Genomic DNA, 220,929 nt, shown 5'->3' on the forward strand with positions numbered 1-220,929 from the left:
TGATCGCGCCGGTCGGTGTACCCGGTAGCGCCCATGCCGAAGGCGTGGACCTGTCGCGGGCGAGTTGTGCCGATTTCACCGCCATGAGCGAGAACGACCAGACGCAGCTCTCGCTCTGGCTGGCCGGCTATTATGCCGGAGGCGCCATGCGGCCGCTGCTCGACCTGGAGAAGATCACTGCGGCGCCGGCAGGCCTCGCCGCGCTGTGCGCGAAGTCTCCGCAGCTTCCTCTCGTCGGCGCCGAGACCCGGGCCGTCTTCATGCCGGCTCCCGCCCCCTGAACCCCATGCGGCTGCCCATTTCCGCCGGACCGATGCTGGCGCTCACCTGCGTGCTCCATGTCACCGCCGCGGCGGCGCAGGAGGGCCAGATGATGCGGGCCCCGTTGCCGCCGCATCGACCCTTCGATCTCGACCTGCCCAGCAGCCTGACCTTTGCGCCGATCGTGACACCGGCGCCGGTGCAGCCCTCCGAGGCCCCTCGCCCCGACGCGAACTCGCCGATGACGGCCGAGCCCGACGAAGATCAGGGCCCGGAATGGCCGCAACTGACGCCGGGCCAGAAGGCCGGTGCCGAACCGGAGTTCGATCCGAACGAGAAGCCGGACCAGCCGGGCATCTCGACCGATCCGGGCACGTCGATCGCCTGCTTGCCGCAGCGGCTGAAACTCATCCTCACAAAGATTTCCGACAAGTACGGCGCGGTGAAGGTGACATCGACCTGGCGGCCACCCTGGCGGGCGCGGCGCGGCTCCTATCACAAGCGCTGCGAGGCGATGGATTTCCGGGTTCCAGGAATAAGGCCGCGGAGCGTTCTGGAATGGGTCCGCACCCTGCCCGATGTCGGCGGGCACAAGGTCTACTGGAACGGCATCCTGCATATCGACACCGGGCCGCGCCGGCCTTGGTGAGTTAGTGACGCCGTAGGCGCAGGCTTCAGCCCTTTCTCCCGCCCCCCCGAAGTCGAGCGTCAAAGCACGGATCGGTACCTCTGCCGTCGCGATCGTCCCATGCGATTCCGAGCCCTGCGCATCAGATTGCATTTTGAGTTCATATTATGCATATGATCGGCCATGAACACATGGGCACGAACTTTTCGGGAGGCAGGGCGCTCGGTCGCAGAGCCCTACGTCGTCGCCGATCTGACGACCCAGCTCGGCGACGACCTCCCGAGACTTCCGCATGTGCTGCGCATCATCGCCGAGAACGTGCTGCGCGAACCCAAGGGGCTCGAGGAGCGCGATCAAGCTCTGTCGGACCTTCGGGCCTGGCTCACGCATGGGACGTCCGAGGCGGAGATCGCCTTCCAGCCCGGCCGCGTCCTGATGCACGACACGACCTGCACGCCGGCGCTCGTCGACGTCGCGGCGATGCGCGACGCCATCGCCGCGACGGGAGGAGACCCAGGGCAGCTCAGCCCGGTGCTACCGGTGGACGTCTCGGTCGATCACTCGCTGGGTGTGGACCTCTCGGCCTCGCCAGATGCCATGCGGGTCAATCTGGAGCGCGAGTACCGCCGCAACGGCGAGCGCTATCGCTTCCTGAAATGGGCGACGCAGGCGCTCGACGGCGTTCGCGTCCATCCGCCCGGCACGGGCATCATGCACACGATCAACCTGGAGCAGCTCGCCACCGTCGTCACGACGCGCAGGATCGACGGCCAGCTCTGGGCGATGCCGGATACGCTGATCGGCACCGACAGCCACACGCCCATGATCAATGGGATCGGCGTCCTGGGCTGGGGGGTCGGCGGACTCGAGGCCGAGAGCGTGATGTTCGGCATGCCGGTGATGATGCGGATTCCCGACGTCATCGGCGTGCGCCTGACCAACCGGCTGCGCGAAGGCGTCAGCGCGACCGACCTCGCGCTGACGGTGACGCAACGCCTCCGGGCCCGCGGCGTCACGGGCGCCTTCGTCGAGTTCTTCGGTCCGGGCGTGTCCAGCCTGTCGGGCGGCGAGCGGGCCGTGGTCGCCAACATGACACCGGAGTTCGGCGCCTCGACCGGCTATTTCCCGATCGACGCGGCAACGCTCGACTATCTCGCGCAGACCGGTCGGACGCAGGACCAGATCGCTCTGGTCGAAGCCTATGCCAGGCGGCAACAGCTCTGGTTCGATCCGCAGGCGCAGCCTCGCTACACCGATATCGTCGACATCGACCTCGCCACGATCGCCATCAGCCTCGCCGGCCCGCGCCGCCCACAGGATCTGCTCGCACCTGAAGCCGTGGCGCGCGCCCTGGCAGCAATGGCGCAGCCCAAGGCCCCGGCCGGCGCGTTACCGCGCCTTCCCGTCGCCATCGCGGCGATCACGAGTTGCACCAACACCACCGACCCAAGGCTCCTCGTGGCGGCCGGGCTGGTCGCGCGTAAAGCCCGCCGGCTCGGCCTCAAGCCTCCGGCCTGGGTGAAGACCTCGCTGGCTCCGGGCTCGCCTGCAGCGGAACGCTATCTCAGGCGAGCCGGTTTGCTCGAGGATCTGGAAGCGCTCGGCTTCGGCATCGTCGGCTATGGCTGCACGACCTGCATCGGCAATTCCGGGCCGCTGCTGGCGGTGATGGACGCGGCGATCCAGGCCGACGAGGTGCTGCCGGTCGCCATCCTGTCGGGCAACCGCAACTTTCCCGGCCGCGTTCACGGCCAGATCGAGGCCGGTTTCCTGGCATCCCCCGCACTGGTCGTCGCCTATGCGCTCGCCGGCGATGCGGATCGCGACATCCTGAAGGCCCCGCTCGGCACGGCTGCCGACGGCAAAGCGATCACGTTGGCCGAGCTCTGGCCGACGGGCTCCGAAATCGATGCGGCGCTGACGCTCGCCCTCGAGCCCGCGGATTTCAGCCGCGCCTTCGCCGAGGCGACGACGAGCCGGCACTGGGCGGAACTCGAGGCGCCCGCTACGACGCTCTTTCCATGGGACCCCGCCTCGACCGCGCTGCGGCCACCGCCCTTCGCCCAGTCGATCCAACCCAGCCGCCTCGGCCATTACCGCGCGCATCCGCTGCTGGTGCTCGGCGACGACATCACCACGGATCATATCTCGCCGGCCGGACAGACACCCGTCGCGAGCGAGGCTGGACGGTGGCTGATCGAACGCGGCGAGGATCCCAAGGACCTGAACGTCTACGCCTCCCGCCGCGGCAATTGGGAGGTGATGCTGCGCGGCCTGTTCACGAACCGCACGGTGGCCAATCGCCTCGCCGCCGATGTACCCGCCGGTTCGACGGTTCACGCGCCGACAGGGCAGATCCAATCACTGTGGCGCGTCGCGGAGCGCTACCGTGCAGCCGGCGATGCGATGGTCGTCGTCGCCGGGGAGCGCTACGGCACGGGTTCGTCGCGAGACTGGGCCGCCAAGGGATTGGGGCTCCTCGGGGTCAGTGCCGTCATCGCCCAGAGCTTCGAGCGCATCCATCGCTCCAACCTGATCGGCATGGGGATTCTGCCGCTGCTGCTGCCGCCCGGGACCGGGCCGGCCGCGCTGACGCTCGCCTCGGGGGACGCCGTCGAGATCGATGCGCCACCCGATGCGATCGCCCCGCGCCGCCCCGTCAGCGCTCGCATCCGTCGGGCCAATGGTTCGGTCGAGCCCCTGCAACTGAGGGCTGCCGTCGAGACTGCGCTGGAATGCGAGACGCTCCGCGCAGGCGGCATCATTTCGGTGATCCTCGGACGCCTGCAAGGCGCTTCCGTCCCGTCTTTCACCGCAAGCGGTGAAACCCCACCCGCAAGCCTGCGGGAAGCCTGAACAGCGCAAAAGCGCGATCACCTGTCATCCTTGGGAGGATCCTCATGAAGACCCGCAGAGTATTCCTGGCCGCTGGCATCGCCACCCTCTCACTCACATCAGGCTTCGCGTCGGCTCAGGCGCCGATCCAGGAGCTGAAGATCATGGCGCCCGCAGGTCCCGGCGGCGGCTGGGATGGCGCGGCCCGCTCGATCCAGCAGGTGCTGACCGAGACGAAGGCGGTTCGCAGCGTCCAGGTCAACAACGTCACGGGTGCCGGCGGCACGATCGGCCTGGCGCAGTTCATCAACAATGCCAAGGGTGATCCGAGCCAGCTGATGGTCAACGGCATCACCATGGTCGGTGCCATCCTGACCAACAAGTCGCCGGTCAGCCTCGACCAGGTGACGCCGCTGGCCCGCCTCACCGGCGATCCGCTCGTCATCGTGGTGCCCGCGACGTCGCCGATCACGACGGTGAAGGATTTCCTGGCGGCGATCAAAACGGACGTCGCGCGCGTGACCTGGGCCGGCGGTTCGGCCGGCGGTGCCGACCACATCCTGGCCGCGCTGGTAACGAAGGCCGCGGGCGCCGATGCCGGCAAGGTGAATTATGTCGCCTTCTCCGGTGGCGGCGAGGCGCTGGCCGCCATGCTGGGCGGGCGCGTCACCGCGGGCGTTTCCGGCTATGGCGAGCTTGAAGGCCAGATCAAGGCCGGCAAGCTTCGCGCGCTCGCGATCTCGTCCGGCAAGCGTCTCGATGGCGTCGACGTCCCGACGCTCAAGGAACTCGGCTACGATGTCGAGGTCGTCAACTGGCGCGCCGTCATGGCCCCTCCCGGCATCACCGCCGACCACAAGGCGCAACTGACCAAGCTCTTCGACGGCCTGGTCGCCAGCGGCGAGTGGAAGGCCCTGCTCAAGGCACGCGGCTGGGACGACTACTACCTCGCCGGCGAACCCTTCGCGGCCTTCCTGAAGGAGGAGCAGGTTCGGGTCGGGGATATCCTCAGGACGATCGGACTCGTCAAATAGCCGGCTTGCCCCGCGGGCGCACGCCCCATAGAGCACATCTCGTGGGCGGAAGCGCCGGCGAGGCTCGGGTGATGGCAGGCAGCGGAAGACGAGACCTCGCGACGCCGCTCGCTTCCCGCATTCTCGAAGAGATCCGGGACGGCGGCCTGCCGGCCGGTACGCATCTGCGAACGCAGGACATCGCGACGCGCCTCGGCGTGTCGCGTTTCCCCGTCGGCCAGGCTCTCCAGCTTCTCGCGGACAAGGGCGTGCTGCGCCACGAGCGCAACCGCGGCTATTTCGTCGAGCAGGCGGTTCCGCCTTCGAGCGAGGCGCTCGGCCTGTCGGAGCCCGACGGCGTCACCCAGGCCTATTTCCGCATCGCCGACGACCATCTGCGCGGCCGCCTGCCGGCACAGGTGAGCGAAGCCGATCTCAGGCAGAGCTACGAGCTGACGCGCGCCGAACTCAACGCGGTGCTGACCCGGATCAGCCAGGAGGGTTGGGCCGAGCGGCGCGCCGGCTATGGCTGGAGCTTCGCGCCGGTGCTGAACACGCCGGAAAGCCTGGAGCAAACCTACCGCCTGCGCCTCGCGCTCGAGCCTGCCGCCTTGCTCGAGCCGGGATATCACCTTGCACCGGAAGCGATCGCCGCGTGTCGCGCCGCCGAGGAGCGCCTGCTTGCAGGCGCCATCGAAACCGACAGTGCCGATACCCTCCACGATCGCGGCGTGCGTTTCCACGAGACGATCGTCGCGGGGTCCGGCAATCCGTTCTTTCTCGACACGATCCGCCGGATCAATCGGATCAGGCGACTCTTGTCCTACCGGTCGATGCTGGACCGCACGCGCTACCGCCAGCAATGCGAGGAGCATCTCGCGATCCTCGACAGCCTGGCCGGCGGAAGACAGTCCGAAGCTGCGGAACGTCTGCGCCTCCACCTGTCGCACACCATCGACAACCTGAGCGGCATCCGCGGCCTGCTGAGCCGCTGATCGCGACCAGGCCGCCGATGCGGGTTCGCTACGCGCCGATGCGGGGCCTATCCCTCCGGAGGTTACGGGCCTTGCCCTGAGGCTTATCCGCGGTCCTGCACCTTCCGTGTAAAGTTGCAGGATGACAGGCATGGCGTCGCGGCGATCATCCGCCGCGACGCCATTTGATCCTAAGGGAAAACCCCTTCCGCTGCGTGATGGCTATGATACCGTGCCTTTCCATTCGGGCATTCCCAGGCACGGTACGGGCACGGACATGAATGCATATCCGGATTTGCGCGAAAGCGCGCGACCTACCCGAAAGCCGGTGCGCGTCCTGATCGCCGACGACCACGATATCGTCCGGCGCGGCGTGCGCTCGATCATCGAAAGCCGCCCGGGCTGGGAGGTCGTCGCCGAGGCCCAGGATGGCAGGGAAGCGCTCGATCTGGCGCTCGAAACGAAGCCGGACATCGCCATTGTCGACTATTCCATCCCGGCGATGAACGGCGCGCAGCTCACGCGCCAGATCTGCTCGGAATCCCCCGAAACCCAGGTTCTGATCTTCTCGACGCATGACGGCGACGTCCTGATCAGGGAGGTTCTCACCGCTGGCGCCCGCGGCTTCCTGGTGAAATCGGACGCGGATCGTACCATTCTGGCCGCGCTCGATGCTCTCGCACGCCGTCAGCCTTATTTCACCGCACATATCAGCGAGACCTTGCTCAAGCACTATCTGTCACAGCCGGGCGGCGGCGAAACGGGCACGTTGACGCCGCGCGAACGTGAGGTCGTCCAGCTCATCGCCGAAGGCAATTCCAGCAAGGAAGCGAGCCGGATTCTCAACATCAGCCTGAAGACCGTGGAGACCCATCGCTCCGCTGTCATGCACAAGCTGCATCTGAGCACGACGGCGGCCCTCGTGCGCTATGCGGTAAGGAACAGGATCGTCGAGCCCTGACCGTCGGCCGGGGCGACGACAAACCCGCTCGGCTCGGGGTTTGCCCCGATACATCTTCGCCCTCACCTTCCCGACAATGACCATCCGGCGTGGGTGGATCGGAAGGCGGAACGATATGAGCGGCTTGGACATCTTCGCCTGGATCGTGCTGATCGTCCTCGCCGCGAGCACGGTCTTCGTCATCGTCTTCATGGCGATGCTGCCCGGAATGGTTGCAAGGAGGCGCAACCACCCATGGGTCGAGGCTGTCACGGTCGGTGGTTGGGTGACGCTGTTTCTGGGATTCCTGCTCTGGCCCCTGGTTTTGATCTGGGCCTTTGTCGACGTCCCGCAGAACCCCGCCCGCAGACCCGGTGAGGCCGGAGGCGCGCGATGATCGTCGTCCTGCTCAATGTCTACCTGGCGCTCCTGTTCATCCTGGTGAAGCTGAGGATCGTCCCCTTCAACCTGTTCTGGAAGGTCTCGCCGGTCCTCGTCCTCCTGCTGCTGCTGATCGGCCTGTTCATCCCGATGAACTGGGGCGCTCCGCAGGGCGATGCCCTCGTCATCCGAAACTCGGTCGCGATCGTCCCGGATGTCGCCGGGGAGGTCATCGAGGTTCCCGTTCAGGCAAACCAGCCACTGAAGGCCGGCGACATTCTGTTCCGGATCGACCCGACGCCATTCCAGTCTCAGGCGGACGCGATCCGGGCGCAGCTCGCGTTCCAGGAGACGCGGCTCGCCGAGATGACGCAATTGCAGCGCCAGGGCACCGGCCGCGCCTTCGATGTCGAAGAGCGGCAGGCTTCCGTCGATCAGCTCCGCGCCCAACTCGTCGGGGCGGAATGGAACCTCGAGAAGACGACGGTGCGCGCACCCGCGGCCGGCTTTGTCACCAATCTCGCCTTGCGGAAGGGTGCCCGCGTCGCGAGCCTGCCGCTGTCACCCGTGATGTCCTTCGTCGACACCGCAGAGACGATCATCGGCGTCGAGATCAACCAGATCGACGCGCGCTATATCGCGGCAGGCCAGACGGTCGAACTGACCTTCAAATTTGCGCCCGGCCAGATCTTCTCCGGCAGGGTGGAAAGCGTGTTGCAGGCAATCGCAACCGGGCAGGTCCAGGTCTCGGGCGCGGCCACCATGCCGAGGGAGATTCAGGCGGCGCCCTTCGCGGTTCGCGTCAAGCTCGACGACCAGGCCTTCGCGGCCTCACTGCCCGCAGGCGCAGCAGGCGAGGCGGCGATCTTCACCGATCGGGTCAAGGCGGCCCACCTCATCCGGAAGGTGCTGCTGCGGCAGATCGCGATTCTTAACTACGTCAATCCGTTCTAGGCCGGGGGTCAGGGTTTTCCCCGATGGAGAAGGGATCGAGCGATGCCTAAGATCGCCCCATGAGTTTGGATCATGCCCTCGCCGACCCGGATGCCCCCCACCGGCAACCTACCCCGCCTCAGGATGGCATGGCGTGGATTCCCGGTGGGACATTCCGTATGGGCTCGGATGCGCATTACCCGGAGGAGGCGCCCGTCCATCGCGTTGCCGTCGACGGCTTCTGGATCCAGACGACGCCGGTGACGAACCGGCAGTTCCGCGCCTTCGTCGAAGCGACGGGCCACCGCACCTTCGCCGAGATCCCGCCCGATCCGAAGGACTATCCGGGCGCCCTGCCGCATATGCTGAAGGCCGGATCGCTCGTTTTCCACTCGCCGGGCCGTCCCGTCGACCTGCGCAACTGGGGCGAGTGGTGGAACTTCGAGTTCGGCGCGAATTGGCGCCGCCCGAACGGACGCAACTCGACCAATCGCGGCCTCGACGACCACCCGGTCGTCCATGTGGCCTACCGTGACGCCCTCGCCTACGCGCAGTGGATTGGCGCCGATCTGCCGACCGAAGCCGAGTGGGAGTATGCGGCGCGCGGCGGCCTCGATGGAGCCGAATACGCCTGGGAGGGCAGCGAACTGGCCCCCGGCGGCAACCAGATGGCCAACACCTGGCAGGGGCAGTTCCCGAACGAGAACCTGAAGCTCGACGGCTATGAGCGGACCTCGCCCGTCGGCTCCTTCCCGCCGAACGGCTATGGGCTCCACGACATGATCGGCAATGTCTGGGAGTGGACGAACGACTATTTCTCCGCCCGCCACGAGCCCGATGCGGCCAAGGCCTGCTGCATTCCGAAGAACCCACGCGGCGGCCGCGAGGAAGACAGCCTCGACCCCCGCCAGCCGCAGATCCGGATCCCACGGCGCGTCATCAAGGGCGGCTCGTTTCTGTGCGCGCCGAATTATTGCCGACGCTACCGCCCGGCGGCGCGCCATGCCGAGCCGATCGACACGTCGACCTGCCATCTCGGTTTCCGCTGCGTGGTGAGGCCAGGCGCAGCCCCGCCGGGGTGAAATGACCGAACCCGTGCCCGACCCAGGTGAAACAGTAGCGGAGGAAAAGACAGCCATGTCCGAACTGCCAGATCCCGTTTCCAGGCCCGCGGCACCATCTGCAACAGCGACGCTGAGACGACGCCTGCTCCTCGCCTGCGCGACGATCGTCGCGACCGTGACGCTCGGCTCGGCATCCCTTGTTGTGCCTGCGATGGCGCAGCCGGCGCCTGCTCCGACCCAGGCGCCCGCGCAGGCCCAGGCCCGTCCGAACATCCTCGTTATCTTCGGTGACGACGTCGGGCAGTCGAACATCAGCGCCTATTCGCACGGGCTCGTTGGCTACCGGACGCCGAACATCGACCGGATCGCCAAGGAAGGTACGATGTTCACGGACTATTACGCCGAGAACTCGTGCACCGCCGGCCGCTCCACCTTCATCACCGGCCAGGTCTGCTTGCGCACCGGCCTGTGCAAGGTCGGCATCCCCGGCGCGACGGTCGGCCTGCAGGACCGCGACGTCACCATCGCCGCGGCCTTGAAGCCACTCGGCTATGCGACCGGCCAGTTCGGCAAGAACCATCTCGGCGACCGGGACGAGTACCTGCCGACGCGGCACGGCTTCGACGAGTTCTTCGGCAATCTCTACCATCTCAATGCCGAGGAGGAGCCGGAACGCCCCTATTACCCGAAGAACGATACCGCCTTCGTCAAAGCCAATTCGCCTCGCGGCGTGCTGAAGACATCAGCCGACGGGAAGATCGAAGACACCGGCCCGCTCACCGCCAAGCGGATGGAGACGATCGACGACGAGACCACCGCGGCCGCGATCGACTTCATGCAGCGGCAGGTGCGGGCGCAGAAGCCGTTCTTCACCTGGATGAACACGACGCGCATGCACGTCTACACCCATGTGCGCGAGTCAATGAAGGGCCGCAGCGGCATGCCCGGCAACGAATATGCCGACGGCATGCTCGAGCATGACGAGGATGTCGGCAAGCTCCTGAAGGCGATCGACGATCTCGGCGTCGCCAACAACACCATCGTGATCTACACGACCGACAATGGCCCGAACCAATGGTCATGGCCGGACGCGGCCACGACGCAGTTCCGCTCCGAGAAGGACACCAACTGGGAGGGCGCCTTCCGCGTGCCGGCGATGATCCGCTGGCCGGGCCGGATCAAGGCGGGCGAAGTCTCGAACGAGATGATGTCCGGTCTCGACTGGTTCCCGACGCTGGTCGCGGCGGCCGGCGATGCGGAGGTCAAGGACAAGCTGCTCAAAGGAACCAACCTGGCCGGAAAGCAGGCCAAGGTTCATCTCGATGGCTACAACCAGCTGCCTTACCTGACAGGCCAGCAGCCGAAATCCGCGAGGAACGAGTTCTTCTACTTCAATGACGACGGCGAGCTCGTCTCCTATCGCTACAACGATTGGAAGATCGTGTTCTGCGAGCAGCGCGCGCCGGGCGGCTTCGTCGTCTGGGCCAATCCCTTCACCTGCCTGCGCGCACCGAAGGTCTTCAACCTGCGCATGGACCCGATGGAGCGGGCCGATGTCGTCTCTGACCAATATTACGACTGGCTGGCGAAGAACGCCTACCTGATCCAGTACGGTGTCTACAAGGTTGCCCCCTTCCTCCAGACCTTCAAGGACTTCCCGCCGAGCCAGCGCCCGGCGAGCTTCAGCGTCGACCAGATGGTCGAGGCCCTGATGAAGAACCTGGATCAGGCCGCAAGCCGGGCATCCAAATAGCGAGCAGCAACCGGGGCGCGCCGGTGAAGTGCGCCCCGGCCGTCGATCAACGCTCAAGCGAGACGGAACTGGCCATCATGCGCAAACTCGTCGCGATCTCGGCAAAGGTAACCTTGCTTGTATGCGGCCTCGTTCTGAGTGCAGCCGCCTTCGCCCAAACCGATCCCCTGCCCTCCTGGAACGACGGCAAGGCGAAGCAGTCTATCCTCGACTTCGTCGCCAAGGTGACGCGGGAGGGCGGGGCCGATTACGTCAAGCCGGCCGAGCGGATCGCAACCTTCGACAATGACGGCACGCTCTGGGCGGAGCAGCCCGCCTATTTTCAGGTGCTGTTCGCCTTCGACGAGGTCAAGCGCCTCGTTGCCGCACAGCCTGAACTGAAGGCCAAGCAACCATTCAAAGCCGTCCTCGCCGGCGATCTCAAGGCATTGATGGCCGATGGCCACAAGGGACTCTTGCAGGTCATGGCCAAGACCCATTCCGGCATGACGACCGAGGCCTTCGCGGCGTCCGTCGCGAACTGGCTGGCCTCGGCGCGTCACCCCACGACGAAGCGCCGGTACGACGAGATGGTCTACCAGCCTCAACTCGAACTGCTGGCCTATCTGCGCGCCAACGGCTTCAAGACGTTCATCGTCTCGGGCGGTGGCGTCGAGTTCATGCGCGTCTTCGCCGATAAGACCTATGGCATCCCGCCCGAGCAGGTGGTGGGCTCGTCAGGCGTGGTCAAATACCGCGCCGGCGCCGACGGCAAGTTCGATCTGTTCAAGGAAGCCAAGATCGAATTCATCGACGATGGCGCAGGCAAGCCCGTCGGCATCAATCGCTTCATCGGCCGCCGCCCGATCCTCGCCTTCGGCAACTCGGACGGCGACCTGCAGATGCTGCAATACACCACCGCCGGCGCCGGCCCACGGCTGGCGCTGATCGTCCATCACACCGACGGCGAGCGCGAATGGGCCTATGACCGCAAATCGGCCATCGGCAAGCTGGATAAGGCGCTAGACGAAGGCAAGGCCAAGGGTTGGACCATTGTCGACATGAAGGCGGACTGGAAGACCGTGTTTCCGCCGGCGCTATGACGCGGCCGGTCCGGACAACGCAAGGGTTCCGGAGCCAGCGAAGGATGCGCATTCAAGGAGGATCGGCACCATGACGCAAAGCCAATGGTACACATCGCCTTGTCAAAGGCTAGCAATCAAGCATAATCCCAGCAACACGGTTTAATTTGAGAATTATTCCAGTCATTCTCCTGTTATTTTGACAACTAAAAGCGAAATCTTCCTCCAAACAAGACAACCAAAGAGACGCGCAGCACGATCTTACGCCCGGAAATCATGGAGACCGCCATGTCACGCAGCGAAGACAAGACCGGCAAGCCCTCATCGACGAACGACAATCCCAACCTTGACCGCCGCAGGATCCTGCTCTCGGGAACTGCACTCATGGCGGCAGCCGCCACAGTCGGCACCGAAGCGACGGCACAGCAAGCCACCCCGCCGCGCGCTGCGGCGCCCGCCGGGCGCGCTCCCAACATCCTGGTGATCTGGGGCGACGACATCGGCACCTGGAATATCAGCCACAATAATCGCGGCATGATGGGCTACCACACGCCCAACATCGACCGCATCGCCAAGGAGGGCGTTTCCTTCACCGACTATTACGGCCAGCAGAGCTGCACCGCCGGGCGCGCCGCCTTCATCGGCGGCAACGTGCCGGTGCGCACAGGCATGACCAAGGTTGGCCTGCCGGGCGCCAAGGAAGGCTGGCAGAAGACCGATGTCACCATGGCGACCGTGCTGAAATCGCAGGGCTATGCCACCGGCCAGTTCGGCAAGAACCACCAGGGCGACCGCGACGAGCACCTGCCGACGCAGCACGGCTTCGACGAGTTCCTCGGCAACCTCTACCACCTCAATGCGGAGGAAGAGCCTGAGAACATCGATTATCCCAAGAACCCCGAATTCCGGAAGAAGTTCGGCCCGCGCGGCGTGATCAAGGCGTCCGCTGACGGCAAGATCGAGGATACCGGGCCGCTGACCAAGAAGCGGATGGAGACGATCGACGAAGAGACCAACACCGCCGCGATCGACTTCATCGACCGGCAGGTCAAGGCCAACAAGCCGTTCTTCTGCTGGTGGAACGCAACCCGGATGCACTTCCGCACCCATGTGAAGGAAGCCAATCGCGGCAAGTCCGGGCAGGACGAGTACAGCGACGGCATGGTCGAGCACGACGGCATGGTCGGTCTGCTCCTGAAGAAGCTCGACGATCTCGGCATCGCCGACAACACCATCGTCTTCTACTCGACCGACAACGGTCCCCACTACAACACCTGGCCCGATGCAGGGACCACCCCCTTCCGCAGCGAGAAGAACTCGAACTGGGAAGGTGCCTATCGCGTGCCGGCCTTCATTCGCTGGCCGGGCAAGTTCCCCGCCGGCACCACGCTGAACGGCATCGTGGCGCATGAGGACTGGCTCCCGACCTTTGCCGCCGCTGCGGGCGCGGCCGACATCAAGGAGCAACTGCTCAAGGGCGTGACGCTGAACGGCCGCCCCTACAAGAACTACATAGATGGTTATAACCAACTAGACTATCTAACTGGAAAGACAAAGGAATCCCCGCGTAAGGAATTCTGGTACGTCAACGACGACGGGCAGGTCGTGGCAGCACGCTACGAGGACTGGAAGGTCGTCTTCCTCGAGAACCGAGGCCAGGCCTTCGGCGTCTGGCGCGAGCCCTTCACCGAATTGCGTGTCCCCCTGCTCTTCCACATGCGCCGCGACCCCTTCGAGAAGGCACAGCACAACGCCAACGTCTACAATGACTGGTTCCTCGACCGCGTCTTCGTCATCGTCCCGATTCAGGGGCTGGCGGCGCAATTCCTCCAGTCGATGAAGGATTATCCGCCGAGCCAGACGCCGGGGTCCTTCAACCTGACCAAGATCGAGGCCCAGCTCAGGAACGTGTCGAGTCAGTGACCGCCGCGGGTGCGTCCCCGGTCGGGTACGCACCCCACCCCCGGTCTCCAGTTGGTGAAAGGATGCCGACGCACAAGGCAGCCCAATTCCTCGCAAGGTGTCAAAGGGCGGCTTACCTCGCGGCGCCCCGAGCCAATGCCGGTGCCATCGCCGGGCCGCCCTCCATACCGAGCCGATCGCCGCATCGACCAGCCTTGCCGGCTTTCGCTGCGGCGTCAGACCGATCGCGTGATTGCCTTTCGTAAGCCTGTTGGAGAACGCACGATGAAGACGGACTTGGATCGAAAAGCAGAAGCGACGTCCGCCCAAGACGGCGCCAGCCTGGACCGCCGGAGGCTCTTGCTCTCAGGGACAGCCCTGATGACCGCGACGGCCGCCGCGCTCGGAACCGACGCCACGGCTCAAGTCGCGCAAGCCCAACAGCAGCCGGCCGCCGCAGCGGGGCGCAAGCCGAACATCCTCGTCATCTTCGGCGATGACATCGGCATTCCCCAGATCAGCGCCTACACGATGGGCATGATGGGCTATCGCACGCCCAATATCGACCGCATCGCCAGCGAAGGCGCCATCTTCACCGATGCCTATGGGCAGCAGAGCTGCACCGCCGGCCGCGCCTCCTTCATCCTCGGGCAGGAGCCGTTCCGCACCGGGCTTCTGACGATCGGCATGCCCGGCGACCCGCACGGTATCCAGGACTGGATGCCGACCATCGCCGATGCCCTGAAGAGCGCCGGCTACGCCACCGGCCAGTTCGGCAAGAACCATCTCGGCGACCGCGACGAGCACCTGCCGACGCGTCATGGCTTCGACGAGTTCTTCGGCAATCTCTACCACCTGAATGCAGAGGAGGAGCCGGAGGGCTATTTCTATCCGAAGGATCCCAACTTCAAGCGCCAGTTCGGGCCTCGCGGCGTCCTGAAGACCTCAGCCGATGGCAAGATCGAGGATACCGGCCCGCTCAACACCAAGCGCATGCCGACGATCGACGAGGAGTTCCTGGCCGGAGCCAAGGACTTCATCGACCGGCAGGCCAAGGCGCAGAAGCCGTTCTTCTGCTGGTTCAATTCGACGCGCATGCACGTCTTCACCCATCTCAAGCCGGAATCGCTGGGCAAGACCGGGATGGGCATCCATGCCGACGGAATGGTCGAGCATGACGGTCATGTCGGGCAGCTGCTGAAGCAGCTCGACGATCTCGGCATCACCGACAATACCATCGTGCTCTACACCACCGACAACGGCGCCGAGCTCGCACTCTGGCCCGACGGCGCGATGACGATGTTCCGGGGCGAGAAGGGCACGACCTGGGAAGGCGGTATGCGCATTCCGATGATGGTACGCTGGCCGGGCGTGGTGAAGCCCGGGACCCAGGTCAACGACATGATCACGCTGATGGATTGGTTCCCCACCCTCTGCGCCGCCGCCGGTTTGGGCGACGTCAAGGAGAAGATGAAGACCGGCTTCCAGAGCGGGAGCAAGACCTTCAAGGTCCATCTCGACGGCTACAACTTCCTGCCGTTCCTGAAGGGCGACGAGAAGAAGGGGCCGCGCGACGCGATGTTCTATTTCGACCAGGGCGGCAACCTCAATGCCGTCCGCTGGAACGACTGGAAGGTCAGCTTCGCCGTGGCCAGTGAGGGGAACATCGCGACTGCCACGCGCGAGGTGCCATCCTGGGCGAACATCACCAATCTGCGCATGGACCCCTATGAGCGCGGCACCAAGGAAGGCGGCGAGTCGATGAAGTTCTTCGCCCAGCAGATGTGGCTGCTGGTGCCCATCCAGGGGAAGGTGAAAGAGTTCTTCTCCGACTTCGCCGAGTATCCTTACCAAGCCGGCAGCTCGTTAAACGCGTCGGGCATCAATTACGGCCTGCTGCAGCAGCAAGCCGCCTTGAAGCGGCTCGGAGACCTCGAAAGACTCCGGCCACGCTAAATCTGGATCTGGCGCGGCGGCCACGTGCCGCCGCGCCGTCGTTTTCTTGCTGCCCGATCGAACGACTTCGAATCCGCATGCTGCAGCCGGCCGACTTATCCGGAAGCGACATCCTTCCGCAGCCGGCCCTGCAATAGGCGCCGCGACGACTTGCCGATCCCTTCGTCCGGGATTCGGCGCCAGCCAATTGGGAAACGATGATGGCCGGAGCCTCGACCTCGCCTCGTGACACCATTCTCGAGCTTCAGAGCCGTATCAACCAGGACATCATCGGGCAGGAGCGCGTCGTCGAGCGGCTCGTCATCGCGCTGCTCGCAAATGGCAACGTGCTGCTCGAAGGCCTGCCCGGCCTCGCCAAGACACGGGCGATCAAGAGCCTGTCGAAGAACCTCGAATCCGATTTCAGCCGCATCCAGTTCACGCCGGACCTTCTGCCCTCGGACGTGACCGGCGGCGAGATTCTGCGCGGCGACGGCAAGTTCGAGTTCCGCAAGGGGCCGGTCTTCGGCAATCTCGTCCTCGCCGACGAGATCAACCGCGCGCCGGCCAAGGTCCAGTCCTCGCTGCTCGAGGCGATGGAAGAACGGCATGTCACCGTTGCCGGCACGCGCTACGACCTGCCCGAGCTGTTCATGGTACTCGCAACCCAGAACCCGATCGAGCAGGAGGGGACCTATCCCCTCCCGGAAGCGCAGATGGATCGGTTCCTGATGCATGTCCGGATCGACTACCCGTCCGACGCCGACGAGGTGAAGGTGATGCGGCTGGTGCGCGCCGAGAACGCCAAGGCCCCGGGCGACAGCGCGCAGCCCGCATCCAAGCTTCCGCAGAAGGTCATTCTCGAAGCCCGTTCCGAGATCGACCGGGTCACGACCAAGGACGCGGTCGAGGCCTATATGGTCGGCCTCATCGCCGCGACGCGCCGGCCGGGCGAGTTCGGCGACAAGCTCGGGAGCTGGATCGCCGTCGGCGCGAGCCCGCGCGGTTCGCTCGCGCTCGACCGCTGCTCGCGCGCCTATGCCTGGCTCAAGGGCCGCGATTACGTCACGCCTGAGGACGTCCAGGCGATCGCGCATGACTGCCTGCGCCATCGCGTATCGCTCAGCTACGAGGCCGGAGCCGATGGGATGACGGCAGATGGCGTCCTCGACGAGATCATCAAGCAGGTTGCGGTCGCAGCCTGAAGCGAGGTCTGCACATGGGCCTGATGCGTGAACGAGCCAGGACTGGCGCGGCAGCGCCGGCGAAGGGAGCGCGGGCATTCGTCACGCTCGACGACCTGCTGCGGCTGAAGCATCGCGCCAAGGGGTTCAGCTTCCTGCCCCGGCAGCCGGTCCACAGCCTGCTGGCCGGGCGCCATGCTTCGCGCCTGCGTGGACGCGGCCTCAATTTCGAGGAGCTGCGGCACTATTTCGAGGGCGACGACACCCGCTCGATCGACTGGCTGGCGACCGCCCGCCTCGGCTCCCCCCATGTCCGCGTCTATTCGGAAGAGCGCGACAGGCCGGTCCTGCTGATCGTCGACCAGCGCAGCACGATGTTCTTCGGCAGCCGCCGCGCGATGAAATCGGTCGTGGCCGCGGATGCCGCTGCGGTCGCGGCCTGGCGGGTGACCTCGCTTGGCGACCGCGTCGGGGCGATCGTCTTCGGCGACGATGACATCGTCGAAATCAGGCCGCAGGGGCGTGACCTCGGCGTCGTCCGCGTCCTGTCGGAGGTCGTTCGCCAAAATCATGCGCTGGCGAGCGGGACCTCCGGGGAGGCTGCACCGCAAAAGCTCAACGAGGCCCTGCGCCGGGCCGCGCGCATGGCCACGCATGACTGGCTCGTCTGCCTGATTTCGGACGCTGCCGGCGAGGATGACGAAACCGCCCGGCTGGTGACGCAGCTTTGCGCGCACAACGACGTCCTGGCGATCTATGTCCACGACCCGCTGGAACGCGCCCTTCCCGATATCGGGCCAGCCGTCTTCAGCGCAGCGGCCGGCGACGTTGAGGTCGATACCTCGTCGCCGCGCCTGCGAAGCGGATTTTCGGACGACCATGCCGAATGGCGGGCGCGGCTGGCGAGCCTGTCCCGCCGCCGGGCGATTCCCGTGCTGCCGATCTCCACCGACAGGGACGCCGCCGAGCAGTTTCGAGAACTGATCGGGCGAAGCGGTGACCGCCGCGTCGCGGCCGCCCAGGGCAGGAGCGGCTGATGAACGGCGATCCAGGAAGCCTCGCCAACCTGCGCGATCTGGCGCTGCCGCCAGAGATTGCGTTCTGGCCCCCCGCCCCCGGAATCTGGATCCTCGGCGTAGCCTGCACGGCCCTGCTAGCGATTGCGCTCTGGCATGCGATCCAGCGCTATCGAGCGGCTGCCCATCGCCGAGCCGCGATCGCCGAGCTGACTGTGCTCGGCGCCGAAGTCGAGCGCAGCGAAGCCGACATCGTCGGCCGCGTCGCGTCCATCCTCAAGCGCGTCGCCATGGTGGACTATGGCCGCGGACGAGTGGCGTCGCTCAGCGGCGAGGCCTGGGCGGACTTCGTTGCCAGCAAGGCCAAGGCCAGTTTCGATGCCCGACCGATCCGAAGCGCGCTCCTGGAGGTCTATGCCGCCGGGCCAGCCCGTGAACCTTCCGAGCAGCGCGCGCTCATCGCCCAGGCCAGCATCTGGATTCGCGACGGCCGCAAGCCTCTCGGCCAGGAGGCCTGACCGTGCTGACCTTCGCCTATCCCTGGCTCGCCCTTCTCGCCCCGCTCCCCCTCGCGGTCTGGTGGCTCCTGCCCGCCCATGCCAGCACCCGGACCGGGCTGCGGGTTCCCTTCATCGAGCGCCTCGTCAGGTCGAGCGGTCAGCAGCCGCATCACGGCGGCGTCGTGGCGCCGCGTCAGGTCCTTCCGCTGATCGTCCTTATCCTCTGCTGGCTCCTGGCTCTCGCAGCGCTGGCGCGGCCGCAATGGATCGAACCGCCGATTCACCGGGACCAACCGACCCGCGACCTCCTGCTGCTGGTCGATCTCTCAGGCTCGATGGACACCAAGGATTTCGTCGATGCTTCGGGCAAGACGGTCGACCGGCTGACGGCCGTAAAGCAGGTCCTCGACGATTTCCTGTCGCGTCGCAAGGGCGATCGAGTCGGCGTCGTGGTGTTCGGCGACGCTCCCTTCGCGCTCGTCCCCTTCACCACCGATCTCGATCTCAGCCGTGCCCTGTTGCGCGATACCGTTGTCGGAATGGCCGGGCCGCGGACCGCCTTCGGCGACGCGATCGGCCTCGGCATCGGGTTGTTCGACAAGAGCACAGTCAAGGCCAAGACCATCATTGCGCTGACCGACGGCAACGACACCGCGAGCAAGGTGCCCCCTGCCGAAGCCGCCGGAGTGGCGAAGGACCGGGGCATCGTCATTCACACCGTCGCGGTCGGCGATCCGACTGCCGCTGGCGAAGACAAGCTTGACGAAGCCGCACTCAAGCAGGTCGCAAGCACCACGGGGGGCGGCTTCTTCCGGGCGCTCGATCGCGACCAACTCGCCGGCATCTACCAGCGCCTGGACGAGATCGAGACCCGCCGGATCGACACGGTGAGCTTCCGCCCGAAGCGGGATGTCTACTGGATCCCGCTGGCCGCCGCCCTCGTGCTGTCGTTGCTGACGCAGGCTCTGCGCCTGCTGTGGCGTCGCCGCGCTCCCACGCCGTCGCAAGCGGATCCGGCGCTGGCCGCAGGGAGGGCAGCATGATCGAGGCACTCTCTGCCTTTCACTTCGAACGCCCGCTCTGGCTCCTCGCCCTCGTCCCGGCCATCGTCCTGTTCTGGCTGGAACGCCGGGCCGCCGATGTGGTCGGCCGCTGGCGCCGGGTCATCGACGCGGAACTGCTCGAGCATCTCCTGGTCTACAGCGGCAAGCGCTCCCGTCTGACACCGGACCTCCTGCTTCTGGCGGCCTGGACGCTCGCCGCCGTCGCCGTCGCCGGCCCGGCCTGGCAGCGCGAGCCGTCGCCCTTCGCAGACGCCAAGCCGCCCGTCGTGGTCATCCTCAAGGTCACGCCTTCCATGACGAGCGCGGACCTCGCACCGACGCGGCTCGACCGGGCTCGGCAGAAGCTCTCTGATCTGCTGGCCCTGCGCGAGGGTGCCGCGACCGGACTCGTCGCCTATTCCGGCTCGTCCCACCTCGTGCTGCCCCCTACCCCGGATCCCCAGGTCGTGGTCGATCTCGCGAAGGCGCTGGAACCCGGCATCATGCCCAAGGAGGGCGACGATCTCGCCAGCGCCGTCATCATGGGGCGACGCGTGCTGTCGGGCGGCGGGCATGGCGGCTCGATTCTGGTGATGGCGGACACGGTTTCCGCAGAGCAGCTCTCACGGCTCGGCACGGCGGGGGTCGGCGAGAGCACGATCCTGGCGATGGTCCCGCCCAATCTCGACGCGACCGCCCTCGACGAAGCCGCGCGTGCGCTGGGGGCGACCGTGATCGCGACAACGCCGGATCAGGCCGACGTCGCCGCCGTCGCCCGGCGCCTCGACAATGTCGGCCGAATCTCCGGGATTGCGGGTGAAGGCCAGCATTGGAAGGAGGCAGGGTACTGGCTCACCCCTCTCTTCGCCCTCCTCGCCCTGCTCTGGTTCCGCCGCGGCTGGGTGCTGACATGACGCACCGAAACACACAGCGATGGCGGCCTTTCGGCATCGTCGCCCTGGTCACCCTCGGCGCTCTCGCGGTCGCAGCCCAACGTGACGGCTGGCGCAACCTGTTCCTGACGCCGGACCAGCGCGGCCGCCTCCTGCTGCATCGGGATCAACCGGGCGCTGCGGCGGAGGCCTTCCGCGATCCGCTCTGGCGCGGCATCGCGCTGTTCCGGGCCGGCGACTTCAAGGCCGCAGCACCGGACTTCGCCGCCCTCGACACCGCCGAGAGCGCCTACGACCAGGGCAACGCCCTCGTCATGCTTGGCGAATACGAGGACGCGGTGAAGCGCTATGACCGCGCGCTTGCGCTGCGCCCGGGCTGGCCGGACGCGACCACCAATCGCGAGATCGCCCGCATCCGCGGCGAGCGCAAGAAGCTGGAAGGTGGCGTCACCGGCGACACCGAATCCAAGCCGGATGCGATCGTCTACGACAAGACCAAGAAGGGTGGCGAGGATACGACGGTCCAGGAGCCGGGCAAGGCAATGTCCGACGACGCGGTTCGCGCGCTCTGGCTCAAGCGCGTCCAGACCCGACCGGCCGACTTCCTGCGCGTCAAGTTCTCCTACCAGCTCCAGTCTGCAGCAGAGCGGGGCAACCCATGATGCGGTTCGTCCTGGTCTTGCTCTGCTGCTGGCTCTGGGCTCCGGCACTCGCGCAAGCACCGGCCACCGCCGCTTTGGTGCAGACCTCGATCGCTCCGTCGGAAGGCATCGTGATCGGTCAACCGGTCCTGCTGCACGTCAAGGTCCTGTTTCCCGGGGAGATGCCGCATCCGCCGATGGTCAAGGTCGCCGCCCCTCCAGGGGCGCAGCTCATGCGCTTCGAGCAGCAGGCCGTCACCACCCGTGAAACCGTCGACGGTCAGGACTATGTCGGCCAGATCTTCGAGTTCGTGGTGTTTCCGAGACGTGGCGGCGATGTCGCCCTTCCCGCCGCCGATGTGACGTTGCTCGACCGCGCGGGCAACCCGATCGGCACCGCCGCTGGGCAGGCGCTCAACTTCGCCGTCACGATACCTGCGGGTATCGATCCGTCCGGTCCGGTCCTAGCGGCTCCGCATGTCCAAGCCAGCGAAAGCTGGTCGCCGGACCCGTCATCGGCGTTCAAGGCCGGCGACGCAATCACCCGCACCATCCGCCGCAAGGCCACCGACGTTCCGGCGCTCGGCATGGCCGAGTTTCGATTCGCCGCTCCGGCAGGCGTGCGGGTCTATGCCGATCCGCCGGTCGTCGACGACCGGGTCGAGCGTGGCTCCGTCGAAGGCGTTCGCACCGACAAGGTCACCTATGTCTTCGAAAGGCCGGGAACATACGCCCTGCCGCCGCTGTCCCAACCCTGGTGGGACACGGATGACCGACGGGCTCGCTCAGAGACCCTCGACGGTATCACTGTCACCGTCATGGCAGCTGCGGCCCCCACGCCGCAGGGTTGGCGCGGCATGCTTCTGGCGTGGCGCCGAGCGATCGCCGCCGGCTTGATCGGGCTGGCCCTCCTCCCGATCATCCTGTGGGCGGGACCGAGGCTGACGGCTAACTGGCAGCATCGCCGCGAGCGCCACCTGAAATCCGAGGCCTACGCTCGAAAGCTCCTGCGCACCGCCGCCGGCACAGGCGACGCGGCGGCGACTTATCACGCCCTGCAGGCCTGGCTGCTCCGCCTGCCCAAGGAGGAACGGGCGGCACTGCGAAGCCGCGGCCGCAGCGATGCGCTTCTCGATCAACTCGAGCGCCACCTGTTCGGCACCGGCGGGAGTTGGTCGCGCAGCGACGGCGCGGAGCTGGCCGGACTGCTGGGCGATCGCGACGATGCCCGTCATCAAAAGCGGGGCGCGCTCCCCTCGACTCTCCCGCCGCTCAATCCGGCAAGTCCAAGCCCAAGCGCGTCCACCTGAACAGGCCACATGTTCCGCGTGAGATCACGCAGGCCTTCATTGGCGCTCCAGGATGCGAACCATCACGTCATAGCCTCGTCGGCGCGCCAGCTCGATCGGCGTCGCTCCGTTCCGGTCGCCGAGGTCGCGGCGCGCACCGGCTGCGACGAGGTGGCTCACGGTGCGCTGATGACGTTCGCCGCCATCACCGAGGATGATTGCCTCGATCAAGGCGGTCCAGGCGAGGTTGTTGACGTGGTCGAGTGGGGCGCCGGCGTCGATCAGGACCTTGACGACCTCGTCATGGCCGAGATGGGCGGCGGCGATCAGGGCGGTCCCGTCATAGGGGCTGGTGATCGCCTTCGGATCGCCGCCGATCGCCAGTGCGACGCGCATCGTCTCGACGTCGTCGGCCACCGCGGCGATCGTGATCGCGTCATAGCGCTGGGCATCCAGCACGCGCGAATTCGCCCCCAGCCTGGCCAGCGTCCGCATCACCTCGCGTTGACCGGCATGGGCCGCAATGTGCAGCGCGGTGCGGCCGTTGCCGTCGCGCGCGTCGATCGCGGCGCCTGCCGCCACGAGTCTCTCGATGGTCGCGACGTCGCCGGTCCAGGCGGCGGCCTGAAGCCCACCATAGCCTGCAATCTCCGCCGCCGAGGGCGGAACCTGCGCTCCCACCGGCGCTACGGCTTGCGCCACTCCCAGGACCATGGCGAGGAAGCCAGCGAAAGCGCGCCTCATCTGCTTGTCTCCTGCGGCCCATTCGGACGCGTCGGGTGGCTCTCCGGCCTTGCTCGGGCTCACTGGAGAACCTCGGCTCCGTTCTTATCCGGGAAGCGCCCTGCCCGCGAGCTTCAGGTGGCCCGACTGGCTCAATGCAGCTCGTCATTGGGCCGCGTCGGCCTGTTGCCGATCGTCGGCGAGCCCATCGCAGTGAGCGAATGCCCCGAAGTTGTGGTGAAGGACCGAGGGCCGCGGCGTCGGCAAAGCATTGGCCGGCGGCAGAACCGAACCGACCGCCGCCCCGATCCGGGGCGCCCGATAAGATACTGAATTTGTGGGGATAAATGGCGCGGGCGACGGGGCTCGAACCCGCGACCTCCGGCGTGACAGGCCGGCGAAAGATGAGGCAGGCGCTGAATCTTTCGGAAATTCGTTCTCCAGATGTCCCTCCGGATTTCCGATTATTCCGAACTGCCCCCTCCTCTCCCGGCATGGGGGCTGAGATGGGGGAGAGCAAGCGGAACCCGTATTTCATCACCGGCCCGGCGCTGATCTCGTTCTCCGGTGGCCGGACGAGCGCCTTCATGCTCTGGAACATCCTCCAGGCACATGGCGGCAAGCTGCCCAATGACCTGGTCGTCGCCTTCGCCAACACCGGCAAGGAGCGCGAGGAGACGCTGCGCTTCGTCCATGAATGCGGCACGCGCTGGAGCGTGCGCATCCATTGGCTCGAATTTGTCAGCCGAGGCGAATGGCGGGAGGTCGGCTTCAACAGCGCCAGCCGGCAGGGAGAGCCATTCAGTGCCCTCATTGCCGGCAAGGGCTACCTTCCGAACGCCGTCACGCGGTTCTGCACCTCCGAACTGAAGGTGCGCGTGATGAAGGGGTTCGCTCTCTCGCTCGGCTGGCAGAATTGGTCGAACGTGATTGGCCTCCGGTACGACGAGGGCATGCGGGTTCTGCGCCAACTTGCGGCGAACGAGGCGAAGAAGGAGCGCTGGACGACGGCTATGCCAATGTCGAAGGCTCGGCACACGAAGGCCGATGTCTTGGCGTTCTGGCTAGGCGAGAACACCGACCCGACTTGCCTTGTTCGCCCTCTGCCGCAGGGGTTCGACCTCGGCCTGCGCGATTACGAGGGCAACTGCGACCTCTGCATGCTGAAATCGCGTGGCGCGCTTAAGCGTCTCATGCTTGACAACCCCGGCATGTCCGATTGGTGGCAGCAGCGCGAGGCTTCAATCACGATGGCCAGTGCGAAGGCAACAGTCGCGGGCCGGCGCTTCGTCACCGAATACAGCTACGCCGATCTGGAGGCAGAGGTCGCGACGCAGCCCTTCTTGCCCGGCCTACTGGACGACGAGGAATACGACGCCGAGTGCGGTCTTACCTGCGCGGGAGAAGCCGCGTGATGATCCACTACCATGGTGCACCGATCACGCCGATGAGCGCGCTCTACCAGTTGGCCGGGCGCCACTTCTGCATCATCCTTCGCGAGCATATCAAGGTCGACGCAACCGGGTTGGCTCCAGTAGTCGCCAGCGCTTTCGTGACCGGCTTCGACGAGGCTGCCGGGGCCATCTCTGCCCTGCTCACGCCCGCTGCTGAGCCGTTGGCGTGGCGGTGTTGATCGAATGATCGGGCTGTCTGGTCATACGCTGAGAGTAGGCCGCCAAGCGGCGTCGGCGCTGAGATCGTGCGCGCACTCTACGAAGCCGCCCCACCCGTGCCGGCACCGGAAGCGGGGCGACGCAATCAGGTGCTGTAGACGACAGCGCCGCCCCCCCCTTCCCATTGGTCAACTTCTATGCACCATATGTTGTGGCCGCTCCGAGTGCGCTGCGACAACGAAGAGGCACGCGTCGCTATCGGTCGAGAAATATACACTGCTGGGGAGACGCTTGTTATGACTGGCAGAATCTCTCGACCACTTCTGTTGGTCATAGCTCTCACTTTTGCATCTGGCGCCCCGGCAATATCGCAAGACTTCGATTTCACAACAATCAAGAAAATAACGCCGCAGGCGAGCGACGCCTTAGTGCGGGCTCTCGTCGATAACTTGCACGAAATCAGGACGGCCGAGATCAGCAACAATTTGCGCTTTCGGCATTTCCTCGCACAAATTCTTACCGAAACTGGAGGCCTACGACGGCTTGATGAGAACATGAACTACTCCGCTCAGCGGATCCAGGACGTGTTCAAGGTTGAGGAGCAAATATCGCTATCCATCGCCGGCGATCCAAAGCGCGTGGCGAATTACGTCTATGGCAACAAGCTTGGCAATCGCGGACGCGACACTGACGACGGCTGGAACTTCCGCGGGTCTGGCTACATCCAACTCACGGGACGTTACAATTTTCGGATGCGCGGTCGCGAGATCGATCAGCCGCTCGAAGGCCAGCCAGATCTCGCACGACGACCTAGAGAGGGCTTGCTCGCGGCGCTCGCATACTGGCGGGCCCGAAGCATCAATGCGGCAGCAGACCGGAATGAGATTCAGGCCGTCCGGCGACTGATCAATCCCCCATTGGAAGGCCTCGCTGCCTCGCGAAAGTGGCTGAACAGGATCAATCTCGTCGTAAGCGGCTTCGAGGCTGGCGAGGCCATCGACGCGGACAGCGAGGAGATTTTACGAGACCTGGGCCTTCTCAAGCCAATGGGGGCGGAAAGCGGCCAGGGCGACCCCACGGCGGCGCTACGGGACTATCAACGCAGTCGTGGACTTGCGGAAACCGGGCAAGTCGACATGGAGACGTTCTATAGTCTGACTGATCCCCAAGAATGGCGATCGCGAGCAAGTCCGAGCTCAGGCTTCGAAGACCCGGCTCCCGATCGGCAGCTCGGCATCGTCTTCGACATTGCATCCAAGCAAGCAGCACCACTCTCGCGGCCGGCGGCCGCAGTGAGCCCAGGAGCCGCCTCATCGGGATCGAGCACGGGCCCGTCGCCCAATGCGACGATGACCTCGGAAGCGCTGGCAGCGGCGAATGAGGCCCGCCCACTGTTCCCCGCCTATGAGATGAAGGACTACGCCGGGGCAACGAACAACAATTTCGTACCGTTCTCGGTCATCGAACCGGATACGCGTGAAGTGGTCCCGCTGACGACTGAGTATCCGGCCCGGACGGTCGTGCACATCAGTTTCTTACCTTCGCCTGGGGCTTCACGTTTTGCGTGCACCGGCGCCATGATCAGCAAGAACACCGTGCTAACGGCTGGTCACTGCGTGCATTCGGGCGGAGCGCAGGGAAACTGGCACCAGGATTTCGTTGTAACACCAGGCCGCAACGGCCCGATCGCCCCTTTCGGCGCCTGCAAAGCGACCAAATTGCTTTCCCTCTCGGGGTGGGTTGGCTCTACTAGCGATCAGGAGGCGCGCCTTGTTGATCTAGGCGCCATCAAGCTCGATTGCGACGTCGGAAATCAGGTCGGCTGGCTCTCAATGAGAGGCCTGGTCGACGACTCAAACATGGACACCGTTATTCGCGGCTACCCCTGCGACAAAGCGCCGGTCGGCAAACAATGGATCAGCTCCGGTAGAACATCGCTGATCATCGGCTCCAAACTCTTTTACCAGAACGACACCTACGGTTGCATGAGCGGTGCGCCCATCATCGCATCGTCTGACGGGAAGATCGTCGGAGTTCACACCAACGGTCTGCACGGGACTGAGCCCTGGAGCTCCAACAACGCCGGGACGCGCCTTCTTGTGTCGCCGCTTGCTGATATCCAAGCCTTCTCCGGAGATTAGAATGTCTTTGACCAGAGCAACTGGTGCCGCAATCGCGTTGTCGGTCTTGTGCGCACACTTGGGAGCGCAAGCGCAAGCTCCCAGTTTCGACGATAGGATCGTCTATATTGAATGCGTCTCAACTACCGGAGCGGTCTCGCGAGGGACTGGTGTTATCGTCAGCGAAAAAGGTGACGTACTGACAGCTAAGCACGTGGTGCCCAGTGGATCGAACTGCAAAGGAGGAGTGAATACTGCGGCAAGCACACCCGTCCGGAACCTAATTAGAAGCACTGTCCAAGTACACGTCGACGCAATCATGTTGAGATTCGTAAAAAATACGGACGAGAAGTTCAAGTTTTTTTCTTCGATCAGCCTTGAAGACAAATTGAAAGGGACCCCCATCATTGCAGCGGGTTTCCCTAAGCAAGGTGTCGGCGATATCTTTATAACAGAGGGCATAATTTCTCAGATCAATGTAGACGAGCGCGGGATTTTCGGAACAAGCGCACTTCAAAGCTCTGGTATGAGCGGGGGCCCGGTCGTTCTCAAGGAGAACGGCTCATTGATCGGCATCATTGTCGGGGCCACCTTCGATGCGTCAACCGGGGCGCCGGCCAGTTACGGTGTCTTGGCCATGCAAGAGATCGGGCCGACTCTTGGCATCCGCGTAGATCCCACTGCTCCTCGGCGCGATATTGCTCCCACCGCCGAACAATACGAGCCTCAGCACGAAGGCTTGCTTCGCGGCGCTATCAACGCTTTGGCGGAAGGCGTCTGCTCCGAAACGATGGGCGTTCTGCTTAGAACCCAATGCCAGGCGCAAATGCCTGACTACGGAAATATCATCAAGCAAAGAGGGCCGATATTATCCACTAAATTCGCAGGAATCCAGCCCAGCCCAATGGGTAATTGCGAAGTATACACGGTTACATTCAAAAATGTAAAATCAGTTTGGATGATCAATACTACACCAGATGGGAAGATGTTGGTTTTTTGGGGCGCGAATTAGAAGTGACAGGAGGGGGAATAATGCTCAATACGCTCTGCAGCGCAATGATTTTGATGTTCGCGCTTGCTTTCGCGTCGGATTCGAAAGCCCAGCATATGATTGGCGGAGTACCCGTATCATGCGTCAATTTCCAAGGTTTTCCCGTGATGCTTGTACCCAATGCTCAACTCAATGATATCGGCCGAGCCGTGATGGCCCCCAACGGCCAGCCAGTCATGCTTTTGAACCCCATTGGCATGAATAATCTTCCACCAAGCCTTCAGCTCTTTATCTATGCGCATGAATGCGCACATCACGCACTTGGCCACTTGGCCAATCCATCACTGGCCAGCGAATCTCAGGCGGATTGTTGGGCCATTCAAACTGGACGGAATCAGGGCTGGTTCCCGCCACACGCCTTTCAGGCATTGATCGCATATTTGGGAAACAGCCCGGGATCGCCGTGGGGGCATTTCCCCGGCCCACAGCGCATCCAGAACATCATGATGTGCTATCAGTCCTGACGGCCGCGTGTCGCGAGGCTTCGCCGGTGGGTGAGCGATAGGGCCGCGCTGGATCGCGCAATCGCTCCGGGCTCTTCCGCCAAGGAGAATAGCATGACTCCGGTCGAACGCCGCGCGCTGTTCGCGAGCACGATGAGCTTTGCTCTGATGGGATTGTATTGGTTGATCAATTGAAAGACCGCTACCCTTCGCTCATGGCCCGCTGGTGGCTTCTTGTCCCAGCCATCGTGTTCGCCGCGTTCTGGTGGCTCCAGCAGTTCGACCAGGGCCAGTGGTTCTGGCGGGCTCTCGTCGGCTAGGCCGATCCCTCGGGCCCCAACGCCGCCCGTTGTTTCACCAACTCGTCCAAGGCTGCCTGTTGGTCGCTGAGCAGTGCTGCGATCCGTTCCTCGGAAGCAGCCCCAACGGATCCTGTGGCCCGCTCCATCAGTTCCGAGATGTTGCGCCGGGCGAGCGCAATCCGCTCGTCGAGTTCCTGCAGGGTCGCTTCGCTAGGCATCGGCCTCTCCGTCCTTCTTCACGCCTCGGGCAACGATCTGCAGCGAGCCGTCAGGCAATGGACGCTGAAGCCCCCTCGCCTGCTCCCATGGTGCCGTCATCCAAGCCTCGCACTCCTCTGGAGTCGTCAGGATAACGGGCATCGCCTTTGGGTGAATTGCGCCGACCTCAGCGTTCGGATCCGTTGTCAGGAAGGCATAGAGGTCGATCGTCTCCAGGCCCGTCTTGACCTTGCGCACGCTGGTCCAGTCCTTGGCCCAGATCCCGGCGAAGAATGCCGTCGGGCGATCCTCGCCGAACGCAAACCAGATGTCGCCGCCGGCATCGCGGTTGAACTCGCTGAAGGATGTGAACGGGACCAGACAGCGGCTCTCGACACCGAGCCAGCGCTTCCAATGCGAGCTGGAGGTGTTCCGAACGTTCGTCGTGCCGCTGTCTGGCTCCATCCGGAGCAGCTCGTCGAAATCGACAGGCTTGTTCTTGGCCCTCAACTTGTCAGCCCGCTTGGTCGCGGCGTCGAGCAGCGCTTTCTTGCTGCTGGGCATGCCCCAACGGACCAAGGCGAGTTCAGGGAGGTCGGCGCCAGCCTGGTTGCGGATCACCGGGGCGGCATAGTCCGGGAAGATGCCTGGCTGCGGCACGAGCTGCGCCGCCACGTCGAACTTGGCGAACAGCTTCCGCATCGCCTCGACGTTGCGGGTATGGCTGTAGAGGTTACACATCGGCGTCTCCGACCCGTCGCCGGCGCTCCACGGGCTTCGGCTCGGCCGGGAGCATGTCGCCCTTGCCGCCCTCGATCAAGGTCAGGCCCGTCATGGATGGCGGCAGATCTGGCGGCCCTGGGCGGAAGAGATCCGGGCAATGACCGCCGCACTTCATGCCGTATTTCTGCGGCTTGCGCGCGGGGTTGTGAGGCGACCACCAGCAACCGCCGACAAACATCGAGACGAGACGGCCAAGCGTAGCATTCGGGCCGAAACGGGCTGCGAGGACCGCCAGCCGCACATCGGCGGCCCGCTCGCAGACGGTGCAGCGGAAGCGGATCACGACATAGGGATACTCACGCAGCGACGTCTCCGCGGTCGGCGGAGGGGCGGGATTCGACATGCCTCATGCTCTCGATTATGAGAACACAAAGAGAACAAAGAGCCCTGCCCGTCAACCGCTCGAGGTCGCTTCATGAGCCGGAAACCGGTGCATACCCCGTTCAGATTTGAGGTAGTCGGCCGGTTCGGCGACGAGGCGCCCCGGTTGATTTCCCGCCATCACCGGCGCGGCAACGCCGATCGCCGGCTGCTGCGCCTGCCCCTTCGACCGGGCGAGACGGTCGAGATCTATGAGGATGGCGAATTGGTTCAAACCGTGCGCACCCCGTCCCCTGGCGAACATCCGGAGATCCCGTTTTGAACCGGCACGGACGAAGCTCGCGACGGGCCTACATTGCGGACGGGACAGAGGCCCGACCGGCAACGGTTGGGGGAGAGCGCGCGCTCGGCTATCGCCGCGCCGAGATCTGGTGCAGCAGCTGCAATCACCACGGCGAGGTGAGCACCGACGGTATGCCTTCCGATCTGCCCATTCCCGACATCTGCCTGCGCTATCGCTGCTCGCGCTGCGGCGGGAAACAACTGCTGTCTAGAATGAGCATCGACGAGTTCTACGAGGTCCTTTAGGCGAAGACAGGGATGAGCCACGGCGAAGGCAAGCCGAAGACGTGAGGAACCGATCTGGGCGGGCATCGTTGATCGCCCCGGAGGACCGCCGATGACGATAACGACCGAGACCGAGTACCAGGCCGCGCAGCAGCCCATGGCCGAGCTCGCCGGGTGCCTTGAGGACCCCCCCGAGCAGCATGAACTGATCAAGCTCGAACTAGCCGCGGCGGTCTGGGAATCGAAGCAGCGGGCCGGCTAGTCGGCTTCGGTACCGTTATGCCGGGATCTCCGAAACTGATCGATCAGCCAGGAGTGGGATGGAAAATTGAAATGGGGTGCGCCCGGCATTAAGCCGCAGGCCCTCGAAGGTCACCAGGGCCTCGACTTGGTCACGCTTCAGCAGATGAAGTGAGAGGTCCAACTGGACGGCCTCGCTTCCCACACGGATGGGAGGATCCAGGCGCCGCTCAAAACCCGTCGTGAACGATCTGCAATGGCCTGCGTGGGAAAGATCAGCCCGCAACGCATTGGCGGTCTCGATTTTCACCGCGGTCAGCTCACAATCGCCGCCGAGCAGCGGATGCTTCAACGAGAGTGTGCAGCGCAGGGGCGACGGTCCGTCATCCAATGCTATGCCAGATACCCAGGCGCGGACCGATCGCTCCCGTTGCGCAGTATCGTCGAGGAGCTTCCGATCGACATCGGCGAGCAGCTTCCGACACTGGCTTCTCACCCGGAACGAAATCAGCAACGAGGCGCCGGCAATCAGCAGACCGCCTAGCGCAACCCAGTCTCCCGCCGTCAATGGCCCGACCCTCCGGTGAACACCGATATGGCACGCGTCCTTGGCGTGGTGGCCGGAACGCATTCTTAGGCATCGTCGCGTTACTAGCAGACTGTCATGACCTTCTGCTTACAAGCAAGCCTCGCAAGGGTCAGTAAATGAAGCATATCGATTGAATCGACAGACTTGCCGTGGTCCTTTGACAGGAAAGTGCAACGATCCGCTGATCAGGCGGAACCCAGAGGGAGCTATCGATGGACGATGCTGCGCTTGAAGCCATGACTCGCGGCGTCTTGCTCAAGCTAGCGCGCGCCACCGCTGTCGGAGTGGCGGTATTCGCCCTTCTCCTGATGCAGACGCATCACATCGGAAGCTACTGGAAGATTGCAATCGCGTCGGCGTTCGTCTCGCTCTTCAACGTCGCTTCTGGTGCTGTCGCGGGCATCATGTTGATCCTGGCGCTGCTGATCGTTTTCCCGCCGGATGCCGTCAAGGCGATGGCCGCTCTCTTCCGCTGAACCATCCGCTAATCGGCCTGGCCCTGCCGAAGCGAGACCCGCCACTCACAAAGCGCAATCAGCTCCTCAACGGCGTGAAGGACGAATTGCGCGGGATCAGGAACATCCTCGGCGACGCGGCGGTTGTGAGACTGCGGGCCGAGATCGATCGCTACGCGACACTGGCCAATCACTGAAACAAAATGGCCCTGCTCGCGAGACAGGGCCAAGTTTGGCAACGCAGCCGGTCCGTTTCCGACTGATCCCCAGGAACGAGCTGAATGTCCCGGGGATAATGACCCAACGTCAAATTGCGACAGAAGTTCGGGGGCGAGCTGTAACAACCCTGTGAAACGGAAAAAGCCCGGCCTCGCCGAAGCGAGACCGGGCCTTCCCAGAAGACCTTGCCACGCCGCAGGGGGCGTATGGTCATTGCGGCTTCGACGCAAATCGCGTGCCGTTGTTCCATCTGAACGCAAGACGGTGCTCGCCGCCAATGCGAGACAGGTTGGGCCGCGGGCGTTACGCGTTGAGGTCAGGGGTCGGTATGCTCTGGCATGTCCTTCAACTGATCCTTGGTCCAGGTCGTGACCCCATGCACGTCCCCGTCCTCGTCGCGCATGAAATCCAGCTGGTCGATTGCCAGCGCCACCGGCTTTGCGCCAATGCCGAGAAACCCGCCGACATCGACGATGACCACGCTCGCCGGCCCTGAGCCGTGAGTATGGGAAACCGAGCCGATTTTCTCATCGCCCGGGCCATAGATCGTCGCGCCTTCGAGCACGTCGGGGGTCAGCTCGGTCGCGGAAAGGCGAACGTGAATGGAATGGTCCATGGGTGTCCTCCTCGTTGGATATGAAGGACCAACGAGCGGCGGTATCACGCGTTCCCGGCCTCAAACGAAAAGAGCCGGCCACCCCGAAGGATGACCGGCGCAAATTCAGGGAGGAAACGCCCAAGGAGGCCCACGCCTTACGGAGGCGAGGCGATGGCCGGCGGAAGCCGGCAATTCATGTGCGCGTTGTGCGTCTTCGGCGATCCGCTTCACGCTGCCGAAGCCGTCGCTCGACCTCTTCCTCGATCGCGTCGTCCTGTGCCTGAGACGTCATGAGCTTGAGGAGCCCTTCCGCTGCGATTGCGATGCGTTCATTCGCGGCCGTCGTGCGGGCCTGTTCCGCAGCGAGCTCACGGATTGGCTGCATGTCGGCGATCGACACGCCGGGGATGATCCGATCCCCGTTGGCCGCCGTCGGCGCCTTCCGCTCCGACAGGTACTTCCAGATACCCACGATGGCGATGCCGAGGCCGGCGAGGACGGTCCCGATGATGTTCTCGGTCGAGAGCTTGCTAGGATCCATCCGACACGGCCCTGTCCATGCCCGCGGCGTCCTTGGACGCAGCCACGATGTTCATCGCGTCGAGCACAAGCAGGCCAGGGTACACAGCAAGGCCTGTCGTCGCCGCATCGGAGTTCCAGAGCCCGAAGCTGATCTGGAACCATAGGAAGCACGTCAGGAAGCTCGCCAGCGCCCGGACATGCGGGGACCATCGCCCGTACCAGGTACCGGCAAAGGTGCCGTTGACGATAAGGGCGGCCAGGCGGAACGCGCCCACCGATATGGCGAACCAACCCCAGGAGTTCTCCGGCATGATCGCCGCCATCTGCGACCATGCCCGGTTGCCGGCGAACGTCTGGTCCGGACCGGTCAGGATCCAGCCCCACACGATCAGGATGCCGGCCAGCACCCATTCGGAGCGCCTGGCCGGGAAGTGGTCATGGATGCCGAGATACAGCCTCACCGGGAGGGGATGGTTGCGGTACGGCATCAGGAGACCGTGACGGTTGGGTCTTCGACCTTGGCCGCGATAGCCGGTGTGGTCCGGATCTCGCGCACTTCCGGCAATGCGGCTGCGGCAGCGACGAGACCGGCCTTGCGGCGGATCCAGACGCTGTAGATGGTGGTGATGATCGCCATCACCGCGCCGAGCAGCACCTGCATGCTGCCGTCATCGAGATACCCGCGAGTGACGAGCGCCGCGCCGGCCATCTGCAGGACAGTGCGGACCAAGCTCCAGAATTGCTCGATCGTGAACATCGATCAGGCTCCCTTCCGCGCGGCGTCGATCGAGCCATAGGCCGCGGCGAGGCTGGTGATCGCGCTGGCGACATTCGAGGGCGGCGCGGCGCAGACGGTCGCGACCAGGATCTTCGCCTCCACGGCGGCCTTCTGGATCTTCTCCGGCGCGAGGATGTCGACCGCGATGGCCGCCGTTTGCACATCGGCGCAGTAGGCCGCGAGCTTCTTGCTGATGCGCTCGATCTGGGGATCGATCTTCGTCTCGCCGACGATGGCAGCGGTGCCGGCGGCGATCTGGCCCCAGGCGGCGGGGTTGCTGACCGTCTGGCAGGCGGTCAGGACGCAGGCGAGCGCCAGCGCCGCGATGATGCGGATCATGATGGGTCTCCGAGGTGGTGAGGTGAGCGGCTGCCGGCCGCCGGCGGGGCGACATCCTCCATTTGGGGGATGCGACGATTTCCGAAGCATGCCGATCTCGAGGCGCGGCGCTCGGGAAGAGAAAATGAAAAAGGGCCTATCGACTTCGCATTACCTGCGGCGCGAGCGATTGAAGCGAACCATCGCCGAGCGCAAAGCTGAACGGGAAAAATCCCGATCCCACCTAAGAGTGGTGGAAACGGAGGGTCTCGGATCGAAAGATGTCACCGCAAGCACGAGCGCCGACGACGGTGGGGTCGAAGGCAAGTCGTGAGATGTCCCACTTGCCGCGCTGCTTGATCCCGAGCGTCCCTTGAACCTCCGCATGGGACAGGACGGTTTTCGGCGTTGCGGGGATGCTGTAGCGCCGGCAGAGATCGGCCAGGACCGGCGGCAGCGCTTTCCACTGCGCGGCCGTCATGGGCGCGCTGCCGGCCTGGAACGGGCTCTCAACAGCGCCGGCCATGCAGCACAGCGCAACGCCGATAGACCCGGTGTTGCAGTTCAGGGTGTGGTTCGCGCGCGTTCCGGAAGCACCGACGCCGTTCGCAGCGATCGATGGCGTTCCGCGCACAAGCTTCCCGTCCGCCTCGATCAGTATATGGTAATGGCTGCGGTCGAGACCTGATGCCCGATGGCTGCCGGCGGTCCAGTGAACGATGATGCGTTCGAGGCGGGCCGCCGGCATCCAACCGGCCGGGACGACACCCAACTCCACCTTCTGCTCCGTCTTCTCCGCCACGGCCGCCTGCAGCGCCTTGACCGTCTGCGGGCCCACGATGCCGTCGGCGGCAAGCCCGCGACCGCGCTGGAAGGCCTGCACGGCCGTCTTCGTCTTCGGCCCGGCAACGCCGTCGATCGTCAGCGAATAGCCAAGCGAAAGCAGCGCCGCCTGAACGTCGCGAGTATTCATAATATTGTCTCCGAAGACCGAGTGCCGCGCACACTCCGCCTACCGGAATGCGGACCGCCGATCGCGACGTAGGGTCACTTGCAGACCTAAGGGGTTACAGGCGATAATCGTCAAAGCAAACTGAAGTCATCTGGATCCGGGGGGAGCCGTTTGACGACCGTATCAGCGAAATTCAACCCTGAACTCGAGAGCCTTCGCGGCGCTGCGGCATTCGCCGTTCTCATGACGCACTGCATTGCCGTGTTCAGTATCGACGAGAAGGCCGCATTTTGGTCACTCGCCTGGAGCGATCACACGGCTACGACGCTGGCACTCCATGTAACGTCCGCTGTCTTCAATGCAGGCGGTGCCGTGGTTCTGTTCTTCATCTTGAGCGGCTACGTCCTGACTCTGTCGGTCAATAGGATCAGGAGCCTCAATGTCGCGGCATATGCGACCAAGCGCCTATTTCGTCTTCTGCCGCCGATGTGGCTGTCGATCTTGTTCTTCGCGGGCGTCGTCTCCGAGCCCCCGACCGGCGATGACGGCTATTCGGCGTGGTTCCGCGCGGTCTTTCAGCCGACGACCGGGCTCGACGTCGCCCGGAACTTCGTCATGGTCGCGTTCAAAGCGAACCCAGTCACCTGGACCATGTATGTCGAGGTGCTTGGATCCGCCCTCGTGCTACTGTCGGTGTTAGCCCATGATCGAACCGGCGCATGGGCGGGCTGCGTGCTCCTGGTCGTCTATGGCGCGCTTCTATTCACGCTCTACCCCTCGACGACCTTCAGCTATCTCGCCTGCTTTCAGGCAGGCGCGATGCTGGCACTGAATCCGCTGCCTCGTAGCGGTGCCGTCCCAGCCCTGGCATGCGGCCTGCTGATCATCACGTCCGAGCGGCTGATTCCGATCACCGGCCCAAGCAGCGTCATAGCGAACACTGCCGGCGGCGCCCTGATCATCTATGCGGTGATCAACGGCGCCGCTCGCTCAATGCTCCGGACGAGACCGCTTCGCTTCATTGGCAAGATCTCGTACAGCCTCTACCTCTTCCACCTTCCGGTCATCTATTTAGCGGCGCTCTGGGTCTCCTCTCTCGACCTCGAACAGACCGCATCCTTGCTGCTTGTCCCGGCGCTGGCGATCCCGGTCAGCATCCTTTTGGCGGCAATCGCCTACAAGCTGATCGAGCGGCCGGCCATCAGGGCAGGACGCGCGCTTGCGAGCCGGATGAGCGGGCCGTCAAGATAGTCTATGAAGGGACGTACCAATGTTCATGCTGCGCTGGACGCAGCCGTTGATCAGGACGACCCAGTGATGACCCGACGACCGGCGCCATCGCAGGCGGGCTAGGAGGGCGCAAAGTTCCCAACGTCCAGGCTTGCTTTCAAGTCTAGTTGGCACTGACCGCCTGCATCTTTCGCAATGCCGAAAGGCGCCGCATTCCGCGCAGCATCGGCCTCTCGATTCCGTAGTGAACCACGAAGGCCAGGGCGACGCTCATCGCGACTGAAGCGAGCATCACCGGAACGCTCTTACTCTGGTCGAGCCAGACAACTTGCGAGCCGACCACTCGCATCGTCTCAATGACGATCAGGTGGGTGAGATACAGCGAGTATGAGGCATTGCCGAGCGCCAGCAGGAAGCGGTTTCGGCAGATCAGCCCCGAAGCTTCTACGGCCAGCGCAGCACCCAACACCAACGCCGCGATCGGCATCGTCACGATCAACGGCGGTTGAGACCAGAAGATTGCGACCGCGCCCCAGATTAAGCCGATAAATGCCGCTGCAGCCTTGGTCTGCGATGGGAACTTTGAGCCGATGGAGCGGACGGGCCCCCAAGCGTAGTGAACAGCGATTCCAACGACGAAAAACCACGTTGCGTCGGCAGAATAGAACGAGCACACCGAGCCGCAGCCGCCGATCAGAGCCCAGCCCTTGAACGCGAGAAGCACGACAATCGCGAATAGGGGGGCCCAACGGCGGCTGATTGCCAGCCCGACGCCGAATACCAGATAGAAGAAGATCTCGTAATTGAGGGTCCAGCCGACGCCGAGGACCGGCGGTCTACCTGCAGGCAGAAAGAAGAAGCTCTCGATCAGATGGTGCGCCGCATCTGCCGTGAACCTGGCGTCAGCCTGCGTCGCAAGGAAGCCCTTCAGATGCACCATCCCAGCTTGGGCGAGCGATACCCAGGTCGGGATTGTGTAGAGGATATTGAAGACGCCGAACGAAGCCATCAGGAAGAAGCAGATCGTCACGAGCCAGTAGAGCGGCACGACCCTGATGAAGCGTTTGAGGAGAAAGCCGCTGCTATCTGCTCGCGTGACCTCGGTGATGATGAAGCCACTGATCGCGAAGAAAATCGCGACCCCGTAAAAGTCCGTCGAGATGCCGGAAACGATCTGAAAATGCGTGTGGTAGAAGACCACGCCCAGGGCGCAAAGGCCCCGCAGAAGCTGCAAATTATAGATCATTCCTGCGTTTAAAACCGTCAAGCTGACTGCGCAAGGGCCGCTCAATACGCCGATGCCAGCGATGCAATGAACCTAGAGCGGGCATCAGCCGTAGCTCCTGCACCACCGGTTGCCTGGTGGTAGGCGGCGGCTTCGATGTAATCGCCGGCGGCCAATTTCAGGCGGGTATTAGTCTGCAAAACCGCGCCCGTGCCGGTAGCCGTTTTCGGGATGTCGCTCTCCCCCACAACTGTCGTTCCGTTTTTGACAATTCGCACCGCCGCGAACGCGTCCGCCATAGACGTGAAGAACGTCCAACTGGCCTGCACGTCCCAGAATCCAGCTTCGCCAGCGCCGATCGTCAGACGCTGGTTCGACGTCCAAGTGGAAGAGCCGAGTTGGTTCGTGTTCGTGGTTTGATAGGTCATGGTCGTCTGCGTCGACAGCGCCACAGACAGATTTGATGTTTGCGTTGCCTCGATCAGCGGCACGCGCGGCACGAGCGTCGTTGAAAGTCCGGCCGGCGGAGCGATCGTCGAGATGATCTGCATCTGCGTGCCGTCATAGACCATCTCGTAGAAGAAGCTGGGCTGAAGGTCCCCAGCATTGAGCGCGGCGCCGCCCAGGCGCTTGATGGGCTTTGTCGCCAACCCGTTCGGCGAGAACGTCACCGTTGCGCTGGTATTGGCCGACGCCGCCTTGATCAGGAGCGGCACGTTGATGAGCTCGGCCCAGTCCGTCACGGCCGGATCGAGCGTGATGGTCAGCGCATTCGCCGTGCCGCTCGCAGCGCGGTAGTTTGCGCCCTGGCTGCGTATCGCCTTCGCAAGGCGATCGAGATCGCTGTCGTCTGTGGTCAGGCCATTAGCCTCGATCGCGCGATCAATCTGTCCTGTTGGCCACCACCCCATCCAGTTGAACAGTGAAAGATCTGCGGGGCCGCAGCCGAAGCCATTTGCAAGCTCGTCAGCGTCGGGCGCGCGCTTTGGAGCGCTCGCTCCAAAGGGCAAGTTGATGTTAGCCATGTTCGTCCTCGTTCAGGCGCAGGTGTAGGTGTGGGGATCGGTCGGGCAGAGGAATTCCGCGCCTTCGCAGAATCCGCCCCAGCCCGTGCCGAAGCCGAAGACCGGGCCAGTGCCCAGGTGAGCCAGCGCGCGAATGCCCGGCGCGATCGGAAAGACCCGGAAGGCGACGGGTAGCTGGGTCGTCTCGTCAGCCGTAAGCGCCCTGCCCGGCGCCAGAGTGACGCTGCCTACTGACGCGTCCGCAACCTGCGCCGTGCTGCCCCAGATATGGCGAATGGCGGCCTGCAGCGAGGCGATGTCGTAGAGGCCGAGCATCTGGTAGCGGCGCGCCTTCAGCATGCCGCGATAGACCTCGTCATCGTCAATGCAGAGCGTCGAGGTACCGAGCGGCTCGCACCCCAGCCAGGTCGAGCCCGGCGCGCAGAAGCCGGCGATCGAGAACGGCCCGGCGCCGCAATCGAACCCGAAGACGGCGGGCGCATCGCAGACGCAATGGCAGCGCGGGAGGCCCAGCCACTTGCCGATGATCGTCAGCTGGTCGCCGCGAGCGGTGTCGAGGTCGAAATAGTTCGGGATGGCGCAGGCAGCGCGCGCCCCATACTCCGACTGAGTCAGGTACGCCCGGATCGTGGCGAGGAACTTGGTGGCCTCACGGTATTGCGTGGCGACCTTGTCGATCGCCTCTTCCGTCAGGCTCAGCTCATCGAGGTCAAACCCGCTGGCGGCGAAGCCAGTCGGCGCGAATGCTCCGAAGCAGGCCATCGCATCACACCATGCCGCGCAGCATGAACAGCGTCAGCTGATCGTAGCGGAAGCCGAGACGGTCGCCGGCCGGCTCGTCGATCTCGATTTCGCCGGGCTCCTCGACGATGCGCGGGACCGGGTACAGCATGGGCTCATCACCATCCATGACCGCATCGCCGGCCTCGTCGACGACTGGGATCAGGTCGAAAAGCCTCGCGCCTTCGCGCGTCTTCGTCACCAGGGTCGGGACGCCGTCGATAATTTCAATCTCGCGGTACTCTTCATCCGGACCCTGCGCCTGCTTCCTGACGAGGCCGGGAACCTTGATCTTTCGGGTGATCTCGTCGCGGCAGATGAAGCCGTAACGCCAGGGATCTAGGCCATGGGTCTCCATGATCTCGATGGCGCGCTGCACCGTCAAACCGATGTGCAGGCGGGCGCCGTCCTCGCCCTTCTCCTCGATCGAGGCGAGCCACTGATAGACGCCGATCTCGGCATGGAGGTCGCGAGCGGCGGCGATCTCTTCCTCTGAGAAAGGGCGGAGCGGTGTCTTCTCGCGGGCGTCCGAGGTATTGATCGCCCCGGTGATGAAATAGGCCGTCCCGCCGCGGTTGCCGGGACCTCCGAGGTTTTGGGTGCCGTCAGCGCCGAAGAGCACATGGCCGCCGTACAGGACGATGAGCTTCGTTCCGGCGTCGATGAAGGCTTGCGAGTTCGAGACCCCGAATTGCGCCACCTGGCTTGCGTTCGCTTCGATCTGGAAGCGGCAATCATTGTCACTGCCCAGCGCACGAACGACAAACTCCGCGCCGGGCGAAATGTTGTTGAAGCCGGCATTCCCGTTCGAGGCGATGAACAGCCCAGTTTGGCCGCTGGGCGCGACCTGAACGGTTGTGCCGGTTACGACCGCAGGGCGACCGTCCCCCTGCAGGGTGATCTGCGACGCCTGCCCCCGCAGGAAGCCGTAGCGGGTGGCGCCGTTGAAGAACGACAGGTTGGTGTCGGAGCCATTGATGACGGGGCTGCCCGAGAGGGTCAGAACCCCGGTCGCCTTGTTGAAGGTCGCGACCTTGATCTGGTCGCCGTCCGCCGCGTCGGCGACACCGACATAGAGGGCGAGATTGCCGGCGCCGTCATCGCGGAATGAGGCTGAGAACAGCGTCGCGTCAAGATCGATGCGCGTCGCGAGCCGGGGTGACGCTACCGGAGGCTTCGCGTCGAGCGCAGCCTGAACCGCGTTGACCAACGCGTCCCAGTCCTGCTCCAGAATGATGTTCGGGTCTTTGGGCGAAGCCCTCAGGAGCCGCTTGATGCTGTCAAGCTCATTAGCCATCAGGCCACCACAATGCTGATGCGATCGGCCGAGACAGCCATGATCTGGAAGAAGCTGATCGCGACAGGAACAGCCCCGGGCGATGCCGGCACGATGCTCGCGCGCACGTCGTCGACTTCGATGTTCGGATAGCGGCTCTCGACCGCCTGCCGGATCAGATATTCGGTCACGTCCTGGCCGTTGCGGGGGCGGCTTGCCCCGGTCAGGGCATCGGCCAGCCCGGCGGCGATCGACAGCGCCGACGGCGGCGGGCAGCCGTTACGGTCCGGGCGCGCGATCACGTCGACCTCGATCTCGACCGCGATCTCGACCGGCCGGATGATCTTGATCGACCGGCAGAAGCCTTCGATCGTCGTCTCGACAGTCGTGTTGCCGTGTGTTCCGATACCCGGCACGACATAGGCTCGGATGGTCTGGGCGATCTCGTCGTCGTCTCCGCCAAGGATAGCAACCGCGACGTGCTGGCGCGGGATGCCGTCGGCGTCGGTCGTGTCGGTCTCGTTCACATAGGTCTGGACCCAGGTGACGCCGTTCAGCGCCGAGAGGGCTTGCCCCAGGTCGCTCATGTCGATGCGGGCGCGGCCGGCATTGGTGATGGCCTGCCGGAAGTCGATGTCGCTCTCGCCGAGGCCGCGCGTCAGGAGACGCAGCTTCGCGATCTGGTCGAGCCGAACGCCCTCAGCCTGATCGGGATCGAGGCTCTGGTAGACCGAGAGCGCGATCTCCCACAGCGAGGCGGCGAGATCCGCATGCAGGCCATTGAGCTCGCCGAGCGGCGATGCCGGCGACTGGACGACGCCGGGCCCGAACGTCGCGACGTTGGCGGCTTCAATATCGGCAAGGATCTCCGGCAGCCGCTTCAGTTCGAAGCCGCTCGGGATGACGCCATAGGCCATGGGTGCCTCAGAATTGAATGTCGAGGATGTCGTCGAAGACGGTCGCGACCTGGCAGCGCTCGATCCGCAGGCCGCGCGAGGCCCGGTCGTAGACCGCACTGAACTCGAGGATCTCGGTCACGCCAGGCGTCGCCGCAATCTCCGCCTTGATGATGCTCTCCGCGAGGGGAAGCTCGGAGGGCGGCCGGCCGAGCATGTATTTCGTCCACTCGACGCCGGCATCGGTGTCGAGGAACCACTCGCCTCGCCAGAGCATCAACCGCTGCCGGATGTGCTCCCCGATCGCCTCAGCGTCGTAGACGAGCATCGGCGAGCCAGTCTCGTCGAGACGCAGGTCGTTGTGCGGCTGAATCGACAGCCCGACGAACTCAGCCATGGATTGCGTCCAGCCTGGCGATGATGGCGTCGGCCGCGACCACGAACGGGCTATCCAGCGGCGCGCCGGAGTTCGTGTGATTGCGGAACACCGTCGCCAGGTCGCGGATGATCTGGAACAGGCTGTCGCCGTTCTCACCCTTGAGGTCGATCTTGCCAGCAGCAGAGACCGTCAGCTTGTCCGTGCCATTCGGCCCGCCGACGATGGCCGAGGAGCCCCCTGCCCGCGCCTGCAACCCGCTCTTGCCGTCCTTGGAGCCGAAATGCGCCCCGGCGGCCGGCATGTTCTCCATGACGTTGCTGTCCTCGCCGCCGCCTGGATAGGCGATGGCGTCTGACAGGTCATGCATGCGGCCAGGGGCGCCGTCGGCGTCGCCGCCATCCGTCTGGCTCTTGTCGACACTACGCTGGCGGACATGGAGCGTGACCGGGTCGCCGGCCTTCAGGTCGTAGTGGGCGCCGAAGCCGCCGCCGCCCGGCATCGCGACCTTGATCTCCTGGAGATCGGGCGCCTTGAGCACTTTGTCGCCGAACCGGCGCTCGAGCTTAGGGCGCACCGTCGCGCGCTGGGTTGCCCGGTCGTAGCTGACAATCTCGCCGTCGAGCGTCGTATTGATCTCGCGGCGCTCGGACTCTGTGGCGGCGAACAGCCCTTCAACTGGGCTTCGCCGCGTGGATGTGCCCTGATGGCCGGCCATTACCTTACGACCTTCCCGCCTTCGACGCGGCTGCCCTCGGCCTCGACGTACCAGTCTTGACCCTCGTTCGTGCCGCTGAAGGTGACGTCCGACACGCGGAAGATGCCGCCGCCCTCGTCAGTCTTGCGCTTGTCGCGCCCGCTCTCCTCGTCGAGGAAGTCGGATCGAACATCGATCTGCCGGCCGGGCGCGATGTTTGGATTGAGGAGCGCCTTGATCTTCACGCCCTTGTCGGTGATCTCGGGGATCCCAATCATACCGGTTTCGCTCGACACGATGGTGGTCCCCTGAAGGGTCTGGTCGTTCTTCACCGCCTCGATCTGGCCGTTCTGGATCGACCAGTAGAAGCCATGCTCACGGCCGATCTTGTCCATCTCCGACCATGACCACCCGAAAAGACTGACGGGCCGCTTGTAGGCCGGCAGATCGTCTATTCCCTTCGTCTCACCCTTGGTGGCACCGGGCATCTCGCCCGCAAGGTAGTCGACAATCTGCTTCGGTTTGGTGCCGGCCGGAAACGTCTTGGACACAGCGCCCTTGCTGAAGGCCTCATCGCCGTCGCCGCATTCCATCTCGGATTTGACGTCCGCGGTGTCCTTGGTGTGTGTGACGTCGCGAATGCTTCCTTTGAAGATCGTCGAGAGTGCGCCGCTCTTGTAGCCAACCTTGAGCTCGATTGTGTCGAACTCCTCGCCGAGCTGCTTGCGGTGGCTCTTGGTCAGGTTCCAGACCGCGATCGTCGCGGTGTTCTGCTTCGAGCCGATGCCCTTCGACACGCTGAAGTCGATCTTGAGCTCGCGCACCGTGAGGGTGCCGGCCTTGCCGGATACCGTCACCTCAGCAACCCTGCCCCACTGACGAACACTCACGCTGCAGCCTCGGCGGGGTCGTAGTGGAAGAGCCGAACACGCCCGGAGGGTAGTTCCGTGCGGCCGGGCTGAGCGCCCTCATCGCCCCACGGCGCTGCGATCAGGCTGCCTATGCCGAGCGCGAAGGGCGCAACCAGGTCAACGCCGAGAACGATCTTGCGCCCTGAAAGAACGCGAACTCCATCGACGTCGAGGTTGAATGACCAGCGGTCGTCAAAGGTCGAATAGTTGACGGCGAAGTCGCAGCGCCGACCGGCGAGCGTCGTCGTGAACGCCTGCGAGGGCGCGTCGATGATCGGAAGCTCGCGATAGGGCATGGCTCAGTCGACGGCCTTGGCGTTGTCGAGGATGCTGTTCGTCGTGGCCGGAATGCTCTGGCTGGTTCGCGCCGAAACCTGACCGCGTTGCGTCGTCGTCTGGGCCTTGTCGTCCGCACTCGTCCCGCCGCTCGATTCCGTGCTGACGATCCGGACCTCGCGCAATTCGGCAGTGAACTTGAGAACCCGAGGATGCTCCCTGTCCCGGATGGGATTGAGCTTCTGGATCATCATGTTTTGGCAGACCTTCAGCCCTGTGATCAGGGTGAAGGGCTCGGCCGCCTTCTGGACCGCTAGCAGTTGCTGAAAGGCCGCGACGGCCCGCGGGCCGTCGACGACCGATTCCAAAATGACCTTGTATGGCAGAAGCCAGGCATGGTCGGAGATCTTCGTGCCCTGCTCGACCGGGTGATCGGCGATCTCCATCTCCGACTCGTGCTCTTCGGAGATCACGACGTCGACGAAGACGCCGCCGATCGAGCGGCTGACGAGAATACAGCTCATGGGATTCGACTCTCGCGCGGCAGAATGCCAGCCTCAGCCGGCAACTTGGGAGCGATCATGTTCGAGAATGTCGAGCTTGGAATCCCCTGCCCTGGCTGCGGCCATAAGACCCCAAAGTCGATCGGATTTATTAGGGCGAACTCGGTACTCGTCTGTGCCGGCTGTAATGAGGTGGTCACCGTCAAGGGTGACGAGTTGATCGCCGGTCTCGACAAGGCCGACAGGAGCATCGCCGATCTCAGGAATAAGCTCGGCGGCCGTAAGAGGACGAACAAAATCAAGTTCTGACGCGTCGGGACTTAGTCTCAAGGTGAGGCTCATGGAGCGGTCAGCGCTCCCGTCGAGGTGTTGGCGCCCTTGGTCGAGATCGCGCCGAGCACGGCGTTCTTGACCGCCGAGGCGACGGCATCGAGACCCGAGGCCTGGACGTTGATGCTCGGTGAGATCGTGCGCTGGTCGTTGCCGATGTTCTCGTATTTGCGGTTGTCGGTCTTCTGCTCGGCCTGCTGCTGCATCTTCGCGGCATTGGCCTCGGGCGAGATCTGCTTTTTGATCCGCTCGGAGCGGGCCTTGATGCTGTCCTCGAACCGCTGCTGAGAACGATCCGCGGCAGCCTTCAGGTCATCGTCGGTCGCACGTCCGAGCCCGCTGGCCCGATTGGCCTCCCGCTCCATCTCGGTGCGAGCGTTGCGCTCACCGACCGTCTCCTTGATGATCCCGGTCCGCTTGGCGAACGCGATCACGCTGTCGAGGAAACTGTTTAGCCCGGGCAGAAAGCCGCCTGCGAGGGAAGTGCCGATTTCCTTGAACCGTTCCGACAAGCCTTGCAGTAGGGCATCGAACTTGAGGCCGGCCTCGACGGCCTGATTGGCGACCTCTGCTCGTGCTCCCTCCTCCTTGTTCGACGTCGTCGGGAAGAGGCGCGAAATCTCGCTGGCGAGGGCGTCGAACTGCTTGGCGGTCATCCCATCCAGCAGAACCTTGAGCCGGCCGCTGATCCCCGAATCCTCGGCAAGCTGATCGTTCTTGCGATCCTGTTCGATGGCTTTCTTGCGGAGCGCAGCGGCCTTCTTCGGCGCCTTGCTGCCGAGCGCATCCGCCTGCTTGCGAAGGTTGGCCGCCTGCTCGGTCGCACGCTTGTAGGCCTGGAAGACGTCTAGGGCGATCGCAGCGCTGTCGCGCGACTTGCCCGTCCTGGGATCGACGTTGAAGCTCGGGTCGATGCCGAAGCCCTGGAATTTCTTCTTGGCCTCATCGGCCTCGTCGCCACCCTTGCGGATGGTCTTGGCCACCTCGTCGATCGCGCCAACGACCTTCTTGGCCTCATCCGCGAAGCCGACTCCGAACCCGGCGCCCTTGATGATGTTGCCGACGGTCTCAAGGTTCTGCGCGCTGGTGCCAATCTCGGCGGCCGCGAGGCGGACTTCCCGCCGGGCGAGCGCAGCCTTGACGCCGATTGCGACGAAGCCTGCGGCGACGACCGCAGCCCCTGCCGCCAGCCCGGCGAACACGCCGACGAGCCGGATCGCAATCATCAGGACGGTTCGGAGAGCACTGGCGGCGATAGCGCCCGCTCGACGCAATCCGGCGAGCGCGGTGCTGAGAAGCAGGATTCCACGGCTCGACTTCTTCGACTGGTCCCCGAGCTTGCCGACGCCGACAGCCGCGACCGTGGCGGATGCCCCCGCAGCCTTGAGAGGGTTGGAAGATGCAATGACCGCCTTCTTGGTGGCGTCGAACTGCTTGGCCGCAGCCTTGAGCTTGCCCAGGCCCTCGACCTCAAAGCCGAGCTTGGAGACGAGTTCCTCGATGACGGCCATGGGCGTTCCTACTCAGGGATAAACTCGGCCTCCCTGATGGTGAAGCCGCCGCGATGTTCCTCGCGGAGTGTCACTTTGAAGATCAGCGACCCACGGCACTCTTTCGAGTAGCTGGAATTCGACGCGCGGCTGCAAAACCGTTCGAGCTGGTAGATCGTGCGGGGCGTCATGCCCGCGTCGTCGAGCTTGGCGCCGGATGTCGCGTCCCGAACCAGCCCGCCGCTGTATTGCGCGAAACCGAAGATCATCACGCGGTCGATGCGGACGATGTCGCCGGCCCAGGCCGCGCGATTGCGCTCGAGCTCCGCGAAGGTGACGACTCGAGGCGCCTGTTGGGCCTGAGCCGCGACCGCAAAGACCAAGACCGTTCCAAGAGCCACTGACCGCATTCTCGCCTCCATGTGCGGCGGCAGTTAGCGGCGCCAGAATGCCTCACGCTACGGGATCATCGGCCGGGGCGTCCCAGATCCGCAGTCGCCTTCGCGGCCAGATGGTCCTCGAGGTCGAGCACCTCATGCATGTCGAAGAGATCGTCGAGATTGTAGATCGTGCGGAGGTCGTGACGGGAGGCAAGCGGCGGATCGGAACGCGTCGGCCGCCACAGAAAAAGGTCGGCGGCGACGTTTGGAGCGATGGAGCGAACCTGTGAAGCCGAGAGGCTTACGCCGCCCTGCTGACCTTCTGGAGGACCGAGCCCGCTCCGTCGGCGAAAAAATGGCCGAACTCCGTCTGCAGGGCGAACATCGCGATCGCCAGCAGCTCCTGCAGATCCATGACGCCCGGTACGGCCTCGTCGCCGTCGACATGGCAATGCCGGACCATGTCCATGACCAGCGAGAAGACGGCGTCCGTATCCATGTCCGCAGTAAATGAGGCGATCGCTTGCATCGCCAGCATGTCCCGCCGGGCTTCGTCTTCCGTGGCGATGGCCTCGATCAATCCGGATGCCGGCCCGAGCACCTTCAACACACGCAGGAGCATCTTGAGCCCCTCATCCGCAGGCAGCCGATCGTAGCGCACGGTGCGGCCCTGGATCTTCTTTTCAGCCATGTGGCTTCCTTCGGGTGATGAAACGGATGCGGTCGCTCTCGCGCGCCTGGTCGTATATTTGACGGATGGATGAGGCCGCGGCCTTCATCTGGCCTCGGGCCGCCTTGCCGACGGCATCCTTCAAAGCGCGGCGGGCAGCGAGGCAGCGAGAGCAGGCCATGGGACGGTCTCCGCGATCATCCCGTTGCGTCAGACGCGCCGATCGGGTTCGATACACTGTACCGGGAGGCCTAATTGAAGCTGACGCTTGATCTACCTGATGACCTTGTTGCCAAGCTGGACGAGTGGATCGAGCAGCATGTCGAGTTTCGCCCGACCAGGGAGGAGGCCTTGCAGGCGATCATCCAACAGCGTCTAGCGCCGATGGCTCTGGAGACCGCCAACGGACTATATCAAATGGCACAACATTGGCAGGTCGCTGAGGCCCAGCTACCCGCAGGAACCCGGCCGTGCCTAATCCTGTCCCCGGCGGAAGGAGCGGGCATGATGATGCTCCTCGACGACAAACAAGCGTTGGAGATGGCATCTCAATTGGTTGATGTGGTGAAGGAGCGTGGTCCAGGCTCACAGGAGCTTCCTCATTGAGTGACGAACTGAACGAGAAGATCGACCGCCTCCAGATGGAGGTTTCGCAACTGCGTGAATTCGCTGTGATGCAGCTCGCGGTAATCCAGGTGATGGCCCTGAAGATGGGCATCGCGCCACAGCAGATGGCAGCGCTTAGCCCGATTCCTATCCCCACGCCGTTCGATCTGATGGATAGCCTCAAGCCGAAGGGTTAGGCCGCCGGGTTGTAGCTGATGTCGTTGCTCTGCCAGCAGTTACAAAAGATCTGCCACTCGCGCTCTGTCGCGTTGGCGCCGAACGACTTGCTCGGCTCCTTGGTGATGACGGCCGAGGAGCAACCGCCGCCCTCGCCAGTTCCAGTATCGACCAGGCCGACCGTCAGCAGGCGCTGAGATCCCATCCGCATCGCCTTCACGCGCTGCTCGAGATACTGGTTCATCGCCGAGTTGGCCTGCAGCTTGATCGTCAGCAAGGCCGACTGGTCGGCGCTGATCGAGACCACGGACGCGCCGTCGGCGCCAGTCAGCGGCGTGCCAAGGTCGGTGTTGCGTTCAACGGTGATCGCGTCGTCGCCTTCCCAAAGACCAATGACCTTCCGGCCATCGATCGTCAGGGCGACATTCATGGCGCTGTAGAGGGTCAGCGGAGGGCAGTTCACGGCCATGGGTGGTGCTCCTGGTCAGGTCAGGCCGAGGCCTCAGAACGTGAGGGTGATCGATGCCGAGGCGTAGTGGATCGCGCCGGCGTAGCGGAATGTCACCTTGATGTCGGGTGCGATCCGATTCCGGCGCTGGCTGGCCGGGATGTTCTCGACGCGGTCGACGGCGATCGTGAACTCCGGCACGACCTCAGTATCGTCATCGCCGAACTCGGCCGCGACAATGCCCGCCGCGACCGCCCGGTTCATCACGCCCCGGACCGTGTTGCAGAGGATCGCGACGCCGGGGTTCGTCATCGGCACGCGAGGATTGTTGGCCAGCGTCGAGAGCAGCGCCTCGCGCATCCGGGCAACGATCCAGTCCGAGGCGTGGATCTCGTCGATGAAGGCGCCGGAGCCGACCGATCCCTCGACGACCATCGGCAGGCCGCCGATATCGACATAGGTGTTCGCGCGATGGCCCTGCGCGGCATCGATTCCGAGCCCCGGCACGAAGCCGGTGATCGCCTGGACGACGGCGCTGCCCTTGTTCAGCACGGTGATGCCGGTCAGCTTCTTGAACTTCAGAGTATAGGCGTTGCCGCTGTTGATGTCGCCGCGCTGGGCAGCCACCAGGTTGCCGCGGTCGAGATCGCGGGTTGCGGCATAAGCCAGCATCGCCAGCGCGCCATAGAGCGTCGCGTCCGTGTGGTAGAACACGAACGACCGATCGTAGCCCATGCTCTCGATGTATTCGGCGATCGAGCCGCCATACTGCGGCGAGACGGCAGTGTGAGTGCCGCTCTGCGTCCCGGTCGTGGTGATCGCCGATCCGCCGAGCGTGGCGGAGATCTGGAAGGTGTTCGTCGCCTGGTTCACAACATAATAGTTCGTGCCGGCGGTCAGACCGCTCGGCAACGCACCGGTCGTCGTGAAGCGCACCTGATTGCCGTTCTGCAGCGTATGGCCGGTCCAGGTGACGACGCCGGGGTTGGCGATCGTCATGGTGACGGTCGACGTCTTGTCTGGCTCGGCCGCCGCCGTCTCGGTGCTGGGGTCGTTACTGTCGAGGCCCATCAGAACCGAATGTGTCTCGGCCCAGTCGGCGGCGAGCTGCTGGTTGATCGTGTCGCGGATCTCGCTGGTGAACCCGATCCAGTACCAGTCGGGATCTGCCGAATAGATCGCGTCGAGCTCGGTCGTGATCGGGTTCGCGATGTTGCGGTAACCGATCTTGATCTGCCGAGGCCGCGGGTTCTGTGCGAACATCGCGGACGCCGCCTTGTAGGCCGCATCGCCTGCGTCGAAGTCGACCGCGACCTCCGTCATGTCACTGTACAGCTTCGTGCGGTTGCTGGCGTCGAGAATGCCGGCCACCGCCTCGGTCTGGACGATCAGCGCGACCGAGAAACCGGTCGCGGTGGCGAAGCGGTCCTGACGCGTCAGGGAAACGTCGACGACGCGGCTGTACGGAAGACGGGTCATGCGATGATCCTCAGGGCTTGGCGTAGGTGGAGGAGGTCGTGACGGTCGATCCGCCCGCGCCTTCGGTGATGACCTCGCCCGTCTCGATGACGTCGACGAGCAGTTGGTTCGTGGCGATGGCGCCGATGGTGACGTCGAAGAACGCGCGGCCTTCCGGCGACTGCTGGATCATCTCCGGCGCGCGGGTGGCCTGACCGACCTCGCGGATGACGAACGGGGCCATCCAGACGGCGGCTTCTCCGCTTCGGAGGCCCGCCTGCAACAGGCCGGCATGGTCGACCGGTCGCGGCGAATAGACATGCACGCGGATCAGCAACTCGACGCCGCGGTGTTTGGAGAGGACGACGCGGTCCTCGCCGCCGATGTCCCGATCCTCGTAGCACTCGCCGTCGATCTCGCCGGTGTCGCGATCCGTGACGAACTGGATCATCGCGTACGGCCCCTTGGGCCGCGGCGCGCTCTGATTGTCCCGAACGATCTCGACCAGCTTCTCGCGGGTTGGGTCGATCAGCGAAGCGTTGTCGTCGACCCGCTTAAGGTAGTGCCACAGGCTCCGGTACGCCTCGTCCTCGATCATGTGTGATCAGCCTCGCGATCGCGCGGTAGAAGCCGGCCTCGGCGCGCTGCAGAACGCGGACGACGCGATAGGCCTCGCCCCGGGCGTTGATGACCTCGTCGGAACGCACGCCGTCGTCCTCGTCTGCCGGGTTCAGAGGGGAGCGAGACCAGACCGTCACCAGCCCCTCGATCCGCTCGCCTTCGGGAAGGCTTTGAAGATCCTTGGTCGACGGCGCCTGCATCACGGCGCGGATCGGCGTCTCGATCGCCTCACCCTGGGTCCACTCGCCTTCGACATACGAACCAGCCGGATAGGTCCGGAGCGTGTGCGGAGTGGCGGCCAGATCGACCGCAAGCCCGGCGAGCGCGAACAGGGTCACTTGTCGATCTCCCAGGTCACGCTCTGGCGCATCCTGCCGGTGTCGATCAGCGTCCGGGACGAGCCCTTCTGCCTGATGGTCGAAGGCGCGTTCGGCGGCGGCGTGTTCGCGGCGATCTGATCCTGGATCTTGCCGGCGCCATACGCCCCGAGCTTGGGGAGTTGGGCGGCGATCGGCGTTCCGTTCTCGACCGTGCCCTTGGCGATCTTCCGCAGCGCCGCCCGGATCTCTCGGCGGCTCTTGTACATCGCGATGGTGATGAACGGCCGCGGTGGAATCCCGCGTGAGGTGCCGAGGTGGTTCCAGATAGCTATCGAGACGACATCAGCGTCAGCCTTCCCCTTCGGGAAGCCGACCTTGACCGCTTTCGGGCCTTTGACGCCCTTCTCGATCTTGGCGATGTGGTTGGCGAGGTTGCCGCGGCGACGGAGCGTCACCTTCGTCTTGATCTGGATCATGGATCACACCAGGGCGACGGCGGGCTGGTTCCGCTTCAGCAAGTCGCGGTACCGAAGGCCGTAGGGCGTGCTGGACAGACCGGAGCTCGATGCGCTCCCGCCTGACGAGCCGCTGTTCCCGCCCAGCTTGACCTGCGCGTCGCCGACCTTGGTTTCGGTGACCAGGCCGGCGCCCATGAGACCGCCTGCAGCGCCAGCGCCGAGAGCCTCGAACAACGCGCCGTCTAGCGTCATGAGGTGAGCGGCCATGTAGAGGATGGCCGGCTGATAGTCGGCCTCGATCCAGGACGTACCGACCGAAGCCGATGCCTCCTGGATCGCCGCGGTGATGGTCGGGCCCGCGACGCCCGCGAAGGTCGGGAACTTTGTCCGGAACTGCTCGAGCGTCGGGAGCGTGTAGGGCATCGTCAGGCGTCCTTGGCCTTGGCCTCGCGCTTGACCGAGATCACCTTGCCGTCGGGCCGGGCGACCTTGAAGCCCTGCGCGGCGAGTTCGAGGGCGGTTTCCTCGCTGATCGGAAGCTCCTTGAAGCTCCCGGCGTCGAGCGGCACCTTGCGGATGCCGATCTCAGCGAAGCGGGCCTCTTCCCGCAGGTTCGTGACCGTGTAGAGCGGTGCCCGGGCCATGGCTCAGGCTCCAGCCTGCTCGACGGGCTTGGCGATGAAGACGGCTTTCTCGTCAGCAGAGAGCGCGTTGAAGGCCTCGGCATCGTCCTTCTTCATGCCGTCCGAGACGCGCTCGTCGCCCTTCATGACGTACCAGACGCCGCCGCCGGCATGCTTGGCCTCCAGCGCATCGTCCGGCTCGACCTTCGGCTCGGCCTTCGCCTTACCGCTCATATCGAACCAGCCGGTGGCTTTCGCGATCTTCGCTTCGGCCGCGCTCAACTCGACCTCGACGGACTCGCCCGGCTCGATCAAGACCGTGCCGTCCGTCGCATTCACGCCGCGCGGGCCTTTGGAGATGTTGGTGATCTTCATGATCGATCCTCCTCAGATGCCGTCGAGGTAGCGCACGGCCTTGGGCCGGCGGATGTCGACGCCACCGAGGCGGAAAATGCCCGGCACGTCGAAGCGGATCGGCCCGGTCTGCCAGGCCGGCAGGAAGCGGAACGGCATCGGCATGTGCATCTTCAGCACCTCCGGCGAACGCCGATACGCGACCATGCGCTTGGTCGACGAGGCGCCGGCCGTGTCGAGGTAGCCGAACACGCCGCGGATGGTCAGCGCCTGACCGGTCGTGCGGGTGTAGATGTTGTTGCGCTCGATCCATTCCAGGATCGTGGTCTGGTTAACCGTGTCGATCCGACGGGTCGAGAGGTCGAGCAGCACCGAGTAGGGCAGCAGGATCGTGTCCGCGATCTCTGCGCCCAGCGTGCCGGTGAAGATTCCGGTCAACTGTCCGTTGATGTCGCGAAGGATCTGGTCCGGCGTCTTGCTGACGAAGGTGGTTGCCGAGCCGGAACCGTCCGCCGGCGCCGTGGTTGCGGTCGGGGTCGAGGCGTTGACCAGGCCGGTGAAGCCCTTCGTCGTATCGCCGACGAATGCAACCTGATCGATCTTCTCCTCGGCGACCCGGCGAGCAAGCGTCGCCTTGTCTGCACTGAGGTTCATGCCGAGCAGCTGAGCCGTGCCAAGCTCCTCGAGGTCGTACCCATAGCCGATCGCAGCCATGGAGACGGTCGTCTCGAACTTGTCGCGGGTCAGCGCGACCTTCGGGATGTCCTGGGCCTGGCCGGCGAACCACTGCGCCTGACCGACGCCGTCCATCGAGAAGTAGGTGACGGACTGGATCCACTCCGGCGCCGAGGTGTCGACGGGGATCAGGGCCGGATACTGGATCTCCTGATACCTCATCGCGTACACGGTCGGCTCGATGAGCGTCCCCTGACGGATGAGGAAGGACAGAGCCGCCTGCTGCGCGTCCTGCGTGATGTGAACGTTCATGGTGCCGCTCCTTACGGGGTGTTGAGCCGCAGGGCGGCGAGACCGGCACCGGAGGTGCTGGTATCCCACTGCGCGCCGACGATCTGGGTGTTCGATGACGAGGTCTTCGACAGGACGCCGGTGGCAGGCGTGTAATAGACCGGGTCGCCCACAGCGACGGCCTCGGATGCCTGCACGACGATCACGCCCTTCTTCATCAGGGCGACGGTGTCGTACTGCTCGTACTTGCCCGTGGGGCGGTTGACGTCGAGGACAGCGATGCCGACGAACTTGACCGTCGCTTCGGAGTCAACGACCTGGTTGTCAGCCGTGCCCTGCACGCCGACCTTGCCGAAGCCGATGCCCTCAGCGTCTTCCGCCACGCGGCTGACGACGACGTTCGGCTCCATGTTGAGGACCATGCCCTCGACCCAGCGGGCGTGGGTGGCGGCGTAGGTGGTCTGAATCGCGGGCATCAGGCGGCTCCCTTCGTCGGGGTCTTCCAGGCGTCCTGAAGACCGGTGACCATGGCGGTGTGAGCGTCAGTGACGGATGTCTTGGCGGTCGGCGCCGGGCCGTCCTTGATGACGCCGCGGACCGGGTCGCTCGGCTTCACGTCCTCGGCGAGGATGTCGAAGCGGGCGTCGATATAGGCCGTGGGCTTGTCCTTGACGGCGGCATCGCCGAGCTTGGCCGTGACGACCGCACGCCGGATGTCAGCGTCGGACTTGCCGTCGGTGGCGACCTCGGGAGCGATTGCTTTCGCCTTGGCGACGAGATCGCCGCGGGCCTGCACGCGGGCATCGAGCGCCGCGTCGTCGAGTACCTTCGCCTTGAGGGCGTCGATCTCGGCGTCCTTCTTGGCAAGATCGGCGTCCTTGGTAGCAAGCGCCTTCTCGTGATCCGCGACGAGCGTATCCTTGGCCTTGCCCGCATCGGCGATCCGGCCGAGCAGGGTATTGATGACCGTGGCGCCCTGATCGGTGACCTCGACCGGGATGCCATCGACGGTGACCGTCTTCAGCGACATGGGAGCGTCCTTCTGCTCGGTGGTGATGGCCGCCCAGCTATCGCCGATGCGGCATTCAGGTCCGGCGCGGCCGGCCTTGACGATCGCGACATGGTTGCCGCGAATTCGGATCTGCATTGCGTCGTAGGCTTCGCCCTCGGGCGTCGTGCCAGGCGTCCAATCGAGGTCGCAGCCGTAGCCGTTCGAAAGCTCGCTCTTGCCGGCCTCGATGTCGTCGATGGCGGCTTGGTCCATGACGACCATGGGGATGCGGAGGAACTTGCCGTCCTGCTTCACCTCGTCGCCGGTTTGGCCAACCGAGTAGCGCTTCCAGTTCTTGGCGTTGACTGCTTCGGACGGGTGATCGTTCGTCACCGGCCGGTGGGCGAAGGACGCCATGGCCTCGTCGGCGAAAACCTGTTCCGGAGCGCGATAGACTCGAACCTGCTCCATATCCGGCCGGCCGACCTCGCGCCCCAGGTAGATCTGGATCCCGGTCCGCGCGACGCGGGCATCGGCCACGAGGTAGCCGTCCCCAGTCCGGCGCGTGCCAGACAAGGCGATCTTGTCGGTGAAGAGCATGAAGTCGTGCCCGATTAGGAGAAGTGTCGAACGTCAAATGACATCGCATGCGCGGCTGGCGCGCCTACGATGGGCTTATGGATCAGCTGAATGACGCATTGCTCGCGGAGCTACGCCATCTCTATGGAGAGCTCAGGACGCTCGCATCTGATGGGCTTGCGGCGCTGGGGCCGCCTGGTTCGGGCCCTGACGCCGTCGATTTGCACGCGCTCGCCGCGGCCAACGCTCATTTGCGCATCCTGTCGCTGATGATCCAAGCGGTGCAGGATGCCGAGGCGAACTGACGCTCCTTAGAACTCGATGACCGCGCGCGCCGTGCAGCGGCAGTTGATCGGCTGGCCGGGGTGCCCATCGCTCGGAGGGCTCGCCCATTTGAACGTCTTGCCTTCGCGCGCCCAGTGGGTCGGCCGGGCGTTCGGATATTTGCCCTCGGGATTGCCGCGAACGCGCTCGTCTAGGGACGTCGACCAGACGTATTCCGTGACGCCCATGGCCTGCTGGCGAATCCGGTTCAGGTCGCCGTTGAAGCTGGCGGCCTGATCCCGGGCGATGAGCTTGGCGCGCCGCCGGGCGATGCCGAACTCCTGGGTGATGATCTTCTCGAGCTCGCGGTTGTTCAGACCTCGGGTCAGAGCGTCGAGCAGCTTGTTCGAGAGCCGGCGCGCGACGTCCTGAGAAAGGCCACGGACCAGCGAGACATTGCGGAGGACGGCGGCGTCGATCGTGTCCTCGATCCCCTCGGCACGAAGAACCGCGCCAAGGTCGATACCAATCGCCGACCGGGCGGCCTCGTTCCACTTCCGCCGGTTCCGCGTCTCCTCCGACTCGAACGCGTCGCGCCATTCCGAGCGCAGCCCATCGACGAAGCCATCCGCGAAATCCCGCAGCGCCCGGATGGCGCGCTCGAACCAATTCAGGTCATCGCGCATCAGCTGGTGCTTTGCCGAGACCGCTGCAGGCAGCACATCCTGCGCCACCTGCGCAGCCATCCGCCTCAGCAACTGGTTCGTCGGAGCCAGAATCGCCATCTCGAACGCGACAGTCGCAGAGATCGGCCGTAGCACGACGCGCTTGCGCTTCGTCTTCCGCGCCTCTCGCATCCAGGACTGGACGTTCATTCGTCGGCCGCCCGGTGGCGCTGCTGCTCGTTCAGCCGCGTGGCTTCCGCTTCTGCATCCCTGTCCTCGGGCTCGTCACCGAACTCCTCAAGCGCTTCGTCAAGACCGGGGAACGTCCCATCCTCGACGAACATGTTCTGGACGCTGCGGGCGAAGGCATGATCCGGGATCAGCCCGGTGTCGGCGATCGCCTTGATCGCCGTCGCCTTCTTCTGCGCGACGTCGGCCTTCTCGACTTCGGTCATCTGCCAGAGCGGCGCCCACGCGTAGTGGATGGCTGCCGGCCGACTGCCGAGCGCGGAGCGGATCAGGATCTCGTCGAGGCGGGAGAGCGCCGGCCGGAGCTCGAGGTTCTGCCCGGCGCTGATCCGATCGTAGTAGTTCCGGATATCGCTCTGCCCGGTCGACTGCAGGCCGCCAGGCGTCTGGCCCAGCAACCGCGTCGCCGGGATGTCCGCTGCGCCTGAGGCGATCTGCAGGTAGGTGTTCAGAACCTCTGGCAGCTGGGCGAACGAGATCTGCTTGTGGTCCCACTCTTCCTCGCCGTCGATCATCAGAGTGTTGGTGATCGACTTGCCGGTGTTGGCCAGCGAGTAACGCTGGAGAACCCGGGCAGCGTACTCCTGCGTCGCGAGGTTCTCCATGAACCCCGGCACCTTGATGACGTCGACCTTGGCCTCCTGGAGCATGGCGGCGATGGCCGCGGCCGCGCTCCCGGCCTGCATGACGGCGTCGTAGACCGCCTGCAGCACTGTATCGCCCCAGCCGTCATAAGCCATGACGCGGTCAGGCAGCTCGGCGCCGACAAAGCGCACGACCCGCGAGGGGTGGACGTCGACCATGACGGTCTTGCCGGCCAGCGAATACTTGATCGGCTCCCCGTAGAAGGGCGAGAGCGGATCCTGCTCGAGCTCGCCGGCGATCATCTCGTGGCGGCTGAAGACGTGCAGGTATTTGAGCCCGCCTGCCCTCACGCTGTCCGGCCGGAGCTCGCTCATCGGATCGGCGTCGCCTGTCCCGATGAACAGCACCGCACCGCCATAGAGCCGCGCCAGCTTGCGGGCCCGGGCAACCTTGGCCTGGACGCCAAGCCGCGCCTCCTCGGCCTCGATCTTCTCGATCTGGGGCTTGTCAGCCTGCCAGTCGCGCCATTCGCGCGTCTCGTCGAAAGCCGGGATGTCGACGATCTTCCTCGCGATCCAGTCGCCTCGGTAGGCATTGTCGACCTGGTTCTTGTCGAGCAGCGGCAGCGTGAACATGCCGCCCGTCGATTTGTCCCTGACCGTCCCCAGCCCGGAAATCAGATTCACGAGCGTGTCGGACGTCAGCATGCGGTCAGCTCACATTGGCGAGGGTGAACCTCGATGCGTTGGCGAGCCGGCCGAAAGCACCGGAACTGGCGTCAACCTGGTCCTTGAATGAGCCGCCCGGGAACAGGCAGAGCTCGTCGAGATAGTCGTCATTCCATGTGCCTGACACGATCCAGACGTTGCCGGCCTCGCACTGGGCGGCTAATGGCTCGGCGCGCGTGACCTTGTCGCCGGTCTCCGGCTCCGCGTGGGCGCGGTAGCCGGCGAGCATCGCGATCATGTCCTTGCTCTGGACCTTGCCGGCTTGGCCGGGGTCTTGAGGAATACTGATCTGCACGCTGTGGCCGTCAGTCTCGGCAGTAGCCTTGATAAGCCTGCGGACAGCGGGGCCTTCGTCCTGAATCTTCACCACATGCCCGACGACAAAAGACCCGTCGGGGGCGCGGCCCAGCTTGACGCCCGCCGTGCGTGCGCTGTTCGAGCGAGCAGTCGCCGCCAAATCCCAGTGCCGAACCCATTTCGTACCGGCCGGCGCCACTTGGATCGTCTTGCCCTCGAACCACGCGCGCTTGAACATCCCGCCTTCGCGGGGCGTCGGTCGCTGCTGATACTGGCCGGCATAGGCATATGAGCCCATGTCGCGCTTGAGCGCCTCGACCGCCTTGGGCGGGAAGCGGATCGGATCGAGCAATTCGCCGTCGGCGGTGCGCGGATCCTCGAACCCGATCACCGTGCGGCACTTCCGCTCCGGCTCGAACTCCATCGGCAGGCAGAGATGCACGAACTCCATCCCGAGCTTCAGGATGGTGCCCGAGACGTCCTCGGCGTGCAGGCGCTGCATCACGACGACGATCGCGGATCGCTCCTGATCGTTCAGGCGGTTCATGGCGCCTTCCCGGAATCGCCGGGTCGTCGTCTGTCGCTCCGTGGGGCTCTCGGCCGTCTCGGTCGAGTGCGGGTCGTCGATGATCAGCCTGTCGCCGCGCTGCGAGGTCAGCGAACCGAACGCCACGCCCTCACGGGTGCCTGTCGAGCTGTTCGCGAACGAAGTTTCACCCGTCCTGGTGAGCACGACTTCAGGCCATAGCGCCCGATACCACTCCGACAGGATCAGGTCGCGACACTTGCGGGTGTCGCGCTTGACCGGGACGTCGTTGAACGCCGTCGTCAGATAGCGAAGGCTCTGCTTGCCACAGGGTCCCCATTCCCAGGCCTGCCAAAGCACGCTGCAGATCAGCGACTTCGACGAGCCGGGCGGGACATTGGCCAGCAGCCGTGGCGGCTGCATCGTGCCGAAGGTGATTGCCTCGAGGTGGGCACACAGCGCGTCGAGGTGCCAGTTCCACACCAGCCGGGCGTTCGGCTCGAGCACGTGCCAAGCCTCGCGAACGAAGCCTGCCAGTGTCGAGCACCGCGCTCGGATCGCGTCGGCGTCGCGCGCCAGGCGCTCACGCTCCTTCTGAATCTCCCGGCGCCGGATCTCCGCCCTCACCTCCGCCAGCGTCGGCAACCGTGCCGAGGATAGCGTCGAGCGCAGCGAGCTGTTCATCGGAGAGCCGTGATAGGTCCTGCGTCTTGATCGGGCCGCCGTTCGCGCCGGTCAGTTCGACCTTGCGTGGCTGCATAATGCGGGCTGCCTTGTCGATTGCGTCGATCGCAACCCGCACCCGGGCTGGGTCGATCTGCTCCTCCACCGCGCGCTTGCCTAGCACGAGGATCTGATTGGAAAACGCCTCTGACCTCTCCGCGCGCGCATGCGCGAGACGCTCGCAGAAATCAGGACGCGAACGCTGCCAGCGATAGACGGTGGCATGATCCGGCATGTCGTCGGCCTCGCAGACCGAAGCCACGCTCCCACCTTGGGCGATGCGCCTGCAGAACTCGTCGACCAGGTCGTCTGCATAGTCAGACGGCCGCCCACGCTTCGGCGCTTGTTCGGCGCCCATATTCAGATCTCCACCGATGAAGGGCGATTGGTCAGAGGTTGTCTATGACTGCGCGCTTCATGCGCGCGCGGTGTCGTAGAGCTCTATCCTGAATCGTCGAGGTTCCTGGCGACTGGGTAAGCGGTCGAGGCTCGTGCAACCCGGTCGGGACGGTCGCTGGGCGCCGCCCTCCCTTGCCGTGCTCCCTGAGGCCGCACATGCGCGAGGGGGTTCGCGAGGTGTGCTTCGAAATGCGTCGCCCCGCAAGGGGCAGGTCGTGTCCCTGGTGATGGTGTAGCTGGCAGGTGGTCATCGGCGATTGCCGGTTAGGTTTGGGTTGCGAACGCCAACCCCGAGCCGAGAGATCCCCGATGACCGACGAGATGATGAGCCTGCGCGGGCTGCTGGAGAAGAGCCCCGACACGGATTTTCTGCGTGAGATGATCGGCTTTGCCGCCCAGCGCCTGATGGAGCTGGAGGTCGGCAGCCTGACCGGCGCCGGCTTTGGCGAGAAGAGTCCGGAGCGTCTGGCCCAGCGCAACGGCTATCGCGAGCGCGACTGGGAGACGCGCGCCGGCACGGTCGAGTTGCGCATCCCCAAGCTGCGCAAGGGCTCCTACTTTCCGGGCTTCCTCGAGCCGCGTCGCATGGCGGAGAAGGCGCTGACGGCGGTGATCCAGGAGGCCTACATCCAGGGCATCTCGACCCGCTCGGTCGATGACCTGGTCAAGGCGATGGGGATGAGCGGCATCTCGAAGAGCCAGGTGTCGCGGCTTTGCGAGGAGATCGACGAGCGGGTGCGGGCCTTCCTCGACCGGCCGATCGAGGGCGACTGGCCCTATCTCTGGATCGACGCGACCTATGTGAAGGTGCGCCAGGCCGGCCGGATCGTCTCGGTCGCGGTGATCGTTGCGGTCGGCGTCAACAGCGACGGCCGGCGCGAGGTGTTGGGCATGGATATCGGCCCGTCCGAGGCCGAGACCTTCTGGACCGCGTTCCTGCGCAAGCTGGCGCGGCGCGGCCTGCGCGGCGTCAAGCTCGTCGTCTCCGACAGCCATGAGGGCATCAAGGCCGCCGTCTCGAAGGTCCTCACCGCAACCTGGCAACGCTGCCGGGTTCACTTCATGCGCAATGCGCTCGCCCATGCCGGCCGCAGCGGACGGCGGGTCGTCTCGGCCTTCATCGCCACCGCCTTCGCCCAGAACGATGCGGGCGCTGCCAGCCAACAATGGCGCAAGGTCGCCGACCAGCTCAGGCCGACCGTTCCCAAGCTCGCTGCCCTGATGGACAAAGCCGAGACCGACGTGCTCGCCTACATGACCTTCCCGCCACAGCATCGCGCCAAGCTCCATTCGACGAATCCGCTGGAGCGTCTCAACGGCGAGATCAAGCGCCGGACCGAGGTCGTCGGCATCTTCCCCAACGAGGACGCCATCACCAGGCTGGTCGGCGCCATCCTGCTCGAACAGAATGATGAATGGGCCGTCCAGCGGGCTCGCTACATCACGCTGGAAAGCATCGCCCCGATCAGCGATGATCCGCTCGTCAGCCTGCCCGCAGTGGCCGCCTGACCAGCCCGGCCAAAGCCGGCGCTCGACGGTTCCTACCGTCAGCTACACCACGACCGGGGACACGACCCAAGGGGCATCGTCGCGGGGGCCGGGCGAGGTGGCAACGACCCTATAGGGGTGTTGCCGCACGCGAGAAGAAATTTGGTGGCCGGAGGGTGCTTTCGGCTTGACGGGTTTGGCGTCAGCCGCACGTTTCGCGACGATGTCGAATGGATGCCCGCAAATCGGGGCTCTGACAACCACCCTAAATCGCGCCAAGAAGCGGGGTGGCAACAGGTCTATGGGGTCGTTGCCGCAGAGGCGAATTTTGTCCTGGGCTATCGTCCACAGGGACAGTGCACGGCGTCACAGGGACAAGCGGGGGCGACAATTTCACGGATCTCGTCTATCCCTCTTCTCGATCTGCTCTAGAGCTCCCGCTGGCAGGGTTGAATAGACTTCGTCCACCAGACGCTTCTCAGAGACGGTCTTGTCCACGATCAGGTTGAACAGGCGAAACAAGGTCTCGGCCGTCGCGCGATCGTCACGAAGGTCGAGAGTGCCGGGGTGCACCGCATTGTTTCCGATTACGCGGACAGCATCGAGCGCCTTCTGAAGGTGAGAGCCGATCCCAGCCGCAACTAGTGCCTTGATATCTGAATTGATGTTGTCGCCAGGCTGCCCGAGGTGCTTGCACAGCTTCTGGATGCAGAGCCTCAGGAGAGCCGCCGCCCCCCGAGGCGAAGCGTCCAAGATAGCGGAAGCCTCCTCATAATCAGGCCGAATGGCGTCTGGGGTGTCCGGGTTTGCAGGCGGACCGCCCGCCATGCGCGGAAAAACCAAGCCGTCGTACACCCAGACAGCCATCTCCTTGCAGTTGAAGCAGCGGGACAACCACAGATTTTCTAGCGGCCTACCCCATTGCTCCCTCTCCCCGGAAGGGAAAAATGGACGCCGCTTCAGCGCCTCTTTGACAAGCCTCTTGATTGATGCCCGCTCTTCTTTCTTCTCAACGCTAGACCAATCGTGATCATCTTCATCAGTTATTATTCGAGGAAGAGATTCATTTTGAGAAAGTGCCGAACCATTGAGCTTAAGCCAAGTTTGAGACGTAAAAGCCTGGCAGTGTGGGCAATTAAACGCCGTCTCTCGGATAGACGGTGCGACATACTTCATCTTTCGGCCCCCCAACGGAAACTCGATACTAACGGTGTCACCGACAAGCGCACGACTGCGGCGATTGGCGTGCACAGGATTTCGATTATCAGCCCCATGGCCTACCGACGGAGCCGGACGGCCTGTCCTTCGGGCAGCCGCGCTTGCCTGGGCGCGGCCGGCGTGCATGAGTTTTACCTAGCGATCTGGGGGGCTGCTTGATGACAGGAGCTATAACCAAACTCAGCGGGCCTGCGGTTGTTTTAATATTGGCAGGGTTCGCTATCTCTGCGAGTGCCGCGACAGAAGAACTCCAGCGCAAGGCGATGCCCTCGGAGTTCTGGTCGGGAAAAACCATGACAGTGGAAGCCCGGCGCGAGTTTGCGGTCGGCGTACTCGACTATTGGAAGGCGGTGTCCGAACGAATCCCTCGCCTGTCCCCCAAAGAGCGAGACTGGATCAAAACGGAACTGTCGACGAGCGATACTGCGCGCTTTGTGGCTGCGATGAACCGCAAGGAAGGGGCACTCTACCTTGCCGCTGACGCCGTTGATTTCTGTGTAAAAAGCTATCGCGAAATCATCCCCCTGCTGGGGAAAGATAGCCGTTCCGAAGCTCTCGCTTGGGTAAACTCAATGCGATGCTATGCATCTACTGATGAACTGCGCATCCATTTTTACAAAGCCGGGCTTATCTCAGAGCCACGGGTGGACAAAGAGATAAAAATGCAAATGTTCTCAATTTGGTGGCAGTCGTCTCTTCGGGCGATAGAAGGCTGCCTTAGCGAATAAACTTTTGCACAATTACGCATTTCGTGCGTCGGAACTGCCTTTACCTTACCGCAACTCCCTGCTGACGGAGCTCGGCGGCCACCGCCGCCGCGGCGACCTTCCGCTGCCGATCGAGGCTGGTCCGCGAGAGCACGCGTCCGGGCATAGCCTCGTGCGGCTTCACGACGAGCGGCAAGCAGTCGGCATCGCGGCAGCGGGCGCGTAGCACAGCCAGGGCCTCGGCGGCCGGAACCGTGGCCGCCACCTCCCGCGCTATCTCGCGGCGCCGCTCGTAGGCCGCGAGCACTGCCGGATCGCGCGTGTCCTTCACCTGCCCATCCTCCGGGTCGACGTGCGGCGCCGCGTTGGCGCGGCGGGCCGCCGCCTCCGCCTTCGCCGTCGCCCGCTTCTTCCGATGGTTGAGCATGCCGGCCATGTCGCGGCCCGTCGCCGAGGCATAGGCCCAGAGCATCAGCGCGTCTGACTGCAGCGGCTTGCCGTCGAGATAGGCCATCGGCCAGGCGAGCGCCTCGTTCATGCGCGACAGTTCGTCTGCGGTCGGCCGCGCGGCGCGGGCCTGCTGCTTCTCCTTCTCCGCGAGCGCGCGGGCCTGCGCGTCGACCATGTCGGCGAACTCGTGGACCATGGCGGGCCAGCCGTTGCCATATGCGCCGGGCCCGACACGGACGCCGGATCGGCTCAGCACCTCGAATGCCTCGATGAGGCGAACGCCGACATGCTCGGGCGTCCAGGCCGTGGGGATCTCATTCTCACCCAGGGCGTCGATGCGGGAGCGCAGATCGTTGGCGAGGCCAAGGTATCCGGGGATTGTTGCAGCAGCATCAGTCACAGGGACAATTCTCGCTCACAGGGACAGAATTGGAGATCACAGGGACGAAAGTGCATCGCGACAGGGACAATGCTCACCATTTGAATTCCTCGGTGAACTGCTCCAGAGCTTCGTTCCGCGGCTCGTCGGAGACCTTGGGACGGGGCGGGTCCACACCCATGACGGGCTTGCCGGTGCGCCAGACCCAGTCACCGTCCTTGCCGATGAAGCCGGACAGCGTCAGCTTCTCGACGGCGCGGTCGCGGGCCTTCTTGACCCGCTCTTTCAGCTTCTCGGGGTCCTCGTCCTCGCCGGCGACGATGCGCTCGTACTCGTCGCGCCACTCCGCCAGCGTGACGCAGAGCGTCTTGGCCGGCGCGCGGATCTTGGGTGGCGGCTCCCTGCCCTTCTCGCCGACCGCTGAGACCAGCGCACGGAAGGCGACGGCTATGTTCGGCTTCAGGATGAAGCGGCCATCCTCGGTCTTGGCCGGTCCACCGGCATTGGCGGGCGCCTCGCGTTCCTCCGCCTCCAGGCCGGCCGGGATCGTCGACACGCATGACGAGACGGGGTCGCCATCGGCATCCTGTCCGGTCTTCACCTGGCGGAGGACGAAGCGCCACGACAGGCCCTGCTCGCCCTCGCGCTGCTTGGTGACGGTCGCGGCGCGGATCGGCCGCTTGTCCTGATCCTTGACGCTGTTGTGCGGGCCCCGCGGCGCGTCCTGCCGGGTTCCGGACTCGGTCACCCAATCGATGTCGATCGTCGTCTCGAAATCGCCGGTCAGCGACCCATGCCCACGCGGCCGCCCGCCGGAGGCGGGCTTGTGGTGCACGACGATCACCGCGGTGTTGAGCTCGGTGACGATCCGCATCACGCGCTCTTTCACCCGCGAGACGTCCTTGCCGGCGTTCTCATCGGCCCCGGGCGTGGCCGCGCTCCAGGTGTCGAGCACGACGAGACCGAGGTCCGTTGAGAACGTGCCGGCCCAATGCCGGATCTCCTCGATCAGGTCGGTGATGTCGGTGTCGTTGGCGAAGAGGTCGGCGCGGCGCGTCAGGACGACCATGTCGACGTCGTCGTCCGGCTTCATCTCGTGATGGCTGGCATAAGCCAGCTGCCGGCCCTTGAACCCCTTGCCGCCCTCGAATGCGCAGTACACGACGCCGGCCTTCTTGGTGCGCCGCCCCTGGAAGTCGATTCCGCGCGCGATGTGCATCGCGAGGTTCTGGGTTTCGAAGCTCTTGCCCGTCTGCGGCGCGCCGTAGATCAGCACGGCCTCGCGCGACGGGATGATCCCCTTGATCAGCCACTCGTAATGCTGCCGGGCCGGCGCGAACGTGTCGCTCCAGGAGATTGCGCCGAACTTCGACCGGAATTCCGGAAAGACGAGCGCCAGCGTCTCCGCCTCGAACGTCTCGAAATCCATGATGGGTCGGAGGTCGAGCGCCATCACCAATCGACCTTGATGACGCGAACGCCCGCGCGCTCGGCGATGTCGCACATGTTGCGCGTGCCCTTGGAGCCCGGGAATGCGATGACGGCCGAGGGCACCTCCTCCTCGAGCATCCGGCGGTTGCGAAGCGGGCCTGCCGCCTTCCCTTGTGCCTGCCAATCGGCGGCGTAGATCTGAAACGGGATCTTGCGGCCCTCCGCCCACGCGGCAGCCAAGGCATCGGCGCCAGTGGCGTCGCCGCAAGCCAGATGGGTCAGGCCAAGTCGGACAACTGCTGCATCGAGGATCTGGGTCAGGCGCTCGCGTTCGGCGGCGGCCTGGTTCTCATAGGTGCCCCGGACGTCCTCGCCGACGCCGGCCGGCACCAAGCCATAGGATCGTCCGCCGCAGACGATGATCGTGGTCACGCCGCCCTCTTCTGCTCGAGCAGCACGTCATTCCAATCCGCCCTGGGCGGGGCATAGTCGATCGAGACCATGCGCCCCTGCTCGCGGAAGCGCCGGGCGGCGACCAGCAGGCGGGCACGGGTTGCGATCGCATCGCTGTCGCCATCGCCCAGCAGGATGATCTGCTCCACTTCGGCGGGCAGGATGATTCCGGGCTTGTCGGGATCAGGCACGCAGTTGGGGACGGTGCCGCGGCCGGACGGATGTTTGACTGACGCCGTGCAGCCTCCGGAGAGGTTGCCGAGCGAGACGGCCGATATCACGCCCAGATCATCCGGGCCCCGGCCCTGCTGATACCAGGAGAGGCAGGTTTCGATGCCCTCCCCGATCGCCATGACGCGGCGGACGGGCCCGAGCCGAATGGCGCTGCCCATCACGGTACCGAACGACTTCTTCGCCTTGTTTTGACTGGCATCGCCGGGCGGCTTCAGCTTCGCCGGCTCGTTCGGGTCAAGGTAGGTGCGATGGATGCCAGTGATCTCGCCGGCAGCGTTCCGGATCGCAGCGATCATGCAAGGGAAGACGCCGAGGCCGGTTTCGTCTTCAGCATCCCGGTCTGGATAACCGCGATACTCCAGCCCGGCCGCAAAGCGGAGGTCCGCGACAAGTTCGAGCGGCGGGACGATTCCGCGACGACGCAGGTATTCCATTGCCTGAGTGCCGACGATGGGCATCGAGTCATTGAAGATCCGCGCCGCGCGATCGGCGCTGCGTTCCTGCTTCTGCTGCTCGGCGACCTGGCGCGCTAGCTCCTGATCCTTGCGCTCCTCCATGCGTTCGCGAAGGATCTGCGGATCAATCGGCCGCGACTGGCTTTCGCGCCGAGGAGCCGGGCAGCCGTTGATGATCTCGACAGCTTCGAAGAAGGGCGTATCGGCGCTCGGGTTGGCCGCATGCTCGACCATTTTGATCACGTCGCCGCCAACGGCTCCGCGGCAGTTGAAGACCTGCTCGATCGCGTTGACGGCAAAGCGGTCGGTGCCGTTGCACCGCGGACATGGCCCAACCCACTCGGAGCCGGAGCGCTTTAGCTGGGCACCGATCTGCGTCGCGATCTCGAGGATGTCGGCGGAGCGAGCCTGGTCGATCCAGGCCTCGATATCGGGATCATGGCTCATGCCCGGGTCTCCGAACGTAGCGCGAGCTTGCCGAGGCGGCGCCGAGCATGGTCGACGCCATCATCGGCGACGACGCGGAGCATCCGCTCGATCATGGTGGCCGGACTGACGCCGGCTTCGCGCGCAAGCTGCTGGATCAAGCGCGCCCGGCGGTCGGTGACGTAGAGCCCAAAGTGACGGCTGCCCGAACGAGCGAGCGGAATTTCAAAACGCTGTGCGATCAGGCAGACGCGCTGCCGGCTGATGCCGAGAATCTCGGCAATCTCCCGGCTGGATTTGCCCTCGCGGGCAAGCAGACCGATCTGCGTGGCGCGGGTTCGCGCGCCGACGATCATCTTGTTCATGCCGCCTCCTCCTGCGGGAGCCCGCGGTCGATCTGTTGAAACGTCTGCTTGCCAGCTGTAACGGCGGCGATGATCGCGTTGACCGGTGCCCGACCGGCTGCGGCAGATTTCTCGCCGTCGAGTCGGATCGCGCTCAGCATGTCTGCAGCAGCGGCCAACAGTGCGGCACGGCGCATGTTGTCGAGCTCGATCGCCTGGCCGCGAGTGGCCGCGATCTCCTCGCGCCTGCGGATTGTCACCGCCTCCTGCTCGACCGCATCGATGCAGGCGGCCATGAACTCGCCGCCGCGCAGGGTCTGGACATCGCGGAGTGCGTCGATCATGCGAGCGCCTCCCGTCCCGCCATGGCCGAGTCCATCTGGCTGATGATCTTCTGCTGCTGCATGGGGGTGACCAGCATGGCCGCGCGCGGAGCAACCTGCAGGGCGGCCCAGTACCAAACGGCCGCAGCGTCGGCTTCGTCGCCGTTCTTGGCCGGCCAGCCAAGGAGATCGCAAAGCGCTCGTGCGTGCTTCTTCGGGTTTTGCGGCCTCCCCTTACCAAGGAAGGCCTTTCGAGCTGTCTGGACGTTCGCCGTGCGTGTCGGGATGTGCCGCATACCGCCGACGAACTCGACAACGCCGATCATCTTGGACAGCGTGATCGTGGTCTGCGGATTGGAGGTCATGCGGACCTTGCCGCGTTCCTCGTCGTATTCGCCCACGAAGGCGCCCGGATTGATCCCGGCCTCGAAATAGAGCCAGTCCGGCTTCTCCACCTTGGTCCAGTCGATCAGCCAGTGACCGAGCTTCATCATGGCCGCGGTGTTATCGATGTCGGCGCCCTTGATCGAAAGGAAGCGCGGCGCCTCGCCGACGCGCCCGTAGGCCACGCCGGTGTTCGACTTGCTGATGTCGAGTGCGAGTATCAGGGGCGCGGTCATGCGAGCACCCATCGTGCGGCTGATATGATCCCCGCCCACAGCACAAGCGAGATCGGCGCTCCGTAGAAGAGACCGCGCAGCATCAAGCGGTCTCCTGCAAGCGGATTCGAAATCCGATCTGGGGTACCTCAATCAAATCGACTCCGATGCCCGAGAGCCCGGCCCTGATGCCGGTCAGTCGCGTGCGGAAGGCATCGGCGCCCGGCCAGGGCCCGGCCTTGAGAAGGACATCGAGACCGAACAGCCCATCTGCGTTCATGCGGGCGATGGTTCGCGCGACAGGCGCGGTCGCCTGCCAGTCGCCCTTGGGCCCACGGATGATGTGAGCGTGCGTGTCGATCGCGACGATTCCCATCGCATCGAAAAGGGCGGCCGAAGGCGTGCTTTCCGGTTGCGGTTGTTGCAGCGGCGTCGGCAACGTCGCGTCCGCCGCCGGCAAGGGATCGACGGGCGCTAGCACGCCCTCCCCCTCGCCGGCCGGCGCGACGAATTGACCGGATTGCGTGGGGACATGCCGAACGTCGCCCCCGCCCACGCATGCATCCGGTCCTTGTTCCAGACTTTCACTGGCCGCCGCTTCGCTCTGCGCTGCGGGGAGACTGCCGGGGGCGACGATCTCCGTGTCTTTCGGGTCGAGAAGCGCATAGAGCGCAGGCTCGCGCCCACCTTTGGCGCCACGACGCTGCGGCGCGATGGCTTGCATGCGAACGCGGCGAGTGACGCCGGCTCGCTCCAGGTCGGCGTTAGTGTCTCTGATCTGGGCCTTCGTGCCGGCAACGGTCGGCGAAACACCGGCCCGCGCCATCGCATCCAGTGTCTGCGGGGCGGCCATAACGGACGCCAGCAGATTGGCTCGGCGCTGGGTGGTGTGCACCTCGATGCCATCGATCTCGACGACGGCGCCGGGGCGCGCGGCCGTGTCAGTGAGGCGGCGCGGCGTTCGGGCAGGTGCCGGCCCGCTGCTCAAGAAGGGATCGGGCGCGCTCTGGTCGAGCATGCCAAGGAGGATGTGCACGAGCCGATCCGTTGCGCGCTGCTGGTCCTGAATCGCGCGGAGGAGCTCGTAGGGGCTGGGCTGAATGGTCATCGGGCATCGGCCTCCCGGTCACGGATCAGCTTCTGCCGCGCGTTTTCCTTCTCGATCTGGATGTCGAGGATCGACATGGAGTGGAGCGTTTCGATCGACAGCATCCCCCCGCCCTTCGTCTCATCGATCCGGAGATTGCGCATCACGCGGCGCGCCGCCGTGTGGAGGGTTTCCTCGCTCATGCCGCGCTCCTGAGGTTGCGATCCTTGAATTCCCGCAGGGCCGGAGGGGCGTAGACGATCCGCACGCAGGCAGGGCAATAAGACGTGCCCATCGCGACGGCCGCGCCGCAGACGCGCTTGTCGTGGATCGAGGCGGCGTCCCAGCCTGGCATCGGCATCGCGCACTGGAACCGGCCGCGCTCCATGAAGAGAACGCCGGCATCGGAGTCCGGGCGGGAGGCCGCGACCGTCTCGTCGAACCTGCCAAGCGCCCTGTCTGCGATCCCCTGGAAGACCTCGCGACGCTTCTCCGGATCCTTTGGAAGTCCGCCGGCCGGCATCAATCGCGCTTGCTTCGGCGCCCGCGGGAGGCGCTCTGGCTTGGGTGCCTTGGGTTTCGGGATGCTCGCGGCCTTGCTCTCGCGCTTCGCGACCGGGATCCGCTCCATGCCGAGCCGATGAGCCTTGCCAATCACGGCACTGCGCGAGGGGCAGCCGATCGCGAGAGCCACTTCGGTGAAGGACTTGCCTCCCGCGCGCAGTCGCTTCATCGCGGCGACCGCTTCATCGGTCCATTGGAACTTGGCGGCAGGCATCAGACCTGCCTCCGACGAGCGTCATGCTCCGGATCGAACCGCGGGCGCGGTAAAAATTCGTCGTGTTCATCGACGAGGCCCGGCACCTCGACATGGGTCAGCATCCGGTAGAGACCGAAAAAGATCAGCCCGCCGATCGCCAGGAAGATCACGGCGCCCGGATCGGGAACGAGGTCGACGAGGAACTGCCGCATCGCGCCCTCCTCAGTTCAGCGGCGCAATGCCGCCGCGCAGCGCGGCAGCGTTGGCCTTGCCTGCGGCTCCATCCTCGTCGTCATCGTCGGTGAGGCTGTCGATCGCGTCTGAACGCTTGAGGGCTGCTTCGCCCAACGGCAAATCCGAGATCATGCCGAGGGCATGCTTGATCTGATCGAGCGTCTCCTGCTGGTCCTCCTCGAGCTCCTCGCGGAGGTTCTCGATCTGGACCAGGAGGCGGCGCTCCTTGATGACCGTCTTCAATTCCTTCCGAGGAATTCCGGCGTCCTTCGCTCGATCGAAGACCTCGGTGATCAACTCCTGGACGCTCTTTACGCGCTGCGCGTGCTCGCCCTTGTAGGAGGCGATCGTCTCGTGGTGCCGCTCGATGTCGGTCACAAAGCGCTTCAGGACTGCGGAGTCGAATCCATTGCTCATGTCAGGCGATCCTCTTGGCTCGGATGGCAGCACACGCCTGCCGGGCGTGCTCAACGGCGCGCGCGGCATCGCGAAGTTCGTTCTCGATGAGAGTGGCGTCGGTCGGGCTGATGCCGTCTGCGACGAGTTCGGCGTACGTCTTGGCGAGCTGCGTTGCCTCGCCCATCACGCCGCTGATCGACGCGTGGACGCAGAGGGCCTTGCCGGCCACCTGCTCCTGGGGCGCGATGTCGAAGCCGAGCATTGCCGCCATCGCCTGCGTCACAATCGGCTTGCCGACGAACGCCTCGAGCTTCGAAAGCTGGAAGACGTTCATGAATGCCTCGGGCGGATCGACATGCATCCGGCCCAGCTGAGCCTTCTTCAAGCCAATGGCACCGGCAGCCTCTCCGCACCCGCCGGCTTCCGCGATCAGTTCGCGAAGCGCGGCGTGGATCCGTTTCTCCCTGGGCGTCATCTCAGTCATGGGCGGGCTTTCGAATGGGGAGACGGAAGCGGTGAAAATCTCGGTGCGTGCCCTGCCCGCCTGGCCCTATCTCTCGGGCAGTGAGTTGCGTGGCGTTGCGTTCGGGGGGCGAGTTGGGATCATCAGGCGGCCTCATCGGCGCCGCGATCACGGCCCTTCGCCCGGGCGTGGATCAGAGCGAGCGTCTCGAACGAGATGTCATCTCGGCCGGAGGCTCTCGCGGCTTCCACAAGCTCGGCCCAGTACTCGGGTGGGATCGACCCCCGCCTCTTCATTTCGGATGCGGTAGAGCCACCAATCGAAAGAGCTCGGCTGACCGCAGCGGGCCCACCCAACGCGTCGAAAATGTCTGGAACAGATCGCATGCTGCAGATGTACACGGATCGTGTTGATCATGTCAACATGATCTCTGTTCACACAACGTGTGATAACCTGCCCATGGAAGAGATGGGCAGCAGATTGCGCAAGGCGCGCGCCAAAGCGGGCTTCAAGTCAGCGCGCAGCGCGGCCGTGCGCTTTGGGTGGACTGTGTCCACTTATGGCGCACACGAGAACGGCCAAAACGAGTTCGGACCCGATGCGGCGATCGAGTATGCGAACGCATTCAAGACGACCCCCGGATGGCTCCTCACCGGGCAAGGGATTGAGTCTTTACCGTTCGATCTACCGCCCCTGGGATCCCCCCGGCGCACCGAGGCTGACGCACCTGTCGGCGCACAACCATCCCCCAACCCGCCACCTCAGACTGAACCAAATGTCGTTATGGAGGGGCCCGCTCGCGAGCCTTGGGTGCCTCGCATCAGGGATGTGGAGGAGCTCGGTCTCGGGATAGCCAGCATCGAAGGCGACGAGAGCGCGTTCGAATTCAACGGCCAGGTGATCGATCGCGTCGTGCGGCCGCCGGGACTCGTAGATCGCAAGGGCGTATTCGCGTTGCGCGTGGCCAATCACTCGATGTGGCCGAAGTTCCGCGATGGCGAGCGAATCTACGTCGACACCAAGCGACCAGCCATCGAAGACTTCGTCGTCATCGAACTCCACCCAAGCGACGAGGGCCGCCCGGGCAAGGCCTACGTCAAGATGCTCGTCGGCCGCGACGCCAGGAAGATCAGGGTTCAGCAGTTCAATCCCGAAGGCTTCCTCGAGTTCGGACACGACGAGATTTTGCGGACCTTCAGGGTCATACCGACCGAAGAGCTTTGGGGCGGATGAAGATCGACAACGGATGGATCGCTCCGGTCCGCATGATTGCCAAGGTGACCCAATGAGCAACGATGTAACTCGGTTCGTTGATGCCAAGAAGCTCGACCAACCGTGCAAGCTTTGTAGGAACCCCAATTGGGAGGTAATTTATTCCGAGCCGGGCCCTTACGACCACCAAATAAACTCCCGCCAATTCTTCTCCATGACCTGCACCAACTGCGGACTGACTAACCTTCACGACGTTTCAGTCGTCGCGAAATGGGCGAGGAAGAAGTAATGGGTCTCGAATTTCAGTTGATCCAAGGGGGCAAGCAGGACACCGGCGGGCGCGCGCCCACCTTGAAAGGAGGAGGCGGCGGTGGCACATCTGGAGACATGGAAGCGCGCGTATCAGGAATAGAGAAGCGGCTCGACAAGATCGACACCAAGCTCGACGCTCTCGGCAAAGATGTCGCAGAAGTCAAAGGCCGCATTTCAGCAATGCCAACGACGTGGCAGCTCCTCGGGATGATCCTCGCGATCATGGGAGCCAGCTTCGCGATTATCCGTTTCGGGCTCGGCAAAATCTGAGGCTCGGCACGCGCGCGTAGCCTAACCGCGCGCGCAGGATTCGCGCGACACGCTCCCGCGCGAGGTAGGTATATAACCTATATCCAGTTCATAGACCTGTCCGCGACGCTTCCGGACGATCCTGGCCGTGACCGTGGAGAGGGGCGCCCATAGCGCCCCCTCGTCCCGTCGAGCCAGACTCAAGGCTAACGACGAATCTCCAGCGCTACGCCGCGCAAACCTGCTCAGCGCGGAAAGTCGGCCGCCGGAAAACCGGCATGAGCGTCAATTGATGCCGCTCGCCGCAGCTCTTGCAGAGCAGCTTTCCCCTCAGGTCGTCGACTCGCTCGATGCCGCGCTCTCGGAGGTTTGCAAGCTCCGTCCCCTCGATCGATTTGCCCCTTCCGCAGGGCGAGCACATGACCTCAAGGGCGTCCAGTTCACCCAGCGGGGGCGCTGGAACGCGCCGGTTCGACCAACCCATACTCATAGCCAGCCCTGCCTTTTGTTCTCTTTAAGTTCTCATTTACGACTCAGGTCGAGCGAAGAGTCCAGCCCCGAACCGCAAGCCATCGGCAGGCTCCCGGCGCGCGATTGCCGAATGTTCACATAATCCATGTTGACATAGATCGTGTTCATTTCTATGTTGATCTCCATCAGCAACCCGCCGATGGGGATCGCCATGTACGCTTTCACCTACCAGGCCGAGGAGATGAACCTCCTCCCCGCCGTGAAGAATGCCCGGGTCGAGTTCAACGGGGACATCGACCTGAATGCCCGCCCTGACGGCACATGGACGATCGAGAGCATTTGGCTCGACGTCGCCACGCCCGGCCCGCGCTTCACGACCATCAACACGAAGCACAAGCTGCTCGCCGGCGACGTCCTCTACGAGATGGTGGTCAAAGCCGCTGAGGCGCACGACCGCGCCACTCACGCGATCTCAGACCACGTCAATGATGAGATCGCGGATGCGGACCGCGCGGCCTACAACGATCACCAGCACCAGCTCGGCAAGGACATCGCCCGCGGCCTCGAGGTGCGGTGATGGCAAGCGTCGCGATCACCGAAAGCTCGCTCGACCGGATCGAGCGCCTGTCGTTCGAGAAGATGACTCTCGCGCTCGCGGGGAAGCACCTCGCCGTGAAGCTGGCGGAGGTCTATCGCGCGGCCGGCGCCAATCCAGCCGAATGCCAGGCGATCCGTGACTGGGTGGCTGCTCTCGCGAAAGCGGAGGGCCAGTCGTGACCATCACATACCACGTCCCAGCCTTCGACCAGGCAGAGGCGCGCGAGATCGCCTATGCGGTCCACGCCGGCCGGATGGGGCACATCGAGCACTACCTCGACCCGGCTGCCGCCCAGCGCGTCTGCGACCACCTCAACCGCCTCGGTTCTAAGCGCCGCGAGGTTTTCACCGTCGAGGTCGACGAGCGCGTCACCCACGACGGCATCATCCCGGTCGCCTGGCCCGTCGACAAGGTCGCTGACGCGGCCGCCGCCTATCTCCTCGTCGCCATCCTGCCGGCCCTCGCCGCGCGCTTCTGGTGGATCACCACATGAATCAGGATCTCAAACTGTCTCCCGAGGCGCTCGCCCTCACGCTGCTGCCAACGGACGTCCAGCGCATCGCTATCGAGAACCGCGAGCAGTGGATGGGCCTGCGCGGGCAGGACATCACCGCCTCGGTCGCCGGCGCCCTGTTCCAAGAGCACCAGTACGCGACCCGTTACGGCCTCTATCTGGAGAAGGCCGGGCTCGCCCCGCCGCAGGAGGAGGTCACTCCGACGGTGACCGAGGACTCGATCGTCCTGCCGCCAATCCTGCGGGGGACGCTGTTCGAGAAGACTGCGATCGAGATGGTGCGGCTGCTCAAGCCGGACTGGAACGTCTTCGCGGCGAACAACGCCTATTACCGACTGCCGGCCGCCCGCATCGGCGCGACGCCCGACGTTTTCGCGTCGCGCCCCGACCTGCCCGGCCTCGGCATCATCCAGGTGAAGACCACCGATGGGCTGATCTTCCGCAAGAAGTGGGTGAACGAGGACGGCGAGGTCGAGATCCCCGCGTGGATCGCCATCCAGGCGATTGTCGAGGCCAAGCTGACTGGTGCGTCCTGGGCCTGCGTCGCGCTGATGATCGGCGGGATCAACACTGAGCTGAAGCTCTTCGACATCCCGATCCATGATGGGGTCTGGGCGCGGCTGGTCGAGGAGGTCGGCGAGTTCTGGCGCCGGGTCGAAGAACGCTCCCCGCCCGAGCCCGACTTTGCGCGGGACGGCGATCTCGTCCGCAGCACCTACGCCGGCGACGAAGGAGCCGAGGTGGACTGGTCGGCCGACAACCGTGTCCCGGCAATCCTTGATGAGCGCGCCGAGTTGAAGGCCGTCGAGAAGGCCGGCGCCGACGCCGAGAAGAAGCGCAGGGTGCTCGAGGTCGAGCTCCTTGCCAAACTCGGTACCGCCGCTGTGGGCCGCGCCGCTGACGGCCGCGTCGTGCGGGTCAAGACGATCCGCGTGAACCGCAAGCCGTCGCCGGCCAGCACCTACACCTATCCGAAGTTCAGCATCGAAGGAGAGGCCGCGTGAACGCCGTAGCCCCGCAGACCCAGAACAAGACGCTCAGCCCGTTGGCGGCCGCGCGCAGCGATGTCGAGCGTATGGAGGGACAGTTCAAGCTTGCCCTGCCCGCGCACATCCCTGTCGAGCGCTTCGCGCGCGTTGTCATGACCGCGGTCGGATCGAACCCCGACCTCCTGCGCGCAGACCGCGCCAGCCTGCTCGAGGCATCGCTCAAGGCGGCCCAGGACGGCCTGCTCCCGGACGGTCGCGATGGCGCGCTCGTCATCTACGGCCAGAAAGTCCAGTGGATGCCGATGATCGCCGGCATCCTGAAGAAGGTTCGCAACAGCGGCGAGCTCCTCAGCATCTCGGCCTACGTCGCCCACGAAAAGGACAAGTTCTTCTATCGGCTCGGCGACGATGAGACGATCGAGCACGAGCCTTTTCTCGATGGCGACCCCGGCAAGCCGCGCATAGTCTACGCCGTCGCCAAGACGAAGGACGGCGGCACCTATCGCGAGGTCATGACCGTCGGCGAGGTCGAGAAGATCCGCGCCGTCAGCAAGGCGAGGAATTCCGGCCCCTGGACTCAATGGTGGGGCGAAATGGCGCGCAAGACGGTGCTGCGTCGGCTGGCCAAGCGCTTGCCGATGAGCACTGACCTTGACGACGTCATTCGTCGCGACGACGCGCTGTACGATTTCGAAGGTGCGAAGGCCGACGCCCAGCGGAACGCGCCTCGTTCGCTTGCCGGTAAGCTTGATGCGCTGGCCAACACGGTGCCTCTCGGAGCGCCTGCAATCGCACATGATGCGGGTGTTGGCGACGTCATTGAGAGCGAGCCGAACAACGTGACGACCGGGCGGATCGAGCAGGGACAGGAACACGACGCTGGCCAAGGTGGCCGTCCGGACGACGATGATCGCTTCCCCGGGGATCAGCCGACCTCGACCGATCTCGCCAGCCGTCGCGGTCGCGAGGCGAAAGAAGCCGGTCTCGGTACGCGTGCCATGCCCGGCGAGTACCGCGCTGAGGGGCGAGAGGCTGAGGCTGCCGCGTGGATGGAAGGGCACAAGTCCGTCCAGTTGGCGGAGGCCTAAGTCGTGACCGATGCCCTGGCCCGCGAGCGCAAGAGCCACATCTGGGACCGTCATCCTGACGATTGGTATGTCGAGGACCGCTGGGTCTCGGAGCGCTTGTTCGCATCGGGCGCTCTGGAGGGGTGCAAGACGGTGCTCGACCCGGCCTGCGGGCTGGGCCGGATCGTTCACAGCGCCGCGGTGGCCGGCTTCCGCGCCGGCGGCTCGGATATCGCTCCGCGCTGGCGCGATCAGCCACACCTCGGCATCTATCGCGTTGCCGACTTCATCAGTGGCGCTTGGCCCACCGAGAAGAATAGCCGCATCTGGGCCGAGCCCGATGCCATCGTCTCGAACCCGCCGTTCAAGCACGCGGAGGCATTCGCCCGTCTCGCTCTCCAGCGCGCCCGCAAGGTTGTCGCCCTCTTGCTGCCGACCACCTGGCGCCACGGCGACGAGCGATCGCGCTGGTTGGAGACGACACCGCTGGCGGAAGTGCTCGACCTCTGCCCTCGCCCTTCGATGCCGCCCGGCCCGGTGATCCTCGCCGGTGAAAAGCCCGGAGGCGGCACCAAGGATTTCAGCTTCTTCATCTGGCGCATCGGCCACGAAGGCCGCCATTCGGGCGGCTGGCTGCGCAAGAACGATCGGGAGGCCGCATGAGCAAGTTCAAGCCCCGCCCGGAACCGACTTGGCGCGAGCACCTGACCGCCAGCGAGCGTGAGACGGTCAACCGTGCCGACGCCGCTCAAGCCGAGTGGAAGCGCCTTCGTGGCGTGCGCGCTGAGATCGCCAGCCGCGCCGCACTGCGAGCAAAGGCGAGGCCCGGCAAGGAGATCTCCTGCAAATGAAGGACGCGCTGCTCTCGAATTTCTTCCAGCTTGCGCTCGCCGCTCCCGTCGGTTCCCCTCGGTCGGAGCGGCTGCTGCCGGCGTTGGGCTCATTAAGCCCTATCAGCCTGCCTAGGCGCGCCGGCAGCCCAACTGGGAAATCCCGCGTCTATCTCTACCGCTGGGATCGCTGCGGCCGGAAAGGCCAGCGCTGCCGCGTCTTCGCCCGCGGCACGATGAACTCTGTCGGCCTCCTGTTTGAGGATGGCTTCACGATGGTCACCTCCGGCAATGCGCTGAGGAGGGCCTGACGATGGCGCGCGCTCGCCACATGCTCGTCAGCGAGATCCTCGGCGACGGCACTCTGGCCGATGCCGGCCGGCTGATGAACATCAGCGAGGCTGACATGCGCGCAAAGCTCGCCGCCCTCGTCGCGCGCGGCTTCCCGCAGCCAGACGCCACGACCGGGATGATCGACCTAGATGCCGTCGTTCAGTGGCGGCGCTTGCGTCATCCGTCCCTCTTCGACCTGATTGGTCACCAGCCGGGCGCTCAGGACGCCCGGAACGTCGTGTCCGACAGGATCAAGGGGATGTTCGCCAATGCCAAGGCCGGGCGGTAAGTCGTTGAAGATCCCCTACTACTACGAGCGCAAGGGGCGGGCGTACTGGGAGCCGCGGGGCAAGGTGCCTGCGGGCTTCGCCGCGCGCCCGCTTGGTCCAGCCGGCGAACAAGCCCGCATGGCTGCCGCTCGGCTCTACAACGCCATGTGGCAGGCCCGCCGAGGAGGCGCCGGCGACGAACAGGACAATCGGCCGAAATGGCCGAAGGGCACCGTCGGCGAAGCTTGGGAGGCTTACCGCCGTACCGTCGAGTGGACGAAGAAGCAGCCGCGAACCCGTGAAGAGTGGGATCGTGTCTGGGTTCGTCTCTCGCCCGTGTTCGGCGACGTGAAGCCGAGCACCATTACGCTGATCGATATCAGTGCCTGGCGCGCTCAGATCGAGAAGCACGTTTCCCAGCGCGAGGCGCATCGCTGCATCAAGATCTGGCGCGCCCTCTGGCAGGTCATGGCCGCACTGAAATACTGCGATGCCGACAACGACCCGTCCTTCGGCGTGAGGAATACCGAGCCGGCGCCGCGGTCGCTAGAATGGCAGCAGTGGGAGATCGCTCGCATCGGCAAGCGAGCCTGGCGGGAGGGCTTCAAGGGCCTGGCCGCGATCCTCGCTGTGATGTGGGACGGGATGATGTCGCCGGTCGACGCCCGGATGCTCAAGCCTGCCCAGCGCATCCGCCATGGCAACCTGGAGGCCTTTGCCATTACCAGGGGCAAGACGAACGCCCTCGCCTACGCTCCCCTGACGCGACGCGCCGCGAAGGTCGTCGACGCCTATCTCAAGGATCGGAAGGTCGTCGACCTCGAACGGCCGATCTTCAGGACGCGGCGCGATTCGGACTACCGGAAGAACAGTCTGGCGGAGGACTTCCGGGACATCCGCAAGCTGGTGTTCCCGAACGATCCGCGCACGCTGATGGACATCCGTCGTTCGGGTGCGCTGGAGGCTTCGGCCGGCGAAGTCGACCCGAAGGCACTGTCCGATGTCATGGGCAACACCATCGCCGAATCGAAGGCTTTGCAACGCACCTACACGCCCGCGCAGATCGCCACGGCAGCTAAAGTTCCAGAGGCTCGGAGGAAGGGGCGACGAGCTCGGGCCGCGAACGAAAGCGGCTCATAATTCCGAAATTGCCGGTCAGGCGATTCCGAATTCAGGACCTTGGGAGATTTTGTGAGATGAGAAAATTCAGTATCTTCAGAGAGATACATGGCGCGGGCGACGGGGCTCGAACCCGCGACCTCCGGCGTGACAGGCCGGCACTCTAACCAACTGAGCTACGCCCGCGCAGGGCGGCTGGGGCGCGGTGGCCGTCAGCGAGGTGTGGATTATGGCCCCCGGCCGGAAGTGTCAAGCGTGTCTGCCGAACAAAGCGGAGCAGTGGAAAAATATCTGACCGCGCACGGACAATCCTGCGCTCGACGCCGCGCTATTCGGGCGAGGCCAGACAGGGGTCGAGGAGGACATGGCGGGGATTCTGACGGCTATATCCGCCACGCAGGACCACTTTGTCGCCGAGCTTCAGTTCATTCGCGCTGTAGGTCACGCAGAGCACGCGCACGCCCGGATCGGCACAGACCGCGACATACCAGAGTGCTCCATCGGTCTGAATCAGTGTCACGGGACCGGCAATGGCCATATCGACACGCGAATCGCGAGGAACCGAATCCGGAAGCTGGGCGGCGACATCGTCGCAGGTCGCCGGCTTGGCCGGCTGCTCCGGCCGGGAAAAGGCCGGGCGATCAGCGAAAAAGGAATCGGGGAGTTGCGCCTGCGACAAGGCTCCCGTCGCTCCAATGCCGGCGGCTAGCCCTGCGCCGGCCAGAGCCAGGACATGCTGGCGAACGGGGCGGATGTTGAAATGCATGGACGAGAGCATGCCGACGAACATGGCGGAAATGCCGGCCGTAACGGACTCGACGACGCCGTTCATGGGCGAACCACCAGGCAGGAATGCCACTCGCCAGAAAGACCGCGGGACGGCGGCCAGATCATCTATCGCCAGCAATCACTTGCGGCATGGTGGGCGGTGACGGGCTCGAACCGCCGACCCTCTCCGTGTAAAGGAGACGCTCTACCAACTGAGCTAACCGCCCCTGCTGTGCGGGGTTTAAGGCCTGCGGGCCGCCTCAGCAAGCGGCCACAGAGGGCGCAGCCGCCCTTATCCGCCCTCCCCCAAGAGAAAGTCGCCGGCGACAGGCGCCGGCGACCCTTCATTCGAGCCTGCGTGGCCGCTCAGTGAGCGACGACGCCGGCTGCATCCTCGTCGGCACCCTTGGCCGGGATCGCCTTGAGATCCTCTTCCCAGACGATCGGAATCGGCTGGCGGGTCAGGGCGTGCTGGAGAACCTGCTCCATCCGCGAGACGGGAATGATCTCCATTCCCTCCTTCACGGACTTGGGCAGATCGACCAGATCCTTGGCGTTATCCTCGGGAATCAGCACCTTCTTGATGCCGCCCCGCAGCGCCGCCAGGAGCTTCTCCTTCAACCCGCCGATCGGCAGCACCCTGCCCCGCAGCGTGACCTCGCCGGTCATGGCGACGTCGCGGTTGGTCGGGATGCCGGTCAGGACCGAGACGATCGAGGTCGCCATCGCGATGCCGGCCGACGGCCCATCCTTCGGGGTCGCCCCCTCGGGAACATGGACGTGGATGTCGCGCCGGTCGAACAAGGGCGGCTCGATGCCGAAATCGACGGCGCGCGAGCGGACATAGGATGCCGCCGCCGAGATCGATTCCTTCATCACGTCCTTGAGGTTGCCCGTGACGGTCATCCTGCCCTTGCCGGGCATCATGACGCCTTCGATGGTCAGAAGCTCGCCGCCGACCTCGGTCCAGGCCAGGCCGGTGACGACACCGACCTGGTCCTCGGTTTCCGCCATGCCATAGCGATAGCGCGGCGGGCCGAGATACTCCTCGAGCAACTCGTTGTTGACGGCGATCTTCTTCTTCTTGGTCAGCACGATGTCCTTCACCGCCTTGCGGACGGTGTTGGAGAGCTCGCGCTCGAGATTGCGGACACCCGCCTCCCGCGTATAGCGGCGAACCAGCGTCTGCAGCGCATCGTTCTCGATCGACCATTCCTTGGATTCGAGGCCGTGCTTCTTGATCGCGTTCGGGATCAGGTGACGCCGGGCGATCTCGGTCTTCTCATCCTCGGTGTAGCCGGCGATGCGGATCACCTCCATGCGGTCCAGCAGGGCCGGCGGGATGTTCAGCGTGTTCGCCGTCGTCACGAACATGACGTTCGACAGATCGTAGTCGACCTCGAGATAGTGGTCGTTGAAGGTGCCGTTCTGCTCGGGATCAAGGACCTCGAGCAGGGCCGCCGAGGGGTCGCCACGGAAGTCCTGGCCCATCTTGTCGATCTCGTCGAGCAGGATGAGCGGGTTCGAGGTCTTGGCCTTCTTCATCGACTGGATGATCTTGCCGGGCATCGAGCCGATATAGGTGCGGCGGTGACCGCGGATCTCTGCCTCGTCACGCACGCCGCCGAGCGACATGCGCACGAACTCGCGGCCGGTCGCCTTGGCGATCGACTTGCCGAGCGAGGTCTTGCCGACGCCCGGAGGGCCGACGAGGCACAGGATCGGGCCGGCGAGCCGGTTGGTGCGCTGCTGCACAGCCAGGTACTCGACGATGCGGTCCTTGACCTTGTCCAGGCCGAAGTGATCGTCGTCCAGCACCGCCTGCGCGGCAGCCAGATCCTTCTTGATCTTCGACTTCTTGCCCCACGGGATGCCGAGCATCCAGTCGAGGTAGTTGCGCACGACCGTAGCCTCGGCAGACATCGGCGACATCTGGCGCAGCTTCTTCATCTCCGCGACGGCCTTGTCACGGGCCTCCTTGGAGAGCTTGGTGCGGGCGATGCGCTCTTCCAGCTCGGCCAGCTCGTCACGGCCTTCCTCGCCGTCGCCGAGCTCCTTCTGGATCGCCTTCATCTGCTCGTTGAGATAGTACTCGCGCTGGGTCTTCTCCATCTGGCGCTTGACGCGCGAGCGGATGCGCTTCTCGACCTGAAGCACCGACATCTCGCTTTCCATCAGCGAGAGGACCTTCTCAAGCCGATGCGCGACATGGGTGATCTCGAGGACCGCCTGGCGATCGGCAATCTTGACCGCCAGATGCGAAGCGACGGTGTCGGCGAGCTTGGAGGGCTCCTCGATCTGCGACACGGCGGCGACGATCTCGGGCGAGATCTTCTTGTTGAGCTTCACATAGCTCTCGAACTCGCTGATGACCGAGCGGCCGAGCGCCTCGACCTCGACCTTCTTGCCTTCTTCCTCGGCGAGGCCGGTGGCCTCGGCCTGATAGAAAGCCTCGTCGGCGACGTAAGCCGTCGCCTTGGCGCGGCCGACGCCCTCGACCAAGACCTTCACGGTGGAGTCGGGCAGTTTCAGAAGCTGCAGCACACGGGCGAGCGTGCCGATCTCATAGATATCCTTCGTCTCCGGATCGTCGTCTCCGGCATTCTTCTGCGTGGCGAGCAGGATCAGCCCGTCGGTCTTCACGACCTCTTCCAGGGCACGGATCGACTTCTCGCGGCCGACGAAGAGCGGCACGATCATGTGGGGGAAAACGACGATGTCGCGCAGGGGCAGAACCGGATAGGTGCCGGTCTCACCAGAAACGAAAGGAGCGCGGGGCGCCGAGCCAGTCATGACTATTCCTTTGTGGTTGCGCCCGGCGGACCCCCAAGATGGGCGGAGCGATCGGGCGTTCGCGACCGGAGCGACCATTCACTCCGTCCGCCCCCGCGCATCGCACCCTCGACAGGCATGCGACTCTCGCGAGTGTACTTAAAGTGGAGACTTCCTCGCCGGCTTTCAAGCGAGACCGTCGAGCGTGCAGTGCAACACCGAGGTCCGATCCGATCACGGTAAGCGCATTCCTGCATCGGGCTCCACGCGGGCTGTCCCAGTGCGGCAAGGGTTCCGCGCCGGCACACCCCCATACGCAAAACGCGCGCCAAGGGGCGCGCGTTCGCTGTCTCGATGCCTGTGGACGACTCAGGCCGAAGCCGACTTCGCCTCGTCCTCGCGCTCCGAATAGATGAAGAGCGGGCGCGCCTTCGACTCCACGGCTTCCGGACCGATCACGACCTGCTCGACGCCTTCGAGGCCGGGCAGCTCGTACATGGTCTCGAGCAGGATGCCCTCCATGATCGAGCGCAGCCCGCGCGCGCCGGTCTTCCGGTCGATCGCCTTGCGGGCGATCAGGCTGACCGCCTCGTCGGTGAAGGTCAGCTCGGTGTCCTCCATCTCGAACAGGCGCTGGTACTGCTTGACGAGAGCGTTCTTCGGCTCGGTCAGGATGGTCTTCAGCGCAGCCTCGTCGAGATCCTCCAGCGTCGCCAGGACCGGCAAGCGGCCGACGAATTCAGGGATCAGGCCGAACTTCAGCAGATCCTCGGGCTCGACCTCGCGGAAGATCGCACCGGTGCGCCGGTCGTCGGGCGCCTGGACTGTCGCGCCAAAGCCGATCGAGGTGCCCTTGCCGCGACCCGAGATGATCTTGTCGAGGCCCGCGAAGGCGCCGCCACAGATGAACAGGATGTTCGTCGTGTCGACCTGCAGGAACTCCTGCTGGGGATGCTTGCGACCACCCTGCGGCGGCACGGAGGCGACCGTGCCTTCCATGATCTTCAGCAGCGCCTGCTGGACGCCCTCACCCGAGACATCCCGCGTGATCGACGGGTTGTCGGACTTGCGGCTGATCTTGTCGATCTCGTCGATATAGACAATGCCGCGCTGCGCCCGCTCGACATTGTAGTCCGAGGCCTGGAGCAGCTTGAGGATGATGTTCTCGACGTCCTCGCCGACATAGCCGGCTTCGGTCAGCGTCGTCGCATCCGCCATGGTGAAGGGCACGTCGAGGATGCGGGCGAGCGTCTGCGCGAGCAGCGTCTTGCCCGAGCCGGTTGGTCCGATCAGCAGGATGTTGGACTTCGCCAGCTCGACGTCGTTGTGCTTCGTCGCGTGGGAAAGCCGCTTGTAGTGGTTGTGGACAGCAACCGACAGGACCTTCTTCGCATGCTCCTGGCCGATGACATAGTCGTCCAGGACCTTGCGGATTTCCTTCGGGGTCGGCACGCCGTCCTTCGACTTCACCAGCGCGGATTTGGATTCCTCGCGGATGATGTCCATGCAGAGCTCGACGCACTCGTCGCAGATGAACACGGTCGGGCCCGCAATCAGCTTGCGAACCTCGTGCTGGCTCTTGCCGCAGAAGGAGCAGTAGAGCGTGCTCTTCGAATCGCCGCCGCTGACCTTACTCATCGTCCATCTCCATTCTCGGAGCCGGAGACCACATCAGCCGAGGCGGATGCAACCGTCGTCTCTCCGTCATAATAAGGCGCCCAGTTCACGATCATCAGGTTAACGCCCCGTTCCGGCACGTTCTGGATCGAGCCTGATCCACAACCGGATCATGCAGGGGCACCTGGGGATCATCCCCACGCCTGTCCGAGTCCCCATGCAACCATGGGGCCGGCTAGCTTGCAATATGTGCACTGCGCGCTGCAAAGCCAACCCACAGGCAGCGCGCCAGCGCGTCGCAGACCCTCAGGCCGCCTCTTCCGGACGCTTGTCGATGACCTTGTCGATCAGGCCGAACTCGCGCGCCGCCTCGGAGGTCATGAAATTGTCGCGCTCCAGGGCCGCTTCGATTTCAGCGTAGCTGCGGCCCGTATGATGCACATAAATCTCATTCAAACGGCGCTTCAGGCTCTCGACTTCCTTGGCGTGGATCAGGATGTCGGTGACCTGGCCCTGATAGCCGCCGGAGGGTTGGTGCACCATGATGCGCGCGTTCGGCAGAGCGAAGCGCATGTCCTTGGCGCCGGCGGTGAGCAGCAGCGAGCCCATCGAGGCGGCCTGGCCGACACACAAGGTCGTGACCGGGCAGCGGATGAACTGCATCGTGTCGTAGATCGACAGCCCCGAGGTGACCACGCCGCCGGGCGAGTTGATGTAGAAGGAGATTTCCTTCTTGGGGTTCTCGGCCTCGAGGAAGAGGAGCTGCGCCACGATCAGCGACGCGGAATAATCCTCGACCGGTCCGGTCAGGAAGATGATGCGCTCGCGCAGCAGGCGCGAATAGATGTCGAAGGCACGCTCGCCGCGGCTCGACTGCTCGACCACCATCGGGACGAGATTGTTGTAGGTCTCGATCGGATCGCGCAGCATGGACATGTCCTTGAGTGGCAGAGGCCGGATAGGAACCGGCGAATCGTGGCTGTCTTGAGGAGACCTCCACATAAGCACGGCAAAGGCGGCTGAAAAGAGAAGCGCCGCCCGGCGGTGGGCCGAGCGGCGCAAATGTTCGGATTAAGGTTTCCGACGCGCTCAGGCGGAGGCGTCGTCGCCGGCAGCATCCTCGGCCTTGTCGGCCTTCTTCGCCTTCTTCGCGGCGGCCTTCTTCGGCTTGGCCTCGGTCGTGGCAGCCTCGGCATCCTCGTCGGCGTAGAGCGCCTCGCGGGAAACCGACTGGTCCTCGACCTTCACCTGACCGAGCAGATGGTCGACGACCTTCTCCTCGAAGATCGGTGCGCGGATCTCGGCGAGAGCCTGCGGGTTCTTGCGGTAGAACTCCCAGACCTGCTTCTCCTGGCCGGGGAACTGGCGAGCACGCTCGACCAGGGCCTGGGTGACCTCGTCATCCGAGATCTGGACCTTGGCCTGCTCGCCGATCTCGGCCAGCACGAGGCCGAGGCGGACGCGGCGCTCGGCGATCTTGCGGTAGTCGGCCTTCGCAGCCTCCTCGGTCGTGCCCTCGTCCTCGAAGGACTTCTTGGATTCCTTCATATCCGTCTCGACCTGGCTCCAGACCGCGGCGAACTCCTGCTCGACCAGGGTCGGGGGCAGCTCGAAGCTGTACTTGCCGTCGAGCGCATCCAGCAGGCTCTTCTTGAGCTTGCGGCGCGACTGCTGGCCGAAATCGCGGCCGATCTGCTCGCGGACGGCGGTCTTCAGCGCATCCAGCGACTCCATGCCGAAGGACTTGGCGAGCTCGTCGTCGATCTTGACCGGCTCGGGAGCCTGGACCTCGGTCGCGGTGACCTCGAACTCGGCCGGCTTACCGGCGAGGTGGGTCGCCGTGTAGTTCTCCGGGAAGGTGACCTTCACCGTGCGGGTCTCGCCGGCCTTGATGCCTTCGAGCTGCTCCTCGAAGCCGGGGATGAACTGGCCTGCGCCGAGATCGAGCGAGATGCCCTCGCCCGTGCCGCCGTCGAAGGGCTTGCCCTCGAGCGTGCCGACAAAGGAGATCATCAGGCGGTCGCCCTTGTCGGCCTTGGCCTTCTCGCCCTTATTGCTGAAGCTGCGGTTCGACGCGGCCATGCGCTCCAGCGCGGCGTCGACATCGGCGTCCGGAACCTCGGCGACCGGCTTGACCAGCGCGACGTCGGAGAGGTCGGCGATCTCGATCTTCGGCAGAACCTCGAGCGCGACGGTGAAGGCGAGATCGCCCTTGGCCTCCATCGCGGCCTCGATCTCGTCCTTGTTCTCGGGGAACTTGATCTGCGGCTCGAAGGCCAGCTTCAGGCCGTTATCGGCGACGATCTTCTGGTTGGCCTCGTTGACCGCGTTCTGCACGACATCGGCCATGACCGAGCGGCCATAGAGCCGGCGCAGATGGCCGACCGGCACCTTGCCGGGACGGAAGCCGTTGATGCGGGCCTTGCCCTGAAGGCCCTGAAGGCCGTCATCGAGCCGCGTTTTGAGGTCGGCGGCGTTCAGCACCACCTGAAATTCGCGCTTGAGGCCCTGCGAGAGGGTTTCGGTCACGTTCATCGTTCGATCCGCCAACAGCTCGTTACTTCAATGTCCAAAGCGCGACGCCGGGAGACCGCCGCCGCGCTCGCGAAAACCAGTTCGATGGTGCGGGCGGAGGGAATCGAACCCCCACGACTTTCGCCGCTGGAACCTAAATCCAGTGCGTCTACCAGTTCCGCCACGCCCGCCGGCCCGATAGCGCTGCGCGCGAGCAAACGCAGCGCGGCCATCATTGGGCGCCGGTGCTATACGCATTTCGGCCGCGCCATGCAGCAAAAAAATGACGGTTCTGCAAAACATGCTGGTCGCGGGACAGCGACAGGCTCCAGGCGACAACCTCTCGCCATCGCGCGCAGGTGCAATTATGCCGGTTTGCATGAGTGACCAGCCAGACCGCCCTGCCCGCCCGACGCGCCGTGCCGCCCTCGCCGGCCTCGGGAGCGCCGCCGCGCTGCCCTTCGCGTCCCGTGCCGTGGCGCAGGCGCAACCCGGGGCCGCCGCGCCTGCGCCGGAATCTGCAGCGCGCCTGCTGACGGCGGCACCGGCCAAGGCGAGACTAAGGCCCGCACCAGCCGTCGAAAGCGAAATCTGGGCCTTTGACGGCGCGACGCCTGGCCCGGCGCTGCGAATCAAGCAGGGCCAGACGCTGCGGTTGACCGTGGCGAACAGGACGGCGAGCCCGCTCGCGCTGCATTGGCACGGCCTGCGCGGCGACGCGGCCATGGACGGGGTCGGCGGCTTCAGCCAGCCCCCGATCGCGCCGGGCGAGAGCTTCGAGTACCGGCTCAAGCCGCCGGATTCCGGGACGGTCCTGTATCGGCCGCTGGTTCTTGGCGGATCGTCCGAGCCAGCCGGCCGCGGACTGAGCGGCATGCTGGTGGTCGAGGAAACGGATCCGCCCCCGGTCGATCTCGACCTGCCGGTTCTGGTGACGGACTGGCTGCTCGGCGACGACAACGCCTTGCAGCCCTTCTCCCCAACCAGCGCGGATGGCGCCGGGGCTGGACGGCTCGGGAGCTGGGTCACCGTGAACGGCGGCTCGCCGCCGCAGCGCGTGCCTGTCGCGCCCGGCGCCCGTGTCCGGCTTCGGCTGGCCAATGCCTGCAACGCCCGGATCATGAGATTGCGCTTCGACGGCATCAAAGCGGTCGTCATCGCGGTCGACGGCCAGCCGACCGAATCGTTCGAGCCGGTTCGCTCGCAGCTGCCCTTCGCCCCGGGCACGCGCTACGACCTGCTCGTCGACATGCCCACGGACGCCGGCGCCACGGCCATCGTCACCGCCCTCGTCGGCTCTGGCGTACCGCTCGTGCGGCTGGTCACGGACGGAGCCAGCAAGCCCGTGTCGACGGCGCCCATGGCCTTGAAGGCCAATCCGACCTTGCCCGCTGCGGTGCGCCTGCAGGACGCGCACCGCCCCCAGATCGTGATCGAGGGCGGCGCGAAGGTCTCAGCCGATTTCAAGCTCGACATGGCGGGGATCGATCCGGCCCTGCCCTGGCGCATCAATGGCGGCGTGGGCGATGCTTCGGCCAAGCCGCTCTTCAGCGTGAAGCGGGGCACGCCGGTCGTGCTGGCGATCGAGAACAAGACGGCCTTCTTCCAGCCGATTCATGTCCACGGGCACAGCTTCCGGCTGCTGCACCCGCTCGACGACGGCTGGGAGCCCTATTTCCTCGACACGGTGCAGATTCCCGACGGCAAGCGGCTGCACATCGCCTTCATCGCGGAAAATCCGGGGCGATGGCTGATCTCGTCGACCGTGCTGGAGCGATTCGACCGGGGGCTTTGGAGCTGGTTCGAGGTGACCTGACGCTCGACCGCGAAGCCCGGTTCAGACCAGGCCGAGTCTCGTCAGCACTTCCGATTCGATCGCGTCCTTCGAGGCCTCGACCGAGACGACCAGCGGGCGCTCGTCGTCGCCCGGCTCCTCCAGCGTCGCGAACTGGCTGTCGAGCAGCGCCGTCGGCATGAAGTGGTGCTGGCGCTGCGCCATGCGCTGGCCGATCAGCTCGCGCGAACCCTTCAGATAGACGAGCGCGACATCCGGCCGGTCACCGATGATGACGCGCCGATACGCCCGCTTCAGGGCCGAGCAGGTGACGATGCCGTTGCCGCCTGTTTCCCGCAGGTCGTCGATCCAGGCGGCGATCGCAGCCAGCCAGGGCTTGCGGTCGTCGTCGTTCAGCGGCGTGCCGCCCGCCATTTTGGCGACGTTCTCCGGCGGGTGGAACGAATCGGCGTCGCGGAAGGACCAGCCGAGCTGGGCGGCAAGGCGCTCGCCGAGCGAGGTCTTGCCCGAGCTGGCGACGCCCATGACGACGATGACGGCCGGCTTCACGGCCGCTTGCGAGGAAGTCATGCCGCGTCAGCCCTGCTTCTTGGGTTCGACATGACCGCCGAAGCCGGCGCGCATGGCGGAGAGGATCTTTTCGCCGAAGGTGTGGTCGACACGGGAGCGGAAGCGCGCGAACAGCGCCGAGGTCAGGACCTCGGCCGGAGTCGCGGTCTCGACGGCGGCATCGACCGTCCAGCGCCCCTCGCCCGAATCCGAGACATTGCCGGAATAGGCGGAGAGCTCCTCGTCGGCCGCCAGCGCCTCGGCGGTCAGGTCGAGCAGCCAGGAGGTCACCACCGAACCGCGCCGCCAGACCTCGGCGATCTCTGCGGTGTCGAATTCGAAGCCGTATTCCGGCGGCAGGCCTTCCTTGGCGGAGGCGTTGCGCAGCAGGTCGAAGCCCTCGGCGAAGGCCTGCATCATGCCGTACTCGATGCCGTTATGGACCATCTTGACGAAGTGGCCGGATCCGACCGGGCCGCAATGCAGATAGCCCTGCTCGGCCGTCGGGTTGCGGCCCTCGCGATGCTTCGTCGGCTCGATCTCGCCCTTGCCGGGCGCCAGCGCCTTGAAGATCGGCTCGAGCCGCTCATAGGCCGCCTTGTCGCCGCCGATCATCAGGCAATAGCCGCGATCGAGCCCATGGACGCCGCCGGAGGTGCCGATATCCATGTAGTGCAGACCCTTGGCCGCGAAGTCGCGCCCGCGCCGGACATCGTCCTTCCAGAAGGCGTTGCCGCCGTCGATCAGCGTATCGCCCGGCGAAAGCATTTCGGCGAGCTCAGCCAGCGTGCCCTCGGTGATCTTGCCGGCCGGGAGCATCACCCAGATCGCGCGTGGCGTCTGGAGCTTCGCGACCATGTCCTTGAGATCGGAGGCGACGATTGCGCCGTCTGCCGCAAGCGCCAGGCCGGGCTTCGGGTCGCGGTCGTAGACGACGCAGTCATGGCCCGCACGCCTCAGACGGCGCACGATGTTGCCACCCATGCGGCCGAGGCCGATCACTCCAAGCTGCATTACGTCCAATCCTTCATCGCTTGCGGCAACCTGGCGGCCGCATCGTTTCAGCGCGGTTCTTGCACTCCGCGCCGGCTCACGACAAGCCACCCGGCGCGAGGGGCGCCCCGCCAGGGCGCGCAACCCGAGCCATGCCGTCTGCCTGCTGCAGGGCACGCCATCGCCCGGGAGGCAGGCCGTAGGCACGCCGGAACTGCCGCGTCAGATGGCTCTGGTCGGCGAAGCCGCAGGTCGCTGCAATGTCCGCGAGGCCGGCACCGGTACGCAGCAGAGTGCGAGCCCGATCAAGCCGGCGCATGACGAGATAGTGATGCGGACTTGTTCCGAAGGCGGCACGGAAATGCCGCGCCAGCGCGAAACGGTCGAGGTCCGCGATCTCTTCAAGCCTTGCCGAACTGATCGGGCCATGGCCGTCGTGCAGGCATTGCCGGACCCGCTCGGCTGCCGCGAAATCCGGCGTGAATCCGATCGCCCTTGCAGCATCCGGCGCGAGCGCCAGCAGCGCATCGGCTATCCCAAGAATGACGGCATCCCGGTCCAGCTCATCGAATGGGGCATCGAGCGAAGCCAGCCCACGCCCGACCGCAGCAACCAGCCGTGGATCCGACGAGACGGCGGCCTTCACGAAGGGCAGTGTTCTTGCGGCCTTGCCAAGCGCCGAGCGGACCAGACGCGGCTCCAGATAAAGCATTCGGTAGAGGAAGCCGCTGTCGACGCCGGAGCGACCGTTATGAACCTCGTCCGGATGGAGCACGATGGCATTGCCGGCCAGACTGTCCTGCCGGCCGCCGCGATAGTCGAAAGACTGCACGCCCGTCAGAGTCAGGCCGAGCGCATAGGTATCATGCCGGTGCGGATCGTAGGCGTGGCCGCCGAAGAAGGCCTCGATGCGCTCGACACCCTCGGCACCGGCACCGGCACGAAGCCAATCGCCAGGCAGCGATCCGCACGATCGTTCAAGACCGCCGGCTGTCGAAGGGTCTAGCTCTCGCGTCATGCGTTACGACACCAAGATCGCCATCGCGGTGCGCGAGGATCTCGCCACCTGGCAAAAGCTCAACGTCGCCAGCTTCCTCGCCGGCGGACTGGTCGCAGCCTATCCCGAACTCGGCGGCGAAAACTACGCTGACGCCTCGGGACGGTTCTACGGACCGCTGATCCGGCAACCGATCCTGATCTTCGCGGCCTCGCCCGGGCAGTTCGCGAGCACCCTCCAGCGCGCGCAGCAGCGCGGCGTGCGCCCCCACATCTATACGAGCGAGCTGTTCTCGACCGGCAACGACGCCGACAACCGCGCCGCCGTCGCGACGGTGAGGACAGACGCGCTCGATCTCGTCGGTCTCGCCTTCCATGGCGAGCGCAAGGAGATCGACAGGATCACCAAAGGCCTCTCGCTGCACGGCTGACAGGCCGCCTCAGGGAAACATCAGGGCCAGCGGCTCCATCGACCAGAGCGGCTGAACCTGCAGGATCCGCGTCCGTGTCGTATTCGCGAGGACGCCTTCGTCGCGCCAGCGCTCGATCAGGCCCGGTGCCGCCGCGGCGCGAGCCAGGCCGATCGCGACGACGTCGCGCCCGGGCAAGCCAGCGCCGCCAGCTTCCGTGCCGACGAAGCTCAGCCTCGCCTGCCCGGCCAGCGCGAGCGCGCCGACCCTCTCGAGCAGGGCGGAGCGCCCGGAGGCCGCCGCCGTCTCGAATTCGATGAGCACGACGACCTCCATCGCGCTCAGCCGTTGCGGAAGGTGTAGCTGTAGCCGTTGATCGCCGGCACGCCGCCGAGATGGGCGTAGAGCACCTTCGAGCCGGCGGGGAAGAAGCCCTTCCTGACCAGATCGATCATCCCCTGCATGGATTTCCCCTCATAGACGGGGTCGGTCATCATGCCTTCGAGGCGGGCCGAGAGGCGGATGGCCTCGATCGTCTCCTTCGAGGGGACGCCATAGACCGGATAGGCGTAGTCCTCGTTCAGGACGATGTCGTCGGCGACGATGTCCTTGCCGCCGATCAGCGCCGAGGTCTTCTGCGCGATCTCGAGCACCTGCGCCTTGGTCTGTGCGGGGGTGAAGGAAGCGTCGATGCCGATGACGTTGCGCTGGCGACCATCCTTGGCGAAGCCGACCACCATGCCGGCATGGGTCGAGCCGGTGACCGTACAGACGACGATGAAGTCGAACTTGAAGCCGAGTTCGGCCTCCTGCGCCCTCACCTCCTCGGCGAAGCCGACATAGCCGAGCCCGCCGAACTTGTGCACGGAGGCGCCAGCCGGGATCGCATAGGGCTTGCCGCCCTTGGCCTTCACATCGGCCAGCGCATTCTCCCAGCTTTCACGGATGCCGATGTCGAAGCCCTCGTCGACGAGCTGCACATCGGCGCCCATGACCCGCGAGAGCAGGATATTGCCGACACGGTCATAGACGGCGTCGTCATGCGGCACCCAGCTCTCCTGCACGAGGCGGCACTTCATGCCGATCTTGGCAGCCGTCGCAGCAACCATGCGAGTGTGGTTCGACTGCACGCCGCCGATCGAGACGAGCGTGTCGGCGCCCGAGGCGATCGCATCCGGCACGATGTATTCGAGCTTGCGCAGCTTGTTGCCGCCGAAGGCCAGCCCGGAGTTGCAGTCCTCGCGCTTGGCATAGAGTTCCACGTTGCCGCCGAGATGGGCGGACAAGCGCGACAACTTCTCGATGGGCGTCGGCCCGAAGGTGAGCGGATAGCGCTCGAATTTCGACAGCATGATCCTTGCTTGCTCCCGGTTAAACACCCGGAAACGCTAGCCAATTTCGGATGGAACGTCCTTCCGAAGTTACCCCTTAGAATGACGCATTGACGCAGCTATTATCACAATGGCAAGCTCATTCATTCGGTTTTTGACCTCTTTTCGGAAGATCCTTTCATGGAGCAAGAACTCGACCGGACCGACCTCAAGATTCTGCGCCTGCTGCAGAGCGACGGGCGAATGGGCAATGCGGAAATCGCCAAGCGGGTGAACACCAGCCCTGCTACCTGCCACCGCCGCATCCAGAGGCTTTTCGCCGAGGGGTATGTCACCGGGGTCCGCGCACAGGTCGCACCAAAGAAGGTGGAGATGGGCACGCTCGCCTTCGTCGGCGTCGTGCTCGATCGCTCGACACCGGAAAGCTTCGGCGCCTTCGAGGCGGCGATCCGCGAGATGCCGCTGGTGCTGGACTGCCACATCGTCGCGGGCGACTTCGACTACATCCTGAAGATCCGCGTGCGCGACATGGCGGATTTCAACAAGCTCCACGCCGACAGACTGATCGCGCTGCCGGGCGTGCGCCAGACGCGCACCTTCTTCGTGATGAAGGAGGTCGTCGACAATGCGCCGCTGGTGTTTTGAGGGGCTGTCCCCTAATGGCCGGACCTGTGCCCGACTATTCACGTCTTCCTTTGACGAGACCTGAGTTCAGGACGTGGATGCCCGCCACAGGGGCGAGCATGGCGGCACTACACCTGGATCAGCCGCTGCACCTGATTGGCGTCGAGCTCAGCCATAGGCCCCGCGAGCACGACTTCGCCACGGTCCATCACGAACATTGTGTCGGCGAGCTCGCGGGCGAAGTCGAAATACTGCTCGACCAGCACGATCGCCATGTCGCCCTTCTGCCGCAGATAGTCGATGGCGCGGCCGATATCCTTGATGATCGAGGGTTGGATGCCTTCGGTCGGCTCGTCCAGCACCAGCAATTTGGGTCGGGTGACCAGCGCCCGCGCGATCGCGAGCTGCTGCTGCTGGCCACCCGAGAGGTCTCCGCCGCGTCGGCCCAGCATGGACTTGAGCACGGGGAATAGGTCGAACAGTTCGTCCGGCACATAGCGCTCCTTGCGGGGCAAGGGCGCGAAGCCGGTTTCGAGGTTTTCCTTCACCGTCAGCAAGGGAAAGACCTCGCGGCCCTGCGGCACGAAGCCGATGCCGGCCCGCGCGCGATCCTCGGTGCGCAGCGTCGAGATATCTTCGCCCCCGAAGGCGATCTTGCCGGCACTGATCGGCTGCTGGCCGACGATGGCGCGCATCAGCGTGGTCTTGCCGACACCGTTGCGGCCCATCACGCAGGTGACCTTGCCGGCTTCGGCGGTAATCGAAACGCGGCGCAGCGCCTGGGCGGCGCCGTAATGGAGATCGATGGCGTCGACGGTCAGCATGTTCTCACCGCCCCAGATAGACTTCGACGACGCGCTCATTGGCGCTGACCTGGTCGAGCGGCCCCTCGGCCAGCACCGAGCCCTCATGCAGCACCGTGACCTTCACACCGAGTTCGCGGATGAAGCCCATGTCGTGCTCGACGACGATGACCGAATGGTCCCTGGCGATCTCCTTGAGCAGGACCGCCGTCTCGGCCGTCTCGCCGTCGGTCATGCCGGCGGCAGGCTCGTCGACCAACAAGAGCTTTGGGTCCTGGGCCAGCAGCATGCCGATCTCGAGCCACTGCTTCTGGCCGTGCGAGAGCGAGCCGGCGAGCCGGTCGCGGGCGTCGCCCAGCTTGATGATGCCGAGGATGTCATCGATGCGCTTCTGCTGGGCCGCCGCTGTGTTCCAGAACAGCGTCTTCGCCACCGTGCGCGGCGCCTTCAGCGCCAGCAGGATGTTGTCCTCGATGGTGTGGAAGTCGAACACGGTCGGCTTCTGGAACTTGCGTCCGATGCCGAGATTGGCGATCGCCGCCTCGTCGAGCTTGGTGAGGTCGATCGAGCCGCCGAACATCACGGTGCCGACATCCGGCTTGGTCTTGCCGGTGATGATATCCATCATGGTGGTCTTGCCGGCGCCGTTGGGGCCGATGATCGCGCGCATCTCCCCGGGCTCGATGGTCAGGGACAGTCCGCGGATTGCCTTGAAACCGTCGAAGGAGACGCTGACGCCGTCGAGATAGAGCAGCGAGGAGGTGAGCGCGCCGGGGTTGGAAGCGTTCATGCGCGTCACTCCGCGGGAGCCGGTTCGCCGGCAGCTGCCGGCGCGGGCTTGCGGCGCCTACCCCACCAGTCCTGCGCCGTGCCGAGGATGCCCTTGGGCATGAACAGCGTGACGAAGACGAAGAGAGCGCCGAGCGCGAACAGCCAGTATGGCGCCATGAAGCCCGAGGTGAACATGGTCTTGGCCCAGTTGACCACGACGCCACCCAGAGCGGCGCCGACCAGCGTGCCGCGTCCGCCGACCGCGACCCAGATCACGGTCTCGATCGAGTTGGCGGGGGCGAATTCGCTGGGGTTGATGATGCCGACCTGTGGCACGTAGAGCGCGCCCGCGACGCCCGCCATGCAGGCTGAGACGGTGAAGACGAAGAGCTTGAAACGGTCGACGCGGTAGCCAAGGAAGCGCGTGCGGGACTCGGCGTCGCGGATCGCGATCACGACCTTGCCGAGCTTCGAGACGACGATGCCGCGGGCGATCAGGAAGCCCGCGATCAGCATGACGCAGGTCATCGAAAAGAGCGCTGCGCGAGTGGCTTGCGCCTGGACGTTGAAGCCGAGGATGTCCTTGAAATCGGTCAGGCCGTTATTGCCGCCGAAGCCCATGTCGTTGCGGAAGAAGGCGAGCAGCAGGGCATAGGTCAGCGCCTGGGTGATGATCGAGAGATAGACGCCGGTGACGCGCGAGCGGAAGGCGAACCAGCCGAAGACGAAGGCGAGCAGCCCCGGCGCGAGCAGCACCATCAGCATCGCGAAGGGAAATGACGAGAAGCCGTACCAGTACCATGGCAGTTCCTGCCAGTTCAGGAAGACCATGAAATCCGGCAGGATCGGGTTGCCATAGACGCCGCGCGAGCCGATCTGCCGCATCAGATACATGCCCATCGCGTAGCCGCCGAGCGCGAAGAAGGCGCCGTGACCGAGCGAAAGGATGCCGCAATAGCCCCAGACGAGATCGAGCGAGATCGCGAGCAGGGCGTAGCAGAGATACTTGCCCCAGAGCGACATGGTCGAGGTCGGCACGTGGAAGGGCGAGCCGGCCGGCACCAGCAGGTTGAGCAGCGGCACCAGGATCGCGATGCCGGCGACGATGGCGAGGAAGATCGTCCCGCGCCGATCCATATCCTGAAGGAGGAAGCGAGAGATCATGCTTCCACCGCCCTGCCCTTGAGCGCGAACAGGCCGCGCGGGCGCTTCTGGATGAACAGAATGATGAAGACGAGCAGCGCGATCTTGCCGAGCACAGCGCCGGCATAGGGTTCGAGCAGCTTGTTGGCGACGCCGAGCGTCATGGCACCGACCAGCGTGCCCCAGAGATTGCCGACGCCGCCGAAAACCACGACCATGAAGCTGTCGATGATGTAGCTCTGGCCGAGATTGGGGCTCACATTGTCGATCTGCGAGAGCGCGACCCCGGCGAGCCCGGCCACGCCCGAGCCGAGGCCGAAGGTCAGCGCATCGACGCGGCCAGTGCGGATGCCCATGGCCGAGGCCATGCGGCGATTCTGGGTCACGGCGCGCATCTGCAGGCCGATCGGCGTCAATTTCAGGATCGCCAGCAGCGCGGCGAAAACGAGGCCGGCGAAGACGATGATCCAGAGGCGGTTCCAGGTGATGGCGAGCTGGCCGATCTCGAAGGCGCCCGACATGAAGTTGGGCGCGCCGACCTCACGATTCGTCGGGCCGAAGGCGGTGCGCACAGCCTGCTGCAGGATCAGGCTGATGCCCCAGGTCGCGAGCAGCGTCTCGAGCGGGCGCCCGTAGAGGAAGCGGATGACGCCGCGCTCGATGGCGATGCCGACGAGCCCTGCGACGATGAAGGCGAGCGGTATGGCGATCGCCAGCGAATAGTCGAAGAGCCAGGGCGCTTTGGCGCGGATGACCTCCTGCACGATGAAGGTCGTGTAGGCGCCGATCATCACCATCTCGCCATGGGCCATGTTGATCACGCCCATCACGCCGAAGGTGATGGCAAGCCCGATGGCAGCCAGCAGCAGCACGGATCCGAGCGAGAGGCCGTACCAGAGGTTCTGGCCGGCGCGCCACAAGGCGAGCTTGCCCTCGATCGCCGAGACCGCGCGCGCCTGCGCATCCTTCAACGCAGGTGAGGAATCGGCGGGCAGCGAGCGCAAGGTCGCCAGTGCATCCTGGTCGCCGCGCTCGCGCAGGACGTCGATGGCGGCGATCCGGTCGAAGGGTGGGGCATCCGGCTTGGCGACGAGGATCGCTGCCTGGGCCTGGCGTAGCGCCGCCTTGGCGCGCGGGTCGGTCTCCTTAGCGATGGCGCCTTCGAGCACAGGCAGCAGCGAGGCGTCGCGCGACTTGAACACGGCTTCGGCTGCGGCGATGCGCTTGCCGGCGTCCGGGTTGAGCAGGCCCAATCCGCCCAGCGCAGCCTGGATGTTGCGGCGGACGCTGTTGTTGAGGCGGACCGCAGCGAGACCGGCCGGCTCGGCGGCGAGTGGCGCGCCCGTCTTGGCGTCGAGGAACTTGCCGTCCTTGGTCTTGACGACGACGGCACCGCCGCCGGCCAGAAGGCGGCCATCGGCCAGGGCCTCGATGATCACCGCCGCCTGCGGATGGGCGTTGGCGATCAGAAGCTCGATGGCACGGTTGGTATCGGAGAAGCTGTCGGCGCCGAGCCTGGTAAAGGCCTCGTCAGCACCCTGAGCGGTCGCGGCGCCCGGCGGGAGCGCGAGCAGCGTCGCGAGCGCAATCATGCGCAGAAGGCAGGACAGGATCCGCATGGGCTCTTTTCGGCTTTGGCAGGTCAGCAGCTTGGGCAGGTCGCCAAATTGGCAGGTCGTCGGCCCAGTCACGGCGCCAGCCTGTGGGCGGTATCGACGCCCCCGGCGCAATTCCGGGAGCGTCGACGCTATTCGAGGGACGGCCGGGCTCTAGGGGCTCGTGCCGTCCCTCCCCCTCGTTAACTCAACAGGCTACCCTCACGCGCCGCCGCACTTGCCGGTCTTCACGTTGAAGTTGCCGCACTTCTTCTCGACCCAGTCGCCGATCAGGTCCTTCGAGCCATCGAGCTCCTTGGACCAGGCGTCGCCGGCGACGAGACCGGTCTTGGAGACCACGTCGAACTGGCCGTCGGCCTTGATCTCGCCGATCAGCACCGGCTTGGTGATGTGGTGGTTCGGAAGCATCTTGGAGATGCCGCCGGTCAGGTTCGGCGCCTCGATGCCCGGCAGCGCGTCGATCACCTTGTCGGGATCGAAGCTCTTGGCCTTCTCGACCGCCTTCACCCACATGGCGAAACCGATGACATGGGCCTCCATCGGATCGTTGGTGACAGCCTTGTCGCTCTTCTTGTAGGCCTTCCACTGCTTGATGAACGCCTCGTTCTCCGGCGTCTTGACCGACTGGAAGTAGTTCCACGCAGCGAGATGGCCGAGCAGCGGCTTGGTGTCGATGCCGGCGAGCTCTTCCTCGCCGACGGAGAAAGCGACGACGGGGATGTCGGTCGCCTTGATGCCCTGGTTGCCGAGCTCCTTGTAGAACGGCACGTTGGCGTCGCCGTTGATGGTCGAGACCACGGCGGTCTTCTTGCCGGCGGTGCCGAACTTCTTGATGTCGGAGACGATCGTCTGCCAGTCGGAATGGCCGAACGGGGTGTAGTTGATCAGGATGTCTTCCTTGGCCACGCCCTTCGAAAGCAGATAGGCCTCGAGGATCTTGTTGGTCGTGCGCGGGTAGACGTAGTCGGTGCCGGCGAGCACCCAGCGCTGAACCTTCTCCTCCTTGGCGAGATAGTCGACGGCCGGGATCGCCTGCTGGTTCGGGGCGGCGCCGGTGTAGAAGACGTTGCGCTCGCTCTCCTCGCCCTCGTACTGGACGGGGTAGAACAGGATCGAATTCAGCTCCTTGAAGACCGGCAGCACGGACTTGCGCGACACCGAGGTCCAGCAGCCGAACACGGCCGAGACCTTGTCCTTTGTGATGAGCTCGCGAGCCTTCTCGGCGAAGAGCGGCCAGTTCGAGGCCGGATCGACCACGACAGCCTCGAGCTTCTTGCCGAGGACGCCGCCCTTCTTGTTCTGCTCGTCGATGAGCATGAGCATGACGTCCTTCAACGTCGTCTCGGAGATGGCCATCGTGCCCGAGAGCGAGTGGAGGATGCCGACCTTGATGGTCTCCTGCGCCGCAGCCGGCAGATAGGAGCCCAGGAACGTGGCGCCTGCGAGAGCGGCGCCCAGAATAACGCGACGTGTGGTGTTCACGGACAACTCCCGAACCTTCCCCGGTTGGCCGCGCCCTTGAGCGGGCGCCGGCAGGCCTCCCCGGCCCGAAGCAAAGCGCTCGCAAGCGACGTGCCAACGGCACAACCGAACGTTACGGGCTCACAAGTCTCTGCCGTATGAGCCGCGGCAACGGCAGTTCCTGCGTTTTTTGGCAGACACCACGCAAAAATCATGCGGAACTGATGAAATTGACTAATTTATAGGCGGAATGACCGCCCAAAAATTAGCCACTCCGCATTTCGGCAGCGATTTCGCCGTGCTGGCCGGGGATTTCAGTAATCGTGGAGCGTGACTTTTTTGACATTTACGCCCGACCAAGAATCGCCCTAGCCTCTACTTGTCGGTAACAACTGAAAGGAGGTGATCCAGTGTCTCATTGTCATCAACCGCTGGTTCAAAGCGGGTGGACCTGGGCTCTTTCCAACTTGGGGTCTTGTTCCGCGTGAGCTTTTGAACCTCTGGGCCCGGTTACCGGGGTCGCGGTTCGACAATGGAAGGGCTGCCCGAAAGGGTGGCCCTTCTTTCGTTTCTGGGCCCTCCAACATTGCAAGGCACGAATTCGACGGGGGTTCTGGTATCCTGGCGGCGCGCATGCGACATCAGGACATGACCTTGCACCCAAGCCTGCCGAAGAGCCACAGCGTTGTCCGCGCCTGAACCCAGCCGCGAGGCGATCCTCGACTTCATCGAATCCGAGCGGCAGGCCGGGCGCGAGGTCGGCCGGCGCGACATCGCCAAGGCCTTCGGCCTGTCGGGCGGTGGCAAGATCTGGCTGAAGCGCATCCTCAAAGAGCTCGAGGAAGAGGGCGAGACGGGTGGCGACGGCGTCGAGCGGCCGGTGCATCCGCGCGGAGCGCTGCCACCGGTCCTGCTCTGCGAGGTCAAGGGCAAGGACCGCGACGGTGACCTGTTCGCGACGCCGCTGGAATGGAACGAGGCCGATCAGGGCGCGCCGCCGAAGATCCTGGTCGAGCGCCGGCGCGAGTTCCGCGCCAAGCGCCACGCGGCTCCCACCCCTGGCCTCGCCGACCATGTCCTGCTCAAGCTGACCCGCCTGAAGGGCGTCGAGGGCTTCGGCTATTCCGGCCGCGTGCTGAAGGTGATGGGCAAGGGCAAGGCGCAGGTGCTCGGCATCTTCCGCGCATTGCCCGACGGCTCCGGCCGGCTGGTGCCGATCGACAAGAAGGCGCAAGGCCGCGAGGCGCTGATCCCCAAGGGCCAAACCGGCGGCGCCGAGGATGGCGACCTCGTCTCCGTCGCATTGCGCAGCGAAAGCCGTTTCGGCCCGCCCGAGGCGCAGGTGCATGAACGGCTCGGCTCGCTGAAATCCGAGCGCGCGGTCAGCCTGATCGCGATCCACGCCCACGGCATCCCGCATGTCTTCCAGCCGGCGACGATCGCCGAGGCCGACGCCGTGCGGCCGGCAGGCACAGCGGGACGCGAGGATTGGCGCGCACTACCGTTGATCACGATCGATCCGGCCGACGCCAAGGACCATGACGATGCGGTCCATGCGGCCCCGGACGAGGATCCGGAGAATCCCGGCGGCCATGTCGTCACCGTCGCGATCGCCGATGTCGCGGCCTATGTCCGGCCGGGCTCCTCGCTCGACAAGGAAGCGCTGGAGCGCGGCAATTCCGTCTATTTCCCCGACCGCGTCGTGCCGATGCTGCCGGAACGCATCTCCAACGATCTATGCTCGCTGCGCGAGGGCGAGGACCGGCCGGCGCTGGCGGTCAGGCTCGTGCTCAAGGCCGATGGCTCGAAGAAGGGCCATTCCTTCCACCGCATCCTGATGCGCTCGGCGGCCAAACTCTCCTACCAGCAGGCCCAGGCGGCCATTGACGGCCAGCCCGACGACAAGACGGGGCCGGTCCGCGACTCGATCCTGATGCCGCTCTGGGCGGCGTATGGCGTCGCGTCCCGCGCCCGCGACGCGCGGCATCCGCTCGATCTCGACCTGCCCGAGCGCAAGCTGATCCTGAAGGCGGACGGCTCGGTAGATCGCGTCACCGTGCCGGAGCGGCTGGCGGCGCACAAGCTGATCGAGGAGTTCATGATCCTCGCCAATGTCGCTGCCGCCGAAACGTTGGAGAAGGCCGGTAGCCTGTTGATCTATCGCTGCCATGACGAGCCGTCGCTGGAGAAGATGCGGGCGCTCGGCGAGGTCCTGGCCTCGATCGGCATCAAGCTGCCGAAGGAAGGTGTGCTGCGGCCCGTCCTGTTCAACCGCATCCTGGCGATGATCAAGGGCTCGGAGAACGAGACCTTCATCAACGAGGTCGTGCTGAGGACGCAGGCGCAGGCCGAGTATGTCGCCGAAAACTACGGGCATTTCGGCCTGAACCTGCGCCGTTACGCGCATTTCACCTCGCCGATCCGGCGTTATGCCGATCTCGTGGTTCATCGGGCGCTGATCGCATCGCACAAGTTCGGCGATGACGGGCTGCCGAAGGGCACGACGCTGGAGGCGCTGCGCGAGGTCTCGACGCGGATCTCGGCGGCCGAGCGGCGCGCCATGGCGGCTGAGCGCGAGACCACGGACCGGCTGATCGCGCATTTCCTTGCCGACCAGATCGGCTCGTCCTTCGACGGACGGATCGGCGGCGTCAACCGCGCCGGCCTCTTCATCAAGCTCGACGACACAGGTGCCGACGGCTTCGTCCCGGCGTCCACGCTGGGGGCAGACTACTATCGCTTCGACGAGGCGGCCCATGCCCTGATCGGCGAGCGCACGGGCGAGAGCTTCCGGCTCGGCGACCGGGTCCATGTCAAGCTGGTCGAGGCCGCGCCCGTCGCGGGCGCGCTGCGCTTCGAATTACTGTCCGAAGGACGGAATGCGACATCGGGGCGCTCTGGCGCCCGGCCCAGTCGCGGCGCATCCTCAGGGCGCGGCAGGGCCGGTTCACCCTTCGGCGGCCCCGGCAGGAGTGGCCCCGGCCCCGGCGGCGCGAGCAAGAGGGGGCGCGGCAAGTCGGGCAAGACGAAACCCGGCAAGAGGCGCTGATGGCCATCCAGATCCATAGTTCGGCCGGCGTTCCTGCGGCCCGCGACTGGCGCCTGGCAATCGCCAACGGACTGCGCGGGCGCTGCCCGCGCTGCGGCAAGGGCCGGTTGTTTAGCGCCTTCCTGAAGCCGGTCGATTCCTGCGCTGCCTGCGGCGAGCCGCTGCACCACCAGCGCGCCGACGACCTGCCGCCCTATGTCGTCATCACCATTGTCGGCCACGTCATCGTCGGCGGGCTTCTGCTCGCCGAGAAATACGCGGACTGGCCGATGGGGCTGCATATGGCGATCTGGCCGGCGCTGACGGTCATCCTCTCGCTCGCCCTGATGCAGCCGGTGAAGGGGGGCGTCATCGGCCTGCAATGGGCCGTCCGCATGCACGGCTTCGGCGGAGAGCCTCCCTCGCCCGAGCGCCAGCCTCTGCCCCGCCAGTCCCCGCCACCTTCGGTTCACCAGTCATGAATGATCACGCCGTGACCCTGACACAGGCCGAGCGCGCCCGCGTCGCGACCAACATCCGCCCGAAAGACGCGGCGACGATGATGATCCTCGATCGCAGCGGTGCAAGGCCGCGCATCCTGATGGGCAAGCGCCATCCCAGCCACAAGTTCATGCCGGGCAAATACGTATTCCCCGGCGGCCGCGTCGACCCCGGCGACCGGCGGATGACGGCGACCGGCGCGCTTGCCCAGATCTGCGAGGACCGGCTCTCGGCTCGGACCGTGCGGCCGAGCGCCGCCAAGGCGCGGGCGCTGGCGCTGGCGGCGATCCGCGAGACCTTCGAGGAGACCGGCCTGCTCTTCGGCTCGGGCGAGTACGGCGTCCCGGAACGCCCACCGGCCGGCAGCTGGGCCGATTTCGCCAGCCACGGCGTCTATCCGGATCTCTCGGCTGTCTCCTTCGTCGCCCGCGCCATCACGCCGCCGCGCCGGCCGAAGCGATTCGACACCCGCTTCTTCACGGTCGACGCCTCGGCCGAGGCCAAGCGGATCGAAAACATCGTCGGGCCCGATTCGGAGCTGACCGACCTCGTCTGGGTCGATTTCGACGAGGCCAAGCTGCTCGACCTGCCCACCATCACCAAGGTCATCATCCAGGAGGTCGAGGCCCGCATCGCCGGCGGCTTCGCGCCCTATCTCCCGGTGCCGTTCTTCTGGGAAAAGAACGGCAGCTTCGTGCGCGAGGAACTCTAAAGCAGGCCAGCGGCGCGAAAACCACGCCCGCCCCGGCATTCTGCCTTGACTTCGACCGGCCTTTACGGCATTCCGACGCCCGACGGTTTGCCGGGCTCGCCCGGCCATTAACATTTCCCGTGGGCCTCACCGCCCCGCATGGTTCGAGGATATCCCCATGGCCAAGGCCGTGACCATCAAGATCAAGCTGCTTTCGACCGCCGACACCGGCTTCTTCTACGTGACGAAGAAGAACTCCCGCACGATGACGGAGAAGATGTCGAAGAAGAAGTACGACCCCGTCGCGCGCAAGCACGTCGAGTTCAAGGAAACCAAGATCAAGTAAGGCGCCCTCGCCTGCTGACTTCGGTTCGCGATTGAAAGCCGCCCTCCCCGGGCGGTTTTTTGTTGGATGGACGGCAGCCCGGCGCCTGCCACCGCGAGGAACACGGCCCCATGAGCATCGATCGGCCACGCCGCCCTGTCAGCGCCCGCGACAAGGCGGAAGCGCTCTTCAGCAGCGCGACCGCGAAGCCGGTCCCGACGGCCCCAACCCGCCCGACCGTGCCGGGCGCACGAGAACTCGTCTCGCTGCGGATCGACAGCGACGTCCTCGAGCATTTCCAGAGCGACGGCCCCGGCTGGCAGGATCGCATCAACGACGCCCTCCGGCGCGCGGCCGGCCTCCAGTAAGACCGCGCACGCCGGCAGCGGTGGACCGACGCCCTAGTAGGACGGCCTCGGCACGAAGAGGCAGAACGGCCTCTGCGCAGGCGCGATCACGGTGCCGGTCAGGGTTCCCCCGCTCCGGCAGATGTGAAAGCGTCCGTCCCTCGACGTGCGGGTCGCCTGTTCGGGAACGAAATGCCCGTCATGGGTCAGGTAGCCGCCGGGCACGATGCGCGGATCAGGCTCTCTTGCATCGACGTCCAGCCCCATAGGCCAGCAATCGCGGTCGCTGCAGCAATCGTAGGGGTACCAACTGTGCGCGTAGACAAGCCCTCCACCCCACGGTGATGCCGCGAGGCAGAGCGCCAATGCGAAAATACGCATGGGTCGCTCCAGTGATTGAGGATGTCAGGCCAGCATCTTCGCATCGGCAAGCGGGATGCGAATCGTCACCAGAGTATCACGCTCATGCGATAGCGGTGATATCCATGCTGCACCGCAACATGGATATCAGCCATATGGCGGGTTCCGGGTGCGGATTTTGCTGCGCTTGCGGCGAATATGTCACGCTCAGGCGCCCGCATCGATGTCACACTGACGTTCTCGACCATGCCTTCAGCGACGACGATGGAAGCCGGTGTACCGCGTGCGCCAGCTCTCTCCGGCGGCCGTTACAAGTTACCCCATTCGGATAGCGACATTGTCCGCCAGCAGCCGACAACCTGGACAGCACAACGGAGCGCATGGCCCGGTCAGGCGCCTGCTCAAGCTGCTCGTCGAGATCGATTCCTCGCGATTCCTCGCCAATCGCCTCGGCGCCGGCCTACTGCTGATCGCGATCCTGGCCGGCTTCGCCGCAATCGGCTACTGGTTACCGGCCCTGCTGTCTCGTCATTTCTGACGGTGGGAAGGTGGCCGGCCGGCGGCGGGTCTGAGGAGGCCAGAGTGTCCGCAACCGGCCGGCCGAGCCCTCCGGTTTCCCAGGAGATGCGGCGGACCTGAGCACCCGAGGGGCGTCGCGAGGCAGCGGAAACATCGCTGCGTCGAGGAGAACCCTTGCAGCCGGTCGGGTCGGAATCAATCGAATACGACCGATTCACCAATGTTCATCGATGCTTAACCTTACCTGGTAACCAGTCGCGGATCGCTTCAGGCGGCGCTCGCGGCAATGACGCGATTGCGGCCGCTCGCCTTGGCACGGTAGAGCGCATCATCGGCGCGCTTCATGATCTCGGCCGGCGACGCATCGCCCGCACGCCGGCTCGAAACTCCGATCGAGACGGTCACGGGGATCGATCGGGTATCGCCCTGGATGCTAAAGGGCCGGGCTTCGACACGTTCGCGGATGCGCTCGGCAACGGCATAGGCGGCATCGAGCGCGGTATCCGGCAATACCACGACGATCTCCTCGCCACCCATCCGGGCAACGAGGTCGATCCCGCGCGTGCAGGCACGGACGCGGTCGGCGAATTCGCGCAGCACCTCGTCGCCGGCATCATGGCCCCAGCTGTCGTTGACCGATTTGAAGTGGTCGATGTCGAGCAGCAGCAGGGCGAGTGAGCGCGCCCGCAACGCCGATTCGTCGAACATCACCGCCATGCGGGTGTCCATGTAGCGGCGGTTGTGCAGGCCGGTGAGCTGGTCCATCACGGCCATCTCCATCGAGGACTGCACGCTGTCGCGCAGCTTCTCGGTGAAGCGCTTGCGCCGGACCTGGGTGCGAACGCGGGCAAGCAGCTCGTTGCGGTCGATCGGCCGGATCAGGAAATCATGCGCGCCGATCTCGAGGCCGCGCAGGATGCGGGCGCGGTCCTCGGCCTCACCCATCATCAGGACGGAGACGTTGCGGGTGCGCTCCAGCGAACGGAGCTGGCTGCACAGACGCAGACCGTCATAATCGGTCAGATCGAGGCTGACGACGACGCTGTCGAAATCGCCCTCGACGGCGCGCAGCAACGCCTGCTGCGGATCGGCTTCGATCTCGACCGCGTGGAAGGCCGAAAGCGCGCTCTCGAGCCGCTCGCTGACCCGAGGCCGATCCTCGACGATCAGGATGCGCCCGTTGAGGCCGGTTTCGGAGGCCGCGGCGGCGAGCGGATCGGCGATGCCGAGGCGGCGCGAGGCCAGCGCGCGGTTGCGCAGCTCGTCCGTCACCGACTTCAGGCGCACCAGGCTGCGAACGCGCGCAAACAGCGCGGTGTCGTCGAGCGGCTTCGTCAGGAAGTCGTCGGCGCCGGCATCGAGGCCCTTGAGACGGTCCCCAGGCTGGTCGAGCGCCGTCACCATCACGACCGGGATATGAGCGGTGGTGGCCTCGCTCTTGAGCCGGCGGCAGACGTCGAAGCCGTTCATCACCGGCATCATCACATCCAGTAGGACGATGTCGGCCTCGCCACGCTCGCAGATCGCGAGCGCGTCAGGCCCGTTGAGCGCGGTCACGACGTCGAAGTACTCGGCCGAAAGCTTCGCTTCCAGCAGCTTCACATTGGTGACGATGTCGTCGACGACGAGGACGCGCGCTGACATGGGTCGCTTTCAGGGCTCAGGCAGCGCCGGCATAGGCGCGAACGGTCTCCAAGAACTTCGCGACGGAGATCGGCTTCGAGAGATAGGCCTCGCAGCCGCCCTCGCGGATCCGTTCCTCGTCGCCCTTCATCGCGAAGGCCGTGACCGCGATGACGGGTATCGACTTCAGGTTGTCGTCCTCCTTGATCCACTTCGTGACCTCCAGACCCGAGACCTCGGGCAGCTGGATGTCCATAAGAATCAGATCCGGGTGGTGCGTGCGCGCCAGCTCGATCGCCTCGATGCCGTCGGCCGTCTTCAACGTGGCGTAGCCATGCGCCTCCAAAAGGTCGTTGAAGAGCTTCATGTTGAGCTCGTTGTCCTCGACGATCAGTACTGTCTTCATACGCCGCCCTTCATTTGCGCCACGGACATCCCCTGTCATCCGGATTGTCCAAGCTGGCGGCCTCGTCCATTGATGCTGCTCTAGCACGCGAGCCGTTGACGAAACGCAAACCTGATACCGGACTCTGACGGAGCACCCTACGACATGGCCAGACTGCCCAGCTCCCAGGACGCCAACAGCCAGGACGCCGAAACGCTGGCCCTGCGCGCCCTTGGCTTCCTGGCCGCCGAACCGGAGCGGCTGGAACCGTTCCTGGCCACGACCGGCCTCGGTCCGTCGACGCTCCGGGCTGCCGCCAGCGATCCAGGCTTTCTTGCCGCCGTGCTCGACCACATCTGCGGCAGCGATTCGCTGCTGCTCGAGTTTGCCGCAAACCTGGGCGTAAGTCCGGAACGCGTCGCACTGGCTCGCGAGCGGCTGAGCGGGCCGCCGCCCGGCGAGCTGTCTTGAAAGACCCCCACCCTTCGCTGGTACGGCGCGTCCTGTGCCGGGATTGCCTGAACGACCATGACGGCAACGCGTCCGAGCCGCGCCGCTGCCCGTCCTGCGGCTCGCCGCGCCTGCTGCGCCATCCCGAGCGCGACAGCCTGAATCTGGCGCATATCGACTGCGACGCCTTCTATGCGGCGGTCGAGAAGCGCGACGATCCGTCCCTGGTGGACAAGCCGGTGATCATCGGCGGCGGCAAGCGCGGCGTGGTCTCGACCGCCTGCTACATCGCGAGGACCTATGGCGTGCGCTCCGCCATGCCGATGTTCAAGGCGCTCAAGGCCTGCCCCGAGGCGGTGGTGGTCAAGCCCGATATGGCGAAATACGTCGCGGTCGGCCGTCAGGTCCGCCGCCTGATGCAGGAGCTGACGCCGCTGGTCGAGCCCATCTCGATCGACGAGGCCTTCCTCGACCTCGCCGGCACCGAATTGCTGCATCATGCCAGCCCGGCCGTGACGCTGGCGCGCTTCGCCAGGCGAATCGAAGACGAGATTGGCATCACCGTCTCGGTCGGCCTCTCCTATGCAAAGTTCCTGGCCAAGGTCGCCTCGGACATGGACAAGCCGCGCGGCTTCTCGGTCATCGGGCGCGCGGAAGCCGTCGCCTTCCTGGCGACGAAGCCGGTCGGCATCATTCCGGGTATCGGTCAGGCCAGTGCCGCCAAGCTGGCAGAGGCGGGCTTCCGGCTGATCGGCGATCTGCGCGAAGCGCCGATCGAGAAGCTCTTCCGGCTGGCCGGCAAGGACGGCCCGCGCTTGAAGAATCTAGCCAATGGCATCGATCCGCGCCGCGTCACGCCCGACCGCGAGACCAAGAGCGTCTCGAGCGAGACCACGCTCGACGTCGATCTCGCGCATTTCGACGAACTCGAGCCGGTGCTCTGGCGGCTCTGCGAGAAGACCTCGAAACGGCTGAAACACCAGGAGCTTGCAGGGCGTACCATCACCCTGAAACTGAAGACGGCGGAGTTTCACTCGATCACCCGCGCCAGCCGCCTGCCTGAGCCGACGCAACTCGCAGCGAGGCTGTTCGCCGCCGGCCGCGAACTGCTGCGACGCGAATGCACCGGGGTGCGCTACCGACTGATCGGGATCGGTGCGAGCGATCTCTCCGGCCCCGAAGAGGCCGACCATGGCGACCTTGCCGATGTCGCGACGCCGCGCCTCAAGGCGATGGAAGGCGCGCTCGACAGCTTGCGCGCTCGCTTCGGCGACGGCGCGATCGGAAAGGGCCTGAGCCTGCGCCTGCCGCAGCGATCCGGCAGCAACAGCGCTACTTCGCGCACTCCGCCTGAGGCAGAAGATCCAGACGCGTGAGCGTGCCGCGCAGCGCGAAGCTGCCATAGTCCAACCTGACGGCACCGGTGATGCCGTTCTCATAGAGCTCGAAGGAGATGGTGTAGGAGGGCGTGGTTTCGGCCGAACCGACCTTGAAATACGACATCGTCACGGGCCAGCGCGCGAGCTTCTCGAACTCGGGCCGCAGCAGCGGCGCCTCGTCCGCCTTGGCCTCGATGCGCTTGCCGATCACGGACAGCGTCTCGTAGACGTCCTTGCCGCCATTGGCGCCATCATACAGCCTGACGTTCAGGGTGCTTTTGCCTTCTCGGGCGGCCTGGATGACGGCCTTCATCTGCGCGTTGGGGAACAGCGCGCCGATCGATTCCCGGTGCGTCTCGGCCTTGGGCGTGTTCAGCTTCACTTCATAGCCATCACCCGCCTTGCTGGCGGTGCCGTCGACCGTTTCGGGCGGTGCGCCGGCAGCGGAGCTTTCGGTGCGGAAGCGATAGCTCGCGCCGTCGCCGGCCTCGAAGCTCGTGGTGCGCGCGTCGATCACGCGGGGGCCGCTCTCGCCCGTCTGGAGCTGCGTGACCTGGCGGAAGGACAGCGCATAGCCCTCGCAGGCATCGCCGGTGAAATCATAGGCGATACGGCCGCGGGCCGACTCAATGTTCTTGGCGGCCTTGCCGTTGTCGAGAACGAGATCGTAGACGGCGCGGTGCGGAACGAGCACGACCCGCCCTGTCGCCTGCGGCTGGGCGGCAGCCGGAACACTCGCCAATGCCGCGGCCGCAGCCAGAAATCCCGCAAGGCCAAGACCGTTCATGCTCATGACGTCCGCCGCTTTCCCTTCGTGGTCGATCGAGATTAGGTGCAATGCCGCAATGGCGCAAACAAGGCACCCGCAAGCAGTCCCGTTTCGGTGATCGTCCCTGCCTGCCGCTCATGGCGGCCCAGCTTGCGGCCCGGACGGGCATCGGCCATGAAAGGCGTCTGGCCAATGCGGGGCTTTTCGCCTCCGACGGCCCCCTGCCCTCCGGTGGAGTCCAGCCCATGAATGCCGTCGACGCCAAGCTTGCCGCACTCGGCATCACCCTGCCGAACCCCGCCGCACCGGTGGCCAACTACGTGCCCTATGTGATCACCGGCAATCTGCTGGTGATCTCGGGCCAGCTCTGCTTCGGGCTCGACGGCAAGCTCTCGGACAGCCACAAGGGCAAGCTCGGCGCCGAAATCTTCAACGAGGCCGGCCTCGAAGCGGCACGGCTGTGCGCCATCAACGTGCTGGCGCAGGCCAAGGCCGCGCTCGGCGGCGACCTCGGCCGCATCACGCGCTGCGTGCGCCTCGGCGGCTTCATCAACGCCGCACCGCATTTCTCCGCCTTGCCGGCCATCATGAACGGCGCCTCCGACCTGATGGTCGAGGTGCTCGGCGACAAGGGACGCCATGCCCGCTCGACCATCGGCGTGGCCGAACTTCCCGCCGGTGCGGCCGTCGAGGTCGAGGCGATGTTCGAGATCGCCTGATGCGCGACCGTATGACGAGCGAACGCTCCCCGTCCGGGATCGACCATGCCCATTCCGGTCTCGGCTGGCTGATCGCCCGGCCGATCGCCCATCGCGGCCTGCACGATGCCGCCGCCGGCGTGATCGAGAACAGCATCCCGGCCGCGGAGGCCGCCATCGCCGGCGGCTTCGGCATCGAATGCGACGTCCAGCTCAGCGCCGATGGCGAGGCCATGGTGTTCCATGACTTCGTGCTCGACCGGCTGACGGAGAAGACCGGCAAGGTCGCCGAGTTGAGTGCCGATGCGCTGGCCGCGATCCCGCTGAAGGGCAGCCAGGCCCGGATTCCGACATTGTCCGGCTTCCTTGACGCCATCGCCGGGCGGGTGCCGCTCGTCATCGAGATCAAGAGCCGCTTCAACGGCGATCTCAGGCTGCCCCGTCGCGCTGCCGAGATCGTCGCTGAACGTGCCGGCCAGCCGATCGTGTTCAAGTCGTTCGATCCGGAGATCGTCACTGCCCTGCGCGATCTCGCTCCGGCGATCCCGCGCGGCGTCGTCGCGATGAACGATTACTCGATCTATGATGACTACGCCCATCTCGGCGCGGCCAAGTGGCATGCGATGGCGAACCTGCTGCATTTCGGCGAGAGCCGCCCGGATTTCCTGTCCTGGAAGGTCGTCGACCTTGAAAGCGCCGCGCCCTATCTCTGCCGCAACGCGCTCGGCATGCCGCTGATGACATGGACGGTGCGCACGCCGGCCGATCGCGAGATGGCGGCCCGTCACGCGGACCAGATGGTGTTCGAGGGCTTCACGCCTTGAGTTCCGGCGAGGGCGGCGACCTCAGGGTTCGCGTCACGACCTCGCTGAAGACCGTGCCGGCCGGCGCCTGGAATGCCTGCGCCAATCCCGGCGCGCTGAACGCGGCGCTGGGCGCGGCTTGCGAACCCGCCGCGGCGTCGCTGGCGGGGCTCGACGTCGACAACCCCTTCGTCAGCCATCAATTCCTGCGTGCGCTCGAGGACAGCGGTTGTGTCGGCGGGCGCTCCGGATGGTCGCCGGCCTATCTCCTCGTCGAGGACGCCGCAGGTGCCCTGCTCGCGGCGGCGCCGAGCTTCCTCAAGAGCCACAGCCAAGGGGAGTATGTCTTCGACCATGGCTGGGCCGATGCCTATGAGCGCGCCGGCGGCCGCTATTACCCCAAGCTGCAGGTGGCGGCGCCCTTCACCCCCGCGACCGGGCCGCGCCTGCTCGTCGCGGACGGGCCGCGCGCCGACGAGGCTCGCACGGGGCTGATCGCCGGGCTGGAAGCGCTCCGCGCCCAGACCGAAGCTTCCTCGGTCCACGTCACCTTCGCGCAGGAGCCCGATATCGCGACGCTGCGCGAGGCCGGCTACCTCGAACGGCACGATCTGCAGTTCCACTGGCGCAATGAGGGCTTCGCGGCCTACGACGATTTCCTGGCGACGCTTGCGTCTCGCAAGCGCAAGGCCCTGAAGCGCGAGCGCCGCGAGGCCCTTTCCGCCGGGATCACGGTGGAGGCTCTCTCGGGCAGCGACCTGACGGAAGCGGTCTGGGACGATTTCCATTCCTTCTACGAGGATACCGGTGCGCGCAAATGGGGCCGGCCCTACCTCAACCGGGCCTTCTTTTCGGCGGTCGGCGCCGCCATGGGCGAGCGCATCGTGCTGATGATGGCGAAGCGGGCGGGACGCTACATCGCCGGCGCAATCAATTTCCGGGGCGCCAACACGCTCTATGGCCGCAACTGGGGCTGCATCGAGGACCATCCGTTCCTGCATTTCGAGCTCTGCTACCATCAGGCCATCGACTATGCGATCGCGCACGGGCTCTCCCGCGTCGAGGCTGGGGCCCAGGGCGAGCACAAGCTCGCACGCGGCTACCGCCCGGTGATCACGCGCTCGCTGCATCATCTCGCCGATCCAGGGCTGCGACGCGCGGTCGCCCATTATCTGACAGGAGAACGGCAGCAGATCGCGCAGGCCCAGGAGGCGCTCGCGGCTGAAAGCCCGTTCCGCAAGGCGGGGGATGTTCATGAGTGACGGAAGCAGGGCTGCGATGGAGCAAGAGGCGCTCGTGTTCTGCAGCGATACGGAGCTTGGCTATCTGCGCGCCCGCACCCCGTTCGCGGCGGGCCATTCGCTGATGCTCGACGAATCCTACCGCCTGGCGCATCTGCCGCTGGTGGCGCCGACGCATCCCGGCGTGATCGCGCGCAAGGAGGGGCGCTCCTACGAGATGGGCCGACACCCGGCTATCTTCTCGCTCGTGCTGCCGATCGAGGAAGACCTGCTGAACACCTCCGCGCCCCTGGCGCGGCTCGATGATGAGCTGCGACGTGCGCCCTTCGCCAGCAAGATCGCCTGGGACATCCTGCCGCGCAGGGCCGACCGGGTTCATGCCACCCTATGCGGGACACTCTCGACCGAGGCCGCGCCGGTGATCGATCAGTCCGTCCGTGAGGCGATCTCGGCGATCGGGCCGTTCCAGGTCGAGCTGCGCGGGCTCTTCTCGGGCAACGTCAACCAGGGCCGCCTCTATCTGCGTCTCTACCCGGAGAACCGGGACGGAACGAACCCGATCCAGGCGATCCAGGCGGCGTTCGGCCGACAGCCGGGCGATCTCTACCTCGTCGGGCTCTACAACCTGACCGACGATCTCGACGCCAGCGAAACCGCGGCCCTAGTGGCACTCCTCGAGCGCTGGTGGGACGAGCCGCTGCTGCGCTTCGAGGCGACGGCGCTCTGGGTTCTCGGCGCATGCGACGATCTCGTTCTCGATGCGACGCTTCCCGAGACCCTGCCGCTGCATGCCGGACCGGCCGGGCCGATGCCCCGGCTGCGACCTTGACGCCGGCGGCCGGCTCGCGACAGGCTGGCGTCTTATCCTGGGTGCTCTCGCCCATTTCCTCTCGCCCGCCCGGACCCGCCATGACCGCCTATGACAGCGCCAATGTCTTCGCCAAGATCCTGCGCGGCGAACTTCCCTCCCACACGGTCTATGAGGACGCCGAGACGCTGGCGATCATGGACATCATGCCCCGTGCGGACGGGCATGTGCTGGTGATCCCGAAGGCCGCGTGCCGCAATGTGTTCGACGCACCAGCCGACGCACTGAAAGCGGTCGCGGTGACGACGCAGACGCTGGCCCGTGCCGTCAAGGCCGCGTTCAACGCCGATGGCGTCACCATCCAGCAGTTCAACGAGGCGGCCGGGGGGCAGGTCGTGTTCCACCTGCATGTGCATGTCATGCCGCGCTTCGAAGGCGTGGCGCTACGGCCGCATACCGGCGCGATGGAGAAGCCGGAAATCCTGACGACGAATGCCGAGAAGATCAGGATGGCGTTGCAGGCCCGCTGAGCAGGAAAAGGCGGGCGCCGCCGTTACCGCCGCCTGCTGCGAGAGACAGCGCAGATCCGAGACCACCGCAAGGCCGCACAACGCCAAGCTTGCGTTTTGCGCGAAACGACAGCATTATGCAATTTATGATTGCATAGGTGTCGCGATGCAGGCATTCCGAGCACTCATCACCGTTGCGGCCTTCATGGTGGTCGCTCCGGTCGCCGATGCCCAAAACTGCCCGATCCGCAGATTGCCGGACGGATCCTATACGGCGGAATGCCCGTCGCAGATGCCTCCGGCTCCAACGACGCGCCCGCTGGGGCCCCAGAATGCCTTTCCGGGAGCGCCGACAAGCCGCTTTGCCGTGCCGAGCGCCGTCCCAAGCCCACGGTTTGACGGCATCCCAATGCCACCTGGCGCCCAGATTCCATCGATGCCCATGCCGATGCCGCCGAGACCAGCTCCGCCCTACTTCGCAATCTGCTTCATTCCGGCAATTGGCTCTTGCCAGATCAGCTATGCGAGCCCGATTCCACCCGGGCAACCATGCCATTGCTATGCGCCCAACGGTTCCCTGCTCGCGGGCTTGACCCAGTGAGCCCGCTGAAGGCCGAGACTGTCTTTCTCGTGCTGCTCATCGCGCTCTTGTCGGGTTGGGCCGGGAGACAATTCACATTGCTCGAGCGTGCAGTGCCCGATGTCGAGATACCTTCGACACACTCCATCTCGACATGCGTGGAGAAGCGGGCAACGCCGGCGATCCAGACCGCCAATATGATGCTGGCAAGAGAGCATTTGACCATCTGCATCGAAGAGGTCAGCCGGCATCTCGAACTCAACGACTTTCAGATCCGGCGGATGAAATTCTTCAGCCAGTACTATGCCGAAAAGGTCTCGCTCTGGATGGTCGTGTTCGTCACCGTCGCCGGCGTATTCCTGTCGGCCTTCCAGCTCTGGACCAGCTATACGATCGCCCGTTCAACGGCAGGGGCAAGCACGGACAGCCATGAATTGACCCTCGAGACCGGCAGAATCATCATCAAGTCATCAGCGATAGGCCTGATGGTTCTGTTCACCTCACTGGCGTTCTTTCTCGTCTTCGTGATCAATGTCTATAAGCTCGAGGAAGTTAAGCAGGAGATCCGCGCTACGCCGCTCCAGCCCGCCGCCCAGCAGGTCTTCAATGCGGGGACGCTCGTTCCGTTCGAGAAGCGATCTCAGCCAGGAGCGGCGGAACAGAGCGAGCCGAGCCCACCGAACTGAGTTCGCTCCGAGCCTTGCCCCTGAACCGTATCAGCCCAACCACCACGCCCCGGCGATCAGAGTCGCCTCGCCGGCCAACACTGCCAGCAGCACGCGCCGGCGGTCGAGCAGCATGATGGCGAGCGTGACGGCCAGTGCCGCGACGCGGAGCGCCAGCGGAACGGCAGCGAGCGCCCCCGGTGGCGCGACGATCAGCTTGGCGACGATGCCGGCGAGCAAGGCCGTGGCAACGGCGCGGACCCAGTCGAGAGCGGGCGAGTCGGCGTCGATGCGCCGCGAGAACGCCACCGCGAGCCAGCGCCAGATTTCAGTCGGCAGAACGGCGAAGAACAGGAGCGCGAGATAGGGCCAGAGCGGTCCGTCGAGCCCGGGAATCGGCTGGGTCATACCCTGCGCCTCCCCGGCCGCAGCGCAAAAGCGATGGTTCCGGCGATCAGCCCCGCCACGATCAGATCGAAACCGCCACCAATGAAGCGGTCGCAGATCGGCGCCAGCGCAAGGCCGAGCACGATCGCGACGACATCGCCGCGGTGGCGCAGGCCGGCCGAGAGCGACGCCAGGAAGAAGATCGGCGTCAGGCACAGCAGTCCGGCAGCGAACGGGATGGGCAAGGCGCCGACAAGATAATAGCCCAGGAAGGTCCCGACCGAGCTCGTCGCCATGCAGGTGTTGGCGAAGCCGAGGAAATACACCACGCGCTGCGGCGGCGGCACATGGGGCAAGCGTCGCAAGCCCTCCGTCCACGCGGTGACGGCGACGTAATGCGCCAGGAGAAGCTGCATCCAGACGCTCTGGCCGGGGCGCCTCAGCAAGGGCAGGATCGCCACCGTCATCGGCAGGAAGCGCAGAGAGGCGAAGCCGATCGCAATCGCGATCGCGCTCCAGGCGGCGCCCGCTGCGATCGAGGCGAAGAAGATGACCTGCGAGGGGCCGGCCCAGACCAGCATGGTCGAGAGCACGGCGACCTCGACGGGGTATCCGACGTCGCGCGCCAGCGAGCCGACGCCGACGAGACCGAAGCCAACGACCCAGGCCGGCAGCGACAGCGCATCGCGCATGCCGGCCAGCGCAACGCGCCCCCAGCTCCAATCGGCTGACACGGTCATGAAGGCATCAACACGCTGCCGGCTCGGCCTCGAAGAAGGTCAGGCCCTGCCGCTGGAGCGGCGAGCTACAGCTGTCGTCACTAGAGCATCAGGCCGGCCGAACCGAGCCCCGGCGGCGGATGGTCGGCCCTGCACCAACTGCACAGGCTGGCCAGCCGGGATGCCGTCAGCGCCCGCCCTTGAAGACGATGCCGATCAGCTCGTTGCCGAAGTCGATCAGTTCCTTCGGAATTCCACCGACCGACTTCACCGCGAGATAGATCCCGTAGACGAAGGCGGGCACCAGAATCCAGCCGAGAACCTCCTCGAACATCTTGCGCCGCCGCCGACGGCGGTCGCGCTTCTCGAACCAGCTGAGCTTCTGCTTGCGCACCGGAGCGGCCTGCTCCGGTGCCGGCTCGGCCGCATGAGCGAGCAGGGTGTCTGTCTTGCGCCTGAAAAACACGCTCTCAAGCCTTCGTCAGCGGGACCTTGGGGACGGTGCGGACCGCACGCTGCGCCTTCGGCGCATCCGGAGCCTTGCCCCCACCCGAGGAGCCACCGCGGCGCGGACCGGCGGAGGCCGGCTTGGTCGCGGAGGAGGCCTTTGCGCGCGGCTTGCGCGCGCGCTTCTCGGCGGCGGCGGCCACATCCTTCTCCGGCTTGGGCTTGACCGGCCCATCCGGGAATTCGAGGCCGAGCACCTTGATGCCCGTCTCCGACTGCACCACCACGACCTTGACGGCACCGCCATTCTTCAGGCGCCCGAACAGGACCTCGTCGGCGAGTGGCGTCTTGATGGTCTGCTGGATCAGCCGGGCCATCGGGCGAGCGCCCATCGCCTCGTCATAGCCGTTCTCGACCAGCCATTCGCGAGCCTCGTCGCTGAGCTCGATCGTGACATTGCGATCGGCGAGCTGTGCCTCGAGCTGGAGCACGAACTTGTCGACGACGCGCGCCACGACCGTCTTGGGCAGGTGGCCGAAGGAGATCACCGAATCGAGCCGGTTGCGGAACTCCGGAGCGAACAGCTTGTTGATCGCCTCGGTGTCGTCGCCCTCGCGCTTGCTGCGGGTGAAGCCATAGGCGTTGCGGGCCATGTCGGCCGCACCGGCATTGGTCGTCATGATCAGGATGACGTTCCTGAAATCGACCTGCTTGCCGTTGTTGTCGGTCAACTTGCCGTGGTCCATCACCTGCAGGAGGATGTTGAACAGGTCGGGGTGCGCCTTCTCGATCTCGTCGAGCAGCAGCACCGAGTGCGGATGCTGGTCGATCTGGTCGGTCAGGAGGCCACCCTGGTCGAAGCCGACATAGCCGGGAGGGGCGCCGATCAGCCGCGAAACGGTGTGGCGCTCCATGTACTCCGACATGTCGAAGCGGATCAGCTCGACGCCGAGCGAGGTGGCGAGCTGGCGCGCGACCTCGGTCTTGCCCACCCCGGTGGGACCCGCGAAGAGATAGCAGCCGATCGGCTTCTCACCGTCGCGCAGACCGGCGCGGGCCAGCTTGATCGACGACGACAACGCCTCGATCGCCTTCTCCTGACCGTAGACGGTGCGCTTCAGCGTGGTCTCGAGATTGCGCAGCACCTCGGCGTCGTTCTTCGAGACGGTCTTGGCCGGAATGCGCGCCATCGTCGCGACCGCGGCCTCGATCTCCTTCACGCCGATCGTCTTCTTGCGCTTGCTCTCGGTCACCAGCATCTGCGAGGCGCCGGTCTCGTCGATGACGTCGATCGCCTTGTCGGGCAGCTTGCGGTCATGGATGTAGCGCGCGGAGAGCTCCACCGCCGCCTTGATGGCGTCGTTGGTGTAGCGCAGCTTGTGGAACTCCTCGAAATAGGGCTTCAGCCCCTTCAGGATCTCGATCGTGTCCGGGATCGACGGCTCGTTGACGTCGATCTTCTGGAACCGACGCACCAGAGCCCGGTCCTTCTCGAAATACTGGCGGTACTCCTTGTAAGTCGTGGAGCCGATGCAGCGCAGCGAGCCGGAAGCGAGTGCGGGCTTGAGCAGATTCGAGGCGTCCATGGCGCCGCCCGAGGTCGCGCCGGCGCCGATCACCGTATGGATCTCGTCGATGAACATGATCGCCTTGGGATGCGCCTCGATCTCCTTCATCACCTGTTTGAGGCGTTCCTCGAAATCGCCGCGATAGCGCGTGCCGGCGAGCAGCGTGCCCATGTCGAGCGAGAAGACGGTCGCGTCCTCCAGCACCTCGGGCACCTCGCCGCGGATGATCTTGAGAGCGAGGCCCTCGGCGATCGCGGTCTTGCCGACGCCGGGGTCGCCGACGAGGAGCGGGTTGTTCTTCTGCCGGCGGCAAAGGATCTGGATGGTGCGCTGGACCTCGGCCTCGCGGCCGATCAGCGGATCGATCCGCCCGTCCCTCGCCTTCCGATTCAGGTTGACGCAGTAAGCCTCGAGCGCGCTTTCCTTTTTCTTCTTGTCCTTGTCGGCCTCATTGCCCTGATCGGCACGCGAATCGCGTTGCTGCTCGGGCTCCTCCTCGACGCCGCGCACAGGGCGCGACTCGCTCGCGCCCGGGCGCTTGGCGATGCCGTGGCTGATGTAGTTGACCGCGTCATAGCGAGTCATGTCCTGCTCCTGCAGGAAATAGGCAGCATGGCTCTCGCGCTCGGCGAACATGGCGACGAGGACATTGGCGCCGGTCACTTCCTCGCGACCGGACGACTGGACATGGATGACGGCGCGCTGGATCACGCGCTGGAAGCCTGCGGTCGGCTTCGAATCATCGCGTCCGTCCGTGACCAGGTTGGCCAGTTCGGCGTCGATATAGTCGACGAGATTGCGCCTCAGCATGTCGAGATCGACACTGCAGGCGCGCATCACCGCCGCCGCATCCTGATCATCGACCAAAGCCAGAAGCAGATGCTCGAGCGTGGCGTATTCGTGGTGGCGTTCGTTGGCGAGGGCCAAGGCCCGGTGAAGCGCCTGTTCGAGACTGCGCGAGAAACTCGGCACGGATTGCGCTCCTATTCCGATTTCACAAGGGTGAGCGAACTCAAAACTCTACTTCTTCTCCATCACGCACTGCAGCGGATGCATGTGCTTGCGCGCCAGATCCATCACGAGCGTGACCTTCGTCTCGGCGACCTCGTAGGTGAAGACACCGCATTCGCCGACGCCGTTCTGGTGCACATGCATCATGATCTGCGTCGCCGCGGCGCGGTCCTTCTGGAAGAAGCGCTCCAGAACGTGAACGACAAACTCCATCGGAGTGTAGTCGTCGTTCAACAGCAGGACGCGATAAAGATTCGGCTTGCGGGTGCGGGTCCGGGTCAGAACGGCCGTCCCCGTGCCGTCCCGCCCGCCATCGCTCGGCGAAGGCGGACGCTTGGGGCGATCAGCCATTCCGCGCGGCTCGACACAGACCACCGGCCAAGGCGCCACGGCGTCGCCCGACCCCATGATGTCCTTTGCCTGCGTCATCGTCGCTGCCGTTTCTCTCAAGATCGCTTCCTGGCGCTTCCCACCCGACATAATGCCTCGCCGATGAATTTACAGACCTCGCCGCCGCTTCGCCAGTGCGTTCGACGCAAACTCGCAGCCTAATGGTCGCAGCCTAGCGACCTCAGCTGGGCTGTGGCTTGACCCGCAGCCCCTGCCGGTCATAAGCCCGGCCCCACATCATCTCGGAGATGCCGCCCATGACCGCCAATGCCATCGTCTCCGTCGGCGCCGACCTCGCCTCCCCGGTTCGCTTCGGCAACGGCCTCCCGCTCGCGGTGATCGCCGGCCCCTGCCAGATGGAAAGCCGCAATCACGCGCTCGAGACGGCCTATGCCCTCAAGGAAATCGCTGAAGAGCTCGGCATCGGGCTGGTCTTCAAGACATCCTTCGACAAGGCCAATCGCACGAGCGTCAAAGGCGAGCGCGGGATGGGCCTGAAGGCGGCCCTGCCCGTCTTCGCCGATATCCGCGCGGAGACCGGCCTGCCTGTCCTGACCGACGTGCATGAAGCGGGCCAATGCGCCGCGGTCGCCGAAGTCGTCGACGTGCTGCAGATCCCCGCCTTCCTCTGCCGCCAGACCGATCTCCTGGTCGCCGCGGCCCGGACGGGACGCGTCGTCAACGTCAAGAAGGGCCAGTTCCTCGCTCCCTGGGACATGGTCAATGTCGCGGCCAAGGTCACCGAGAGCGGTAACCCGAACGTGATGGTGACCGAGCGCGGCGCCTCCTTCGGCTACAACACGCTCGTCACGGACATGCGCTCACTGCCGATCATGGCGCAGTCGATCGGCGCCCCGGTGATCTTCGACGCGACCCATTCGGTCCAGCAGCCCGGCGGCAAGGGCTCGTCGTCGGGAGGCCAGCGCGAGTTCGTGCCCGTGCTGGCGCGCGCGGCTGTCGCCGTCGGCGTCGCGGGCGTGTTCATCGAGACGCATGAGGACCCCGACAACGCGCCCAGCGACGGGCCCAACATGGTGCCGCTCAGCGCCTTCCCTGCGTTGATCGCAGAGCTGCAAGGCTTTGATCGCCTTGCCAAAGCCAAGGCGAAGCCTACGCTGGCGTATGTCTGATACGCCGCCTCCGGCGCCCGCTCCCGCGCCGGCGCCCATCTCGCTGACTCCGCTCATCCTGGTCCTCGGCGCCTGCGGCTTCGCCTCGACATTCACCATGCGGATCATCGATCCGCTGATCCCGACCCTCGCCGGCGAGTTCAGCCGCAGCATCCCCCAGATCGTGGTGATGGTGACGGCGTTCTCGCTGTCCTACGCCCTCGGCCAACCATTTCTCGGCCCCCTCGCCGATGCCATCGGCAAGATCCGCACGATCCTGATCTGCCTGCTGGCGCTGGCGCTGTTCTCGGCCGTCGCGGCCCTGGTGAACTCCTTCGAGGTGATGGCGGTGGTACGCGCGGTAGCCGGCGTCGCCTCGGGCGGCATCATCCCGATCGCGATGGCTGCCATCGGCGACCGCGCGCCGATGCAGGACCGGCAGGTCGCGCTCGGCCGCTTCACCGTGCTGATGATCATCGGCCAGATGTCGGGCTCGGCCTGCTCGGGCCTCATCGCGACCCATGTGGGCTGGCGCGCCGTCTTCCTCTCGGCGACGGCCATTTCCCTCCTGGCCGCCGTCCTCGTCAGCGTCGTCCTCAAGCCGCGAAGCAACGTCACCCGCAAACGGCTCAGCCTTTCCGGCGCACTCGCCAATTATCGCACGGTCTTCGCCAATCCCCGCACCAAGCTGCTCTACGGCCTCGTCATCATCGAGGGCATCCTGCTGTACGGCATCCCCGCCTATGTCGCCGCGTTGCTGTTCGAGCGCTCGGGCGTCGGGCCCGCCCAGGCGGGCCTCGTCATCGCCGGCATGGGCTTCGGCTGCCTGGTCTACGGGCTGCTGACGCGCATCCTCGTCGAGCGGCTCGGGCCGACGCTGATGACGCGCACCGGCGGCGTGGTCTGCGGCATCGCCATGGCGCTGTTCGCCTTCGACTGGCCATGGTGGACCGCGATCCCGATCTTCGCCGCGCAGGGCTTCGGGTTCTTCCTGCTGCACGGCACCTTCCAGGCGCAGGCGACCGAGCTCGCGCCGAGCGCCCGCGGCTCTGCCATGGCCCTGTTCGCCTGCAGCTTCTTCCTCGGCCAGGCCACTGGGCCGGTCGTGATGGGCTTCGCCATGCACCTGCTCGGGTCCGGCACAGCCATCCTGCTCTTCGCGGTCGCGATCGCCATCTTCGGCTATGTCACGCCGCGGATCCTGCCGATCGCCGGCAGCCGCACCTGAGCGGACCGCGCCGGCGCGGCCCGGACGCCATCGTGTTTCGACGGTTGGCGGAACGGAATCTCAATATCTCCGCGTCATGGTCACGCTCACGGAAGCAACGTGCGCGGAACGGCCAGCACCCCATGTAGTGCAGGCCATGGGCGCCAAGAGAGACGCCATGATGAGCCAGTTCTCGATGGATGCGTTTTTTCGGCTTGCCAGCCGTTTTCGCAAACAGGAGTCCGGTTCGACCATCACCATGTTCGCCTTTGCTGGCGTCGTGCTGATCGGCATGGCAGGCGCGGTGATCGACTATGGGCGGGTCACCAAGGCCCGCGCCTCGCTGCAAGCCGCAACAGATTCAGCAGCGCTCGCAGCAGCGCGCCTGCCGAGCAAGGACACCGCCCAGTTGCGGGCGGCGGCAAACAAGTTCTTCGTCGCCAATACCGACAGCATCGACGGCAACAACATCGAGATCACGGATTTCGCATTTCAGGAGTCGACCGGAACGGTGACGATCGACAGCAGCGGCGTGCTCGACACCTCGCTGATGTCGGTGATCGGCATCAAGACCATGCCCTTCAGTGCCAAATCCTCGGCGGTCAAGGAGGTCAGCGGCACCGTCGAGATGGCGCTCGTGCTCGACAACACCTGGTCGATGTCGGAGAGCGCCGGAAGCGCCGATTCCAAGATCACGGTGCTGAAGGCGGCAGCCAAGAGCCTCGTCAACACGGTGCTCGCCTCCGGCGGCTCCAATGTGAAGATCGGCATCGTGCCATTCGCCGACTACGTCAATGTCGGCACCGGCAATCGCGGCCAGTCCTGGATCTCGGTGCCGGCGGATTACTCCGAGACCAAGACGACGACAACGCCGGCCGTCCCCTACACCTGCACCACCGTCAGCACGAAGCAGGTCTGCACCAAGGGCGCTCCCAAGACCTGCACGAGCTACACCGACGGCGTGCCCTCGACATATGACTGCACGCCCCAGACCTGCACGACCCAGCCGGTCACACCCTACCAGCAGTGCAGCGGAGGCACGCCGGAGAAGACGACGACGACGACGACCAACTATAAGTGGTTCGGCTGCGTCTATACGCGCAACAGCGGCACGACCCTGCTCCTGCCCGACCAGACCACGACGACGCTCTACAAGGGCATTCAGCAGACGAGCCAGACCTGCCTCAACCCGATCGTGCCCCTGACCACTAACAAGACGACGCTGACGAGCGCGATCGACGGCCTGATCATCAATAGCGGCAGCTACAAGCCCTCGACCTATATTCCCGACGGCATGGTCTGGGGCGTCAACCTTCTGTCGCCGGCCGCCCCATTCGCGGAGGGCGCGGCCTACGACACCGCCAACAAGCTGCCGCGCAAGGCGCTGGTTCTGATGACGGACGGCGCGAACACCCGGACCTTCAATTCGGACGGCTCGCACACGAATGCGTCCTCGACCACCCAGGTCACCAAGGCGAACACCGACACATCGAAAGTCTGCGCCGAGGCCAAGGCGAAGAAGATCGAGGTGTTCACCGTCGCCTTCGCGGTGACGGACGCGGCCGCGAAAACGATGCTTCAGGGCTGCGCCACCGACGCCGAGCACTACTACGACGCGACCAATGCCGCCGCACTCGCCGCTGCCTTCCAGGCTATCGGCCAGTCGCTGACGAGCCTGCGCCTGTCGCACTGAGCCTGGCCCGCCGGCCACCGCCCTGTCCGGCGGGGCCGGATCAGCGCCCGCGATAGGGCGCGACGCCCTGGTCGGGCAGCCACAGCCCCTTCGGCGGCTCACCGGTCTGCCAGAACACATCGATCGGGATGCCGCCGCGCGGGTACCAGTAGCCGCCGATCCGGAACCATTCCGGCTCGAGCAGTTCCACCAGCTTCTTGCCGATGCCGACCGTGCAGTCCTCGTGGAAGGCACCGTGATTCCGGAAGGCGCCGAGATAAAGCTTCAGCGACTTCGACTCGACCAGCCACTGGCCCGGCAGGTAGTCGATCACCAGGATGCCGAAATCAGGCTGTCCCGTGACGGGGCAGATCGAGGTGAACTCCGGGCAGGTGAAGCGGGCGAGATAGTTCGTGCCGGCATGGGGGTTTGGCACGCGGTCGAGGCGTGCCTGTTCGGGCGATGCAGGCAGCTCGGAAGGCTGCCCGAGCTGTAAGGTCGAGGCGTCGATCGACATCGTAAGGCTCCTGAGGTTTGGCGCCTTCTAGACCATTGCGCGAGAGGCTGGGAACCGTTTTCGCGGCTGTGGTTATCCCCAGAAGCGTCTCGCCTCTGCCGCAAATACGCCGCCACTTTATTTCAAATCCCGCCCCGGCCGTAAAAGGGATCGGAGCAACCGGCCCGCCACAATACTCATCTTGCCCGCAGCGATTCTGTGGCACGCACCCAGCCGGACGCCCCCGTCAGACCATGATCATTGCCGGCATATTGTTCATCATGGGCTTGCTGATCGGCCTTTCCTACAATTACCTCGCGATCATCGCAGCCTGTGTTGTGATAACGCTGATCATGGTCCCGCTCTGGCTGGTAAGGCAGGATTTCGGGCTGCTCAGCGTCCTGGTCTGGATCGGCTATCTCTTCGCGATCCAGAGCGGCTTCCTCGTCGGCGGCTATGTCCGCACGGATGACGATCCCTGATTACCAGAACCAGACGGGGCGGCCCGCCAGCGCGCACAGCCCTGCCCACCAGGCGAGTGTAACCACGACCGAGGCCAGCACACGCACCAGCGACGGGCGACGGCGATCGGGCATGATCCGGAACATCTTCGTCTCCCGCTGAAACAGTCGGCCTGCAAACATCGGGAGGGCCGCAAGATGCGGACCGGGGCCGGGTCTGATGATCGGGTTCTCCCGCGCCCGCGGGAGCCGGCAGCCGGCCCTTGCGGCCGGATTTCGCCGCCATAGCGAGCAGCTCCCGGATTTGAGGCTTCCCGAGCGCGGGAGCGTTGGCTAGAAGCGCGGCTGACACCCCTCTTTGCGCCCGCCACGGAGTTTTCCATGACCGCGATCATCGACATCATCGGCCGCCAGATCCTCGATTCCCGCGGCAACCCCACGGTCGAGGTCGATGTCGTGCTGGAGGACGGCTCGATGGGCCGCGCCGCCGTTCCGTCCGGTGCGTCCACAGGCGCCCATGAGGCCGTGGAACTGCGCGACGGCGACAAGAGCCACTATCTCGGCAAGGGCGTCCTGAAGGCGGTCGAGGCCGTCAACGTCGCTATCGCCGAGCGGCTCGTCGCCATGGACGCCGAAGACCAGGTCGCCATCGACGAGGCGATGATCGAGCTCGACGGTACGCCCAACAAGTCGAAGCTCGGCGCCAACGCGATCCTCGGCGTCTCGCTCGCCGTCGCCAAGGCTGCAGCCGAGGCCGCCGGCCTGCCGCTCTACCGCTATGTCGGCGGCACCTCAGCCCGTGTCCTGCCCGTGCCGATGATGAACATCGTCAATGGCGGCGCCCATGCCGACAACCCGATCGATTTCCAGGAATTCATGATCATGCCGATCGGCGCCCCCTCCTTCTCGGAAGGGCTGCGGATGGGCTCGGAGATCTTCCACACGCTGAAGAAGAAGCTCCACGATGCCGGCCACAACACCAATGTCGGCGACGAGGGCGGCTTCGCGCCGAACATCAAGTCGGCGGAAGCTGCGCTCGACTTCGTCATGCAGGCGATCGAGGCCGCCGGCTACAAGCCCGGCGAGGACATCGCGCTGGCGCTGGACTGCGCCGCAACGGAGTTCTTCAAGGATGGCGCCTACGTCTATGAGGGCGAGCGCAAGACCCGCGAGCCGAAGGCGCAGGCGAAGTACCTCGCCAAGCTCGTCGGCAGCTATCCGATCGTCTCGATCGAGGACGGCATGTCCGAGGACGACTGGGAGGGCTGGAAGGCGCTGACCGATCTCGTCGGCTCCAAGTGCCAACTCGTCGGCGACGACCTGTTCGTGACCAACGTCACGCGCCTCTCGCAGGGCATCAGGACGAAGACGGCGAACTCGATCCTGGTCAAGGTCAACCAGATCGGCTCGCTGACCGAGACGCTTGCCGCGGTCGAGATGGCGCAGCGCGCCGGCTACACCGCGGTGATGTCGCACCGCTCGGGCGAGACCGAGGATTCGACCATCGCCGACCTCTCGGTCGCGACGAATTGCGGGCAGATCAAGACCGGCTCGCTCGCCCGTTCCGACCGGACCGCGAAGTACAACCAGCTCCTGCGCATCGAGGAGGAACTCGGCGCCCAGGCGGTCTATGCCGGCCGCGCCGCGCTGAAGGCGCTGGCGTAAGGCTCACAGGCGCGGCAGCAGGTCCGAGGCGCGCGACAGCGTCCAGCTTCCTGCCGCGCCGACGAAACCGACCGCGCCATAGACCGCATCGCCCATGCGGGACACCGGCGCGGGAACATTGACGCCAAGCACGCTGCGCTGCTGCGGCTTGGCTTTCTCGATGGTCGCGGGAGCGTTCGGCGCGGCCTGAACCGCGGCGACCTGAACCGCCGCCCCCTGCACCGGCGCGATCTGCAGCGGCGTGAATTCGGCCGTTGCGACGTTGCGCTCGACGACCGGACGGCGAGGCGGAAGCGCCTGCGCCTGCAGGGAGCGGGCGCGCGGCTCGGTCGTCGTCGCCTGACGGATCTGGGGCGCTGCAGCCACCTGCGCAGCCGGCAGCGTCCAATCCAGCGACATCGGCATCATGATCGCCGCCGGACTGACGAGGCCCGAACCCTCCGCTCCCCGCAGCGGCGCGTCGGCGTCGATGGCATCATGGTGGCGGTCGCGGATCTTGCCATCGGAGGCGACAGGCGAAACCCAGCGCTCCGTCGCTACCGCTACGGCGCTGGTCTCGACCGACTCCGCCGGCCCTCCGAAGAACGGCAGGGCGATACTGCCCGGCAGGGCCAGCGCCGCAGCCGCGAGCGCGGAGGCCGCCACCGAGACCGCCGCCTGATTGCCGACACCGCGGAGGAAGCGGACCGAAGCCGCAAAGACAGAACCCGACATATCCGAAGCTCCTGATTGAACGACAGCAGGAGAATAGCGGCAGCCCGGCGCGAGAACGGCTGAATCGGGGAGCAATTGCGATGCTTCGTCTCCAATTGTTTCCAGATCGCCGCGAACGGTATTGCTGCACCTGCGAACATGGCGCGCAGGCGCCATGCAGCGGCCGCGCTAACGCCGGGCCGTCAATCGCGCGATACCTTCGAGATGGACCAGATCGCGCCTATGTCCGAAGCCACGCAGGTTCGCGAGAAGCGGCGCCGACGCCTGGCTTTTGCCTGCATGATCGCAAGCGTGCTGATCTTCGGCTCGAACTTCGTCGTCAGCCGCTATGCGGTTCTCAACGGTCTGACAGTGCATGACATCATGGCTCTGCGCTTCGGTACGGCGGGGCTCATCCTGCTGCCGCTTTTCCTGCGCGACAGGCTGATCACCCGGGTCGGCTGGCCGCGCGCCACCTTTCTTGCCGTCTCGAGCGGCTTTCCCCTGAGCATGCTCATGCTGTCGGGCCTGAGCCTCGCGCCCGCCGCGCATGGCGCCACGATCACGCCAGGTACGGTCACGATCATCGGGATCATCGGCAGCGTCATCATGTTCGGCACGGTCGTGACGCGCTCCCTCGTCATCGGCATCGTCTGCATGCTGGCCGGGCTGGCCTGTCTCGCCTTTGCCGGCAGCAGCTCGGGCGGGCACAGCACGCTCGCCGGCGATCTGATGTTCCTGTGCGCGGGGCTGGTCTGGGGCGGATATCCCCTCGCGATCCAGCGCTGGAACATCGATGGCCTGCGGGCCAGCGCGATCGTCTCGGTGCTGTCGCTCGCCTATCTGCCGATCTACGCGCTGTTCTTCTTCCGGGGCTTCGACATTGCGCCCTGGTGGGTTCTGCTCGGCCACGCGCTCTATCAGGGCGTGCTCAACGTCATCCTCGGATTGTGGATGTGGGGCCTGGCGGCCCATGTCCTCGGACAGTCGGTCGTCGGGCGATTTCCCCCGCTGATCCCCGTGACCGGCACGCTGCTGGCGATCCCGCTGCTCGGCGAGGTGCCGGCGCCGCTGCAATGGCTCGGAATCGCGCTCATCGTCGGAGGCCTGTTCGTGACCTCCTGGCGCCGCTCAGCGCGCGCCTCGGCTTAGGCGCATCAGCGCCAGGTTCCAGCCGACGCAGAGTGCGAGCCCGAGGCTCAGCGACCCGGCCGAACCCAGCGGAACGGCGGTCAGGTGCACCAATGCCATCGCCAGTCCGAAGCCGATCAGAGCAAGCGCGCCATTGGCGATGACGGCGGCGGTCGCCGGACCGCCGATCCGCGGCTGAAGCATCGCGATCATGCTGCTCAGGACCACCGGCAGCGCCGCAAGCGAACCGGACCAGGTCGGCCCGACATAGGCGCTGACGGTGGTGACCGTGCCGGCGAGCGTCGCGACGAAGGCAGCGCGCATCGGGATCAGATACCAGGGCCGGCCCGGTGGCTGCTTCGGCCGTGCGGCGAGATAGGGCCGGAAGAGCAGGTGCAGGCCGCCATAGACCAGAATGGTCGCGGCAATCATGACCACGAAGGACGGCTCGAGCGTGCGCAGCAGGAACAGCACCGCCGTCCAGGCGAGCAATGCGGCCGTCAGGCAGGCGAGCGTACCGAAGCGCTGCGCCAGGAGCACATAGGCGAGGCTCAAGCCCGCATTGGCGAGGTTCGAGGTCATGCCACCGAGCGTGCTCTGGGCGATGAAGGCCGCATCGTGCTCGAGCGCGAGGAACACGAAGACCGGCCCGGCCGAGATCGGCAGGGTCGCGATCATCGCCGCGATCATCGGTCCGCTGCGCTCGGCCAAGAGCGAGCACCCGACGACGACCGCCGCGGCGGTCGCCATCTTGAGAACCAGCATCAGGAACCAGGGGTCGATCACGGCGTGCCGGAGGTGTCGCCGCGCGCCCAGCCCTCTTTCGTCTCCGCAACGAAATCCGCGAGCCTGCCGGCCGCGACCGCGGCACGCAGCCCCGCCATCAACTCCTGATAGTAGGCGAGGTTGATCCAGGTCAGCAGCATCTTGCCGAGCATTTCCTCCGCCTTGACGAGGTGGTGGAGATAGGCGCGCGACCAGCCGTTAGCCGCCGGGCAGGACGAGGCCTCGTCGACGGGGCGCGGATCCTCGGCGTGCTTGGCATTCTTCAGGTTCATGCGGCCGAAGCGGGTGAAGATCTGGCCGTGGCGCCCGGCCCGGGTCGGCATCACGCAATCGAACATGTCGACGCCACGGCAGACCGCCTGGACGATGTCGTCGGGGGTACCGACGCCCATCAGGTAGCGCGGCTTCGCCAGCGGCAGATGCGGCTCGACCGTCTCGATCATCGCCAGCATCACCTCCTGCGGCTCACCGACGGCGAGCCCGCCGATGGCGTAGCCTTTGAGGTCCATGGCGGCGAGCTCGCGCGCGCTCTCGACGCGCAGGCGTGGCACCGCCCCGCCCTGGACGATGCCGAACAGCGCCCGGCCCGCCGGGTCGCCGAATGCAGCCTTGCAGCGCTCGGCCCAGCGCAGCGACAGCCGCATCGCCTTCTCCGCGACCTTGTCCTCGCAGGGCAACGAAACGCATTCGTCGAGCTGCATGACGATATCGGAACCGAGCAGGTTCTGGATCTCGACCGAACGCTCGGGGCTAAGCATGTGCTTCGAGCCGTCGATATGGGAGCGGAAGGCGACGCCCTCCTCGGTCAACTTGCGGAGGTTGGCGAGGGACATCACCTGGAAGCCGCCGGAATCGGTCAGGATCGGGTGCGGCCAGTTCATGAAGCGATGCAGGCCGCCGAGCCTGGCGACACGCTCGGCGCCCGGCCGCAGCATCAGGTGATAGGTGTTGCCGAGCACGACATCGGCGCCGAGCTCCCGGACCTGGTCGGGATACATGCCCTTGACGGTCGCCGCCGTGCCGACCGGCATGAAGGCCGGGGTGCGGATCGTGCCGCGCGGCATGCGGATTTCGCCCGTGCGGGCGGCGCCGTCGCGGGCATGGAGATGGAAGGTGAAATCGGTCGGGCCAGGCAGCGGCGCCAGCGGCTCGGAGATATGGGGCTGAACGGTCATGGCCCGCGAGGTAGCGCAGTCGGTCCCATTGCGAAAGGGCATGTCCCGTGTGGCGAGTGCGCGTTCGCCGCGCGTCAGACGTCCGGGCGAGCCCGATAGGATCGACGCAGCGCAAACACCAGGATCGCCACCGTCAGCCAGAGTCTGATCGTCGCAAAGATGAGGACGTAGCTGAAGGACAGCAGCACCTTGACGTTCGTAGGAACTCCCTGTCCGGCCCAGACGTCGCGGATCAGAAACCGGAACCAGCTCTGGACCGGATGAAGCAAAAGCGACGCTGCGGCGACCACGAGCACCGCCGGCACGAGCCAGGCAGCCCGCCGCGCGAATTCACGCATCGCCCTGACCAAGCTGGGCTTGGCGTCCTCGTCGACCTGCAGGACCATCAACAACACCAGAGCCGCGACGAAAGCGCTCCACAACCGGCCGTGATCCGTCCGCTGGTCGAAGGCGATCCCGTCGAAACCCAACATGAAGTCGCCGGGTTGCTCGACGAGCCCGGAGGCCGCCGCCACGATGGTCGCCGCGATCAGCAAGCCGAAAACGGGCAGCAGCACGGTCCGCGCCATCCTGGACTGCTGGGAGAATCCCAGATCTCCGAGGCTCGTGCGCCCCCGTGTCACCTCGATCATACGCCATGTGACAACCACGAACGCCAACAGCAGGGCGATGTTCGCGATGACGACCGCCGGCAGGGCGATCAACCCGCCGAAAAAGGCGATGACGCGCATCGTCGCGGCCACCATGAGCCAAGGCAGCGCTCCGATCTGGCGAAACGGGCCATAGGAGACCGATGGCAGCGTCATGCGCGCCGGAGGATGGCGTTCTGTCATGTCGCGCATCATAAGCGCGACACTTCAATCAATGATTGAAAACGCCGATCAATATCGCGGCATGGCTGACTGCCGGGCTCGGCTCCGAATTCAATTCGTCCCGACCAGCGCCGCCTCGTACAGCTCCGGCTTGAAGCCGACAATCGTCCTGCCCTTGCCGAGATCGAGCACCGGGCGCTTGATCATCGAAGGCTGCGCCAGCATCAGGGCGGCTGCCTTCTGCGCATCAAGCCCCTGCTTTTCGGCCTCGGGCAAGGCGCGAAAGGTGGTGCCGGCCCGGTTCAGCACGGTTTCCCAACCATGCTCCCGCAACCAGCCCTCGAGCGAGGCCCGATCGATGCCGCTCGCCTTGTAATCATGAAAGCCGTAGCTCACGCCATGTCCGTCGAGCCAAAGCCGGGCCTTCTTCATCGTATCGCAGTTCTTGATGCCGTAGATGGTGATCATCCTGGTCCACCGTTTCGAGCCTGCTCGCAGCGCATGTCGCGAGTTCGTCACCGGGCTAGGCCGTCATGCCGTCATCGGGCATGATTCGATCGGCAGGCCGGAGGCATGGCGGATAGCATGGATCACGACAATGGGCGCCCCGAAGCCCAGGATGGCTTGCCGGAACTGAAGGTCCGGCGCTGGTCGAACTACCCCAGGCCCGGCATCGACTTTCCCGACGTCAGTACCTTCACCTGCAATGGCCCCCTCGCCAGCATCGCATTCCGCGAGCTCGAACGCTGCCTGCCCGATGATGTCGACCTCATCGCGGGCATCGATGTCGGCGGCATCGGCTTTGCCGGGGCGCTCGCCCTGGTGCGCGGCATCGGCTTCTTCGACATCCGCAAGGTGGGGTCGCTCCGGCCCGATGTGGTCCGCTACGTCATGCCGAACTACGAACTCGGCAGCGGCGTCGCGCTGTCCAAGGGCAACCCGCTCGCGGAGCGCTCGGTCGCCGTCATCGACGACTGCCTGATGTCGGGCAAGACCGCGCTCGCCTCGATCCAGCTGCTGCGCCGCCTCGGCGCGCGCTGCACGACCGCCCTCTTCGTCATCGAACTCGAAGGGCTCGGCGGCCGTGCCGTTCTGGAAGCGGAAGGCATCGCCGTCCGCGCGCTCAGGTTGCTCCCGAGCACGCGGCCGTCACCCTCGCCCATCTGAGGTTCAGGGGCGCTTGGGGATCTCGAGCCCGCGCTGCACCGCCGGCCGGGCGAGGCCACGCTCGAGCCAGCCCGGAACGTTCTTCAGACTGGCATAGTCGACCAGTTCCCCGGCGCCGTAGAAGCCGACGAGATTGCGGACCCACCCCAGCGAGGCAATGTCGGCGATGGTGTACTCGTCGCCCATGATCCAGTCGCGCCCGGCCAACCTCGTCTCCAGCACGCCGAGCAGGCGCTTGCTCTCGGCGGCGTAGCGGTCGCGCGGGCGCTTGTCCTCGTAGTCCTTGCCGGCGAATTTATGGAAGAAGCCGAGCTGGCCGAACATCGGCCCGATCGCCCCCATCTGGAACATCACCCACTGAATGGTCTCGTAGCGGGCGGCCGGATCGGCCGGCAGCAGCTTGCCAGCCTTCTCGGCGAGATAGATCAGGATCGCGCCGGACTCGAACAGTCCGAGCGGCTTGCCGCCGGGTCCATCGGGATCGATGATCGCCGGAATCTTGCCGTTGGGGTTCAGCGAGAGGAACTCCGGCCCCCAGGTCTCGTTCTGGCCGATGTTGATCGTATGCGGCTCATAGGGCAGGCCGAGCTCCTCGAGCGCGATCGAGACCTTCACGCCGTTGGGCGTCGGCAGCGAATATAGCTGGATGCGGTCAGGGTGTTTCGCCGGCCAGCGGGCCGTGATCGGAAAAGCGGAAAGGTCTGCCATCGGAAGCTCCACGGACACCAAAGGCGCCGAGGAATCGACGCAAGGCCAGGGGCGGGACGATAGCCGCCCTGCCCGGCCGCGCAATCTCACATGCCGTCAACTGACCGGCATCCGCGGCATCCTCGCCGCGCGCCCTGTGCATCATGACCGGGCGTGCTCTAAGAATTGCAGCGGTGACCAACCGCTACCTTTGAAGGCCGTGCCGGAGACACCATGACGCGCCTGCTCCTGATCAATCCCAACACCAATGCCGCGACCACCAACATGATGCGCGCCATCGCCCAAGCCGCCGCACCCGGCGGAACCGTGATCGACGCGATGAGCGCGCCCTATGGCGTGCCGCTCATTACCGATGACGAGGCGCTGGCCCGCTCGGCCAAGGCAGTTCAGGCGCTCGCCGGGACGATCGCCTCGACGCCGCCGGACGGCGTCATCATCTCGGCCTTCGGCGATCCGGGGCTGGCGGCGCTGCGCCAGCGGCTGTCCTGCCCGGTGACCGGCATCGCCGAGGCCGGCATGGCGGAGGCGGGTTCCGGCCGACGGCCCTTCGCCGTCGTCACGACGACACCCGGCCTCGTCGGCTCGATCACCGCCCTGGCCGAGGCCTACGGCCATGGCGCCACCCTGCGCGGCGTCGCCCTGACGGAGGGCGACGTCCATGCCGTCATGGCCGACCACGCCACGCTCGTCGAGGCGCTGGCCAAGGCCTGCGCCCATGCCATCGAGGTATTCGGTGCCGAGGCACTACTCATCGGCGGCGGGCCGCTCGGGCAGGCAGCGCAATCCCTGTCGATGCGCTTTCCGGTCCCGGTCATCGCTCCCATCCCGGCAGCCGTCCGGCTGGCGCAGAAGCGGATCAACCGGGGCTTCTGAACGCAATCAGCCCCGGCCCGGCCGCACCTGCGGCGACGACCCGGAATCCGTGGCATGGCCCCGGCTCAGATGCCGAGCTTCTGCTTCAGGATCTCGTTCAGCGCCTGCGGATTGGCCTTGCCGCCCGATGCCTTCATCGCCTGGCCGACGAACCAGCCGAGCATCGTCGGCTTGGCCTTGACCTGCTCGACCTTGTCGGGATTGGCGGCGATCAGCTCGTCCACCGCCTTCTCGATGGCGCCGGTGTCGGTGACCTGCTTCATGCCGCGTGATTCCACGATCTGACGCGGATCGCCACCTTCCGACCAGAGGATCTCGAACAGATCCTTGGCGATGCGGCCGGAGATCACGCCTTCGCCGATCAGGTCGACCAGCCCGCCGAGCTGGGCGGCCGAGACCGGTGAGGTCGCGATGTCCTTGCCTTCCTTGTTGAGGCGGCCGAACAGCTCGTTGATCACCCAGTTTGCCGCGGCCTTGCCGTCGCGGCCCTTGGCGACCGCCTCGAAATAGTCAGCCTGCTCGCGCTCGGCGACGAGGACCGAGGCGTCATAGGGCGAGAGCCCGTATTCGGCGATGAAGCGGGCCTTCTTGGCATCCGGCAGTTCCGGCAGCGCGGCCTTCAGCCCTTCGACGAAGGCGTCGTCAAACTCCAGCGGCAGGAGATCGGGGTCGGGGAAATAGCGGTAGTCATGCGCCTCTTCCTTCGAGCGCATCGAGCGGGTCTCGCCCTTGCCGGGATCGTAGAGGCGGGTTTCCTGGTCGATCGTGCCACCATCCTCGAGAATGCCGATCTGGCGGCGCGCCTCGACCTCGACCGCCTGGCCGATGAAGCGGATCGAGTTGACGTTCTTGATCTCGCAGCGCGTGCCGAACTCGGCGCCGGGCTTGCGAACCGAGACGTTGACGTCGGCGCGCAGGTTGCCCTTCTCCATGTCGCCGTCGCAGGTGCCGAGATAGCGCAGGATGGTGCGCAGCTTCGTCACATAGGCCTTGGCCTCGTCGGCGGAGCGCAGATCCGGACGCGAGACGATCTCCATCAGCGCGACGCCGGACCGGTTGAGGTCGACGAAGCTCATGGTCGGATGCTGATCGTGGATCGACTTGCCGGCGTCCTGCTCCAGGTGGAGGCGCTCGATGCCGACGGTAATCTGCTCCGTCGGCGAGAGATCGACGACGATCTCGCCTTCGCCGATGATCGGACTTTTGTACTGGCTGATCTGGTAACCCTGCGGCAAATCAGGGTAGAAGTAGTTCTTGCGGTCGAAGACCGAGCGCTTGTTGACCTGCGCATTGAGGCCGAGGCCGGTGCGCACGGCCTGGCGCACGCATTCGGCGTTGATGACCGGCAGCATGCCGGGCATGGCCGCATCGACGAGGCTGACATGAGCGTTGGGCTCGGCGCCGAAACCGGTCGAGGAGCCCGAAAACAACTTGGCGTTGGAGGTGACCTGTGCATGGATTTCCATGCCGATCACAATCTCCCAGTCACCTGTCGCGCCCTTGATCAGCTTCTTGGGGTCGGCGGGGCGGGCATGCGCGTTCATTGTCAGTCTTCCGGCTCGAAAGGGTCGCCTACCGGTTACGACCTCGGCGGGCAGGCGGCAAGCTTCTGTTGCGCTCCCGACACCGCTTGTCGGGATTATGGCCGATTATGCCTCATTCCGCCCAATGACGGGTGATGGTTCTTGACAATCGTCACTCAACACCTCTTGTAACGGCACGCGCCGGCAATCCGTCAAGATTGCGCCGGCTAAAGCCATCCGGAGTTTCGCCATGTTGAACCGCCGCCCCGGTCTGATGCTTGTCGGCTTGTGCGCCGCGACGCTGATGGCCTCCGCCGCCGTGCTTCTGCCCCATGATGCCCGCGCCCAGGGCGCCCCGCCGGCTCCCCCGGTCCAGGTTTCCGCCCCGCTTGCCCAGCGCGTCACCAACTGGGACGAGTTCACCGGCCGCTTCGAGGCGAGCGAGCAGGTCGAGGTGCGCGCACGCGTCTCGGGCTTCCTGGACGCGGTGCATTTCCGCGATGGCGATTTGGTCAAGAAGGGCGATCTGCTCTTCACCATCGATCAGCGGCCCTACCGGCTGTCGGTCGACGCCTCCCGCGCCGAAGTAGCGCGCGCCAAGGCGCAGGTCGAACTCGCGCAGAACGAGGTCGAGCGCGCCGAGGGCCTGACCCAGAACCGCACCATCACGGCACGCGACGTCGATCAGCGCCGGGCCAACCTGAACAGTGCGATCGGCACGCTGCAAGGCGCCGAGGCCAATCTCAAGACCGCAGAACTCAATCTCGAATGGACTGAGGTCCGCGCGCCGCTGGCTGGCCGCATCTCCAACCGCCGCGTCGACTCCGGCAACCTGATCGCGGGCGGCCAGTCTGGCGCGACGCTGCTGACGACGATCGTAGCGCTCGATCCGATCTATTTCACCTTCGACGCGTCCGAGGCCGACTATCTGCGTTATCAGCGCCAGGCCAGCAGCCTGCGCACCGGCGCCTCGCGCGACGATGGCATCGTCGCAGAGGTTCGTCTCTCGGACGAGCAGCAGTGGAAGCGCCGCGGCCGGATCGACTTCGTCGACAACGCGCTCAATGCGCGCTCCGGCACGATCCGCGGCCGCGTCGTGTTCGCGAACAAGGACGAGTTCCTGACGCCCGGCACCTTCGGGCGGCTGCGCATCTATTCCGGCGAGGCCGATGCCCTGCTGGTTCCGGACGCCGTCGTCGTCTCCGACCAGGCCAACAAGATCGTCCTGACCGTCGGGCCCGAGAACAAGATCGTGCCGAAGCCCGTCGTGCTCGGCCAGATCAGCGGTGGCCTGCGCGTCATCCGCAGCGGGCTGACACCGCAGGACAAGGTCGTCGTCGGCGGCTTCGCCAACCCGATGGTGCGGCCCGGTGCGACCGTTACGCCGACGCCCGGCGAGATCAAGCTCGCCGCGTCAAACTGATCGCGGCAGTTCCAGACATTGCACTTCGGACGGCTCCCGCCGTCCGCCCTGACGTCAGGCCAGGACACTCTTCATGTTCCGCTTCGCCCATTTCTTCATCGACCGGCCGATCTTCGCCACCGTGCTCTCGGTGCTGCTGACGATCGCCGGCGCCATCGCCCAGCGCGGCCTGCCGATCGCCGAATATCCCGAGATCGCGCCACCGACCGTATCGATCACGGCCACCTATCCCGGCGCCTCGGCCGAGGTCGTCGCAGCCACCGTCGCGACCCCGATCGAGCAGGAGGTGAACGGCGTCGACGACATGCTCTACATCACCTCGCAGTCGACCGGCGACGGGCGGGTGACGATCAACGTCGTGTTCAAGTCCGGCGTCGACATCGACCAGGCTCAGGTGCTGGTGCAGAACCGCGTCTCGGCCGCCGAGCCCCGGCTGCCGCAGGACGTGCGCGCGCTCGGCATCCAGACGCGCAAGGCCTCGCCCGATCTGATGATGGTCATCAACATGATCTCGCCAGACGGCTCGCGCGACGCGCAGTACGTCTCGAACTATGCCACACTCAACGTCAAGGACGTGCTGACCCGCATCGACGGCGTCGGCAACGTGCAGGTCTTCGGCGCGCGCGACTTCTCGATGCGTGTCTGGCTCGACCCCGCGAAGGTCGCCTCGCGCAACCTAACCGCCGGCGATGTGGTCGCGGCGTTGCGGGCCGCGAACGTGCAGGTCGCGGCTGGCGCGATCAACCAGCCGCCGGCGAAGTCGGACGGGGCCTTCCAGCTTTCCGTCAACACGCTCGGGCGCCTGACCGACATCGCCGAGTTCGAGAACATCGTCGTGCGCTCGGACGCCAATGGCGGCACGATCCGCATCCGCGACATCGCCCGCGTCGAGCTCGGCTCGCAGGACTACACCACCAACGCCTATCTCGATAACCAGAACGCCGTCGCCATCGGCATCTTCCAGCGGCCGGGCTCGAACGCGCTCGCCACTGCGGATGCCCTGATCAAGACCATGGATGCGATGTCGCGCGAGTTCCCTGCTGGGCTCGAGCACCGCATCATCTACAACCCGACGGAGTTCATCGCGGAATCGGTCAAGGCGGTCGTCCAGACCCTGATCGAGGCGGTCGCGCTCGTCGTGATCGTGGTGATCCTGTTCCTGCAGACCTGGCGGGCGGCGATCATCCCGATCATCGCGATCCCGGTCTCGCTGGTCGGCACCTTCCTCGTGATGTCGGCTGTCGGCATCTCGTTCAACACGATCTCGCTGCTGGCGTTGGTGCTCGCCATCGGCATCGTCGTCGACGACGCGATCGTCGTCGTCGAGAACGTCGAACGCTATCTGGCCCAGGGGCTGTCGGCGAAGGAGGCTGCACACAAGACGATGGACGAGGTCGGCGGCGCGCTGCTCGCCATCGCGCTGGTGCTCTGCGCCGTGTTCATCCCGACCGCCTTCATCAGCGGCCTGCAGGGCACGTTCTACCAGCAATTCGCTGTCACCATCGCGGCCTCGACGGCGATCTCCTGCTTCGTCTCGCTGACCTTGTCACCGGCTCTGGCGGCCCTGCTGCTCAAGCCGCATGGCCATGACGAAGGCAAGAAGAAGGGCTTTCTCTACGCGCTGGGCGCGCCGGTCCGCGGCTTCTTCCACTACTTCAACAAAGCCTTCGACTGGCTCTCGCGCAGCTACGGCGCCGTGACGTCGCGGCTGATCCGCTTCGCGGTGATCCTGCTCGTCGCCTATGCTGGGCTGATCGCGCTGACCGCGCACCGGCTGACCGCGACACCGACAGGCCTCGTGCCGCAGCTCGACCGCGGCTATTTCATCGCCGCCTTCCAGCTTCCGCCGGGCGCGTCGCTGCCGCGCACCGACGAGGTGATCCGCAAGGCCTCCGACCTCCTGCTGTCGCGCCCGGGCGTCGCGCATGCCATCGCCTTCGCGGGCCTCGACGGCGCGACCTTCACCATCGCCCCGAACACGGGCGTCGTCTTCGTCAGCCTGAAGCCCTTCGCCGAGCGCCAGAAGGAGGGGCTGACGACGCAGGGCATCCTCGGCGACCTGCGCCGGCAGATGTTCTCGATCAGCGAGGCTTTCGCTCTGGTGATCGAGCCGCCGGCGGTGCCCGGCATCGGCACTGGCGGCGGTCTGAAGGGCTATGTCCAGGATCGCTCCGGGCGGGGCCTCGCCGCGCTCGAAGGCGCGACCTGGGTCGTGGCGGGTTCGGCGGCCCAGGTACCGGGCATCCAGCAGCCCTTCACGCTGTTCTCGACCAAGACGCCGCAGGTCTTCGCCGATATCGACCGCACGAAGGCGGAAATGCTGGGCGTGCCGATCACGCGGGTCTTCGAGACGCTGTCCGTCTATATGGGCTCGGCCTATATCAACGACTTCAACCTGCTCGGGCGGACCTATCGGGTGACGGCACAGGCCGACAATCCCTTCCGCCTCGACCTGCGCGACGTCGCCAATCTCAAGACTCGCAACGCCGATGGCGAGATGGTGCCGATCGGCTCGGTCGCGTCGTTCTCCAATACGACCGGCGCCTATCGCGTGCCGCGCTACAACCTTTTCCCGGCAGCCGAGGTGCAGCTCTCGATGGCGCGCGGCTTCTCGACGGGACAGGGCATCGCGGCGGTCGAGAAGATCGCGGCCGAGCGGCTGCCGGCAGGCTTCGGCTTCGAATGGACCGAGATCGCGCTGCAGGAGAAACTTGCGGGGAATACCGCGATCATCGCCTTTGGCCTCGCCGTGGTCTTCGTCTTCCTGCTGCTGGCGGCGCTCTACGAAAGCTGGATGCTGCCGCTGGCAGTCATCCTGATCGTGCCGATGTGTATCCTGGCGGCAATGATCGGCGTGAACTATCAGGGACTCGACCGCAACATCCTGGTCGATATCGGCCTCGTCGTGCTCGTCGGCCTTGCGGCGAAGAATGCGATCCTGATCGTTGAATTTGCCAAGCAGGCCGAGGACGAAGGCATGAACCGGCGCGAGGCCGCGATCGCCGCCGCCCGCACCCGGTTGCGCCCGATTCTGATGACCTCGCTCGCCTTCATCCTCGGCGTGCTCCCGCTGACGATCTCGGTCGGAGCCGGTGCCGAGATGCGGCAGGCGATGGGGATCGCGGTGTTCTCCGGCATGGTGGGCGTCACCTTCTTCGGACTGATCTTCACGCCGGTCTTCTACGTGATGGTGCGCTGGCTCGCCGACCTTGGCGGGAAGCGGCGCAAGGCAGCGCAGGCCGCGCAGGAGCCGACCGCGGCTCATTGACCGGACGCTCGGGTGGCGGCTTCGCGCAGCCACCCTGCCCCGGGCCTAGGTCAAAAAGAAAAGGGCCGCTCGCGCGGCCCTTTTGCTTTGTCAGAGCGACGGCGTGAAGCGCCGGTCAGCCCCACCAGCGCTCGGAGACCGGGAAGCGCCCGGCGGCGTCCTCGATCGCCTGACCGAGCGAGAACAGCGTCTCCTCGTCGAAGGGCCGGCCGATGAGCTGCAGGCCGAGCGGCAGGCCCTGCGCGTCGAGCCCGGCGGGAACCGCGATGCCAGGCAGGCCGGCCATGTTCACCGTCACCGTGAAGACGTCGTTGAGATACATCTCGACCGGATCGGCCGAGCCCTTCTCGCCTATGCCGAACGCCGCGGACGGCGTCGCGGGGGTCAGCACTGCATCGATGCCAGCCGCATAGGCCTCGTCGAAATCGCGCTTGATCAGGGTGCGGACCTTCTGGGCGCGGACGTAATAGGCGTCGTAGTAGCCGGCCGAGAGCACATAGGTGCCGATCATGATGCGGCGCTTGACCTCGGCGCCGAAGCCCGCTGCGCGGGTCTTCTCGTACATCTCGACGATGTCCCTGCCCTGCTCGCGCAGGCCGTAGCGGACGCCGTCATAGCGGGCGAGGTTGGACGAGGCCTCGGCCGGGGCGACGATGTAATAGGCAGGCAGAGCGTATTTCGTATGCGGCAGCGAGATCTCGACGATCTCGGCGCCGGCAGCCTTCAGCCAGTCGATACCCTTCTGCCAGAGCGCGTCGATCTCGGGGTTGAGGCCATCGAGGCGGTACTCCTTCGGAATGCCGATCTTCATGCCCTTGACCGAGCGACCGACGGCCTTCTCGTAATCCGGCACGGCCATGTCGACGGAGGTCGTATCCCTCGGATCATGGCCGGACATCGAGCGCAGCATCACCGCCGCGTCCCGCACCGTCTTGGCGATCGGCCCCGCCTGGTCGAGCGACGAGGCGAAGGCCACCGTGCCCCAGCGCGAGCAGCGACCATAGGTGGGCTTGATGCCGACCGTACCGGTGAAGGCGGCGGGCTGGCGGATCGAGCCGCCGGTATCGGTCGCAGTCGCAGCCAAGCAGAGATCGGCAGCGACGGCCGAGGCCGAACCGCCCGACGAACCGCCCGGCACGAGATGGTTGCCCTCGACGGCACCAGCCTGCCCCGCACCGACATTGGAGCCCAGTCCCACGTTGGAGCCTTTGCGGCGCCAGGGATTGACGACGTTGCCGAAGGCCGAAGTCTCGTTCGACGACCCCATGGCGAACTCGTCATTGTTGAGCTTGCCAAGCATCACGGCGCCATCCCGCCAGAGCTGGGCGGTGACGGTCGATTCATAGGCCGGTACGAAATTCCCGAGGATGTTCGAGCAGGCGGTGGTGCGGACACCTTCGGTCGCGAACAGATCCTTGATGCCGAGCGGCAGGCCTTCCAGCGGGCCGGCCTCGCCCTTGGCCAGCCTCGCATCGGAGGCGGCGGCCTGCTTCAGCGCATGCTCGGGAGTTTCCAGCACATAGGCGTTGAGGGCGCGGGCCTTCTCGACGGCGGCAATATGCGCCGTGGTCAGCTCCGTCGCGGAGAAGGTCTTGGCCTTCAGCCCATCGCGGGCTTCGGTGAGGGTCAGGCGGGTAAGATCGGTCACGGGCGGTATCCGAATGAAATCTGTCGACGGAACGTCGCTGCTAGGAGCGCAGCGACGAAGCAATCCAGGGGCCGTCGCGCTCAACGCCTCCTGGATTGCTTCGCTTCGCTCGCAATGACGGGAGGGGCGCGGTGGCGCGCACTATTCGATGACTTTAGGCACCATGAAATAATTGTCCTCGGAAGCCGGGGCGTTGGCGACGATCGCGTCGGCGATCTCGCCGTCGTTCACGACGTCCTCTCGCTGCTTCATCGCCATCGGCGTAACTGAGGTCAGCGGCTCGACGCCGGAGACATCGACCTCGTTCAGCTGCTCGACGAAGCCGAGGATGGCGTTGAGCTCGCCTTGCAACTTGGGCAGATCGGCCTCCGGCACGGCGATGCGCGCCAGATGCGCGACGCGTTTGACGGTGGCGAGATCGACCGACATGGCGGACTCCTGAGACAGTGGCGCACGACGGCGCCGGAAACGGTTCGCCGCGCTATAGCAGACGCGGCAAAGTAAGTAAGCGCCTACTTGCCCCGTGGTGCATCCAGGACAAGCGGCGAAGCCGCGCCGCCGTCGATCTCAGACCGTGAAAGCCTCACCCTTCTTCGGCACGACCGCCTCGATGCCGCTGCCCTTCAGCCCGGCGACAAAGGCGTCGGCGTTCTGGTCGATGATCGGAAACGTGCCGTAGTGGCAGGGAATCGCGACCTTCGGCTTGACGAAGCGGGTCATCGCCAGCGCGGCGACCTTGCCGCCCATGGTGAAGCGGTCGCCGACCGGGCAGATGCAGGCCTCGACGCCGTGGATCTCGCTGAGCAGCGCCATGTCCGAGAAGATGTCGGTGTCGCCCATGTGCCAGAGCGCCTTCTCGCCCTTCGCCTTGATGATCGCGCCATTGGCATTGCCGACCGGCACGTTGACGCCACCCTCGCCCATGCCGGCCGAGTGATCGGCGCGGACCAGGGTCACGCTGAACGGACCGAGATCGACGGTGCCGCCAGTGTTCATCGGCTGGAAGTTCTTCAACCCGTTCGAGGCCAGGTGCATGGCGAGATCGTAATTGGTGATCACCGTCGCTCCGGTCGCTTCAGCGATCGCGAGCGTGTCGCCGACATGGTCGCCATGGCCATGCGTGACGACGATATGGCTCACGCTCTGTGAAATCGTTGCGACGTCGCCCTCGAAGGCCGGATTCCCCGAAAAGAAGGGGTCGATCAGGATGACGGCGCCGTCGATCTCGGCGCGGAAGGCCGAATGGCCGTACCAGGTGAGTTTCATGCGAAGGCTCCAGGCTCTCGAAATCGCGGTCTCTGTCTAGGCCGATCCGTCCCACCGACCAAGTCGACAATACCATCACGCGGATGCAGGTTGGCGGAAACGCAACTCGACGGACCGCCCCCATGACCACAGCCGCTACTCTCGCCCGCCGGATCGCCCAGGGACGTGGCGACGAGCCGGCCGATCTGGTCATCAAGGGCGCGAAGCTGCTCGATCTCGTCACGGGTGCCCTGGTCGCCACCGATATCGCGATCTGCGGCGACACCATCGTCGGCACCCATGGCCAATATCAGGGGCGGGCCGAATTCGACGCCAGCGGGCTGATCGCGGTGCCCGGCTTCATCGACACCCATCTCCACGTCGAATCCTCGCTCGTGACGCCGCTTGAATTCGAGCGCTGCGTCCTGCCCCATGGCGTCACGACTGCGATCTGCGACCCGCATGAGATCGCCAATGTGCTGGGCGCCGAGGGCATCCGCTATTTTCTCGAATGCGCCGAGGCGATGCGGATGGATCTGCGCGTCAACCTGTCGAGCTGCGTGCCGGCGACGCATCTGGAAACGGCAGGCGCCCGCCTTGATGCCGCCGACCTCACGCCGATGATGGACCATCCCAAGGTGATCGGGCTGGCCGAATTCATGAACTTCCCCGGCGTAATCCATCGCGATGCCGGCTGCCTCGCCAAGCTGGAAGCGTTCTCGCACCGGCATATCGACGGCCACGCGCCGCTCGTCCGCGGCACGGATCTCAACGCCTATCTCGCCGCCGGCATCAGGACGGACCACGAGACGACGACGGCCGACGAAGCCCGCGAGAAGCTGGCCAAGGGCATGGCGATCCTGATCCGCGAGGGTTCGGTCTCGAAGGACCTGCATGCGCTGATTCCGCTGATCTCGCGCGATGCCTCGCCCTTCCTTGCCTTCTGCACCGACGACCGGAATCCGCTGGATATCGCCGAAGAAGGCCACCTCGACTACATGATCCGCACGGCAATAGCCCATGGCGCGGATGTGCTTGCGACCTATCGCATCGCCTCGCTTTCGGCGGCGCGGAACTTCGGCTTGTTCGACCGCGGCTTCATCGGGCCGGGCAGGCGCGCCGATATCGTACTCGTCGCCGACCTCGCCGCCTGCTCGGTCAGGCAGGTCTTCGCGGCCGGAAGGCTCGTCGAGCCCGCGCTGTTCGCCGGCCAGACGCCGGTCAAGCCTGTCGGGCTCGGCAGCGTGAAGAGCCGGGCATTGACGCCCGATGACTTCAAGGCAACGGCGCGGGAGGGCGAAACGCCGGTCATCGGCGTGGTGCCCGGGCGGATTATCACGGAGCGGCTGAGCATGACGCTGCCCTCACGCGATGCCGAGGCCCTGCCCGATCTGGACCAGGACGCCGTCAAGGTCACGGTGATCGAGCGGCACGGCCGCTCCGGCGGCATCGCGACCGGCTTCGTCCATGGCTTCGGCATGAAGCGGGGCGCGATCGCCTCCTCCGTCGGCCATGACAGCCACAATCTCTGCGTCGTCGGTGTCGACGAGGCCTCGATGGCGGCGGCAGCCAACCGGCTTGTCGAGATCGGCGGCGGCTTTGCAGTTGCCAACGAGGGCAAGGTGACGGCGGAGCTGGCACTGCCGGTCGCCGGACTGATGAGCGACCAGCCCTTCGAAACGGTGCGGCACGATCTGGAGGCGCTGCGGGCGGCCGCGAAGGCACTTGGCGTCGTGCTGGCCGAGCCCTTCCTACAAGTGGCCTTCCTGACCCTGCCGGTGATCCCGCATCTCAAGATCACCGACAAGGGGCTGGTCGATGTCGATGCGTTCGACTTCGTGTGAAGGGAAGCGCTTCGTCGCCGTCTTCTCGGGCGGAGCGTAGTGAAGACCCGAGATGACGGCGTGCTTCGCCAGGAAATCAGCCCGCCAGCAATTCCGCTGGCATATCAATGCCTTCCGCCTTCGCCTTGGCACGCAGATTCAAGCGTCTCATGCCCGGCAGGCGGGTGCCCTCCTGCTCCTCGATGGCGTGGGTGAGCGCGCGCATGCGCTCGTCGAACCAGTTGCCGCCCATCGCGTGTGGATCGATTACGAGGATGAGCTGGCCGGTGTCGGGCGGACCACCGACGGCGTCGATGAAGGAGGACGCCTGGAAGCCGAAATGCGCGCCGACCAGAGCCGCTGCCAGGATCTCGACCATCATCGCGAGCGTGGCGCCCTTGGCGTCGCCGAGCGGGACCATCGTGCCGGCGAGGGCCGCGGCTGCGTCCGTCGTCGGCTTGCCGTGCACGTCGAGCGCCCAGCCCTCGGGGATCGCCTCGCCCTTCTGCTTCGCGGCGACGATCGGGCCGCGCGCGACCTTGGAAAGGGCCATGTCGATGACGACCGGCTCGCGACCGGCCAGTGGGGCGGCGAAGGCGATCGGGTTGGTGCCGAAGACCGGCTTCGAGCCGCCCCAGGGCGCGATCGCGCCGGGCGTATTGGCGAAGAGCATGGCGACGAGGCCCTGTTCAGCCAGGCGCTCGACATGGAGGCCGGCCGCGCCGCAATGGCTGGAGCGGCGGATCGGAGCAGCGACGACGCCTTGTTGGCGGGCAAGCTCGGGCAGCTCGGCCACGGCGAGGTCGATTGCCGGATAGGCGAAACCGTGGCCGGCATCGATCGCCAGCACGCCGGGCTTCGGCCGCGTCGCCTTGGGCACGACCTGCCCGTCGATCTTGCCGGCCTTGAGCATGGCGAGATAGGTCGGCACCCGCGACAGGCCGTGGCCCTTGAGGCCGTCGGCCTCGGCCATGACGAGCGCCCACGCGACGGAGGCCGCATTGGCCGGCGAAGCACCTGCCTCCGAAAAGATCTCAGTCAGCCGGGCCTCGGCCTGCGCGAAGGAGAGCCGGGTCACGCCCTTCCCTCCAGCGCTGCCATGACGCGCTCGGCCACCAGCCCGGAGACGCGGCCGTTCGACTCGACCGTGTTGCCGGCGATATGCGGCGTCAGGATGAGGTTCGGCACATCGGCGAAGAGCTTGCCGGCGACACGCAAGGGCTCCTCGGCGAAGACGTCGACCGCCGCGCCGCCGAGCGTGCCGCCCTTGAGGGCCGCGACCAGCGCCGCCTCGTCCATGATCCCGCCCCGCGCCGCGTTGATCAGGATCGCGTCAGGCTTCATCCGGGCGAAGGCGTCCTTGCCGATCAGGCCCTTGGTCTCGGGGGTCAGCGGCAGGTGGATGCTGATGACGTCGGAGGTCGAGAGCACAGCGTCGAGATCGAGACGCTCGGTCGCGGCCCAGGCCTTGTCGTCCGCGGGCACGTAAGGGTCATAGGCGACCGTGGTCATGCCGAGCAGGCGGCCATGGGCAGCGGCGTCCCGGGCGATGGCGCCGAAGCCGACGAGGCCGAGGCGCTTGCCGGCGATCTCGCGGCCGATCAGCTTCGTCTTCGGGAACTCGCCCGCCACCATCGCGGCATTGGCGAAATAGGCGCCACGCAGCAGCATCATGGCGCTGCCGATGACATATTCGACCACGGAGAGGCTGTTGGCGCCCGTCGCCGGAAAGACCTTGATGCCTCGCTCCGAGCAGACATCCATGTCGATGTTGTCGAGGCCGACGCCGAGGCGGCCGACGACCTTCAGCTTCTTCGCGGCAGCGAGCACATCCCCCCTCACCTGCGTCTGGTTGCGCACGATCAGGGCCGGGATGTCCGCCACCAGCTTTGCCAGCTCCTCCGGCTTGCCGAAGAGCTCCGGGTCATGATGGACCTTGTAGCGGGCGCTCAGCGCGGCGACGGCCGCGTCGTCCATGAACTCGGTGATGACGATGTCGGTCATGGATGCGCCTTTTCAGCTTTTGATGATCAGCCCAATGCGATCAGGCTGCCGGTCACGATGACGAGGATGACGAGGCTCGTGCCGGTGACCAGCACCATGTGACGCCAGCCGAGCCGGGCCATGGCACCGAGCGAGGTGCCCAGGCCCAGTGCCGCGATGGCGATGAGCAGCCCCCACCCCGAGACCGCCAGCAGCAGGTTGCGGATCGGACCATAGAGTCCGGCCAGCGCCGGCTGCGTCGCCAGCACGCTGTTCACCAGGCAGAGCACGAGGAACATGATGGCGAAGACCGGCACCGGCACCTTGGCCTTGTCGGTGACATGGCCGGCGCGCTTCGCGTCGTCATGCACCAGCCACCAGCCGACGATCAGCACGGCCGGCAGCAGCAGGAAGACGCGGAAGAGCTTGACGATGATCGCGGCGTTGGCGGCCTCGACCGAGACCGACTGGCCGGCGCCGACGACCTGCGCCACGTCATGGATGGTGGCGCCGAGCATGATTCCGGTCTGCGAGGGCGAGAAGCCGAGCCAGGCGCAGATCAGCGGATAGGCCAGCATTGCCAGCGTCGAGAGCGCGTTCATGGCGATCACGGTGAAGGCGACGTCGGCGGCCTTGTTCTTATAGTCGGGCACCACGGTCGCGGTCGCGAGCGCGGCGGAGGCGCCGCAGACGGCGGTCGCGACGCCACCCAAAGCACCCATGCCGGTCTCCCGGCCCAACCAGCGCGCGAGCAGGAAGCCGGAGAGGATCGTCGCCGCCATCGCAACGATGACGAGCAGCGCGGTGGTGAGGCCGAGGGCCAGGATGTCGCCGAGCGCGACGCGCAGGCCGAGCAGCGCGATCGCCCAGCGCAGCATCTTCTTGACGCAGAAGACCATGCCCGGCTGGAAGCGCGGCGCGTTGGCGAAAGGGTGCAGCAGCATGCCGATGATCAGCGCGATCACCACGGCGGGAATGCCGAAGCGGCCTCCGGCGGCAGATTTCAGCAGGGGCTCCGCGACATAGGCCGCGAGCGCGACCGCGCCGGAGAGCAGGAGGCCGGGCAGCAGGGGGCTGAGCGCGCCCGCCTTGCGGGATGCGGCGATGTCGGTCATGGCGTCGTTTCGATGCTGAAGCGCAAGCGCGGTCCGGGGCTGTAGATCGGCGCGGTGAAGGTCTCGCGAAGCTGTCCGCCATTTCGCTCGATCACGCGGCGAGAGGCGTGGTTTCCGGCATCGCAGGTGACGACGATTCGCGGAAGGCCGATGGCGCGCGCCTCGCCGATCATCGCGGCGAGCGCGGCCGTGGCATAGCCGTTTCCGGCGAAGGCCGGCAGGATGCTGTAGCCGACATGGCCGAGCACATGCGGCGGCAGTACCTCGATCGGCCTGCCCTCCGGCTCCTCGAGCCAGCGCAGATTGATCGATCCGACGAAGGGCCCGCCAGGCCGGTCCGGCGCGAAGATCCAGCGCGTCCGGTCCGGGATCTTGTCGACCTCGCTGCCGTCATTGAGGCGGATGCGTCCGCCACGGCCAAGCAGGCCGGCGATGAACGCATCCGGATCCCTCGCGATCGCGGCAAGCTGCTCGGGTGCGACGTCACGCGTGGTGTTCGGCGACCAGCCGCCGCGCAGCGCCGCCTCATAGGCGCCGAGCAGCTGCCGATCCGGAACCCGCAAGATCACGCGTGCGGCCATGCCGTGTCACATCCTTCCGCTGCCGGTGCGCTTTCGCTGGCCGCGCCCGGCTCAGGCCGAGCGGTATAGCTTGGTCATCGAGAACTCGCGATGGCCCAGAGCCTCGGCTGCCGTGAGTCGGCCATTCGCGGTACGCACGATGTTCTCGATCAGCGCGTCGCCGGCCTGCGGGATCGTCATGTCGCGGCGCAGGATGCCGGAGACGTCGACGTCGATATGCTCAGGCATGGTGCGCATCGTCTTCGGGTTGCCGGTGATCTTGATCACCGGAACGATCGGGTTGCCGATGACGTTGCCCTGGCCGGTCGGGAAGGTGTGGACGACGTAGCCGCCGGCCGCCATCAGGGTGACGCATTCAGCCGCGGCCGAGGACGTGTCCATGTAGTACAGGCCCGGCCCCTTCGACGGCGCCTCGGCCGGCTCCAGGATGTCGATGAACTTGCACTCGCGGCCGATCTTCTCGAGATTGCCGAGCGCCTTTTCCTCGATCGTGGTCAGGCCGCCGGCGATGTTGCCCTTGGTCGGCTGCGAATCCGAGAGGTCGTCGGTCTTGTGGGCCTCGATGACATCGTCCTGATAGGCCTTCCACATCTTGTACCAGCGCTCGCCGACCTCCGGCGTCGCCGCGCGCGCCTTGCAGAGATGCTCGGCACCCGTGATCTCGGAGGTCTCGCCGAAGACGCCGTAGACGCCGCGCGGGATCCACTTGTCATACATGTTGCCGACGGTCGGGCAGGACGACAGGCCGGTGGTGGTGTCGGACTCACCGCATTTCGTGGAGACCCAGAGCTCCTCGATGCCGCATTTCACACGCTGAAGCTCGGTCGCCCACTGGACAAACTCCTTGGCGACATAGGAGGCCTTGGCGATGGTCGCGATGTCGCCATGCCCCTCGATGCCGAAGCCGACGACCGGCTTGCCGGTCTTGGCGATGCCGTCGACGACGCGCTTGGTCCAGCCATCCTCGATGCCGATGACGATGACGGCGGCGACGTTCGGGTTCGAGCCGGTGCCGATCAGGGTGCGGAAATGCACCTCCAGATCCTCGCCGAACTGGAGGCGGCCATAGGCATGCGGGATCGCGAGCGTGCCCTTGATGTTGTTGGCGACGGCCTCGCAGGCGGCGTTCGAGAGATCATCGAGCGGCAGCAGCAGGACGTGGTTGCGCACGCCGACCCGACCGTTCTCGCGGCGCCAACCGAGGAAGGAATCGAGACTGCGGCCGGTCGGGCGCTTGACGAACGGGGCCTTGAATTCGGGTGCCTCGATCTTGCGCCCCTTGATGCGAGCAAGCTTGCCCTTCACGAGATCGAAATTGGCGACGATGGACATGGCGTTTCCTCTTGTGCTCGGCTGGCTCGACCTTGGCGGGAGCCGCTTTCTGGCTTGAATTCAGACCGAATTTGGCAGTGCTGCGCTCACCAGCGCTTGGTCTTGGCGTTGTGGACGTGCAGGTGCTCGCCCTGCTTCACATCGGATCGCGCCGCGCCGATGTCCTGGCCGTATTTCCAGATCGTCTCGCCCTTCTTGATGTCCTTGAGCGCGACCTTGTGGCCGATCGGGATGTCCATCTTCGCCGTCAGGCGGAAATCGGAATTGTCGTGCGTGACCACGCACAGCATGTCGGTGCCGGCCTTCAGGCCCTCGACGACGACGACGCCGACCGTATCCTTCTTCTCGTGCACCAGCAGGTGGGGCTTGCTCATCGATGTCTCCTCACGACGTTTCTTGTCGGGCGGGAGCCTGCCTCGGAACTGGCCCGAATTCAGGACTCGACCGGCCTTGCGACAAGTCTTATATAAGACACATGACTGAGCACAAGCTCGAAAATGCGACACGGCCGGAATCGCCCGCCGGAGCCGAAATCCTGGGATTTCGCCCGCTCTACAGGCAGGTGAAGGAGCACTTCGTGCGCCGACTCGTCGACGGCGTCTGGTCGCCCGGCATGGCCCTGCCGAGCGAAGGCCAGCTCGCCAACGAGATCGGCGTCAGCCAGGGCACGGTCCGCAAGGCGCTCGACGAACTAGCGGCCGAGAACCTGCTGGTGCGTCGCCAGGGGCGCGGGACCTTCGTCGCCGAGCATGACGAGCAGCGTATCCTGTTCCAGTTCTTCAAGCTGGTCTCGGATGACGGCGTCGCGCGCTTTCCGGACAGCCGGGTGCTCGACATCGCCAGCGAACCTGCCGATGCGGCCGAAAGCGCCGCGCTGAACCTGCAGCCGGACGAACGTGTGATCCGGATCCGCCGCATTCGCTCGCTCGGCGGCAAGCCGCTGATCCTCGAGACCGTCAGCCTGCCCGAGCAGGTCTTCCCGGGGCTGCAGGATTCAGCCGTGCCGAACAACCTCTACAGCCTGTTTGCCACGCGCTACGGCATCACCGTCGCGAACGCCCGCGAGCGGCTGAAGGCGGTGGCGCTGACCGCCGAACAAGCCGCGCATCTCAGCGTCGCGGCCGGCACTCCTGCGCTCGAGATCGACCGCATCGCGCTTTCGCTCGACGGCTCGGCCGTCGAGCGTCGTCTCAGCCTGTGTCTGACGGAGGAGGCTCACTACCAGTCCGATCTTCGCTGACGCGTTCTAGGTCCCTGAACTTTCCCAAAGCCGACACAGAGCGGCCGTTCATCACGACCCACCGGAGGATACGCATGAGCATGACCAAGAGGGCGGCCCTTGCCGGGCTGCTGACGACGAGCCTGTCCGCATTCGGACTTCTGACAGCCGGGCTCACCGCACCGGCATCGGCACAAGCCTTTCCCACCAAGCCGATCACGGTGATCGTTTCCTTCGCGGCGGGTGGGCCGAGCGACGTGATCGCGCGTCTGCTCGGCGAGAACATGAGCAAGACGCTGGGGCAGCCGGTCGTGGTCGAGAACGTTGCCGGCGCGGGCGGAACGGCCGGCGCCAAGCGCGTCGCGGCCGCCGATCCGGACGGGCATACGATCCTGATCCACCATCTCGCGCTCGCGGCGGCACCGGCGCTCTATGCCAATCTCGGCTACGACACGAAGACGGCCTTCGCCCCGATCGGGCTGGTCAACACCGGACCGATGGTGATCGCCAGCAAGCTTGCGCTGCCGACGCCGGACGCCAAGGCCTTCTTCCCCTACATCAAGCAGAACGCCGAGAAGCTCACGATCGCGCATGCCGGCGTCGGCTCCAATTCGCATCTCTGCGCCGTCCTGATGTCCCAGCAGCTCGGGGCAAAGTTCAACCAGGTCGCCTATCGCGGCACCGGGCCGGCGATGAATGATCTCGTCGGCGGACAGATCGACATCCTCTGCGACCAGTCCACCTCGGCGATTCCCCAGATCCAGGGCAACAGCATCCGGGCCTATGCCGTGACCTCGGCGCAGCGGCTCGACGTGCTGCCGAGCACGCCGACCATGACCGAGGCCGGTTCCAAGCTCGACATGACGATCTGGCACGGCCTCTACGCGCCGAAGGGCACCCCTGCCCCCGTACTCGACAAGCTGAACGGCGCGCTGCGCGTGGCGCTGAAGGACGGAGCCGTGATCGAGAAGTTCAAGGCCTTCGGAACCAGCACCTTCCCCGAGGCCGACTGGACCCGCGACGCCCATGCGAAGCTGTTCGCGGCCGAAGTCGACAAATGGGCGCAATCTCTGGCCGCTGCCGGCGTCAAGCCGCAGGGCTGAGCTAACTACGGACAGGCATGCGCCGCTCGCCTCGGGCAGCGGCGCATGCTACCGCCAAGCGCATGTCCAGCAATGTCGTGCCCCTCGAAGCCCTTCTCGACCTGCCCAACCATGCTCGGTTGCTCGGCCTCGATCTTGGGACCAAGACGATCGGCCTCGCGCTCTCGGACGTCGAGCGCCAGATCGCGACACCGCTGGAGACGATCCGACGGGTCAAGTTCGGGCAGGACGCGGCCGCCCTGCTCAAGATCGCCGAGAAACACGCCGTCTCCGGGCTCGTCATCGGCCTGCCACTCAACATGGACGGCACGGAAGGCCCGCGCGTGCAGTCGACGCGCGCCTTCGTGCGCAATCTTGGGCCCCTGACGGGCCTGCCGATCGTGTTCTGGGACGAGCGCATGTCGACCCTGGCCGTAACGCGGACGCTGCTCGACGCCGATGCTTCCCGCGCCAAGCGGGCCGAAGTCGTCGACAAGATGGCTGCAGCCTACATTCTCCAGGGCGCGCTCGACCGCCTGATGCGCCTCGAGGCGGATCGCTCACCGGAGGACTAATCCGGATCGACCGCTTCGCTGTGCTCAATGCGGAAGGAGCTGCGCACCCTGCGGCGCGCAGCTCCTCGCAATGGGCTCGGTCAGGCCTCAGCGATAGTAGTAATAGTCCGGCCCGTAGTAGCGACGGTAAACCGGCGCAGGCGCATAGACCGGCGCGGGCGCATAGTAGCCGTCATAGTACGGGTCGGCGTAGGCCCTGCGGCTCGAGGCGATCGCCGCCGCGCCAAGGATGCCGAGGCCGACACCAGCCGCAATGGCGGCGCCGCGATTGCCGCGATAGTAGCCGCCCCGATAGCCGCGATAGCCGCGGTAATAGCTGTATTCGGCCGGCGCCTTGTCGAGCTTGGCCGCATCGAATGAGCGCGGCGCGGCAAAGACGGGCGTGACGAAGCCGGCCGAGACGACGCCCACCGAAGCGAGCGCGACGATCGCGGTCTTCCTGAGAGACATCATGGTCAGTTCTCCTTCTTGCCGGGGTCTCCCGGCCTGACGGGAAGCTTCGCTCCCGCCGCTTGAATGCTCCGTGAACCAATCGCGGCCGGATTGCGGCGGACGCAATGCCCCCCGAACCTGCAGCGCTTGCCCCGCGATGGCGGCCATGAAAGGAGTGGCGCGAAGGCCTCCCGCGCTGATCATGACTGCCTCATGAGATCAACGAGAAGGCCGTGCCTCTTGTTCCGTTGAGCCGCCCGCCCGGGGCAGCCCACGTTCCGATGTCGCCCACTCCCTGACCCAACGCAGATGCCATGCTCTCCAGCCTGATCGCCGTCTTCCTCGTCATTGCGACAGGCTGGGTCCTCAAAGTTCGCGGCACGCTCTCGCAGGCTCACTGGCTCGGCGTCGAGCGGCTGACCTATCAGGTCCTGTTTCCGTCCGTGGTGATCCATACGCTCGCGGTCGCCGACCTCGGCCGGCTTCCGGTTCTGGCCATGGGCATGAGCCTCGTGCTGGCGATCCTCGCCGTCGCGGGCCTGCTGCTGGCGCTGCGGCCGCTGTTGCTGCGCGCCGGAATCGGAGGCCCGGCCTTCACCTCGATCTTCCAGGGTTCGGTCCGGTGGAACACCTTCATCGCGCTCGCGCTGGCGGCGGGGCTGCAAGGACGCGACGGCACCACATTGATGGCGATCGCGGTGGCGTCGATGATTCCGCTGCTCAACATCCTCTGCGTGCTCGTGCTGGCGCGCTTTGCGAATGGACGCCCGATGAGCGCAGGCGCCACGGTGCGCTCGATCGTCTTCAATCCGTTCATCTGGTCCTCCGCCGTCGGCCTAGCCCTGAACCAGGTACAGGGCTTCCTGCCAGCTGCGATCATCACCTATCTCGACGTCATGGGTCGTGCCGCACTGGGTGTCGGCCTTCTGGTCGTCGGTTCGGGGCTCGACCTGCGCAGCCTGGCGCGGCCGCGGCTCCCTCACGCGATCGCGATCGGCATCAAGCTCGTCGTGATGCCGCTGCTGGCCTGGACGATCGCCCGCTATCTCGGCCTGACTGGTCCTGCTCTGACAATGACCGTCATCGCGGCCTCCGTGCCCACGGCCACGGCCGCCTATTTCCTGGCGCGCGATCTGGGCGGCGACGCGCCGCTGATGGCGGAGATCACCACCCTCCAAACTCTTCTCGCCCTCGCTACGCTCCCGCTGGCGGTGCTTTTCCTAACCTGAACCCAACACCTGCGCTTGAGATCATGACGATACACACGCTATGATTGCATGAACTCAACACGCCTTTTGATGCGCGAAGTCGCGCTTCGACCATCCGGATTTGCCATGACTCGCGGGGGCCCTCGGCGATGACGTCAAAACCACGCAGCCGACCGGTTTCGCAACTGGCCCAGCCGGTTGCTGCGAAACTCCGACGCGACGCGATCGCGCCGGAGGCGCTGGGTGGGGAAAGTCATCCGTTTCGTCACGAATCCCGTCCGCCAGACGCGACACAACGTGATGTGGCTGGCTATATCGAAGGTCTGGCTGCGGGCCTGCGCGCAATGGCCCAATCGGCGGATCTCGACAGCCTCGCCTATTTTCTCGAAATGGCGCGGCTGGAAGCGTCGATCCTCGGCGAGCGCCTTGAGCGCTCGGGGACCGACAAGGGCGCAAACTGGACGGAGTAGCCCATCAACCGGCAATCACGCGGAGCTCATCGCAACGATGCCAGCCGGCGAATGCGACCGCAGATTGCAGCAGCCCTTCTACTCGCATCTCAGGGCTCGGAGCGGGTCAAGGAGCCGCCAGGGTGACGCCGGATCAGCTGGTCGAGCTCGAGGTCCAGTAGGGTGTGACTGATCTCCCGCGCCGAACGCCCGCTCGCCCGCACGAGATCGTCCACCGAGATCGGCGTACTGCCGAGGAGCTGCAGGACGAGCCGCCTGAGGTCCACCAAGCCGGCGGCGTCCGGCGTCGCAACGACAACAGCTTCGGGCTCAGGCAGGGACGCCGAGGGAGCCGATCCGATGCCCGGCAGGTCGAGTTCGTCCCACAAGGCCTGCGTTGCGTCCTCGCCCGCGCCGTCATGCAGTGGCGGCAGCGGCAAAGGGCCGAGATCGTTGTCGAGGAGCGGCGTCAGCGCCTCGATGACATGGCCAGATTCGGCGCAGAGAATCGCGCCCTCTCGGATCAGGTGATTGCCGCCTTCGGCGCGCGGATCAAGCGGGGAGCCCGGCACGGCGAAAACCAGCCTGCCCTGCTCATTGGCGAAGCGCGCCGTGATCAGCGAGCCGGACTTGCGGGCTGCCTCGACCACGACCGTCCCGAGCGAGAGCCCGGAGACGAGGCGGTTGCGCCGCGGGAAATCGCGCCCGCGCGGCGCCAGCCCGATCGGCATCTCGCTGATCGCGGCGCCCTCCTCCAGCAGACGTTGCAGGAGCGGGATGTTCTGCGGCGGATAGACCTCGTCGAGACCTCCGGCGAGGACCGCGACGGTGCCAGCCTGCAGGCTGGCCTCATGAGCCGCGGTGTCGATGCCGCGTGCCAGGCCGGAAACCACGACGAAGCCGGCCTCACCGAGGTCGCGCGCCAGGCGCGCGGTGAACTTCATGCCGGCGGCGGATGCGTTGCGGGAGCCGACCAGCGCTACGCAGGGCCTCAGAAGCACGTCCGACCGGCCGAGGACCGCGAGCAGCGGCGGGGCGGTGTCGATGGCCTGGAGGGCGCGCGGATACTGGGCCTCGCCCAGCGCGATCAGGCGGCCGCCGAGCCGGTGGAGCGCCTCGGCCTCGCGTTCGGCCTCGGCCATCGTGGCGATGCGGATGTTGCGACCGGCCTGCCTGGCGAGGCCGGGCAAGGCCTCGAGGGCTGCGGCCGCACCGCCATAGCGGTTCATCAGCGAGCGGAAGGTGCGCGGTCCGATGCTCTCGCTGCGGATCAGGCGAAGCCAATCGAGGCGCTGGCGATCGCTGAGGACGATGCCAGCCATGCGCTTCAGCCCTTCTGGCCGATCTTGCCCTCGCTGCCGGAGAGCAGCCGGGCGATGTTGCTGCGGTGCATGAACCAGAGCAACACCGTCAGCGCGGCCATGAGCAGGGCCGCCTGGCGCTGGCCGGCCGCGAACCAGAGGATCAGCGGCGTCGCCACGCTCGCCGTCAGCGCCGAGAGCGAGGAGTATTTCGAGAGCTTCGCGACGGACAGCCAGATCGCTGCGAAGGCTAGCGCGACCGGCCAGGCCAGCCCGATCAGGATGCCAAGATACGTGGCGACGCCCTTGCCACCCTTGAAGCCGACCCAGACCGGAAAGAGGTGGCCGAGAAAGGCGCCGAGCCCGGCGACGAGCGCGGCTTGCGGGCCGCCCAGCGCATGAAAACCGATCAGCACCGCAACCGTGCCCTTCAGCATGTCGCCGAGCAGGGTCAACGCTGCGAGCTTCTTGTTGCCGGTGCGCAGCACATTGGTGGCGCCAATATTGCCCGAGCCGATGCTGCGCAAATCCGGCCCCCCGCTGAGCTTCGTCAGGATGACGCCGAACGGGATCGAGCCCAGCAGGTAGCCGACGAGGAGCGCAGCGGCAAAGGCAGGCCAGGAGAGGCCCCAGTTCAACGTCTCCTGCATGCCATCCCTTCCCCGGTTCGCAGCACCGCAGGTTAGAGCACGAAACGCTGGGGAAGAAACGGCCTTTTCGAGCCATGCACCGGCGGATCGCGATGCAGCGTGAACATCGCTCCTTTGGATAACGTCCTGACGGACTCTTCGAATGCTCGACTCGACTACGGCTGCATGCAACCAGCCTGTCGGGGAACTGACCTAGGGGCTTTTAAAATAATGCGAATTCTGATGACGATCGCCGTCGCGATCAGCGTGAGCGCGTGCGGGACGGTGACACGCGGGACGAACGAGGATGTGACCTTCAACTCGGAGCCGCCGGGTGCCAAGGTCATGACGTCGACAGGTCTCGTCTGCCAGGCGACACCTTGCACCTTTCCGATCAGCCGCAAGCAGGAGTTCATCGCCACCTTCGAACTGCCAGGCCACCGCTCCCAGCAGATCGCCGTCACGACCGGGGTCAGCGGCGGAGGCGCCGCCGGCCTGGCCGGGAACGTGATTATTGGTGGCGTCGTCGGTGTCGTCGTCGACGCCAGCACGGGCGCGACGCTGGACCACTCCCCCAACCCCGTCTTCGCGACGATGCAACCGATCCACGCGCCGAAGCCTGCAGCCAAGCTGCGGCGGTCGCGCAAGGCGCAGGGCCCACAGGCCTGATCAGACTGAATCAGCGATGCGTCGGCCACCGAGGACCGGCGCGTCGAAGACCGCCCGACGGCCCGCTGAGCGCCAGCTCAGGCCGCGGAGGCCTCATAGACCATGCGACCGCCGACGAAAGTGGCCTGCACGATGCCTTCGAGCCTGGCCTCGTCGAAGGGCGAATTCTTGGCGCGCGACTTCAGCTTGCGCTTGTCGACGACATAGGGCGCGTCGATGTCGAGCAGCATCAGGTCGGCCGGTGCGCCGGGCGCGAGCCGCCCGCAGCCGAGGCCAAGCAGGTTGGCGGGGCGCATCGAGAGCGCCGCCAGCAGGTCCGGCAGCCCGATCTGGCCGGCCTGGACCATGCGCAGCGAAGCCGAGAGCAGCGTTTCGATGCCGAGCGCTCCGTCCGCCGCCTCGGCGAAAGGCTGGCGCTTGGTCTCGACGTCCTGCGGGTCGTGGTCGGAGACGACAACGTCGATGACGCCTTCGGCCAGAGCAGCGACCAGGGCGAGGCGCTCCTGTTCGTCGCGCAGCGGCGGCGAGACCTTGCAGAAGGTGCGGTAGTCGCCGACGTCGTTCTCGTTCAGGGTCAGGTTGTTGATCGAGGCGCCGCAGGTGACGCGTACACCATCGGCCTTGGCGCGGCGCACCAGCTCGATGGAGTCCGTGCAGGAGATCATCGCGGCGTGATAGCGGCCGCCGGTCGCCCTTGCGAGGCGGATATCGCGCTCCAGCATCACCGTCTCGGCCTCGCGCGGAATGCCCGGCAGGCCGCGGCGGCTGGCAAATTCGCCCTCGTTCATCACGCCCGAACCGCGCAGATCCGGATCCTCGACATGATTCATGATCAGCGCATTGAAGTCGCGGGCATAGACCAGCGCCCGGCGCATGATCTGCGGATTGCGCAGCGCCTTGGCGCCATCGCCAAAGGCGACCGCGCCCGCCTCAAGCAGAAGCCCGAACTCGGTGATCTCCTTGCCCTGCAGCCCCTTGGTCAGGGCGGCGCAGGGCAGGACGTTGACGATCGCCTTGTCGCGGGCGCGGCGCTTGATGAAGTCGATGATCGCGGGATCGTCGATCGGCGGATCGGTATCCGGCCTGCAGACGACTGTCGTCACCCCGCCGGCAGCCGCAGCCTGCGAGCCGGTGCCCAGAGTCTCACGGAATTCGGCGCCGGGCTCGCCCAGAAAGGCGCGCAGGTCGACGAGGCCGGGCGCGACCACGAGCCCTTTCGCGTCGATGCGACGCGCCCCTTCGGGCGCCTCCGGCGCAGCGCCCCAGGCGACATCGGCGATGAGACCGTCCCGCAGCAGGAGCGCGCCCCTGCCCTGACTCCCGCTCGCCGGATCGACAAGTTCGGCGCTGACGATGACGGTGTCCTGCGAGTCAGCCATTGCGGTCTCCCAGACCCCTGAAGAATGCGAGCCAGAAGCGCACGAGCCCGACGAACAGCAGCATGACGAGGGCGCCGCCGACTACGAAAGCCCAATTCCAGCCCGAGCGCGGATCGCCATGCAGGAGCATCGCGGCCAGCGTGGCGTAGGCCAGAGCCAGCAGCCACAGGGTGGCGCGGGCCTTGGCTGCGAAGAAATCGAGCGCGAGCCTCAGCATCGCGCGTCAGATGTTGGGCAGGTGCTGCGCCAGCGCGTCGAGCACCGCCATGCGCACCGCGACGCCCATCTCGACCTGCTCGCGGATCAGCGACTGGGCGCCGTCTGCGACCTCGGAGGAGATTTCGACACCGCGGTTCATCGGGCCGGGATGCATCACCAGCGCGTCGGCCTGGGCGCGGCCGAGCTTGTCGCGGTCGAGCCCGTAATAGCGGAAATATTCCTTCGAGGACGGCACGAAGGCGCCATGCATGCGCTCTAGTTGCAGGCGCAGCATCATCACGATGTCGGCGCCCTCCAGCCCTTTGTTCATGTCGGTGAAGATCTCGACGCCCATGCGCTCGATGCCGGCCGGCAGCAGCGTCGAGGGCGCGATCAGGCGGACCTTCGCGCCGAGCGCGTTGAGCAGGATGATGTTCGAGCGGGCGACGCGCGAATGCAGGATGTCGCCGCAGATCGCGACGGTAAGACCCGCGATGCGACCCTTGTTGCGACGGATCGTCAGCGCGTCGAGCAGAGCCTGTGTCGGATGCTCATGGGCGCCGTCGCCGGCATTGACCACCGAGCAGCCGACCTTGCGGGCGAGCAGGTTTACGGCGCCGGCGGCGTGATGGCGCACGACGATGATGTCGGGGCGCATCGCGTTCAGCGTCGCTGCCGTATCGATCAGCGTCTCGCCCTTCTTCACCGAAGAGGAGGCGACCGACATGTTCATGACGTCGGCGCCGAGGCGCTTTCCGGCCAGTTCGAAAGAAGCCTGCGTACGGGTCGAGGGCTCGAAGAACAGGTTGATCTGGGTGCGCCCGCGCAGCGTCGCGGTCTTCTTCTCGACCTGGCGGGACAGCGCGACATAGGCATCCGCCCTGTCCAGCAGCGCCTCGATGTCCAAATGGGAGAGCCCCTCGATGCCGAGGAGATGCCGGTGCGGATAGAGCGGTGCTGGCGATGTCATTTGAAGAGGGGTGTTTAGGCGCGAGTCGGCGCAGGCGCAAGCGGTCCGGGACCGTTGTCACCATGCTTGGGCATGGATGGCAGTCTGCGCAAAACGCGGCTACGCCTTGCTCGAGCGGCCCCGCCGCCGACCAACCGCTGCGAGGAGCCCCGCATTGTCCACCGACGCCTATGTCCCGGCCGCCCATGGCTCCCTCTGGAATGCGATCGCGCCTGCACAGGCCGGCTTCGATTCCACCCGGCTCGACGCCGCCGTCGCATTCGCCCAGGCGCATGAAAGCCCTTGGCCGCGCAGCCTGTACTATCCGGATGGCCGCTATGTCGGGAACGTCGAGTGGAACGAAACCGGGCCGTGGAGCGAGATCGTCGGACCGGTGCGAGAGCGCGGCGGCCCCGCCGGCCTCGTGCTGAAAGGCGGCCGCATCGTCGCCGAATGGGGCGACACCAGCCGCACCGACATGACCTTCTCGATCGCCAAGAGCTATCTGGCCGTGCTGGCGGGGCTCGCGGTCGATGACGGGCTGATCCGCGATCTCGACGAGCCGGTCGGCAAGCGCGTCGCCGGGCCCTTCTTCGAGAGTGCCCATAATGCGAAGGTCACCTGGCGCCACCTGCTCCAGCAGTCGAGCGAATGGCAGGGCGAGATCTTCGAGAAGTCCGACCAGGTCGACCACAACCGCCAGATCGGCCCCGGCGCCGACAACAGCCGCAAGGGCCAGCGGCGGGAAATGCACGCCCCCGGCAGCTTCTACGAGTACAACGACGTCCGCGTGAACCTGCTCGGCTACTGCCTGCTGCAGCGCTTCCGCCGGCCGCTGCCCGAGGTGCTGCGCGAGCGGATCATGGATCCGATCGGAGCGTCCCAGGACTGGGAATGGCAGGGCTACGAGAATTCCTACGTCGAAATCGACGGCAGACGCATGCAGTCCGTGCCGGGCGGCGGCCACTGGGGTGGCGGGCTTTTCATCGGCGCGCGCGACCATGCCCGCTTCGGGCTCCTGATGGCCCGCAAGGGCAACTGGAATGGCCGCAGCCTGCTCTCCGCCAACTGGGTCGCGCAGATGGTGACGCCTTCGCCTACGCTCGCCAATTACGGCTATCTCTGGTGGCTGAACCGGGCCCCCTCGGCGAAGCCCGGCGTGCCGGCCGAAGCGTTCTGGGCGCTGGGGGCTGGGACCAATGTGATCCTGGTCGACCCCGCGAACGATCTTGTCGCGGTGCTGCGCTGGATCGAGGGCGCGTCCTATGACGGCTTCCTGACCAAGCTCTACCAGGCACTCGGCTGACACCGGCTTTCATCACATTCAGCGCCCGGCCCTTGTGCGTGGGCCGCCGACCCGCCATCTGACGGCGGACCCGAGGGATTGTGGCCAAAACGCCGCCAAGCGCGGCGAAAGCGCAATCGGGGTTTGACACGGCCTGCGCCCTGAACCACTTTCGCGCGCAATTCCGAAACGCCGGGCCTTTTCCGGTCGCGAGATCGCTCCCAATGGAGCCGGTTCCGCGCTCCGATGAGGCTGTTATCGAGACACCGCACCATGAAGCTCCTCGTCGTCGAGTCGCCGGCCAAGGCCAAGACGATCAACAAATATCTCGGCTCCGACTACGAGGTCGTGGCGTCGTTCGGCCATATCCGCGATCTGCCGGCCAAGGACGGATCAGTCGATCCTGAGCACGACTTCGCCATGAAGTGGGAGATCGAGGGGCGCGGCGCCAAGCAGGTTTCCGAGATCGTCAAGGCGCTCAAGGGCGCCGACAAGCTGATCCTCGCAACCGACCCGGACCGCGAGGGAGAGGCGATTTCCTGGCATGTGCTGGAGGCGCTCAACGCCAAGCGGGCGCTGAAGGGCATCCCGGTCGAGCGGGTCACCTTCAACGCCGTCACCAAGGACGCGGTGCAGAAGGCGCTCGCCAGCCCGCGTCAGGTCGACCAGGCCCTGGTCGATGCCTATCTCGCCCGCCGGGCGCTCGACTATCTCGTCGGCTTCACGCTCTCGCCGGTGCTCTGGCGCAAGCTGCCGGGCGCGCGATCGGCCGGCCGCGTGCAGTCCGTGGCGCTGCGCATCGTCTGCGACCGCGAGCGCGAGATCGAGGCCTTCCGGGCGCGGGAATATTGGTCGCTGGTCGCAACACTGGCCACGGCCGCCGGCGGCGTCTTCGACGCGCGCCTCGTCGGCGCCGACGGCAAAAAGATCACCCGGCTCGACATCGGCACCGGCGACGAGGCCAAGGCCTTCAAGGAAGCGCTTGAGAGCGCCGCCTTCAGCGTCGCCAGCGTCGAGGCCAAGCCGGTCAAGCGCCATCCGCAGCCGCCCTTCCAGACCTCGACGCTGCAGCAGGAGGCCTCGCGCAAGCTCGGCCTCGCGCCCGCCCGGACCATGCAGCTCGCGCAGCGGCTTTATGAGGGCGTCGACATCGGCGGCGAGACGGTCGGTCTCATCACCTATATGCGTACCGACGGCGTCGACATGGACGGCTCGGCGATCGCCGCCGCCCGGCGCGTCATCGGCAAGGAATTCGGCGAGAACTACGTCCCCGGCGTTCCCCGCAAATACACCGTCAAGGCCAAGAACGCGCAGGAAGCCCACGAGGCGATCCGGCCGACTGATCTCGGCCGGCTGCCGGCGATGGTCGCGCGCCACCTCGAGCCCGAGCAGGCACGCCTCTACGAACTGATCTGGAAGCGCACTATCGCCAGCCAGATGGAGTCCGCCTCGCTGGAGCGCACCACGGTCGACATCGCGGCCAAGGTCGGCGCCCGCAATCTCGAGCTGCGCGCCACCGGGCAGGTCGTCCTCTTCGACGGCTTCCTGACGCTCTACCAGGAGAGCCGCGACGACGAGGAGGACGAGGATTCGAAGAAGCTGCCGGCGATGAAGGACGGCGACCCGCTGGAGAAGCGCGCCATCGCCGCCGAGCAGCACTTCACCGAGCCGCCACCGCGCTATTCGGAGGCCAGCCTCGTCAAGCGCATGGAAGAGCTCGGCATCGGCCGACCCTCGACCTATGCCGCGACGCTCTCGACCCTGCGCGACCGCGAATATGTCCGCGTCGAGAAGAAGCGCCTCGTGCCCGAGGACAAGGGCATGCTGGTGACGGCGTTCCTCGAGAGCTTCTTTAAGCGCTATGTCGAGTTCGACTTCACCGCCAATCTCGAGGAGCAGCTCGACCGGGTCTCGAACGCCGAGATCGACTGGAAGGTGCTGCTGCGCGAGTTCTGGGAGGAGTTCACGGCCTCGATCGGCGAGACCAAGGAGCTGCGCGTCACCGAGGTGCTGGAGGCGCTGAACGGCGTGCTCGGCGCCCATGTGTTCCCGCCGCGCGAGGATGGCAGCGACCCGCGCGCCTGCCAGGTTTGCGGCACTGGCACGCTCTCGCTGAAGCTCGGCAAGTTCGGCGCCTTCGTTGGCTGCTCGAACTATCCCGAATGCCGCTACACGCGTCCCCTCACCGTCCAGGCCAATGAGGGCGAGGCGACGGCCGAGGGGGGCCAAGGTGCGCCTGGCGTCCGCATTCTCGGCAAGGATCCCGTGTCCGAGCAGGAGGTCACGATCCGCGACGGCCGCTTCGGCCCCTATATCCAGCTCGGCGAGGGCGAGAAGCCCAAGCGCTCCAGCCTGCCCAAGGGCATGAGCGCGGCCAGCGTCGACCTCGACAAGGCGCTCGCCCTGCTGTCACTGCCCAAGGAGGTCGCCAAGCACCCCGAAAGCGGCGAGCCGATCCTCGCCGGCATCGGTCGCTACGGGCCTTACGTCCAGCACGGCAAGACCTACGCCAATATCGACAAGGACGACGACATCCTGCAGATCGGCGCCAACCGCGCCATCGACCTGATCGTCGCCAAGGAAAGCGGTGGTGGCGGGCGCTTCAGCCGCGGCGCGGCGGCGCCGGGCCGTGAGCTCGGCGAGCACCCCGGCGGCGGCAAGCTCGTGGTCCGTGCCGGCAAGTACGGCCCTTACGTCAACTGGGGCAAGGTCAATGCCACCTTGCCGAAGACGATGACGCAGGAAGCGATCACGCTCGAGCAGGCGGTCGAACTGGTCAACGCCAAGGCCGAGGCCAGCGGCACGAAGGGCCCCTCGAAATCGGCTGGCAAGACGAAGGCAAGCACGCCTGCGAAGAAGCCCGCGACCAAGAAGCCGGCGGCGAAGGCAGCTGCTGCCAAGCCCAAGGCGGCGCCGAAAGCCGCCGCCAAGGAGAAGCAGGCGAAGACCGGCTGAACCTGCTATCGTAGGCCGCTACGGCGCGCGGCCGGCTGCATCGCGGCTTGCGCCGGGTCCTTAGGGCCGACGATGCAGGGGGAGACGACGCCATGGTGAACGCAGGCCTGATCTCGATTGCACTGCATGCCGGGCTCCTGACCTTCGTCGCAGAGGGCCCGCCCCGCTTCGACATCGAAAAGTCCTGCGCCGGGCTGACGGCCCAGAACAGCGGCATTCCCCGGCCGCAGCAAGCCTGCCGGGAGGACGAAAGCAAGGCGCAGACCACATTGGCCGGCCGCTGGGAGAGCTATCCAGCCGGCGCCCGCAATCGCTGTGTCGAATCCGCCGGCCTCGTCGGTGCGCCGAGCTATGTGCAGGTTCTGACCTGCCTCGAAATGGCCAAGCCGCAATAGCGCGATCGAGCGGGGCCGGCCTTCCGAGCGACGACCTCAGTTCAGGCTGGCCACGACGACCAGGCGTTTCACCTCTCCCCGCAGATAGGCCTGCAGGAAGCGGTTGTAATCCTTGAAGGAAACGCAACCGTTCGAGTCGCCGTTGGGGCCGAGCAGATAAGGGTGTGTCAGCAGGCCGGCGCGGCCATAGATCGCGCCGCTGCCGCCGACCGGATGCATCCGCAGGGCACGATGGCCGTGGAACAGCGCCTCGCGCTCGGTCAGCGTGTAGGTGTGGGGCGGTGTCGCGCCATGCATGCGGACATGGACGTAGCGCGGGTCGTCCATCTTGTCGCCGAGGCCGGAATGAGCCTCCAGCTTCTCGCCGTTGGGCATGTGCACGACCTTGGCGCTGATGTCGTAGATCGCGGTTCCCGCGGCCGTGCTGACGGCCGGACCGAAGGACGGGCTGAGGCGCCGGCCGCGAGACCGATCGACGACATCGTCCTCGGGCGCCGCATAGGCCATGGCCGGGCCATTGGGCTGCTGCGGCGCGCCGAAGAGCTTTTGGAAGAAGGAGCGATTGTCCTCCGCCGGCGCAACCGGCGCAGCGGCGACCTTCGAGCGGCGCGTCGGCTGGCGCAGCGCGATCGCCGGCGACTCCGCCGACCCGGGCAGCTTCAGATCGTTCGGCCGCCGCATCGGCAGCGGCACGTCCTTGGCGATGATCGAGGTGGCCTGCGGCGCGGTCGCGGGCGGCTCGACTGGGGGAACCGCGACAGGCGCCACGACGATCGGCTGCGCGGGCTGGACAGCGGCGAGAGCGGGCTGAGGCTCCCGAGCCGGCACGGGCGTCGCCGAAGCCAGGGCCTGCAGGACACGCTCGGGCATGTCGAGGCGCTGCAGGCCAGCCTGCAGCGGATGATGGCCGCTGAAGGAACCCGGCGCCGAGCCGAGTGTGAGACCCGGCTTCAGGAAATCACCATAAACCGTTGATGACGAAGGCAGCGATCCGGTCGTCGCAACGTCGCGTTGCGGCGTGGCACGGACCGGGATCTGCGCATCGGGGCCAGGCTCGAGCGCGACATAGCCGACGCCGCAGGCGACGACGATGGCAGCGATCTGGAGAAAGACGTTGTGGCCGACCCGGTAGCGGGTGCGCCGCGCATGGCGCAGCCTGTAGCCCTGTCCCGACATCTCGCTAACTTTCAACTCGACGCAACACACACCCGCTCTCGGCAGACACGGGGCCGGCAAGCATGCCGGATTCGAGTAGAAGCCAGCGTGGTTAAGGCTGGGTGAATCGCCTGTATCGAAGGCAATAAAAAGGCGCGGCGGTGTCGGTTTCCCGACCCGCCGTGCCGCTTCATGTCTGCTGACCGGCCAGAACGGTCGGTCGGCCGTCGCCCTAGAGCGGCTTCAGGCCTGCTTCGATCTGGGCCCGCTTGCCCTCCAGGAAGGGCGGCAGCGACAGGGCTTCGCCCATCGTCTCGGCCGGCTCGTCGGTGGCGAAGCCGGGCTCGTCGGTCGCGATCTCGATCAGGATCCCGTTCGGCTCGCGCAGATAGAGCGAGCGGAAATAGAAGCGATCGACCGGCCCGCTATTGGGGTAACCGGCGGCGCGCAGGCGCTGAGCCCAGGCGTCGTAATCGGCGAAGGTCGGCGTGCGCAGCGCGAGGTGATGCACGCCGCCGGCACCTTCGCGCGCCTGCGGCAGGTCGGGCTCGACCGCGACATGAAGCTCGGCAGCGGGACCGCCCTCGCCGATCTTGAAGACGTGGATCTCGCCCGTGGCGTGACCCGCATCGCGATAGCTGCCGACCCGCTCCAGGCCGAGAAGCTGGGTCAGAACGACCTCCGTGCGATCGAGCTTCGGCACCGAGATCGTCACCGGACCGAGGCCCCGGATCTGATGCTCGGCCGGGACGGGGCTCTTCTCCCAGACCACGAAGGGGATCTCTCCGCCATCCGCGATCAGGGTCAGGCGCTGGCCCTCCGGATCCTCGAAATCGACGGCCGCGCGGCCATTGATCTGGCGGATCGGTGAGGCGCTGACGCCCGCCTCCGCCAGACGAGCGCGCCACCACTCCAGCGAGGCCTCGTCGGCAACGCGCAGCGAGGTGCGGCTGATCGAATGCGTGCCACGGCGAGCCGGAGCCGCCGGCCAGTCGAAGAAGGTCAGATCACTGCCCGGCGAACCGGCACCATCAGCGTAGAAGAGGTGATAGGCCGAGGTGTCGTCCTGGTTCACCGTCTTCTTGACGAGCCGCATACCGAGCGTATCGGCATAGAAGCGGCGGTTGCCCGGCGCATCGGCGGAAATTGCCGTGACGTGATGGATGCCTGTGAGCTTCATGATCGTGGCCCTCAATCTGGACGCCGGCCGGGAGGCGCGGCTGTTGCAGACAGAGATAGCGCGCTTTCGAAGCAATGAAACGGCCGATGCGACAATGTCGTCATTGCAGAAACGCAATTATCGACACGCCGGCGCCGGCGCTAGGGCGGGCTCAGGGCTTCGGAACCGCAGGTGGCGCGGAGGGTGCCGGCGCGCTCGTCTTGTCGGACGGGTGGGCGGGCGTCGTGCAGTCCTGCGGCTTGGCCTTGCAGTCGAACACCATCGTCGGCGCGGCCGACTCCTCCGAGCGGCCCGCCGAGGGCAGGATCATGTTCTGGCCCTTGTCGATCTGCGCCGGATCGGTGGTCTTGGGCCCCAACCCGCCGCTCGCCTGCGCTTCCGCGGGCTTGTCCGGCGGCGTGGTTGTCGACGACGGCGCCTGCGCCGAGGCGGCGAAAGCGAGCGAAGACAGCGTGGCGGCGAGCGCCAGGCCCGGCAGCGAGCGAAGCATCGGATTTCCCCTTGTGCGGCCCGCGCGACGTGCGAGCTCTCCAATTAGGGAACCCTCCCCGGCGCGTGATGTTCCGCCGCCGAGAGAGCCGAAGCCGACTTCTCAGGCCGTGAGCGCGTGGCGGCTGGGCTTGGCCTTGAGCTTCAGCTCCTCGAGATCCTGACGCTCGCGCGGCGTGTTGCGCATGAGCTGGTCCTTGCCGGGCTGGTACTGCACCGGCTGCATCAGATCGACGCCGTACCAGGCCGCAGCCCGCAGCACGAAGGACGGGTCCGCCAGATGCGGCCGCCCGAGCGCGACGAGATCGGCCCGGCCCGAGGCGACGATCGTGTTGGCCTGATCGGCGCTGGTGATGTTGCCGACGCACATCGTCGCGATGCCGGCCTCGTTGCGGATCTGATCGGAAAACGGCGTCTGGAACATGCGGCCATAGACAGGCCGCGATTCCCGCACGGTCTGGCCGGTCGAAACATCGACGAGATCGCACCCCTCCGCAGCGAAAGCCTCGGCGATCGCGACCGAATCCTCGGCCGACAAGCCCCCCTCGGCCCAGTCGGTCGCCGAGATCCGGACCGACATCGGCCTCTCGCGCGGCCAGACTTCGCGCAGCGCGCGAAAGACCTCGAGCGGATAGCGCAGCCGGTTCTCGACCGACCCGCCATACTCGTCCGTGCGGCGATTGGTCAGCGGAGAGAGGAAGCTCGCCAGCAGGTAGCCATGGGCGCAGTGCAGCTCCAGCATGTCGAAGCCGGCACGAATGCCGCGCTCGGCAGCGGCGACGAACTCCGCCGTGACGCGGTCCATGTCGGCGCGGGTCATCTCGCGCGGAATCTGACTCTCCGGATAGTAGGGAAGCGGCGAGGCCGAGACGATCGGCCAGGCGCCCTCCGCAAGCGGGCGGTCCATGCCTTCCCACATCAGTTTCGTCGCGCCCTTCCGCCCGGCATGGCCGAGCTGGAGGCAGATCTTCGTCGCCGAGTTCGCATGGACGAAATCGACGATGCGGGCCCAGGCGGCCTCCTGCTCGTCGCTATAGAGCCCGGCGCAACCCGGGGTGATGCGGGCATCCTCGGCGACGCAGGTCATCTCCGTGAAGAGCAGGCCGGGGCCGCCAATGGCACGCGAACCGTAATGCATCAGGTGCCAGTCGCCCGGCATGCCGGCTTCAGCCGAATACTGACACATCGGCGAGACCACCATGCGGTTCTCGATCCGCATCTCGCGCAGCATCATCGGCTGGAAGGCCGGCGGCACGGGCGTGCCGTCCTTGCCGCGGCGGGCGAGCGGTCCGAGCTCTCCGGCAACCATTTCGTCGACCGCCTCGACCATCGCGGGCGCGCGCAGGGCCAGATTGTCATAGGTGATCGCCTTGGATCGCGTCATCAGGCCGAAAGCGAAGCGCAGCGGATCGAAATCCCAGAAGCGACCGAGCTGCTCGAACCAGACCAGCGAGACGTCGGCGGCATGCTGCGTCTTCTCGACCTCCTCGCGACGCGTGCGCTCGAACAGTGACAGCGCCTCGCCCACCTTCAGGCCGGCCTTGTGGAAGGAGCGATGCAGTCCAATCGCGTCCTCCATGGCGAGCTTGGTGCCCGAGCCGATCGAGAAATGCGCGGTCGCCTTGGCGTCGCCGAGCAACACGACGTTTTCGACGACCCAGTTGCGGCAGCGGATCATCGGGAAGTTGCGCCAGAGCGAGCGGTTGGTGATCAGCCTGTGACCTTGCAGCTCCTCGGCGAAGACGCCTTCGAGGAAGGCGGCGGATTGCGCCTCGTCCATCTCGTCGAGCCCTGCCCTGGCGAAGGTCTCGGGATCGGTCTCCAGCACCCAGGTCGAGCGGCCGGCTTCGTATTGATAGCAATGGGCGATGAAGACGCCGTGCTGCGTCTGCCTGAAGAAGAAGGTGAAGGCGTCGAAAGGCCGGGTCGAGCCCATCCAGGTGAACTTGTTCGGCCGCAGGTCGACCTCCGGCTGGAAGCGATCGCGCCAGCCTTCGCGGATGCGGCTGTTGATGCCGTCGGCGCCGACGACGAGGTCATACTCCGCTTTCAGCGCCTCGACATCGGCGGCCTCCTCGCCGAAGCGCAGCTCCACGCCGAGCTCGCGCGCCCTCGCCTGCACCAGCAGCAGCAGCGAACGGCGCGAGCAGCCGCAGAATCCGTTGCCGGAGACGCGGTGGACGCTGTCCTTGAAATGGACCTCGATATCGTCCCAGTATGCGAAATTGTCGCGGATTGCGGCGTAGCTGGCCTCGTCGGCCGCCTTGAAGATGTCGAGCGTCTGGTCGGAGAAGACGACCCCGAAGCCGAAGGTGTCGTCCGCCTGGTTGCGCTCGAAGACGGTGATGTCGAGTTCCGGCCAGTCGCGCTTCATCAGGAGCGCGAAATAGAGTCCGGCGGGCCCGCCGCCGACGACCGCGATACGCATGATGCTCCTCCCGAGAACCGATTGCGAAATTATTTTAGGCCTAAAATAATTTAGGCTCAAGCGGCAGAAGACAGACCTTGATCCGGATCAATCCGATCGCCGCGCCCGCCCTAATATCCTGCGTTTGGCAAGGCACAATGAAGCAATCTCCCTGAAATTCGGGCGGATGGCGCGGAGCCCTTGCAAATTCCTTTAGACCTAAAATAGATTGCTCCCATCTGGAGGCGGATCGGATGTTCCTGACAGGGCGGCACGCAGTGGTGAGCGGTGGAGGACGCGGCATCGGCCGTGCCATCGCGGCTGCGCTCCGACGCCAGGGCGCCTATGTCTCGATCATGGGACGCGGCGAGGCCGCGCTGGCCGCGGCGTGCGAGTCGGGCGACGCCGACGCCTATGCAGCCTGCGACGTTGCCGACGAGACTGGGATGGCTGCAGCCCTCGCGCGGCTGGCCGGGACGCAAGCCATCGACATCGCGATCGCCAATGCCGGCGCCGTCGAGACGGGCCCCTTCCTGCGCAGCCCTGCCGAACGTTTTCGCCGGCTGAGCGAGATCAACCTGATCGGCACCGTGAACCTGTTCCATGGCGTCCTGCCCTGCATGATCGAGCGCGGTCAGGGCCGGCTGATCGCCATCGCCTCGACCGCCGCGCATCGCGGCTATCCTTATGTCTCGGCCTATGTCGCGGCCAAGCATGCCGTGCTCGGGCTGGTAAAGTCGCTGGCTCTGGAGACCGCGCGCTCCGGCGTCACGGTCAATGCGATCTGTCCGGGCTATGCCGACACCGACATGGTGGCGGGAGGCATCGACACCATCGTCGCCAAGACCGGCGCGACCCGCGAGCAGGCCCTGGCCGAGATGGTCAAGGCCAATCCGCAGGGGCGGCTGATCGCGCCAGAGGAGGTCGCCGCTGCCGTGCTCTATCTCTGCGGGCCGGGCAGCGCCTCGGTGACGGGCCAGTCGCTGCTGATCAATGGCGGGGAGTTCTGACGCCATGGAGACGACCGTCCCGGGCCTGATGCTCGATCGCGAGACCAAGGCCAGCGAACGCCCCGGCGATCATAAGGACGAACTGCGGCTCTGGCTGCGGATGCTGACCTGCTCGACCTTGATCGAGACCGAGATCCGCAACCGGCTGCGCGAGGAGTTCAAGACGACGCTGCCGCGCTTCGACCTCATGGCTCAGCTCGACAAGTCGAGCACCGGCATGACCGTCGGCGAGGTCTCGCAGCGGCTGATGGTCTCGAACGGCAATGTCACGGCGGTCGTGGCCGGCCTGCTTGCGGACGGGCTCGTCGACAAGCGCGCCGCGACGCAGGACCGACGCGTGCAGGTGCTGACCCTGACGGCGCAGGGGCGCAAGGCCTTCAAGGCCATGGCAGAGCGGCATGAGGGCTGGATCGCCGAGCTCTTCGCCGGGCTCGACCAGCCCGAGATCGCGCAACTGTTCCGCCTGCTCGGGCAGACGAAGACGTCGCTGCACCGTGCCATCGCGGCGCGGGCGCTGGAGGCTGGCAAGAGCGAGGCGACAAGGAACGAGGCCGGCAAGAACCAGGCCGACAAGGGAGAGGCCTGATGACGACCCACGCCAATAACACGACCCTGCCGCTGGCGGCGTTCGCACCGGCCCATTTCGAGCTTTCGGTCACCGGCAAGGTGGCGACCGTGACGCTGAACCGACCTGAGAAAAAGAATCCGCTGACCTTCGCAAGCTACCGCGAACTCACGGACTTCTTCTTCGCCGCGCAGAAGGACGAGGACGTCAAGGCAATCGTGCTGACGGGCGCCGGCGGCAATTTTTCCTCAGGCGGCGACGTCTTCGAGATCATCGGGCCGCTGGTCGAGATGGAGACCAAGGACCTGCTCGCATTCACCCGGATGACGGGCGATCTGGTCAAGGCGATCCGGGGCTGCCCGCAGCCGGTGATCGCGGCGATCGACGGCATCTGTGCCGGCGCCGGAGCCATCATGGCGATGGCCTCCGACATGCGGCTGGGGACGGCCGAAACCAAGGTCGCTTTCCTGTTCAACCGCGTCGGGCTGGCCGGCTGCGACATGGGCGCCTGCGCGATGCTGCCGCGTATCATCGGCCAGGGCCGCGCGGCGGAGCTGCTCTATACCGGCCGCGTCCTGCGCGGCGAGGAGGCGGAGCGCTGGGGCTTCCTGAACCGTCTCGTCGCCAAGGATGCGGTGCTGGCCGAGGCGCAGGCTCTTGCCGTCGAACTGGCGGACGGGCCGACCTTCGCCAATGCGATGACCAAGCGCATGCTCGAGATGGAATGGGCGATGTCGGTCGAGAGCGCCATTGAGGCAGAAGCCGTGGCGCAGGCCCTGTGCATGCAGACCGAGGATTTCGCCCGCGCCTACCACGCCTTCGCCGCCAAGCAGAAGCCGGCCTTCGAGGGCAATTGAGATGGGCGCGCAGGGCAGCGAAGGGCTCGGAACGGCCATGCTCGGCGACACGCTGGACTGGCCGTTCTTCGAGGACCGCCACCGCCGCTTCGCGAGAGAGCTGTCGGCCTGGGCGGATGCCACCCTGCCCGGCCTGCCACATGATGATGTCGATGCCGCCTGCCGCGCGCGCGTCGCAGCGTTGGGCGAAGGCGGCTTCCTGCGTGCGGCTGTGCCTGAGGCCTATGGCGGCTTGAGCCCGGCGCTCGATGTCCGCACGCTCTGCCTCGCACGCGAGATCCTCGGCAGCCGCGACGGGCTGGCCGATTTCGCCTTCGCGATGCAGGGGCTAGGCACCGGCGCGATCACGCTCGCGGGCTCCGAGGCCATGAAGGCGCGGATTCTTCCGGGCGTCTGCGAAGGCATCCGGATCGCGGCCTTCGCACTCTCGGAAAAGGAAGCGGGTTCGGATGTCGCCGCCATGGCGACGACCGCCGTGCCGGACGGCAACGGCTATGTCAGGATCGACGGCGAGAAGAGCTGGATCTCGAATGGCGGCATCGCCGACCACTATGTCGTCTTTGCCCGCACGGGCGAGGCGCCGGGCGCGCGTGGATTGTCAGCCTTCCTCGTCGAGGCCGATACGCCCGGCCTGAGCGTCACCGAGCGGATCGACGTGATCGCCCCCCACCCGCTCGCGACCCTGCGCTTCGAGGCCTGCCGCGTGCCGATTGAGAACCGGATCGGCGGCCCGGGCGAGGGCTTCAAGGTGGCGATGGCGACGCTCGACATCTTCCGCTCGACCGTGGGGGCGGCGGCGCTGGGCTTCGCGCGGAGGGCGCTTCACGAGACGCTCGCGCACGCCAGCTCCCGCAAGATCTTCGGCGGCACCCTCGGCGATCTCCAGCTTTCGCAGGCGGCGATCGCCGACAGCGCGGCCGAGGTCGATGCCGCCGCGCTCCTGGTCTATCGCGCCGCCTGGACCAAGGACCGTGGCGCGCCACGCGTCACGCGCGAGGCCGCGCTCGCCAAGCTTATCGCGACAGAGAACGCTCAAACCGTGATCGACCGGGCCGTCCAGATCCATGGCGGGCTCGGCGTCACCAAGGGCGTCAAGGTGGAGGAACTCTACCGGGAGATCAGGGCGCTTCGGATCTACGAGGGCGCCAGCGAAGTGCAGAAGGTCGTGATCGCGCGCGACCTGCTCAAGACACATGCCGCAAAGGCAGGGGAACGCAATGACAGCAACCGAATTCGCGAGATCGGGGCATGAAGACAGCTTCGCGCGCGACAACCTGCCGCCGCGCGAAAGCTGGCCCGATCTGAGACTGGACGAAGCAGGGCTCGCCTATCCCGAGCGCCTCAACTGTGTCGTGGAACTGCTCGACCGGCATCTGGCGGAAGGGCGCGGCGAGCGCATCGCGGTGATCGCCTCGGGGTTGCAGTGGAGCTACGGCGAGCTGGCCCGGATGGTGAACCGCATCGCCAATGTGCTGACGCGCGACCTCGGCATGGCGAGCGGGAGCCGCGTGCTGCTGCGCGCTGGAAACACGCCGATGATGGTCGCGTCCTATCTCGCCGTCATCAAGGCCGGTGGCATCGCGGTCGCGACGATGCCGATGCTGCGGGCCGGCGAGCTCGCCTATCCGCTGCGCAAGGCGGAGATCGCGCTCGCACTCTGCGACCACCGCCTCACGGCCGACCTCGAGAATGCCAAGGCACAGGCGCCCGGCCTCGCGCGCATCATCGGCTTCGGCAGCAGCGAAAGCGAGCTCGAACAGCTGATGGGGCAACCCGGCTACGAGCATTTCGAGGCTGCCGACACCGCTCGTGACGACGTCTGCCTGATCGCCTTCACCTCCGGCACCACCGGCGAGCCCAAGGGCACGATGCATTTCCACCAGGACATGCTGGCGATCTGCGACTGCTATGGCGCGCGGGTGCTGAAGGCTTCGGCCGACGACCGCTTCACCGGCTCGCCGCCGCTCGCGTTCACCTTCGGGCTGGGCGGGCTCGTGCTGTTCCCGATGCGGATCGGTGCGGCGATGGTGCTGCCTGACAAGGCCGGTCCGGCCGACCTCGTAGACGCGATCGAGCGCCACAAGGTCAGCGTCGTGTTCACGGCGCCGACGGCCTATCGCGCCATGCTCGATAAGCTGGAGGGGCGCGACATCGCCTCATTGCGGATCTGCGTCTCGGCCGGGGAGACCTTGCCGAAGCCGGTCTTCGACGCCTGGCAGGGCAGGACGGGCATCGCGCTGATGGACGGCATCGGCGCCACCGAGATGCTGCACATCTTCATCGGCGCGCCGCGCGAGGCGATCCGGCCGGGCTCCACCGGGCTCCCGGTTCCGGGCTATGAGGCGAAGATCGTCGATGCGGATGGCAACGACGCTCCGGACGGTACGCCGGGGCGGCTCGCCGTGCGCGGCCCCACCGGCTGCCGCTATCTCGCGGACGAGCGCCAGGCGCGCTACGCGCAGAAGGGCTGGAACATCACGGGCGATACCTACATCCGGGATCAGGACGGCTATTTCTGGTACCAGGCCCGCTCCGACGACATGATCGTCTCCTCCGGCTACAACATTGCCGGGCCCGAGGTCGAAGCCGCGCTGCTGACCCATCCGGACGTGGTCGAATGCGGTGTCGTCGCCGCGCCCTGCCCCGAGCGCGGCAATATCGTGAAAGCCTATGTCGTGCTGCGCGAGGGCATCGCCGGCAGCGAGGCGCTGGCCAAGGCCTTGCAGGAGCATGTGAAGGCGGCTATCGCGCCCTACAAATATCCCCGTGCCGTGGAGTTCGTATCGGCGTTGCCGAAGACCGCCAGCGGCAAGCTCCAGCGCTTCACCCTGCGCCAGATGGCGCAAGGCGAGGCCTGAACCCTTCTCAAGCATCAGACGAGCCGGAACGGCCCCGAAGCGAGGCGACGCCCATGTCGAGTGAAACCCTGTCCCGCGCCATCCTGCCCGAAGGCTGGCCGGTTCCGCGCGGCTATGCCAACGGCATGGTGGCGGAAGGCCGCGTGCTGGTCACCGGCGGCCTTGTCGGCTGGGACACGAACGGCGTCTTCGCCAAGGGCTTCCTGCCTCAACTCCGGCAGACACTTGAGAACATCAAGGCCGTGGTCGAGGCCGGCGGCGGGCGGATCGAGGATATCGTGCGGCTGACCTGGTATGTCACCGATATCGAAGCCTATCGAGCCAGCCTGAAGGAAATGGGCCCGGTCTACCGCGAGGCGCTGGGCCGGCATTTCCCGGCCATGGCGGTGGTGCAGGTCGTCTCGCTCGTCGAGCCCGAGGCGATGGTCGAGATCGAGGCGACGGCGGTCATCGCCTGAGCGGGCGCCGACCGGCGGGCGATTATGTTTCCGTCTGTTTCCATCGCTGAAACATGAAACCTGCCGTTACCAAAAATGCCCTGGCGGCGACTCCGCCTTAGCCTTTGGGCATGGACTTGAGGCCGAAACTCCTCGCGCCGCCATCCGGCGGCGACGCGATGGAGACGATTCATGTCCAGTATCAGTGGCGTCGGCGGCGGGTTCCGTCCGCCTCCGCCAAAACCGCCGAGCTTCGAGACGCTAGACAGCGACACCAGCGGCACGCTCAGCCTTGAGGAATTCAAGTCCGGCGCCCCCAAGGGGGCCGACAGTGCCAAGAGCGAGGAGCTGTTCAAGGCAATCGATTCCGACAGCGACGGCTCGGTTACCAAGGAGGAGCAGGACGCCTTCAAGGCCAAGGCCGAGAAGGCCCAGCAGCAATTGCAGTCCTTCCTGTTCGGGTTACAGACCGAAGGCACCAGCCAGGTTGCCGAATCCGACGAGAGCGATGCCGAGACCGACATCTTCGCCCAGCTCGACGCCAACTCCGACGGCAGCATCGCCCAGGACGAGTTCCTTTCGGCGCTCTCGTCTGGAACACAATCCTCGAACGACCTACTGAGCAAGCTGTTCGAGGCGATCGATTCCGACAAGGACGGCTCGGTCACCAAGGAGGAGCAGAGCTCGTTCCAGCAGGCCCTCGAAAAGCGCGGCCCGCCGCCCGGTCCTCCGCCTGGCCCGCCACCATCCATGGGCGCGTCGCAGGCCTATGGCTCGACCTACCAGCTCGGCGCCTCGAACGCGTCCGGCACGACCTATTCGCAGGCGGCCTGAGCCGCTCGGCCGCGCTAACGCCGGTCAGCAGGAAGCTGGCCGGCGCTCTCGATATCCCGCCCGAGCGCTTCGCCCCTCAGATTCCGCGCGTCGCGCCGCCGTCGATGCGGATCTTCGCACCGGTGACATAGCTCGCACGCTTGCTGGCGAGGAAAGTGACGACGTCGGCGAATTCCTGCGGCGTGCCGTAGCGCCCGGCCGGAATCGTCGATCGCGAGGCCGCCGCGGCGAGTTCGGGCGTGGTTCCGGCGCGGTCGGCGGCGGCCTTGTCGAGCTGGTTGACGCGCTCGGTGTGGATGCGGCCCGGCAGCACGACATTGACGGTCACCCCCTGCCCGGCGACTTCTGCGGCGAGCGTCTTCGACCAGCCAACGACCGCCGAGCGGATGCCGTTGGACAAGGCGAGCCGCGGAATCGGCTGCTCCACGCCCGAGGAAGCGATCGTGACGATGCGGCCGAAGCCACGCTCGACCATGCCCGGCAGCAGGCCCTGAGCGAGATGGAACAGATTCGCGGCCATCGCCTCGAAATGCTTGAGCCAGTCGTCACGGCCGGCCTCGCGCGCCTCGGCCGGCGGCGGACCGCCGGAATTGCCGATCAGGATATCGACGCCACCAGCCTCCTTCAGAGTCGCGACGAGGGAGTTCACCGATGCCAGATCGGAGAGGTCGAGGCTGGACGAGAAGATGCGCCCACGCACATCTTCGGGCAGCTGCGAAGCCCAGGCATCGGTCGCGGCGACATTGCGCGCTGCGGCGATGACCGAGGCGCCCTCTGCCGCCAGCGTGCGGGCGATCTCCGCGCCGAGACCCCGGCTCGCGCCCAGCACCAGCGCGCGCTTGTCGTGAAGGCCGAGATCCATGATGTGCTCCGTCGGGTTGGCGCAGCAGGGTCGCTGCGTATCGTCGTCCCGCTGATAGCGGTTCGGTCCGGCGGAGGGAATGGCTGTCGTCCGCTCAGGCCGCTGCCGTGAGCGCCTCGTCCGCGAGGATGCATCGGACGACCCTGCCCTCGCCGAGCTGGATGGCCGGTGGCAGGGCCGCGCGGCAGCGGTCCTGCGCGAAGCGGCAGCGCGGAGCGAAGGAGCAGGAGGATGGCGGCTCGTTCAGGGCCGGCGGCGCACCCGGGATAGCCTCCAGGCGCTCGCCCTTCTTCGCCCCGTGCAGGTTCGCCGCGAGCAGACCCCTGGTGTAGGGGTGCCGCGGCTCGCGCAGCAATTCGCGGACCGTGCCGGTCTCGACAATCTGGCCGGCATACATCACCGCCAGCCGGTCCGAGACCTCCACCGCGACGCCGATGTCATGGGTGACGAAGAGCATGCCCATGCCGAGGTCGCGCTGGAGTTGGCGTAGCAGCAGCAGGATCTGGATCTGCACGGTCGCGTCGAGCGCCGTGGTCGGCTCGTCGGCGAGCAGCAGCTTCGGCCGGGCGGCGAGCGCGAGCGCGATCATGGCGCGCTGGCGCATGCCACCGGACATTTCGTGCGGATAGGCCTTGAGCCGGCGCGCCGGCGACGGGATGCGGACGAGTTCGAGCAACTCGAGCGCGCGCGCCATCGCTTCCTTCTTCGACAGCTTCTCGTGCCGGATGATCGCCTCGGCGATCTGCTCGCCCACAGTATAGACCGGGTCGAGGGCCAGGGCGGGATCCTGGAAGATCATCGAGGTGACGGCGCCGCGATAGGCGGAGAGCTCCTGCGCGCCGAGCGCGAGCACATCCTTGCCGTCGACGCGGACGCTGCCGCCGATATCGGTGCGGCTCTCCGGCAGCAGGCGCAGCAGTGTCTTCAGCGTGACGCTCTTGCCCGATCCGGATTCGCCGAGGATGCCGAGCACCTGGCCGGGCTCCAGCGTCAGCGAGACTCCGTTGACGGCATGCACGGTCTGGGCGCCGCGAAAGCGTACGGTGAGGTTCTCGATGGCGACGAGAGGCTTGCTCATGCGGCGGCCTCCAGGCTCGGGGCGCGGCTGTGACCGGAGCCGGCGATCTCCATATGGCAGGCGACGCGGCGACCGCCCTCCTCCGTGCCGGTCGCGACCAGAGCCGGCTTGACCTTGGAGCAGACGGTCTGGGCATGCGGGCAGCGCGGGTGGAAGCGGCAGCCTTCGGGCGGGTTGATCGGGTTCGGCGGGTCCCCGGCGAGCGGCGCTTCCATCGTCCGGTTGTCCGGGTCCATCGACGGCATCGCCGACAGCAGCGCGTTCGTGTAGGGATGGCGCGGATCGTCGTAGAGTTCCTCGACCGGGCCGATCTCCACCACCTCGCCGAGATACATCACCATGACGCGGTCGCTGATGAAGCGGACGACGTTCAGGTCGTGCGAGATGAAGATGTAGGTCAGCCCGAACTCCTCGCGCAGATCGGCGAGAAGGTTCAGGACCTGCGCCTCGACAGATTTGTCGAGCGCCGAGACCGCCTCGTCGAGGATGACCAGGCGCGGGCCCAAGGCCAGTGCCCGGGCGATGTTGACGCGCTGGCGCTGGCCGCCGGAGAGCTCATGCGGATAGCGGGCCGCGAAGCGGGCCGGGTCGAGGCCGACACGCTGGAGCAGGTCGCGTGCCTTCAGGATAGCGGCGGCCTTGGAGACGCCATGCACGGTCGGCCCGAAGGCGACCGAATCCTCGATGGTCAGGCGCGGATTGAGCGAGGCATATGAATCCTGGAAGACCATCTGCGCCTGGCGGCGATACTCCTTCAGGCTGAGCGCCGAGCTGCCGACAGCCTCACCGTCGAAGAGCAGTTCGCCCTTGTCCTGCGGGATGAGCTGCATGACCACGCGCGCCGTCGTCGACTTGCCGCAGCCGGATTCGCCGACGACGCCGAGCGTCTCGCCCTTCATCACCTCGAAATCGACGCCGTCCACGGCGCGCACCACGGCGCCGCCGCCGAGCGGGAAATGCTTGGTCAGCGTTTGCGCCTGCAGCAGCGGCGTGCCCGGGCCACCGCGATCGGGAGTGGTCTGGTAATGGGCTTCTTGCGCCATGGTCAGCCCTTCACGTCCATCGCCGAGCGCAAGCCGTCGGAGAGCAGGTTGAACGAGATCGAGGTGATGAAGATCGCCACGCCCGGCAGCGCCGCCACCCAGGGCTGCACATAGATCGCGGTGCGCAGGGTGTTGAGCATCAGCCCCCATTCGGGCGTCGGTGGCTTGGTGCCGAGCCCGAGGAAGGACAGGCCCGAGGCCAGGATCATAGAGACCGAGATCAGGCTCGTCGCATAGACGAAGATCGGTCCGAGCACATTGCCGAGCACATGCACCCGGATGATCGTGCCCGAGCCCGCGCCAGAGGCGCGCGCGGCCTCGACATAGTCCATGCCGCGCACCTGCGTCGTCACGCTCTCGGCAATGCGCGCGATCGGCGGGATGAAGACGATGGTCAGGGAGATCAGCGAGTTGGTGATGCCCGCCCCGAGGGCGCCCGACAGCGCGATCGCCAGCAGCACCGACGGGAAGGCATAGAAGACGTCGACCGTGCGCATCACGACGGTGTTGAACCGGCCGCCGAAAAAGCCCGCGGCGACGCCGATCACCGAGCCGATGACGAAGGCGATGAAGACCGGTACCACGCCCATGAAGAGCGAGAGGCGTGCGCCGAAGATCAGCCGCGAGAGCATGTCGCGGCCGAGTTCGTCGGCGCCGAGCGGATAGCCCGGCGTGCCGATCGGGCGCAGCCGCCGCAGCATCGAGGAGCGGGTCGGGTCGGCCGGCGCGATGTAGTCGGCGAAGATCGCCATCAGGATGATCGCCAGCACGACGATGCCGGCGCCGACCGCGACCTTGTCGGTCTTGAAGCGGCGCCAGACGCCGGACCAGTAGCCCGGCGACTTGGCCAGCGGCGGCACGATGGCGGGAGCTGCGCCTTCGGTGATCGCAGTCATCTCAGCGCCTCCTGACGCGAGGGTCGAGCAGGCCCTGAAGGATGTCGACGAGCACGTTCAGCCCGACGAAGAACATCGCCAGCACCAGGATCGTGCCCTGGAGCAGCGGCAGGTCGCGCTGGAAGATGGCGTTGCCGAGCAGGAAGCCGGTACCGGGCCATGAGAACACCGTCTCGATCAGGATCGAGCCGCCGAGCAGATAGCCGAGCTGCAGGCCCATCACCGCCAGCGCCGTCGGCGCGGCATTCTTCACGACGTGGCGGAACACGCCGAAATCCATCAGCCCCTTCGCCCGCAGCGCCGGCACGAACTCCTGGTTGAGGATATCGGCGACGAGGGCGCGCACCGTGCGGGCGATGATGCCCATCGGGATCACCGACATCGTGATCGCCGGCAGGATCATGTAGCTGACATGCTCCCAATCCCACTTCCAAGCGGCCGAACCGCCCGGCCCCGCCCCGCCCGGCGGCAGCCAGCCGAGCTGCACGGAGAACACGATCACCATCACCATGCCGAGCCAGTAATGCGGCACCGAGACGCCGAGCACCGCGAGCATCGAGGCGGACTTGTCGAGGAAGGAGCCGCGGAAATAGCCCGCGACGAAGCCGAAGAAGCAGCCGAACAGAAAGCCGATCACCGTTGCGAGCCCGGCGATCAGCAAGGTGTTGCCGACCGCGCGCCAAACCTCGCCCGCGACGGGGCGCCCGGTCGCGATCGAGGTGCCGAGATTGCCCTGCACCGCGTTCCACAGCCACAGCCCGAACTGCACCGGCAAGGGCCGGTCGAAGCCGTAGATCTTGCGCAGCTCATCCTGCATCGCCTGCGACGCATCCGGCGGCAGGACCGAGGTCAGCGGATCCCCGGGCGCGATATGCACCAGCAGGAAGCAGAACAGGCTGACGCCGAAGGCGACCGGCAAGACGTAGAGGATGCGTTTGGCGAGGTAGCTCAGCATGCTGCTGTCTCAACCGTCGTCTCGACCTCGACCGCCATCCCGGCCGTAGCGAAGCGGAGCGCCGGGATCCATCGTAGGGCGACGAGCCCCGCGGTGGATCCCGGGACGACCTTCGGTCGCCCGGGATGACGCGCAGTGGTTGGGACGAGCTGCCGAGCCAAGGACAACCTCACTTCGCCATCGTGATCGGCGAGAAGTCCTGGAACCAGTTCTGCGCCTGAACGAAGCCCTTCACCTTGGGGCTGAGGGCGCGTGGGTTGACGTCGTGCGTCACCATCAGGAACAGCGCCTCGTCGACATATTTCTCATGCACCTTCTGCAGCACCTTGGTCTGCTCGGCCGCGTCGAACGTCGTGCGAATCTGGTCGAAGAGCTTATCCATCTCCGGATCGCAATACATGCCCCAGTTCGTGCCGGCCGGCGGCACGAGGTTGCATTGCAGGTGGCGGACAAAGCCGGTGAAGGGGTCCTGGATGAAGTAGGTGTAGTTCATGCCCGTCGCCTTGCGCGACGATTCATGATTGGCGCCGGCACGCCAGATGTTGATCAGCGTGTTCCACTCGACGACCTCGAAATCGATCTTGATGCCGACCTCTGCGAGGTTCTGCTGGACGAACTCGTTCATCGGCAGCGGCTGCATCTGGCCCGAGCCCGACGGCGCGATCAGGATCTTGGTCGTCACCGGCTTGGCGGTCGAATAGCCGGCTTCGGCGAGCAGCTTCTTGGCCTCGGCCTGATCGAGCTTGAGCTTGAACTTCGGGTTGCCGAACCACTGGTGGCCGGGCGGATAGAAGCCCTCGGCCGGGATCATCATGCCGCCGAGCAGTTCCTTGAGGCCCTGCCGGTCGACGGCCAGGTTCGCGGCCTTGCGCACGCGGATGTCGTTCCAGGGCGAGCCCTCGGCGCGCGAGAGATGCCAGGTCCAGTTGTGCGGATAGGCATTGGTGATGATCTGGAAGCCGGCGGTCTTCAGCGAGGGGATCAGGTCGGGCGACGGCGCCTCGATCCAGTCGACCTGCCCTGCCCTGAGCGCGGCGGCACGGGCATTGGCCTCCGGCAACGGCAGCAGCACCAGCTTGTCGAGCTTCGGCACGCGCGCCTTGTCCCAGTAACCGGGGAACGGCGAAAGCTCGGCGCGCTCGCGCGGCTGGAAGGCAGTGAGCTGCCAGGGGCCGGTGCCGGACGGCGTCTTGGCGAAGGCCTCCCAGCTCTTGCCGACCTTCTCCCACTGCGCCGGCGATGACATCATGACCCAGGCGATCTGGTAGGGCAGCGTCGCGTCCGGCGCCTTGGTGGTGATCTCGACCTTGTACTTGTCGACGACCTTGTAGGAGGCGACCGCCGGGATGCGCGAACGGCCTTGCGCCGCCTGGCGCTGGTCGAACTGCGGCGCGTCGTTCTTCAGGAGCTTGTCGAGGTTCCAGACCACGGCATCGGCGGTGAATTCCGAGCCGTCATGGAACTTCACCCCCTCGCGCAGGACGAATGTCCATTTGTTCTTGTCGGCGGCATCGACCGCCCAGCTCGTGGCGAGGCCCGGCGTCAGGTCGGACGCCTTGTCGGCCTTGCTGAGGTCCCAGTTGATCAGCGCGTCATAGACCGTATAGCCCATGAAGCGCATGCCCTCGCCGCCCTGGTCGGTCTGGCCGGTGGTCAGCGGAATGTCGGAGGCCGTCATGCCGATGCGCAGCGTGCCTTGGGCCTGCGCCGAGGCTGCGAAGAGAGAAACGCCGGCGGCAAGCGTGAAAGCGAGGGCGGTGCGGATCATCGGGCTACTCCGAATTGGATGAGTTCGAGACTTCGCAAGGGCTGTGCCAGCGCTCGGCTTCATCACATCCGGAGCGTCACCCCGGACAAGTCGCGAAGCGACGCCGATCCGGAATCCATCGAAGGGCGTCGCACGCGACGATGGATTCCGGAGTTCCGCTTCGCTGCGTCCAGGATGACGGTGCGGGTGATGCGAACCGGGCGGGTTACTCCATCGACATCGGCGCAAGGTCGATGAACCAGCTCTTCGGCTGGACCACGCCCTTGACCTTCGCGCTCATCGCGCGCGGGCCGACGTCATGGGCGACCCAGACGAAGGGCGCTTCCTCGACGATGCGGGCGTGCAGCTTGGCGAGCGCCGCGTCGCGGGCCGTGCCGTCGAAGCTGGTGCGGGCGTCGGCGATCAGCTTGTCGAACTCGTCATTGCCGAAATAGCCCCAATTATTCGACACCGGCGGGAACGTCTTGGTCGAGACGAAGCGCACCATGGCGAAGAACGGGTCCATCGCCGCATAGGTCACGTTGGTGGCGTTGGCGCCGCGGGCATTGGCGTGCTTGGCGCCCTCGCGCCAGTTGGTGAAGACGGCGTTCCATTCGCCGACCTCGAGCGCGACGTCGAAGAAGCACTCCTTCAGCGCCTGCTGCATGAACTCGTTCATCGGCAAGGGCTGCATCTGGCCCGAGCCCGAGGCCGAAGTCAGCACCTTCACCTTGGCCGGCTTGGCGGCCGAATAGCCGGCATCCGTCATCAGCTTCTTCGCCGCAGCGAGATCATACTTGATGTCGAATTTCGGATTGCCCCACCAGGGATGGCCGGGCGGCACGGTGCCCTTCGGGATTTCCATCAGCCCGCCAAGCAGCGTCTTCAGCTCCTCGCGGTTGACGCAGAGATTGGCGGCCTGGCGGACCTTGATGTCGGTCCATGGCGAGCCCTCGACGAAGGAGAGTTGCCAGGGCCAGACATGTGGCTGGGCGTTCGTATAGACGGTGAAGCCGCGCTGCTTGATCTGCGGAACGGCGTCCGGTGAAGGCGACTCGATCCAGTCGACCTGGTTGGACAGCAGCGCCGCGGTGCGGGCATTGGCCTCCGGCAGCGGTAGCAGCACGACCCGATCGACCTTGGGCACGCGCTTGGGGTCCCAATAGGCCTTGTTGGCGACCATCTCGAAGCGTTCGCGCGGGACGAGGCGGGTGCCCTTGAACGGGCCGGTGCCCGACGGATCGGCGGCGAATGCCGACCAGGCCTGCTTTGCGCGTTCGGCCGGGTCCGTGACGGATGCCGGGACGGCGGCGAGCTTGGCGACCCAGTGCGTCGGCGAGACGATGAAGAGGTTGGTGAGGTTGATCGGCAGGAAGGCGTCCGGCTCGGTCGTGGTCAATTCGACGGTCAGCGGGTCGATCACCTTGGCGCTCTTCAGCGTCGGCATGCGCGAGACGGTGACGCCGATCTGATCGGGCGCGAAATGGGCGGCTTCCTTGTTCAGGACCTTCTCGACGTTCCACACGACGGCAGCCGCATCGAAGGCCGAGCCGTCCTGGAACTTGACGCCGGGGCGCAGCTTGAAGGTCCATTTGGTCTTGTCGGCGGCATCGACCGCCCATTCGGTGGCGAGGCCGGGGATGACGACGCTCGCCTTGTCGGCCGATGACAGATCCCAATGCGTCAGGGCGTCGTACATCGGGATGCCGGTGAAGCGGTTGCCCTCGAAGCCCTGATCGGGCTGGCCATGGGTGCGGGGAATGTCCGCCGCTGTCATGCCGATGCGCAGGACCTTTTCCTGGGCGAGCGCGGCGGTCGCCAGCGCCGTCGAAAGCCCCAGGCCGAGAAGCACGGAGCGGGTGAAATGGGATGCGGACACGATTTTCTCCCCTGTGATTGGCCTGCGACCTGTCGAGCCGCGGCCGGGAGGGGTTAGCAACCGGCATGCCAGACGAAGGTCGTAAGACTAGGACTTTGGGATAGGAGCGGACCGATTGCCGCCCAAGGGATCGCCATGTCTCGGCATCAGGCATACGTCACGACGTTTTTCGCACACCAAATAGGCATACCGATCATTCTGCGGGCACATCAGTGGAAGTCGCGCGATTTCGGCAGAACGCGGACGTCGCGTGGGTGACGGCCACGGGGCGGCGGCGGGTTGCGGAGTTCGTCAGCCCGCGCGAGCGCGATTTCTGTGCGGTGTGTATCCGAGAGGCTACCCAGCTCGGCAGTCCGATCGACGACGCGCTGGCCCATCAGATGAACCACGCCTTCCCGACTCTTCTGCACCCTGCCCTCGATCTGGAGCAGGCGCCCGCTCATGACCTCGCGGCGGAAGCGTTCGAACTGCCTCGCCCAGAGCAGGATGTTGGCGATGCCGGTCTCGTCTTCGAGCGTGATGAAGATCGCCTTGCCGTTGCCGGGGCGCTGGCGCACCAGCACGACGCCGGCAGCCCGTGCCCAGCTGCCATCGGGCCGATTGTCGAGTTCGGCGCAGCTCAGCACGCCGTCGCGCCGGAAGACCGGCCGGAGCATGCCCATCGGGTGGCCCTTGAGCGACAGCCGCACCGTCTGGTAGTCGGCAACGATCTGCTGCGGCAGCGGCATGACGGGAAGCGGCACCGCAGGCTCCGAGCCCAGTTCGCGGGCCTGCGCGGCGGCGAAAAGCGGCAAGGCATCGTCATCCGGCAGCCGGCGCACCGCCCATAGCGCCTCACGCCGGTCGAGACCGAGGGAGCGGAAGGCATCGGCATCCGCCAGCAGGCGCATGGCACGGCCGGGCAGAACAGCACGGCGCATCAGATCCTCGACATCGTGGTAGCCGTCGGCACGGGCAGCCTCGATGCGCAAACCCCACTCCTCCTGAAAGCCGTCGATCTGGCGGAATCCGAGCCGCAGGGCGAAGGGCTTTCCTCCGCGCTCCAGCCAATTATCCCAGCCGCTGAAGCTCACATCGATCGCACGCGGCTCGACGCCGCCATATTCTTGCGCTTCGCGCACGATCTGGGCCGGGGCATAGAAACCCATCGGCTGGGAGTTCAGCAGCGCGCAGGCGAAGGCCGCCGGGTGGTGGCATTTCAAGTAGGAGGAGATGTAGACCAGTTTGGCGAAGGAGGCGGCGTGACTTTCGGGGAAACCGTAGCTGCCGAACCCCTTGATCTGCTCGAAGCAGCGTCGGGCGAAATCCGGCTCGTAGCCGCGCTCGACCATGCGGCCGACCATGAGATCCTCATAGCTGCCGATGGTTCCATCGCTGCGAAAGGTCGCCATCGCCTTGCGCAGGCCGTTGGCCTCGCTGTCCGAGAACCTCGCAGCAACCATGGCAAGCTTCATCGCCTGTTCCTGGAAAAGCGGTACGCCCTTGGTCTTACACAGCACCGTGTAGAGCTCGTCGAACGGACCATGGTCGGGAGATGGCGAGGGATAGCTCACCTCCTCGGCCCCCGCCCGACGCCGCAGATAGGGATGGACCATGTCCCCCTGGATCGGGCCGGGCCGAACGATGGCGACCTGGATGACGAGGTCGTAAAACTCGCGCGGTCGCAGCCGTGGCAGCATGTTCATCTGCGCCCGGCTCTCGACCTGGAAGACGCCGAGCGACTTGCCCTCGCAGAGCATGTCGTAGGTCGCCTTGTCCCCCCCAGGCACGTCGGCAAGGCCCAGATCGGCCACATCATGCTCGCGCAGCAAATCGAAGGCCTTGCGGATGCAGGTCAGCATGCCCAAGGCCAGCACATCGACCTTCATCAGGCCGAGTTCGTCGATGTCGTCGCGGTCCCATTCGATGAAGGTGCGCTCCGCCATGGCGGCCTTGCCGATCGGAACCAGCTCGTCGAGGCGCCCGCGCGCCAGGATGAAGCCGCCGACATGCTGCGAGAGATGGCGCGGAAAGCCGAGCAGCCGGACGGCGAAATCGACGGCGCGGCGCACCGTCGGGTTGGTCGGATCGAGCCCGGCCTGGCGCACCCGCTCGTCGCCGATCTCGGTGCCCCAGCTGCCCCATTGCGTATCGGCGATGCGGGCGGTGATGTCCTCGGTCAGCCCCAGCGCCTTGCCGACGTCGCGGATGGCGCTGCGCGGGCGATAGCGGATCACGGTCGCGGCGATGCCGGCGCGGTCACGGCCATAGGTCTTGTAGATCCACTGGATCACCTCCTCGCGCCGTTCATGCTCGAAATCGACGTCGATATCGGGCGGCTCCCTTCGCTCCGTCGAGAGGAAACGCTCGAACAACACGTCATTCTCGGCCGGGTCGACCGCGGTGATGCCGAGGACGTAGCAAACAGCTGAATTAGCGGCCGAGCCCCGCCCCTGGCAGAGGATGCCTTCCTTCTGGGCGAATTCGACGATCTGGCGGATGGTGAGGAAGTAGCGGGCGTATTTCAGTCGCGCGATCAGATCGAGCTCCTTGCGCAGCAGGCCGGTGACCTTCTGGGGCACGCCCTGCGGATAGCGAATTTCGCCACAGCGGCGCACCAGCTCCTCGAGCCAGGCCTGATCGTTCCAGCCGGGCGGGACGGGCTCGTCCGGATATTCGTATTCGAGCTGCTTCAGATCGAATTCGATGCGCGAAAAAAGATGCTGCGTCTCCGCGATGGCTTCGGGTGCGTCGCGGAACAGCCGCGTCATCTCCTGCGGCGTCTTGAGATGGCGTTCGGCATTGACCTCGAGCAGGCGCCCTGCCCGCTCGATCGAGACGCCCTCGCGGATGCAGGTCAGCACGTCCTGCAGGTCGCGCTGCTCGGGCGCATCGTAGAGCACGTCATTGGTCGCCAGCAGCGGCGTGCGGGCCGCGGCCGCGATCGCTTTCAGACGTGCAAGGCGACGGCGGTCGTCGCCACGGCGATGCATTGTGGCGCCGAGCCAGACCGCGCCGGGAGCAGCATCGTCCAGCCGGGCGAGCAGCGCCGGCAGGCCGTCGAGGCTGCGGCCGGGCATCAGGATCAGCAGGAGATCGCGTGCATCGGCGAGGAGATCGTCGAGGACGAGGCGGCATTCTCCCTTCTGCACGCCCTCCTTCTGATTGCCATGGCTGAGCAGGCGGCAGAGCCGCCGCCACCCCTGCCTGTTGGCCGGGTAGACGACGATGTCGGGCGTGCCCTCGGCGAAGACGAGCCGGCTGCCGACAGCGAGCTTGAAGGCCTTCGCGACGCCCCGGATGTGCTCTCGGGTGAGGGACAGTTCCGCGAAGGCCGGGTTCTCCATCCAGACATATTCACCGGGACTGCCGCCTTCCCTGATCTTCTCGGGAGCAGGCTGGCCATCCTCCCGCAGAGCCCTGAGCGCGCTCCAGGCCCGGACCACGCCGGCCAGCGTGTTACGGTCGGCAATGCCGATGCCGGCATGGCCGAGCAGCAGCGAGGTCAGCACCAGATTGGGACCGGGCGAAGCGCCACGCAGGAAGGAAAAGTTCGTCGCGGCAACGGGTTCAGCGAAAGTTCTGGCAAATTGAGTCATGCGAAGAGCCCGTGCAGGAACCAGCGCGGCGGGTCCTGGCCCGGCTCGTGGAAGCCGACGCGGAAGAGCCAGAAGCGGCGTCCCTGAGCATCCTCGACACGGTAATAGTCGCGCATCGGTTCGCAGGAACCGTCGCGCCACCATTCCGGCGCGATGCGTTCGGGTCCCTCGGCGCGGGCGACGTCATGGATCAGGCGACGCCAGCGGAAGCGGATCGGCGGGCCGTCAGGCACCTCGGCGAGGGCTTCGACCGGCTGGGGCGGCTCGAAGAGCTGGAGCGGACGCGTCGGCGGCTCATCCGGCTCCGGCGTCGGCCAGGCGGAGATCGAGGCCGGCAGCGCCGCCGACATGGCAGCAGGCATCGCAGCAGACATGGCCTTCGCCGCGCGTACGGGGTGATGGGTATCCTGCGCCACGAAGCGCAGCACACGGTCCCGGCCGAAGCGCGTGACCAGCCGGTCGACGAGATCGGCCACCGCCTCGTCCTCCACCGCTCGGCGATCGAGGCTGGCCTGCGTCTCGCCCAGCGGCTCGCAGATCGGCACGGCGAGCCGGACCGCATCGAAGCCGAAGCCCGGATCGAGCGGGTCGGCCAGCGTGTCGATGCGTTCGCGCCAGAGCCGCAGGATGGCGGCGGCATCGCGCGAGGGCCGCCCGGTCTCGACCGTGAGCCGCCGGACCGCACCGTCGCTGCGGAAGAAGCTGACCTCGAAGGCACGCCCGCCCTCGCCGCGCAGTTCGAGCACCCGTGCGGCTTCCGCGATCAGCCGTGCGACCACCTCTGCCAGCCCTTCGCTGTCGAGCATGGGCTCGGCGAAATGGCGTTCGACGACGCAGGCCGGAGGCGGACGCAGCGGCGTGATCCGCGCATCCTCATGCCCCAGCGTGCGCCGGAGCCTCGTCGCCAGATCCTCGCCGAAGCGGGCCGACAGGGTGAAGGACGGGCGCTCGGCAAGGTCGGCCAATGTCCTGAGGCCGGCCCGAGACAGCGCGATCACGGTCTCGGGCGCGAGTTCCAGCGCGGCGACCGGAAGCGGGCGCAGTCTTGCTTCCTCCTCCCCCGGCGGGACGACGCCGCCGCCTCCGTAGCGCGACAGCGCATGCGCCGCTTCCGGCGTTCCGGCGATGGCAGCGCGATGGCTCAGGCCGCCGGCCCGCATCCAGCGGCCGATCGCCGCCTGAAGCTCCGCCTCGCCGCCGAAGAGATGGGCGCAACCAGTGATGTCGAGCATCAGCCCATGCGGCAGATCAAGGGCGACCAGCGGCGTGAAGCGGTCGCAGAAGGCCGCGAGCCGGCCCAGCAAGGCCGCGTCGGCCTCAGGCTCGGCCTCGATCGCCAGCAGGGACGGAATCCGGGCGCGCGCATCGGCCAGCGTCAGGTCGCGCGTCAGGCCGAGCGACACCGCGCGCTGGTCGCAATCGACAAGCCGGAGCGCGTTGCGCACCGTGGCGAAGACGACCAGCGGGGCGTCAGCCGGCGCGCCTGATGCCGGGACCCGCCCTTCCCGCCGCAGCCGGTCTGTCGGCAGGAAAGGAAACCACATCGCCAGATAGCGGCGCGGCATCGGGATTGGCCTTGCGTTGATCTGCCCTGTCGGGAGGCCCCATTGCGAGTTGGCGGTCTCGGACATCGTTTGCCTGGAAGGATTGGCTGTCCTGGAAAGACGGGCTTGCCTGGAAGGATTGTCGGTCACGGCTCCACTCCACACGCCACTCACGCTCGCCCAGGCCGCCGCGATGGCGCAGCAGCCTGAGGCTGAAAGCCGGGTCGCCCGGCGCATTCGCCTCCAGCGCCCGCGACGGCAGGGCCGCAACCTGCCAGCGTGTCCGGGCCGCGCTAGGCTGCGGCGACACGGCGGCGCGCAGCAGCAGCGTCGTCGTGCCCGAACCCTCCGCCGCCAGCGACAGGCGCCGGCTCGCGGTCAGATCGAGGCGGCGCGGCTCGCCCCAGGGCTCGATCAGAACCGCCCCCAGCGCCGCACAGCGGGCCGCCTCGGAGCCGGCCCGCAGCACGCCCTCGGCATCACGCGCCCTCACCAGCAGGACGCGCCCCGGATCGAGGCCGAGCTCGGTCAGCCCCGGCGGATGCAGGCGGCCGGTCTCGGCATCGACGACATCCTGCCGGACCCAGAGGATCGGGCGCTGTCCTGCCGCCCGGATCGCCAGCCCGACCGCGAAGCCCGTCGCCGCCACGAGATCGGCCGTGCCGGGCGCATAGACCTCGTGCAGCGCGGCCCGCGCGATGCCGCCACCCAGCGCACCGTCGAGAGCGGGTGCGCCGAAACTCACCTGCCCGACCGCAGCCGGCACAGTGCGCAGCGCCGCCTCTGCGAGGTGGCGGCGCAGGTCGGCGAGAGAGTTGGGCATCGGGGGCATGGGCACTCGCGTTCTTCATTTGTTCTTTTATAGAACGAGCCCCGGAAGAAGGCGAGTCCAAGTCCTGTCTTCCCAGTTCCGGTCTTACGGATGCCGATCTTACGGAACCGCGTAGCCGCGCACCGCCTTGCCACGCGACCGGCATGAGCAGTCGTCGCCCAGAAGGGCGGCTCGCCTGAGCCGGCAGGTCAAGCGCGGCGTTTCGCAGTGCCGGACGGCGACCTGCCTCGGCCGAGACAGGCCGTAGGTGCCGCGCGCGCCCACGGCGGGCTGTCCATAGGATGGCGCCCCGCTCGGCCGACCGTAGTCCATCGGCGGTCCAGCGCCTGGAATGCCGCCGCCATCCTGGCGCAGCCGGATATCGGGCACCGAATCCGTGATCGATGGCGGGCCGATGCCCTGCCTCGGGCCGCCGGGATAGAGAGGGCCGGTGCTCGGCGTGCCGACCATCTGCGCCAAGGCCGGGCCGGCGACCAGCAACATCGACATCAACGCCAGAACGGTCGAGCGAGAGCGCATCACCTTTCCCCCCGAATGCCCGCCTATCTCAACGAAGAAGGTGGCGTGCCGGTTCCCGCGCTGCGATGCGCCCGGTCACTCGGCCGCCGTTCCCATCGCAAGCCTCAGCGGCGCGACCTGTGCCTCGTGCAGGGCCTGATAGGGTCCGCCGGCCCGCACCAGATCCTCGTGCCGGCCCTGCTCGGCGATACCGGCCTGGGTCACCACGACGATGCGGTCGGCATGGCGGATCGTGGCAAGGCGATGCGCGATCACCAGCGTCGTGCGGCCCTCCGCCAGCTCCGTCAGGGATTGCTGGATCGCGGCTTCCGTTTCGGTGTCGAGCGCCGAGGTCGCCTCGTCGAGGATCAGGATCGGCGGGTTCTTCAGGAAGATGCGGGCGATGGCGAGGCGCTGCTTCTGCCCGCCCGAAAGCTTGACGCCGCGTTCGCCGATCACCGTGTCGAGCCCGGCCGGCAGGTCGGCGATCATCGTCTCCAGACGGGCGCGGCGTGCGGCTTCCGTGATCTCGTCCTCGCTCGCATCGAGCCGGCCATAGGCGATGTTCTCGCGGATCGTCCCGGCGAACAGGAAGACGTCCTGCTGCACGATGCCGATCTGGCGACGCAGGGAAGCCAGCGTCAACTTGCGGATGTCATGCCCATCGACCGTGATCCGACCGGCATCGACCTCGTAGAACCGCGGCAGCAGCGAGAGCAGCGTCGTCTTCCCGGCGCCCGACGGCCCGACGAAGGCGACCGTCTCGCCGGCCGCGACAGACAGGTCTATGCCGGCGAGCACGGGCCGGCCGCTGGCATAGCCGAAATCGACCTTCTCGAAGCGGATGTCGCCTTTCAGAACCGGAGCATCGATCGCGTCGGCAGCGTCGGCGATGTCGGGCTCGGTCGCCAGCAACTCGCGATAGCGCTGGAAGCCCGCGATGCCCTTCGGATAGGTCTCGATCACGCTCGCGATCTTGTCGAGCGGCCGGTAGAAGACGCCGACCAGCAGCAGGAAGCCGACGAAGCCGCCGACGCTCAGACTGCCCTGCACGACATACCAGGTGCCGGCCAGCATCACCGCGAGCTGGACCATGCGCATGCCCAGATAGTTGATCGCCTGGCTTGCGGCCATGATGCGGTAGGCCTCGAGCTTGGTCGTGCGGTAGCGCAGGTTGTCTCCGGCGAAGAGCGCGCGCTCATGGGCCTCGTTGGCGAAGGCCTGGACCACGCGCATGCCGCCGATATTCTCCTCGAGCCTGGCGTTGAAGGCGCCGACCCGGCCGAACTGGCTGCGCCAGTTCTGCGCCATCCGGGCGCCGTAGCGCGCCACGACGAAGCCGGCGAGCGGGACGATCAGGGCGGTCATCAAGGCCAACTGCGGATGCACCCACAGCATCAGCAGGAACGCACCGATGAAAGTCATGACCGCGATGAACAGATCCTCGGGGCCGTGATGGGCGACCTCGCCGATCTCCTCGAGATCCTTGGTGACGCGGGCAACGAGATGGCCGGTCTTCTGCTCGTCATAGAAGCGGAAAGAGAGCTTCTGGAGGTGGTCGAAAGCGCGCCGGCGCATCTCCGTCTCGATATTGATGCCGAGACGGTGGCCCCAATAGGTCACCACCGCCATCAGGCCGGAATTGACCGCATAAACGACCAGCAGCGCGGCGCCCGCCATCAGGATCAGCGGCCAGTCGCCGCGTGGCAGCAAGAGGTCGACGAAGGCCTTCACCGCCATAGGGAAACCGAGCTCGAGCAGCCCCGACAGCACGGCACAGCCGAAATCGACCAGGAACAGCGCCCGGTGCGGGCGATAATAGGCGAAGAATTCTTTCAGCATGCCAACTCTTTCAGCGTGCCCGCCTCATAGCAGATCGCCGGCAGGATGCATCGACCCGGCGACGCGAACCGGCCATACCGTAGCTGCCGGCGCCCAGCACATGATCTCAGCGCGGTGGAGCCGAAGCAGCCTCCTCCCGTCCGATCGCAGCCCTCAGCAACAGATACAGGACGGTCGCGTTCAGCAGATGCCAGAGCCAGTGCGTGCCAAGCGGGATGCGGCCGCAGAGCGGGCCGTCGAGCGTCCGGAAGGTCAGGGACAGGGCGAAGGCGAAGCCAGCAAGACCGAGGAGCCGGGCGGTTTCCGCGCCGCCCGGCCGCCGCCACAGCGCGATGGCCATGCCGACGAGCCCGAGCAGGAACGCGGCATAGCCTGTCGACCCGCGCAGCATCGGCACGAGCAAGGGTGCGATCCCCCACGAGATCGAGAACGCCAGTCCGGCGAATGCCAACGTGCCGAGCCCGGTCGCCAGCGGCCGCCAGCCGAGGAAGCGCGCCAGCGCCAGCGCGAAATAGGAGAAGGCGAAGAGCTGGATGGGCACGACATCGGCAGCCAGCGTCCAGGGCCGCGGCATGGCGTGGAACAGGAAGGAGCCGACGCCGATCGCAAAGACAAGCAGGATCAGGAGCAGCGCCGGCCAATCGCGCCCGCCTGCTCGGCGCCAGAGCAGGATGGCCGCTCCCGCAGCAATCACGAAGGCGGCGTTGGTCACCGCGTTCCAGGGCTCGCCCCAGAAAGCGTCGCTCAACCGTTCGCAATAGCTGTAGATCCGCATCGTCAGCTCCTCCTGTATCAGGCTATCGGCCTCGGGCGACGCCGGTGCGACGCATGGCGGCTCGCATCCAGGCCGCTTGCCCGCGCCTCCAGCGTCGCGCAGATTGCCGCCGACCGAGACGAAGAGCGGGAAACGACGATGCGGCGAGCAGCGACGATGGGATTGGCCTCGCTTGGGCTGCTATGCGGCGTCGGGATGTTTCCTCCGGCTGCACGGGCCGAGACCTGCGACGATCTCTGGTATGCCCGCAATGAGATCTACAAGGCGCAGGGCTACTGCTTCCGGACGCGGCGCGGCATCGAGGCTTTCGGCAATGCCGGCTGCCAATACGACAATGTCGAGGACGTACCGCTGTCGAACAGCCAGCGCCGGACTATCGCCGATATCCAGCGCGAGGAGCGGGCGCGGCGCTGCCCACGGTGACAGAATTGCCGGGCTGAAACACCGCCGCGATTGCTGTGGACGCAAGCACCCGACTCGGACGCAATTGCGGGATGACGTGCTAAAAGCGCCGGCCGCGAGCCCTCCGTGCACCTGTCGGTCGACGGCCCGGGACCTCGCGATCATGAGTCAATTTCTGCGGAACGACACGATCACGGCATGACGACGGCCATCGACATGGGTTTGAGCGGGAGCGGCGAACCCGCCCTTCTCGACCTCGCCGAGTTGCTGGCGACGCGTCTGCTCGTCCAGGGCAACTCCGGCTCGGGCAAATCGCATCTGCTGCGGCGGCTGCTCGAACAGAGTGCGCCGCTGGTGCAGCAGGCGGTGATCGATCCCGAGGGCGACTTCGTCTCGCTCGCCGACCAGTTCGGCCATGTCGTCGTCGACGCGCAGTGCGGCGAGGCCGAACTGCAGCGCGTCGCCCTGCGCGTGCGCCAGCACCGCGTCTCGGTCGTGCTCAATCTCGAGAACCTCGAAGCCGACGAGCAGCTGCGGGCGACGGCCGCATTTCTCGGCGGGCTGTTCGATGTCGACCGCTCGCTCTGGTTCCCGATGCTGATCGTCGTCGACGAGGCACAGCTCTTCGCACCGGTGATGGCGGGCGAGGTCTCCGACGAGGCGCGCCGGCTATCGCTCGGCGCGATGACCAACCTGATGTGCCGCGGCCGCAAGCGCGGGCTTGCCGGCGTGATCGCGACGCAGCGCCTTGCCAAGCTCGCCAAGAACGTCGCGGCCGAGGCCTCGAACTTCCTGATGGGCCGCACCTTCCTCGACATCGACATGGCCCGCGCCTCCGACCTGCTCGGCATGGACCGGCGCCAGGCCGAGATGTTCCGCGACCTCGAGCGCGGTCAGTTCGTGGCGCTCGGCCCGGCTCTGTCGAAGCGGCCGCTGCCGCTCAGGATCGGCTCGGTATCCTCGACCGACCGCGGCGGCGCTCCCGGGCTGATGCCGCTGCCCGAACAGGCGCCGGAGGAAGCCGGCAAGCTGATCTTCACCGCCGGCGCCGACGAGCCCGCGCCGATCAGCCGGATGCCGCGACCAGCGCCTCGTCCGCGTCCCCCGGTGCAGGACACGATGCGGCAGATCGAGAGCTACCGTCCGGCGCCGATGCCGGAACCCGAGCCCGAGATCCCGATGGAGCCGGCCGAGCGCGAGGCCATCATGGTCGAGATCCTGCGCGAGCTGATGGCCGATCCCGAGGCGCGTTCGCGCCAGGTCGCGGTGCTCTACCAAGATTTCACCGTGCGCTGCCGGATGCGCCGCCTCGGCCGCAGCAATCTCAGTCTCGACGAATTCCGCCGGCGACTGGCCGTCGCCAAGGCTGGCGCCAGCGACGAGCTCCTCGAATCCGAAACCTGGCAGGCCGCGGTCGAGGCCTCGCTCGCCCTGCCCGACGACCTGCACGGTCTGTTCCTGTTCATCGCGCGGGCGGCGCTGGAAGGCGCGCCCTGCCCCAGCGACGCGGAACTCGCCGGCGTCTATGGCAGCCATTCGCCGAGCCGGGCGCGGCGCCTGATCGCCTATATCGAAGAGCGCGGACTGCTGGTCTGCCATGTCGATTTCCGCGGCCAGCGCACCCTCGCCCTGCCGACGCTGGGGATCGAGACGGCTCCCGGCCAGGGCTCGGTGCGAACAGCCGGCATGCCGCGCGGGGCAAGGGGCTGACAGGCATTGCCGGCGCCGCGCGCTGCGCCGCACAACATGCCGGACGGCTCGCGAACTTGACCAGCCGGCCCCGGAGCGTGCATGACCGGGGCCCGAAATCCACGGTCTCAGCCGATGCGCATCCTGCTGATCGACAACTACGACAGCTTCACCTGGAACCTGGTCCACCTGATCGGCGGGCTCGGGGCCGAGGTCGATGTGCGCCGGAACGACGCGCTGACGGTCAATGAGGCACTTGCCGGCGACCACGACGCTATCGTGCTCTCACCTGGCCCCTGCACACCGAACGAAGCAGGCATCTGCCTCGACGTGATCCGGCAGGGCGCCGGCGCGAAACCGATCTTCGGCGTCTGCCTCGGCCTGCAGGCGATGGGGCAAGCATTTGGCGGCGACGTCGTGCGCGCGCCCATCCCGATGCATGGCAAGGTTTCGCCGATCCGCCACAAGGCGCGCGGCCTGTTCCGGGGCATCAATGGGCCGCTGCAGGCGACGCGCTACCACTCGCTCGTGGTGGACCGCGCAACCTGCCCTTCCGTCTTCGACATCGAGGCCGAGACCGATGACGGTCTCATCATGGCCCTGTCGCATCGCGAGTTGCCGGTCCATGGCGTGCAGTTCCACCCGGAGAGCATCGCCTCCGAGCATGGCGCGACGATCCTGCGGAACTTCCTCGATCTCGCCCAACGATGGCGCAGCGAGCACGATGCCGCCGCCCTGACCCCAACAGCCTGACCTCCGCAGAGTTCCCATGGACGATTTCAAGCCCTTCATCGCCAAGGTCGCGACCGGCGCCACGCTGTCGCGCGACGAGGCTCGCGACGCCTTCGACACCATTCTTTCGGGCGGTGTGACCAACGCGCAGGCCGCGGCCTTCCTGATGGCGCTGCGGGTGCGCGGCGAGACCATCGAGGAGATCACCGGTGCGGTCGGTGCGATGCGCGGCAAGATGCTGACCGTGAACGCTCCTGCCGACGCCATCGACATCGTCGGCACCGGCGGCGATTCCTCCGGCTCCTACAACGTCTCGACGCTCGCCTCGATCATCACGGCCGCCTGCGGCGTGCCGGTTGCCAAGCACGGCAACCGCGCCGCTTCCTCCAAGACCGGAACGGCCGATGTCCTGATGGCGCTCGGGGTCAAGGTCGGGCTCGACCCGGCCGCGACCGAACGCTGCATCGCGCAGGCCGGCGTCGGCTTCATGTTCGCGCCGACCCATCATGCCTCGATGCGCCATGTCGCACCGGTGCGCGTCGAACTTGGCACCCGCACGATCTTCAACCTGCTCGGACCGCTTTCCAACCCGGCCGGCGTGAAGAAGCAGCTCATCGGTGCCTTCTCCGAGACCTGGCTCGAGCCGATGGTGCGGGTGCTGGCGACACTCGGCTCGTCGCGGATCTGGGCCGTACACGGCTCGGACGGCCTCGACGAGATCACGACCACCGGTCCGACGCGCGTTGTCTCGCTCGAGAACGGTAAGGTCGAGAGCTTCACGATCAGCCCCGACGATGTCGGGTTGGCGCGGGCCAAGCCCGAGGATCTTCGCGGTGGCGAGCCGGCACAGAATGCCGCCGCCTTGCGCGCCGTGCTCGACGGCCAGAAGACGGCCTTCCGCGACATCGCGGCCTTCAACGCCGCGGCTGCACTCGTCGTGGCCGGCAACGCCGGCGATCTGCGCGACGGTTTCGCTCGCGCCAACGAAGCGCTTGATTCCGGCAAGGCGAAGGCGACACTGGCCGCCCTTGTCGCCAGCTCCAACGTGTGAGACGGCGATGACCGACATCCTCGCCAAGATCGAGGCTTATAAGCGCCAGGAAATCGCCGCCGCCAAAGCGGCCGTGCCGCAGGCCGAGATCGAGCGGCGCGCGCAGGCCGCTGCCCCGGTGCGCGGCTTTGCCGATGCGCTCGCGGCCAAACATGCTGCAGGCAAGCCTGCCCTGATCGCGGAGATCAAGAAGGCGAGCCCGTCCAAGGGCCTGATCCGCGCCGATTTCGACCCGCCGGCGCTGGCCCGCGCCTACGCGGAGGGCGGCGCCGCCTGCCTGTCGGTGCTGACCGATGCGCCCTCCTTTCAGGGCAAGCCCGAATTCCTGATGCAGGCCCGCGAGGCCTCGGGCCTGCCGGCACTGCGCAAGGATTTTCTCTACGAGCCCTACCAGGTCTTCGAGGCGCGGGCCTGGGGTGCGGACTGCATTCTGATCATCATGGCCGGCGTCGACGACGCCACCGCGCGCGATCTGGAGGGAACCGCCCTGGATCTCGGCATGGACGTGCTGGTCGAGGTGCATGACGAGTCCGAGCTCGACCGAGCGCTGGCCCTGAAGAGCCGGCTGGTCGGCATCAACAACCGCGACCTGCGCAGCTTCGCGGTCGATCTCGCGGTGACGGAACGTCTCGCCCCGCGCATTCCAGCAGACCGGATCATCGTCGGCGAGAGCGGCATCTTCAGCCATGCCGACGTCACCCGATTGAAGCGTGTCGGCGTGGAGACCTTCCTGGTCGGCGAAAGCCTGATGCGCCAGGAAGACGTCGCAAAGGCGACGCGCGATCTCCTCGATGGCCCGGGCCGCGAGGTGGCCGCGTGAGCAAGCTCAGCCATCTCGACGCGCGCGGCCAGGCCCATATGGTCGATGTCGGCGACAAGGCCGAGACCTCGCGCATCGCGATCGCCGAGGGCAGCATCGTGATGCAGCCGCAGACGCTGGCGATCGTGCGCGACGGCGACGCCAAGAAGGGCGACGTGCTCGGCACGGCAAGGCTCGCCGGCATCATGGCCGCCAAGAAGACGCATGAGCTGATCCCGCTCTGTCATCCTCTGCTGATCAGCAAGGTCGCGGTCGATCTCGAACTCGACGAGGCCCTGCCCGGCGTGCGCGTGCGCGCCGAGGTCAAGATGAAAGGCCAGACCGGCGTCGAGATGGAAGCGCTCACCGCCGTCAGCGTCGCCTGCCTGACCGTCTACGACATGGTCAAGGCCGCGGACCGCGCGATGCGGATCGAAAACATCCGGCTTGTCCACAAATCGGGCGGCAAGTCCGGTGTCTTCGACGTGGAGGGCCGCTGATGGCCCTGACCCCGGTTCCGGTTGCGCGCAAGGCCCTGCTCGACAGCGTGCCGGCAACGACACCGGCCGAGACCCTGCCGCTGGCGCAATGCGCCGGACGCGTGCTGGCGGCCGATGTCACGGCACTGCGGACTCAGCCCCCCTTCGCCAACTCCGCGATGGACGGCTATGCGGTACGCGCCGACGACCTCGTGCCGGGCAGCGAACTCAACGTGATCGGCGAATCCGCTGCGGGGCGTTCCTTCGCGGGATCGCTCGCACAAGGCCAGGCCGTGCGGATCTTCACCGGTGCACCGATCCCTGAAGGTGCCGACACGATCCTGATCCAGGAGAATGCCGACGGCGTCGGCTCGGCCACGATCCGCGTGCGCGAGGGCGCGCCGCAGGGCAGGTTCATCCGCACAGCCGGTCTCGACTTCTCGAGGGGCGACGTGCTGCTGCAGGCCGGCCGCCGGCTCGACAGCGCGGCGCTCGGCCTCGCCGCCGCAGCGGGACATCCAATGCTGCCGGTGCGCCGCAAGCCCTTGGTCGCGATCCTCGCCACCGGCGACGAACTCGTCCTGCCCGGCGAGACCGTGGGGCCCGACCAGATCGTCGCCTCCAACAGCTTCTCGCTGGCCGCGATCGTCGAGCAGGCCGGCGCGATTGCGCTCGATCTCGGCATCGCCCGCGACAACCACCCCGACCTCGCCACCCGGATCGGGCGCGCGCAGGATGCCGGCGCCGACGTGCTGATCACGCTGGGCGGCGCCTCCGTCGGCGCGCATGACCTCGTGCAGGAGGCCCTCACACGCAAGGGCATGGCGCTCGGTTTCTGGAAGATAGCGATGCGCCCGGGCAAGCCGATGATGACCGGCAGGCTCGGCGACATGGTCGCCATCGGCCTCCCCGGCAATCCGGTCTCGTCAATCGTCTGCGGCCATCTCTTCGTCGTTCCGCTGATCGAGGCGCTGCTCGGCATGCCGTCCGCCGACCGCGACCGCAGCGAACCCGGCATTCTCGGACGCGACATGCCAGCCAATGACGAGCGCGAGGACTATCTGCGCTCCGACCTATCCCTGACCGCGGAAGGCTGGCAGGCGACGCCGTTCGACCGGCAGGATTCCTCGATGCTCGGATCTTTGGCGAAGGCGCTGGCGCTGGCGATCCGCCCCGCCTTTGCCGAGCCGGCAAAGAAGGGCGATCCCTGCCGCATCATCAGGTTGCGCTAGGCTGACCTAGCGCCAGCGCCGGCTTGCGGAACACAACGCGAACGGCTATGGTGTTCGTGATTTGTTTCGAATCTGCGCTCTGGGGCGCCGGCGGGGACCATGCTGACACGCAAACAGGCCGAACTGCTTCGCTTCATCCATGAGCGCCTGCGTGAAAGCGGCGTGCCTCCCTCTTTCGACGAGATGAAGGATGCGCTCGATCTTCGGTCCAAATCCGGCATCCACCGCCTGATCATGGCGCTGGAGGAGCGTGGCTTCATTCGCCGCCTGCCGAACCGGGCTCGCGCGCTGGAAGTCATCAAGCTGCCCGAGGGCGCCGGCGGCCAGCCCGCGGCGCGCGGCCGCTTCAGCCCGTCGGTTGTTCAGGGCGGGTTGGGCAAGGATGGCGGGCTGGGCAAGGACGGCGGCCTCGGCAAGGCCAGGCCGGTCGAAACGGCACCCGACGATGCGCGCGGCACGATTTCGATCCCCGTGATGGGGCGCATCGCGGCCGGCACGCCGATCTCGGCAATCCAAAGCCGCAGCCACACCGTTGCGCTGCCCGCCGACATGCTGGGCGGCGGCGAGCATTTCGCGCTGGAGGTCCGTGGCGACTCGATGGTCGATGCGGGCATCCTCGACGGCGACACCGTCGTCATCCGCAAACAGGACACCGCCAATACCGGCGACATCATCGTCGCGCTGATCGACGACGAGGAAGCGACCCTGAAGCGGCTGCGCAAACGCGGATCCTCGATCGCGCTGGAAGCCGCCAACCCGGCTTACGAGACGCGCGTGCTCGGCCCCGACCGGGTCAAGATCCAGGGTCGGCTGGTCAATCTGATGCGGCGCTACTGAAGCCGCTCGGCGTCGGGTGACTCGTCCGCGGGCGGCGAAGCGGCAGGGATCGCCGGAGCTGTTCGCACTGGTGCCGGGAGCGTAGCCTCGGCCTTGCGGCTCCAGGGCCGGTCGGCGCCACCCGGGTCGGAAGCAAGGCTGCGCCAGCCACCTCCCCGGCGGATGAGCGAGGTCGCGCCATCCCGATTCAATGCCGTGCGGTCGACGAGTTTCGCGGCGCAGGGCGCGCTCCAGGGGATCGGTGTGACGACGAGATCGGCACGGCGGCAATCCTCGATGATGGCGAGCCGGTCGCGCGCATAGGCGATGCTGCGGCCATCCTTCGTGGCGATGACGCAGCCCTGGGCGTCGCAGGCCGCGCCCTGCCGTAGCGCGGCATCGTCGGGGTTGCGGCCGTCACCATCAGCGGTCAGCCATTGCTGCAGGACGAAGCGGCTGGGCTTGCCGGCGACCACCAGCGTATCGTCCTTGCCGCGCACGGCGATGCCGGAGCCGTCGCGCTCGATCAAGATATCCGGCCGCTCCGGCTTGGCCGCAACGGCGACGCCGACGATGAGCGGCAGGATCGCGAGCAGGCGCAGCTTCGTCGTCCAGAGCGCGATCCAAAGCAGCGATGCCGCAAAGCAGGCCAGCGCAGCCGGTCCGAAGGCGGCGATGACGAGCGTTGAATGGTCGATGGTCGCGACCCAATGCGCCAGCTTGAGCACGACCTCGGAGGCGGCACCCATCAGCCACCAGGCCGGCGCATCGAGTCCGAAGGGATAAGCGAGCACCCCGAAGACGGCCGTCGGCATCACGCAAAGCGAGACGAAGGGCAGCGCCAGCGCATTGCCGAGCAGGCCGAAGGGGTTGAAGGTCTGGAAGTGATAGGCGCCGAAGGGAGCCGTCGCGGCCGTCGCCAGCAAGGTGGTGACCACGATGCCACTCGCCGCGATCCAGAGCGGCCGTACGGGCCATGGCAGCGCAGAAGGCGCCTGCGGCCGGGCGCGGCTCTCCCAACGCTCGGCGAAGGCGATCAGGGCCGCGACCGCTCCGAACGACATCTGGAAGCTCGGGCCGAGCAGGGCTTCGGGCTCGCGCAGCAGCACGATGATCGCGGCCAGCGCAAGATTGCGCATGCTCAACGCCGGCCGATCGACCAGGATCGCGCCGAGCATCACCAGCGTCATGATCAGCGAACGGACGGTCGCGACCTCGGCACCCGAGAAGACGCAATAGGCGAGCGCCCCGATCATCGCCGCGACGGCTGCGATCTTCTTGACCGGCCAGCGCAGCGCGAGCGTCTGCGAGAGTGCCAGCAGCGCCCGCACCAGCCAGAAGATCGTGCCGGCGGCGAGCACCATATGCAGCCCAGAGATCGAGACGATATGATAGATGCCCGCAGCGCGCAGATCGGTGTTGGTCGTCTCCGTGATCAGGCCACGCTTGCCGGTGACCAGCGCCGCCGCCATCGCCCCGGCCTGCCCGCCGCCGGTCTCGGCGATGCGCCTGGTCAGGGCGTTGCGGGCCCGGTCGATCGCTGCCGCAAGCTGCAGTTGCGCCAATGGCGGGACGGGCGGCGGGGTCAGCGCGATCTTGCCAGGGACGCTGCCGACGGCGCCCAACCCGCGAAAGAAGGCGTCCCGACCGAAATCATACCCCCCCGGGCGCGCCGGACCCGGCGGCGGCAGCAGCCGCGCCACGGCCGCGACATGGTCGCCCGGCGAGACCGTGCCGCTGCGCACATTGACGCGTACGCGCCTTGGCCAACGCTCGGGTTCCAGTCCGGCGAGGCCCGTCACCAGGATGACGAGGCGCGCGCCGGCATCGCGCGCCTCGACCGCCTCGACGAAGCCGCTGAGTTGGCCGATGCGGGGGCGGTCGAGCACCGGACCGGCGATGCTGGCGGTGCGCCAGCTTGCCGCCGCGAAGCCGGCAAAGACGGTAGCGAGGGCGATACAGGCCAGCATCGCTGGCCGCCGCTGTCGTAGGGCAAAGGCAGCGGCGCCGGTCAGCAGGAATCCCGCCACCGGCGCCCAGAGCGCGGGTTCGCTGTCGGCCGCGAAGTAGAGGAGGATGCCGGCGCCCATCATCACCGGCAGCCAGAGGAAGAGCCTGCGACGCTCGACCTCGAGCGAACATGCAGCGAGGAAATGTCGCTGCCAGCCCGCGAGCATCAATCTCAAGCCGGGGCCACCGAGCACAAGCACAGGCAGGCGCGACGGCAGGACACCTGCGCGCGCGCCGCGCGCCTGTGCTGGCCGACCCTCCCCTGGCAGCCCCCGCTGCATCCAGCATTCCCCAGCCCGCCCCGCGCCGGCTGCGATCTTGCGCTTAACGCCGGCGGCAAGAGCATGTTACAGGGGCCGCGCCGGATGTCATGTCACGCCCGGCGCGCGCCGGATTCCGGTTCGCCGTTCAGTCCTCCCGCCTCAATCTCGGCCTTCCTCTTCGCCAGCCGGAGCTTTGCCTTTCATGAGCGATGCCGTCGTCACGCGCTTTGCGCCCTCGCCCACAGGCTTCCTGCATATCGGCGGCGGGCGCACCGCCCTGTTCAACTGGCTCTATGCGCGGGGGCGCGGCGGCAAGATGCTGCTGCGCATCGAGGACACCGACCGGGAACGCTCGACCGATGCGGCGATCACCGCGATCCTCGACGGCCTGAAATGGCTCGGCCTCGATTGGGACGGCGACACCGTTTACCAGTTCGCCCGGGCGGAACGTCACCGCGAGGTCGCCCGCCAGATGCTCGCAGCCGGCACGGCCTATTACTGCTATGCGACCCCGGCTGAGCTGGATGAGATGCGCGAGCAGGCCAAGGCGGCCGGCAAGCCGATGCGCTATGATGGGCGCTGGCGCGACCGCGACCCCGCGACCGCTCCGGAAGGCATCAAGCCGGTGATCCGGCTGCGCGCGCCCCAGACGGGTGAGACCGTCGTCGAGGATGAAGTCCAGGGCCGCGTCGTCTGGCAGAACGAGAACCTCGACGATCTTGTCCTGCTGCGCTCGGACGGAAACCCGACCTACATGCTGGCCGTCGTGGTCGACGATCACGACATGGGCGTGACCCATGTCATCCGCGGCGACGACCACCTGACCAATGCCGCGCGCCAGACCCAGATCTACCAGGCGCTCGGCTGGAAAGTGCCGAGCATGTCGCATATCCCGCTGATCCATGGTCCGGATGGCGCCAAGCTGTCGAAGCGCCATGGCGCTCTCGGCGTGGATGCCTATCGCTCGATGGGCTATCTGCCGGTCGCCCTGCGCAACTACCTGCTCCGGCTCGGTTGGAGCCATGGCGACCAGGAGATCTTCTCGACGCAGGAGATGATCGAGCTGTTCAACCTGTCCTCCATCGGCCGCTCGGCGGCGCGCTTCGACTATGCCAAGCTGGAGAGCCTGAACGGGCTCTACATGCGGCAATCGGTGGATCGCGATCTGCTGGAGGCGCTGAAGGTGATCCTGCCCGAGATCGGCCCGTCGCGCGGCGTCCCGGCGACGCTTTCGCCGGAGCTGGAAGCCAAGTTCCTCGCCGCGATGCCAGGCCTCAAGGAGCGGGCCAAGACGCTGGTCGAGCTGCTCGACAGCGCCTACTACCTCTATGCGGTGCGCCCGCTGCAGCTCGACGCCAAGGCTGCGGCCCTGCTCGACGAGGCCGCCAAGCCGCGCCTGAAGGGCCTCTCCGAGACGCTGTCGGCCGTGAACGACTGGTCCGTCGCGGCACTGGAGGCCGCCGTGCGCGGCTATGCAGAGAGCAACGGGCTCAAGCTCGGCCAGGCTGCGCAGCCGCTGCGCGCCGCCCTGACCGGCCGCGCCATGTCGCCCGGATTGTTCGATGTCATGGCGGTTCTGGGCCGCGACGAGACGCTGGCGCGGCTCTCCGACCAGGCATGATCGGGAGACGCGGTCGACCGTCTTTAGGCTCGGTTGAACCGCTCCCGCAAATGGTCTAGTGACGCGGCGTGTGGCCTGCTCCGGCGCCAGCCGGATCGGGCACAAATATTGCTTGAATATCAGTTGGATGAACCGCCCTTAAAACCTCCCCGCCGTTGCCCCGACACGACGCTGTCACGTCGGGACGGCCTGATGACGGAGAGGCCTCTTGGATAACCGGGGACGGACCGAGCGGGAAGACGACTGAAAGCAGCGAGCCTTGAAAGGATCGGTATCGATGAGCGGAACCACCAGCCAGCTTCAGGTCGACGGCAAGACCGTCGACATGGCGATCAAGACGGGTTCGATCGGCCCGTCCGTCATCGACATCGGCAAGCTCTACGCCCAGACGGGCATGTTCACCTATGATCCCGGCTTCACCTCGACGGCGAGCTGCGAGTCGCAGATCACCTATATCGACGGTGACAACGGTGTCCTCCTGCATCGCGGCTACCCGATCGAGCAGCTCGCCGAGCATGGCGACTTCCTCGAGACCTGCTACCTGCTGCTCGAAGGCGAACTGCCGACCGCCGCGCAGAAGGCCGACTTCGACTATCGCGTGACGCGCCACACCATGGTGCACGAGCAGATGGCCCGCTTCTTCCAGGGCTTCCGCCGCGACGCGCACCCGATGGCGGTGATGGTCGGCTCGATCGGCGCGATGTCGGCCTTCTACCACGACTCGACCGACATCTCCGATCCGCATCAGCGCATGGTCGCCTCGATGCGGATGATCGCGAAGATGCCGACGCTCGCGGCGATGGCCTACAAGTACACGATCGGCCAGCCCTTCGTTTATCCGCTGAACTCGCTCGACTACACCTCGAACTTCCTGCGCATGTGCTTCGCGGTGCCGGCCGAGGAGTACAAGGTCAACCCGGTGCTCTCGCGCGCGCTCGACCGGATCTTCATCCTGCACGCCGACCATGAGCAGAACGCATCGACCTCGACGGTCCGCCTCGCCGGCTCGTCGGGCGCCAATCCCTTCGCCTGCATCGCGGCCGGCACGGCCTGCCTGTGGGGGCCCGCCCATGGCGGCGCCAACGAAGCCGCACTGAAGATGCTCGAGGAGATCGGCACGGTCGACAACATCCCGAAATACATCGCCAAGGCGAAGGACAAGAACGATCCCTTCCGCCTGATGGGCTTCGGCCACCGCGTCTACAAGAACTACGATCCGCGCGCCAAGATCATGCAGAAGACCACGCATGAGGTGCTGAACGAGCTCGGAATCAAGGACGATCCGCTGCTCGACGTCGCGATCGAACTCGAGCGCATCGCGCTGTCGGACAGCTACTTCATCGAGAAGAAGCTCTATCCGAACATCGACTTCTACTCGGGCATCACCCTGAAGGCGATGGGCTTCCCGACCTCGATGTTCACCGCGCTGTTCGCCCTCGCCCGCACCGTCGGCTGGATCGCGCAGTGGAAGGAGATGATCGAGGATCCGTCCCAGCGCATCGGCCGCCCGCGCCAACTCTACACCGGCGCGCCGCAGCGCGACTACACCCCGATCGGCCGCCGCTGAGGCGAGAAGCGGACGGGTTTACCAACAAGGGGCGCGACGGCTTGCCGTCGCGCCCCTCATTGTTTCACATGATTGATATAATGCCCGGCAATGACGCGGCCTCGTATCGCGCTAAACTCAGAAGAACAATCTGGAGGATAAACGCTTGTCGCAGTTCCATGATCTCAACCGCCGCGGCTTTCTCGCCGGCGCTTCCGCGCTGACCCTGGCCGGCGGCCAGGCCCAGGCGCAGGCCACCTTCCCGACCCGCCCGATCACCCTGATCGTGCCCTTCGCCGCCGGTGGCTCGACCGACATCGTCGCGCGCCTCGTCGGCCAGAAGATGAGCGAACTTCTCGGTCAGTCCGTCGTCATCGAGAACCGCGGCGGCGCCGGCGGCAATGTCGGCTCGACCGCCGTCGCCCGCGCGACGCCCGACGGCTACACCATCCTGATGGGCACGATCTCGACCCATGCGCTCAACCCGGCGATCCTGAAGACCGTCACCTTCGACGCAGTCAAGGACTTCACGCCGATCTCGCTTCTGGCGCTCGTGCCGAACGTCATGGTCGTGCATCCGAGCTTCCCGGCCAAGAACGTCAAAGAAGTGATCGAAGTGCTCAAGGCCAATCCCGGCAAGTACTCCTACGCCTCCTCGGGCGTCGGGACGCCGCTCCACCTCTCGGGCGAGCTGTTCAAGTCGCTCGGCAAGGTCGAGATGAACCATGTGCCCTATCGCGGCGCGGGCCCGGCCCTGAACGACGTCGTCTCCGGCGCGGTGCCGATCATGTTCGACAACCTGCCCTCCTCCGCCCAGTTCATCCGCGGCGGCCAGCTCCGCGCGATCGGCGTGACCACCAAGGAGCGGGTCTCCTCGTTCCCGGAACTGCCGACGATCGCCGAGGGCGGACTCGAGGGCTACGAGACCTACACCTGGAACGCGCTGTTCGGCCCCGCCAAGATGCCGGCCGACGTCGTCGCCAAGCTGAACAAGGCGGCGAACGACTCGCTCAAGGATGAAACCGTGAAGAAGCGCCTGAACGACGTCAGCGCCGAAATCGTCGGTTCGACCCCGGAAGCGCTCGGCGAGCACGTCAAGGTCGAGCTGGCCAAATGGGCGCCAATCGCCAAGGCCTCGGGCGCCGTGGTGGAGTAGGACTCGTCCCCGCTAGCCCTTCGATCAGGGCGGCGGGGGCCCGACCAGCGCCAGCGCGGCCTCGACCGCGTTGGCTGCCGGGCTCGCCCCGGCCGACTTCATGATCGCCTCAACCTCGGCGAAGCCAGCGAGTTGGCGCTCGCGGTCGGGACCTTCGGCCAATGCCGACACGACGTGCCGGCTCAACGCCTCCGGCGTCGCATCATCCTGGATGAATTCCGGCACGACGCTGTGGCCCAGGATGAGGTTGGGCAGGATCACGCTCGGCAACTTGATCAGACGCCGCGCAATGGCAGCCTCCCAGCCTGCACCGCGATAAGCAGCGACCGTCGGCACCTGCGCCAGCGCCAGTTCGAGCGTAACCGTGCCCGATGCCGCCAGTGCCGCGCGCGCCTTGCGGAAAGCGGCGAGCTTCTCCGCTTCACCGACGACGATCTCGGGCATGATGGGCCAGCTCGATGCTGCCTGCGCAATCGCCTCACGCAGATGCGGCACCGCGGGCAGCACGAAGCGTGCCCCCGGCTCCGCTGCCGCGATCCGTGCGACCGCCTCGCCGAAAGCCGGCATCAGGTGGCGGATTTCGGAGCGGCGGCTCCCGGGCAGGATCAGGACCACCGGCGCCGCACTATCAGCCCGGATCGCAGCCTCCGCTCGGTCGGGCCTGAGCTCGGACAGCCGCTCGATCAGCGGATGGCCGACATAGACCGTCTTCGGCCCATGCAGCCGCTCCAGCGCCGCCGGCTCGAAGGGCAACAGGGCAAGGATGCGGTCGATATGTGGCGTCATCCGCCGGGCTCGCCCGGAACGCCAGGCCCAGACGCTCGGGCAGACCCAGTGGGCGATCGGGATCGACGGCGCCCGGGCGCGGACCTTCTTCGCAACGCGCAGGCTGAAATCCGGCGCATCGATCGTCAGCAGCAGGTCCGGCGCAAACGTCGTCACCCCACGGGCGGCGTCGTTCATGCGGCGCAGCAGCAGGGGCAGTCGCGCGACCACGGGGCCAAACCCCATCACGGCGATATCGGCCTGCGGAAACAGCGGCACGAGCCCGGCCGCGACCAGCCCCTCGCCGCCGACGCCGGTGATGACGAGCTCGCGCTCGCCGAGGCGTTGCCTCAGGCTATCGAGGAAGCGCAGCGCCAGCGCATCGCCCGAAGCCTCGCCCGCGATCAATGCCAGGCGGAAGGGGCGGCTCACGGGGCGACGCCCTCGACGAACAGGCTGGACTGGTCGGCGAGTTTGCCGAGACCAGTCGCATCCCCGACCAGGACACGACCGGCCCTCAGGCCGATGCCGGAGAGGCCCGCGGCAGTCACGTTCCGCAGAGTCTCGGCGCCGATCGCGGGCATGTCGACCCGCAGATCCTGACCGTCCTTCGGCGCCTTCACGAGAACGCCATCGCCCTTGGCGATCCGAAGCCGCCCGGCCGCGACGAGGTCGGCAACGCGCCGGATCATGGCATCCGTGCCCTCCGCGGCTTCGATCGCGATGACCCGATGGTCGGCCAGGATCGCGGCTTGCCCGACATCGAAAGGAGACAGCGCGCCCAGGAGCCGGAAGCCTTCAGCGATCAGCTCCTTCTGCGCCGGAGAGGCAGCCCTGCGGCCGAGCGGCCCGAGCGGCGCCGTCATCGCCGGAGCAATGTCGGCAGGGCCGTGCACCGTGAAACCCTGCCCCTCGAAGAAGGTGACGACGCCGCGCAGAAGATGGTCGTCCCCGCCGCGGAAGGCGCGGGCAAAGTGGGGCAGGTATTTGAGCGTCGAAGCTTCGGGGCGGAGCGCCGCGAAACTCGGCCGCGGCAGGCTGCCGATGAGAGCGAGGTCGGTGATGCCGCGCCGGCGCAGTTCCTCCAGCAGCCGACCGAGCTGCCCGAGGCGATAGCTCTGGAGATCGGCGGCGCCAAAGGCGGCGGGCACAGCCGCCCCCTCGAGCGCGGCGATGAAGACGGGCCGGCCGCCGCCCGCCGCGAGGCCGGCAAGGCGGGGCGGAAAGTCGCCGGCGCCCGCGATGATCGCGAGCGGCCTGTCGCTCAAGGCCGTTGCTGCCGGATCAACGCTCACCGATCCGGCGCGTTGACGTCACGCGGGATGCAGATCGCGCGCTCGCCGCCGTCCCGGATAAAGTCAAGGATCTCATGGATCAGCGGATGCGACGAGAATTCGCTGGCGACATCCTCGACGCGCTCCGACAAGGTGCCCTCATCGGCGAAGAGCAGGCGATAGGCGCGGCGAAGTTCGTGGATCTGCTCGCGGGAGAATTCCCGCCGACGCAGGCCGACGAGGTTGAGCCCGGCCAGATGGGCGGGGTTGTCCCTGACGAGGCCGAAGGGAATGACGTCGTTGAGGACACCGGCGCCACCGCCGATGAAGGCATGATCGCCGACGCGGATGAACTGCTGCAGGCCCGTGCCGCCGCCGACGATGACGAAGTTGCCGACCGTGACATGGCCGGCGCACATGACGTTGTTGGAGAAGATGACGTTGTTGCCGATATGGCTGTCATGCCCGACATGCGAGTTCGCCAGGAAGAAGCAGCGATCACCGACGGTGGTCGCCATCCCCCCGCCCTCGGTGCCGGGGTTCATCGTCACGCCTTCACGGATCTTGCAATCGACACCGATCGTCAGGGTCGAGGGCTCGCCCTTGTACTTCACATCCTGCGGCGGATGGCCGATCGAGGCGAAGGGATAGATGCTCGTCCTGGCGCCGACCGTCGTGCGGCCGGCGACGGCGACATGGCTGACGAGCTCGACGCCGTCGCCAAGCACGACGTCGGGGCCGACAGTGCAGAACGGGCCGATCTTGACGCCCTCGCCCAGACGCGCGGCGGGATCGACGACCGACATGGGGTGGATGCTGGAACTCATGGCTCGCCACTCACGGGAAACGACCTGGCACTGATGGAAAGGACCGCCCCGCTCTCGCGGGTGATCATCGCGATCACATGACCATCGCGGACAACTCGGCCTCGGCGACGAGCGCGCCATCGACGCGAGCCTCGCCCCGGTAGAACCAGATGTTGCGCTTGCGCGCCAGCTTGGTCAGATGGAAACGCAGCGTATCGCCAGGGCCGACCGGCTTGCGGAACTTTGCCTTGTCAATCGTGGTGAACAGCACGCTGCGGACAGCTGCATCCTCGCTGCCGCGCGAGCTGACGACGAGCACGCCTGCGGTCTGCGCCATCGCCTCGATCATCAGGACGCCCGGGAAGACCGGCCGCTCCGGAAAATGTCCGGTGAACTGCGGCTCGTTGACGGTGACGTTCTTGATGCCGATACCGGATTCGTCACCATTCATCTCGATGACGCGATCGACGAGGAGGAAGGGATAGCGGTGCGGAATGCAGGCCATGATCTTCTGGATGTCGGCCACACCCAGCGTCGTCGTCGCCTCGGTCATCGTTTCGTCTCTCCCGTGCGGGCCGTCCGTGCGGCCGCATCATCAATCCGATTCTAGCCGCGTGACCGCGGCAGGCCAACACCTGCGGCCGGTCGCTGCGAACGTCCGCCCGGCCGCCTCAGCCCTCGCCGCGGCCCTTGCCGCGATTGGCGACCAGCGACTTCAGGAGCGCGCTCTCGCGCGCCCAGTTCAAAGCGGGCTGGGCCGGATAGCCGCCATAGCGCGCGCCACGCGGAATATCCCCGGCGACGCCGCTCTGCGCCGCGACCTGCGCGCCCATGCCGACCGTGAGGTGGCCGGCCAGCCCGACCTGCCCGCCCAGCACGACGAAATCCTCCAGCGTCGACGAGCCGGCGATACCGACCTGCGAGACGATGACGCAATGCCGCCCGATGACGACATTGTGGCCGATCTGGACGAGGTTATCGATCTTGGTGCCTTCGCCGATCACGGTGTCGCGGCTAGCGCCCCGATCGATGCAGGTGTTGGCGCCGATCTCGACGTCATCCTGGATGATGACGCGGCCGATCTGCGGCACCTTCATATGGCCGCGCGGGCTCATCGCGAAGCCGAAGCCATCCTGCCCGATGCGAACCCCGGGATGGATGATGACGCGGTTGCCGATCAGCGCAGCCTGCAGGGTGCAGCCGGCCCCGATCGAGCAGTTGCGGCCGACGCGGACCTGCGGACCGACGACGGCGTGCGAGCCGACCACAGTTCCCGAGCCGACCTCGGCTCCCGGCCCGATGACCGCGCCCGGATCGACCGTGACGCCCGCCTCCAGTACGGCCGTCGCATGAACGAAGGCCCCGGGCGCCACGCCTTGGGAACCAAAGACCGAGCCCGGCTTCAGGGCAGAAGGGAAAAAGCGGGCCAGTACCTTGGCGAAGGCATGGTAAGGCGCCGGCGAAACCAGCGCGACTGTCCCGGACGGCACGCGCTCCGCGAAGCGGGGCGAGACCAGGCACAACCCCGCCCCCGTCGCAGCGAGTGCGTCGGTATATTTCGGGTTGTCCATGTAGGCGATGTCGGTCGGGCCGGCATTCTCGAGAGCGGCCGCGCCGGTGATCGGGCGCGTCGCATCGACGCCTTCAGGCAGCGTCGCGCCCGAAATGATTGCGACCTCGCCGAAGTCGAGCGAGGTCGCGATGGGAAAGAATTGCGGTTCTGACATCTGGGTGATCCGGAGCGGGGCGCAGGTCGCGCCCCGTCTCGTCAGAAGCGGGTGCCGCCGGAGAAGCGGAAGGCCTGGGTGCGGTCGCCGCCGTACTTCGCGGTCACGCCGTTGAAGGTGCCGATCTGGCCGTCATCCTTCGACAGCGCGTAGGCATAGTCGAAGCGGATCGGGCCAAGCGGCGACTGCCAGAGCAAGCTCACGCCGACCGACGAGCGGATGACGTTCTTGTCGCGCACGCAGGCGACGTTGCTCTGGTATGGCGACGTCGCCACAACATTGAACTGACGCGCTGCCGTACCGGCCGGGCACCCCCCAAAGCTGGGATTCGTGATCATGCTCGAGCCGCCATCATAGTTGAACAGCGTGCCGGCGTCGGCGAAGACCGCACCACGCAGGCCGAGATCGCGCGGCAGACCCCAGATCGGGAACTGCACCTCGAGCGAACCGCCGAAATAGGTGGTGCCGCCGAGCGCGTTCGTCGTCGGGTCGTTGGTCACGTCACGCGGGCCGATGCCCGACGGCGCGAAACCACGCACCAGGCTCGGTCCCAGGAAGTAGTGGTCGATCATGCGCAGATTGCCGCTTGTCGCCTGGACGTGGCCGCCCTGGATCCGCGCGAAGCCGACGACGTCGTCGAAGATCTCCTTGTAGTAGCGCGCATCGGCCGCGACGCGCAGGAACTTCGAGTCGCCGCCGAGACCCGCGAATTCCGGCTTGAGCTCGGCGACGAAGCCGTTCCGTGGGTTCTGGACGTTGTCGAGCGAGTTGTAGTTGAAGCTCAGACCGGCCAGCGACGTCAGGGTCGAACCCTGCGCTTCCTTGACCGCAATCGACGCCTCGCCGTTGGTCAAGCAGTTGAAGGTGTCGGTCGCGGCGATCGCGCCCGCGGTTCCGGGCGTGACGCCGATCAGCGGCACCGAGCAGTCATTGTACGGCCGCTCGGCGTCGTTCCGGATCTCGATGTCCGTGTTGTACAGCGAGTAGCGCGGCGTGATCGACAGCTCTTCCGTGATCGGGAAGGTCAGGCGGACGGTACCGCCGGTGACGCGGCTCTCGAAACGGCCGGTGTTGTAATTGTCGTTGAACTTCGAGAACAGGTCGAAGCCGGCCGCGATACGGCGGTCGAGGAAATAGGGCTCGGTGAACGAGAAATCGATGCCCTGGGTGCGCTGGCCGAGCGTGCCCGCGATGCGGACGAACTGGCCACGGCCGAGGAAGTTCGACTCCGACAGCGAGATCTCGCCGATGACACCGTCCGAGGTCGAGTAACCGCCGGCGATCGAGAACGAGCCGGTCGCCTTGTCCTCGACATCGATGTTGACGACCACGCGATCGGGCGCGGAGCCCGGCTCGTTGGTGATGCGAACCTTCTGGAAGAAGCCGAGATTGTTCAGGCGACGCTCCGCCCGATCGACCATGACCTTGTTGTAGGCGTCGCCTTCGCCGAGATCGAGCTCGCGGCGAACGACATAGTCACGGGTACGGGTGTTGCCGCGCACGTTGATGCGCTCGACATAGACCCGCGGCCCTTCGTCGACGACATAGGTGATACCGATCAGGCGGCCGGCCGAATCCCGATCACCGCGCGGGCGGACCTGGGCAAAGGCATGGCCGCGACGCGCAACCTCGGTCGTCAGGTTGACGAGCGACTTCTCGACCGCCTCGGCGTTGTAGGTGTCGCCGGCCGAGGTCAGGACGTAGCTCTGGAGCGCCGCGGAATCGATGTCGCGCAGGGCGGAATCGACCGCGACATTGCCGACCTTGTACTGCGGGCCTTCGGCGACGGTGACATCGATCACCCAGCCGCCGGCGGTCTCGTCGAAGCGGGCGGTGTTGTTGACGACCTGGAAGTCGGCATAGCCGTTCTTGAGATAGAAGCGGCGGATCAGCTCGAGATCGGAGGCGATCCGATCCGGATCATAGACGTCCGAGGTCTTGATGAAGCTGAGGAAGTTCGATTCGGTCGAGCTCATCAGGCCGCGCAGGCGACCATCGGAATAGACCTGATTGCCCTCGAAATTGATCGACTTGATGCCGGTCTTGCCGCTCTCATTGATCGTGAAGACCACGTCCGAGCGGCCGTTCGGAAGCGGCGCGATGCGACCGCTGACCGAGGACAGGCCGTAGCCCGAGCGGCGATAGACTTCCTTGAGACGCGCGACGTCGGCGTCGATCAAGGCCTGGCTCATCGGCCCGCCGGCCTTCGACTGAACCTGCTGGAGCAGAATCTCGCTCTTCAGGCGGCGATTGCCCTCGAAGGCAACGCGATTGATCGTGTCGTTCTCCTGGACGGAGATGACGGTCTGCGAGCCACGACGGCTCACCTGAACATTGGTGAAGAGGCCAGTCGCGAGCAGATTCTGGCGAATCTCCTGCGGGCCACCCTGACCTGCGGCGTAGGAGCGGATCGTCTCCGCGTCGACGCGCCTGTTGCCCTGGACAATCACGGCCTGCGCGAACACCACGCCACCGCTAACGGCCAACATGAAGGCCGAAAGTCCGACTGATCGAGAGAGCCGCGCTCTGGAAATCCGGCTCTTTTGAGTCGACGTCATCGGGTCGCCTATTCCATTTCTCAGGTCACCACCCCGAACACGGGGGCCACAGCCTCACGAGGTGCGGCAAGGGGACATTGCAGTGCATTCGCTTCTACAAAGTTTCCCGCAGGGTGCAAACCGGCATTGTCGTTAACAAAGTATTTTTGCCCGGCTCGTTGCCGTGCGGCCACGCGGCGCGCCGTGATTTTGCCGCAAATCGGGACGGATCGGGGCGATTTACCACATTCCGCCGAACCCTGGCAGCAGCGCCTCCCTGACCAGGCGATACCGGAAAGGCTAAAAAATCGCGAAATCCGTTAACGGGCGAACCCGGCCGCGCCAGACGGCGCCGGCGGATTCGATCGGCCCTGAACGGCCCGTCTGAGCGCCCCTCAGAGCAGCGAACGGACGTGAAGGATGTCGTTCCAGGTGACGAACAGCATCAGCATCAGGACGAGGCCGAGGCCGACCCGGAAGCCGATCTCCTGCGCGCGCTCGCTCAGCGGCCGGCCGCGCAGGGCCTCGACGGCATAGAACAGCAAATGCCCGCCATCCAGCATCGGCACGGGGAACAGGTTCATCAGACCGATCGAGACCGACAGGACCGCAGCGAGGTTGATCAGGCCGAGCAGGCCGCCATTCGAGGCGACCATCCCGGAGACCTGCGCGATTCGGATCGGCCCGGAGAGTTGGTCGACCGACTCCCGGCCGCTGACCAGCTTCGCGAGATAGTCATAAGTGCGCTCGACAACGTACCAGGTCTCGCTCACGCCAACCCTGGCGGATTCGAGCAGGCCGAAATGCTGCGTCTTCCAATCGCTCGCCTGGCGCGAAGCTTGCACACCCAGCACACCGATGCGCTGCTTGCCGAGCGGCGTGTTCTGTTCGACGAGCGCCGGCGTGACCGGCAGGGTCACGGTTCCGTTCGCCCGCTCGACGACGATCGAGAGCGTCTCGTTCGGCCGGGCCGAGATGGCGCGCTGCATGTCTGCGAAGGCACCGATCGGCTTGCCGTCGATCGACAGGACGAGATCACCCGGCTGCAGCCCGCCGCGTTCGGCCGCGCTGCCGGCTACGACCTGGTCGACGCGCGGGATCAGGACCTGCTTGCCGAAGACGTAGACGGTCGCGCCAAAGATGAGGATGGCGAGCAGGAAATTGGCGATCGGACCAGCGGCGACGATCGCCGCGCGCTCGCCGACAGATTGAGCCGGAAAGGAGCGTTCGCGCTGCAGCGCGGTCATGCCCTGCAGTTCGGCGGAATCGGTGCCGGCGGACGCGGCGTCGGCGTCCCCGGAGAATTTGACGTAGCCGCCGAGCGGGATCGCGGCGAAGCGCCAGCGCGTGCCATGCTTGTCGTTGAAGCCGAAGAGCTCGCGGCCGAAGCCGATCGAGAACACCTTCACGTCGACGCCGCACCAGCGGCCGACGAGGAAATGGCCGAGCTCATGGACGAACACGACCACCGTCAGGACGAAGAGGAAAGGCACGAGGTAGCCGAGCGCGAACGAGCCGGCGTTCCAGAGTGTCGCCACGAAGTCCATCAATGTCTCCCGATCCGTCCCCCTTAGGTGACAGCGAAGGGCCTCTCCTACAAGAGCGCCCGGGTGCGGATTCTCGCCTCATGGTCAATGGCGAGCGCGGCGGCCACGTCGACGGGCGCGGCAAGGTCGGCAGCAGAGCCCGCGCAGACCGCCTCGACCAGCGCCGCGATTCCGGGAAAGGCGATGCGCCCCTCGAGAAAGGCGGCGACGGCGATCTCGTTGGCCGCGTTGAGGATGGCGGGCATGGCACCGCCCGCAGCCAGCGCCGCCATTGCCAGGCCGAGAGCCGGGAAGCGCGCGAGGTCGGGCCGCTCGAAGCTCAACGGCGCCGCCAGCGCCAGATCGAGGAAGCGCGTGGGCGGCGCATCGAACCTGCCGTCGATGCCGAGGCAATGGGCGGCCGCGACGCGCATGTCCGGCAGAGCCATCCCGGCGCTGACCGAGCCGTCGCGGAAGGTGACGAGGCCGTGGACGAGCTGTTGGGGATGGACCAGTACGTCAAGCTGGCCGGGCTCCAACCCGAACAGGAAGCAGGCCTCGATCAGTTCAAGCCCCTTATTCATCATGCTGGCCGAGTCGATCGAGATCTTGGCGCCCATCGCATAGTTGGGGTGAGCCAGGGCCTGCTCGGGACGCGCCGCCGCGATCTCGGCGGCGCTCCAGGTCCGGAACGGGCCGCCCGACGCCGTCAACGTCATGCTGCGGATGGCCGAGATCGGTTCGGCGCCCAGCACCTGGAACAGGGCATTATGCTCGGAATCGAGCGGCAGGATGGTGGCCCCGACCGCTCGTGCCCGGGCCATCACCGCCGCTCCGGCACAAACCAGGCTCTCTTTGTTGGCGAGGGCGACGACGCGACCGGGGGTCAAGGCGGCGAAGGTCGCCTCCAGCCCGGCTGCGCCCGAGATCGCGCTGACGACGATGTCGCTCTCCATCGCGACCGCGTCGAGCACGGCCTGGCGCCCTGCCCCGCAGGCGATACCGCTGCCCGCCAGTGCTTCAGTCAGTGCTGGCCCAGCCGCTGCATCGGCCAGGGCTGCGAAGCTCGCCCCGGCTTCGATGGCGACCCGTGCCAGCGAGACTGCATCGCGACCGGCCACGACCGCGCCGATCCGCAGCCGTTCCGGGTTTTCCGCAACGATCTCGCGCGTCGATTTGCCGATGGAGCCGGTCGCTCCCAGAAGCGTGACGGTGCGGAGCATGCGCGTTTCAGAGCGAGAGGCGGGTGAGGAACAGCACGATGCCGGCGAAGACGAGCACCGCCCAGTAGCCGTCGAGGCGATCGAGGAAGCCGCCATGGCCTGGAATGAGATGGCTTGAATCCTTGGCGCCGAAGCGACGCTTCAACGACGATTCGAAGAGGTCCCCCATCTGGCTGAACACCGAGGCGGTCAGCGAACCCAGGATGACGACGGCAGGCCCGGCGATCTGTGTGGCTGCAGGCGTCAGCGCCCAGACGGCATAGCCGCCGGCCGTACCGGCGATCGCCCCGCCAATCGCGCCGGACCAGGTCTTCCCCGGGCTGACGCTGGGCATCAGCTTCGCTCCGCCGAGCCTGCGGCCGGTGAAGTAGGCCGCGATGTCGGTGAACCAGACGACCGCGAAGCTCCAGATGATGACCGAAAGACCGATCTCGGGCAGCGAACGCAACGCCGGCGCGATCAGCGCGAAGGCCAACGCATAGGCGACGCCGCAGAGTTCGAGCGCAAACCGCCCCTCGACCCGCGGCGTCAGCACGGCGCCGATCAGAGCGGCAGCGGCCGCCGCGCCCGCCAGAGCCGGCTGGCTCGCGGGAGAGAAGCCGAGCAACAAGCCGGACAGGACCACCGCCACCGAAGCAGCGACGGCATGGCTCCGGCTCGCCATCGACAACCACTCGTAAGCGACGAGGCCGCCGACGAGAACCCAGACAAGCCGGAAGGGCCAGCTGCCCCAGGCCGTCACGGCCAGCACGACCGCCGCGAGCACCAGCGCCGAGACAATCCGGAGCCGCAGCTCGCCCTGGCCGGGCGTCGGCCCGCTCGGGGCAGGCTCGGTCACGCCGCGCCTACATTGCGGTCGACAGGTTCCGACACGCCGCCGAAGCGCCGCTCCCGGCCTGCATATTCGGCGAGCGCAGCCTCGAAGGCGGCGCGATCGAAATCGGGCCACAGCACCGGCGTGAAGACGAACTCGGCATAGGCGGCCTGCCAGAGCAGGAAATTCGAGATCCTCGTCTCGCCGGAGGTCCGGATCACGAGCTCGGGGTCGGGCATGTCGGCGGTGTCGAGGCGCGAGGCCAGCATGGCCTCGTCGATCGCCGCGGGCTCGACCCGCCCGGACGCCGCTGCGGCTGCAAGTTGCCGCGCTGCCCGCACGATTTCGTCGCGCGCGCCGTAGTTGAAAGCGACGACCAGCGTCATCTTGGTATTATCTCGCGTCACCATCTCGGCGCGCTCGACCAGCCGCAGCACGTCCGGCGCAAGGTCGTCGCGGCCGCCGATGACGCGCACGCGCACGCCTGCGGCATGAAGTTCGTCGAGGTCCTTTTCGACAAAGCGCTTGAGCAGGCCGAGCAGAAAGGAAACCTCGGTCGCCGGCCGGCGCCAGTTCTCGGTGGAGAAGCTGTAGAGGGTCAGGATCTTGACGCCGAGCTCTCCGGCGTTCTTGACCGCGGCGCGCAACGCCTCCAGCCCGCGCCGGTGCCCCTCCTGGCGCGGCAGCCCACGTAACTGCGCCCAGCGGCCATTGCCATCCATGATGATGGCAACATGGACGGGATGGGCGGCTTGCCCCGGAGGCTGGCCTGCTGACATTCTCGATATGCCTCGTTCGGCCAAGTGCCGGTTGATCTCGCCGGGTGATCTCGCGCGCAGCAAGCTGCCGCCGAACACCGCGCCGACAGCCTCAGACGCTCAGAATTTCCTTTTCCTTGGTCGCCAGCGCCTGGTCGATCTCAGCGATATGCTGGTCGGTCGCCTTCTGGACGAGATCCGACTGGCGGGTGACGTCGTCCTTGGTGAAGGCGCCGTCCTTCTCGACCTTCTTGATCGTGTCGATGGCATCGCGGCGGACATGGCGCACGGCGATCTTCGACTCCTCGGCATATTTATGCGCGACCTTGACCATCTCCTTGCGGCGCTGCTCGTTCAGCTCCGGAATGCGGATGCGCAGGACCTGGCCTTCGGTCTGCGGGTTCAGGCCGAGATCGGATTCGCGGATCGCCTTCTCGACCGCGTTGACCATGCTGCGGTCCCAGACCTGCACGCTGAGCAGGCGCGCCTCGGGGACGCTGACTGTCGCGAGCTGGGCCAGCGGCTGGCGCGCCCCATAGGCCTCGACCTGGATCGGGTCGAGCATGTTGGCGGAGGCGCGGCCCGAGCGCAGGGAGGCCAGATCGCCCTTGAAGGATTGGAGCGCGCCCTGCATGCGGCGCTTCACATCGGCTAGATCGAACGTCGTCTGGGCCATCGTCCTCAAGACCTTGAACTGGTGCATCGCGCAAACAGCGAAAACCCGGCTTTCCGCCAGCTGCGATGCGACATCGGTTTTGCATTGCCGGGTCGTATCGAACCGGGCGCGACCATGGCGGGGGGGCCCGCCATGGTCAAGAAAATCATATATCGTAAGGCGCTTACGGCGTCACATAGGTCGCCCTGCCCTCGCCGCGCAGCACGGCCGCCAGCGCGCCCGCCTCCGCGATCGAGAACACCACGATGGTCAATCCGGCATCACGGGCCAGCGCGAAGGCCGCGGTGTCCATGACCTTCAGGTCACGCGCAATCGCCTCGGCATGGGTCAGCGTGTCGTAGCGGGTCGCGCCCGGATCCTTCTTGGGGTCTGCGGTATAGACGCCATCGACCTGCGTCGCCTTGAGCAGGTGGCTGCAGCCGAGCTCGGCGGCGCGGAGCGCCGCGCCGGTGTCGGTGGTGAAATACGGGTTTCCGGTGCCGCCGCCGAGCACCACGACCTTGCCGTTGGTCATATGGTCGAGGGCACGCTTGCGGGCATAGCTCTCGCAGAGCGAAGGCATCGGCACGGCCGACATGGCGCGAGCGGGCGCGCCGGCGCTCTCGATCGCATGCTCGAGCGCCAGCGCGTTCATCACCGTGCCCAGCATGCCAATCGAATCGGCACTGGTGCGGTCGAGGCCCTTGTTCAGCCCCTGCACACCGCGAAAGAAATTGCCGCCGCCGACGACGATGCCGATTTCGACGCCCTCGCGCGACGCGTTCGCGATATCCGCCGCCAGCGCCGTCAGGGTCGCGCCGTCGAGGCCGGATCCCGCCTGTCCTGCAAGGGCTTCGCCGGAGAGCTTAACGAGAACGCGATTGGGCCTCATCAGATCGTCTCCGTAATGCAGTTCATGATCGCAACATCCTGCGCCGAAACCGAAACAACCGGTTCGGGAGGGATACATCGAGAGCGCCAGCGATTCGCAGCCGCCCTCCTTCCTACAAAAAAGGCCGCGCAGAGCGCGGCCTTTTCTTTCATGGTCCGGACGTGCCGCTCAGCCCGTCGTGCCGCCGGCGGCGGCGACTTCGGCGGCGAAGTCCGTCTCTTCCTTCTCGATGCCCTCGCCGAGCGCGAAGCGGGCGAAGCCCTTCAGCGCGACGGGAGCGCCAACCTTGCCCTCGATCTCCTTGAGCACCTGGCCGACCGACTTCGAGCCGTCATGGATATAGGCCTGCTCGAGCAGGCAGTATTCCTTGGCGTAGCTCTTCAGGCCGCTCTCGGTGATCTTCTCGAGCACATGGGCCGGCTTGCCGGCGTTCTTCTCAGCCAGGATCGCCTTCTCACGGGCCAGAATCTCGGGATCGATCGAGGCGAGGTCGAGCGCGACCGGATTGGTGGCGGCGACGTGCATGGCGAGCTGGCGGCCGAGAGCAGCGAGCTCATCCTGCTTGCCGGTCGATTCCAGCGCGACGATGACGCCGATCTTGCCGAGGCCGTCGGCGACCGCGCCATGGACGTAGGAGCCGATCACGCCGGCCGACACGTTAAGCGAGGCAACGCGACGCAGCGTCATGTTCTCGCCGATGGTGGCGATGGCGTTGGCGATCGCCTCCTGGACGGTCCCGCCGCCCGGATAGTGATGGGCGAGCACAGCCTCGACGTCGCCACCGCGCTCCAGCACGACATTGGCGATACCATGGACGAGGCCCTGGAATTCGAGGTTGCGGGCGACGAAGTCGGTCTCGGAGTTGAGCTCGACGACGACACCGCTGTTGCCGGAGACCGCCACGGCGACGAGGCCTTCGGCGGCGACGCGGCCGGCCTTCTTGGCGGCCTTGGCCAGGCCCTTCGTGCGAAGCCAGTCGATTGCGGCCTCGATGTCGCCATCGACGGCGGCAAGCGCGGTCTTGCAGTCCATCATGCCCGCGCCGGTCTTGTCGCGGAGTTCCTTCACCATCGCGGCGGTGATCGCAGCCATTCTCGTCGTCCTTATCTGTCGTGCGGCGCCAGATGCCGGCCATCCGCGGGAATCGAGTCGACCGCCCCTATGGGGCAACGCCGACGCTCCGTTTCCGGTCGTCGGCGCTGGTCGGCATCAATCTCGGTCTTAGTGCAGCAACCGGATTGCGACGCGCCGATGACGCGCCGCCTTCCGTCTTCAAATCACGCGTCGGCGAACTC

The 220,929-nt window shown here is 66.1% G+C and carries 238 protein-coding genes, 3 tRNA genes and 1 pseudogene (2 of these 242 cut by a window edge); 102 read left to right on the forward strand and 140 right to left on the reverse strand.

The window, feature by feature from the left end:
• From VGN82_RS13955 to VGN82_RS14050, 20 genes are all read left to right on the forward strand, one after another.
• Positions 1–281, forward strand: partial view of an HdeA/HdeB family chaperone gene (locus VGN82_RS13955; RefSeq protein WP_327527620.1) — the 3' portion only. 40 nt of this gene lie to the left of the window's left edge; only the last 281 of its 321 coding nucleotides appear in the window; its start codon lies off the left edge, out of view; it ends in the stop codon at positions 279–281.
• Between the two features lie 5 nt (positions 282–286).
• Complete coding sequence (locus tag VGN82_RS13960) at positions 287–910, forward strand: YcbK family protein (protein WP_327527621.1); 624 nt, start codon at positions 287–289, stop codon at positions 908–910.
• A 162-nt stretch (positions 911–1,072) separates the two neighbouring features.
• A complete protein-coding gene (gene acnA / locus VGN82_RS13965; protein WP_327527622.1) occupies positions 1,073–3,745 on the forward strand; it encodes an aconitate hydratase AcnA in 2,673 nt (890 codons plus the stop codon).
• A gap of 44 nt (positions 3,746–3,789) precedes the next feature.
• Positions 3,790–4,758 (forward strand): Bug family tripartite tricarboxylate transporter substrate binding protein, encoded by a 969-nt coding sequence (locus VGN82_RS13970; protein WP_327527623.1) that lies wholly within the window; start codon positions 3,790–3,792, stop codon positions 4,756–4,758.
• Between the two features lie 71 nt (positions 4,759–4,829).
• Complete coding sequence (locus tag VGN82_RS13975) at positions 4,830–5,732, forward strand: GntR family transcriptional regulator (RefSeq protein ID WP_327527624.1); 903 nt, start codon at positions 4,830–4,832, stop codon at positions 5,730–5,732.
• A gap of 130 nt (positions 5,733–5,862) precedes the next feature.
• A complete protein-coding gene (locus VGN82_RS13980; protein ID WP_327527625.1) occupies positions 5,863–6,672 on the forward strand; it encodes a response regulator transcription factor in 810 nt (269 codons plus the stop codon).
• Positions 6,673–6,787: 115 nt separating this feature from the next.
• Complete coding sequence (locus tag VGN82_RS13985) at positions 6,788–7,048, forward strand: DUF3302 domain-containing protein (protein WP_327527626.1); 261 nt, start codon at positions 6,788–6,790, stop codon at positions 7,046–7,048.
• Entirely contained in the window at positions 7,045–7,986 is a 942-nt protein-coding gene (locus VGN82_RS13990) for an HlyD family secretion protein (protein WP_327527627.1), read from the forward strand. The genes VGN82_RS13985 and VGN82_RS13990 overlap by 4 nt, the downstream gene beginning before the upstream one ends.
• Positions 7,987–8,114: 128 nt before the next feature.
• Positions 8,115–9,047: a formylglycine-generating enzyme family protein gene (locus VGN82_RS13995; protein ID WP_327527628.1), complete on the forward strand. Its 933-nt coding sequence runs from the start codon at positions 8,115–8,117 to the stop codon at positions 9,045–9,047.
• A gap of 55 nt (positions 9,048–9,102) precedes the next feature.
• Positions 9,103–10,782 (forward strand): arylsulfatase, encoded by a 1,680-nt coding sequence (locus VGN82_RS14000; protein WP_414644289.1) that lies wholly within the window; start codon positions 9,103–9,105, stop codon positions 10,780–10,782.
• Between the two features lie 77 nt (positions 10,783–10,859).
• The gene (locus VGN82_RS14005; RefSeq protein ID WP_327527629.1) at positions 10,860–11,864 is read left to right on the forward strand and encodes an HAD family hydrolase; all 1,005 of its coding nucleotides are present in this window, start codon (positions 10,860–10,862) and stop codon (positions 11,862–11,864) included.
• Between the two features lie 267 nt (positions 11,865–12,131).
• A complete protein-coding gene (locus VGN82_RS14010) occupies positions 12,132–13,766 on the forward strand; it encodes an arylsulfatase (protein ID WP_327527630.1) in 1,635 nt (544 codons plus the stop codon).
• 264 nt (positions 13,767–14,030) lie between these two features.
• The gene (locus VGN82_RS14015) at positions 14,031–15,701 is read left to right on the forward strand and encodes an arylsulfatase (protein WP_327527631.1); all 1,671 of its coding nucleotides are present in this window, start codon (positions 14,031–14,033) and stop codon (positions 15,699–15,701) included.
• A gap of 200 nt (positions 15,702–15,901) precedes the next feature.
• Positions 15,902–16,885: an AAA family ATPase gene (locus tag VGN82_RS14020; protein ID WP_327527632.1), complete on the forward strand. Its 984-nt coding sequence runs from the start codon at positions 15,902–15,904 to the stop codon at positions 16,883–16,885.
• Positions 16,886–16,899: 14 nt separating this feature from the next.
• The gene (locus VGN82_RS14025) at positions 16,900–17,901 is read left to right on the forward strand and encodes a DUF58 domain-containing protein (protein ID WP_327527633.1); all 1,002 of its coding nucleotides are present in this window, start codon (positions 16,900–16,902) and stop codon (positions 17,899–17,901) included.
• On the forward strand, positions 17,901–18,398 hold the full coding sequence (locus VGN82_RS14030) for a DUF4381 domain-containing protein (protein ID WP_327527634.1): 498 nt from the start codon (positions 17,901–17,903) through the stop codon (positions 18,396–18,398). Before VGN82_RS14025 ends, VGN82_RS14030 begins: the two co-directional genes overlap by 1 nt.
• Before the next feature lie 2 nt (positions 18,399–18,400).
• Entirely contained in the window at positions 18,401–19,423 is a 1,023-nt protein-coding gene (locus VGN82_RS14035; protein ID WP_327527635.1) for a VWA domain-containing protein, read from the forward strand.
• A complete protein-coding gene (locus VGN82_RS14040; protein WP_327527636.1) occupies positions 19,420–20,337 on the forward strand; it encodes a vWA domain-containing protein in 918 nt (305 codons plus the stop codon). The genes VGN82_RS14035 and VGN82_RS14040 overlap by 4 nt, the downstream gene beginning before the upstream one ends.
• On the forward strand, positions 20,334–20,978 hold the full coding sequence (locus VGN82_RS14045) for a tetratricopeptide repeat protein (RefSeq protein ID WP_327527637.1): 645 nt from the start codon (positions 20,334–20,336) through the stop codon (positions 20,976–20,978). The genes VGN82_RS14040 and VGN82_RS14045 overlap by 4 nt, the downstream gene beginning before the upstream one ends.
• Positions 20,978–22,267: a hypothetical protein gene (locus VGN82_RS14050; protein ID WP_327527638.1), complete on the forward strand. Its 1,290-nt coding sequence runs from the start codon at positions 20,978–20,980 to the stop codon at positions 22,265–22,267. The genes VGN82_RS14045 and VGN82_RS14050 overlap by 1 nt, the downstream gene beginning before the upstream one ends.
• A gap of 36 nt (positions 22,268–22,303) precedes the next feature.
• Here the strand turns inward: VGN82_RS14050 and VGN82_RS14055 are convergent, their stop codons facing one another.
• On the reverse strand, positions 22,304–22,990 hold the full coding sequence (locus VGN82_RS14055) for an ankyrin repeat domain-containing protein (protein WP_327527639.1): 687 nt from the start codon (positions 22,988–22,990) through the stop codon (positions 22,304–22,306).
• Between the two features lie 383 nt (positions 22,991–23,373).
• On the opposite strand from VGN82_RS14055, the gene VGN82_RS14060 reads away from it, so the two are divergent.
• From VGN82_RS14060 to VGN82_RS14080, 5 genes are all read left to right on the forward strand, one after another.
• Positions 23,374–24,384: an adenine nucleotide alpha hydrolase family protein gene (locus VGN82_RS14060; RefSeq protein ID WP_327527640.1), complete on the forward strand. Its 1,011-nt coding sequence runs from the start codon at positions 23,374–23,376 to the stop codon at positions 24,382–24,384.
• Positions 24,381–24,602 carry a hypothetical protein gene (locus VGN82_RS14065; RefSeq protein WP_327527641.1) on the forward strand — a complete coding sequence of 74 codons (222 nt, stop codon included), beginning with the start codon at positions 24,381–24,383 and terminating at the stop codon, positions 24,600–24,602. The genes VGN82_RS14060 and VGN82_RS14065 overlap by 4 nt, the downstream gene beginning before the upstream one ends.
• A 276-nt stretch (positions 24,603–24,878) precedes the next feature.
• A complete protein-coding gene (locus tag VGN82_RS14070; RefSeq protein WP_327527642.1) occupies positions 24,879–26,723 on the forward strand; it encodes a trypsin-like serine protease in 1,845 nt (614 codons plus the stop codon).
• 1 nt (position 26,724) lies between these two features.
• Positions 26,725–27,714 carry a S1 family peptidase gene (locus VGN82_RS14075; RefSeq protein ID WP_327527643.1) on the forward strand — a complete coding sequence of 330 codons (990 nt, stop codon included), beginning with the start codon at positions 26,725–26,727 and terminating at the stop codon, positions 27,712–27,714.
• Positions 27,715–27,734: 20 nt separating this feature from the next.
• Complete coding sequence (locus tag VGN82_RS14080) at positions 27,735–28,217, forward strand: M48 family metalloprotease (RefSeq protein WP_327527644.1); 483 nt, start codon at positions 27,735–27,737, stop codon at positions 28,215–28,217.
• 295 nt (positions 28,218–28,512) lie between these two features.
• Here VGN82_RS14080 and VGN82_RS14085 read toward each other — a convergent pair whose 3' ends face one another.
• Genes VGN82_RS14085 through VGN82_RS14095 form a run of 3 tightly spaced genes read right to left on the reverse strand, consistent with a single transcriptional unit; the run spans position 28,513 to position 29,822 of the window.
• Positions 28,513–28,716 (reverse strand): SPX domain-containing protein, encoded by a 204-nt coding sequence (locus VGN82_RS14085; RefSeq protein WP_327527645.1) that lies wholly within the window; start codon positions 28,714–28,716, stop codon positions 28,513–28,515.
• Positions 28,709–29,437, reverse strand: coding sequence for an SOS response-associated peptidase (locus VGN82_RS14090; protein ID WP_327527646.1), 729 nt, complete (start codon positions 29,435–29,437; stop codon positions 28,709–28,711). The genes VGN82_RS14085 and VGN82_RS14090 overlap by 8 nt, the downstream gene beginning before the upstream one ends.
• Positions 29,430–29,822: a hypothetical protein gene (locus VGN82_RS14095; protein ID WP_327527647.1), complete on the reverse strand. Its 393-nt coding sequence runs from the start codon at positions 29,820–29,822 to the stop codon at positions 29,430–29,432. The genes VGN82_RS14090 and VGN82_RS14095 overlap by 8 nt, the downstream gene beginning before the upstream one ends.
• A gap of 72 nt (positions 29,823–29,894) precedes the next feature.
• Between VGN82_RS14095 and VGN82_RS14100 the strand changes: the two genes are divergently transcribed.
• From VGN82_RS14100 to VGN82_RS14110, 3 genes are all read left to right on the forward strand, one after another.
• The gene (locus tag VGN82_RS14100) at positions 29,895–30,122 is read left to right on the forward strand and encodes a hypothetical protein (protein ID WP_327527648.1); all 228 of its coding nucleotides are present in this window, start codon (positions 29,895–29,897) and stop codon (positions 30,120–30,122) included.
• A complete protein-coding gene (locus VGN82_RS14105) occupies positions 30,119–30,388 on the forward strand; it encodes a hypothetical protein (RefSeq protein ID WP_327527649.1) in 270 nt (89 codons plus the stop codon). Before VGN82_RS14100 ends, VGN82_RS14105 begins: the two co-directional genes overlap by 4 nt.
• 91 nt (positions 30,389–30,479) lie before the next feature.
• A complete protein-coding gene (locus VGN82_RS14110) occupies positions 30,480–30,629 on the forward strand; it encodes a hypothetical protein (protein ID WP_327527650.1) in 150 nt (49 codons plus the stop codon).
• Positions 30,630–30,644: 15 nt separating this feature from the next.
• Here the strand turns inward: VGN82_RS14110 and VGN82_RS14115 are convergent, their stop codons facing one another.
• Entirely contained in the window at positions 30,645–31,238 is a 594-nt protein-coding gene (locus VGN82_RS14115) for a hypothetical protein (RefSeq protein WP_327527651.1), read from the reverse strand.
• A 170-nt stretch (positions 31,239–31,408) separates the two neighbouring features.
• On the opposite strand from VGN82_RS14115, the gene VGN82_RS14120 reads away from it, so the two are divergent.
• Positions 31,409–31,672, forward strand: a complete 264-nt coding sequence (locus tag VGN82_RS14120) for a hypothetical protein (protein ID WP_327527652.1) — start codon at positions 31,409–31,411, stop codon at positions 31,670–31,672.
• Between the two features lie 514 nt (positions 31,673–32,186).
• Here VGN82_RS14120 and VGN82_RS14125 read toward each other — a convergent pair.
• From VGN82_RS14125 to VGN82_RS14150, 6 genes are all read right to left on the reverse strand, one after another.
• Positions 32,187–32,486 carry a PRC-barrel domain containing protein gene (locus VGN82_RS14125; protein WP_327527653.1) on the reverse strand — a complete coding sequence of 100 codons (300 nt, stop codon included), beginning with the start codon at positions 32,484–32,486 and terminating at the stop codon, positions 32,187–32,189.
• 175 nt (positions 32,487–32,661) lie between these two features.
• Positions 32,662–33,009, reverse strand: coding sequence for a hypothetical protein (locus VGN82_RS14130; RefSeq protein WP_327527654.1), 348 nt, complete (start codon positions 33,007–33,009; stop codon positions 32,662–32,664).
• A complete protein-coding gene (locus VGN82_RS14135; RefSeq protein WP_327527655.1) occupies positions 32,999–33,478 on the reverse strand; it encodes a hypothetical protein in 480 nt (159 codons plus the stop codon). Before VGN82_RS14135 ends, VGN82_RS14130 begins: the two co-directional genes overlap by 11 nt.
• Complete coding sequence (locus tag VGN82_RS14140) at positions 33,478–33,747, reverse strand: Pam3-gp28 family putative phage holin (RefSeq protein ID WP_327527656.1); 270 nt, start codon at positions 33,745–33,747, stop codon at positions 33,478–33,480. The genes VGN82_RS14135 and VGN82_RS14140 overlap by 1 nt, the downstream gene beginning before the upstream one ends.
• 3 nt (positions 33,748–33,750) lie before the next feature.
• Complete coding sequence (locus VGN82_RS14145; protein ID WP_327527657.1) at positions 33,751–34,107, reverse strand: hypothetical protein; 357 nt, start codon at positions 34,105–34,107, stop codon at positions 33,751–33,753.
• Between the two features lie 223 nt (positions 34,108–34,330).
• Positions 34,331–35,059 (reverse strand): peptidoglycan recognition protein family protein, encoded by a 729-nt coding sequence (locus tag VGN82_RS14150; protein WP_327527658.1) that lies wholly within the window; start codon positions 35,057–35,059, stop codon positions 34,331–34,333.
• A gap of 150 nt (positions 35,060–35,209) precedes the next feature.
• Here VGN82_RS14150 and VGN82_RS14155 point away from each other — a divergent pair, with 150 nt between their 5' ends.
• Positions 35,210–36,289 (forward strand): acyltransferase family protein, encoded by a 1,080-nt coding sequence (locus VGN82_RS14155; protein WP_327527659.1) that lies wholly within the window; start codon positions 35,210–35,212, stop codon positions 36,287–36,289.
• Positions 36,290–36,431: 142 nt separating this feature from the next.
• On the opposite strand, the gene VGN82_RS14160 is transcribed toward VGN82_RS14155, so the two are convergent.
• The 14 genes from VGN82_RS14160 to VGN82_RS14225 all read right to left on the reverse strand — a co-directional run bounded on the left by VGN82_RS14160 (position 36,432) and on the right by VGN82_RS14225 (position 47,124).
• The gene (locus VGN82_RS14160) at positions 36,432–37,514 is read right to left on the reverse strand and encodes an acyltransferase family protein (protein WP_327527660.1); all 1,083 of its coding nucleotides are present in this window, start codon (positions 37,512–37,514) and stop codon (positions 36,432–36,434) included.
• Positions 37,515–37,555: 41 nt separating this feature from the next.
• A complete protein-coding gene (locus VGN82_RS14165) occupies positions 37,556–38,518 on the reverse strand; it encodes a hypothetical protein (protein WP_327527661.1) in 963 nt (320 codons plus the stop codon).
• 12 nt (positions 38,519–38,530) lie between these two features.
• Positions 38,531–39,280 carry a baseplate wedge 1 family protein gene (locus VGN82_RS14170; RefSeq protein ID WP_327527662.1) on the reverse strand — a complete coding sequence of 250 codons (750 nt, stop codon included), beginning with the start codon at positions 39,278–39,280 and terminating at the stop codon, positions 38,531–38,533.
• A gap of 4 nt (positions 39,281–39,284) precedes the next feature.
• Positions 39,285–40,595 carry a tail fiber domain-containing protein gene (locus VGN82_RS14175; protein ID WP_327527663.1) on the reverse strand — a complete coding sequence of 437 codons (1,311 nt, stop codon included), beginning with the start codon at positions 40,593–40,595 and terminating at the stop codon, positions 39,285–39,287.
• The gene (locus tag VGN82_RS14180; protein WP_327527664.1) at positions 40,595–41,491 is read right to left on the reverse strand and encodes a hypothetical protein; all 897 of its coding nucleotides are present in this window, start codon (positions 41,489–41,491) and stop codon (positions 40,595–40,597) included. Before VGN82_RS14180 ends, VGN82_RS14175 begins: the two co-directional genes overlap by 1 nt.
• A gap of 7 nt (positions 41,492–41,498) precedes the next feature.
• On the reverse strand, positions 41,499–41,867 hold the full coding sequence (locus VGN82_RS14185) for a contractile injection system sheath initiator (protein WP_327527665.1): 369 nt from the start codon (positions 41,865–41,867) through the stop codon (positions 41,499–41,501).
• A complete protein-coding gene (locus VGN82_RS14190; RefSeq protein WP_327527666.1) occupies positions 41,860–42,564 on the reverse strand; it encodes a Gp138 family membrane-puncturing spike protein in 705 nt (234 codons plus the stop codon). Before VGN82_RS14190 ends, VGN82_RS14185 begins: the two co-directional genes overlap by 8 nt.
• A complete protein-coding gene (locus tag VGN82_RS14195; RefSeq protein WP_327527667.1) occupies positions 42,564–43,433 on the reverse strand; it encodes a phage protein in 870 nt (289 codons plus the stop codon). Before VGN82_RS14195 ends, VGN82_RS14190 begins: the two co-directional genes overlap by 1 nt.
• A complete protein-coding gene (locus VGN82_RS14200) occupies positions 43,430–43,750 on the reverse strand; it encodes a phage baseplate plug family protein (protein ID WP_327527668.1) in 321 nt (106 codons plus the stop codon). Before VGN82_RS14200 ends, VGN82_RS14195 begins: the two co-directional genes overlap by 4 nt.
• A gap of 3 nt (positions 43,751–43,753) precedes the next feature.
• Complete coding sequence (locus tag VGN82_RS14205; RefSeq protein ID WP_327527669.1) at positions 43,754–44,254, reverse strand: phage baseplate protein; 501 nt, start codon at positions 44,252–44,254, stop codon at positions 43,754–43,756.
• Between the two features lie 33 nt (positions 44,255–44,287).
• Positions 44,288–44,575 (reverse strand): hypothetical protein, encoded by a 288-nt coding sequence (locus VGN82_RS14210; protein WP_327527670.1) that lies wholly within the window; start codon positions 44,573–44,575, stop codon positions 44,288–44,290.
• On the reverse strand, positions 44,572–46,074 hold the full coding sequence (locus VGN82_RS14215) for a hypothetical protein (protein ID WP_327527671.1): 1,503 nt from the start codon (positions 46,072–46,074) through the stop codon (positions 44,572–44,574). Before VGN82_RS14215 ends, VGN82_RS14210 begins: the two co-directional genes overlap by 4 nt.
• Before the next feature lie 8 nt (positions 46,075–46,082).
• Positions 46,083–46,436 carry a hypothetical protein gene (locus VGN82_RS14220; RefSeq protein WP_327527672.1) on the reverse strand — a complete coding sequence of 118 codons (354 nt, stop codon included), beginning with the start codon at positions 46,434–46,436 and terminating at the stop codon, positions 46,083–46,085.
• 298 nt (positions 46,437–46,734) lie between these two features.
• Positions 46,735–47,124, reverse strand: a complete 390-nt coding sequence (locus VGN82_RS14225) for a phage tail assembly chaperone (protein WP_327527673.1) — start codon at positions 47,122–47,124, stop codon at positions 46,735–46,737.
• Between the two features lie 234 nt (positions 47,125–47,358).
• Between VGN82_RS14225 and VGN82_RS14230 the strand changes: the two genes are divergently transcribed.
• Together VGN82_RS14230 and VGN82_RS14235 are read left to right on the forward strand one after the other, a co-directional pair.
• Positions 47,359–47,709: a ribbon-helix-helix domain-containing protein gene (locus VGN82_RS14230; RefSeq protein WP_327527674.1), complete on the forward strand. Its 351-nt coding sequence runs from the start codon at positions 47,359–47,361 to the stop codon at positions 47,707–47,709.
• The gene (locus tag VGN82_RS14235) at positions 47,706–47,906 is read left to right on the forward strand and encodes a hypothetical protein (protein ID WP_327527675.1); all 201 of its coding nucleotides are present in this window, start codon (positions 47,706–47,708) and stop codon (positions 47,904–47,906) included. Before VGN82_RS14230 ends, VGN82_RS14235 begins: the two co-directional genes overlap by 4 nt.
• Here the strand turns inward: VGN82_RS14235 and VGN82_RS14240 are convergent.
• The 11 genes from VGN82_RS14240 to VGN82_RS14290 are packed head-to-tail and all read right to left on the reverse strand — an operon-like array spanning position 47,903 to position 54,725.
• Positions 47,903–48,355: a phage structural protein gene (locus VGN82_RS14240; RefSeq protein ID WP_327527676.1), complete on the reverse strand. Its 453-nt coding sequence runs from the start codon at positions 48,353–48,355 to the stop codon at positions 47,903–47,905. The two genes, VGN82_RS14235 and VGN82_RS14240, sit on opposite strands and share 4 nt — an antisense overlap.
• Before the next feature lie 33 nt (positions 48,356–48,388).
• A complete protein-coding gene (locus VGN82_RS14245; RefSeq protein WP_327527677.1) occupies positions 48,389–49,813 on the reverse strand; it encodes a DUF3383 family protein in 1,425 nt (474 codons plus the stop codon).
• A gap of 10 nt (positions 49,814–49,823) precedes the next feature.
• Positions 49,824–50,390, reverse strand: coding sequence for a phage neck terminator protein (locus VGN82_RS14250; protein ID WP_327527678.1), 567 nt, complete (start codon positions 50,388–50,390; stop codon positions 49,824–49,826).
• A complete protein-coding gene (locus VGN82_RS14255) occupies positions 50,347–50,751 on the reverse strand; it encodes a hypothetical protein (RefSeq protein WP_327527679.1) in 405 nt (134 codons plus the stop codon). Before VGN82_RS14255 ends, VGN82_RS14250 begins: the two co-directional genes overlap by 44 nt.
• A complete protein-coding gene (locus VGN82_RS14260; protein ID WP_327527680.1) occupies positions 50,748–51,209 on the reverse strand; it encodes a hypothetical protein in 462 nt (153 codons plus the stop codon). The genes VGN82_RS14255 and VGN82_RS14260 overlap by 4 nt, the downstream gene beginning before the upstream one ends.
• Before the next feature lie 3 nt (positions 51,210–51,212).
• A complete protein-coding gene (locus VGN82_RS14265; protein WP_327527681.1) occupies positions 51,213–51,614 on the reverse strand; it encodes a DUF4054 domain-containing protein in 402 nt (133 codons plus the stop codon).
• Between the two features lie 2 nt (positions 51,615–51,616).
• The gene (locus VGN82_RS14270) at positions 51,617–51,835 is read right to left on the reverse strand and encodes a hypothetical protein (RefSeq protein ID WP_327527682.1); all 219 of its coding nucleotides are present in this window, start codon (positions 51,833–51,835) and stop codon (positions 51,617–51,619) included.
• A gap of 3 nt (positions 51,836–51,838) precedes the next feature.
• Positions 51,839–52,189 carry a hypothetical protein gene (locus VGN82_RS14275; RefSeq protein ID WP_327527683.1) on the reverse strand — a complete coding sequence of 117 codons (351 nt, stop codon included), beginning with the start codon at positions 52,187–52,189 and terminating at the stop codon, positions 51,839–51,841.
• Positions 52,190–52,201: 12 nt separating this feature from the next.
• The gene (locus VGN82_RS14280; protein ID WP_327527684.1) at positions 52,202–53,155 is read right to left on the reverse strand and encodes a DUF2184 domain-containing protein; all 954 of its coding nucleotides are present in this window, start codon (positions 53,153–53,155) and stop codon (positions 52,202–52,204) included.
• A gap of 11 nt (positions 53,156–53,166) precedes the next feature.
• Positions 53,167–53,610, reverse strand: a complete 444-nt coding sequence (locus tag VGN82_RS14285; protein WP_327527685.1) for a DUF2190 family protein — start codon at positions 53,608–53,610, stop codon at positions 53,167–53,169.
• Positions 53,610–54,725 (reverse strand): DUF2213 domain-containing protein, encoded by a 1,116-nt coding sequence (locus VGN82_RS14290; protein ID WP_327527686.1) that lies wholly within the window; start codon positions 54,723–54,725, stop codon positions 53,610–53,612. Before VGN82_RS14290 ends, VGN82_RS14285 begins: the two co-directional genes overlap by 1 nt.
• A 47-nt stretch (positions 54,726–54,772) precedes the next feature.
• Here VGN82_RS14290 and VGN82_RS14295 point away from each other — a divergent pair, with 47 nt between their 5' ends.
• Complete coding sequence (locus VGN82_RS14295) at positions 54,773–55,009, forward strand: hypothetical protein (protein WP_327527687.1); 237 nt, start codon at positions 54,773–54,775, stop codon at positions 55,007–55,009.
• Positions 55,010–55,015: 6 nt separating this feature from the next.
• On the opposite strand, the gene VGN82_RS14300 is transcribed toward VGN82_RS14295, so the two are convergent.
• From VGN82_RS14300 to VGN82_RS14315, 4 genes are read right to left on the reverse strand one after another with little or no spacing between them, the layout of a single operon-like run.
• The gene (locus VGN82_RS14300; RefSeq protein ID WP_327527688.1) at positions 55,016–55,843 is read right to left on the reverse strand and encodes a phage head morphogenesis protein; all 828 of its coding nucleotides are present in this window, start codon (positions 55,841–55,843) and stop codon (positions 55,016–55,018) included.
• Positions 55,840–57,174, reverse strand: coding sequence for a DUF1073 domain-containing protein (locus VGN82_RS14305; RefSeq protein WP_327527689.1), 1,335 nt, complete (start codon positions 57,172–57,174; stop codon positions 55,840–55,842). Before VGN82_RS14305 ends, VGN82_RS14300 begins: the two co-directional genes overlap by 4 nt.
• Before the next feature lie 4 nt (positions 57,175–57,178).
• Positions 57,179–58,702, reverse strand: a complete 1,524-nt coding sequence (gene terL, locus VGN82_RS14310) for a phage terminase large subunit (RefSeq protein WP_327527690.1) — start codon at positions 58,700–58,702, stop codon at positions 57,179–57,181.
• The gene (locus VGN82_RS14315) at positions 58,602–59,099 is read right to left on the reverse strand and encodes a terminase small subunit-like protein (RefSeq protein WP_327527691.1); all 498 of its coding nucleotides are present in this window, start codon (positions 59,097–59,099) and stop codon (positions 58,602–58,604) included. Before VGN82_RS14315 ends, terL begins: the two co-directional genes overlap by 101 nt.
• Before the next feature lie 350 nt (positions 59,100–59,449).
• On the opposite strand from VGN82_RS14315, the gene VGN82_RS14320 reads away from it, so the two are divergent.
• The gene (locus VGN82_RS14320) at positions 59,450–60,649 is read left to right on the forward strand and encodes an IS256 family transposase (protein WP_327527692.1); all 1,200 of its coding nucleotides are present in this window, start codon (positions 59,450–59,452) and stop codon (positions 60,647–60,649) included.
• 372 nt (positions 60,650–61,021) lie between these two features.
• On the opposite strand, the gene VGN82_RS14325 is transcribed toward VGN82_RS14320, so the two are convergent.
• Positions 61,022–61,804: a DUF4145 domain-containing protein gene (locus VGN82_RS14325; RefSeq protein ID WP_327527693.1), complete on the reverse strand. Its 783-nt coding sequence runs from the start codon at positions 61,802–61,804 to the stop codon at positions 61,022–61,024.
• A 197-nt stretch (positions 61,805–62,001) separates the two neighbouring features.
• On the opposite strand from VGN82_RS14325, the gene VGN82_RS14330 reads away from it, so the two are divergent.
• Complete coding sequence (locus tag VGN82_RS14330; RefSeq protein WP_327527694.1) at positions 62,002–62,574, forward strand: hypothetical protein; 573 nt, start codon at positions 62,002–62,004, stop codon at positions 62,572–62,574.
• A 40-nt stretch (positions 62,575–62,614) separates the two neighbouring features.
• Here VGN82_RS14330 and VGN82_RS14335 read toward each other — a convergent pair whose 3' ends face one another.
• From VGN82_RS14335 to VGN82_RS26475, 15 genes and pseudogenes are all read right to left on the reverse strand, one after another.
• Positions 62,615–63,403: a hypothetical protein gene (locus tag VGN82_RS14335; protein ID WP_327527695.1), complete on the reverse strand. Its 789-nt coding sequence runs from the start codon at positions 63,401–63,403 to the stop codon at positions 62,615–62,617.
• Positions 63,404–63,476: 73 nt separating this feature from the next.
• Complete coding sequence (locus VGN82_RS14340) at positions 63,477–64,811, reverse strand: AAA family ATPase (RefSeq protein WP_327527696.1); 1,335 nt, start codon at positions 64,809–64,811, stop codon at positions 63,477–63,479.
• A 23-nt stretch (positions 64,812–64,834) separates the two neighbouring features.
• Positions 64,835–65,245, reverse strand: coding sequence for an SLOG family protein (locus VGN82_RS14345; protein ID WP_327527697.1), 411 nt, complete (start codon positions 65,243–65,245; stop codon positions 64,835–64,837).
• Positions 65,242–66,057, reverse strand: a complete 816-nt coding sequence (locus VGN82_RS14350; protein WP_327527698.1) for a DUF7146 domain-containing protein — start codon at positions 66,055–66,057, stop codon at positions 65,242–65,244. Before VGN82_RS14350 ends, VGN82_RS14345 begins: the two co-directional genes overlap by 4 nt.
• Positions 66,058–66,177: 120 nt before the next feature.
• A pseudogene (locus VGN82_RS26470) lies at positions 66,178–66,402 on the reverse strand (CHC2 zinc finger domain-containing protein); the annotation flags it as partial.
• Positions 66,399–66,746, reverse strand: coding sequence for a helix-turn-helix domain-containing protein (locus VGN82_RS14355; protein WP_327527699.1), 348 nt, complete (start codon positions 66,744–66,746; stop codon positions 66,399–66,401). The pseudogene VGN82_RS26470 and the gene VGN82_RS14355, both read right to left, overlap by 4 nt.
• Complete coding sequence (locus tag VGN82_RS14360; protein WP_327527700.1) at positions 66,743–67,069, reverse strand: hypothetical protein; 327 nt, start codon at positions 67,067–67,069, stop codon at positions 66,743–66,745. The genes VGN82_RS14355 and VGN82_RS14360 overlap by 4 nt, the downstream gene beginning before the upstream one ends.
• On the reverse strand, positions 67,066–67,668 hold the full coding sequence (locus tag VGN82_RS14365; protein ID WP_327527701.1) for a hypothetical protein: 603 nt from the start codon (positions 67,666–67,668) through the stop codon (positions 67,066–67,068). Before VGN82_RS14365 ends, VGN82_RS14360 begins: the two co-directional genes overlap by 4 nt.
• A gap of 82 nt (positions 67,669–67,750) precedes the next feature.
• Positions 67,751–68,755 carry a hypothetical protein gene (locus tag VGN82_RS14370; protein WP_327527702.1) on the reverse strand — a complete coding sequence of 335 codons (1,005 nt, stop codon included), beginning with the start codon at positions 68,753–68,755 and terminating at the stop codon, positions 67,751–67,753.
• Positions 68,752–68,937, reverse strand: coding sequence for a hypothetical protein (locus VGN82_RS14375; protein ID WP_327527703.1), 186 nt, complete (start codon positions 68,935–68,937; stop codon positions 68,752–68,754). The genes VGN82_RS14370 and VGN82_RS14375 overlap by 4 nt, the downstream gene beginning before the upstream one ends.
• Complete coding sequence (locus tag VGN82_RS14380) at positions 68,934–69,512, reverse strand: GcrA family cell cycle regulator (protein WP_327527704.1); 579 nt, start codon at positions 69,510–69,512, stop codon at positions 68,934–68,936. Before VGN82_RS14380 ends, VGN82_RS14375 begins: the two co-directional genes overlap by 4 nt.
• Entirely contained in the window at positions 69,512–69,706 is a 195-nt protein-coding gene (locus VGN82_RS14385) for a hypothetical protein (RefSeq protein ID WP_327527705.1), read from the reverse strand. The genes VGN82_RS14380 and VGN82_RS14385 overlap by 1 nt, the downstream gene beginning before the upstream one ends.
• Before the next feature lie 10 nt (positions 69,707–69,716).
• A complete protein-coding gene (locus VGN82_RS14390) occupies positions 69,717–70,145 on the reverse strand; it encodes a hypothetical protein (protein WP_327527706.1) in 429 nt (142 codons plus the stop codon).
• Between the two features lies 1 nt (position 70,146).
• Positions 70,147–70,611 carry a hypothetical protein gene (locus VGN82_RS14395; protein WP_327527707.1) on the reverse strand — a complete coding sequence of 155 codons (465 nt, stop codon included), beginning with the start codon at positions 70,609–70,611 and terminating at the stop codon, positions 70,147–70,149.
• Between the two features lie 122 nt (positions 70,612–70,733).
• Positions 70,734–70,976 carry a carph-isopro domain-containing protein gene (locus VGN82_RS26475; protein ID WP_414644299.1) on the reverse strand — a complete coding sequence of 81 codons (243 nt, stop codon included), beginning with the start codon at positions 70,974–70,976 and terminating at the stop codon, positions 70,734–70,736.
• Here VGN82_RS26475 and VGN82_RS14400 point away from each other — a divergent pair.
• On the forward strand, positions 70,975–71,823 hold the full coding sequence (locus VGN82_RS14400) for an XRE family transcriptional regulator (RefSeq protein ID WP_327527708.1): 849 nt from the start codon (positions 70,975–70,977) through the stop codon (positions 71,821–71,823). The genes VGN82_RS26475 and VGN82_RS14400 overlap by 2 nt on opposite strands.
• A gap of 267 nt (positions 71,824–72,090) precedes the next feature.
• On the forward strand, positions 72,091–72,384 hold the full coding sequence (locus tag VGN82_RS14405) for a hypothetical protein (RefSeq protein WP_327527709.1): 294 nt from the start codon (positions 72,091–72,093) through the stop codon (positions 72,382–72,384).
• A 501-nt stretch (positions 72,385–72,885) separates the two neighbouring features.
• On the opposite strand, the gene VGN82_RS14410 is transcribed toward VGN82_RS14405, so the two are convergent.
• Positions 72,886–73,047: a hypothetical protein gene (locus tag VGN82_RS14410; protein ID WP_327527710.1), complete on the reverse strand. Its 162-nt coding sequence runs from the start codon at positions 73,045–73,047 to the stop codon at positions 72,886–72,888.
• Here VGN82_RS14410 and VGN82_RS14415 point away from each other — a divergent pair.
• From VGN82_RS14415 to VGN82_RS14460, 10 genes are read left to right on the forward strand one after another with little or no spacing between them, the layout of a single operon-like run.
• Positions 73,034–73,411: a hypothetical protein gene (locus tag VGN82_RS14415; protein ID WP_327527711.1), complete on the forward strand. Its 378-nt coding sequence runs from the start codon at positions 73,034–73,036 to the stop codon at positions 73,409–73,411. The two genes, VGN82_RS14410 and VGN82_RS14415, sit on opposite strands and share 14 nt — an antisense overlap.
• Positions 73,411–73,611, forward strand: coding sequence for a hypothetical protein (locus VGN82_RS14420; protein ID WP_327527712.1), 201 nt, complete (start codon positions 73,411–73,413; stop codon positions 73,609–73,611). The genes VGN82_RS14415 and VGN82_RS14420 overlap by 1 nt, the downstream gene beginning before the upstream one ends.
• Positions 73,608–73,925: a hypothetical protein gene (locus VGN82_RS14425; protein WP_327527713.1), complete on the forward strand. Its 318-nt coding sequence runs from the start codon at positions 73,608–73,610 to the stop codon at positions 73,923–73,925. Before VGN82_RS14420 ends, VGN82_RS14425 begins: the two co-directional genes overlap by 4 nt.
• Positions 73,922–74,950 (forward strand): YqaJ viral recombinase family nuclease, encoded by a 1,029-nt coding sequence (locus VGN82_RS14430; RefSeq protein ID WP_327527714.1) that lies wholly within the window; start codon positions 73,922–73,924, stop codon positions 74,948–74,950. Before VGN82_RS14425 ends, VGN82_RS14430 begins: the two co-directional genes overlap by 4 nt.
• The gene (locus VGN82_RS14435) at positions 74,947–76,023 is read left to right on the forward strand and encodes a recombinase RecT (protein ID WP_327527715.1); all 1,077 of its coding nucleotides are present in this window, start codon (positions 74,947–74,949) and stop codon (positions 76,021–76,023) included. Before VGN82_RS14430 ends, VGN82_RS14435 begins: the two co-directional genes overlap by 4 nt.
• A gap of 3 nt (positions 76,024–76,026) precedes the next feature.
• Positions 76,027–76,665, forward strand: coding sequence for a TRM11 family methyltransferase (locus VGN82_RS14440; protein ID WP_327527716.1), 639 nt, complete (start codon positions 76,027–76,029; stop codon positions 76,663–76,665).
• Positions 76,662–76,853: a hypothetical protein gene (locus VGN82_RS14445; RefSeq protein ID WP_327527717.1), complete on the forward strand. Its 192-nt coding sequence runs from the start codon at positions 76,662–76,664 to the stop codon at positions 76,851–76,853. The genes VGN82_RS14440 and VGN82_RS14445 overlap by 4 nt, the downstream gene beginning before the upstream one ends.
• Positions 76,850–77,143 (forward strand): hypothetical protein, encoded by a 294-nt coding sequence (locus tag VGN82_RS14450; RefSeq protein WP_327527718.1) that lies wholly within the window; start codon positions 76,850–76,852, stop codon positions 77,141–77,143. The genes VGN82_RS14445 and VGN82_RS14450 overlap by 4 nt, the downstream gene beginning before the upstream one ends.
• A gap of 20 nt (positions 77,144–77,163) precedes the next feature.
• Complete coding sequence (locus tag VGN82_RS14455) at positions 77,164–77,454, forward strand: hypothetical protein (RefSeq protein WP_327527719.1); 291 nt, start codon at positions 77,164–77,166, stop codon at positions 77,452–77,454.
• Positions 77,366–78,574 (forward strand): site-specific integrase, encoded by a 1,209-nt coding sequence (locus VGN82_RS14460; RefSeq protein WP_327527720.1) that lies wholly within the window; start codon positions 77,366–77,368, stop codon positions 78,572–78,574. Before VGN82_RS14455 ends, VGN82_RS14460 begins: the two co-directional genes overlap by 89 nt.
• A gap of 88 nt (positions 78,575–78,662) precedes the next feature.
• Here VGN82_RS14460 and VGN82_RS14465 read toward each other — a convergent pair.
• The 8 genes from VGN82_RS14465 to VGN82_RS14500 all read right to left on the reverse strand — a co-directional run bounded on the left by VGN82_RS14465 (position 78,663) and on the right by VGN82_RS14500 (position 86,415).
• Positions 78,663–78,739: transfer RNA gene (locus VGN82_RS14465), tRNA-Asp, on the reverse strand.
• A 142-nt stretch (positions 78,740–78,881) separates the two neighbouring features.
• Positions 78,882–79,385, reverse strand: coding sequence for a hypothetical protein (locus VGN82_RS14470; RefSeq protein ID WP_327527721.1), 504 nt, complete (start codon positions 79,383–79,385; stop codon positions 78,882–78,884).
• An 87-nt stretch (positions 79,386–79,472) separates the two neighbouring features.
• Positions 79,473–79,548, reverse strand: a tRNA-Val gene (locus VGN82_RS14475).
• Between the two features lie 139 nt (positions 79,549–79,687).
• Positions 79,688–82,114 (reverse strand): endopeptidase La, encoded by a 2,427-nt coding sequence (lon, locus tag VGN82_RS14480; protein ID WP_327527722.1) that lies wholly within the window; start codon positions 82,112–82,114, stop codon positions 79,688–79,690.
• Between the two features lie 348 nt (positions 82,115–82,462).
• Entirely contained in the window at positions 82,463–83,731 is a 1,269-nt protein-coding gene (gene clpX / locus VGN82_RS14485; protein ID WP_327527723.1) for an ATP-dependent Clp protease ATP-binding subunit ClpX, read from the reverse strand.
• Between the two features lie 285 nt (positions 83,732–84,016).
• On the reverse strand, positions 84,017–84,640 hold the full coding sequence (locus VGN82_RS14490) for an ATP-dependent Clp protease proteolytic subunit (RefSeq protein WP_414644293.1): 624 nt from the start codon (positions 84,638–84,640) through the stop codon (positions 84,017–84,019).
• 159 nt (positions 84,641–84,799) lie between these two features.
• The gene (gene tig / locus VGN82_RS14495; protein ID WP_327527724.1) at positions 84,800–86,245 is read right to left on the reverse strand and encodes a trigger factor; all 1,446 of its coding nucleotides are present in this window, start codon (positions 86,243–86,245) and stop codon (positions 84,800–84,802) included.
• Between the two features lie 85 nt (positions 86,246–86,330).
• Positions 86,331–86,415, reverse strand: a tRNA-Leu gene (locus VGN82_RS14500).
• 188 nt (positions 86,416–86,603) lie between these two features.
• Between VGN82_RS14500 and VGN82_RS14505 the strand changes: the two genes are divergently transcribed.
• Positions 86,604–88,040, forward strand: coding sequence for a multicopper oxidase family protein (locus tag VGN82_RS14505; protein WP_327527725.1), 1,437 nt, complete (start codon positions 86,604–86,606; stop codon positions 88,038–88,040).
• A 21-nt stretch (positions 88,041–88,061) separates the two neighbouring features.
• Here VGN82_RS14505 and VGN82_RS14510 read toward each other — a convergent pair whose 3' ends face one another.
• From VGN82_RS14510 to VGN82_RS14520, 3 genes are all read right to left on the reverse strand, one after another.
• Positions 88,062–88,589, reverse strand: coding sequence for a gluconokinase (locus VGN82_RS14510; protein ID WP_327527726.1), 528 nt, complete (start codon positions 88,587–88,589; stop codon positions 88,062–88,064).
• 6 nt (positions 88,590–88,595) lie between these two features.
• Complete coding sequence (gnd, locus tag VGN82_RS14515; RefSeq protein WP_327527727.1) at positions 88,596–89,582, reverse strand: phosphogluconate dehydrogenase (NAD(+)-dependent, decarboxylating); 987 nt, start codon at positions 89,580–89,582, stop codon at positions 88,596–88,598.
• A gap of 76 nt (positions 89,583–89,658) precedes the next feature.
• Positions 89,659–90,579 carry an AraC family transcriptional regulator gene (locus VGN82_RS14520; protein WP_327527728.1) on the reverse strand — a complete coding sequence of 307 codons (921 nt, stop codon included), beginning with the start codon at positions 90,577–90,579 and terminating at the stop codon, positions 89,659–89,661.
• Here VGN82_RS14520 and VGN82_RS14525 point away from each other — a divergent pair.
• Complete coding sequence (locus VGN82_RS14525) at positions 90,578–90,988, forward strand: DUF2000 domain-containing protein (protein WP_327527729.1); 411 nt, start codon at positions 90,578–90,580, stop codon at positions 90,986–90,988. The genes VGN82_RS14520 and VGN82_RS14525 overlap by 2 nt on opposite strands.
• Before the next feature lie 9 nt (positions 90,989–90,997).
• On the opposite strand, the gene VGN82_RS14530 is transcribed toward VGN82_RS14525, so the two are convergent.
• Both VGN82_RS14530 and VGN82_RS14535 read right to left on the reverse strand, forming a co-directional pair.
• Complete coding sequence (locus tag VGN82_RS14530; protein WP_327527730.1) at positions 90,998–91,291, reverse strand: hypothetical protein; 294 nt, start codon at positions 91,289–91,291, stop codon at positions 90,998–91,000.
• A 17-nt stretch (positions 91,292–91,308) separates the two neighbouring features.
• Positions 91,309–92,319 carry a 1-aminocyclopropane-1-carboxylate deaminase gene (locus VGN82_RS14535; RefSeq protein ID WP_327527731.1) on the reverse strand — a complete coding sequence of 337 codons (1,011 nt, stop codon included), beginning with the start codon at positions 92,317–92,319 and terminating at the stop codon, positions 91,309–91,311.
• Between the two features lie 159 nt (positions 92,320–92,478).
• On the opposite strand from VGN82_RS14535, the gene VGN82_RS14540 reads away from it, so the two are divergent.
• A complete protein-coding gene (locus tag VGN82_RS14540; RefSeq protein WP_327527732.1) occupies positions 92,479–92,943 on the forward strand; it encodes an Lrp/AsnC family transcriptional regulator in 465 nt (154 codons plus the stop codon).
• A 107-nt stretch (positions 92,944–93,050) separates the two neighbouring features.
• Here VGN82_RS14540 and urtE read toward each other — a convergent pair whose 3' ends face one another.
• The 5 genes from urtE to urtA all read right to left on the reverse strand — a co-directional run bounded on the left by urtE (position 93,051) and on the right by urtA (position 98,716).
• Positions 93,051–93,746: an urea ABC transporter ATP-binding subunit UrtE gene (gene urtE, locus VGN82_RS14545; RefSeq protein ID WP_327527733.1), complete on the reverse strand. Its 696-nt coding sequence runs from the start codon at positions 93,744–93,746 to the stop codon at positions 93,051–93,053.
• Between the two features lie 4 nt (positions 93,747–93,750).
• Positions 93,751–94,515 (reverse strand): urea ABC transporter ATP-binding protein UrtD, encoded by a 765-nt coding sequence (gene urtD / locus VGN82_RS14550; protein WP_327527734.1) that lies wholly within the window; start codon positions 94,513–94,515, stop codon positions 93,751–93,753.
• 5 nt (positions 94,516–94,520) lie between these two features.
• A complete protein-coding gene (gene urtC, locus VGN82_RS14555; RefSeq protein ID WP_327527735.1) occupies positions 94,521–95,660 on the reverse strand; it encodes an urea ABC transporter permease subunit UrtC in 1,140 nt (379 codons plus the stop codon).
• Entirely contained in the window at positions 95,657–97,258 is a 1,602-nt protein-coding gene (urtB, locus tag VGN82_RS14560) for an urea ABC transporter permease subunit UrtB (protein ID WP_327527736.1), read from the reverse strand. Before urtB ends, urtC begins: the two co-directional genes overlap by 4 nt.
• A 198-nt stretch (positions 97,259–97,456) precedes the next feature.
• The gene (urtA, locus tag VGN82_RS14565; protein ID WP_327527919.1) at positions 97,457–98,716 is read right to left on the reverse strand and encodes an urea ABC transporter substrate-binding protein; all 1,260 of its coding nucleotides are present in this window, start codon (positions 98,714–98,716) and stop codon (positions 97,457–97,459) included.
• Between the two features lie 685 nt (positions 98,717–99,401).
• Here urtA and rnr point away from each other — a divergent pair.
• From rnr to VGN82_RS14590, 5 genes are all read left to right on the forward strand, one after another.
• On the forward strand, positions 99,402–101,765 hold the full coding sequence (rnr, locus tag VGN82_RS14570) for a ribonuclease R (protein ID WP_327527737.1): 2,364 nt from the start codon (positions 99,402–99,404) through the stop codon (positions 101,763–101,765).
• Positions 101,765–102,226: a DUF983 domain-containing protein gene (locus VGN82_RS14575; protein ID WP_327527738.1), complete on the forward strand. Its 462-nt coding sequence runs from the start codon at positions 101,765–101,767 to the stop codon at positions 102,224–102,226. The genes rnr and VGN82_RS14575 overlap by 1 nt, the downstream gene beginning before the upstream one ends.
• Positions 102,227–102,237: 11 nt before the next feature.
• Complete coding sequence (locus VGN82_RS14580) at positions 102,238–102,957, forward strand: NUDIX hydrolase (protein ID WP_327527739.1); 720 nt, start codon at positions 102,238–102,240, stop codon at positions 102,955–102,957.
• A gap of 157 nt (positions 102,958–103,114) precedes the next feature.
• Positions 103,115–103,282 (forward strand): 50S ribosomal protein L33, encoded by a 168-nt coding sequence (gene rpmG, locus VGN82_RS14585; protein ID WP_038367996.1) that lies wholly within the window; start codon positions 103,115–103,117, stop codon positions 103,280–103,282.
• 110 nt (positions 103,283–103,392) lie between these two features.
• Positions 103,393–103,629 (forward strand): BrnA antitoxin family protein, encoded by a 237-nt coding sequence (locus tag VGN82_RS14590; RefSeq protein WP_327527740.1) that lies wholly within the window; start codon positions 103,393–103,395, stop codon positions 103,627–103,629.
• A 33-nt stretch (positions 103,630–103,662) separates the two neighbouring features.
• On the opposite strand, the gene VGN82_RS14595 is transcribed toward VGN82_RS14590, so the two are convergent.
• On the reverse strand, positions 103,663–103,989 hold the full coding sequence (locus VGN82_RS14595) for a hypothetical protein (protein ID WP_327527741.1): 327 nt from the start codon (positions 103,987–103,989) through the stop codon (positions 103,663–103,665).
• A 316-nt stretch (positions 103,990–104,305) separates the two neighbouring features.
• Between VGN82_RS14595 and VGN82_RS14600 the strand changes: the two genes are divergently transcribed.
• A complete protein-coding gene (locus tag VGN82_RS14600) occupies positions 104,306–104,506 on the forward strand; it encodes a hypothetical protein (RefSeq protein WP_327527742.1) in 201 nt (66 codons plus the stop codon).
• Positions 104,507–104,754: 248 nt separating this feature from the next.
• On the opposite strand, the gene VGN82_RS14605 is transcribed toward VGN82_RS14600, so the two are convergent.
• Together VGN82_RS14605 and VGN82_RS14610 are read right to left on the reverse strand one after the other, a co-directional pair.
• Positions 104,755–106,131 (reverse strand): PleD family two-component system response regulator, encoded by a 1,377-nt coding sequence (locus VGN82_RS14605; protein ID WP_327527743.1) that lies wholly within the window; start codon positions 106,129–106,131, stop codon positions 104,755–104,757.
• A gap of 16 nt (positions 106,132–106,147) precedes the next feature.
• Positions 106,148–106,516, reverse strand: coding sequence for a response regulator (locus VGN82_RS14610; RefSeq protein WP_327527744.1), 369 nt, complete (start codon positions 106,514–106,516; stop codon positions 106,148–106,150).
• A gap of 144 nt (positions 106,517–106,660) precedes the next feature.
• On the opposite strand from VGN82_RS14610, the gene VGN82_RS14615 reads away from it, so the two are divergent.
• Together VGN82_RS14615 and VGN82_RS14620 are read left to right on the forward strand one after the other, a co-directional pair.
• Entirely contained in the window at positions 106,661–106,966 is a 306-nt protein-coding gene (locus tag VGN82_RS14615) for a DUF3572 domain-containing protein (RefSeq protein ID WP_327527745.1), read from the forward strand.
• On the forward strand, positions 106,963–108,321 hold the full coding sequence (locus tag VGN82_RS14620) for a DNA polymerase IV (RefSeq protein WP_327527746.1): 1,359 nt from the start codon (positions 106,963–106,965) through the stop codon (positions 108,319–108,321). Before VGN82_RS14615 ends, VGN82_RS14620 begins: the two co-directional genes overlap by 4 nt.
• Here the strand turns inward: VGN82_RS14620 and VGN82_RS14625 are convergent.
• Positions 108,278–109,117 carry a cell envelope integrity EipB family protein gene (locus tag VGN82_RS14625; RefSeq protein WP_327527747.1) on the reverse strand — a complete coding sequence of 280 codons (840 nt, stop codon included), beginning with the start codon at positions 109,115–109,117 and terminating at the stop codon, positions 108,278–108,280. The genes VGN82_RS14620 and VGN82_RS14625 overlap by 44 nt on opposite strands.
• 221 nt (positions 109,118–109,338) lie before the next feature.
• On the opposite strand from VGN82_RS14625, the gene VGN82_RS14630 reads away from it, so the two are divergent.
• The 6 genes from VGN82_RS14630 to VGN82_RS14655 all read left to right on the forward strand — a co-directional run bounded on the left by VGN82_RS14630 (position 109,339) and on the right by VGN82_RS14655 (position 114,418).
• Positions 109,339–109,812: a RidA family protein gene (locus VGN82_RS14630; protein WP_327527748.1), complete on the forward strand. Its 474-nt coding sequence runs from the start codon at positions 109,339–109,341 to the stop codon at positions 109,810–109,812.
• An 11-nt stretch (positions 109,813–109,823) separates the two neighbouring features.
• Positions 109,824–110,615, forward strand: a complete 792-nt coding sequence (locus VGN82_RS14635) for a glycerophosphodiester phosphodiesterase family protein (protein ID WP_327527920.1) — start codon at positions 109,824–109,826, stop codon at positions 110,613–110,615.
• Positions 110,612–111,856, forward strand: a complete 1,245-nt coding sequence (locus VGN82_RS14640; RefSeq protein ID WP_327527749.1) for a GNAT family N-acetyltransferase — start codon at positions 110,612–110,614, stop codon at positions 111,854–111,856. Before VGN82_RS14635 ends, VGN82_RS14640 begins: the two co-directional genes overlap by 4 nt.
• Positions 111,849–112,664, forward strand: a complete 816-nt coding sequence (locus VGN82_RS14645; protein WP_327527750.1) for a hypothetical protein — start codon at positions 111,849–111,851, stop codon at positions 112,662–112,664. Before VGN82_RS14640 ends, VGN82_RS14645 begins: the two co-directional genes overlap by 8 nt.
• 80 nt (positions 112,665–112,744) lie before the next feature.
• Positions 112,745–113,173, forward strand: a complete 429-nt coding sequence (locus tag VGN82_RS14650) for an HIT family protein (protein ID WP_327527751.1) — start codon at positions 112,745–112,747, stop codon at positions 113,171–113,173.
• 576 nt (positions 113,174–113,749) lie between these two features.
• Positions 113,750–114,418, forward strand: a complete 669-nt coding sequence (locus tag VGN82_RS14655; RefSeq protein WP_327527752.1) for a hypothetical protein — start codon at positions 113,750–113,752, stop codon at positions 114,416–114,418.
• Between the two features lie 30 nt (positions 114,419–114,448).
• Here the strand turns inward: VGN82_RS14655 and VGN82_RS14660 are convergent, their stop codons facing one another.
• The 5 genes from VGN82_RS14660 to clpS all read right to left on the reverse strand — a co-directional run bounded on the left by VGN82_RS14660 (position 114,449) and on the right by clpS (position 118,880).
• On the reverse strand, positions 114,449–114,805 hold the full coding sequence (locus VGN82_RS14660) for an AzlD domain-containing protein (RefSeq protein WP_327527753.1): 357 nt from the start codon (positions 114,803–114,805) through the stop codon (positions 114,449–114,451).
• The gene (locus VGN82_RS14665) at positions 114,802–115,524 is read right to left on the reverse strand and encodes an AzlC family ABC transporter permease (RefSeq protein WP_327527754.1); all 723 of its coding nucleotides are present in this window, start codon (positions 115,522–115,524) and stop codon (positions 114,802–114,804) included. The genes VGN82_RS14660 and VGN82_RS14665 overlap by 4 nt, the downstream gene beginning before the upstream one ends.
• Before the next feature lie 166 nt (positions 115,525–115,690).
• The gene (locus tag VGN82_RS14670) at positions 115,691–115,969 is read right to left on the reverse strand and encodes a hypothetical protein (protein WP_327527755.1); all 279 of its coding nucleotides are present in this window, start codon (positions 115,967–115,969) and stop codon (positions 115,691–115,693) included.
• 4 nt (positions 115,970–115,973) lie between these two features.
• Positions 115,974–118,490, reverse strand: coding sequence for an ATP-dependent Clp protease ATP-binding subunit ClpA (clpA, locus tag VGN82_RS14675; protein ID WP_327527756.1), 2,517 nt, complete (start codon positions 118,488–118,490; stop codon positions 115,974–115,976).
• Positions 118,491–118,538: 48 nt separating this feature from the next.
• Positions 118,539–118,880 (reverse strand): ATP-dependent Clp protease adapter ClpS, encoded by a 342-nt coding sequence (clpS, locus tag VGN82_RS14680; protein ID WP_327527921.1) that lies wholly within the window; start codon positions 118,878–118,880, stop codon positions 118,539–118,541.
• Between the two features lie 287 nt (positions 118,881–119,167).
• Here clpS and kdsA point away from each other — a divergent pair, with 287 nt between their 5' ends.
• From kdsA to VGN82_RS14695, 3 genes are all read left to right on the forward strand, one after another.
• Entirely contained in the window at positions 119,168–120,049 is an 882-nt protein-coding gene (kdsA, locus tag VGN82_RS14685; protein WP_327527757.1) for a 3-deoxy-8-phosphooctulonate synthase, read from the forward strand.
• On the forward strand, positions 120,042–121,256 hold the full coding sequence (locus tag VGN82_RS14690; RefSeq protein ID WP_327527758.1) for an MFS transporter: 1,215 nt from the start codon (positions 120,042–120,044) through the stop codon (positions 121,254–121,256). Before kdsA ends, VGN82_RS14690 begins: the two co-directional genes overlap by 8 nt.
• 157 nt (positions 121,257–121,413) lie before the next feature.
• Positions 121,414–122,928 (forward strand): pilus assembly protein TadG-related protein, encoded by a 1,515-nt coding sequence (locus tag VGN82_RS14695; protein WP_327527759.1) that lies wholly within the window; start codon positions 121,414–121,416, stop codon positions 122,926–122,928.
• A 40-nt stretch (positions 122,929–122,968) separates the two neighbouring features.
• Here the strand turns inward: VGN82_RS14695 and queF are convergent, their stop codons facing one another.
• The gene (gene queF / locus VGN82_RS14700; RefSeq protein ID WP_327527760.1) at positions 122,969–123,424 is read right to left on the reverse strand and encodes a preQ(1) synthase; all 456 of its coding nucleotides are present in this window, start codon (positions 123,422–123,424) and stop codon (positions 122,969–122,971) included.
• 260 nt (positions 123,425–123,684) lie between these two features.
• Between queF and VGN82_RS14705 the strand changes: the two genes are divergently transcribed.
• Positions 123,685–123,885, forward strand: coding sequence for a hypothetical protein (locus VGN82_RS14705; protein WP_327527761.1), 201 nt, complete (start codon positions 123,685–123,687; stop codon positions 123,883–123,885).
• Here the strand turns inward: VGN82_RS14705 and VGN82_RS14710 are convergent, their stop codons facing one another.
• Positions 123,886–124,011, reverse strand: coding sequence for a hypothetical protein (locus tag VGN82_RS14710; protein WP_327527762.1), 126 nt, complete (start codon positions 124,009–124,011; stop codon positions 123,886–123,888).
• A gap of 234 nt (positions 124,012–124,245) precedes the next feature.
• On the opposite strand from VGN82_RS14710, the gene eno reads away from it, so the two are divergent.
• Complete coding sequence (gene eno / locus VGN82_RS14715) at positions 124,246–125,529, forward strand: phosphopyruvate hydratase (RefSeq protein ID WP_327527763.1); 1,284 nt, start codon at positions 124,246–124,248, stop codon at positions 125,527–125,529.
• Between the two features lie 3 nt (positions 125,530–125,532).
• Here eno and VGN82_RS14720 read toward each other — a convergent pair whose 3' ends face one another.
• Positions 125,533–126,243 carry a hypothetical protein gene (locus tag VGN82_RS14720; protein ID WP_327527764.1) on the reverse strand — a complete coding sequence of 237 codons (711 nt, stop codon included), beginning with the start codon at positions 126,241–126,243 and terminating at the stop codon, positions 125,533–125,535.
• Between the two features lie 222 nt (positions 126,244–126,465).
• Here VGN82_RS14720 and VGN82_RS14725 point away from each other — a divergent pair, with 222 nt between their 5' ends.
• Positions 126,466–127,374: a DMT family transporter gene (locus tag VGN82_RS14725; protein ID WP_327527765.1), complete on the forward strand. Its 909-nt coding sequence runs from the start codon at positions 126,466–126,468 to the stop codon at positions 127,372–127,374.
• On the opposite strand, the gene VGN82_RS14730 is transcribed toward VGN82_RS14725, so the two are convergent.
• The 4 genes from VGN82_RS14730 to VGN82_RS14745 all read right to left on the reverse strand — a co-directional run bounded on the left by VGN82_RS14730 (position 127,354) and on the right by VGN82_RS14745 (position 130,594).
• A complete protein-coding gene (locus VGN82_RS14730) occupies positions 127,354–128,139 on the reverse strand; it encodes a hypothetical protein (protein WP_327527766.1) in 786 nt (261 codons plus the stop codon). The genes VGN82_RS14725 and VGN82_RS14730 overlap by 21 nt on opposite strands.
• Positions 128,136–129,314, reverse strand: a complete 1,179-nt coding sequence (gene tgt / locus VGN82_RS14735; protein ID WP_327527767.1) for a tRNA guanosine(34) transglycosylase Tgt — start codon at positions 129,312–129,314, stop codon at positions 128,136–128,138. Before tgt ends, VGN82_RS14730 begins: the two co-directional genes overlap by 4 nt.
• A gap of 74 nt (positions 129,315–129,388) precedes the next feature.
• Positions 129,389–130,159, reverse strand: coding sequence for a hypothetical protein (locus VGN82_RS14740; protein ID WP_327527768.1), 771 nt, complete (start codon positions 130,157–130,159; stop codon positions 129,389–129,391).
• 78 nt (positions 130,160–130,237) lie between these two features.
• Positions 130,238–130,594 carry an ArsC family reductase gene (locus tag VGN82_RS14745; RefSeq protein WP_327527769.1) on the reverse strand — a complete coding sequence of 119 codons (357 nt, stop codon included), beginning with the start codon at positions 130,592–130,594 and terminating at the stop codon, positions 130,238–130,240.
• 117 nt (positions 130,595–130,711) lie between these two features.
• On the opposite strand from VGN82_RS14745, the gene VGN82_RS14750 reads away from it, so the two are divergent.
• A complete protein-coding gene (locus VGN82_RS14750; protein WP_327527770.1) occupies positions 130,712–131,293 on the forward strand; it encodes a phosphoribosyltransferase family protein in 582 nt (193 codons plus the stop codon).
• Positions 131,294–131,296: 3 nt separating this feature from the next.
• Here the strand turns inward: VGN82_RS14750 and VGN82_RS14755 are convergent, their stop codons facing one another.
• On the reverse strand, positions 131,297–132,001 hold the full coding sequence (locus VGN82_RS14755) for a glutathione S-transferase N-terminal domain-containing protein (RefSeq protein WP_327527771.1): 705 nt from the start codon (positions 131,999–132,001) through the stop codon (positions 131,297–131,299).
• Between the two features lie 213 nt (positions 132,002–132,214).
• Here VGN82_RS14755 and VGN82_RS14760 point away from each other — a divergent pair, with 213 nt between their 5' ends.
• A complete protein-coding gene (locus tag VGN82_RS14760; RefSeq protein WP_327527772.1) occupies positions 132,215–132,874 on the forward strand; it encodes an aspartate/glutamate racemase family protein in 660 nt (219 codons plus the stop codon).
• A gap of 65 nt (positions 132,875–132,939) precedes the next feature.
• On the opposite strand, the gene gatB is transcribed toward VGN82_RS14760, so the two are convergent.
• Positions 132,940–134,418, reverse strand: coding sequence for an Asp-tRNA(Asn)/Glu-tRNA(Gln) amidotransferase subunit GatB (gatB, locus tag VGN82_RS14765; RefSeq protein WP_327527773.1), 1,479 nt, complete (start codon positions 134,416–134,418; stop codon positions 132,940–132,942).
• 229 nt (positions 134,419–134,647) lie between these two features.
• Between gatB and VGN82_RS14770 the strand changes: the two genes are divergently transcribed.
• Positions 134,648–135,820 carry an efflux RND transporter periplasmic adaptor subunit gene (locus tag VGN82_RS14770; RefSeq protein WP_327527774.1) on the forward strand — a complete coding sequence of 391 codons (1,173 nt, stop codon included), beginning with the start codon at positions 134,648–134,650 and terminating at the stop codon, positions 135,818–135,820.
• A gap of 73 nt (positions 135,821–135,893) precedes the next feature.
• Positions 135,894–139,088 (forward strand): efflux RND transporter permease subunit, encoded by a 3,195-nt coding sequence (locus VGN82_RS14775; protein ID WP_327527775.1) that lies wholly within the window; start codon positions 135,894–135,896, stop codon positions 139,086–139,088.
• Between the two features lie 115 nt (positions 139,089–139,203).
• Here the strand turns inward: VGN82_RS14775 and gatA are convergent, their stop codons facing one another.
• From gatA to VGN82_RS14790, 3 genes are all read right to left on the reverse strand, one after another.
• Positions 139,204–140,736, reverse strand: a complete 1,533-nt coding sequence (gatA, locus tag VGN82_RS14780; protein WP_327527776.1) for an Asp-tRNA(Asn)/Glu-tRNA(Gln) amidotransferase subunit GatA — start codon at positions 140,734–140,736, stop codon at positions 139,204–139,206.
• 141 nt (positions 140,737–140,877) lie between these two features.
• Entirely contained in the window at positions 140,878–141,165 is a 288-nt protein-coding gene (gatC, locus tag VGN82_RS14785) for an Asp-tRNA(Asn)/Glu-tRNA(Gln) amidotransferase subunit GatC (RefSeq protein ID WP_327527777.1), read from the reverse strand.
• 138 nt (positions 141,166–141,303) lie between these two features.
• Positions 141,304–142,002, reverse strand: coding sequence for a metal-dependent hydrolase (locus VGN82_RS14790; protein WP_327527778.1), 699 nt, complete (start codon positions 142,000–142,002; stop codon positions 141,304–141,306).
• A gap of 122 nt (positions 142,003–142,124) precedes the next feature.
• Between VGN82_RS14790 and ade the strand changes: the two genes are divergently transcribed.
• Positions 142,125–143,825 carry an adenine deaminase gene (gene ade / locus VGN82_RS14795; protein WP_327527779.1) on the forward strand — a complete coding sequence of 567 codons (1,701 nt, stop codon included), beginning with the start codon at positions 142,125–142,127 and terminating at the stop codon, positions 143,823–143,825.
• A 76-nt stretch (positions 143,826–143,901) separates the two neighbouring features.
• Here ade and VGN82_RS14800 read toward each other — a convergent pair whose 3' ends face one another.
• The 6 genes from VGN82_RS14800 to VGN82_RS14825 all read right to left on the reverse strand — a co-directional run bounded on the left by VGN82_RS14800 (position 143,902) and on the right by VGN82_RS14825 (position 149,189).
• A complete protein-coding gene (locus VGN82_RS14800) occupies positions 143,902–144,882 on the reverse strand; it encodes an Ldh family oxidoreductase (protein WP_327527780.1) in 981 nt (326 codons plus the stop codon).
• Positions 144,879–145,808, reverse strand: coding sequence for a hydroxyacid dehydrogenase (locus VGN82_RS14805; RefSeq protein ID WP_327527781.1), 930 nt, complete (start codon positions 145,806–145,808; stop codon positions 144,879–144,881). The genes VGN82_RS14800 and VGN82_RS14805 overlap by 4 nt, the downstream gene beginning before the upstream one ends.
• A gap of 26 nt (positions 145,809–145,834) precedes the next feature.
• Positions 145,835–146,902, reverse strand: coding sequence for a YeiH family protein (locus VGN82_RS14810; protein WP_327527782.1), 1,068 nt, complete (start codon positions 146,900–146,902; stop codon positions 145,835–145,837).
• Positions 146,899–147,483, reverse strand: a complete 585-nt coding sequence (locus VGN82_RS14815) for a GNAT family N-acetyltransferase (RefSeq protein ID WP_327527783.1) — start codon at positions 147,481–147,483, stop codon at positions 146,899–146,901. Before VGN82_RS14815 ends, VGN82_RS14810 begins: the two co-directional genes overlap by 4 nt.
• Before the next feature lie 51 nt (positions 147,484–147,534).
• Positions 147,535–148,815 carry a UxaA family hydrolase gene (locus VGN82_RS14820; protein ID WP_327527784.1) on the reverse strand — a complete coding sequence of 427 codons (1,281 nt, stop codon included), beginning with the start codon at positions 148,813–148,815 and terminating at the stop codon, positions 147,535–147,537.
• A gap of 86 nt (positions 148,816–148,901) precedes the next feature.
• Positions 148,902–149,189, reverse strand: coding sequence for a UxaA family hydrolase (locus VGN82_RS14825; RefSeq protein ID WP_327527785.1), 288 nt, complete (start codon positions 149,187–149,189; stop codon positions 148,902–148,904).
• Positions 149,190–149,290: 101 nt separating this feature from the next.
• Here VGN82_RS14825 and VGN82_RS14830 point away from each other — a divergent pair, with 101 nt between their 5' ends.
• The 3 genes from VGN82_RS14830 to ruvX all read left to right on the forward strand — a co-directional run bounded on the left by VGN82_RS14830 (position 149,291) and on the right by ruvX (position 151,691).
• On the forward strand, positions 149,291–150,055 hold the full coding sequence (locus VGN82_RS14830; protein WP_327527786.1) for a GntR family transcriptional regulator: 765 nt from the start codon (positions 149,291–149,293) through the stop codon (positions 150,053–150,055).
• A gap of 74 nt (positions 150,056–150,129) precedes the next feature.
• On the forward strand, positions 150,130–151,137 hold the full coding sequence (locus VGN82_RS14835; protein WP_327527787.1) for a tripartite tricarboxylate transporter substrate-binding protein: 1,008 nt from the start codon (positions 150,130–150,132) through the stop codon (positions 151,135–151,137).
• Positions 151,138–151,199: 62 nt separating this feature from the next.
• Positions 151,200–151,691: a Holliday junction resolvase RuvX gene (ruvX, locus tag VGN82_RS14840; protein ID WP_327527922.1), complete on the forward strand. Its 492-nt coding sequence runs from the start codon at positions 151,200–151,202 to the stop codon at positions 151,689–151,691.
• Positions 151,692–151,778: 87 nt separating this feature from the next.
• Here ruvX and VGN82_RS14845 read toward each other — a convergent pair whose 3' ends face one another.
• On the reverse strand, positions 151,779–152,144 hold the full coding sequence (locus VGN82_RS14845; RefSeq protein WP_327527788.1) for a hypothetical protein: 366 nt from the start codon (positions 152,142–152,144) through the stop codon (positions 151,779–151,781).
• Between the two features lie 293 nt (positions 152,145–152,437).
• On the opposite strand from VGN82_RS14845, the gene VGN82_RS14850 reads away from it, so the two are divergent.
• Both VGN82_RS14850 and VGN82_RS14855 read left to right on the forward strand, forming a co-directional pair.
• On the forward strand, positions 152,438–153,352 hold the full coding sequence (locus VGN82_RS14850; protein ID WP_327527789.1) for an AEC family transporter: 915 nt from the start codon (positions 152,438–152,440) through the stop codon (positions 153,350–153,352).
• Between the two features lie 44 nt (positions 153,353–153,396).
• Positions 153,397–153,801 carry a hypothetical protein gene (locus VGN82_RS14855; protein ID WP_327527790.1) on the forward strand — a complete coding sequence of 135 codons (405 nt, stop codon included), beginning with the start codon at positions 153,397–153,399 and terminating at the stop codon, positions 153,799–153,801.
• Between the two features lie 89 nt (positions 153,802–153,890).
• Here the strand turns inward: VGN82_RS14855 and dprA are convergent, their stop codons facing one another.
• Together dprA and plsY are read right to left on the reverse strand one after the other, a co-directional pair.
• The gene (gene dprA, locus VGN82_RS14860) at positions 153,891–155,093 is read right to left on the reverse strand and encodes a DNA-processing protein DprA (protein WP_327527923.1); all 1,203 of its coding nucleotides are present in this window, start codon (positions 155,091–155,093) and stop codon (positions 153,891–153,893) included.
• Between the two features lie 14 nt (positions 155,094–155,107).
• Complete coding sequence (plsY, locus tag VGN82_RS14865) at positions 155,108–155,731, reverse strand: glycerol-3-phosphate 1-O-acyltransferase PlsY (protein ID WP_327527791.1); 624 nt, start codon at positions 155,729–155,731, stop codon at positions 155,108–155,110.
• A gap of 222 nt (positions 155,732–155,953) precedes the next feature.
• Here plsY and VGN82_RS14870 point away from each other — a divergent pair, with 222 nt between their 5' ends.
• The gene (locus VGN82_RS14870; RefSeq protein WP_327527792.1) at positions 155,954–156,379 is read left to right on the forward strand and encodes a translation initiation factor 2; all 426 of its coding nucleotides are present in this window, start codon (positions 155,954–155,956) and stop codon (positions 156,377–156,379) included.
• A gap of 77 nt (positions 156,380–156,456) precedes the next feature.
• On the opposite strand, the gene pyrC is transcribed toward VGN82_RS14870, so the two are convergent.
• The 3 genes from pyrC to VGN82_RS14885 are packed head-to-tail and all read right to left on the reverse strand — an operon-like array spanning position 156,457 to position 158,926.
• Positions 156,457–157,758, reverse strand: coding sequence for a dihydroorotase (gene pyrC / locus VGN82_RS14875; RefSeq protein ID WP_327527793.1), 1,302 nt, complete (start codon positions 157,756–157,758; stop codon positions 156,457–156,459).
• A complete protein-coding gene (locus tag VGN82_RS14880; protein WP_327527794.1) occupies positions 157,751–157,975 on the reverse strand; it encodes a hypothetical protein in 225 nt (74 codons plus the stop codon). Before VGN82_RS14880 ends, pyrC begins: the two co-directional genes overlap by 8 nt.
• Before the next feature lie 6 nt (positions 157,976–157,981).
• Complete coding sequence (locus tag VGN82_RS14885) at positions 157,982–158,926, reverse strand: aspartate carbamoyltransferase catalytic subunit (protein ID WP_327527795.1); 945 nt, start codon at positions 158,924–158,926, stop codon at positions 157,982–157,984.
• A 154-nt stretch (positions 158,927–159,080) separates the two neighbouring features.
• On the opposite strand from VGN82_RS14885, the gene VGN82_RS14890 reads away from it, so the two are divergent.
• The 3 genes from VGN82_RS14890 (at position 159,081) to VGN82_RS14900 (ending at position 163,540) form a co-directional block, all read left to right on the forward strand.
• A complete protein-coding gene (locus VGN82_RS14890; RefSeq protein ID WP_327527796.1) occupies positions 159,081–160,211 on the forward strand; it encodes a serine hydrolase domain-containing protein in 1,131 nt (376 codons plus the stop codon).
• Positions 160,212–160,463: 252 nt separating this feature from the next.
• Complete coding sequence (gene topA / locus VGN82_RS14895; protein ID WP_327527797.1) at positions 160,464–163,145, forward strand: type I DNA topoisomerase; 2,682 nt, start codon at positions 160,464–160,466, stop codon at positions 163,143–163,145.
• Between the two features lie 92 nt (positions 163,146–163,237).
• Entirely contained in the window at positions 163,238–163,540 is a 303-nt protein-coding gene (locus VGN82_RS14900) for a hypothetical protein (protein WP_327527798.1), read from the forward strand.
• A gap of 36 nt (positions 163,541–163,576) precedes the next feature.
• Here the strand turns inward: VGN82_RS14900 and VGN82_RS14905 are convergent, their stop codons facing one another.
• The 4 genes from VGN82_RS14905 to VGN82_RS14920 all read right to left on the reverse strand — a co-directional run bounded on the left by VGN82_RS14905 (position 163,577) and on the right by VGN82_RS14920 (position 168,792).
• Complete coding sequence (locus VGN82_RS14905) at positions 163,577–164,716, reverse strand: DUF2778 domain-containing protein (RefSeq protein WP_327527799.1); 1,140 nt, start codon at positions 164,714–164,716, stop codon at positions 163,577–163,579.
• Positions 164,717–164,927: 211 nt separating this feature from the next.
• Positions 164,928–165,875 (reverse strand): ring-cleaving dioxygenase, encoded by a 948-nt coding sequence (locus tag VGN82_RS14910; RefSeq protein WP_327527800.1) that lies wholly within the window; start codon positions 165,873–165,875, stop codon positions 164,928–164,930.
• Between the two features lie 151 nt (positions 165,876–166,026).
• Complete coding sequence (locus VGN82_RS14915; RefSeq protein ID WP_327527801.1) at positions 166,027–166,365, reverse strand: hypothetical protein; 339 nt, start codon at positions 166,363–166,365, stop codon at positions 166,027–166,029.
• A 102-nt stretch (positions 166,366–166,467) separates the two neighbouring features.
• Positions 166,468–168,792, reverse strand: coding sequence for a bifunctional salicylyl-CoA 5-hydroxylase/oxidoreductase (locus tag VGN82_RS14920; protein WP_327527802.1), 2,325 nt, complete (start codon positions 168,790–168,792; stop codon positions 166,468–166,470).
• 233 nt (positions 168,793–169,025) lie between these two features.
• Between VGN82_RS14920 and VGN82_RS14925 the strand changes: the two genes are divergently transcribed.
• The 7 genes from VGN82_RS14925 (at position 169,026) to VGN82_RS14955 (ending at position 175,332) form a co-directional block, all read left to right on the forward strand.
• The gene (locus VGN82_RS14925; RefSeq protein ID WP_327527803.1) at positions 169,026–169,781 is read left to right on the forward strand and encodes an SDR family NAD(P)-dependent oxidoreductase; all 756 of its coding nucleotides are present in this window, start codon (positions 169,026–169,028) and stop codon (positions 169,779–169,781) included.
• A gap of 4 nt (positions 169,782–169,785) precedes the next feature.
• Positions 169,786–170,367 (forward strand): MarR family winged helix-turn-helix transcriptional regulator, encoded by a 582-nt coding sequence (locus VGN82_RS14930; protein WP_327527804.1) that lies wholly within the window; start codon positions 169,786–169,788, stop codon positions 170,365–170,367.
• Positions 170,367–171,203 (forward strand): enoyl-CoA hydratase family protein, encoded by an 837-nt coding sequence (locus VGN82_RS14935; protein ID WP_327527805.1) that lies wholly within the window; start codon positions 170,367–170,369, stop codon positions 171,201–171,203. The genes VGN82_RS14930 and VGN82_RS14935 overlap by 1 nt, the downstream gene beginning before the upstream one ends.
• Before the next feature lies 1 nt (position 171,204).
• Positions 171,205–172,455 (forward strand): acyl-CoA dehydrogenase family protein, encoded by a 1,251-nt coding sequence (locus VGN82_RS14940; protein ID WP_327527806.1) that lies wholly within the window; start codon positions 171,205–171,207, stop codon positions 172,453–172,455.
• Entirely contained in the window at positions 172,421–174,061 is a 1,641-nt protein-coding gene (locus VGN82_RS14945; protein WP_327527807.1) for a benzoate-CoA ligase family protein, read from the forward strand. Before VGN82_RS14940 ends, VGN82_RS14945 begins: the two co-directional genes overlap by 35 nt.
• Before the next feature lie 53 nt (positions 174,062–174,114).
• Positions 174,115–174,519 (forward strand): RidA family protein, encoded by a 405-nt coding sequence (locus tag VGN82_RS14950; RefSeq protein ID WP_327527808.1) that lies wholly within the window; start codon positions 174,115–174,117, stop codon positions 174,517–174,519.
• Between the two features lie 171 nt (positions 174,520–174,690).
• Positions 174,691–175,332 carry an EF-hand domain-containing protein gene (locus VGN82_RS14955; RefSeq protein WP_327527809.1) on the forward strand — a complete coding sequence of 214 codons (642 nt, stop codon included), beginning with the start codon at positions 174,691–174,693 and terminating at the stop codon, positions 175,330–175,332.
• Between the two features lie 76 nt (positions 175,333–175,408).
• Here the strand turns inward: VGN82_RS14955 and VGN82_RS14960 are convergent, their stop codons facing one another.
• From VGN82_RS14960 to VGN82_RS15020, 13 genes are all read right to left on the reverse strand, one after another.
• Complete coding sequence (locus VGN82_RS14960; RefSeq protein ID WP_327527810.1) at positions 175,409–176,194, reverse strand: SDR family oxidoreductase; 786 nt, start codon at positions 176,192–176,194, stop codon at positions 175,409–175,411.
• A 94-nt stretch (positions 176,195–176,288) separates the two neighbouring features.
• On the reverse strand, positions 176,289–177,272 hold the full coding sequence (locus VGN82_RS14965; RefSeq protein ID WP_327527811.1) for an ABC transporter ATP-binding protein: 984 nt from the start codon (positions 177,270–177,272) through the stop codon (positions 176,289–176,291).
• Positions 177,269–178,315, reverse strand: coding sequence for an ABC transporter ATP-binding protein (locus tag VGN82_RS14970; RefSeq protein ID WP_327527812.1), 1,047 nt, complete (start codon positions 178,313–178,315; stop codon positions 177,269–177,271). The genes VGN82_RS14965 and VGN82_RS14970 overlap by 4 nt, the downstream gene beginning before the upstream one ends.
• A 2-nt stretch (positions 178,316–178,317) precedes the next feature.
• Complete coding sequence (locus VGN82_RS14975; protein WP_327527813.1) at positions 178,318–179,211, reverse strand: ABC transporter permease; 894 nt, start codon at positions 179,209–179,211, stop codon at positions 178,318–178,320.
• Between the two features lies 1 nt (position 179,212).
• Positions 179,213–180,166 carry an ABC transporter permease gene (locus VGN82_RS14980; protein WP_327527814.1) on the reverse strand — a complete coding sequence of 318 codons (954 nt, stop codon included), beginning with the start codon at positions 180,164–180,166 and terminating at the stop codon, positions 179,213–179,215.
• Positions 180,167–180,335: 169 nt separating this feature from the next.
• Positions 180,336–181,934, reverse strand: coding sequence for an ABC transporter substrate-binding protein (locus VGN82_RS14985; RefSeq protein ID WP_327527815.1), 1,599 nt, complete (start codon positions 181,932–181,934; stop codon positions 180,336–180,338).
• Positions 181,935–182,139: 205 nt separating this feature from the next.
• On the reverse strand, positions 182,140–183,795 hold the full coding sequence (locus VGN82_RS14990) for an ABC transporter substrate-binding protein (RefSeq protein ID WP_414644300.1): 1,656 nt from the start codon (positions 183,793–183,795) through the stop codon (positions 182,140–182,142).
• 206 nt (positions 183,796–184,001) lie between these two features.
• Positions 184,002–187,370, reverse strand: a complete 3,369-nt coding sequence (locus VGN82_RS14995; RefSeq protein WP_327527816.1) for an error-prone DNA polymerase — start codon at positions 187,368–187,370, stop codon at positions 184,002–184,004.
• A complete protein-coding gene (locus tag VGN82_RS15000) occupies positions 187,367–188,935 on the reverse strand; it encodes a Y-family DNA polymerase (protein ID WP_327527817.1) in 1,569 nt (522 codons plus the stop codon). Before VGN82_RS15000 ends, VGN82_RS14995 begins: the two co-directional genes overlap by 4 nt.
• Positions 188,841–189,746 carry an ImuA family protein gene (locus tag VGN82_RS15005; protein ID WP_327527818.1) on the reverse strand — a complete coding sequence of 302 codons (906 nt, stop codon included), beginning with the start codon at positions 189,744–189,746 and terminating at the stop codon, positions 188,841–188,843. The genes VGN82_RS15000 and VGN82_RS15005 overlap by 95 nt, the downstream gene beginning before the upstream one ends.
• A 99-nt stretch (positions 189,747–189,845) precedes the next feature.
• Positions 189,846–190,265: a hypothetical protein gene (locus VGN82_RS15010; RefSeq protein ID WP_327527819.1), complete on the reverse strand. Its 420-nt coding sequence runs from the start codon at positions 190,263–190,265 to the stop codon at positions 189,846–189,848.
• 75 nt (positions 190,266–190,340) lie between these two features.
• The gene (locus tag VGN82_RS15015; protein ID WP_327527820.1) at positions 190,341–192,086 is read right to left on the reverse strand and encodes an ABC transporter ATP-binding protein; all 1,746 of its coding nucleotides are present in this window, start codon (positions 192,084–192,086) and stop codon (positions 190,341–190,343) included.
• Positions 192,087–192,192: 106 nt separating this feature from the next.
• The gene (locus VGN82_RS15020) at positions 192,193–192,861 is read right to left on the reverse strand and encodes a ceramidase domain-containing protein (RefSeq protein WP_327527821.1); all 669 of its coding nucleotides are present in this window, start codon (positions 192,859–192,861) and stop codon (positions 192,193–192,195) included.
• Positions 192,862–192,999: 138 nt separating this feature from the next.
• Here VGN82_RS15020 and VGN82_RS15025 point away from each other — a divergent pair, with 138 nt between their 5' ends.
• From VGN82_RS15025 to lexA, 8 genes are all read left to right on the forward strand, one after another.
• Positions 193,000–193,284 (forward strand): YARHG domain-containing protein, encoded by a 285-nt coding sequence (locus VGN82_RS15025; RefSeq protein WP_414644294.1) that lies wholly within the window; start codon positions 193,000–193,002, stop codon positions 193,282–193,284.
• 177 nt (positions 193,285–193,461) lie between these two features.
• Positions 193,462–194,973 (forward strand): ATP-binding protein, encoded by a 1,512-nt coding sequence (locus VGN82_RS15030; protein ID WP_327527822.1) that lies wholly within the window; start codon positions 193,462–193,464, stop codon positions 194,971–194,973.
• Positions 194,974–195,054: 81 nt separating this feature from the next.
• Complete coding sequence (locus VGN82_RS15035; RefSeq protein WP_327527823.1) at positions 195,055–195,705, forward strand: anthranilate synthase component II; 651 nt, start codon at positions 195,055–195,057, stop codon at positions 195,703–195,705.
• A 16-nt stretch (positions 195,706–195,721) separates the two neighbouring features.
• Entirely contained in the window at positions 195,722–196,735 is a 1,014-nt protein-coding gene (trpD, locus tag VGN82_RS15040; RefSeq protein WP_327527824.1) for an anthranilate phosphoribosyltransferase, read from the forward strand.
• 7 nt (positions 196,736–196,742) lie between these two features.
• A complete protein-coding gene (trpC, locus tag VGN82_RS15045) occupies positions 196,743–197,555 on the forward strand; it encodes an indole-3-glycerol phosphate synthase TrpC (protein ID WP_327527825.1) in 813 nt (270 codons plus the stop codon).
• The gene (gene moaC / locus VGN82_RS15050) at positions 197,552–198,034 is read left to right on the forward strand and encodes a cyclic pyranopterin monophosphate synthase MoaC (protein WP_327527826.1); all 483 of its coding nucleotides are present in this window, start codon (positions 197,552–197,554) and stop codon (positions 198,032–198,034) included. Before trpC ends, moaC begins: the two co-directional genes overlap by 4 nt.
• Positions 198,034–199,245: a molybdopterin molybdotransferase MoeA gene (locus tag VGN82_RS15055; protein ID WP_327527827.1), complete on the forward strand. Its 1,212-nt coding sequence runs from the start codon at positions 198,034–198,036 to the stop codon at positions 199,243–199,245. The genes moaC and VGN82_RS15055 overlap by 1 nt, the downstream gene beginning before the upstream one ends.
• Positions 199,246–199,344: 99 nt before the next feature.
• The gene (gene lexA, locus VGN82_RS15060) at positions 199,345–200,082 is read left to right on the forward strand and encodes a transcriptional repressor LexA (protein WP_327527828.1); all 738 of its coding nucleotides are present in this window, start codon (positions 199,345–199,347) and stop codon (positions 200,080–200,082) included.
• Here lexA and VGN82_RS15065 read toward each other — a convergent pair.
• Positions 200,076–202,238, reverse strand: coding sequence for a ComEC/Rec2 family competence protein (locus VGN82_RS15065; protein WP_327527926.1), 2,163 nt, complete (start codon positions 202,236–202,238; stop codon positions 200,076–200,078). The genes lexA and VGN82_RS15065 overlap by 7 nt on opposite strands.
• 298 nt (positions 202,239–202,536) lie before the next feature.
• Between VGN82_RS15065 and gltX the strand changes: the two genes are divergently transcribed.
• From gltX to VGN82_RS15080, 3 genes are all read left to right on the forward strand, one after another.
• Complete coding sequence (gltX, locus tag VGN82_RS15070) at positions 202,537–203,955, forward strand: glutamate--tRNA ligase (RefSeq protein WP_327527829.1); 1,419 nt, start codon at positions 202,537–202,539, stop codon at positions 203,953–203,955.
• A 277-nt stretch (positions 203,956–204,232) separates the two neighbouring features.
• Positions 204,233–205,522, forward strand: coding sequence for a citrate synthase (gene gltA, locus VGN82_RS15075; RefSeq protein WP_327527830.1), 1,290 nt, complete (start codon positions 204,233–204,235; stop codon positions 205,520–205,522).
• Positions 205,523–205,667: 145 nt separating this feature from the next.
• Positions 205,668–206,657 (forward strand): Bug family tripartite tricarboxylate transporter substrate binding protein, encoded by a 990-nt coding sequence (locus VGN82_RS15080; protein ID WP_414644295.1) that lies wholly within the window; start codon positions 205,668–205,670, stop codon positions 206,655–206,657.
• 24 nt (positions 206,658–206,681) lie between these two features.
• Here the strand turns inward: VGN82_RS15080 and lpxB are convergent, their stop codons facing one another.
• The 14 genes from lpxB to VGN82_RS15150 form a co-directional block, all read right to left on the reverse strand.
• A complete protein-coding gene (lpxB, locus tag VGN82_RS15085) occupies positions 206,682–207,854 on the reverse strand; it encodes a lipid-A-disaccharide synthase (RefSeq protein WP_327527831.1) in 1,173 nt (390 codons plus the stop codon).
• The gene (locus VGN82_RS15090; RefSeq protein WP_327527832.1) at positions 207,851–208,690 is read right to left on the reverse strand and encodes an LpxI family protein; all 840 of its coding nucleotides are present in this window, start codon (positions 208,688–208,690) and stop codon (positions 207,851–207,853) included. The genes lpxB and VGN82_RS15090 overlap by 4 nt, the downstream gene beginning before the upstream one ends.
• A gap of 23 nt (positions 208,691–208,713) precedes the next feature.
• A complete protein-coding gene (gene lpxA, locus VGN82_RS15095) occupies positions 208,714–209,523 on the reverse strand; it encodes an acyl-ACP--UDP-N-acetylglucosamine O-acyltransferase (protein ID WP_327527833.1) in 810 nt (269 codons plus the stop codon).
• Between the two features lie 73 nt (positions 209,524–209,596).
• Positions 209,597–210,055, reverse strand: a complete 459-nt coding sequence (gene fabZ, locus VGN82_RS15100; RefSeq protein ID WP_327527834.1) for a 3-hydroxyacyl-ACP dehydratase FabZ — start codon at positions 210,053–210,055, stop codon at positions 209,597–209,599.
• A 118-nt stretch (positions 210,056–210,173) separates the two neighbouring features.
• Entirely contained in the window at positions 210,174–211,229 is a 1,056-nt protein-coding gene (gene lpxD / locus VGN82_RS15105) for a UDP-3-O-(3-hydroxymyristoyl)glucosamine N-acyltransferase (RefSeq protein ID WP_327527835.1), read from the reverse strand.
• Between the two features lie 41 nt (positions 211,230–211,270).
• Positions 211,271–213,787 carry an outer membrane protein assembly factor BamA gene (gene bamA / locus VGN82_RS15110; RefSeq protein ID WP_414644296.1) on the reverse strand — a complete coding sequence of 839 codons (2,517 nt, stop codon included), beginning with the start codon at positions 213,785–213,787 and terminating at the stop codon, positions 211,271–211,273.
• A gap of 374 nt (positions 213,788–214,161) precedes the next feature.
• Complete coding sequence (gene rseP / locus VGN82_RS15115; protein WP_327527837.1) at positions 214,162–215,313, reverse strand: RIP metalloprotease RseP; 1,152 nt, start codon at positions 215,311–215,313, stop codon at positions 214,162–214,164.
• A 47-nt stretch (positions 215,314–215,360) separates the two neighbouring features.
• A complete protein-coding gene (dxr, locus tag VGN82_RS15120) occupies positions 215,361–216,515 on the reverse strand; it encodes a 1-deoxy-D-xylulose-5-phosphate reductoisomerase (protein WP_327527838.1) in 1,155 nt (384 codons plus the stop codon).
• A gap of 7 nt (positions 216,516–216,522) precedes the next feature.
• Entirely contained in the window at positions 216,523–217,353 is an 831-nt protein-coding gene (locus VGN82_RS15125; protein WP_327527839.1) for a phosphatidate cytidylyltransferase, read from the reverse strand.
• Complete coding sequence (locus tag VGN82_RS15130; protein WP_327527840.1) at positions 217,350–218,108, reverse strand: isoprenyl transferase; 759 nt, start codon at positions 218,106–218,108, stop codon at positions 217,350–217,352. The genes VGN82_RS15125 and VGN82_RS15130 overlap by 4 nt, the downstream gene beginning before the upstream one ends.
• Before the next feature lie 91 nt (positions 218,109–218,199).
• Positions 218,200–218,763, reverse strand: a complete 564-nt coding sequence (gene frr / locus VGN82_RS15135) for a ribosome recycling factor (RefSeq protein WP_327527841.1) — start codon at positions 218,761–218,763, stop codon at positions 218,200–218,202.
• A gap of 163 nt (positions 218,764–218,926) precedes the next feature.
• On the reverse strand, positions 218,927–219,634 hold the full coding sequence (gene pyrH / locus VGN82_RS15140) for a UMP kinase (protein WP_327527842.1): 708 nt from the start codon (positions 219,632–219,634) through the stop codon (positions 218,927–218,929).
• Between the two features lie 168 nt (positions 219,635–219,802).
• Positions 219,803–220,726 (reverse strand): translation elongation factor Ts, encoded by a 924-nt coding sequence (gene tsf, locus VGN82_RS15145; RefSeq protein ID WP_327527843.1) that lies wholly within the window; start codon positions 220,724–220,726, stop codon positions 219,803–219,805.
• A 185-nt stretch (positions 220,727–220,911) separates the two neighbouring features.
• Positions 220,912–220,929, reverse strand: partial view of a 30S ribosomal protein S2 gene (locus VGN82_RS15150; protein ID WP_327527844.1) — the end only. Its footprint extends 990 nt past the window's final position; the window shows 18 of its 1,008 coding nt (coding positions 991–1,008); its start codon lies beyond the right edge, outside the window; the stop codon is at positions 220,912–220,914.

The organism is Allobosea sp. (genome assembly GCF_035999205.1).
Taxonomy (GTDB): Bacteria; Pseudomonadota; Alphaproteobacteria; order Rhizobiales; family Beijerinckiaceae; genus Allobosea.

Bases quoted from the DNA above. Each gene is read 5' to 3' on its own strand.
- VGN82_RS14125 (WP_327527653.1), bottom strand. From the start codon at position 32,486: ATGGACCATTCCATTCACGTTCGCCTTTCCGCGACCGAGCTGACCCCC.
- VGN82_RS14400 (WP_327527708.1), top strand. From the start codon at position 70,975: ATGCTGCAGATGTACACGGATCGTGTTGATCATGTCAACATGATCTCT.
- VGN82_RS14280 (WP_327527684.1), bottom strand. From the start codon at position 53,155: ATGAACGTTCACATCACGCAGGACGCGCAGCAGGCGGCTCTGTCCTTC.
- terL (WP_327527690.1), bottom strand. From the start codon at position 58,702: ATGAACAGCTCGCTGCGCTCGACGCTATCCTCGGCACGGTTGCCGACG.
- VGN82_RS14720 (WP_327527764.1), bottom strand. From the start codon at position 126,243: ATGTCGGGTTCTGTCTTTGCGGCTTCGGTCCGCTTCCTCCGCGGTGTC.
- VGN82_RS14020 (WP_327527632.1), top strand. From the start codon at position 15,902: ATGGCCGGAGCCTCGACCTCGCCTCGTGACACCATTCTCGAGCTTCAG.
- queF (WP_327527760.1), bottom strand. From the start codon at position 123,424: ATGTCGATCGACGCCTCGACCTTACAGCTCGGGCAGCCTTCCGAGCTG.
- VGN82_RS13985 (WP_327527626.1), top strand. From the start codon at position 6,788: ATGAGCGGCTTGGACATCTTCGCCTGGATCGTGCTGATCGTCCTCGCC.
- VGN82_RS14175 (WP_327527663.1), bottom strand. From the start codon at position 40,595: ATGGCTAATGAGCTTGACAGCATCAAGCGGCTCCTGAGGGCTTCGCCC.
- pyrH (WP_327527842.1), bottom strand. From the start codon at position 219,634: ATGAGGCCCAATCGCGTTCTCGTTAAGCTCTCCGGCGAAGCCCTTGCA.
- VGN82_RS14270 (WP_327527682.1), bottom strand. From the start codon at position 51,835: ATGGCCCGGGCACCGCTCTACACGGTCACGAACCTGCGGGAAGAGGCC.
- lon (WP_327527722.1), bottom strand. From the start codon at position 82,114: ATGACTGGCTCGGCGCCCCGCGCTCCTTTCGTTTCTGGTGAGACCGGC.
- VGN82_RS14610 (WP_327527744.1), bottom strand. From the start codon at position 106,516: ATGAAGACAGTACTGATCGTCGAGGACAACGAGCTCAACATGAAGCTC.
- VGN82_RS14295 (WP_327527687.1), top strand. From the start codon at position 54,773: ATGCGCGGCTGGCGCGCCTACGATGGGCTTATGGATCAGCTGAATGAC.
- VGN82_RS14660 (WP_327527753.1), bottom strand. From the start codon at position 114,805: ATGACCCAGCCGATTCCCGGGCTCGACGGACCGCTCTGGCCCTATCTC.
- VGN82_RS14945 (WP_327527807.1), top strand. From the start codon at position 172,421: ATGACAGCAACCGAATTCGCGAGATCGGGGCATGAAGACAGCTTCGCG.
- gatC (WP_327527777.1), bottom strand. From the start codon at position 141,165: ATGTCGGTCGATCTCGCCACCGTCAAACGCGTCGCGCATCTGGCGCGC.
- VGN82_RS14755 (WP_327527771.1), bottom strand. From the start codon at position 132,001: ATGGCAGACCTTTCCGCTTTTCCGATCACGGCCCGCTGGCCGGCGAAA.
- VGN82_RS14900 (WP_327527798.1), top strand. From the start codon at position 163,238: ATGGTGAACGCAGGCCTGATCTCGATTGCACTGCATGCCGGGCTCCTG.
- VGN82_RS14695 (WP_327527759.1), top strand. From the start codon at position 121,414: ATGATGAGCCAGTTCTCGATGGATGCGTTTTTTCGGCTTGCCAGCCGT.
- VGN82_RS14830 (WP_327527786.1), top strand. From the start codon at position 149,291: ATGACTGAGCACAAGCTCGAAAATGCGACACGGCCGGAATCGCCCGCC.
- fabZ (WP_327527834.1), bottom strand. From the start codon at position 210,055: ATGACCGAGGCGACGACGACGCTGGGTGTGGCCGACATCCAGAAGATC.
- VGN82_RS14835 (WP_327527787.1), top strand. From the start codon at position 150,130: ATGAGCATGACCAAGAGGGCGGCCCTTGCCGGGCTGCTGACGACGAGC.
- VGN82_RS13975 (WP_327527624.1), top strand. From the start codon at position 4,830: ATGGCAGGCAGCGGAAGACGAGACCTCGCGACGCCGCTCGCTTCCCGC.
- VGN82_RS14745 (WP_327527769.1), bottom strand. From the start codon at position 130,594: ATGATCACCATCTACGGCATCAAGAACTGCGATACGATGAAGAAGGCC.
- VGN82_RS14180 (WP_327527664.1), bottom strand. From the start codon at position 41,491: ATGGCCTATGGCGTCATCCCGAGCGGCTTCGAACTGAAGCGGCTGCCG.
- VGN82_RS14975 (WP_327527813.1), bottom strand. From the start codon at position 179,211: ATGACTGCGATCACCGAAGGCGCAGCTCCCGCCATCGTGCCGCCGCTG.
- rpmG (WP_038367996.1), top strand. From the start codon at position 103,115: ATGGCCAAGGCCGTGACCATCAAGATCAAGCTGCTTTCGACCGCCGAC.
- VGN82_RS14805 (WP_327527781.1), bottom strand. From the start codon at position 145,808: ATGACCGACATCGTCATCACCGAGTTCATGGACGACGCGGCCGTCGCC.
- VGN82_RS14025 (WP_327527633.1), top strand. From the start codon at position 16,900: ATGGGCCTGATGCGTGAACGAGCCAGGACTGGCGCGGCAGCGCCGGCG.
- VGN82_RS14490 (WP_414644293.1), bottom strand. From the start codon at position 84,640: ATGCTGCGCGATCCGATCGAGACCTACAACAATCTCGTCCCGATGGTG.
- VGN82_RS14385 (WP_327527705.1), bottom strand. From the start codon at position 69,706: ATGCGGCAGTTCCTCGTCGACCTCGTTCCCGATCCGGGCGCCGTGATC.
- VGN82_RS15065 (WP_327527926.1), bottom strand. From the start codon at position 202,238: ATGCTCGCGGGCTGGCAGCGACATTTCCTCGCTGCATGTTCGCTCGAG.
- VGN82_RS14925 (WP_327527803.1), top strand. From the start codon at position 169,026: ATGTTCCTGACAGGGCGGCACGCAGTGGTGAGCGGTGGAGGACGCGGC.
- VGN82_RS14060 (WP_327527640.1), top strand. From the start codon at position 23,374: ATGAGGCAGGCGCTGAATCTTTCGGAAATTCGTTCTCCAGATGTCCCT.
- VGN82_RS14775 (WP_327527775.1), top strand. From the start codon at position 135,894: ATGTTCCGCTTCGCCCATTTCTTCATCGACCGGCCGATCTTCGCCACC.
- ade (WP_327527779.1), top strand. From the start codon at position 142,125: ATGACCACAGCCGCTACTCTCGCCCGCCGGATCGCCCAGGGACGTGGC.
- VGN82_RS14300 (WP_327527688.1), bottom strand. From the start codon at position 55,843: ATGAACGTCCAGTCCTGGATGCGAGAGGCGCGGAAGACGAAGCGCAAG.
- VGN82_RS14370 (WP_327527702.1), bottom strand. From the start codon at position 68,755: ATGACCATTCAGCCCAGCCCCTACGAGCTCCTCCGCGCGATTCAGGAC.
- VGN82_RS14930 (WP_327527804.1), top strand. From the start codon at position 169,786: ATGGAGACGACCGTCCCGGGCCTGATGCTCGATCGCGAGACCAAGGCC.
- frr (WP_327527841.1), bottom strand. From the start codon at position 218,763: ATGGCCCAGACGACGTTCGATCTAGCCGATGTGAAGCGCCGCATGCAG.
- VGN82_RS14625 (WP_327527747.1), bottom strand. From the start codon at position 109,117: ATGAGCATGAACGGTCTTGGCCTTGCGGGATTTCTGGCTGCGGCCGCG.
- VGN82_RS14790 (WP_327527778.1), bottom strand. From the start codon at position 142,002: ATGAAACTCACCTGGTACGGCCATTCGGCCTTCCGCGCCGAGATCGAC.
- VGN82_RS14540 (WP_327527732.1), top strand. From the start codon at position 92,479: ATGGAGCAAGAACTCGACCGGACCGACCTCAAGATTCTGCGCCTGCTG.
- VGN82_RS14130 (WP_327527654.1), bottom strand. From the start codon at position 33,009: ATGGATCCTAGCAAGCTCTCGACCGAGAACATCATCGGGACCGTCCTC.
- plsY (WP_327527791.1), bottom strand. From the start codon at position 155,731: ATGCAGGAGACGTTGAACTGGGGCCTCTCCTGGCCTGCCTTTGCCGCT.
- VGN82_RS14240 (WP_327527676.1), bottom strand. From the start codon at position 48,355: ATGGCCGTGAACTGCCCTCCGCTGACCCTCTACAGCGCCATGAATGTC.
- tig (WP_327527724.1), bottom strand. From the start codon at position 86,245: ATGAACGTGACCGAAACCCTCTCGCAGGGCCTCAAGCGCGAATTTCAG.
- VGN82_RS14210 (WP_327527670.1), bottom strand. From the start codon at position 44,575: ATGAGCCTCACCTTGAGACTAAGTCCCGACGCGTCAGAACTTGATTTT.
- VGN82_RS14080 (WP_327527644.1), top strand. From the start codon at position 27,735: ATGCTCAATACGCTCTGCAGCGCAATGATTTTGATGTTCGCGCTTGCT.
- VGN82_RS14250 (WP_327527678.1), bottom strand. From the start codon at position 50,390: ATGATCGAGGACGAGGCGTACCGGAGCCTGTGGCACTACCTTAAGCGG.
- clpX (WP_327527723.1), bottom strand. From the start codon at position 83,731: ATGAGTAAGGTCAGCGGCGGCGATTCGAAGAGCACGCTCTACTGCTCC.
- VGN82_RS14145 (WP_327527657.1), bottom strand. From the start codon at position 34,107: ATGATCCGCATCATCGCGGCGCTGGCGCTCGCCTGCGTCCTGACCGCC.
- VGN82_RS14120 (WP_327527652.1), top strand. From the start codon at position 31,409: ATGGACGATGCTGCGCTTGAAGCCATGACTCGCGGCGTCTTGCTCAAG.
- VGN82_RS14040 (WP_327527636.1), top strand. From the start codon at position 19,420: ATGATCGAGGCACTCTCTGCCTTTCACTTCGAACGCCCGCTCTGGCTC.
- VGN82_RS14590 (WP_327527740.1), top strand. From the start codon at position 103,393: ATGAGCATCGATCGGCCACGCCGCCCTGTCAGCGCCCGCGACAAGGCG.
- VGN82_RS14750 (WP_327527770.1), top strand. From the start codon at position 130,712: ATGGATCACGACAATGGGCGCCCCGAAGCCCAGGATGGCTTGCCGGAA.
- VGN82_RS14140 (WP_327527656.1), bottom strand. From the start codon at position 33,747: ATGTTCACGATCGAGCAATTCTGGAGCTTGGTCCGCACTGTCCTGCAG.
- VGN82_RS14740 (WP_327527768.1), bottom strand. From the start codon at position 130,159: ATGATGCGCGACATGACAGAACGCCATCCTCCGGCGCGCATGACGCTG.
- rseP (WP_327527837.1), bottom strand. From the start codon at position 215,313: ATGGACTTCGTGGCGACACTCTGGAACGCCGGCTCGTTCGCGCTCGGC.
- VGN82_RS14305 (WP_327527689.1), bottom strand. From the start codon at position 57,174: ATGCTGACGTCCGACACGCTCGTGAATCTGATTTCCGGGCTGGGGACG.
- VGN82_RS26475 (WP_414644299.1), bottom strand. From the start codon at position 70,976: ATGCGATCTGTTCCAGACATTTTCGACGCGTTGGGTGGGCCCGCTGCG.
- VGN82_RS14415 (WP_327527711.1), top strand. From the start codon at position 73,034: ATGGGGATCGCCATGTACGCTTTCACCTACCAGGCCGAGGAGATGAAC.
- VGN82_RS14360 (WP_327527700.1), bottom strand. From the start codon at position 67,069: ATGATCGACGCACTCCGCGATGTCCAGACCCTGCGCGGCGGCGAGTTC.
- VGN82_RS14850 (WP_327527789.1), top strand. From the start codon at position 152,438: ATGCTCTCCAGCCTGATCGCCGTCTTCCTCGTCATTGCGACAGGCTGG.
- VGN82_RS14955 (WP_327527809.1), top strand. From the start codon at position 174,691: ATGTCCAGTATCAGTGGCGTCGGCGGCGGGTTCCGTCCGCCTCCGCCA.
- VGN82_RS14965 (WP_327527811.1), bottom strand. From the start codon at position 177,272: ATGAGCAAGCCTCTCGTCGCCATCGAGAACCTCACCGTACGCTTTCGC.
- VGN82_RS15035 (WP_327527823.1), top strand. From the start codon at position 195,055: ATGACCGGGGCCCGAAATCCACGGTCTCAGCCGATGCGCATCCTGCTG.
- VGN82_RS14430 (WP_327527714.1), top strand. From the start codon at position 73,922: ATGAATCAGGATCTCAAACTGTCTCCCGAGGCGCTCGCCCTCACGCTG.
- VGN82_RS14645 (WP_327527750.1), top strand. From the start codon at position 111,849: ATGAGTGACGGAAGCAGGGCTGCGATGGAGCAAGAGGCGCTCGTGTTC.
- trpD (WP_327527824.1), top strand. From the start codon at position 195,722: ATGGACGATTTCAAGCCCTTCATCGCCAAGGTCGCGACCGGCGCCACG.
- VGN82_RS14650 (WP_327527751.1), top strand. From the start codon at position 112,745: ATGACCGCCTATGACAGCGCCAATGTCTTCGCCAAGATCCTGCGCGGC.
- VGN82_RS14405 (WP_327527709.1), top strand. From the start codon at position 72,091: ATGGGTCTCGAATTTCAGTTGATCCAAGGGGGCAAGCAGGACACCGGC.
- VGN82_RS14630 (WP_327527748.1), top strand. From the start codon at position 109,339: ATGAATGCCGTCGACGCCAAGCTTGCCGCACTCGGCATCACCCTGCCG.
- VGN82_RS14810 (WP_327527782.1), bottom strand. From the start codon at position 146,902: ATGACCGACATCGCCGCATCCCGCAAGGCGGGCGCGCTCAGCCCCCTG.
- VGN82_RS15000 (WP_327527817.1), bottom strand. From the start codon at position 188,935: ATGCCGCGCCGCTATCTGGCGATGTGGTTTCCTTTCCTGCCGACAGAC.
- acnA (WP_327527622.1), top strand. From the start codon at position 1,073: ATGAACACATGGGCACGAACTTTTCGGGAGGCAGGGCGCTCGGTCGCA.
- VGN82_RS14520 (WP_327527728.1), bottom strand. From the start codon at position 90,579: ATGACGCGAGAGCTAGACCCTTCGACAGCCGGCGGTCTTGAACGATCG.
- VGN82_RS14085 (WP_327527645.1), bottom strand. From the start codon at position 28,716: ATGCCTAGCGAAGCGACCCTGCAGGAACTCGACGAGCGGATTGCGCTC.
- VGN82_RS14665 (WP_327527754.1), bottom strand. From the start codon at position 115,524: ATGACCGTGTCAGCCGATTGGAGCTGGGGGCGCGTTGCGCTGGCCGGC.
- VGN82_RS14225 (WP_327527673.1), bottom strand. From the start codon at position 47,124: ATGGCTGAAAAGAAGATCCAGGGCCGCACCGTGCGCTACGATCGGCTG.
- VGN82_RS15005 (WP_327527818.1), bottom strand. From the start codon at position 189,746: ATGCCCCCGATGCCCAACTCTCTCGCCGACCTGCGCCGCCACCTCGCA.
- VGN82_RS13980 (WP_327527625.1), top strand. From the start codon at position 5,863: ATGGCGTCGCGGCGATCATCCGCCGCGACGCCATTTGATCCTAAGGGA.
- VGN82_RS14920 (WP_327527802.1), bottom strand. From the start codon at position 168,792: ATGCGTATCGCGGTCGTCGGCGGCGGGCCCGCCGGACTCTATTTCGCG.
- VGN82_RS14090 (WP_327527646.1), bottom strand. From the start codon at position 29,437: ATGTGTAACCTCTACAGCCATACCCGCAACGTCGAGGCGATGCGGAAG.
- VGN82_RS15015 (WP_327527820.1), bottom strand. From the start codon at position 192,086: ATGCTGAAAGAATTCTTCGCCTATTATCGCCCGCACCGGGCGCTGTTC.
- VGN82_RS14980 (WP_327527814.1), bottom strand. From the start codon at position 180,166: ATGCTGAGCTACCTCGCCAAACGCATCCTCTACGTCTTGCCGGTCGCC.
- VGN82_RS14005 (WP_327527629.1), top strand. From the start codon at position 10,860: ATGCGCAAACTCGTCGCGATCTCGGCAAAGGTAACCTTGCTTGTATGC.
- gltX (WP_327527829.1), top strand. From the start codon at position 202,537: ATGAGCGATGCCGTCGTCACGCGCTTTGCGCCCTCGCCCACAGGCTTC.
- VGN82_RS14165 (WP_327527661.1), bottom strand. From the start codon at position 38,518: ATGGCTAACATCAACTTGCCCTTTGGAGCGAGCGCTCCAAAGCGCGCG.
- lpxA (WP_327527833.1), bottom strand. From the start codon at position 209,523: ATGAGTTCCAGCATCCACCCCATGTCGGTCGTCGATCCCGCCGCGCGT.
- VGN82_RS14275 (WP_327527683.1), bottom strand. From the start codon at position 52,189: ATGAAGATCACCAACATCTCCAAAGGCCCGCGCGGCGTGAATGCGACG.
- VGN82_RS14420 (WP_327527712.1), top strand. From the start codon at position 73,411: ATGGCAAGCGTCGCGATCACCGAAAGCTCGCTCGACCGGATCGAGCGC.
- gnd (WP_327527727.1), bottom strand. From the start codon at position 89,582: ATGCAGCTTGGAGTGATCGGCCTCGGCCGCATGGGTGGCAACATCGTG.
- trpC (WP_327527825.1), top strand. From the start codon at position 196,743: ATGACCGACATCCTCGCCAAGATCGAGGCTTATAAGCGCCAGGAAATC.
- VGN82_RS14260 (WP_327527680.1), bottom strand. From the start codon at position 51,209: ATGATCCAGATCAAGACGAAGGTGACGCTCCGTCGCCGCGGCAACCTC.
- urtD (WP_327527734.1), bottom strand. From the start codon at position 94,515: ATGAACGCTTCCAACCCCGGCGCGCTCACCTCCTCGCTGCTCTATCTC.
- VGN82_RS14340 (WP_327527696.1), bottom strand. From the start codon at position 64,811: ATGGATTTCGAGACGTTCGAGGCGGAGACGCTGGCGCTCGTCTTTCCG.
- kdsA (WP_327527757.1), top strand. From the start codon at position 119,168: ATGCCGCCCATGACCGCCAATGCCATCGTCTCCGTCGGCGCCGACCTC.
- VGN82_RS14055 (WP_327527639.1), bottom strand. From the start codon at position 22,990: ATGAGGCGCGCTTTCGCTGGCTTCCTCGCCATGGTCCTGGGAGTGGCG.
- gatB (WP_327527773.1), bottom strand. From the start codon at position 134,418: ATGAACGCGCATGCCCGCCCCGCCGACCCCAAGAAGCTGATCAAGGGC.
- tsf (WP_327527843.1), bottom strand. From the start codon at position 220,726: ATGGCTGCGATCACCGCCGCGATGGTGAAGGAACTCCGCGACAAGACC.
- VGN82_RS13970 (WP_327527623.1), top strand. From the start codon at position 3,790: ATGAAGACCCGCAGAGTATTCCTGGCCGCTGGCATCGCCACCCTCTCA.
- VGN82_RS14070 (WP_327527642.1), top strand. From the start codon at position 24,879: ATGACTGGCAGAATCTCTCGACCACTTCTGTTGGTCATAGCTCTCACT.
- VGN82_RS14915 (WP_327527801.1), bottom strand. From the start codon at position 166,365: ATGCTTCGCTCGCTGCCGGGCCTGGCGCTCGCCGCCACGCTGTCTTCG.
- VGN82_RS14815 (WP_327527783.1), bottom strand. From the start codon at position 147,483: ATGGCCGCACGCGTGATCTTGCGGGTTCCGGATCGGCAGCTGCTCGGC.
- VGN82_RS14265 (WP_327527681.1), bottom strand. From the start codon at position 51,614: ATGCCCTACACGCTCCCGACGCTCGAGCAGTTCCGGACAAAGTTCCCG.
- VGN82_RS15020 (WP_327527821.1), bottom strand. From the start codon at position 192,861: ATGCGGATCTACAGCTATTGCGAACGGTTGAGCGACGCTTTCTGGGGC.
- VGN82_RS14350 (WP_327527698.1), bottom strand. From the start codon at position 66,057: ATGGAGGAGCGCAAGGATCAGGAGCTAGCGCGCCAGGTCGCCGAGCAG.
- pyrC (WP_327527793.1), bottom strand. From the start codon at position 157,758: ATGGCTGACTCGCAGGACACCGTCATCGTCAGCGCCGAACTTGTCGAT.
- VGN82_RS14015 (WP_327527631.1), top strand. From the start codon at position 14,031: ATGAAGACGGACTTGGATCGAAAAGCAGAAGCGACGTCCGCCCAAGAC.
- VGN82_RS14820 (WP_327527784.1), bottom strand. From the start codon at position 148,815: ATGTCCATCGTCGCCAATTTCGATCTCGTGAAGGGCAAGCTTGCTCGC.
- VGN82_RS14880 (WP_327527794.1), bottom strand. From the start codon at position 157,975: ATGCTGAGGCTCGCGCTCGATTTCTTCGCAGCCAAGGCCCGCGCCACC.
- eno (WP_327527763.1), top strand. From the start codon at position 124,246: ATGACCGCGATCATCGACATCATCGGCCGCCAGATCCTCGATTCCCGC.
- VGN82_RS14030 (WP_327527634.1), top strand. From the start codon at position 17,901: ATGAACGGCGATCCAGGAAGCCTCGCCAACCTGCGCGATCTGGCGCTG.
- VGN82_RS14100 (WP_327527648.1), top strand. From the start codon at position 29,895: ATGAGCCGGAAACCGGTGCATACCCCGTTCAGATTTGAGGTAGTCGGC.
- VGN82_RS15025 (WP_414644294.1), top strand. From the start codon at position 193,000: ATGCGGCGAGCAGCGACGATGGGATTGGCCTCGCTTGGGCTGCTATGC.
- VGN82_RS14910 (WP_327527800.1), bottom strand. From the start codon at position 165,875: ATGAAGCTCACAGGCATCCATCACGTCACGGCAATTTCCGCCGATGCG.
- lpxD (WP_327527835.1), bottom strand. From the start codon at position 211,229: ATGTCAGAACCGCAATTCTTTCCCATCGCGACCTCGCTCGACTTCGGC.
- VGN82_RS14290 (WP_327527686.1), bottom strand. From the start codon at position 54,725: ATGCTCTTCACCGACAAGATCGCCTTGTCTGGCACGCGCCGGACTGGG.
- VGN82_RS13960 (WP_327527621.1), top strand. From the start codon at position 287: ATGCGGCTGCCCATTTCCGCCGGACCGATGCTGGCGCTCACCTGCGTG.
- VGN82_RS14410 (WP_327527710.1), bottom strand. From the start codon at position 73,047: ATGGCGATCCCCATCGGCGGGTTGCTGATGGAGATCAACATAGAAATG.
- VGN82_RS14450 (WP_327527718.1), top strand. From the start codon at position 76,850: ATGAAGGACGCGCTGCTCTCGAATTTCTTCCAGCTTGCGCTCGCCGCT.
- VGN82_RS14705 (WP_327527761.1), top strand. From the start codon at position 123,685: ATGGGCTTGCTGATCGGCCTTTCCTACAATTACCTCGCGATCATCGCA.
- VGN82_RS14470 (WP_327527721.1), bottom strand. From the start codon at position 79,385: ATGAACGGCGTCGTCGAGTCCGTTACGGCCGGCATTTCCGCCATGTTC.
- VGN82_RS14050 (WP_327527638.1), top strand. From the start codon at position 20,978: ATGCGGTTCGTCCTGGTCTTGCTCTGCTGCTGGCTCTGGGCTCCGGCA.
- VGN82_RS14215 (WP_327527671.1), bottom strand. From the start codon at position 46,074: ATGGCCGTCATCGAGGAACTCGTCTCCAAGCTCGGCTTTGAGGTCGAG.
- VGN82_RS14380 (WP_327527704.1), bottom strand. From the start codon at position 69,512: ATGCCTGCCGCCAAGTTCCAATGGACCGATGAAGCGGTCGCCGCGATG.
- VGN82_RS14320 (WP_327527692.1), top strand. From the start codon at position 59,450: ATGACCGACGAGATGATGAGCCTGCGCGGGCTGCTGGAGAAGAGCCCC.
- tgt (WP_327527767.1), bottom strand. From the start codon at position 129,314: ATGACCGTTCAGCCCCATATCTCCGAGCCGCTGGCGCCGCTGCCTGGC.
- VGN82_RS14525 (WP_327527729.1), top strand. From the start codon at position 90,578: ATGCGTTACGACACCAAGATCGCCATCGCGGTGCGCGAGGATCTCGCC.
- VGN82_RS14995 (WP_327527816.1), bottom strand. From the start codon at position 187,370: ATGACTCAATTTGCCAGAACTTTCGCTGAACCCGTTGCCGCGACGAAC.
- VGN82_RS14160 (WP_327527660.1), bottom strand. From the start codon at position 37,514: ATGATCTATAATTTGCAGCTTCTGCGGGGCCTTTGCGCCCTGGGCGTG.
- VGN82_RS14365 (WP_327527701.1), bottom strand. From the start codon at position 67,668: ATGACCGCGCCCCTGATACTCGCACTCGACATCAGCAAGTCGAACACC.
- VGN82_RS14615 (WP_327527745.1), top strand. From the start codon at position 106,661: ATGGCCAGACTGCCCAGCTCCCAGGACGCCAACAGCCAGGACGCCGAA.
- VGN82_RS14870 (WP_327527792.1), top strand. From the start codon at position 155,954: ATGACGATCGCCGTCGCGATCAGCGTGAGCGCGTGCGGGACGGTGACA.
- topA (WP_327527797.1), top strand. From the start codon at position 160,464: ATGAAGCTCCTCGTCGTCGAGTCGCCGGCCAAGGCCAAGACGATCAAC.
- VGN82_RS14510 (WP_327527726.1), bottom strand. From the start codon at position 88,589: ATGACTTCCTCGCAAGCGGCCGTGAAGCCGGCCGTCATCGTCGTCATG.
- VGN82_RS14395 (WP_327527707.1), bottom strand. From the start codon at position 70,611: ATGACTGAGATGACGCCCAGGGAGAAACGGATCCACGCCGCGCTTCGC.
- VGN82_RS14285 (WP_327527685.1), bottom strand. From the start codon at position 53,610: ATGCCCGCGATTCAGACCACCTACGCCGCCACCCACGCCCGCTGGGTC.
- VGN82_RS14725 (WP_327527765.1), top strand. From the start codon at position 126,466: ATGTCCGAAGCCACGCAGGTTCGCGAGAAGCGGCGCCGACGCCTGGCT.
- VGN82_RS14935 (WP_327527805.1), top strand. From the start codon at position 170,367: ATGACGACCCACGCCAATAACACGACCCTGCCGCTGGCGGCGTTCGCA.
- VGN82_RS14845 (WP_327527788.1), bottom strand. From the start codon at position 152,144: ATGATGTCTCTCAGGAAGACCGCGATCGTCGCGCTCGCTTCGGTGGGC.
- VGN82_RS14505 (WP_327527725.1), top strand. From the start codon at position 86,604: ATGAGTGACCAGCCAGACCGCCCTGCCCGCCCGACGCGCCGTGCCGCC.
- VGN82_RS13990 (WP_327527627.1), top strand. From the start codon at position 7,045: ATGATCGTCGTCCTGCTCAATGTCTACCTGGCGCTCCTGTTCATCCTG.
- VGN82_RS14825 (WP_327527785.1), bottom strand. From the start codon at position 149,189: ATGAGCAAGCCCCACCTGCTGGTGCACGAGAAGAAGGATACGGTCGGC.
- VGN82_RS14115 (WP_327527651.1), bottom strand. From the start codon at position 31,238: ATGCGTTCCGGCCACCACGCCAAGGACGCGTGCCATATCGGTGTTCAC.
- VGN82_RS14970 (WP_327527812.1), bottom strand. From the start codon at position 178,315: ATGGCGCAAGAAGCCCATTACCAGACCACTCCCGATCGCGGTGGCCCG.
- VGN82_RS15030 (WP_327527822.1), top strand. From the start codon at position 193,462: ATGACGACGGCCATCGACATGGGTTTGAGCGGGAGCGGCGAACCCGCC.
- VGN82_RS14150 (WP_327527658.1), bottom strand. From the start codon at position 35,059: ATGAATACTCGCGACGTTCAGGCGGCGCTGCTTTCGCTTGGCTATTCG.
- VGN82_RS14010 (WP_327527630.1), top strand. From the start codon at position 12,132: ATGTCACGCAGCGAAGACAAGACCGGCAAGCCCTCATCGACGAACGAC.
- VGN82_RS14045 (WP_327527637.1), top strand. From the start codon at position 20,334: ATGACGCACCGAAACACACAGCGATGGCGGCCTTTCGGCATCGTCGCC.
- VGN82_RS15130 (WP_327527840.1), bottom strand. From the start codon at position 218,108: ATGTCAGCAGGCCAGCCTCCGGGGCAAGCCGCCCATCCCGTCCATGTT.
- VGN82_RS14245 (WP_327527677.1), bottom strand. From the start codon at position 49,813: ATGACCCGTCTTCCGTACAGCCGCGTCGTCGACGTTTCCCTGACGCGT.
- VGN82_RS14110 (WP_327527650.1), top strand. From the start codon at position 30,480: ATGACGATAACGACCGAGACCGAGTACCAGGCCGCGCAGCAGCCCATG.
- VGN82_RS15055 (WP_327527827.1), top strand. From the start codon at position 198,034: ATGGCCCTGACCCCGGTTCCGGTTGCGCGCAAGGCCCTGCTCGACAGC.
- VGN82_RS14595 (WP_327527741.1), bottom strand. From the start codon at position 103,989: ATGCGTATTTTCGCATTGGCGCTCTGCCTCGCGGCATCACCGTGGGGT.
- VGN82_RS15010 (WP_327527819.1), bottom strand. From the start codon at position 190,265: ATGCGCTCTCGCTCGACCGTTCTGGCGTTGATGTCGATGTTGCTGGTC.
- VGN82_RS14770 (WP_327527774.1), top strand. From the start codon at position 134,648: ATGTTGAACCGCCGCCCCGGTCTGATGCTTGTCGGCTTGTGCGCCGCG.
- VGN82_RS14445 (WP_327527717.1), top strand. From the start codon at position 76,662: ATGAGCAAGTTCAAGCCCCGCCCGGAACCGACTTGGCGCGAGCACCTG.
- VGN82_RS14355 (WP_327527699.1), bottom strand. From the start codon at position 66,746: ATGAACAAGATGATCGTCGGCGCGCGAACCCGCGCCACGCAGATCGGT.
- VGN82_RS14190 (WP_327527666.1), bottom strand. From the start codon at position 42,564: ATGGCCGGCCATCAGGGCACATCCACGCGGCGAAGCCCAGTTGAAGGG.
- VGN82_RS14075 (WP_327527643.1), top strand. From the start codon at position 26,725: ATGTCTTTGACCAGAGCAACTGGTGCCGCAATCGCGTTGTCGGTCTTG.
- bamA (WP_414644296.1), bottom strand. From the start codon at position 213,787: ATGACGTCGACTCAAAAGAGCCGGATTTCCAGAGCGCGGCTCTCTCGA.
- dxr (WP_327527838.1), bottom strand. From the start codon at position 216,515: ATGCTCCGCACCGTCACGCTTCTGGGAGCGACCGGCTCCATCGGCAAA.
- VGN82_RS14185 (WP_327527665.1), bottom strand. From the start codon at position 41,867: ATGGCTGAGTTCGTCGGGCTGTCGATTCAGCCGCACAACGACCTGCGT.
- ruvX (WP_327527922.1), top strand. From the start codon at position 151,200: ATGTCCAGCAATGTCGTGCCCCTCGAAGCCCTTCTCGACCTGCCCAAC.
- VGN82_RS14375 (WP_327527703.1), bottom strand. From the start codon at position 68,937: ATGAGCGAGGAAACCCTCCACACGGCGGCGCGCCGCGTGATGCGCAAT.
- VGN82_RS14950 (WP_327527808.1), top strand. From the start codon at position 174,115: ATGTCGAGTGAAACCCTGTCCCGCGCCATCCTGCCCGAAGGCTGGCCG.
- VGN82_RS14940 (WP_327527806.1), top strand. From the start codon at position 171,205: ATGGGCGCGCAGGGCAGCGAAGGGCTCGGAACGGCCATGCTCGGCGAC.
- urtB (WP_327527736.1), bottom strand. From the start codon at position 97,258: ATGCGGATCCTGTCCTGCCTTCTGCGCATGATTGCGCTCGCGACGCTG.
- gltA (WP_327527830.1), top strand. From the start codon at position 204,233: ATGAGCGGAACCACCAGCCAGCTTCAGGTCGACGGCAAGACCGTCGAC.
- urtE (WP_327527733.1), bottom strand. From the start codon at position 93,746: ATGCTGACCGTCGACGCCATCGATCTCCATTACGGCGCCGCCCAGGCG.
- VGN82_RS14885 (WP_327527795.1), bottom strand. From the start codon at position 158,926: ATGACATCGCCAGCACCGCTCTATCCGCACCGGCATCTCCTCGGCATC.
- VGN82_RS14985 (WP_327527815.1), bottom strand. From the start codon at position 181,934: ATGATCCGCACCGCCCTCGCTTTCACGCTTGCCGCCGGCGTTTCTCTC.
- lexA (WP_327527828.1), top strand. From the start codon at position 199,345: ATGCTGACACGCAAACAGGCCGAACTGCTTCGCTTCATCCATGAGCGC.
- VGN82_RS14000 (WP_414644289.1), top strand. From the start codon at position 9,103: ATGTCCGAACTGCCAGATCCCGTTTCCAGGCCCGCGGCACCATCTGCA.
- VGN82_RS14390 (WP_327527706.1), bottom strand. From the start codon at position 70,145: ATGAGCAATGGATTCGACTCCGCAGTCCTGAAGCGCTTTGTGACCGAC.
- VGN82_RS14095 (WP_327527647.1), bottom strand. From the start codon at position 29,822: ATGTCGAATCCCGCCCCTCCGCCGACCGCGGAGACGTCGCTGCGTGAG.
- VGN82_RS14605 (WP_327527743.1), bottom strand. From the start codon at position 106,131: ATGTCAGCGCGCGTCCTCGTCGTCGACGACATCGTCACCAATGTGAAG.
- VGN82_RS14575 (WP_327527738.1), top strand. From the start codon at position 101,765: ATGGCCATCCAGATCCATAGTTCGGCCGGCGTTCCTGCGGCCCGCGAC.
- VGN82_RS14135 (WP_327527655.1), bottom strand. From the start codon at position 33,478: ATGCCGTACCGCAACCATCCCCTCCCGGTGAGGCTGTATCTCGGCATC.
- VGN82_RS14960 (WP_327527810.1), bottom strand. From the start codon at position 176,194: ATGGATCTCGGCCTTCACGACAAGCGCGCGCTGGTGCTGGGCGCGAGC.
- VGN82_RS14325 (WP_327527693.1), bottom strand. From the start codon at position 61,804: ATGAAGTATGTCGCACCGTCTATCCGAGAGACGGCGTTTAATTGCCCA.
- VGN82_RS14905 (WP_327527799.1), bottom strand. From the start codon at position 164,716: ATGTCGGGACAGGGCTACAGGCTGCGCCATGCGCGGCGCACCCGCTAC.
- VGN82_RS14760 (WP_327527772.1), top strand. From the start codon at position 132,215: ATGACGCGCCTGCTCCTGATCAATCCCAACACCAATGCCGCGACCACC.
- VGN82_RS14535 (WP_327527731.1), bottom strand. From the start codon at position 92,319: ATGCTGTCGAAATTCGAGCGCTATCCGCTCACCTTCGGGCCGACGCCC.
- VGN82_RS14170 (WP_327527662.1), bottom strand. From the start codon at position 39,280: ATGGCCTGCTTCGGAGCATTCGCGCCGACTGGCTTCGCCGCCAGCGGG.
- VGN82_RS14455 (WP_327527719.1), top strand. From the start codon at position 77,164: ATGCTCGTCAGCGAGATCCTCGGCGACGGCACTCTGGCCGATGCCGGC.
- VGN82_RS13995 (WP_327527628.1), top strand. From the start codon at position 8,115: ATGGCGTGGATTCCCGGTGGGACATTCCGTATGGGCTCGGATGCGCAT.
- urtC (WP_327527735.1), bottom strand. From the start codon at position 95,660: ATGATCTCTCGCTTCCTCCTTCAGGATATGGATCGGCGCGGGACGATC.
- VGN82_RS14635 (WP_327527920.1), top strand. From the start codon at position 109,824: ATGACGAGCGAACGCTCCCCGTCCGGGATCGACCATGCCCATTCCGGT.
- VGN82_RS14315 (WP_327527691.1), bottom strand. From the start codon at position 59,099: ATGGGCGCCGAACAAGCGCCGAAGCGTGGGCGGCCGTCTGACTATGCA.
- clpS (WP_327527921.1), bottom strand. From the start codon at position 118,880: ATGGCTGATCGCCCCAAGCGTCCGCCTTCGCCGAGCGATGGCGGGCGG.
- VGN82_RS14690 (WP_327527758.1), top strand. From the start codon at position 120,042: ATGTCTGATACGCCGCCTCCGGCGCCCGCTCCCGCGCCGGCGCCCATC.
- VGN82_RS14200 (WP_327527668.1), bottom strand. From the start codon at position 43,750: ATGCCCTATCGCGAGCTTCCGATCATCGACGCGCCCTCGCAGGCGTTC.
- VGN82_RS14205 (WP_327527669.1), bottom strand. From the start codon at position 44,254: ATGAGCTGTATTCTCGTCAGCCGCTCGATCGGCGGCGTCTTCGTCGAC.
- VGN82_RS14710 (WP_327527762.1), bottom strand. From the start codon at position 124,011: ATGTTCCGGATCATGCCCGATCGCCGTCGCCCGTCGCTGGTGCGTGTG.